This is a genomic window from Geodermatophilus sp. SYSU D00710, assembly GCF_054050195.1.
Map to the genome: position 1 here is coordinate 1 of NZ_JBJGYX010000001.1, position 223,552 is coordinate 223,552.

The window sequence follows — 223,552 nt, forward strand, 5'->3', positions numbered from 1 at the left end:
CCTGCAGCGACGTGAGGATCCGGTGGTAGCGGTCGCCGTCCAGCTCGGCGAGCACCCGGTCGTGCGCGGCGCGGTAGGCGGCGTCGAGCTCGGCGCGCGGGGCGTCGGCGCCGGCCGCCCCGGCTGCCGGCGCCGGGGGCGCCACCGACGCCACCGACGCTCCGGACGCCGGCTCCCTGGACGCCGCCGACTTCGCCCGGGCGGCCGGCCTCGAGCCGGGGCAGCTGGCCGACTGCGTGCAGTTCGGCCTGCTGCTCCCCGACGCCGACGGGCGGCACCCGGCCGGTGACCTGCCGATCGCGCGGGCCGCCGCGGGCCTGGCCCGGCACGGCATCGAACCGCGCCACCTGCGGGTGTTCCGCACCGGCGCCGAGCGGGAGGCCGCGCTGGTCGAGCAGCTCGTCGCGCCGGTGCTGCGCTCGCGCGCCGAGGACGCCCGCGCCCGCGCCACCGAGAAGCTGACCGAGCTCTCGGCCCTCTCCGCGCAGCTGCACCGCGCCCTCCTGGAGGCACGACTCCGGGACGTCCTGGGTCCCTGAGTCGGGCGTACGGTGGACTGGCCGCCGGAGGGCCCGCCGTTCGCGCCGCACCGGTGTCCACCCGTACCGCCGCAGCTGAGGAGCAACACGGTGCAGGAACTCAGAGTCGTCGGGGTCCGGGTCGAGCTGCCCGGCAACCAGCCGATCCTGCTGCTGAAGGAGACGGAGGGGGAGCGGTACCTCCCCATCTGGATCGGTGCGGTGGAGGCCGCCGCGATCGCCTTCGAGCAGCAGGGGGTGCGGCCGGCCCGGCCGATGACCCACGACCTGCTGCGCGAGGTCGTGCGCGCCCTCGGCGCCACGCTGGAGGCGGTCAACATCACGGAGATGCGCGACGGCATCTACATCGCCGAGCTGGTCTTCGGCGACGACCGGGTGGTCAGCGCCCGCCCGTCGGACGCGGTGGCCCTCGCCGTCCGCACCGGGGCGCCGATCTTCGGCGCCGAGGAGCTGCTCGACGAGGTGGGGATCGAGATCCCCGACGAGCAGGAGGACGAGGTCGAGAAGTTCCGCGAGTTCCTCGACCAGATCTCGCCGGAGGACTTCGGCGCGGGCTCGGGGTCCGGCGGCTGACCGCGACGGGACGGGTGGGGTCCCACCCGTCCCGTTGGTCACACGCGTCCCGTCCTGCGCACACCGACTGGAGTCCGGCGCCGCTCCTGCCGATACCACCCGGTCGGGGTGAGTGCTGCGACACGCCGCCCGCGTCAGTTGACCGCCCTGTGGGCCCGGCTTACGGTCGCGGACAACACCGGTGTGATCCGTGGGGAAGCGGATCGGACCGGGACGGCCGCCGCGACCGCGACGGCACGCGAAGGAGGACCGCTGACGTGAGCGACCAGAGCGAGGGCTCCCAGGGTCAGCTCTTCAGCGACGCCGCCGTGGGGGCCACGGACTACGACGAGGTCGACACCGACCTCGTCGGGTACCGCGGCCCGACGGCGTGTGCCGCCGCCGGGATCACCTACCGCCAGCTGGACTACTGGGCCCGTACCGGCCTGGTCGCCCCCTCGGTCCGCAGTGCGACCGGTTCCGGGACCCAGCGGCTGTACTCGTTCCGCGACATCCTGGTGCTGAAGGTGGTCAAGCGGCTGCTCGACACCGGTGTGTCGCTGCAGAACATCCGCAAGGCCGTCGACCACCTGCGCAACCGCGGGATCAAGGACCTCGCCAACGTCACGCTGTTCTCCGACGGGGCGACGGTCTACGAGTGCACGTCGGCCGAGGAGGTCGTCGACCTGCTCGCCGGCGGCCAGGGTGTCTTCGGCATCGCCGTCTCCGGCGCGCTGCGCGAGCTCTCGGGTGAGCTCGCCGAGCTCCCCGCCGAGCGGCTCGACGGCGCCCCGCTGCACGCCGCCGACGACGAGCTGGCGATGCGCCGCCGTCGCCGGGCGCAGACCGCGTAGCCCTCGGCGGCCCTCGGCGGTGCCGTCCGACGATCAGGTGACCTGGTCGTCGGGCGTCCTCCCTCGCGGTGGGAGGTGCGGGAGGACGCCGCACGATCAGGGAGGCTGATCGTCGATCGACCCTGATCGTCGCCGTCGCTGGTCGCCACCGCGGGTGCGCCGCACCCCGCTGGTAGCGTCGTGGCAATGGCGGACGCTGCTGCTGGCCCCCTCCCGTCACTCCGTGCGCTGAGCCCCGCGGGCTCGTTCGCGGCCCGGCACATCGGCCCGCGCGCCGACGAGACCGCCGCGATGCTCGAGGCGGTCGGGTACGACTCGTTGCAGTCACTGGTCGACGCGACCGTGCCCGAGGCGGTGCGCGACCGCGACGCGCTGAGCCTGCCGCCGGCCGCCGACGAGGCCGCCGTCCTCGCCGAGCTGCGCGCGCGGGCCACCGCCAACGAGGTCTTCACCTCGATGATCGGCCTGGGCTACTCCGGCACGGTCACCCCGGCGGCCATCCAGCGCAACATCCTCGAGAACCCCGCCTGGTACACCGCCTACACGCCCTACCAGCCCGAGATCAGCCAGGGCCGGCTCGAGGCGCTGCTGAACTTCCAGACGATGGTCGCCGACCTCACCGGCCTGCCCGTCGCCGGCGCCTCGATGCTCGACGAGGCCACCGCCGCGGCCGAGGCGATGACCCTCGTGCGCCGGGCCGGTCGCGCGAAGCCCGGCGCGGTGTTCGTCGTCGACGCCGACACGCTGCCGCAGACCCTCGCGGTGCTGCGCACCCGCGCCGAGCCCCTCGGGATCCCCCTGCACGTCGCCGACCTCTCCGCCGGCTGGCCGGCCGACCTGCCCGAGGCCGGCGCGTTCGGCGTCCTGCTGTCCTACCCCGGGGCCAGCGGTGCGGTCCGCGACCACCGGGCGCTGGCCGAGGCCGCGCACGCCGCCGGGGCGTCGGTGGTCGTCGCCGCCGACGTCCTCGCGCTCACCCTGCTCGAGGCGCCGGGGGAGTGGGGCGCCGACGTCGCCTGCGGCAGCACCCAGCGCTTCGGCGTCCCGCTGGGCTACGGCGGCCCGCACGCCGGCTACCTCTCGGTCCGCGAGGGCCTGGCCCGCCAGCTGCCCGGCCGGCTGGTCGGGGTGTCGGTGGACGCCGACGGCGACGTCGCCTACCGGCTGGCGCTGCAGACCCGCGAGCAGCACATCCGCCGCGAGAAGGCGACCAGCAACATCTGCACCGCACAGGTGCTGCTCGCGGTCATGGCCGGCGCCTACGCCGTCTACCACGGCCCCGAGGGACTGACCGCGATCGCCGCCCGGGTGCACCGCAGCGCGCTGGCGCTGGCCGGGTGGCTGCGCGCCGGCGCCATCGAGGTCGTGCACGGGGAGTTCTTCGACACCGTGCAGGCCCGCGTGCCCGGCCGGGCCGACGCCGTCGTCGCGGCCGCCGCGGCGCGGCGGGTCAACCTGCGCCGGGTCGACGCCGACACCGTCGCCGTCGCCTGCGACGAGACGACGACGCCGGCGGTGCTGCGGCTGGTCGCCGAGGCCTTCGGGGTCGACGCCGACGATGCCGCCCTCGACGACGACGGCCCCGACGCGCTGCCCGACGCGCTGCGCCGCCGCACCCCGTTCCTGACCCACCCGGTCTTCTCCGCGCACCGCTCGGAGACGGCGCTGATGCGCTACCTGCGGTCGCTGGCGGACAAGGACCTCGCGCTCGACCGCACGATGATCCCGCTGGGGTCGTGCACCATGAAGCTCAACAGCGCCGTGGAGATGGCCGCCATCACCTGGCCGGAGTTCGCCGGGGTGCACCCGTTCGCCCCGGCCGAACAGGCTCGCGGCTACCGGCAGCTGATCGACGAGCTGTGCACCTGGCTGGCCGAGATCACCGGCTACGCCGCGGTGAGCGTGCAGCCCAACGCCGGGTCGCAGGGCGAGTTCGCCGGCCTGCTGGCCATCCGCGGCTACCACGCCTCTCGCGGCGAGTCGCACCGCGACGTCTGCCTGATCCCGTCGTCCGCGCACGGCACCAACGCCGCGAGCGCGGTCATGGCCGGGATGCGGGTGGTCGTGGTGGCCTGCGACGAGGCGGGCAACGTCGACGTCGCCGACCTGCGGGCGAAGATCGACCAGCACGCCGAGCGGCTGGCCGCGATCATGATCACCTACCCGTCGACGCACGGGGTGTTCGAGACCGACATCCGCGACATCTGCGCGGCGGTGCACGACGCCGGCGGCCAGGTGTACGTCGACGGCGCCAACCTCAACGCGATGGTGGGACTGGCCCGGCCGGGGCGCTTCGGCTCCGACGTCAGCCACCTCAACCTCCACAAGACCTTCTGCATCCCGCACGGCGGCGGCGGGCCCGGCGTCGGCCCGATCGGCGTCCGCGAGCACCTGGTGCCCTTCCTCCCCGGGCACCCGCTGGCCGACACCGGCGGGCAGGGCCCGGCGGTGTCCGGGGCGCCGTTCGGCTCGGCCGGGATCCTGCCGATCTCCTGGGCCTACCTGCGGCTGATGGGCCCCGACGGGCTGCAGCGGGCCACCGAGCACGCGGTGCTGGGCGCGAACTACCTGGCCGCGCGGCTGCGCGAGCACTTCCCGGTGCTCTACACCGGCGCCGGCGGGCTGGTCGCCCACGAGTGCATCCTCGACATCCGGCCGCTGACCCGGGCCACCGGCATCACCAACGACGACATCGCCAAGCGGCTGGTCGACTTCGGCTTCCACGCGCCGACGATGAGCTTCCCGGTGGCCGGCACGCTGATGGTCGAGCCCACCGAGAGCGAGGACAAGGGCGAGCTCGACCGGTTCGTCGAGGCGATGGTCGCCATCCGCGACGAGATCGCGAAGGTCGAGGCGGGGGAGTACGACCGCGAGGACAACCCGCTGCGGAACGCCCCGCACACGCTGAAGATGCTCGCCGGCGAGTGGGCGCGGCCCTACCCGCGGTCGGCGGCGGTCTTCCCGGTGCCGCGGCTGGCCTCCCGGGGCTACCTGGCGCCGGTGCGGCGGATCGACCAGGCCTTCGGCGATCGGAACCTGGTCTGCTCGTGCCCGTCGCCGGAGGCCTTCGCCGAGCCCGAGCCCGAGCCCGCGCACGCGCCGCGGACGCACGTCCCCGACCGCGGGGAGGGCGCCTCCGACGACCTCGGCACCACCGCCGACGTGGTGGGGGCTCCGGCCTGAGCCGCCCGGGACCGGCGGTGTCGTGGCCATCAGCCGCAGACGGCCACGACACCGCCGATCTCGCTGCGTCAGGTCAGCGGGGTGCGGCCGGACGCCGAGGCGATGCCCAGCCAGGTGTGCCGGTTGCCCGCCCAGCACCAGCCGACCTTGGGTGCGTTGCGCCGCTCCCGGCCGTCGCGGCCGGTGCCGTTGCTGATCCACAACGCCGGCGTGCGGGCGTCCAGCGACCCGTCGGCCCGCCGCAGCCGTGAGCCGACGGTCATCGTGCAGGCGTTGCGCTCCAGCACATCCGGGCACTGGAGCAGCCAGGTGAGCCCCTCGGCGAGGGTCAGCGGCGTCCGTCCGGCCGCGCGGATCCGCGGCAGGGCGTCGTCGGGCGTCACACCGCGGTACCCGTCGCCGCGGTCGGGCCCGCACAGCAGGTAGGCAGGCCCCGCGGGCGCGACGACGTCGTCGAGGGGGGCGAAGTCGTCGAGGTCGGTCATGTCGGTCACCACGAAGGCCGGGCGGTCGTCCCGCCGCACGAACGGCACCAGAGCCGAGGCCGACACGAGATCGGGGGACAGCACCAGCAGTGCGTTCCCGCCGGCGTCGCGGTCCGCGCCCGCCGCGGCGGCCCGCACCGCTGCGGGCGGCAGCCCGGCCCTCTCGTGCAGGCCGAGGGCCAGCAGCCGTTCGGCCTGGTCGGCGGGCGAGGGGAGGGTGAGGGACGCAAGCGGCACGGGGACCTCCGGTGTGCGGGAGCCGATCGGCGGGCCGTCGGCCAACGAGCTGCGGGGCAACCGGGTTCCGACCTCCGGAGGGTGACCGGGCCGTGGCGCGGGTGGATCATGCGGACATGGCGGCGACGGTGCGGCGACGGATCCGGGCGACGGGGGCGGCGCTGGCCGCGGGTGCGCTGCTGACGGCGGGCTGCGCGGTCACTGGGGAGCCCGGGCCGATGGTCCCGGCCGCGGCCACGGACGAGACCTCGGCACCCGCGCCGTCACCGACGCCGGCACCGAGCCCTCCGGCGACCCCGTCGGCCGGCACGACGCCGGCCCCGTCCCCCGAGACGTCGCCGGCCACGCCGGCGCCCCCGGCCGACCAGAGCGCGGGCGCTGACCTGCGCGACCGGCTGCTCCCGGCCTCGGCGTTCGGCGAGGACGCGACCGTCGTCTCGCTGGGCGCCGAGCAGCTCGGTGCCGGCGGGTCGGGCTGGGGCGGCTGGCCGGGGCAGTGGAGGTACTGGGGTCCCGGGGACCACGACCACGACCACGACCACGATCACGGCCACGACAGGGACGGCGTGGACGCCTGGGACGAGGTGGCCGTCGAGCCGGCGGCCTGCCAGGCGGTGCTCGAGGCGCTGCCCGACTGGGACGAGGAGGCCGACGGGCTGACCCTCGCCGCGCAGGCCGCCCGCACCCCGCAGACCCAGACGGTGCAGGTGCTGGCCGACTCGCCGCAGCTCGAGGGGCTGCAGCTGCCGGTCGACCAGCTGCTGGCCGAGTGCTCGTCGGTCAGCGCCACCGGTCCCTGGGGCTGGAGCACGACCGCCGAGGTGACCCGCCTGGACGTGCCGCAGCTGGGCGAGCAGAGCGCCGGCGTCCAGGTCACCGTGGACCGGGCCGGGGAGGAGACGGTGAGCGTGCTCGTCGGGATCGTCGTCGGCGGCTCCCGCGGGCTGGTGCTGGCGCAGAGCGCGGCGCCGGACGCGGCCGCGCCGGACCCGGCGGCGTTCACCGCGCTGCTGACCGAGGCGGCGCAGGCCGCCACCGGCTGAGCCGCGACGGCCCCCGCCGGGGTCGTGCTAGGCGGAGACGAGGCCGGCGGTCCGCCACTGGTGGTGGTCGGCGACCGCGCGGCCGTCGGGCAGGAGCTCCCCGTCGTCGTCGAAGAGGACGACGCCGTTGCACAGCAGGCTCCAGCCCTGCTCGGGGTGGCTGCTCACGACGGCGGCGAGGTCACGCGCGTCGCTGGCGGCGTCGGGACAGGGGGTCGCGTGTACGCACATCAGGAGGACTCCCGGTCAGGCCGGCTCACGCCGGGTGTACGAGTAGTGATCGTCCGGTCACCGGACGTCGTCGAGTGTGCGCGCGGCGCCGCCGGGCGTCAGGTGACGAATCCCACGACCTGACCCCTTCGGGTCGTCAGACCTCGCCATGGCGGGCGCCGACCGGAGGCGCGGACCATGCGCGGCCGCTCGTCCGGTGAGCGTCACGTCTGCGCGCCCCGTGAGCAGTCCCGCGCTCCGGCCCGATCGGCCCCGGGTGACCGACGTCCTCAGCGGATCGCGATCACCGCGCGGAGCGCCGCGCCGGGGGGTCCGATCCGCTCCGGCCGGCCCGGCTGCAGTCCCGCCTCGCGGAGCTGGGCACGCAGCCCGTCGACGGCGGGCAGCTCCGTGCGGCCCTCCTGCGCCCGCAGCAGCAGGTCCAGGTGCCGGCTGAACAGCTGCGGCCCGGCCACGGTGGTGACGACCACGAGGACGCCGCCGGGTGCGAGCAGGCGGGCGACCGCGCGCAGCAGCTGCACCCGCTCGTCGACCGGCACGTAGTAGACGACGTTGGTGAGCAGGGCCAGGTCGAAGCCGTCGGCGAGGGCGCCCGGACGACCGGCGGCGAGCGCCTCCCGGATGTCGACCGCCTCGACGCCGGCCCGGTCGGCCAGGCCCCGCTCGCTCAGCGTGCGCCGGGCCAGTGTCGCGGCGTCGGGGTCGACGTCCACGCCGAGGCCGGTGGCGTCCGGCGCGGCCTCGAGCATGGCCGCCAGGTACGTGCCCGCACCGCACCCGACGTCGAGCACCCGGCGCGGCCGACGCTCGGTGACCGTGCGGACGAGCAGGTCGCGGACCAGCGGGGAGACCGCGGCGGACACCCGGGCGATCACCTCGCCGTGCTCCGCGGCGTCGCGCCGCCGCGGGCCTCCGCGAAGCAGCACCGGGAGATCCCGGTACAGCTCGGTCTGGTAGCCGCCGAAGGCCTCGTACGTCGCGCGCACCGGGTCGCCGACGACCGCGCGGCCGAACCGGGTGAGCCGCCACGCGCCCTCTCCGGTGACCAGCCCCGCGGCAGCGAGGACGCGGAGGTAGGCGGCCAGCAGGTCGGGGTCGACCGCCCCCAGCCGTCCGGCCAGCTGCTCGGTGCCGGCCGGGCCCTCGTCGAGCGCGTCGAGCAGGCCCAGGTCGAGCGCGGCGGCGACCAGCTGCAGCCGGACCCCGGCCAGACCCTCCCGCGCGGCGCGCAGCCGCGCGCGGAGGTCCCCGCCGCGCAGCACCTCGGCCAGCACTCTGGGGCTGGGCATCCTCGCCATCGGGACTCCTCGGCTGGGAGGGCGCGACGGTAGCGCACGCCGACCGCCCGGTCGGCGGTCCGACGGGACCACGCAGCCCGGCCGTCCACCGACTCCGTGCCGCGGCCACGCACCGAGCCCGCCACACCGCGGTCTCACGCACGCCGCTGCGACGCGACACCCCTCGCACCCGTTATCCCCAACTCAAACGCCGACCTCGTCGGTGGCGGTGACCAGGGAGGGGAGCGGCGACAGGCAGGTGCCGGAGGACGCCGGTCAGAGCTTGCGCAGCAGGATCCGGCGCACCGAGTGGTCGGCGGACTTCTGCAGCACCAGGCGGGCCCGCGACCGCGTCGGGGCGATGTTCTGCCGCAGGTTGGGGCCGTTGACCGCGGCCCAGATCGACAGCGCCGTCGCCCGCGCGTCGTCGTCGCTGAGGTCGGCGTAGCGGTGGAAGTAGGCGGAGGTGTCGGCGAACGCGGTGCGCCGCAGCGCGAGGAACCGCTCGACGTACCAGTGCTGGATGTCGGCCTCCCCGGCGTCGACGTAGACGGAGAAGTCGAAGAAGTCCGAGAGGAAGACCTCGGGCACCCGGCCGTCGTCGCGGCGGCCGGCCTGCAGCACGTTGAGCCCCTCCAGGACCAGGACGTCGGGCCGGTCGACCACCTGCTGCCGGCCGGGCAGCACGTCGTAGGACTGGTGGCTGTACACCGGCGCGCTCACCTGGCCGCGGCCGGACTTGACGTCGGCGAGGAAGCGGATGAGCGCCCGCCGGTCGTAGCTCTCGGGGAAGCCCTTGCGGGTCAGGAGGCCGCGCTGCTCGAGGACGGCGTTGGGCCAGAGGAACCCGTCGGTGGTCACCAGGTCGACCCGCGGCGAGCCGGGTGCGGCGGCCAGCAGGGTCTGCAGCAGCCGGGCGGTGGTGCTCTTGCCGACGGCGACGCTGCCGGCCACGGCGATGACGTAGGGCACCTTGGCCGTGGCGTCGCCGAGGAAGCGGTTCTGTGCGGCCCACAGCCGCTTGCTGGCGGCGACGTGCAGGCCCAGCAGCTCGGCGAGGGGCAGGTAGACGGTGGCGACCTCGTCGAGGTCGATCCGGTCCCCGAGGCTGCGCAGCCCGCGCAGGTCGGCCTCGTCCAGCGGCAGGGTGCGGCTGCCGGCGAGGGCCCGCCACGCGTCGCGGTCGAAGGCCGCGTAGGGCGAGATCTGGGGGCGGGTCCCTGCCGTCACGCCGTCCATCGTGGACCCCGGCGCTCCCCGGCCCGCCCGCCGGGTCACCCGCGCGGGGGTCGCGGGGGCCCGGACCGGTGTCCGCGGCCCGTCGGGGTCGGTGGCCGCGTCTAGGGTGCCGGTGTGCCGACCCGCCCCGGGCTGCTCGACTGCGTCGAGCGGTACGCCGCCGCCGCGCCGCTGCCCGATGCGCGGCTGGTGCCGGCCGGGGCCCTCGACGTGCCGGTCGGCCCGCCCGCGTGGCCCTATCCCGCGCGCCCGCGGCCCGACGCCGGCCCGGTGCGGGCCGAGGACGTGCGCGCCGCCACCGCGCTGCAGGAGGAGGCGGACCTGCCGGCCGCGGTGGAGTGGGTGGTGGAGCGGACCCCGTCGCTGGCCGCCGCCGCGCGCGGGGCCGGGCTGGTGGTCAGCTACTTCCCCCTGCTGGTGGTCGACGACCCGGTGGAGGTGCTGCTGCCGGCCGGGGTCCGGCTGTACCTGGTGGGGGCCGAGGACCCGGCGCTGCCGCACTACCAGCACCTGCTCGAGACCGGGTTCGCCGCGCACCACGGCGACGGGACCGGTGACGCGCCCGACGAGGCGGCCGACGCCGCGTCCGACGCCGACGAGGGCCTCCCGGACGCGCGTGCCGAGGTGCTGCGCGAGCGGGTCGCCGCGGGCCGGACGGTGGTGATGGTGGCGATCGAGGACGGCCGGCCGGTGGGGGTGGGCTCGCACCACCCGGTCGACGTCGACGGCACCGAGATGAGCGAGATCGTGGGCGTGGCCAGCTCGCCGCGGCGGCGCGGGCGCGGGGTCGGGGCGGCGCTGGCGTCGGCGCTGGTGGCGCAGGCCCGTGAGACCGCCGACCTGGTGTTCCTGACCGCCGGTGACGACGACGTCGCCCGCGTCTACGAGCGGGTGGGCTTCGCCTGGCTGGGCTGGACCGGCGTGGCCGCCCGCCCGCCGGACTGACCCGGCGGCACCGGCCCGGCGGTCCCGGTCCCGGGACGCGGCGCCGCCACGACCCCGGCGGCCGGCAGGAGCGGCACGAGCGCGAGGGACCAGCGGGTGCGCGGGGGCCGGCCGGTGACCTCCACGGGGCGTCACGCACGCCGGGTACCCGGCGCCGCCCACCCGCGCACCCGCAGGCCAGGACGCTGTCGTTCCGCCTCAGTCCTGGGTGTGGGTGATCACCATCGTCGCGCGGGCCAGGGTGTGGCCGAAGAGGTTGAAGCCGTGGAAGGCGGGGGAGGCGTCGGCCGGCACGCCCATGTCCTCGGTGTCGAGGGCGTGCACCACGACGAAGTAGCGGTGCGGGCCGTGGCCGGCCGGGGGAGCGGCCCCCACGTAGCCGGGGAAGCCGGCGTCGTTGCGCAGCTGGCGGGCGCCCGCGGGCAGGGCCGAGCCCTCGCGGTCGCCGGCGCCGGTGGGCAGTTCGGTGACCGAGGCGGGCAGGGCGGTGAGCACCCAGTGCCAGAAGCCGCTGGCGGTGGGGGCGTCGGGATCGAAGACGGTGACGGCGAAGCCGCGGGTCTCCTCGGGGAAGCCCGACCAGGACAGCTGCGGCGAGCGGTCCTCGCCACCGGCGCCCATGACGCCGCTGACGCAGTGCACCGGCATGGCCTCGCCGTGGCGCGCGTCGGTGCTGGTCACCGTGAACGAGGGGACGGGCGGGAGGAAGTCGTAGGGGCTCGGGGGAACGGGCCGGTCGGCCACGGGCGGTCCTCTCCTCGGGTGGTGGTCGCGCGGTTCGTCGTCGCGCCGGCCCCAGGCTGCCGCGCGCGGGTCCGCCCGGCGACCGGGGCGGCGCTCTCGACAGGTCGCGGGCGCGACACGCCGGTAGCGTCGCAGCGTGCTCGGACTCCCGGACAGCATCCGCGCCTGCCTCTTCGACATGGACGGCGTCCTCACCAGGACCGCCACCGTGCACATGGCTGCCTGGAAGCGCACCTTCGACGAGTTCCTGCACGCCACCGAACCGGGGGCCGTCGAGTTCACCCAGCTGGACTACAACCGCTACGTCGACGGCAAGCCGCGCGCCGACGGCGTCCGCGACTTCCTCGCCAGCCGGGGCATCGTCCTGGACGAGGGCACGCCGGAGGACCCGCCCGACGCGCGGACCGTACACGGCATCGGCCGCCGCAAGAACGAGCTGCTGCTGACCGAGCTGGCCGAGCACGGTGTCGAGGTCTACCCCGGCTCGATGGCCTACCTGCGCGCGGCGCGGGAGGCGGGCCTGGCCACCGCGGTGGTCACCGCCTCGGCCAACGGCGAGCAGGTGATCGCCGCGGGCGGGTTCGCCCAGTACATCGACGCCCGCGTCGACGGCGTGGTCACCGCCCGGGAGGGGCTGCGCGGCAAGCCCGCACCCGACACGTTCCTCGCCGGCGCCCGGGCGCTGGGCGTCGAGCCGGCCGCCGCCGCGGTGTTCGAGGACGCGCTGGCCGGTGTCGCGGCGGGCCGCGCGGGGAACTTCGGGTACGTGGTGGGTGTGGACCGGGTCGGGCAGGCCGACGCGCTGCGGGAGAACGGCGCCGACGTCGTCGTCACCGACCTCGACCAGCTGCTGGGGGACCGGACCGCGGAGGAGGGTGCGAGGTGACCGAGGGGCGCCCCAGCTTCCCGATCGAGCCGTGGTCGCTGACCGAGATCGGTCTCGACCACGCCTCGCTCGGCGTGCACGAGTCGGTGTTCACCCTGGCCAACGGGCACGTCGGCATGCGCGGCTCGTTCGAGGAGGGCGAGCCGATCGTCGTCCCGGGCACCTACCTCAACGGCTTCTTCGAGGAGCGCCCGCTGCCCTACGCCGAGGCCGGCTACGGCTTCCCGGAGCAGGGCCAGACGGTCGTCAACGTCACCGACGGCAAGCTGCTGCGGCTCCTGGTCGGCGACACCCCCTTCGACCTCGACTACGGCGAGATCGTCGAGCACCGCCGGACCCTCGACCTGCGCCGCGGGGTGCTGCGCCGGGTCACCGAGTGGCGCTCGCCCAACGGCCGCACGGTGAAGGTCACCAGCACCCGGCTGGTGTCGCTGCGGCGCCGGTCGATCGCCGCGATCGAGTACTCCGTCGAGTGCAACGACGACCGCGGCGACCTCTACGTGGCGCTGCAGTCGGACCTGCTGGCCAACGAGCCGGTCGACAGCGGCAGCGAGAGCGACGACCCCCGCGCCGCGGCAGCGCTGCGGCGCCCGCTGGTCAAGGAGATGGCCGTCGGCCGGGCCCAGCGGGCCGTGCTGGTGCACCAGACCCGGCGCAGCAAGCTGCGCGTGGCCGCCGGCATGGACCACGTCATCGACGTCCCCGACACCGCCACCGAGGACATCGAGGCCGGCGAGGACCTCGCCCGCTACACCCTCGCCGCCCGGCTGCCCCAGGGCTCCACGCTCAAGCTGGTCAAGTACCTGTCCTACGGCTGGAGCTCGCGCCGGTCGGCCGCGGCGCTGCGCGACCAGGTGGAGGGCGCGCTGGCCACGGCGAAGCTGGCCGGCTTCGAGCGCCTGCTGCGCGAGCAGAAGGAGGTGCTCGACTCCCACTGGTCGCTGGCCGACGTCGAGATCGAGGGCGACGACGAGCTGCAGCAGGCGGTGCGGGTCGGCGTGTTCCACCTGCTGCAGGCCTCGCTGCGCGCCGAGCGCCAGCCGATCCCGGCCAAGGGGCTCACCGGCCCGGGCTACGACGGGCACACCTTCTGGGACACCGAGACCTACGTGCTGCCGGTGCTCACCTACATCGCGCCCGACGCCGTCCGCGACGCGCTGCGCTGGCGGCACTCCACCCTCGACCTGGCCCGCGAGCGCGCCCGGGAGCTGGGCCGGCGCGGCGCGGCGTTCCCGTGGCGCACCATCCGCGGCGAGGAGACCAGCGGGTACTGGCCGGCGGGGACGGCGGCCTTCCACATCAACGCCGACATCGCCGACGCCGTGGTCCGCTACGTGCACGCCTCCGGTGACGAGGAGTTCGACCGCGACTTCGGCGCCGAGCTGCTCATCGAGACCGCCCGGCTGTGGGCGTCGCTGGGCCACTTCGACGCCGAGGACGGGTTCCGCATCGACGGGGTGACCGGCCCCGACGAGTACACCGCCGTCGTGGACAACAACGTCTACACCAACCTCATGGCGCAGCGGAACCTGCGGGAGGCGGCCGCCGCGGTCGAGCGGCACCCCGACGTCGCCGGCCGGCTGCAGGTCACCGAGGACGAGGTGACGTTGTGGCAGCGGGCCGCCCGGATGATGCGGGTGCCCTGGGATCCGCGGCTGGGCGTGCACATGCAGTCGGAGGGGTTCACCCACCACGAGGAGTGGGACTTCGCCGCGACGCCGGCCGACCACTACCCGCTGCTGCTGAACTACCCGTACTTCGAGATCTACCGCAAGCAGGTGGTCAAGCAGGCCGACCTGGTGATGGCCCTGCACCTGCGCGGTGACGCCTTCACCCACGAGGAGAAGGTCGCCGACTTCGCCTACTACGAGGCCCGCACGGTGCGCGACTCCTCGCTGTCGGCGGCCCAGCAGGCGGTGGTGGCCGCCGAGACCGGCCACCTCGAGCTCGCCTACGACTACTGGGGCGAGGCGACGCTGACCGACCTGCAGAACCTGCACGGCAACGCCGGCCACGGGCTGCACCTCGCGTCGCTGGCCGGCGGCTGGATGGTCGCCGTCGCCGGGTTCGGCGGGATGCGCGACCACGACGGCCGGCTGCTGTTCGCCCCGCGGCTGCCCTCGCGGATCACCGGGCTGCGGTTCCGGCTGGCCTACCAGGGCCGCGTCCTCGAGGTGGCGATCGGCAAGGAGCAGACCACCTACCGGCTGCACGAGGGCGAGCCGCTCGACATCCACCACCACGGCCGCCGGGTCACCGTCGACGAGGACGAGCTGGTCCTCGACAACCCGCCGCCGCCGGAGGTGGCCCCGGTGACCCAGCCGCCCGGCGCCGCGCCGCGCCGGCGCGGCAAGGGCCAGCGGGACTAACCGAGGACACGGGCGAGGCGGGTCACCGCCTCGGTGAGCCGGCCGGGCGGGGCGGCGGCATAGCCGAGCACCAGGCCGGGCGGGCCGGGCCGCACCCGGTGCCAGGACAGCGGGTGCACCAGCACCCCGGCCTCGCGCGCCCGGGCGGCCAGCTCGGCGTCGTCGGCGTCCGGCCGCCCGGGCAGGGTGAGCAGCAGGTGCAGCCCGGCGGCCACCCCCTCGACCCGGGCGGCGGGCAGGTGCGCGCGGACGGCGGCGACGACGGCGTCCCGGCGGGCCCGCTGCCGGGCGCGGACGCGGCGCAGGTGGCGGTCGTAGGCCCCGCCAGCCAGCAGCTCGGCCAGGACCAGCTGGGGCAGCACCGGGCTGCCGAGGTCCATCGCGTGCCGGGCGGCGACCAGGTCGGCGTGCAGGTGCGCGGGGGCGACCAGCCAGCCCAGCCGCATCCCGGGGGCGAGGGTCTTGGAGGTGCTGCCGGTGTGCAGCACCGACCCGGGCGCGCCGGCCTGCAGCGCGGGGACCGGGGCGCGGTCGTAGCGGTGCTCGGCGTCGTAGTCGTCCTCGACGACCAGCCCGCCGGTGTCCCGCGCCCAGGCGAGCACCGCCCGGCGGCGCTCCGGGGCGAGCACCACCCCGGTGGGGAACTGGTGGGCCGGGGTGAGCAGCACCGTGGGCGCGCCGGTGGCGGCCAGCGCGCCGACCACCAGCCCCTCGCCGTCGACGGGCACCGGGACGGTGCGCACGCCCCAGTGCGCCAGCGCCTCCCGGGCGCCGCGGGACCCGGGGTCCTCCACGGCGACCGCCGGCGCCGCGCCGGACCGGGCCCGCAGCACCGCGGCCAGCAGGGTGAGCGTCTGCGCCACCCCGGCGACGACGACCACCTCGTCGGGCCCGGCCCGCAGCCCGCGGGTGCGGGCCAGCCACGCTGCGAGCACCGCCCGCAGCCGCGGGTGGCCGCGCGGGTCGCCGTAGCCGAGGTCGGCGTCGCCGGCGGTGGTCAGCACCGCCCGCTCGGCGCGCAGCCAGGTGGCGCGGGGGAAGGCGGCGAGGTCGGGCACGCCGGGGGAGAGGTCGAGGTCGACGCCCTCGGGCGCCCGGGCGGGCAGCCGGGGCACCACGCCGTCGGGGACCGGCTCGGGAGCCGGGCGGGACGGCGGCGGCCCGCCCGGTGCACCTCCCGGGCCGGGGAGCACGGTGCCGGCGACCACGGTGCCCGACCCGGTCCGTGCCACCACCAGCCCCTCGTCGGCCAGCCGGCGCCACGCCTCGACGACGACGCCGCGGGAGGCGCCCAGCTCGCGGGCGAGGACCCGGGTCGGGGGCAGCGGCGTGCCCGGGGCGAGGCGTCCGTCGGTCACCGCGGCGCGCACCCGGTCGACCAGCCAGGTCGTGAGGCCCCGCGGCGGGGCCTCGTCGCGGCGCAGCTGCAGGAAGTCGGCGCCGCCGTCGGGCCGGTCTCCGGATCGGTCCACTCCACCCCGCCCTCATCGGACCTGTGCACCGGTCCACCCGCCGCCCAGGGTGGCACCGTGACCGCCGCTCCCGACAGCCCCCACACCGTCCGTGCCGCACTGCCCGGCGCCCTGGCGATGGCCTTCGTCGGGGGCAGCGTGGCGGTGTCCGGGCTGCTGGCGCCCGCCGGCGACGCCACCGCGCAGGCGCTGCGCTACGCCGTCGCCTGCCTGCTGCTCGCCGTCCTGGCGCGGGCCACCGGCCGGCCGCTGCGGCGGCCGCGGGGCGCGGAGTGGAGCTGGCTGCTCGGCGTCGCCGGCACCGGGCTGGTGCTGTTCAACGTCGCGCTGGTGGAGGGCGCGGCGCACGCCGAGCCGGCGGTCCTCGGGGTGGCCGTCGCCAGCGTGCCGCTGCTGCTCGCGGTGGCCGGTCCGCTGCTGGAGGGCCGGCGGCCCCGGCCGCGGGTCCTCGCCGCCGCCGTCGTCGTCACCGCCGGGGCGGCGCTGGTGCAGGGGCTCGGCCGCGCCGACGGGACCGGGCTGGCGTGGGCGCTGGTGGTGCTGGCCTGCGAGGCGGCGTTCACGCTGCTCGCCGTCCCGGTGCTGGGCCGGCACGGTCCCTGGGGCGTGTCGGTGCACACGACCTGGCTGGCCGCCGGGGGTTTCGCCGTCCTGGGGCTGGTCACGGAGGGCCCCGGCGCGGTGCTGCGGCTGGGGATTCGGGAGGTGCTGGCGGTCGGCTTCCTCGCCGTCGGTGTCACCGCGGTCGCGTTCGTGCTCTGGTACGCGACGGTCACCCGGCTCGGTGCCGCGCGGGCCGGCCTGCTCACCGGCATCGCGCCGGTGGCCGCGGCCGCCACCGGCGTGGTGCTGGGCGGGCCGCTGCCGGCCCTGCCGGTGTGGACCGGCGTGGCGGTGGTCGCGGCCGGCCTGGTCCTCGGGATGGGGGCGGCCGGGCCGGGCGGAGGAGGCCCCGTCAGGGCTGCAGCAGCCAGACGGCGGCCAGCGCCAGGGCGGCGACGTCGACGAGCAGGAACAGCCCGACCCACAGCAGCCCGGGCAGGCCGGTGAGGCGGGCCAGCTGGTCGGCGTCGGAGTCCGGCGCGCGGCGACGGCGGCGGGCGCGCTGCAGCTCCAGCACCGTGCGCGGCGCGGCCAGGAGCAGGAACCAGGTGACCGCGGCGGCGAAGGCGGCCTGACCGGCCGGCGGCACCCAGGCCGTCACGCCGACGACGATCGCGCCGGTGGCCAGCACCGCCCACAGGCCGAAGAAGTTGCGGATCTGCAGCAGCAGGAGCGCCAGCAGCGCCAGCACCGCCCACAGCACCCCGGCGGCGTGCCCGGCGGCCAGCAGCGCCGCGGCGCCCAGGCCGAACAGCGCCGGGCCGACGTACCCCGCCGCGCAGGTGAGCACCATGCCCGGGCCGGTGGGGCGGCCCGCCGACACGGTCAGCCCCGAGGTGTCCGAGTGCAGCCGGATGCCGGCCAGGCGGCGGCCGGTGGCCAGCGCCGCCAGTCCGTGGGCGCCCTCGTGCGCGATGGTCACCACGGTGCGGGTGGGCCGCCACAGCGCGGGGCTGGCGACGACGACCAACGCGACGACGGCGGCCCCGGCCAGGACCTCGACGGGCAGCGGCGCCTCGGCGGTGACGCGGGTCCAGAGTCGGGCGACGGCGTCCATCCCGGCGAGTGAACCGCACCGGCCCGGGAGGTCCCCGCAGCGACGCGAGGGTGTGCGCCCGCGCCGCATGCTGCCGGCCGGAACCCGGCGTGCGCGCCCCCGCTCGCCGTCGTCGTCCGTTATCCCCAACTACCCACCGGTTTGAGATGGTGAGCGCGGGGGAGGTCACACCGCCGCCGGCTGCGAGGGGACCCGCAGCGCGCTGATGCTGGGCGGTATGACGTCGTCGACGCCCGTGGTCACGCGCGACCTGCCGGTCACCGTCTCCTTCACCCGCCGCGCCGACCCGGCGCACACCCGGGAGATGACCGCCTGGATCCGCGCCGGACTGGCGATGGCCGAGTCGTTCCCCGGCTTCCTGGGCGCGGGGTGGGTGCGCCCGCGCGGCGGCTCGGACGAGTGGCACATGCTCTGCCGGTTCACCGACCACGAGGCGCTCGAGGCGTGGGAGGCCTCGACGGAGCGCGCCTGGTGGCTGCGGTCGGCCGAGGGGCTGGCCGAGGTCACCCGCACCGAGCGGCGGACCGGCATCGAGGGCTGGTTCGACCAGCCCACCAGCGCCGAGGTGGTGACCCCGCCGGGGCCGGCCGCGCCGCCGCGCTGGAAGCAGGCGACGACGATCTGGCTGGTCTTCTACCCGCTCAACCTGCTGACCACGGTGACCCTCGGCGTGTGGCTGGCCGACCTGCACGTGGCCCTGCGGGTCGCCGTCGTCACGCTGACGCTGACCCCGCTGATGACCTACCTGCTGCTGCCCTGGATCACCCGGCGGCTGCAGTGGTGGCTCGCCGGCCGGCCCTGGCGCGACCGGCGCGGCTGAGCCCGGTCCCGCTCCGGCGGCGCCGGGACGGATAACCGGACGACGGGCCAGCGGCGGGCTGTCACCCTGCCGGTGTGGACGTCCCGGCCCTGCTCGTCGCGCTGCCCGCCTTCCTGGGCGCCGTGCTGCTCATCGCGGCGACACCCGGGCCCGCGTTCACCCTCATCGTGCGTCGCGCCGCGGTTCGGGGTGCAGGCGCCGCGGTGCCCACGGTGCTCGGGGTCGAGGCGGGCCTGTTCGTCTGGGCGCTGCTGGCCGGTGCCGGGATCGCGGCCGCCGTGGCGGCGTCGGAGCTGGCCTACCTCGTGCTGCGCGTCGTCGGCGCGGGCGTGCTCCTGTGGCTGGGCGGCCGCGCGCTGTGGCAGGCCTGGCACGGCGGGCCCGGCGCGGACGGCGGGGGAGGGGAGCGGCCCGCTGCGGCGAGCCGGCGGCGGGCGTTCGGCGAGGGTCTGCTGGTCCAGCTGGCCAACCCGAAGCTGGCGGTCTTCATGATCGCGTTCTATCCGCAGTTCGTGCCCGCCGGCAGCGACCCGCTGGCCACCGCGGTGCTGCTCGGGGTGCTGCAGGTCGTCGTCGAGACCGGCCTGTACCTGGGACTGGCCGCCGGCGTGGGGCGGGCGGGGGCCTGGTTCCGCCGGCCACGGGTGAGCCGCGGACTGGACGCGGCCGCCGGCACGGTCCTGGTCGGGCTGGGCGTCCGGATGGCCGCCTCCCGCTGAGGGTCCGCGCGCGCCCACGCCCGGGCGGACCTCGACGTGCACCCCGCCGTGGTGTCCGTTATCCCCAACTGCCTTAGCGATTTTCAAAACGATGACGAACACAGCAACAACGGGGGAGGACCTGCGCCCCTCGGCATCGGCTCAGGTCACCGGGAACTCGACGAGCTCGCCCAGGGTGAAGTGCGGCGGGCCGGCGCCGTCGGCACCGGTCGTCGACCCCTGGGGGACGAGACAGGCGACGCCGTAGCGCCCGGGCTCCGCTAGTCGCACGAACGCGGTCTCAGAGGCACCGGGCGGAGCCGAGGCGCTGCCGAGCGGGGTCACCGAGGCCCACATCCGGTTCTCGGGCAGGGCCAGCACGTCGGCCCACGGGAGGGATACGTGGTCGTCGATCCGGAAGACGGCGACCTCGTGGGGCTCGGTGCCGTCGTTGGTGAACGTCAGTCCGACGACGCCGGTCGGCAGGCTCGCCGGGAGCCCGTCGTACCGGTGGTCCGTGCCGCTGATCTCGAGGTGGGCGTAGCCGCACTCGGCCAGCATGTACTCGTCCATCGCGGCGTCGGCCGCGCGGAACTCCGCGCGGGCGAACGCGGCGACGTCACCGGTCCGCACCACCTCCCGGATGGTGCCGGCGGCGGTCGCGACGGCGTCGGCGAGCTCCGCCGGTGCGGTCTCCTCGGCGCGCGCCAGCAGCGGGTCCACGGTGGCGCTGAAGTCCTCCAGGGCCGCCCGGACCTGCGCGGCGGTCGCGGTGTCGGGGATCGGCGGGACCGCCGCGGACGCCGCCTCGATGTCGACGTCCACCTCGCAGAACGCGGCGGGGTCGGCGCCCTGCGGGGCACTCGACGCCGTCGATCGTCGGAGCCGCACCGGGGCGCGGCGAGCCCCACGGCGATGGCGACGCCCGCGAGGCCGCACCGGCGAAGCAGCCGCCTCCGGCCGCTCGTGGTCATGGGTCCCCCTGGCGAGACTCGGCGCGTCGTCGCAGCCGCAGCATCGCAAGGGGGACCACGCAGTCGACCTCGAGGCCGAGCGGCCTCACGAGCCGGGCCCCGCGTCCGGGCGATCAGTGGCCCGCCGTCATGGGCGCGTACCGCGGGTGATGGCGGGCGGGAAGCGTGCCGGCCGGTGCCGGACGGCGTGGCGGACACCTCCTGGTGGAGCGGCCGCGGTAGGAACTGACGCCGCCCGCCTCTGCCGCCTGTCGCCCAGAGCACCTTGATCCGTTATCCCTAACAAAGCATCAACCTCATCGCACAGAACAAGAGCCCACGGTTGTCGCGCGGCCGTCAGTCAGACGAGCTTGCCGTCCGGGTCACGGACGTGGGCCGGACGCTGAGCCACGGCACGTCGTTCGGCGGGCCGTGCACCGCGCCGCCGAGATCGGTGACGCGGGGGAGGGGGCGCCGCGGGTCACCAGGACGGGCTGCACGGTGCTCGGCACGGGACCTCCTCGGGACGAGAGCTGGGGAGCCCGTGCGAGGAGCCGGGGACTCAGCGGTGGTCCGGCCGGTTGCGCAGGCCCTCGCCGAGCAGCACGAAGGCGGCCACCGCCACGACCAGGACGACGCTCGGGCCGATCAGCACGTGCGGCGCGCGGGAGGCCGTCTCGCCGCCCTGCTGCAGCAGGATGCCCCAGGACTCGATGGGCCGCTGCAGGCCGACACCGGCGAAGGTCAGGATCGCCTCGGCCGAGATGAGCACGCCGGCGTAGGCGCTGGCGAAGACCACCAGCGGGCGGGCGGCGTTGGGCAGCACGTGCCGGTACAGCAGCCGCAGCGGTCCGGTGCCGAGGGCGCGCGCCGCGGTGACGTAGTCGAGGGCCAGCACCTGGCGGGTGCTGGCCCGCACGACCCGGACCATCGGTGGCCAGCTGAAGGCCGCGAGGACGATGACGACCTGCGGGACCCCGCGCTGGTCGGTGGCGCTGAGCAGGATGACGCCGCCCAGGACGAGCGGGATGCCCGACCAGACGTCGGTGACCCGGGAGACCAGGCCGTCGGCCAGCCCGCCGGCGTACCCGGCGACGGTGCCGAGGACCACCGCGGCCACGCCTGCGATGAGCACCACGGCGACGGCGAGGCCCAGAGACGTCCGGGCACCGTAGGCCACCGTGGCGGCCAGGTCGCAGCCGAAGACGTCGAAGCCGAGCGGATGGGCCCAGGACGGCGGCAGGAGGGAGTCGGCCAGGTCGCACGAGCGGGGGTCGGCGCTCGTGAACGCACCGGGGACGAGCGCCATGGCGCCCAGCAGCGCCACGAGCACCCCGCCGACGACGAGCGGGCCGTTGCGGGGTCGCCGTCCGGTCGTCGAGCGTGCGGGCGGGGAGGAGGACGACGGCACCCGCGGAGTGTGACCGAGCAGAGTCGCGCCGTCGACCGTGGTGATCACCACCGCGCCGGCATGACGCAGGATGTCGGGTGTGCTCGCCTTCACCGTCCGCCGGTTGGGGCAGACGCTGCTGAGCCTCTGGGCGGCGGTGACCCTGGTGTTCATCGCCGTGACGCAACTGCCCGGTGACCCGGTGCGCGCGCTGTTCGGCTTCCAGCCGCCCCCGCCGCAGCTCTACGCCCGCATCCGCACCGAACTCCGCCTCGACGAGCCGGTCCTGGTCCAGTACGTCCTCTACCTGCGCGACCTGGTGACCGGCGACTGGGGGCGCGGCCTGCCCCGGCTCAGCGGGGACGACGTGGTGGCCGGGCCGGCGGTGCTCGACGTCATCGCCGCGGCCGCGCCGGTGAGCGCGGTCCTGCTCGTCGGCGCGATCGTCGTGCAGCTCGTGGTGGGGGTGGTCGCCGGGGCGCTGGCCACGAGCGGGCGGTGGACCGGCACGGGGGTGTACGTCGTGGCCATGGTGCTGGTCGGCACCCCGGTGGTCGTGGCGGCGTACCTGCTGCGGTTCGTGTTCGTCTCGGAGCTGCGCTGGGCGCCGTTCAACGGCCTGTCCGGGGACCCGGCGGCCTACGTGCTGCCGGTCCTCGCGCTGGCGGCGCTGTCGACCGGGTACGTCGCGCTCATCTCCCGCGCCGAGGTGGGGGACACCCTGCGGGCGCCCTTCGTGCTCGCCGCGCGCGGACGCGGGCTGCCGGCCCGGCGGGTGGTCGGGGTGCACGCGCTGCGCCCGTCGCTGACCCCGGTGGTGACCTTCGTGGCCGCCAACCTCGGCCAGCTGTTCGTCGGGCTGATCGTCGTCGAGGGGGTGTTCGTCATGCCCGGCGTGGGCGCGGCGATCCTCGGGGCGATCGAGGGGCGGGACCGGGCGATGCTGGTCGGGTTGACCACGGTGGTGATCGCCGCGGTCATCGTGGCCAACGCGATCGCCGACATCGCCGCGGCGGCGCTGGACCCGCGGGTGCGGCTGCAGCCGGTCAGGTGACGGTCGGGGGGAGCCGGTGGAGCGGGGTCCTCGCCAGCCGAGTTGACATAATGTAAATTATCGGCGCGGAGGATCCGTGGTCGGCGGCCCGGGTGGACGCCGGGATCGGGGCTCGTCGGACCCGTCGGCCCGCAACGCATCCGCAGCGTCGACCCGCGGTGTCCTGCGCGGGATCTTCGTCGACGACGCGGCGCCGGCGAGATGCCCCACGACGTGTCCGTCCGCGACGTCGACGGCGACCCCGGGCTCGTCCCGCCCGCCGTGGCGTCCCGTCAGCCCGGCGGACCTGCCGGCCCGCCGTCCGCCCGTCCCGGTCACCCGGTGCCCGACCCGGCCTCTCCGGACCGCCGTCGGCGTCATCGCCCGCAGTCGTCGCACCCCGGGCGGCCGGTGGTCACCACTCCCCGGACCCCGCCACACCACCGTCAATACGTCACAGTGACGTTAATCGGGTGGGATCACGCGTTCGACGGGCGGTGCACCCGGGTGCTGCTTAGGGTCGGTGCATGGAACTCCGACGTCCGATCGCCGCACTGATGACCGCGTTGGCGCTGTTCGGAGGCGGCGCCACGGTCACCGGCTGCAACGCGGCCGGGCAGGACCAGAACGACGGCACCACCGACGACAGCGAGAACACCAGCGGCAACGACCCGTCCGAGGACTCCCAGGACAACCTGCCGGACAACAGCAACGAGGACCAGGGCAACCCCGAGGACCAGGACGACGACACGCAGGACCCGGACTGACCGGCCGCGCCTGACCGGCCGTGGGCGGCGGCTCAGCCGGCGCGCTCGGTGACCCAGAGCCGGTCGAGCCGGCCGGTGGAGAGCAGCAGGTCGGCCAGGGACTGCTCGAGCTCGGCCTTGGTGTGCCGCTCGCCGAGCAGGGTCTGCACGTCCTCGAGGGCGCAGCGGAGCTGGAACAGCCGGTCCTGCAGGCCGTCGAGGTCGGCGCGCTTGACGAGGACGACGTCGTCGGACAGGCCGGCCTTGGCCGTCGCCGTGCGCTGCTCGTAGGCGCGCTGCCGGCAGGCCTGGCCGCAGTACAGCCGGGGACGCCCGACCGAGCCGGCCTGGGGCAGCACCCGCCGGCACCAGCCGCAGCGGCGGTCACCGCCACTCCCCTGCCCCGTCGTCTCCCCCGCCACGGGACGCCCCGGGTCACGCTCCGCCGTCGTCCTGACCGCCTTCCGGACCGTGCGCGCGGCCGAGCCGCGGACCTGCTGTTCTGCCACGGTCGGGACGCTAGACGGCACCACCGACAGTCCCGCGTGACACGCCCGGGGGACACTCGGGAAGCAGCGCGACGGCGTGTCGGACGCCCGCACTAGCGTGTCGCCCGTGCCCTCCGCCCGGTTCGCCTACCTCGACGGACCGACGCCCCTGGCGATGGCCCACCGCGGCGGCGCGATCGAGCACCTGGAGAACACCATGCCGGCCTTCGAGGCCTGCGTGGCGATGGGCTACCGGTACCTCGAGACCGACGTCCGGGTGACCGCCGACGGCGTCCTGGTCGTCTTCCACGACCCCACGCTGGACCGCGTCACCGACCGCACCGGCCGCATCGAGCACCTGCCGTGGGCCGAGGTCGCCACCGCCCGCATCGGCGGCCGCGAGCCGGTGCTGCGGCTGGAGGAGCTGCTCGACGCCTGGCCCGACGTGCGGTTCAACCTCGACATCAAGGCCGCCGGCGTGCTGGCGCCCCTGGCGCGCACGGTGCACCGGATGGGCGTGCACGACCGCATCTGCCTGGGCTCGTTCTCCGACGCCCGGGTGGCGGCCGCGCGGCGGGTGTTCGGGCCCTCGGTGTGCACCTCGCTGGGTCCCCGCGGCGTGGCGGCGCTGCGGCTGTCGTCGTACTCCCCGCGGGCGGCCGGGCTGGTGCGGATGCAGGCCGGGTGCGCGCAGGTGCCGCTGCAGCTGGGCGGGCGGGCGCTGGTCGACGAGCGGTTCGTCGCCGCCGCGCACGCCCGCGGCCTGCAGGTGCACGTCTGGACCGTCGATACCGCCGAGGAGGCGACGGCGATGCTCGACCTGGGCGTCGACGGGATCATGACCGACCGCCCGGCCATGCTCAAGGAGGTCCTCGAGGCCCGCGGCGAGTGGGTGCCGCGCTGAGCGGGTGGGCACAGCGGCTGCGCGGCTGGCGCACGCCGCGCCGCCGCTGCCCGACCACCTCGAGCCGGTCCTGCGGGACACCGACCCGACGACGTCCCCTGACCGGACATCCCGTGACGGGCCGGTGCTGGAGTTGCCGGGCCGCGTTTGGCACCCTGCGCCGGTGACCGCTCCCGACGTCGACGCCTCGCCCGGGCCCGTCGACCCCGCGCTGCGCCGCGAGCGCTTCGGCTGGTACTCCTACGACTGGGCGATGTCGGTGTTCAACACCAGCGTCACCACGGTCTTCCTGGGCCCGTACCTGACCAGCGTGGCCGAGGACGCCGCCGGCGCCGACGGCCGGCTGCCCTTCCTGGGGCTGTCGATCCCCCCGGGCAGCTGGTTCTCCTACGTGCTGTCGTTCTCGGTGATCCTGCAGGTGCTCGTGCTGCCGCTCACCGGCGCGGTCGCCGACCGCTCCGGGCGCAAGCGGCGGCTGCTGGGTGGGCTGGCCGGCCTGGGCGCGGTGGCCGCGACCTGCCTGTTCTTCGTCGCCGACGGGCGCTACCTGCTGGGCGCGGCACTGTTCGTCGTGGCCAACGTCGCCTTCGGCGCGGCCACGGTCGTCTACTACTCGTGGCTGCCCGACCTCGCCGCGCCCGACGAGCGCGACGCCGTCTCCAGCCGCGGCTGGGCCTTCGGCTACGTCGGCGGGGCGCTGCTGCTCGCCGTCCACCTGGGGCTGTTCCTGGGCGCGGAGTCGCTGGGGCTCACCGACGGCGAGGCGGTGCGCATCTGCCTGGCCACGGCGGGCCTGTGGTGGGGGCTGTTCACGCTGGTCACCGTCTCGCTGCTGCGCGACCGCCCGCCGGGTGCCGGGCACGGCACCACCACCAGCGGGTTCCGGCAGCTGGGGGCGACGCTGAAGGGTATGCGGGCGTTCCCGCTGACGCTGTGGTTCCTCGGCGCGTACCTGCTGTTCAACGACGGCGTGCAGACGGTGATCTCGCTGAGCGCCACCTACGCCAGCGAGGAGCTGGGGCTGTCGCAGTCGGTGCTCACCGGCGCGATCCTCATGGTGCAGGTGGTCGCCGTGTTCGGCGCGCTCGGGCTGGGCCGGGTGGCCGCCCGCTACGGCGCCAAACGCACCGTGCTGGGCTGCCTGGTGGCCTGGACGGCGGTGCTGGTGGCGGCGTACTGGCTCCAGGAGGGCGCGGTCGCGCAGTTCTACGCGCTGGCGGCCGTCATCGGGCTGGTGCAGGGCGGCACCCAGGCGCTGTCCCGGTCGCTGTTCAGCCACCTCATCCCGGCCGGCCGGGAGGCGGAGTACTACAGCTTCTACGAGATCAGCGACCGCGGGACCAGCTGGCTCGGGCCGCTGCTGTTCGGCCTGACCTACCAGCTCACCGGCTCCTACCGGTACGCGATCATCAGCCTGCTGGTGTTCTTCGTCGCCGGGTTCCTGCTGCTGGCCCGCCTGCCGATGCGGCGGGCGGTCGTGGCCGCCGGCAACACCCCGCCCGAGCGGCTGTGAGCGGTCCGGCCGCCGTGCCGGCGTCGGTCCCGGCCGCCGGGGACCGCCGGCGCGCTCCCGCCCCGGCGCACCTGCGCTTCTTCCACGGCCCGATGGACTGCGGCAAGTCCACGCTGGCGCTGCAGGTCGACCACAACCAGAGCCGGCAGGGCCGCTCGGGGCTGCTGCTGACCCAGGGGGACCGGTCGGCGCGGCCGCAGATCAGCTCCCGGGTGGGCCTGGCGCACGACGCCGTGGAGGTCGACGCCGGCACCGACCTCATCCTGCTGGTGCGCAGCCTGTGGGCCGGGGGCCGGCGGGTGGACTACCTGATCGTCGACGAGGCGCAGTTCCTCACCCCGGCGCAGGTCGACCAGCTCGCCGAGCTCGTCGACGCCTCGCACGTCGACGTCTACGCCTTCGGGCTGACCACCGACTTCCGCGCCCGGCTGTTCCCCGGCACCCAGCGGCTGCTGGAGGTGGCCGACGACGTGCAGCGGATCCAGGTCGAGGTGCTGTGCTGGTGCGGCGCGCCGGGGCTGCTCAACGCCCGGGTGGTCGACGGGCAGATGGTGCGCGAGGGCGCCACCGTCGTCGTCGCCGACACCGCCCCCACCCCGGTGCCCGAGGCCGACCCCACACCCGGCCCGGAGGTGCACTACCAGGTGCTCTGCCGGCGGCACCACGTGCTCGGGCAGCTCGGCCCGACGGCGGCCGGCCCGGGCCAGCTCGAGCTGCCCTGACCCCTCCCCGAGTGGCGCCGCTCCCCCGTCCGAGGGGCGGTGCGCGCCCCAATACCACTCCATGCGATGATGGGGAACCGACTCAGCGGAATCTATCCGCGAAATCCGTCGTTGGTCTCCTTGACTCCCCGCGCGGTGGGTACTGCCTGCTGCGACGAGGACACCCGACCGACACCACCAGCACGAGAGGACGGTGTGCCATGGGCGAGCGTTCCCTGCGGGGCAGCCGACTGGGCAGCGTCAGCTACGAGACCGAGCGGAACACCGCTCCGATCGAGCGCCAGTACGTCGAGTACAAGTGCCCCTCGGGCCACCAGTTCACCGTGCCGTTCGCCGACGACGCCGAGGTGCCCGACACCTGGGAGTGCAAGTTCGACGGCTCCGCCGCCAAGCTGGTCGGCGGCGCCGAGCCGGCTCCCAAGAAGGTCAAGCCGCCGCGGACCCACTGGGACATGCTCCTGGAGCGCCGCTCCGTCGAGGACCTCGAGGAGGTCCTGGCCGAGCGCCTCGAGGTGCTGCGCGGCCGGCGGACCCGCGCCAGCTGACGCACTCCCCGCACGACGCGGAACGGCCCCGGTGGGACCCCCCACCGGGGCCGTTCCACGTCCGCGGCCGGGGCGCGGGCGCCGCGCGGTCGTGCTCCGCCCCCACCCGGAGGCAGCGCACGACCTGCGCGCGGGACCAGCCGGTCAGACCGTCCGGCGGCCGGTGTCGGCCGGTTCCCCGTCGACCGGGTCGCCGGCGACCTCCCCTTCGATGACCCGCACCGGGCCGCCCGGGTGCGGGAAGGCCGCGCCGGGCACCCGGGCGCTGCGCACCCGCACCGGGCCAGCGGGACGCAGTCCCAGCCGCGCCGCCACCCCGCGGCCGACCGCGGCCCGCACCAGCGGCCGGGTGACCGGAAGCAGGCACAGCAGCCCGACGACGTCGCCGAGGAAGCCGGGCAGCACCATCAGCGCCCCGCCGACGGCGACCAGGCCGGCGTCGGAGGCGGCCCGGCCCGGCGGCCGGTTCGCCCGTGCGCGCTCGGCCAGCTCGCGCAGCGCCCGCGTGCCCTGCCGGGCCAGCAGCGCCCAGCCCAGCACGGTGGTGGCCAGCGCGGCCAGCACCGTCGCACCCACCCCGATCCAGCCGGCCACCAGCACGAACACGGCGACCTCGGCGAGGGCCCACAGCCCCACCAGCACCCGCACCCGGCGTCCCACCCGGTGCCCCACGGCACGTCCTCCGGCCTGTCCCACGGCTCTCCCCGGTCCGGCCTCGCGGGCGGCCCGGGTCCGCCTACCGGACCTCGCTGGACCGCCCGCCGTCGCGGACCCGTCCCGGCACGGCGCGGGGGACCCGGCCCGGCAGCCGGTCGGCCAGCCGGTCCTGCAGGCCCCACCACGTGACCCGCACCAACGCCTCTTCAACGATCGAGGCGGTCATCTTGCTCCGGCCGAACTCGCGTTCGCTGAAGGTGATCGGCACCTCCACCACCCGGGCGCCGGCCCGCACCGCCCGCCAGGCCCAGTCGACCTGGAAGCAGTAGCCCTGGCTGGCCACCTCGTCGAAGGGCAGCCGGTCGACCAGCTCCCCGCGGACGGCGCGGAACCCCCCGGTGGCGTCGGCCAGCGGCAGCCGCAGCGCCCAGCGGGTGTAGAGGTTGCCCACCCGCGACAGCAGCAGCCGCCGGCGCGGCCAGTCCTCCACCCGGCCGCCGGGCACCCACCGCGAGCCGAGCACCAGGTCGGCGTCGTCGAGGGCGGCCAGCAGCAGCGGCAGCTGCTCGGGGTGGTGGGAGCCGTCGGCGTCCATCTCGACCAGCACGTCGTAGCCGTGCGCGCGGCCCCAGCGGAACCCCGCGACGTAGGCCGGGCCCAGGCCGGACTTCTCGGTGCGCCGCAGCACGTGCACCCGCCCGTCCTGGGCGGCGAGCTTCTCGGCCAGCTCGCCGGTGCCGTCGGGTGAGCCGTCGTCGACCACGAGCGCGTGTGCCGTGGGGACCGCGGCGTGCAGCCGGTCGAGGACGGGTTCGAGGTTCTCCACCTCGTCGTAGGTGGGGATGACCACCAGCACCCGCGGGGCGCTCACCGGCCGCTCCGGCGGGCGCGCAGCGCGGGGACGGCGACGGCGAGCAGCGCGCCGGCGCCGAGGGCGGCCAGTGTCCACTCGGGGGCGGCGCCGAGGCGCTGGGCGACCGTGGTGGAGTCGCGCTGGGCGACCTCCTCGACGAACACCGCGGAGGTGAACAGCTCCGAGCGGCGGACCAGCGTCCCGTCGGGGGCCACGACCGCGGAGATGCCGCTGGTGGCCGCCACGACGACGGTGCGGCCGAACTCCACGGCCCGCAGCCGGCTGGCGGCCAGTTGCTGCTCGCTCTCGTCGGTGTAGCCGAAGGTGGCGTTGTTGGTCTGGACGACGAGCATGCCCGCCCCGGCCTCCACGGTGTCGGCGACGAGGGAGTCGTAGACCACCTCGAAGCAGATGACGTCGCCGACCCGCGCGCCGGCCATGTCCAGGACGCCGACCTCGGTGCCGTGCACGAAGTCGCGGCGGACCAGGTCGACCTTGTCGCTGAAGAAGCGGAAGAACGCCCGCGCGGGCACGTACTCGGCCAGCGGCACCGGGTGCCGCTTGACGTAGGTCTGACCCGGCCCGGTGTCGGGGTCCCACACGATGCCGGTGTTGGACAGGTACTCCCCCGGGCCCTGCACCACCGCGCCGACCAGCACCGGCGCGTCGACGGCCTCGGCGGCCCGGCTGATCTGCGCGGCGGCGTCGGCGTTGGCGTAGGGGTCGATGTCGGAGCTGTTCTCCGGCCAGACCACCAGGTCGGGCTGCGCGGCGTCCCCGGCCGCGACCGCCTCGGCCAGCTCCAGGGTGCGCTGCACGTGGTTGTCCAGCACCGCCCGGCGGCGGGCGTTGAACTCCAGGCCCGCCTCGGGGACGTCGCCCTGGACGACCGCGACGGTGCGCGTGGGGCCGCCCGCGGTCAGCGAGGGGCCGGGCAGCGGCAGCCAGGCGGCCGCGCCGAGCAGGGGCACCACGGCCACCCCGGCCAGCGCCGCGGCCGCCGTCCGGACCGCCGGCCCCCGCCGGCCGGGATCCCCGGGACGCCGGGCGCGGGCCAGGGCCAGCACCGCCGTGGCCAGCAGCGTGCCGGTCAGGGCCACGGCGAAGGAGACCAGCGGGACCCCGCCGTAGGCGGCCAGCGCCAGCAGCGGCCCGTCCGTCTGGCTGGTGCCGAGCCGGCCCCAGGGGAACCCGCCGAGCGGGACGCGGCCGCGCAGCGCCTCGACGGCCACCCACAGCGCCGCGGTCCACAGCGGCCACAGCCGCAGCCGGGACACCGCCGCGGTCCCCGCGCCCAGGGCGGACAGGAACAGCGCCTGGGAGACGGCCAGGGCCAGCCAGGGGAACGCGCCGACGTAGATGCCCGTCCACGACAGCAGCGGCACGAAGAACGCCAGCCCGCAGACCAGGCCCAGCCAGGCGCCGACCCGGGCCCGCTGCCCGTGCACGGCCAGGGCCAGCGCGGCGGGGCCGAGCACGGCGAGCGGGAGCAGCGACCAGCCGGGGAAGGCGAGCAGCATCGCCGCCCCGCCCGCCGCGGCCAGCGCCGTCAGCCCGAGCAGCGCCCACCGGGCCGGCCCCCGGGACGGACGGCCGGGGCGCTCGGCGGCGGCGCCGGCGTCGAGTGTGCCCGCCGCGGCTGCTGATGGCACCGCTGACCTCCCCGCGACGTCGTGCCGCGGACGCACGGCCCGGGCCCCGGCTGGACGCCCGCGGGGACCCGCGGGCGCGGACCACGGCGTGGTCCGCCGACCAGCATCCCATCCCACCCGGCCGGACCGGCCGCACGACCGGCGGCGTCCCCCGCGGGTGCGGCCACCGGACCCCGCACGTCACCCGCTACAGCGACAGCACCTCACCGGCCACCACCAGGGCGGCGCAGCCGGGCCGGGCGCGCTCGGCGAGCACCGCCGACAGCCCGGTGCCCGTGGCCCACAGGGCCAGGTCGGCCGGGGCGCCGACCGCCAGCGGCCCGGCCGGGGTCTCGGCCCGGACCGCGTGCCAGCCGCCGTGGGTGGCCGCGTCCAGGGCGTCGAAGGGGCGCAGGCCCGCACCGGGCGTGGAGTGGTCGACCGCGGCGTGCACGCCGCCCCACGGGTCCATCGGCGTCACCGGCGCGTCGCTGCCCAGCGCCAGCGCGACCCCGGCGTCGGCCAGGTCGGCGAACGGGTTGGTCGCCCGGGCCCGGTCGACGCCGAGGCGCTCGGCGTACATGCCGGCGTCCCCGCCCCAGGCCGCGTCGAAGGCGGGCTGCACGCTGGCGACCATCCCCCAGTCCCGCATCCGCCCGATCGCCTCGGCACCGGGCATCTCGACGTGCTCGAGCCGGTGCCGGCAGGCGCGCACGGCGGGCAGCCCGAGCTCGGCGACCACCGCGCCGACGGCGTCGAGCACCTGGTCGACGGCGGCGTCGCCGATGACGTGGAACCCGGCCTGCACGCCCGCCGCGGTGCAGGCCCGCAGGTGGTCGACCAGCTGCGCGGGCTCGAAGCGCAGCGCCCCGGCGGTGGCGGGCCGGTCCCGGTAGGGGGAGCGCAGCGCCGCGGTGTGCGAGCCGAGGGCGCCGTCGCAGAACAGGTCCCCGCCGGCGCCGGCCAGGCCGAGCTCGCGCACCACCTCGAGCCCGCCGCGCTCGGCGAGCTCGCCCCAGTAGCCCACCACCCGCGGTCCGGGCCGGTCGGTGGCCAGCGCGAGGAGCGCGCGCAGGTCCTCGGCGCTGGACACCTCCGGCCCGGCCATCTCGTGCAGGCTGCCGATGCCCAGCCGGGCGGCCTCGGTCAGCGTCGCGGCCTGCGCGGCGGCCCGCTGCGGCGCCGTCACCGCGCCGTAGGCGGCCTGCCGGGCGGCGTGGTGGGCGTCCAGGCGCAGCTGCCCGTCGGCGGAGAAGCCGGGCAGGTCGCCGATGCCGGGCACCCGGTCCAGCAGGGCGGTCGACACCGTCGCGGAGTGCACGTCCACCCGCGCCAGGTACGCCGGGCGGTCGCCGACGACGGCGTCGAGGTCGGCGCGGGTCAGGCCGCGGCCCTCCGGCCAGCCGGTCTCGTCCCAGCCGGTGCCCAGCAGGATCCCCGGCGGCGTGCCGGCCACCGTCGCGGCGACGGCGGCGAGGGCGTCGGCGAGGCTCGACCTCGAGTGGAGGTCGAGACCGGTGAGCGCCAGGCCGGTGGCGGTCGCGTGCACGTGGGCGTCGACGAACGCCGGGGTCAGCAGCGCGCCCTGCCCGGCCAGCACCCGGCCGGCCCGCGGCGCCTCCCCGGCCGCGCCCAGCCAGGCGATCCGCCCGTCGACGACGAGCACCGCCCGGCCGGGGCGGTCACCCACGGTGACGTCGGAGACGAGCAGGTCGGCGGCGGTCATGGCGCCGAGCATGACGGCGCCCCGCCGCGGCCCCGCGCCCGGGTGACGGCGTCGGCTGCCTCCGTCGGGTGGCCGGGGCCGTCCGGCGGCGGTAGGCAGGACCGGTGCCGGACGGGGACCTGCTCACCCCCCGGCTGCGGCTGCGCCCGTGGACCACCTGCCGCGACGACCTGGCCCGGCTCACCGACATCTACGCCCGCCCCGAGGTCACCCGCTGGCTGGGCGGTACCCCGTCGGTGGGGCCGGTGGAACTGGTCGGCCGGTGGGCCGAGGTGAGCCGCGCCGACCCCCGCTTCGGCTGCTGGGCGGTCGAGGTGCGCGGGCAACCGCCCCTGGTCGCCGGCACCGTGCTGCTCAAGCCGCTGCCCGACGGCGTCGGCGAGGTGGAGGTCGGCTGGCACCTGCACCCCGACTGCTGGGGCCGCGGCTACGCCACCGAGGCCGCGCGGGCCGTGGTCGAGCGCGCCTTCGGCGCCGGGGTGCCCGAGGTCTACGCCGTCGTGCGGCCCGGCAACGAGGCCTCGCTGGCGGTCTGCCGACGGCTGGGCATGCAGCCGCTGGGCCGGCTGCGCCGCTGGTACGACGTGGAGCTGGAGGCGTTCCGGCTGATGGCCCCGCCGGTGGTCGACTGACCCCGGCCCCGGGTCACGCCGCCGCGCCGGGGGGCCGGCGTCGGCCGGTCAGCCGGGCCCGCAGCCGCGCCCGGCGCCGCGTGCGCACCCGCTTGCCGGCGGCGTCCTCGACGTCGCGCGCCGCGGCCTCCGCCAGGGTGGGCGCGGTGCCGCCGAGGTGGACGGGCAGCCACCACCGGTCCTCGGGGCCGTCTGGCTGCTGGGGGTAGGTGCGCTGGGCCTCGTCGAGCAGGGTCTCCATCGCCGCCCGGGTGCGGGCCAGCAGCGCCACGGGGGTCTCCCCCGGCTCGGGGACGAGCGGCTCGCCGAGCAGCACGGTCACCGCCCGGCCGCGGGTCAGGTCGACCGGCCGCTTCTTGGTGGCCACCCGGTGCCCACCCCAGACCGCGGCCGGGATGATCGGCACGCCCGCGTCGATCGCCATCCGGGCCGCACCGGCCTTGAGGTCCTTGACCGTGAAGCTCTGGCTGATGGTCGCCTCGGGGAACACCCCGACCAGCTGGCCGTCCTTGAGCGCCCGGACGGCGGCCTCGAAGGCGGCCGCCCCGGCCGTGCGGTCGACCGGGATGTGCTGCATCGCCCGCATGAACGGCCCGGCGAACCAGTGGCCGAACACCGACGCCTTGGCCATGAAGCGCACCAGCCGGTGCCGGGGCAGCGCGGCCAGCCCCAGGAAGGTGAAGTCGAGGTAGCTGACGTGGTTGCTGCAGATCACCGCCCCGCCCGCGGCGGGCACGTGCTCGGAGCCGCGGACGTCGAAGCGGAGCCGCAGCAGCCGGAAGATCACCAGCGTCACCCGGACGACCAGCCGGTAGGGCGCGTCCCGGCGATCGGGGTGGGACCCGAAGGTGTCGCGCCGGACGACGTCCCGCCAGCTCGCGGTGTACATGGCCGGACGATAGCCCGGTCGCCTGGGAGCCACCTGGTCACGCCCCCGGCGTCCGGTCGACGGCGGCGCGCACGACGGCGGCGAGGTCCCCGGTCTCCCGGTGCACCCGCCGCTGCAGGTCCGCCCCGGTGCCCCGGGCGAGGACCGCGGCGACGCCGTCGGCGACCCGCTCCCGGTCCCCAGCGGCCGCCAGGGCCGGCCCGACGTGCTCGAGCAGCGCCGCGACGACGTCCACGGCCGGCGCGGGCCGCCCGGTGCGGGGGTGCACGAGGTCCCCGGCGGTCCCCGACCGGCCGGCCCGCCACGCCGCGACCCGCAGCAGCTCCGCCCGCACCGGTGGCACCGGCCGGCCCGCCCGCCACTCTCCCGCCGCGGTGTCGACCAGCGCGCGCACCAGCCCGGCGTGGGTGACCGCGTCCTCCACCCGCAGCGCGACGTCGGCCACCCGCACCTCGACCGTCGGCCAGGTCAGCGACAGCCGGGCGTCGAAGTACACCTGGCCGGCGTCGACGATCGTCTCCGTGGCCACCAGGTCGGCGACGGCCCGGTGGTAGCCGGCGGCGTCGCCGAAGGGCTCGGCGGCCCCCGCGGAGGGCCAGCGGTTCCAGGCCTGCGAGCGGTAGCTGGCGTAGCCGCTGTCGGCGCCGAGCCAGAACGGGGAGTTCGCGGTCAGCGCGGTGAGCACCGGCAGCCACACCCGGATCCGGTCGAGGACGGCGACGCCCTCCTCGTCGTCGGCCACGGAGACGTGCACGTGGCAGCCGCAGGTGAGCTGGTCGCGGGCGATGAGGCCGAAGGTCTCCTCCATCGCGCTGTAGCGCTGCCCGGGCGTGGGCGCCGGGTCGACGGCGACCGGGGAGGTGGCGAGCGCCGCCACCCGCGCCCCGACCGCCTGCGCGGCGTCGTCGGCCCGGCCACGCCAGGCGCGCAGCTCCCGGTCCACCTCGTCCAGGCCGGTGCACACCCGGGTGCCCAGCTCCAGCTGCTGTTGCTTGAGCTCGGGCACCAGGTGGCCCCGCGCCCCGCCGTCGGCCGCGTCGTTCTCGCGCTCGTGCTCCTCCGGGGTCTCCCCCTCCCCCCGCCGGGAGGCCACCGCCAACGCCTCGGGCCCGCGCGGCACCGGCGTCCCCGACGGGTCGACGACCAGCAGCTCCTCCTCGACCCCCACCGTGCGCACCGGGACATCGTGGGCGCGCGGCACCGGCGGCGCAGGACGACCGTCCCGGCGGGCCGGTGCCGTGGTGGGGATCCGCGGCCCCGACTCCAGGAGGACCTCGTGACCCTCGGCCGGATCCTCGGCACCGCCTCCCTGCCGCTCGGCGTCCTCGCCGCGGGCATGGGGTGGTACCTCGCCGACCAGCGCGCCGACCAGCGCCCCGACCAGGCCGCCGGCGGATGGGCCGTGATCGCCGTCGGCGTCCTGGTCGGGCTGGTCGCTGCGGGCATGCTCGTCACCGGGTGGCCGCGCGTGCAGGACTCCCCCGGCGGCAGGCGGACGACGGCCGGGTCCGCGGCCGGGACGGGCGCCACGGCGGCCGGCCTGCCCGATGCCCGCGGCACCTCCGGCAGTGGCGGGGCGGGCCTGCTCGCCCTGCTCGGCTGACCGCGAGCGCTCCTTCCCCGTCGTCCTCGGTGTGGGTTTGTGGCTCTGTCCGTGGCCGAATGGACATTTGTTGGGGATAACGGCTAACATGACGGGGTGAGCAAGACGTGGCAGGGGCCGCTGCCGGAGATGCCGTCGGTGCCCGCGGCGCGCGAGTGGGCCCGGCTGGAGTCGCCCGAGGGCTACGCGGTGCAGTGGCGCCGGCTCGTCGACGCCGCACTGGAACTCGGCCTCGGGCCCGAGGAGCTCGCCACCGGCGGCATGGACGACGTCGCCGCGGCTCGCGGCTGGAAACCGGCCACGGTCACGCTGTACAGCAAGGTCGCCCGCTACGGCGGGGTCCCCCTGCCCACGCCGCCCACTCCCGAGCCCGATCCCCGCACGCTCGACCTGCGGCCGCTGACCGAGGTACGGGGCGAGCAGCCCGAGCACCTGCGCACGGTGGTGTGGTGTGCGATCGCGCTGCACTGGCCCGCGCCGGTGGGCACCTTCCGCGACCTGCGCCGCGACCAGGTCCACCCCACGAGCCGGCGGCTGCTGGTGCGCACCGACGACGGCGAGTGGGCGGTCCCGGGGGCGCTGACCGCGTGGCACGCCTGGGAGACCGTCCGCAACCGGTTCCCGGCGCTGGCGGCCAGCCCGTGGGTACTGCCGGCACTGCGCCGCGGGCCGGGCTTCACCTCGGAGGTCGGCGGGCGGCTGTCGAGCCAGGCGCTGCAGGTGACCTTCACCAAGCACGCCGTCCGCACCGCGCTGCACCTGCGGGGCACCACCGCCGGGCGGCGCCGGCAGCAGGCCGAGGCGCTGGCGGCGGTCTACGAGACGCTGTCCTACGACTCCTACCGCCGGCTGGCGCTGGCGGCCGGCGCCGAGCCCGTCGCCCCCCGGGGCGCGGTCCGCGCCGAGCGCGCCGCGCGGGCCAACCGCGGGGCCGGCGCGCCCGCCCCGGCGGGCCGCTGACCCCTCCCCTCCCCTGCCGGGCGGCCCGTCAGAGCAGGGCCAGCTGCCCGGGGACGGCCTCGTCGCGGGCCGCGGGGCGGGTCCTCCTCCGGCGGCCGGTCACCGGCCGGTCGTCCCGCGGCGGCGGCAGGCTGCCGGCCGGGAACGAGGCCTCGTCGCCGGGCACCCCCGACGGCGGCCGGCCCTCCCGCGCCTGTCCGCCCGTGTGGCGGTCGAGGCCGTGCCGGCGCAGCAGCGGCGCGATCCGCTCGGCCAGCCACGAGCGGTACTCCGGCGGCACGTAGGCCCCGCCCCGGTAGAGCTGCCGGTATCGCGGCACCAGCGCCGGGTGCTCGCGCGCCAGCCAGGCGGAGAACCACTCCCGGGCGCCCGGGCGCAGGTGCAGCGGCACGACGGTGACCCCGGTGGCGCCGGCGGCCGCGATCGCCTCCAGGGCGGCGTCGAGGTCGGCGAGCCGGTCGGTGAGGCCCGGCAGCACCGGGGCCAGGAAGACCCCGCACGGCAGGCCGGCGTCGGTGACCGCGCGGACCAGGTCGAGCCGGGCCCGCGGCGAGGGCACGCCCGGCTCGAGGGAGGCGTGCAGCTCGTCGTCCCAGATGCCCAGCGACACCCCGAAGCCCACCGGCACGTCGCGGGCGGCGCCGTTCAGCAGCGGGAGGTCGCGGCGGGCCAGCGTCCCCTTGGTGAGGATCGAGAACGGCGTGCCCGAGTCGGCCAGCGCCCGGATGACGCCGGGCATGAGCCGGTAGCGCCCCTCGGCGCGCTGGTAGGGGTCGGTGTTGGTGCCCAGCGCCACGTGCTCGCGGCGCCACGACGGCCGGGCCAGCTCCCGCCGCAGCACCTCGCCCAGGTTGGTCTTGACCACGATCTGGGTGTCGAAGTCGTGACCGCTGTCGAGCTCCAGCCACTCGTGCGACGAGCGGGCATAGCAGTAGATGCACCGGTGGAGGCAGCCCCGGTACGGGTTGATCGTGTAGGCGAACGGCATCCGCGAGCCCTCGGGGACCTTGTTCAGCGCCGACCGGGACAGCACCTCGTGCAGCGTCACACCCGGGAACTCGGGCACCTGCACGCTGCGCAGCAGCCCACGGGCGCTGGGCATGCCCGGGAGCAGCGTCCCGTCGTCGGCGTCCAGCCGTTGCCCGTCCCAGCGCACCCCGGGATGCGAACACACGTTCGATCGGATGTCCAGCCGGTGCGTCGTTGTTGGGTCGTGTCATCGGTTCGTTGTTGACGGTCAATTGGGGATAACGGTCAAGGAGGCGACAGGGTCGGGCGACGGCCGACTCACCTCACGTCGTCCGCCTGGGATCCGCCGCCGCGGGTGAGCAGGACGACCCCGACGACGGCCAGCAGCCCGGCCGGACCCCACACCGTCGCGTGACCGGGCTCGAGGTGCTCCCCCAGCAGCAGCCGTGCCGCCGGCACCGCGGCCAGCGGGTCGAACACCACCAGCGCGGGCAGCGACCAGCTCAGCGACCCGCGCCCGTAGGCCTGCTGGGCGCCCAGCTGGGAGACCACCGACGCCACGACGGCGCCCCACGGCTCGGGCCGGAGGAGCGCGGCGGCCGGCCCGTCGGCCGACAGCACGCCGAGCGCCGCCGAGACCAGCACCGCGGCCACGCCGGCGGCCAGGCCGCCGGTGACGCCGCAGGCCAGCGCGGCACCCCGGCCCGGGCCGAGCCGGGCGGTGAGCGCGACGGCCAGCGTGACCACCACGACGGCGGCCACCGAGGTCCACGCGGGCGGCGGCCCGCCGGCCACCGCGCGGCCCGGGCAGGCCGCCACGACGAACACCGCCAGCCCGCCCACGGTGAGCAGGGCGCCCAGCCACTCCCTCCCGGACGGAGACCGCCGCGTGCGCTCCGCGCGCACCCCGAGGGCGGCCACCAGCTGGCCGGCGAGCAGCGGCTGCACCAGCGCCACCGGGGCCAGCGCGAGTGCGGCGACCTGGGCCCCGGTGCCGCTCGTGGTGGCCGCCTGGCCCAGCACCCAGGTGCGCTGCCGGACCAGGGCCCGCAGGCGCAGCCGCCCGCCGGCCGCGGCCCGGGCGGCCGCCTCGTGCTGCAGCACCGAGCCCAGCCCGAACAGCAGCGCCGCGCCCAGGGCGAGCAGCGTGCCGGGCAGGTGCTCGCCGACCCCGCGGGCCACGCCGAGATCGGACACCCGGTCCTCCGGACTCAGACGGGAGGGCGGTCCTCGTAGAAGGTCGACAGGACCACGGTGGTCCGGGTGCTCACGTTGGCCGTCGTCCGGATCTCGCGCAGCAGGGCCTCGAGCGCCTCCGGCGAGGCCACCCGCACCTTGAGCAGGTAGCTCTCCACCCCGGCCACCGAGTAGCAGGCCTCGATCGCGTCCAGGTGCACCAGCTTCCCCGGGGCGTCGTCGGCCCGCGCCTGGTCCAGCGGCGTGATCGACACGAAGGCGGTCAGCCCCAGCCCGACCCGGCGGGCGTCGACCGCGGCGCGGTAGCCGGTGATCAGCCCCCGCTGCTCGAGCCGGCGCACCCGCTGGTGGACCGCCGACACCGACAGCCCGACCCGTTCCGCGAGCTCGGTGTAGCTCGCCCGCCCGTCGCGGGCCAGCGCGGCCAGCAGCGCCCGGTCGACGTCGGGCGCGGCGGGGTGCTCCCCGCCCGGCTCAGCCGGGGAGGACGCCGAGCGCACGGGGGCCCCGGTTGAGGACGCGCACGCCCTCGTCGGTGCAGACGACGATGTCCTCGATGCGGGCGCCGGCGCGGCCGGCGAGGTAGATGCCCGGCTCGACGGAGAAGGCCATGCCCGCCTCCAGCGGCAGGTCGTTGCCCGCCACGATGTAGGGCGCCTCGTGGGTGTCCAGCCCGATGCCGTGCCCGGTGCGGTGGATGAAGTGCTCGCCCCACCCGGCCGCGGTGATCCGGTCGCGCGCGACGGCGTCGACCTGCTCGGCGGTCACGCCGGGCCGGACGGCGGCCACGGCGGCCTCCTGCGCGTCCTGCAGCACGGCGTACCACTCGGCGACCCCGGCCGGGGGCTCCGCGCCGACGACGTAGGTGCGGGTGCAGTCCGAGCGGTAGCCGGTGGCCGTCTCCCCGCCGATGTCGACGACGACGACGTCGCCGGCCTGCACCACCCGGTCGGAGAGCTCGTGGTGCGGGCTGGCGCCGTTGGGCCCGGAGCCGACGATGGTGAAGTCCACGCCCACGTGCCCCTCGGCGAGGATCGCCGCGGCGATGTCGGCGCCCACCTCGGCCTCGGTGCGGCCCACCCGCAGCCACTCGGCCATCCGCGCGTGCACCCGGTCGATCGCCGCGCCGGCGGCGGCCAGCTCCTCGACCTCGGCCGGCGTCTTGACCATGCGCAGCCGGTCGAGCACCGGCGTCGCCAGCTCCAGCACCGAGCCGGGCAGCGCGCGGTGCACCCCGAGGGCGTGCTCGGCCCAGGTGCGGGCGCCGACGGCGACCCGGGTGGGTGTGCTGCCCAGCCGGGCGGTCACCTCGCGGGCGACGACGGCGAACGGGTCGTCGGTCTCGTCCCAGGCGACCAGGTCCAGGCCCAGCGCGCCGGCCGGGCTGGCGTCGACCATCGGGGCCTCCAGCCGCGGCACCACCAGCAGCGGCTCACCGCGGCGCGGCACGACCAGCGCGGTCAGCCGCTCCATCGCGTGCGCGTGGTAGCCGCACAGGTAGCGCAGGTCCGACCCCGGGGTGAGGACCAGGACGTCGGCGCCGACCTCCGCGGCCACGGCGCGCGCGGCGTACACGCGGTCGGTGCTGACGAGGGCCCCCGTGCTGTCTGCCACGCCCGGACACTAACCCCGGGCTCCGACCGCTCCCCCGCCGGTTTCCCCGGCCGTTACCGTCCCCGCCCGTGACCACGATGCTGCTCGACGCCGCCAGCCTCTACTTCCGGGCGTTCTACGGCGTCCCGACCAGCGTGACCGCGCCCGACGGGCGGCCGGTCAACGCCGTCCGCGGCTTCCTGGACATGACCGCCCGGCTGCTGACCGCGCACGCCCCCGACCGGCTGGTGGCCTGCTGGGACGACGACTGGCGGCCGGCGTTCCGGGTCGCGGCGCTGCCGTCGTACAAGGCGCACCGGCTCTCCCCCGACGGCGGCGAGGAGACCCCCGACGAGCTCGGCCCGCAGGTGCCGGTGCTCGTCGACGTCCTGGCCGCGGCCGGCATCGCCCGCGTCGGGGCGCCCGGCTACGAGGCCGACGACGTCATCGGCACGCTGGCCACCCGCGCCCGCGGGCCGGTCGACGTCGTCACCGGCGACCGGGACCTGTTCCAGCTCGTGGACGACGCCCGCGGCGTCCGGGTGCTCTACACCGCGCGCGGCATCACCGACATCGAGGTGGTCGACGAGGCCGCGGTGACCGCCAAGTACGGCATCCCCGGCCGCGCCTACGCCGACTTCGCGGTGCTGCGCGGCGACCCCAGTGACGGGCTGCCCGGGGTGGCCGGCATCGGCGCGAAGACGGCCGCGGCTCTGGTCAGCGAGTTCGGCGACCTGGCCGGCATCCGCGCGGCTGCGGCCCGGACGGTGGTGCCGAGCGCGCCGCTGACCGGAGCGGTCCTCAAGCGGCTGCACGCCGGCGCGGAGTACCTCGACGCCGCGCCGGTGGTGGTGGCCGTGGCCCGCGACATCGACCTGCCGGCGGTCGAGGGGTCGCTCCCCCGCCGGCCGGCCGACGCCGCGGCGCTGGCGGGGCTGGCCGAGGCGCACGGGCTGCGCTCGTCGCTGGGGCGGCTGGGCGCCGCGCTGGGCTGGCCGGCCGGCGTCCTCGACTGAGGACGCCGGCCGGCGGGGCCGGTCAGCCGGGACGGGTCCGCCCGGGCGACGTCCCTCGGGCGACGTCCCTCAGGCGACGTCCCTCAGGCGACGTCCCAGGTGTAGGCCGCGGGGTCCTCGTCGGTGATCGCGACGCGGATCGCCACGTCCTCGTCGTCCTCGGTGGTGCCCGAGCACTCGTAGGTGGCGCCGTTCTCCACCACCATCTCCTGCTCGCAGCTGACCTCGATGCCCACGCCGAAGGTCTCGCCGAACTGCTCGGCGATGTCGCGCTCGGCGCGGCTGCCGTCGAGGACGTCCTGCCTCAGCACCAGCGGCAGCACGACGGCCGCGGCGATCACGGCGACGGCGAGCGCCACCAGGCCCACGATCAGCCCGGTCCGCGACTTCTTCGGCTGCTGGCCGAAGCCCGGCTGCCCGTAGCCCCCCGGCTGCCCGTACTGCCCCGGCTGCCCGTACTGCCCGGGCTGCTGGCCGTACTGGGGCTGCGCGTACTGGCCGGGCTGCTGGCCGTACTGCCCGGGCTGCCCGTACTGGCCGGGCTGCTGCCCGGGCTGCCCGTACTGCCCTCCCGGCTGGCCGTACTGCCCGGGCTGCCCGTACCGGCCCGGCTGTCCCGGCTGCTGGCCGTACTGCCCCGGCTGTCCGTACTGCCCCGGCTGGCCACCCTGCGGGGGGTTGGTCATCGTCGCTCCTGCTCGTTCCCGTCGACCCATCCGGGTCCTCCCATGACACTGCGTCACGGGAGCGGGGCGATTGTGCCCCACCGGACGGCCCGCACGGCCGCCGCGCGCCGCGGCCGGCCCGCCCGGGTCAGCCGCTGACGGCGACCGCCACCACGCCGCGCCGGATCCGGCCCACCGCGGCCCGCGCCACCCCCGCCACCGCGTCGTCGGCCACCTTCGCCAGCTGGTCGAGCACGTCGACCAGCTGGCGCGCCCACCGGACGAAGTCGCCGCCGGAGAGCTCGGTGCCGGCCTGCTCGGCGCCGGCGAGCACCCGGTCGAGGGTCTGCCCGTCGGCCCACCGGTACGCCGCCCACGCGAACCCCAGGTCCAGGTCGCGGGTTGCCGGCAGGCCGCGGTCGAGCTCGACGTCCTGCAGCCGGGAGCGGATCCGGCGCATCTCGCCGATCGCGGCCGCCACCGCCCCGCCCGGCACGGCCGGCTGTCCCGGGGTCTCCCGGCGCGCCTCGAACACCAGCGTGGAGACGGCCGCGGCGAGCTCGGCGGGACCCAGACCCCGCCAGGCGCCCGCGCGCAGGCACTCGGCGACGAGCAGGTCGCCCTCCGACCAGATACGGGCCAGCCGGCGGCCCTCCTCGGTGACCCGCGGGACGTCGTCGACCGCCGCGACCTCGTCGCTGCCGACCGGCACCAGCGGCGCCGGCTCGGGCACCAGATAGCCCAGCTCCTCGAGGACGTCGCAGGTGCGGTCGAACTGCCGGGTCAGCGAGCCGGTGCGCTCGGCCATCCTGCGGTGCGTGGCCTCGGCGTCGGCGACCGCCCGCAGGTACCGCTCGGCGAAGCGGACCCGCTCCTCCCGGTCGGGCAGGGCGTGCACCGGGTGGTTGCGCACCGCCCGGCGCAGGTCGGCCAGCACCGGGTCGTCGGCGGCGGCCGAGCGGTGCTTGACCCGCCGGGCGCCCAGGTCGTTCTCCAGGCGGGCGGTGCGCAGCGTGGAGGCCAGGTCGCGGCGGGCGTGCGGGCTGCGGTGGTTGAAGTTCCGCGGCACCCGCACCCGGGCCAGCGCGGTGACCGGCGTCGGGAAGTCCACGCTGCCCAGCCGGCCGGCCCACTTGTCCTCGGTGAGCACCAGCGGCCGGGGATCGGCCAGGTCGGTGATCCCCGGGTCCAGCACGACGGCCAGGCCCTGCCGGCGGCCCGAGGGCACCCGGATCACGTCGCCGGGGCGCAGCGCGGCCAGCGCGTCGGCGGCCTCCATCCGGCGCTTGGCCGCCGAGTCGCGGGACAGCTCCCGCTCCCGGTCGGCGATCTCGCGGCGCAGCCGGGCGTAGGCGAGCACGTCGCCGCCCTCGGTGGCCATCTCCGCGGCGAACCGCTCGGCGTCGCGCTCGGACCGCGCGGCCTGCCGGGCCAGCCCCACCACCGAGCGGTCGGCCTGGAACTGGGCGAAGGAGGAGGCCAGCAGCTCCCGGGCGCGGGCCCGGCCGAACGAGCCGACCAGGTTGACCGCCATGTTGTAGCTCGGCCGGAAGCTCGACCGCAGCGGATAGGTGCGGGTGCTGGCCAGCCCGGCGACCACCGAGGGGTCCATGCCCGGCGCCCAGACGACGACCGCGTGCCCCTCGACGTCGATGCCGCGCCGCCCGGCCCGCCCGGTCAGCTGGGTGTACTCCCCCGGCGTGACGTCGACGTGCGCCTCGCCGTTCCACTTGACCAGCCGCTCGAGCACCACCGTGCGGGCGGGCATGTTGATGCCCAGCGCGAGGGTCTCGGTGGCGAACACGGCCTTGACCAGGCCGCGCACGAAGCACTCCTCGACGGTCTCCTTGAACGCCGGCACCAGCCCGGCGTGGTGGGCGGCGATCCCGGCCAGCAGCCCCTCGCGCCACTCCCAGAAGCCCAGGACGTGCAGGTCCTCGTCGGGCAGGCCGGCGGTGCGCTCGTCGACGATGCGGGCGATCTCGGCGCGCTCGGCCTCGTCGGTCAGCCGCAGCCCGGACTGCAGGCACTGGGCGACGGCGGCGTCGCAGCCGTTGCGGCTGAAGATGAAGGTGATCGCCGGCAGCAGCCCGGCCCGGTCGAGCCGCTCGACCACATCCGGCCGGGCCGGCGGCCGGTAGCGCGGCCGGTGCCAGTCGCGGTCGCGGCGGCTGCCGCCGTTGCCGCCGCCCCAGGTGTCCAGCCGCCGCTCGTACTCGCGCACGTAGCGCACCAGCTCGGGGTCGACGACGCTGGCGCCGCGCTCCCGGGTGGACTGCTGGCGCGGGTCCCCGCCCTGCTCGGCGGCGTGCGCGGCCGGCCGCAGGCTGAACAGGTCGAACACCCGGCTGCCGACGAGCATGTGCTGCCACAGCGGGATCGGCCGCACCTCGCTGACGACGACCCGGGTGTGCCCGCGCACGGTGACCAGCCAGTCAGCGAACTCCTCCGCGTTGCTCACCGTCGCCGACAGCGACACCAGCGTCACCGACTGCGGGAGGTGGATGATCACCTCCTCCCACACCGCGCCGCGGAAGCGGTCGGCGAGGTAGTGCACCTCGTCCATGACCACGTAGCCGAGGCCGTCGACGGCCGGGGACTCCGCGTAGAGCATGTTGCGCAGCACCTCGGTGGTCATCACCACCACGGGCGCGTCGCCGTTGACGGCGTTGTCGCCGGTGAGCAGGCCGACCCGGTCGGCGCCGTAGCGGTCGACCAGGTCGTTGTACTTCTGGTTGGACAGCGCCTTGATCGGCGTCGTGTAGAACGCCTTGCGGCCCTCCGCGAGCGCCCTGTGCACCGCGAACTCGCCGACGACGGTCTTACCGGCCCCGGTGGGGGCGCACACCAGCACCCCGGCGCCCTCGTCGAGCGCCTCGCAGGCCTCCACCTGGAACGGGTCGAGGGAGAACCCCAGCCCGGCGGTGAAGTCGGCCAGGGTCGGGTGCGCGCTGCGCCGCCGGGCAGCCGCGTACCGCTCGGCGGGGCTGGACATGTGCTCCACGTTAGGCGCTCCCCCGGCGGGCCGCCGCGTCGGCCGATTGCGATCGACCGTTGGGGATAACGGACGGGCGTCGGCGCGGCGGAACGGCGTCCTCCCTCACCACAGCGCGTCCTCCCTCACCGCCCACCGTGCGGGAGGACGCGCCACGATCAGGTCACCTGATCGTGGCGCCGCCCCCACGGCCGCTGCCCAGCACTCGCAGCGCGCCGGGCACCGCCTCGGCGACCACCGGCAGCGCCGCCACCGGCTCCCCGTCGGCCCAGGCGGTGAGCCCGGTCCCCGCCAGCTCCACCCGGGCCGCGCGGTGCACGGTGACCGCCGGGTGCTCGACGTGCGTGCCGGCGGTGAGCCGCGGCCGGGTCCGCACCAGCTCCCGCCGCGACACCGGACCCACCACGGTGACGTCGAGCAGCCCGTCGGCGGGGTCGGCGGCCGGGCACACCCGCATGCCGCCGCCGTACCAGGCGGTGTTGCCGACGGCGACCAGCGTGACCGGCACCGTCCGCGCCGCCCCGTCCAGGGTGAGCACCACCTCGCGGGGCCGCAGCCGGGCCAGCTCGGCGAGGATCGCGACGTCATAGCGGCGCGGGCCGCGCGGCCAGCGCAGCCGGTGGGCCCGGTCGGTGACCGCGGAGTCGAACCCGCAGCACAGCACCGTGGCCCACCAGCGGCCCCCGGCCCGGCCGGCGTCGACCGGGCGCACCTCTCCCCCGCGCAGGTCGGCGGCGGCCGCGGTGGCGGCGGCCACCGGCTCGGGCGGCACGCCCAGCGCCAGCGCCAGGTCGTTGCCGGTGCCGGCCGGGACGACCGCCAGCGGCGTGCCGGTGCCCGCGACCGCCTGCAGCGCGGCGTGCGCGGCGCCGTCCCCGCCGACGGCCACCACCGCCCCGGTGCCCGCCGCCACGGCCCCGGCGGCGGCCCGCTCGGCGGCGTCCCGGGTGGACGCGTCGAGCACCCGCGGGGCCAGCCCGCCGCGGGTCAGCGCGTCGAGGACCGCGCCGGAGACCAGCCGGGTCCGGCCCCGCCCGGCGGCCGGGCTGACGAGGACGGCGACGTCGATCCTGGTCCCCGCGCCGGTGTCCACCGCGCCTCCCCGCCGGTCGGAGCCGGGCTCTGTGACACGTTCGTGCATCTTCGCAGCTCCAGCCGCCGCGGGCACTGGGACACCCGACCGGTGCGGGTGCATGATGTCGCCGCCCGACCGATCTCGATCAAGACCTCACCGGTCGACTTCCCCGCGGACCGGGTGAGTTCCTGCCGCCCATCCCAGGAGGAGTCATGCAGGTCGTCATCGCCGGTGCCGGCATCGCCGGGCTCACGGCGGCTCTCGCCCTCGCCCGTCAGGGGCACCGGGTCGGGCTCGTCGACCGGGACACCACCCCGCCACCCGGGGACGTGGCGGGCGTGGAGGCCTGGGAGCGGCGCGGCGTCGCGCAGTTCCACCAGCCGCACGCCTTCCTGGCCCGGCTGTACGGAGAGCTGGCGGCCGCGCTGCCCGACGTCCTCGCGGCGCTGATGGCACGGGGCGCCTGCCCGGTGGACCTGCCCGACGGCCTGACCGCCCTGTGGTGCCGGCGCAGCACGCTCGAGTGGGTGCTGCGCGCCGCGGTGGAGGCCGAGCCGGGAGTGCAGCGGGTCGACGCCGCCGTCCGCGAGGTCGCCGTCGACCGCGGCCGGGCGTGCGGGGTCCGTCTCGCCGACGGCTCCCTGCTGCCCGGCGAGCTCGTCGTCGACGCCACCGGCCGGCGGGGACGGCTCTCCCGTCCCTGGTTGCGCGAGGTGGTCGACGCGCCGGCCGACGAGGTGTACGTCTCCCGCCGCTACCGGCTGAGGCCCGGTGCCGGGTTCGGCACGGTGAACCGGAACGTGATCTCGGTGGCCGAGGGCGACGGCTACGCGCTGCTGGTGTTCCCCCACGACGGGGGCACGTTCTCCGTGTGCTTCACCCGCCTGCCGGACGACCCGGAGCTGGCGCCGCTGCGGGGGCAGGCCGTCTTCGACGCGGCGACGCAGGTGGTGCCCCTGGCCGCGGAGTGGACCGAGCCCGCGCGGGCCGAGGCCGTCTCCCCGGTCATGGTCATGAGTGGCCTGCGCAGCATCTTCCGCACCCTCGACGACACCGCCCCGCTGGGACTGGTCCCCCTCGCCGACGTCGTGTGCACCACCAACCCGCACTTCGGCCGGGGCCTGTCGCTGGCGGTGACGCACGCGCTGCGGCTGGTCAGCGCCGTGGCCGCCGCCCCGGACGACGCCGGCGCATGGCGGTCGGAGGTCGACGCCTGGGTCGACGGCGAGCTGCGCGCCTGGTTCGACGACGCCCGGATGACCGACGTGGCACGGGCTCAGGCGTGGCGCAACGTGCGCGACGGCCGCCCGCCGATGACCGGCCCGCCGGCCGGGCAGCAGCCGGTTCCCCACCTGCTCGTGCTGGCCGCCGCCGGCGCCGATCCCGTCGTGGGTCGGGCCGTGCTGCGGCACATGCACATGGTCGACCCGCCTGCCGCCCTGACCGCAGTGCGCCCCCGGGTCGCCGAGATGCTGGCCCAGGGCTGGCTGCCCGGACGGCCGGCGCCCCGGGCCGAGCACCGGCGCGACAGTCCGGTCACCGCCGGCGACAGCGGAGTGCTGAGCTCGGGCCTGCCGCGGGAGGCCGCCATCGAGCGCCCGGCCGGCCCGCCGCCGGGAGCGCCGGTCGGCCCACCGCGCCGCCGGCTGGTCGAGGCGCTGGCCGCGGTGCCGCCGGACCCCGCCCTCCCCCGCTGATCCCCGCAGGCGGAGCGGTGCGCCCTCAGCGGGAGCGGGCGCCCGGCCGGTCGGCCGGCGCGGCGTCGTCGGCCGCGAGCTCCGCCTGCGGGGTGGGGGTCGCGTCCAGCCGGGAGGGCCGGGCGTCGAGCGGGGAGGCCTCGTCGTCGGAGAGGCCGTGGAAGTGCTCGAGCGCGTCGCGCTTGGCCCGCCGCTTGTCCACGACCCGGGCGACCTGGATGGCCAGCTCGAACAGCACCACCATCGGCAGCGCCATGGCCAGCATGGTGAACGGGTCCTGCGTGGGGGTGACGAACGCGGCGAACACGATGGTCAGGAAGAAGATCCAGCGCCGGCTCTTCGCCAGTGCCGCGTGCGACAGGACGCCGACCAGGTTCAGCGCGATCGCGATCAGCGGCAGCTCGAAGCTCAGCCCGAAGGCCACCAGCAGGCTGATCACGAAGCCGAGGTAGTCCGGCGCGGTCAGCTGGAAGGCCACCTCGTCACCGGCGAGCTCGAGCAGCAGCTCCAGGCCCTTGTAGAGGGTCACGTAGGCCAGCACCGCGCCGAGGGCGAACAGCAGCGTGGAGGCGGCGACGAAGGTGACCGCGTAGCGCTTCTCGTTGCGCTTGAGGCCCGGGGTGATGAACGCCCACAGCTGCCACAGCCAGAACGGCGAGGACAGCACGGCCCCGGCGATCAGGCCGATCTTCAGGCGCAGCAGCACGCCGCCGAACACGTCGAGCACGACCAGACGGCAGTTCTCGTCGCCCTGGAAGCGCAGCTCGGCCGGCAGCGAGCAGTAGGGCGCGCTGAGGAAGGCCAGCAGCCCGTGGTCGTACCAGAGGAACCCGACGACGGTGCCCAGCGCCAGCGCCAGCAGCGCCTTGGCGATGCGGTTGCGGAGCTCGGTGAGGTGGGCGACGAGGGACATCGTCGCCTCGGGGTCCCGGGGCGGTCGCCGGCGCCGGCGGCGCGGCAGCCGCGCGGAGGACCCGCTCACGTCCCTGCTCCCGGGTGCGCTCAGCGGGGGTCGGCGACGCCGGGGCGCGCGGCGCGCGCCCGCAGCTCGGCCGCGCGCGCCTCGGCCGCGGCCGCCTCGGCCTCCAGCTGCGCCCGACGGTCACGGTCGGCGGCGTCGAGCTGGGCCGGGGCCGGCGGCACCACCGCGGCGGCCGCCGGTGCACCCGCCGGGGTGCGGGTGTCGTCGTCCTTCATGCCCTTCATCTCGCCCTTGAAGATGCGCAGCGAGCGGCCCAGCGAGCGCGAGGCGTCGGGCAGCTTCTTGTAGCCGAACAGCAGCAGGACGGCCAGGATGATCAGGCCGATCTCGAGCGGGCCGAGGTTCATGCATCCTCCAGGTCACGTCGGGCGAGGAGAATGCTACGCCGGGCTCCCCCTGGTTCGGCCCCCTCGACCTGGGGGGATCGTCCGTTCACCCGGTGTGCGGGCGCTGTTCGCCTCGCTGCAGCGCCGCCGCCCGGGCCGCGGTGGCCTGCGCCTGCTCGAGGAAGGGTCGCACGTCCTGCTCGGCGCCCTCCAGCTCGCGGGCCAGCCGCCGGCCGGCGCCGAGCAGACCGTGCACGAGCACGCCGAGCACGACCAGGGACAGCACGACGACGGCGATCCACACGACCCACAGCACGACGACGACCCTAGGACGCGGCGCCCTCGACCCCGTAGCGGGCCAGCGCGGCGCGGGCGTCGGCCGCCACCGCCGCGGCCAGCTCGACGGGCTCGTCGACGGTGGCCGCGCCGCCCAGGGAGGCCACCAGCCGGCGGGCCCAGGCCAGGTCGGCGGTGCGCAGCGCGACGGCCAGCCCGCCGGGCGGGTCGGTGACCTCGCGGACGTCCTCCACCGGGTAGTACTCGGCCACCCAACGGGCGGTGCGGGCCAGCCGCAGCCGCACCACCGGCGCGTCGGGGGCGGGCTGGTACACCCCGGCGGCGATGTCACGGGGCGCGGCCTGCGGCGGGGGGGCGGCCGGCTCGTCGAGCACCCGGACCTCGTCGATGCGGTCCAGCCGGAACAGCCGCACGCCGGCGACCTCCCGCGACCACGCCTCCAGGTACCAGCGGCCGTCGACCAGGTGCAGCCGCATCGGGTCGACGGTGCGCTCGGTGCGCTCGTCGCGGGTGGGCACGTAGTAGTGCAGGTGCAGCGCCCGCCCCCGCTCGAGCCCCTCCCGGACGACGGCGAGCGCCTGCTCCCGGGCGTCGACCGACAGCGCCACCGGGGTGACCCGCTCGGCGGCGTGCCCGGCGGCGGCCGACACCTTCGCCAGCGCCCGGCCGACCGCGTCCTGCTCGGCCAGCCCGGGCAGCTCCAGCAGGGTGCGCAGCGCGACGACCAGGGCCACGGCCTCGTCGGTGGTCAGCCGCAGCGGCCGCACCATGCCGGCGGTGAAGGTGACCCGCACCCGGTCGCCCTCGAAGGACAGGTCGATGAGGTCACCGGGGCCGTAGCCGGGCAGGCCGCACATCCACAGCAGCTCCAGGTCCCGGCGCAGCTGCCGCTCGGGGACGCCGAAGTCGCGGGCCACCTCCGCCAGCGGCACGCCCTCCGGCCGCGCGGTCAGGTAGGGCACCAGCGACAGCAGCCGGGTCATCCGCTCGTTGGTCGCCGGGCTGCTCACGTCCGGTCCCCCATCGCGGCCAGCCGGGTCAGCCGCTCGACGACCGCCGCCCGCACCTCCGCCGGCGCCTCGACCACCACGTCCGGGCCGAAGGAGGCCAGCTGGTCGGCCAGCCGCCCCGGCTCGGTGGTGCGCAGCTGCAGCCGGTCCTCGCCGTCGTCCCCGGCACCCAGCGGCTGCGCCCAGCGGCGCAGCCCGACCGCGGTGCCCGGCCGGGCGCGGACGACCACCAGGTGCTCCCCACCCCCGCCGGAGCGGTCGGACTGCCGGGCGACCAGGGCGGCGAGGTCGAGGTCGGCCGGCGGCTCGAAGGCGTTGTCCGGGCCGCTCGCCTTCGGCGTGCCGACCACCCGGGAGAGCCGGAACACCCGGGGGGCCTGCCGGTCGAGGTCGAGGCCGACGAGGTACCAGCGGCCGTGCCAGGCCACCACGCCCCACGGCTGCACCCGGCGGCGGGCGGGGGTGTCCTCGTCGGGACGGCGGTAGTCGAAGTGCAGCTCACGGCGGTCGCGGGCGGCGGCGTAGCAGGGCTCGAAGGCCGGCTCGTCGGAGTCCAGCCGCGGCTGGATGGGCAGCGTCCGCCCGGGGTCGACGTCGAGGCCGGCGGCGCGCAGCTTCACCAGCGCGCTGTGCGCCGCGCCGGCGAGCTGGGCGGACTCCCACAGCCGCAGCGCCAGACCGACGGCGGCGGCCTCCTCGCCGGTCAGGGTGATCTCGGGCAGCTCGTAGTCGGCGCGGGCGATGCGGTAGCCGTCCTCGGTGTCGAAGACGCTGGTGCGGCCGGTCTCCAGCGGCACGCCCATCTCGCGCAGGTCGGCCTTGTCCCGCTCGAACATCCGCTTGAACGCCTCGTCGGCTCGGGCGGTGCCGTCGTCGGGCTCGTAGCCGGGCACGATCGCGCGGATCCGCGCCGCGGTCACGTACTGGCGGGTGCCCAGCAGCGCGATGACCAGGTTGACCAGCCGCTCCGCCCGCTTCGCCGACACGGGCCCAGGCTAGTCAGACCGCGCCGGTCGCACCCGGTCCGGTCCGCGCCCGCCCGGCGCGCTGGTTAGCGTGTCCGCGTGGGGGACGAGACGACGGTGCAGGGCAACGGGCAGCGCATCCGCTGGCGACGCGGGCGGGTGACCGCGACCGAGCGCAGCTGGCGCGACGCGGTGGAGCTGACCGTGGAGGTGCCCGGCGACGGCGAGGTGCGGTCGCTGGCGCACCCGTCGCTGGTCGGCGTCCCCCAGGTCGGCGACGAGGTGCTGCTCAACACCACCGCGTGGGCGCAGCGGCTGGGTACCGGCGGCTATGCGCTCGTCGTCGCCGTCCCCGACCGGCTGCCGCCCGACCCGGCCGGCCCCGGGCACCTGGTCAAGGCCCGGTACACGCCGATGCAGGTCAGCGTGCAGGGCGTCGACGAGCAGGACACCGAGCACCACGCCGCGATCGCCGAGGCCGAGGACCTCGGCGGCATGCCGGTCGTCGTCGCCGACCTGCACTCGGCGCTGCCGGCCGCGCTCATCGGCGTGTTCGCCACCGACCCCGACCTCAAGGTCGCCTACGTCATGACCGACGGCGGCGCGCTGGTCGCCGGGTTCTCCCGCACGCTGCACACCCTGGCGCCGTCGCTGACCGGGGTGGTCACCGTCGGGCAGGCCTTCGGCGGGGACCTGGAGGCGGTCACCCTGCACACCGGCCTGCTCGCCGCCCGGCACGTGCTCGGCGCCGACGTCGCGGTGGTCACCCAGGGCCCGGGGAACCTGGGGACCGGCACCCCGTGGGGCTTCTCCGGCGTGGCCGCGGGCGAGGCGTGCAACGCCGTCAGCGTGCTCGGCGGGGAGCCGATCGGCGCCCTGCGGATCTCCGACGCCGACCCGCGCCCGCGCCACCGCGGCGTGTCCCACCACTCGCTGACCGCCTTCGGCCGGGTGGCGCTGGCCGGGGTGACGCTGGTGGCCCCGCGCGGGCTGGGCTCCGAGCTCGGGCAGCAGGTCGAGGAGGACCTGGCCGGGCAGCCCGAGCGCAACCGGGTCGTGTGGGTCGACGTCGACGGGCTCGACGAGGCGCTGCAGCTGTCCCCGGTGACGCTGTCGACGATGGGCCGCGGCTGGCCCGAGGAGCGCGCGTACTTCCTCGCCGCCGCCGCGGCCGGCCGCTACGCCGCCCTGCGGGTGCCGCTGCCCGAGGACGCCTGAGCGGGCCCCCCTCGCGTGCACGTCCGCGGACGCGCACACGTCACATGCTGGCGATGAGCTTCTCCACCCGCTCGTCGACGCTCTTGAACGGGTCCTTGCACAGCACGGTCCGCTGCGCCTGGTCGTTGAGCTTGAGGTGCACCCAGTCGACGGTGAAGTCGCGCCGCTTCTCCTGCGCCCGGCGGATGAACTCCCCGCGCAGCTTGGCGCGGGTGGTCTGCGGCGGCACGTTCTTGGCCTCGAACACCCGCGGCTCGTGCGCCACCCGCTCCACCTGGCCGGCCCGCTCGAGCAGGTAGTACAGCCCGCGGGTGCGGGAGATGTCGTGGTAGGCGAGGTCCATCTGCGCCACCCGCGGCGAGGACAGCGACAGGTCGCGCTTGGCGCGGTAGCGCTCGATGAGCGAGAGCTTGATGGCCCAGTCGATCTCGCGGTCGATGAGCGAGAGGTCGCCGGTGTCGACGGCCTTGATCACCCGCCCCCACAGCTCGAGCATCTGCCGGTGCACCGGGCCGAAGCCCTCCCGGTCGACGAACTCCGCCGCCCGCGAGTGGTACTCCGCCTGGATCTCCAGCGCCGACATCTCCCGGCCGTTGGCCAGGCGGACCTTGCGCCGGCCGGTGGTGTCGTGGCTGATCTCGCGGATGGCCCGGATCGGGTTCTCCAGCGCCATGTCCTTGATCGGCACCCCGGCCTCGACCATCCGCAGCACCAGGTCGGTGATCGTGACCTTGAGCAGCGTCGTCGTCTCGCTCATGTTCGAGTCGCCGACGATGACGTGCAGCCGCCGGTAGCGCTCGGCGTCGGCGTGCGGCTCGTCGCGGGTGTTGATGATCGGCCGCGAGCGGGTGGTGGCCGAGGAGACGCCCTCCCAGATGTGCTCGGCGCGCTGGCTGACGCAGTAGATCGCCCCCCGCGGCGTCTGCAGCACCTTGCCCGCGCCCACGACCAGCTGCCGGCTGACCAGGAACGGGATGAGGACGTCGGCCAGCCGGCTGAACTCCCCGTGCCGGCCGACGCAGTAGTTCTCGTGGCAGCCGTAGCTGTTGCCGGCCGAGTCGGTGTTGTTCTTGAACAGGTAGATGTCGCCGGTGACGCCCTCCTCGGCCAGCCGCTGCTCGGCGTCGACCAGCAGGCCCTCGAGGATCCGCTCGCCGGCCTTGTCGTGGACCACGAGCTCGACCAGGTCGTCGCACTCGGCGGTGGCGTACTCGGGGTGGCTGCCGACGTCGAGGTAGAGCCGCGACCCGTTGCGGAGGAACACGTTGGAGCTGCGCCCCCACGACACCACGCGGCGGAACAGGTAGCGCGCGACCTCGTCCGGCGACAGCCGGCGCTGTCCCCGGAACGTGCACGTGACGCCGTACTCGGTCTCGATGCCGAAGATCCGTCGGTCCACGGACCGAGCCTAGGCGCCGGATGCGACTCCGGCCGTCTCCCGCCGCGGCCCGTCGGTCAGGACGCTCCGGACCCGCTGCCGGTACCGCCGTCGGTGCCGCCGCCCTCGCCGTCGGCCGGGTCCTGCTGCGGGCCGCTGCCCTCCCCGGTGCCGGCCGCGCCGCCCGCGGTGTCCGGCGCGGCGGGGTCGCCGAGACCGGCCGGGGTGCCCGGCTGCGGCGCGCTGGGGGTGTGGGGGTGGGTGGCGCCCTCGGTGGCGGCGTCGCCGGTCGCCTTCTCCCCCAGCAGCGACCGCAGGGCGGCGCCCACCACCCGCCGGAACGCCCGCTTGGGCCGCCGCCGGTCGAGGACGGCGACCTCGAGCTGGGTGGCGGCGAGCAGCTCGCCGTGCCCGTTGCCGCTCGACATCGCCGGGCTGACCGCCGACAGCGCGCGGACGCCGACCATCAGCGCCTCCCCCAGCGGCAGGCCCGCGCGGAAGTTCTCCCGCAGGTGGCCGGAGACGGCCTCGGCCTGTCCGCCCATGACGACGAAGTCGGGCTCGTCGACGACCGAGCCGTCGAAGGTCAGCCGGTAGAGCTGGTCGCCCTCGGGGTCGGTGCCGACCTCGGCGACGCACAGCTCCACCTCGTAGGGCTTCATCTGCTCGGTGAAGATCGCGCCGAGGGTCTGCGCGTAGGCGTTGGCGATGACCCGGCCGGTGACGTCGCGCCGGTTGTAGGAGTAGCCGCGGACGTCGGCCAGCCGCACCCCCGCCACCCGCAGGCTCTCGAACTCGCTGTACCGGCCGACGGCGGCGAAGCCGATCCGGTCGTAGATCTCGCCCACCTTGTGCAGCGTGGAGCTGGGGTTCTCGGCGATGAACAGCACGCCGTCGGCGTAGGTGAGCACGGCGACGCTGCGGCCGCGGGAGATGCCCTTGCGGGCGTACTCCGAGCGGTCGCGCATCAGCTGCTCGGGCGAGGCGTAGTACGGCATGGTCATGGCGGTCAGGCCCCCCGGTCGACGTTCTCGCGGTCGGCGGCGGCCCGCTCGGTGACGATGGTGTCGGCGACCTCGGCGACCTCGGCGTCGGTCAGCCGCACCGCACCCTCGGCGTCGACGCGGTAGACGATCGGGTACAGCCGCCGCACCGGGTCGGGACCGCCGGTGGCGGAGTCGTCGTCGGCGGCGTCGTAGAGCGCCTCGACCACGGTGCGGGTGGCGGTGTCGCCGTCGAGACCCTGCCGCCAGGTCTTCTTCAGCGAGTTCTTGGCGAACAGCGAGCCCGAGCCGACCGCGGCGTAGCCGCGCTCCTCGTAGTTCCCGCCGGTGACGTCGTAGCTGAAGATCCGGCCCGGGATGGCGCCCGGGGCGGCGTCGAGGTCGTAGCCGGCGAACAGCGGGACGACGGCGAGGCCCTGCAGCGCGGCGCCGAGGTTGCCGCGGATCATCTGGGCGAGCCGGTTGGCCTTGCCGTCGAGGCTGAGGGTGAGCCCCTCGATCTTCTCGTAGTGCTCGAGCTCGACCTGGTAGAGCCGGACCATCTCGATGGCGATGCCCGCGGCGCCGGCGATGCCGATGACCGACCACGAGTCGGCCGGGTAGACCTTCTCGATGTCGCGGCTGGAGATCAGGTTGCCCATGGTGGCGCGGCGGTCGCCGCCCATGAGCACGCCGTCGGCGTAGGTGACGGCGACGATCGTGGTGCCGTGCGGGGTGAGGTCGCCGGCGTTCACGGTGGGCAGGGGGCGTCGGCCGGGCAGCAGGTCGGGAGCGGTGACGGCGAGGAAGTCGGTGAACGAGGAGCCCACCCGGTCCAGGTAGGCGGGCGGGAAGCCGCTCCGGCCGGTGTGCGACTGGGTCAACCCGTCCACCTCTCCGCCCCTCCCGGGGTCGCTCCTCGACGTGCCGCGGGCGCGACCCGCGGCGGCTCGTCGCCGACCCTACCGGCGCTGCTGGTGGCCCACCTGCGGCACGGACCGGTCGGGCGGCCGGCGGCGGCGCCCCGTCCGGCTCGGGGACGGGCCGGGTCCGTCGCGGTGCGCGTGCCGCTGCAGTTGTCGTGCGCGGGAGTTGGGGATAACGGTCGATCGCCGGCCGACCTCGTGCTCGCAGGGGATTGCCCGCGTACCGGAGCCGGGTTCAGCGAGCTGCCGGCCGCTCCAGGGAGGCGACCAGGGCCGCCACCCGGGCGCGCACCAGGTCGTGCGTGGGGCAGCCGGCTCCGCGGCGACGCAGCTCGAGGCCCCCAGGGCGGGGCCGCTGTCGCTGTCCTCGTGACACGCGCTGGCGAGGCACCGGCTCGCCGACCGTCCGGTTCTGCGCCGCGCGGTGGCGCTCGACGTACCCGGCGGCGGCCCGCAGCGCTGCCGGGTCGTCCTTGAACTGACCCAGGCCGCCGTTGCAGTTGAAGCACAACAACTGGCGCACCCGGCCGGTGGCGTGGTGGTGGTCGACGTGTACCGCCGGTTCGACCTCGCAGATGGCACACATGCCGCCCTGTGCGGCGAGCATCACGTCGGCCTGCTCGGCCGTGACGCCGTAGCGCCGCTTCATGTGGTAGGTCCGCGATCCGCCGACCTTGTCCTTCGACGCCTTTCCACGGATGTTGTGGCACGGAAGGCAGTACGTGGCCCGGCCGGTCCGTGAGGCCGGCGTGCGCGGGAACTCCAGGAGCGGCTTGATGGTGTCACAGTCCGGACACCACTTGGAGCCGTCGGGCACCTTCCTATCCACCGGGAAACGGTGCTTCGGCGCCCCCTGACGGCGCTCCTTCGACGCGCGGAGACGGCGCCGGGCGTGGTCCCGGCAGTAGAACGCCAAGCCGTCGCGTCGGCGCCTGTCCCGCGTGAAGTCCCCTACCGGCCGGTGGTCACCGCAGTCCGGGCAGTATTTCTCCGGACCATTCCCGTCGCCCATTCAGAATGGCAGCCAGAATGGTCACTGCCCCCCTTTTTGTACGTAACTCCTGACGAATTCCTCCGCATTCTCCTCGAGGACGTCGTCGATTTCATCGAGAATGGCGTCGACGTCCTCGGACATCTCCTTGTGCCGCTCGGCGACCTCGGCGTCGACCGACGCCTCGACCTCCTCGGTCTCCTCCCGGGTGCGGGTGGTCCGCTGCTGCCCGCCGGTGTCCCTGGTGGCCATGTGCCCTCCCCTGGTGCACGCCGAGTGCGTGTCCCCGCCGAAACTACCCGCAGGTACCGACATCCAGCCCCCTCAACGGGCGGCGCCCAACCGTTCGAGCAGCGCGTCCCGGATCGCCGGCCGGGAGCCGAACACGAGCAGGAACACCGCCTCCCGCGCCGTCCGCTCGGCGACGCTGCCCGCGCGGGCCGCCCCGCTGCCGGCGGCGACCGCCAGCGCGCCGGCGGCTCGGTGGGCCAGGGCGGCGGCCTCGGCCCGGGCGGCGGGCAGGTCCGCCGGTCCGGCGGCGTCCAGCCGCGCCCGGACGGCGTCGAGCTCGGCGTCCAGCGGCGAGGGGCCGACCAGCCGCGTGCAGCGGCGGACCAGGCCGAGGGCCAGCGAGCCGTTGACCCGCAACCCGGCCGCATCCGCCGCCCGCACCTCGGCCACCGGGGTGGTGCCCAGCAGCCGCCCGGCCGGCACCCGGTGACCGGTCAGCCGCAGCTCCACGGTCGCGCTGGCCTGCACCGCCGCCAGCGACTGCGGCACCGCCTGCAGGGTCGGCCCCTCGACGGCGTCGACGAGCGCGTAGGCCACGTCGTCGCCGTCCCGGGCGGCGACGAGCAGCACGTCCACCAGCCCCCAGCCGGTCACCCACGGCACGGCCCCGTCGAGCACCGTGTCCCCGCCGTCCCGCCGCAGGGTGACCGGCGCGGCGTCCGGGCGGGTGGCCGCCTGCAGCGCGATCCCGGCCCGCCGCCGGCCGCGGCACAGGTCGGCCAGCAGGTCCGGGTGCGTCCCGGCCGCGGCCAGCCGGCCGACGGCGCCGTGGTGCTGCAGCCAGACGAACGCGGTCGCGAGGTCGCCGGCCGCGAGCTCCTCGACGACCGCGGCGAGCGTCGCGCCGTCGGCGCCTCCTCCCCCGGCGGCGGGCGGGCCGACCAGCCCGTACAGGCCGGCCGCGGCCAGGGCGTCGAGGTGCCCGCGCGGGAGGACGCCACCGGCGTCGACGGCGGCGGCCGCGGGCGCGAGCAGCTCCTCGGCCAGCCGGCGGGCGACCTCGACCGGGGCGGTCACTCAGCCGCCGGTGATGGTGTCGACCAGCTCCTGCGCGCTCGACGTCGACTCGAACAGCACGCCCACGTGGTCGCGGGTGCCCTTGAGCGGCTCCATCGTCGGGATCCGCACCAGGTTCTCCCGCCCGAGGTCGAAGACCACCGAGTCCCACGACGCCGCGGCCACCTGCGCGGGGAAGCGCCGCAGGCACTCGCCGCGGAAGAACGCCCGGGTGTCGCTGGGCGGGGTCACCATCGCGCGGGTCACCTCCTCGTCGGTGAGCAGCCGCTGCATCGAGCCGCGGGCCACCAGCCGGTGGTAGAGCCCCTTGTCCGGGCGGACGTCGGAGTACTGCAGGTCGACCAGCTGCAGCCGGGAGTCGCCCCAGCCCAGCCCGTCGCGGGACCGGTAGCCCTCGAGCAGGCGCAGCTTGGCCGGCCAGTCGAGCCGGTCGGCCAGCCGCAGCGGGTCGTCGGCGAGGGCGTCGAGGACCTCGGCCCAGCGGCGGAGCACGTCGGCGGTCTGCGCGTCGGCCGCGCCGGTGCGCTCGACGAAGCGGGCGGCCTGGTCGAGGTAGGCGCGCTGGACGTCGACGGCGGTCATCCGCCGGCCGTCGCGCAGCCGGACCAGGTGGGTCAGCGAGGGGTCGTGGCTGACCGCCTGCAGCGTGGCCACCGGCTCCTCGACGGTGAGGTCCTCGGTCAGCGCCCGCGCCTCGATCATCGCCAGCACCAGCGCCGTCGTCCCGACCTTGAGGTAGGTCGCCAGCTCGGCGAGGTTGGCGTCGCCGACGATCACGTGCAGCCGGCGGTACTCGTCGGGGTTGGCGTGCGGCTCGTCGCGGGTGTTGATGATCGGCCGCTTGAGGGTGGTCTCCAGGCCCACCTCGACCTCGAAGAAGTCCGCGCGCGAGGAGATCTGGAAGCCCTGGGTGCGGCCCTCGGTGCCGATGCCGACCCGCCCGGCGCCGGCGAACACCTGCCGGGTGACGAAGAACGGGATCAGCCCGCGGATGATCTCGATGAACGGCGTCCGCCGGTCCATCAGGTAGTTCTCGTGCGCGCCGTAGCTGGCGCCCTTGCCGTCGGTGTTGTTCTTGTACAGCTGGATCGGCTGGGTGCCCGGGATGCGCGCGGCCCGGCGGGCGGCCTCGGCCATCACCCGCTCCCCCGCCTTGTCCCACAGCACGACGTCGCGGGGGTTGGTGACCTCCGGCGTGGAGTACTCGGGGTGGGCGTGGTCGACGTAGAGCCGGGCGCCGTTGGTGAGGATGACGTTGGCCATCCCCGAGTCCTCCTCGAGGTCGTTGTGGTCGAGGGCCTGGGCCGGGGAGAGGTCGAACCCGCGGGCGTCGCGCAGCGGCGACTCCTCCTCGAAGTCCCACCGCGGCCGGCGGCGGGTCGGCGCGTCGGCCACCGCCCAGGCGTTGACCACCTGGCTGGAGAGGGTGGTCGGGTTGGCCGTGGGCTGCCCGGGCACCGAGATGCCGTACTCGACCTCGGTCCCCATCACCCGCCGAACGCTCATGCGACCGAGACTAGGCCCCGCCGGCGGGCCGCTCCGCGACGCCGCGGCAGGTCAGGCGCGCACGCTCGTCGTCGTCCGGCCGCCGCCCGCGGGGACCAGGACGCACCGGCCGTAGGGGTACTCCGGCCACTCCGCGGGCGTGTCGGTCCAGACGTCGACCACGTAGCCGGCCGGCACCGCGCCGCCGCCGTAGTCCTCGGCCGCCGTGGCGCAGCTGCCCACGACCGACCGGCGGGTCTCCTCGTCCGGGTGCGGCGCGCCCTCGGGCAGGTCGGCGACCTCGGTGCCGACCGGCTCGGCCTCGTGCGGCTCGGAGCACGGCACCACGGTGTAGTCGGCCACCGACCCGACGAAGCAGGTGCGGTGCCGGGCGGCGTCCTCGCCCTGCAGCGCGCCGGCCAGCACGCCGGGCGCGGTCTCGGGCACGAGGTAGCCGTGGAAGACGTCGCAGCGGATCCAGCGCGCGCCGGCGGCCCACTGCTCGGCGTCGGGCAGGTAGGAGGCGAACCAGGCGTAGGGGTCGTCGAGGGCGTCCCCGCCCAGGTACTCGCGGACGACGTCGAGGTCGCACAGGTCGGCCAGGGCGCCGCTGATCGGGCTGTCGGGGTCGTCGAGGTCGGCCTGCGTCGGGCGGGGGGCGTCGTCGGCCAGCCCGCTCTCCCCCACCACGGCCGTCTCGGCGTTGTGGGAGCCGGAGCAGTCGGCCCGGTCGGGTGGGTCCAGCGGCGTGCCCTCCTGGCCCTCGGCGATCGTCCAGCAGGTGCCCACCAGCGGGGGCTGCGCGGGGTCCAGCGAGCCGGGGTCGGCGGGGGGCACGGTCGGCTTGGCCACCTCGAGGGCGGCGTAGGAGGCGGAGCCGTGGACGGTGTCGGCGCAGCCGGCGAGCAGGAGGACGGCGAGCAGCCCACCCGCACCGCACCGGTGTGCACGCCGCATGCTCCTGGCCTTCCCGCCGGGACGACCTGGCCCCTCCACCGGGCCCGGGCATCCCGGCGGGCAACCAGGTAGCACGCGGCGACGAGCGGCGCAACGGCCCCGGGCCGCGGCGCGGTGCCCGGCCACCCCGTGCCGGCGACGGGGTGGCCGGGACCGGCTCAGAGGTACTGGCCGGTGTTGGTGGCCGTGTCGATCGCGCGGCCGGAGTCGTTGCCCTTGCCGCTGATGAGCGTGCGGATGTAGACGATCCGCTCGCCCTTCTTGCCCGAGATCCGCGCCCAGTCGTCGGGGTTGGTGGTGTTGGGCAGGTCCTCGTTCTCCTTGAACTCGTCGACGCAGGCCTGCATCAGGTGGCCGACCCGCAGGCCGCGCGAGCCGGTCTCCAGGCTCTCCTTGATGGCCATCTTCTTGGCCCGGTCGACGATGTTCTGCAGCATCGCCCCGGAGTTGAAGTCCCGGAAGTACAGGACCTCCTTGTCCCCGTTGGCGTAGGTGACCTCGAGGAAGCGGTTCTCCTCGCTCTCGGTGTACATCCGCTCGACGGTGCGCTGGATCATCGCCTGGATGGTCGCCTCGGCGCTGCCGCCGTTCTCGGCGAGGTCGTCGGGGTGGATGGGCAGCGACGGCGTCAGGTACTTGCTGAAGATGTCGCGGGCGGCCTCGGCGTCGGGCCGCTCGATCTTGATCTTCACGTCGAGCCGGCCGGGGCGCAGGATCGCGGGGTCGATCATGTCCTCGCGGTTGGAGGCGCCGATGACGATGACGTTCTCCAGGCCCTCGACGCCGTCGATCTCGCTGAGCAGCTGCGGGACGATGGTGGACTCCACGTCGGAGGACACGCCCGACCCGCGGGTGCGGAAGATCGAGTCCATCTCGTCGAAGAACACGATGACCGGCGTGCCCTCGCTGGCCTTCTCCCGGGCGCGCTGGAACACCAGCCGGATGTGCCGCTCGGTCTCACCGACGTACTTGTTGAGCAGCTCCGGGCCCTTGATGTTGAGGAAGTAGGACTTGGCCTGCCCCTCCCCCTTCACCGCGGCGACCTTCTTGGCCAGCGAGTTGGCCACCGCCTTGGCGATGAGCGTCTTGCCGCAGCCGGGCGGGCCGTAGAGCAGGATGCCCTTGGGCGGGCGCAGTTCGTACTCGCGGAACAGGTCGGCGTGCAGGAACGGCAGCTCGACGGCGTCGCGGATCTGCTCGATCTGCCGGGCCAGGCCACCGATGTCGGAGTAGTCGATGTCGGGGACCTCCTCGAGGACGAGCTCCTCGACCTCGCTCTTGGGGATCCGCTCGTAGACGTAGCCCGACCGGGACTCCAGCAGCAGCGAGTCACCGACCCGCAGCGGCTGGTCGGTGAGGGAGTCGGCGAGGAAGACCACGCGCTCCTCGTCGGTGTGGCCGATGACCAGCGCGCGCTGGGTGACGCCGTCGAGGGGCTCGAGCAGCTCCTTGAGCATGACGACGTCGCCCTGCTTCTCGAAGCCGAGCGCCTCGACGACGTTCATCGCCTCGTTGAGCATGACCTCCTGGCCGGGGCGCAGCGCCTCGCCCTCGACCGCCGGGGAGACCGACACCCGCAGCTTGCGGCCGCCGGTGAAGACGTCGACGGTGCCGTCGTCGTGTCGGCCGAGGAAGACGCCGTAGCCCGACGGCGGCTGGCCGAGCCGGTCGACCTCCTCCTTGAGCGTGACCAGCTGCTCGCGGGCGTCGCGCAGCGTGCCGGCCAGCTTGTCGTTGCGCTCGGAGAGGAAGGCCGCGCGGCCCTCCGCCTCGGCGATCCGCTCCTCCAGCACCCGCACCTGGCGCGGGCTCTCGGACACCTTGCGGCGCAGCAGGCCGATCTCCTCCTCGAGGTAGGAGATCTGGGCGAGCAGGGCGGAGACGTCACGCTCGCGCCGCGCTCGGAACTCGTCGGGACCATCGCCATGGCCGGGGCCCATCGCGCACCTCCGCACACATCAGGGGGAGCCAGGAGGCAAATCTATACACGCCGACCGACACCCTGCCCGGGGCTCGCGCGGGAGGTGACGCGCCTGAGCGGCCCCGGTGCAGGGGCCCGCCCCGAGCCTGCGAGAGGTGGGGGGCACCGGGGCTTCCTACTTCTGGGGACGGCGCTGGCGCACCGGGGCGACGACGCCCTCGGCCAGCCGGCGGGCGGTCACCAGGAACGCGGTGTGGGCGACCATGCGGTGCTCGGGCCGCACCGCGAGGCCGACGGCGTGCCAGGGGCGCACCAGCGACTCCCAGGCGTAGGGCTCGGTCCAGCAGCCCTGGGCGCGCAGCGCCTCCACGTAGGTCGACAGCTGGGTGACGGTGGCCACGTAGCCGACGAGCACGCCGCCGGGGCGCAGCGCCGCGGCGACGGTGGGCAGCACCGCCCAGGGCTCGAGCATGTCGAGCACGACCCGGTCGACGACCTCCTCGGCGGGGTGGTCGGCGAGGTCGCCCAGCCGCAGGTCCCAGGTGTCCGGCACCCCGCCGAAGAAGGCACCGACGTTGCCGCGGGCGACGTCGGCGAAGTCCTCCCGCCGCTCGTAGCTGGTCACCCGGCCGTGCTCGCCGACGGCACGCAGCAGCGAGCAGGTCAGCGCCCCCGACCCGGCGCCGGCCTCCAGCACCCGCATGCCGGGGCCGATGTCGCCGCTGCCGACGATCTGGGCGGCGTCCTTGGGGTAGATGACCTGGGCCCCGCGCGGCATGGACAGCACGAAGTCGGCCAGCAGCGGCCGCAGCGCCAGGTAGCCGGTGTTGGCGGTGGAGTGCACGACCGAGCCCTCCGGGGCGCCGATGAGGTCGTCGTGGGCGATGGCGCCGCGGTGGGTGTGGAACTGCCTGCCCGGCTCGAGGACGACGGTGTGCAGCCGGCCCTTGGGGTCGGTGAGCTGCACCCGGTCGCCGGCGGCGAAGGCGCCCGGCACCGGCGAGCGGCCCTCCTGCCCCCCGCCGCTCCCGGGAGCGCGCTCGGCGGCCGGGTCGGAGGCGGGCGCGGGCGCGGCACTGGCCGCGGTCTGGCTGGGCTCGGGCTGCGGGTCCACGGGCGGCCAGCCTAGGCGAGCGGCCGGACGGGTCCGTCCGGCGCGGGCACTCGGAACTGTCGGAGGAGCGACCTAGCCTCGAACCCATGACGGCAGTCGTCTTCCCCGACACGGCACCCGGTGACGGTGAGCAGTCCCCCGGAGGGACCACGCCGCGCCGGCCGTCGCTGTCGCCCAGCCGTGCGGCGGACTTCAAGACCTGCCCGCTGCTCTACCGCTTCCGCACCATCGACCGGCTGCCCGAGAAGCGCAGCGCGGCGGCGGTGCGCGGCACCCTGGTGCACGCCGTCCTCGAGCGGCTCTACGACCTGCCGCAGGCCCAGCGCACCGTCGAGGCCGCCCGCGAGCTGGTCGGCCCGGCGTGGGAGGAGCTGCGCGCCGACCCGGAGGTCGCGGCGCTGTTCGCCCCGGGCGAGGACGGCGAGCAGCCGCCGTCGCTGGAGGCGTGGCTGGAGTCGGCCGGCAAGCTGGTCGAGACCTACTTCCGACTGGAGGACCCGACCCGCATCCAGCCCGAGGGCCGCGAGCAGCTGGTCGAGGTCACCCTGCCCGACGGGCTGCTGCTGCGCGGCTACGTCGACCGGCTCGACGTCGCCCGCAACGGCGCGCTGCGGGTGGTCGACTACAAGACCGGCTCGATGCCGCGGGAGGCGTTCGAGGCCAAGGCGCTGTTCCAGATGAAGTTCTACGCCCTGGTGCTGTGGCGCACCCGCGGCGTGGTGGCCAGCCAGCTCAAGCTCATCTACCTCGGCGACGGCGAGGCCCTCACCTACGCCCCCGACGAGGGCGAGCTGGTGCGCTTCGAGCGCACGCTGCTGGCGATCTGGGCGGCGATCGAGCGGGCGGTGGCCACCGGCGACTTCCGGCCCAACCGCACCCGGCTGTGCGACTGGTGCGACCACCAGGCGCTGTGCCCCTCCTTCGGCGGCACTCCCCCGCCGTTCCCCGCCGAGGCGGCGGCCGCGGCCGGGTGGGCGACGCTGCCGGTCGTCGAGCGCGACTGACGGCGAGCCCCCACCGCTCACGAGCCCACGCGCGGTGGCCGTCCGCCGTGACGTTCCCGGTCGGTGCCCTCCTGGTCGGCGCCGCCCACGGCCGTGTCGGCAGTGCAGTTGGGGATAACGGCAGAGACAGCGGAACGCGCCCGGTCCCGTTGACCGGCGCGGTGCCCGGCCCCAGCGTCGGGCCCGCCACCGTTCCCGACCCCGGGGAGCCCGCATGCGGGGATACCGGGCCGAGCGCGCCTTCGACGGCGAGCGGCTGCTGCCCGACGGTGCCCTCGTGCTCGTCGAGGACGGCCGCATCGCCGGCGTCGAGCCCGCGTGGGCCGCCGCACCCGACGGCACCGAGGTGACCGCCCTGCCGGGGACGACGCTGCTGCCCGGGCTGGTCGACACGCACGTGCACCTCTGCGGCGACGCCGGCCCGCGGGCGCTGGACCAGCTGACGGAGCTGACCGCCGACCAGGTCGACGCGATCGTGGCGAGGAGCCTGCAGCAGCACCTGGCCGCCGGGGTGACCACGGTCCGCGACCTGGGCGACGTCGACTGGGCCGTGGTCGAGCGGGCGCCGCGCACCGGGCCCACCGTGGTCGCGGCCGGGCCCCCGATCACCTCACCGGGCGGGCACTGCTGGGCGATGGGCGGTCAGGCCCGCGGCGTCGAGGCGCTGCGGGCCGCGGTGCGGGAGCGCGCCGGGCGCGGTGCCGGGGTGGTGAAGCTGATGGCCAGCGGCGGGCTGCTCACGCCGGGCACCGACGCGACCGCCTGCCAGTTCACCGACGCCGAGGTGCGGGCGGTGGTCGACGAGGCGCACCGGCTCGGCCTCCCGGTGACCGCGCACGCCTACCCGCCGGCCGCCATCCGGCAGGTGGTGGCCGCCGGCGTCGACGGCATCGAGCACGCCCTGTGCCTGGACGGCTCCGGCTGGGGGATCCCACCGGACCTCACCGCGGACCTCGCCCGCGCGGGCACCGCCGTGTGCCCCACGCTGGGCACCACGCCGGGCAGCGTGCCGGCGCCACCCGCGCGGGAGCTCTTCACCCGCCTCGGGCTCACCCAGGAGGCCCGCGCGGCGGAGTGCGCCCGGCTGCACCGGGCCGGCGTGACGCTGGTCAGCGGGGTCGACGCCGGCATCACGCCGGGCAAGCCGCACGGGATCCTCGCTCGGGCCGTCGCCGCGCTCGCCGGCGGCGGGCTGCCGGCGGTGGCGGCGCTGGCGACGGCGACCTCCGCGGCGGCCCGGACCTGCGGCCTGGGCGAGCGCACCGGGCGGCTGGCGCCGGGCCTGGACGCGGACCTGCTGCTGGTCCACGGCGACCCCACCGCCGACCCGCTCGCGCTCGAGCGGGTCGCGCTGGTCGTCTCCCGCGGCCGCGAGGTGGTGCCGGCGGCCTGACCTCAGCCGCGCGGGGCCGCCGGCTGCCGGTCGGACACCAGCCGCTCGAGGTCGGCCAGGCCGACCCCGGCCAGCGTGTCCCGCAGCACCAGGCCCGGCGCGGGCGCCAGCGGCTGCAGCGACGGGACCCCGAGCACGGCGCAGCCGGCGGCCAGGCCCGCGGCGACCCCGGACGCGGAGTCCTCGACGACCACGCAGCCGGCGGGGTCGACACCGAGCGCCGCGGCGGCCTGCAGGTAGGGCGCCGGGTCGGGCTTGCGGGCGGGCACCTCGTCGCCGCAGACGGTCAGGTCGAAGGGCGGCACGTCGAGATCGCGGACCAGCTGCGCGATGACCAGGTCGGCGAGGCGGCGCGGCGTCGTCGTCACCAGGGCGGTGGGCAGGGCCGCCGCGCGGACCTCCCGGAGCAGCTCGCGGGCACCGGGGCGCCAGGACACCTCCGCCGTGAGCAGCCCGGCGACGACGTCCTCGACCCAGGCGGCGTCGGCCTGCCACCCGGCCGCGCGGTCGAGGCCGAGGTCGGCGTACACCAGCTCCATCGAGGTGCGCATGCTGGTGCCGACGATGGCCTCGCGGGCGGCGGGGCTCAGCTCACCGCCCAGGCGGCGGGCGAGGGCGAACAGCGCCGTCCCCCAGTGCTGCTCGGTCTCCACGAGCGTGCCGTCCATGTCGAACAGGACGGCGGCGAGGTCGTCGGGCATGGGGTCGCTGGTTCCCTCGGTCGGGCGGCTCCCGGCTGCCCGGCGGGCACGCAGCGGGAACGGTCTCGGACACGGTCACGGCCACGCCGCGCGCGCCGCGAGCCCGTCGTCGGGCCCGGTGCCGGCGGGCACGCGGTGGATGGCCACCGGTCCCCAGTCTCCCAGCCGGCCGCGCCCCCGCGCCGCCGGCGACCCCACGTGAGACGAGGCTCGCACCGGCCGGTCAGGGACGTGGCCCGGCGGGCGGGGGTGCCGCGGGGCGGGCGTCCGCGACGGCCTCGTCCACGGTCGCGAACACCGCGGGGCGCTCGCGCTCGGCCAGGGCCCGGCGCAGGACGTCGCGCACCTGCCCGACGGGGTGGACGACGGCCAGGGCCACGCCGGCGCGGGCCAGGTCCTCGTGCAGCTGGTGCAACACGTCGGCGCCGGTGACGTCCAGCCACGGCGTGGTCTGCCCGTCGAAGACGACCTGCCGCACGCCGGGTCCCGGCAGTGCCCGCACGGCGGCCCGGACGTGGTCGGCGTTGGCGAAGAACAACCCGGACTCCAGCCGGAACACGACGGCGCCGGGGACCTGCTCGGCCCCGGGGTGGCGCTCGAGGTCGACCCACAGCCCCCCATCGGCGCCGGCCGTGCGGCCCAGGCGGGTCACCCGCGGCCGGGAGGACCGGGCCAGCACCAGCAGCAGGGAGGTGCCCACCCCGATGCACAACCCCGGCAGCGTGCCGAACACCAGCACGCCCAGGAGCGCGGCGAGCGCGGCGGCGAGGTCGGCCCGGGCGGTCAGCCACCGCAGCCGCCCGGCGCGGCTGCCGGTCCACACGCGGGCGAGCCGGCGCAGGGCGGGGACGTCGACCAGGTCGACGACCGCGGCGATGACGACGGCGGCCAGCGTCGCCTCGGGCAGCTGCTCGAACAGCCCGGTGAGGAACAGCAGGGTCAGCACGGCCAGCACCGCGCAGGTGACGCCGGACAGCTGGGAGCGGGCACCGGCGGCGCCGTTGACCGCGGTCTTGGACAGGCTGCCGTTGACCACCATCCCGGAGGCCAGCCCGGCGCCCACGTTGGCCGCGCCGAGGCCGAGCAGCTCGCGGTCGGCGTCGACGTCGTCGCCGCGCCGGGCGGCGTAGGCCTTGGCCGCGCCCAGCCCCTCGGCGAAGCCGACCAGCAGGACGCCGAGCGCGGGGCCGACGAGGTCGACGTGGTCGCGCAGTGCCAGGCCGCCCGGCAGCCCCAGCTGCGGCAGGCCCGGCGCGATGGCACCGACCACCTCGACGCCGCGGTCGGGCAGGTCGGTGACGGTCATGAGCACCACGCCGGCCAGGACGACGACCAGGGACGCCGGCAGGCGGGGCAGCCAGTGGCGCAGCGCGAGGACGGCGGCCAGGCTGCCGGCTCCCACCAGCAGGGTCGGCAGGTGCACGTCCCCGAGCCCGGTCACGACGCCGGCCAGCTTCGCGACGAACTCCCCCGAGGCGGCCTCGATGCCGACCAGGGCGGGGACCTGCCCGACGATGATGGTGAGGGCGAGGCCGACGATGAACCCCTTGAGCACCGGCTCGCTGACCAGCGTGGACACGAAGCCCAGCCGCAGCAGTCCGGCGACCACCCCGAGCAGGCCGACGACCAGCGCGAGCGCGGTGGTCAGCGCGACGAAGGCCTCCCCGGCGGGATCGGTGTAGGCGGCCACGACACCGGCGGACAGCGCGGCGGTGGCCGACATCGGGCCGACGACCAGGTGCCGGCTGCTGCCGAGGAGGGCGTAGAGCAGCAGCGCGGGCACCGCGGCGTAGAGGCCGACGACCGGGGGGACGCCGGCGATGGTGGCGTAGGCGAAGGACTCCGGCACGAGCACCGCCCAGACGGTGAGGCCGGCGGCGAGGTCGGCGCCCAGCCAGCGCCGCTGGTACCCGGCCAGCGAGGCCGGCACCAGCGGCTGCCACCACCGGGCTCCCTGCGCCTCACGCCGTGACACCGGCGATCCCGTGCCCGGCCACCACCGCGCCCATGACGGTGAACACGGTGCCGGTGATGACCGCGTCCTCCTGCACCAGCCAGGTGTGCAGCGCGTCCAGCGGCTTGGTCATCCGCTCGGCCGCCGCGGCGTGGGCGAGGACCGGCGCGGCGACGGTCGAGGCGGCGAGGACGGTGAACAGCGCCACGGCCACCACCGCCCCACCGGTGGCCAGGCCGGCGGAACCGACCGTGGAGCCGGCGGCCAGGCACAGCCCGAGGTTCTTGGGGTTGAGCGCCGAGAGGGCCGCGCCCAGGGCCGCGGCCCGGCCGGGGGTCACCCGGTCGAGGGCGGCCATCCAGCCGGGCAGGGCCGGCGCGGCCCCGGCGTGCGGCCGCGCGCGGAACTGGCGGATCCCACCGGCCAGGAGCAGGGCGCCGAGCACGACCTGGACCCAGGCGACCACCGGCGACGGCCCGCCCTCGGCGGGTGCGACGACCCCGCCCAGCAGCACGAACAGCGTCGTGACGGCGACGATGCCGCCCACCCAGCCGAGCAGGAAACCGGCCGCGGCACCGCCGGCGTGCGAGGACAGCAGCAGCAGGACGACGGCGATCACCGGCACCGGGCTGACGGCCACACCCACCGCGTAGGGCAGCAACTGCCCGAGGACCTCGCCCACGCTCGGCCACCTCCCTCGGCGCGTGGCGTGCCGGCGCCCGAGGAGCCCCCGGGCACCGGCACGGAACGGTGGGTCAGTCGGCGAAGGCGGCGCGCAGCCGCTCCTCCTCCGCCGCGGACAGGTTGGTGGTGATCAGGTGCGGCCGGTGCGCCTCGAAGGCGCTCCGGACCTTGTCCGGCACGACGTCCGAGGTCATCACGAACAGGGCCGAGGTGCCCGGCGTGACCTGGTCGCGCACCTCGCGGATGAAGTCGTCGTCGATGCCGACGTCGCCCATCGCCCCGCCGAGCGCGCCGAACGCGGCGCCGATCGCGGCACCGAGCAGCGGCACGAAGAAGATCAGGCCGAGGAGCAGCCCCCAGAAGCCGCCGCCCAGCGCGCCGCTGCCGACCAGGTCGTTGGCCTGGTGGGTCTTGGGCTTCCGGTCCCCCGGGTACCAGGAGACGGTCGCGGCGTCGTGGACGTGGACGAGCTCCTGCTTCTGCAGGTCGGTGAGCGTGTCGAGCGCCATGTCGGCGCCCTGGGGGGAGTCGAACCGCCAGACGGACAGCGTTGCCATGCCAGCTCCTCGGATGGGGACGTCGGTGCCCCAACGGTGCGGAGCCCGCCGCGGTGCTCCCTCACCCGTAGCAGGCGAACGGCCCGGTCAGGGCCGGTGAGCACCGACCGGGTGCCATCTGTGTCACCGATCCACTACACGCAGTGCCGTGACGCCGTGTCGTCTCGCGCGTCCTCACCGACGGTGCATCCGTTCTCTTCCCCGCGGCGAAGTGGTGGCTGAGTCTGTGCCGTGCGACCACGGGGGCCGCCGTGACCGTGGACCCTCCCTCCACTCCCCCGGCGGGCACCCATGAGCCGTCGTCGACCGAGGAGAGGTCGAACCGGATGCAGGTGCTCCAGAGCAAGCTGCGCCGACCGCAGGTGAGCCAGTCGGTCCTCGACCGCACCTGGCTGTTCCGCCGTCCGCTGACCCGCGCACCCGACACCGGCGACGGGGGGACACCCGCCGGCACGTCCGTGACGGTCCTCTCGGCACCCGCGGGCACCGGGAAGACGACGGTGATGTCCACCTGGGCGCGCGACCGGGCCGAGCAGGGTGCGCGGGTCGCATGGGTGGCGCTGGACGGCGGCGACAACGACCCGGACACCTTCTGGGCCACGGTCACGGAGGCGGTCCGGGGCGCACTCTCCACACCGTCCGGGGAGGCGGTGGACCCCCCGCAGACCGGCGCCGGCAGCTGGCGGCCCCCACCGGCGGTCCGGCTCGAACTGCTGATCGCCCAGGTCCCCGGGCCCCTGTGGCTGTTCCTCGACGACCTGCAGGAGGTGGACAACCCCGAGGTCCTCGCCGGCCTGGACGCGGTCGTCCGCCGTCCTCCCGACGGGCTGCACCTGGTCCTGGCCACCCGCCGCGACCCGGCCCTGTCCCTGCACCGCTGGCGGCTCAGCGGCGGCCTGCGCGAGATCCGGGCGGCCGACCTGGCGCTGGACGCCGACGAGGTGCGGCGCATCCTCGGCCAGCACGGCGTCGAGGTCACCGACGACGACCTGCGCCTGCTGGTGGGGCGGACGGAGGGCTGGGCGGCGGGGATCCGGCTGGCCGCCCTCACCCTGGCCGACGCCCCGGACCCGCACGTGGTGGTGCAGCGCTTCGCCGGCGACGAGCGGCAGGTGGCCGACTACCTCGCCACGGAGGTGGTGGCCGGCCTGGGCGACTCCGAGCGACGGCTCCTGCGGCTGTGCGCGGTGCCCGAGCAGCTGACCGCCGAGCTGGCGGTCGCCCTCACCGGGGACCCCGCCGCCGAGGACGTCCTCGAGCGGCTGCACCGCAGCAACGTCCTCGTGGTCCGGCTGACCGAGACCGAGGACTGGTACCGGATGCACGCCCTGCTGCGCAGCCACCTGCTCGCCGGGCTGCGCCGCAGCGACCCGCAGGAGCTGGCGGCCGCCCACCGCCGCACGGCCCTGTGGCTGGCCGGCCACGGGCACCTGGCGTGGGCGATCGGCCACGCCCTGCAGGCCGGCGACCCCGCCCTGGCCACGGAGATGCTCACCGCGCACGGGCCCACCCTGCTGGCCGACGGCCGGGGTCAGGTGCTGCACCGGCTGATCCGCTCGGGTCCCGCGGAGCTGCTCGGCGACCCGGCCGTCGCCCGGCTCGCCGTGCTCGCCGCCCTGGAGGTGGAGGACACCCCGGCGACGGCGACCCCTCCGGCCGCGGTCGACGGCGGACCGTCCGCGCCGCGCAGCGACCCGCTGGACGCGCTGGTCGCCCTGCAGCAGGCCCGGCACCACCTCGCGCTGTCCCCGGCCGTCCTGGCGGCCACGGCCGGGATGCCCGACGTCGCCGACCCGGACCTGCGGCTCCTGCTGCTCCTCGTCCGGGCGCGGGTGCAGTACCTGTCCGGCCGGCTGGAGGAGGCCGGAGCCGGCTGGCAGGAGGCGGCCGAGCTGGCCCGGCACACCCGGAACGGGCACGCGCTGGTCGGCGCGCTGACCGGCCTGACCGCCCTGGCGACCACCCGCGGGCGCTTCGACGCCGCCTGGGCGCTCGCGGAGGAGGCCATCCGCGTCGCGGCCCGTCTCGGTCCGCTGCGCGGCCCGGACGTCGGCGCGGTCCTGGTGATGGCCGCACGCTGCGCCCGGCAGCGCCTCGACGGAGAGGGTGCCCGGCACCTCGCCGCCCGCGCGGCGGTGATCCTCGACGACAGCCCGAACCTGTCGGCGCGGCTGTCCATCCGCTGGTTGCGGGCGGTCGTCGACCTCGAGGCCGGCGGGGACCCGCTCGAGGCGGCGCGCCACCTGACGGCGAGCTGGGCGCTGGCCGGGGAGGAGCGGATCTCGCCGCTGGTGGCGATCCACCTCGCGTTCCACCAGCACCGCTGCGCCTGGCTGGCGGGCCGGCCCGACTGGGCGGCCGAGGCGCTGGCGCACCTGGCCGAGCACGCCGGGCCGGGTGGGGAGCTGGCCACCCTGCAGGCCCTCGAGCACCTGGCGCGGGGACGCCACGACGCGGCCCGTGCCCGCGTGGCGCCGGTCGTCGACGGCCGGCTCCGGTGCCTGATGCCGATCTTCCACCTGCAGGCGTGGCTGCTCGAGGCGCAGCTGGCCACGACGGCGGGGCAGTCCGCGCGCAGCCACGAGGCGCTGCAGCGGGCACTGCAGATGGCCGGCGAGATGCAGGCGCTGCGCGGTTTCCTCGACGTGCCCGGCATCCCCGCGCTGCTCGACGAGCAGGCCGGCCGGTTCGGCCGGCTCGACCCCCTGGTCGAGCGGATCCGCGCCGCGTCCCGCACCCGGCCGGACCACCCCTTCGTGCCGATGACCCCGCGGGAGCTGGCCCTGCTGACCGACCTGCCGGCCCAGCTGACCCTGGAGGAGATCGCCGCCCGCCAGCAGGTGTCGGTCAACACCGTGAAGACGCACGTGCGGTCGATCTACCAGAAGCTGGGTGCCTCCAGCCGGCGCGACGCCATCGCCACCGCCCGACGCCGCGGCCTGCTGTGACCGGGATGGCGGCCGGGACGGGTCAGTCGGGCAGCCGGCGCAACTCCACGACGGTCAGGGCGAGGGACTGGAAGCGGGCCAGCAGGCCGTGCAGCTGCGCGCTGTCCCCGACCGGCCCGAACAGCACCGTGCCTCCGGCGGATCCCGGCCGGGCGGTGAGCTCGGGGAACGCGGCGCACGTCTCCGCGGACAGCCGGCCGGGGAGCAGGAACTCGTAGCGCGGAACGGTCGCGCCGCCGGTCCTCGTCTGCTCGGGCATCAGCGCCTCCGTCGTCGGCATCGGTGGCCGGCCCCGGCCCCCGCATGACCCCGTATCACCCCGTGACCGGCAGGAGTCTCGTGCGCCGGCCGGCCCCCCGGGATCACCCGCGCCGGATGAGCGGCACCCGCCCCGGGCGGGTCAGTCGGGCAGCTGGCGGAACTCCACGACGGCGAGGTCGAGGTGCCGGAACCGGTCGAGCAGACCGTGCAGGTGGGCCCGGTCCTCGACCGGCCCGAACAGCACCGTCCCCCCGGTCGCGCTCCTGCCCACCGCCAGCTCGGGGAAGGCGGCGGCGACGGACTCCGGCACCCGGCCGGGGAGGAGGAACTCGTACCGCATGCACCCGACCCCCTGACTGTCCGCGTGACTGTCCGCGTCCGGCCGATGCTCCCCCGGACGCGGTCCGGCGGACCTCACCCGGCCGGCGCGAGCCCGGCGGTCACCGGCGCGACCGCAGCAGCCAGCCGACGGCCGTGCCGAGCAGGACCATGATCGTCAGGATGAGCCACACCGGTGCCGAGACGTCGACGGTGAACAGGTCCACCGTCAGCCGCTCGCGGTTCTGCACGATGAACACGACCGCGACGACGGCGAGGACCAGCGCGACGACCTGCCCGGGACGGAGCGACGCCGCCCTGCGCTGGGGGGACGAGGTCGCGGGTCGGTCGGCCATGGCGGTCCTCCACCGGGCGGGGGTCCGCCCGGGCGGCGGACCCTCCGGGCCACGCTCGCCCGCGCGGGGACCGGCGCGGATCACCTGATCCAGATGACCCGGCCCGGACCGGGCCCGCGGTGCCCGGCTCACCTGCTGAAGGCGACGCCCCGGACGGGCACCGGCTGCACCCTGCACGCGTGACCGACCCCGCTGGTGACCGCGTCCTGCCCCGCTGGCTGGTCGTCCTGCTCGGGGTCGCCGCCACGGTCATCGCGGTGGCCGGGGTGCGCAGCGCGGCCGACGTCGTCGCCCCGGTCTTCCTGGCCCTCATGCTGATCATCGCCGTGCACCCGGTCCTCACGTGGGCCCGGCGGCACGGGGCCCCGACGTGGCTGGCGCTCACCCTCGCCCTGCTCGTGCTCTACGCCGTCGTGATCGGCCTCGTGCTCACCCTGGGGGTGTCGGTCGCCCGGCTGGCCACGCTGCTGCCCGAGTACCAGGAGGAGATCGACGGACTGCTCGACGACGTCGGGTCCCTGCTGACCTCGCTCGGCATCGGCCAGGACGAGGTCGACCGGGCGCTCGCGGGGGTCGACCCGGAGTCCGTGCTCGGCTTCGTCGGCGGGCTGGTGTCGGGGCTGCTCGACGCGGTGAGCAACCTGCTGTTCGTCCTCGCCACGGTCCTGTTCATGGGGGTCGACGCCGGCGGGCTGCCCGACCGGCTGCGGTCGGTGCCGGGGGCCTCCCCCGCCCTGACCGCCGCGCTGGGCGGCTTCGCCCGGAGCACCCGCAGCTACCTGGTGGTGTCGACCGTGTTCGGCCTGGTCGTGGCGGTCGTCGACACCGTGGCGCTGTTCCTGCTCGGCATCCCGCTGCCGATCCTGTGGGGACTGCTGTCCTGGATCACCAACTACGTGCCCAACATCGGGTTCGTGATCGGGCTGGTCCCCCCGGCGCTGCTGGCCCTGCTCGTGGACGGACCCGGCCTGGCGCTCGTCGTGGTGGTCGTCTACAGCGTCGCCAACTTCGTGATCCAGTCGATCATCCAGCCGGCCGTCGTCGGCGACGCCGTGGGCCTGTCGGTGACCGTCACGTTCCTCTCCCTGGTGGCCTGGACCTGGATCCTGGGCCCCCTGGGCGCCCTGCTCGCCCTGCCGCTCACGCTGCTGGTGAAGGCGGTGCTGCTCGACGCCGACCCCGGCCGGGAGTGGGCGCGGACGCTGGTGTCCAGCCCACCGCCGAGGCCCGGGCGGCGGGCGCGGCGCCGGCCCGGGCCGGACGCCGCGGCACCGGGGCTCCCGGCCCCCGGCCCCGACGACGCCCCGCCCGCGGCGCCGGACGGCCGCGGACCGGCCGGCCCGGACGGTGCCCGGCCGGCGCCCGAGGACGCGTCCCGCGGCGCGCCGTGACCGTCTCCTCCCCCGGTCACCGGCTCGCGTCCTGGCGCTCGGGCCTGTCGTCCTCCCTGCCCTGGCGCTGCGCGCGGCGGTTCGTCGGCATCACCGGCTACGACCGGGCGCTGGGCCTGGCGGCGCAGGCCTTCGTCGCCACCGTCCCGACGACCGTGGTCGTCTCGTCGGTGACCGAGGAGGCCGGGGACGGCCTCGCCGAGCGGGTCGTCGCGCGGTTCGAGCTGTCCGGCGACACCGCGGACCTGGTGCGCGAGGCGCTGCGGCCACCGGCCGACACCAGCCTCACCGTGTGGGGGACCTGCCTGCTCGTGGTGTCCGGCATCGGCTTCACCCGGGCGCTGCAGCGGGCCTTCCGGGCGGCCTGGCGGATCCCGCCGTCGCCGGGGTGGCGCGGCTGGCTCGGGGGCGTCGGCGGCGCCGTCGCGGTGGCCGCCGTCGTCGTCGCCGGCATCGGCGTGGCCGTCCTGGTCGACGGCTTCCGGGGAGCCGGCCCGGCGGCCTTCGCGGTCCGCGCCTGCGTCTCCGGCGTCCTCTGGCTCGTGGCCACCCGGCTGCTGCTGGGCTGGTCGCTGCCCTGGCGCCCGTTCCTGCCCGGCGCGGTCGTGGCCGGCGCGGGGACGGCCGCGACCTGGCTGGTCTCCGAGGTCTGGCTGCCCCAGGCGTTCATCACCCAGGCCGGGACCTACGGGCTCGTCGGGATCGTCGTCGTGCTCATCAGCTGGCTCATCCTGATCGCGCTGCTCCTGGTCGTCGCCGCCGTGGTGGGCGCCGAGCTGTGGCACGCCCGCGGCGACCCGGCGTCCGCCCGACCGGACGGCGTCGGCCCCTGAGCGGGCCCTGCCGCGGGGACGGGCGCCTCACCTGCCACGGATGAGCCGCGCACCTGGCCGCGGCGTGCCCGTGCGGCACCGGACCGCTCCGGTCCCCGGTTGCCGTCCGAGACCTCATGCGCCCCGGGGGAGCCGCCCGCGGCGGGGGCGCTGCGACGGTCGCACCGACGCCGACCGACGGAGCAAGGAGCCCCCATGCCCCCCGACCACGCCGACCGGACCGACTTCGAGAACGCCGAGCGCGGGTTCGTCGACCGGCTCGAGCCCTGTCGCGTGACGGCCGCCGACGGCCGCACGGTCTGGGACCTGGAGCAGTACGCCTTCCTCGACGGCGACTGCCCGGACACCGTGCACCCGAGTCTGTGGCGGCAGGCCCAGCTGTGCCGCATCAACGGCCTGTTCGAGGTGACCGACGGCATCTACCAGATCCGCGGGTTCGACCTGTCGAACATGACGATCGTCGAGGGCGACACCGGGGTCGTCGTCGTCGACCCGCTCATCTCGGCCGAGACCGCCGCGGCGGGCCTCGCGCTGTACCGACGGAACCGCGGTGACCGCCCGGTCACCGCGGTGGTCTACACGCACTCCCACGGCGACCACTTCGGCGGGGTCCGCGGCGTGCTGCCCGACGGTGCCGGCGGCGTCCCGATCCTCGCCCCGGCGGGCTTCCTGGAGCACGCGGTGTCGGAGAACGTCTACGCCGGCGGCGCCATGCTGAGGCGCGGCGACTACATGTACGGGATGCTGCTCGGCGCCGGTCCGACCGGTCAGACGAGCACCGGCCTGGGCATCGCCGGGTCCACCGGCACGCCGGGGCTGCTCGCACCCACCGTGGACGTCACCCGCACCGGGCAGGTCGAGACCGTCGACGGCGTGCGCATCGTCTTCCAGCTCACGCCGGGGACCGAGGCGCCGGCGGAGATGAACTCCCACTTCCCCGACCGGCGCGCGCTCTGCATGGCCGAGAACGCCACCCACAACATGCACAACCTGCTCACCCTGCGCGGGGCGCTGGTCCGGGACCCGCGCGTGTGGTCGCGCTACCTCGACGAGGCGATCGAGCTGTTCGGCGCCGACACCGACGTGGCCTTCGCCTCCCACCACTGGCCCACCTGGGGAGCCGAGAACGTGGTGCGGTTCCTCGCCGAGCAGCGTGACCTGTACGCCTACCTGCACGACCAGACCCTCCGGATGCTCAACGAGGGCCTGACCGGGATGGAGATCGCCGAGGAGTTCCGGCTCCCGCCGGCGCTGGACTCCGCCTGGCACGCCCGCGGCTACTACGGCTCGGTCTCGCACAACGTCAAGGCGATCTACCAGCGGTACCTGGGCTGGTTCGACGGGCACCCGTCCTCGTTGTGGGCACACCCGCCGCAGGCCGCCGCCACCCGCTACGTCGACGTCATCGGTGGCCTCGGTGCCGTCCTGGAGAAGGCGAGGGGCTACGCGGACGCCGGTGACCTGCGGTTCGCCGCGGAGCTGCTCAAGCACGCCGTCTTCGCCGAGCCGGAGGACGCCGATGCGCGGAACGCCCTGGCCGGTGTGTACGAGCGGCTCGGGTACGGCTGCGAGAACGCGACGTGGCGCGGCTTCTACCTGACCGGCGCCAAGGAGCTGCGCCACGGCATCCAGCCTCCGCCGCTCACCTTCGCCGAGGGCATGGCCGCCGCGCTCACCGTCGAGCAGCTCTTCGACACCCTGGCCATCCGCATCGACGGCCTGCGCGCGGCGTCCGAGTCGCTGGTCATCGACTGGCGGTTCAGCGACCTCGACACGATGGTCCGCACCCGGCTGTCCAACGGGGCGCTCATCCAGACGACCGACCCCCGGTCGGCCGCCGACGCGGACCTGGAGGTCACCCTCACGAAGGCCCAGCTGCTCGGTGTCCTGGCCGGACACGGCCTCGAGGCCACCAAGCACGTGGGCGATCCGGCGGCGTGGACGCGGCTCCAGAACTGCCTCACCACACCCGACCGGGCCTTCCCCGTCGTGACGCCCTGACCCGGCGGCCGGCCCGGACGTGACACCGGCGTCCGACGGGTGTACAACGTGAGTGAGTACTCACTCACGTTGTCGTCCCCCGTCGGAGGAGAAGCACCATGCCAGCGGCTCCGGCCTCCCGGCCCACCACCACGCCCACCACCACGACCTCACTGCGCACCACCGCGCTGCGTCGGACCTTCGGCCCCGTCGTGGCGGTCGACGACCTGACCCTGACGCTGCCTGCCGGCGGCGTGGTCGGCCTGGTGGGCCCCAACGGTTCCGGTAAGTCCACCCTGATCCGCATGCTGCTCGGGCTGGTCCGCCCGAGCGGGGGCACCGGCGAGGTCCTCGGCGAGCCGATCACCGACCCGACGGCCTACGCCGGCCGGGTCGGCGCGCTGATCGAGAGCCCCGCCTTCGTGCCCGGGATCTCCGCGCGGGCCAACCTCGTGTCCCTCGCCCGCCTGCGCGGGGTGCCCACCGGCCGGGTGGACGAGGTGCTCGACGTCGTCGGCCTCCTCGGCCGCGACCGGGAGCCGGTCCGGCGCTTCTCCCTGGGCATGAAGCAGCGCCTGGGCATCGCGGCCGCGCTCCTGCCCGACCCCGCCCTCCTGGTCCTCGACGAGCCGACCAACGGCCTCGACCCTGCGGGCATCGTCGAGATCCGGGCCCTGCTCCAGCGGCTGGGCCGGTCGGGCCGCACGGTGGTCGTGTCCTCGCACCTGCTCTCGGAGATCGAGAGCATCTGCACCCACCTGGTCGTCATCCGCTTCGGCGTCCTGCTCTACAACGGGACCGTCGCCGACCTGCTGGCCCGCGCCGCGACGCACGTCGACGTCGCCCCCGAGCACGAGGCCGACACCGAGCGGCTCGGCGGCGTCCTCGCCCGGGCCGGGTGGGACGTCTCCGCGGCGGCGCCCGGCCTGCTGCGCGTGTCCACCGACACCGACGCCGCCGCGGCGGTCAACCGGGCCGCCGCCGCGGCCGGCATCACCCTGCGCGCCCTGACCGTCACGCGCGACAGCCTCGAGTCGGTCTTCCTCGCGATGACCGGCAGCGACGACGGCGAGCTGGCCGCCTCCCGCGCGGCAACCGCGGAGGGGTCCCGGTGACCGCCGTCGTCCGCAGCGAGCTGGTCCGGCTCCGCCGGCGCAGCATCCTGGTCGGCTGGCTCGGCCTCACGGCGCTGTTCACCGTGCTGGTCGACCTGGTGGTGTTCCAGGTCGTCGAGCCGGGCGCGCCCCCGGCCGAGAACGGGCCCGGCGTCACGTTCCCCAGCGCCGCCGAGCTGCTCAGCAGTGAGGGGATCGTCGCGGGCCTCGGCGCCGCCTCGTCCTTCTCCGGCGTCATCGCCCTCGCCTTCTGGGCGCTGGCCTCGGCGTCGGACTGGTCGACCGGCCTGGTGCGGGTCCTCGCCGCCGCCGAACCCCGCCGCTGGCGCCTGCTCGCCGGCAAGTGGGTCGCCCTGGCGATCACGACCGCCGGCGCGACGCTCACCGCCGTCCTGGTCAACCTCCTGGTGGCGCCGGTCGCCGCCTCCGCGGGCGGGTACGAGCCCACCGCCTGGGGCGACGACGTGGTCTCCGTGGTGCTCGGCTCGGCCGTGAACCTGTACCTGTCCCTGCTGGTCTGGGGCACGATCGGCCTGGCCCTGGCCACCGTCACCCGGTCGGCCGGGATCGCCATCGGCATCGGGGTCGGGTACGTCCTGCTGGTCGAGGCGGTCCTCACCGTGGCCGTCGAGTCCCTCCGCGAGTGGCTGCCGGGCACGACGATCACCGCCCTCGCCCAGGGCGGCACGGCCGACCTCGCCTACAGTGGCGCCCTGGGGCTGGGCCTCGCCTACGTCGTCGTCGCGGCCGCCGCCTCACTCGCCGTCTTCCGGCGCCGTGACATCACCGACTGACCCCGTCCGGCGCCGCACCGCCGACCCGGGAGCCCTGACCATGCCGCGCGGCGCCGACACCCGGGCAGCCCTGATCCGGGCCGCGACCGAGCTCGTCGCCGAGGTGGGGTACCACGACGCCACGACCCGGGCCATCGCCGAACGCGCCGGGGTGGCCGAGGGCTCGATCTACCGCCACTTCCCCGACAAGCGGGCGCTGTTCGTCGCCGCGGCCCTCGAGGGCCAGCGGGGGCCGGCCGAGTGGCTGGCCGACCTGCCCACCCGCGCAGGGGACCGGCCGGTGGCCGACGTCCTCACCGAGGTCCTCGTCGAGCTCTCCCGGCTGCGGGAGGCCGTCGTCCCCCTGGAGCTGGCCATGGCGGCCACCCCCGAGCTGCAGCGGCAGCTGGCGGGAACCGCGCTCGAGGAGGCGATCGCGGCGCGGGGCGGCCCTCCGCAGCTGCTCGCCGACTACCTGCGCGCCGAGCGCGACCTCGGCCGTGTGCGTGCCGACCTCGACCCGACGCGCACGGCGGTGGTCCTGCTCGCCACCCTCTTCGGCGTGCAGACCAGCCCGCTGGCGGCCCCGGCCGGCCTCGACGAGCGCGGCATCCGCGAGGTCGTCACCCTGTTCGTCGACGGCATCGCCCCGCGGGCGCCGTCCTCCCGCGACGCCGGGTCCCGCTAGGACGGCGGCTCTCCCGCCATGGCCCGGGCCCAGCCGCCGGGGTCCCGGACGGGGTGGCCGTGCACCGACACGACCAGCGCCGGCTCGAGCCCGGCCAGCCGGCGCCGGGAGCACCGCACCTCTGCGGGGTCGTGGTGCAGCGACGCCGGCAGGTGCAGCCACCGCGGGCGGCGGGGGTCGCGGGACAGGTTGACCGGGCCGTCGCCCACCACGAGGGTGCGGTCGGCCGCCCGCCACAGCGCGATGGTGCCCGGGCTGTGACCGGGGACCTCGACGACCCGGAAGGACCCCACGGCGTCCCCCTCGCGCAGCCGCCGGTCGACCGGTGCCCGCTCGGGGTCGGCCAGCCGGGCCACGGCCCGCCCGACCCGGCTGGTCACGGTGTCGATGCGCCCGGACTCGAAGCGGTCGGCGTCGCCGTGCCCCATCTCCAGCCGGGTGCCCAGGGTGGCGCACAGCCAGGCGGTCGACCCGAGGTGGTCGGCGTGCGCGTGGGTGACGACGTGCGCGGCGACGTCACGCCCGCGCAGCAGGGCCGCGAGCCGGCGCCGCGACCAGCGCACCCCGGAGTCGACGACCACGTCGTCGACCACGACCAGGTTGAGCCACGGCCCGGGCACCGTCGGGCCGGACCAGACGCCGTCGGCGAGCTGCCGGAGCTGGGCGGGCACCGGCCGAGTCTGGCGCACCCCGGGCCGGGGTGGCGGGCCGGGGATCCCCACGGGCCAGGGATCCCCACGGGCGCGAGGGACCCCGGCCGACGCCGAGGCTGGCACCGGTGACCCCGCCCGGAGAGGACCCGGCCATGGCCAACGACCACCTGATCCCCGCCGCCCGCCGCGTCGGACGGCTGTTCCACCCCGACGACGTCCGGGCCGAGGACCGCGGGATCGCCGACGGCGAGGACGCGCTGTGGCCGGTCGAGGCCGACTTCTCCCTCGACGGGGCCACCGAGTGGCTCAACTCGCCCCCGCTGACCGGCACGGACCTGCGCGGCCGGGTCGTCATGGTGAACTTCTGGACCTTCACCTGCATCAACTGGCTGCGCCAGCTGCCCTGGGTCCGCGCGTGGGAGGGGGCCTGGCGCGGCTCGGGGCTGGTCGTGGTCGGCGTGCACTCGCCGGAGTTCTCCTTCGAGCACGACGTCGACCACGTCCGCCGCGCGGTGCAGGACCGGTCGATCCGCTACCCCGTCGCCGTCGACGACCACTTCGCCGTGTGGCGCTCCTTCCACAACCACTTCTGGCCGGCGCTGTACCTGGTCGGCGCCGACGGGCGGCTGCGCCACCACACCTTCGGCGAGGGCGGCTACGAGGAGACCGAGGCCATCGTCCGGCAGCTGCTCACCGAGGCCGGCGCCGGCGACCTCGGCCCCGAGCCGGTGCCGGTCGACGCCCGCGGCATCGAGGCCCCCGCCGACTGGGACACCCTGCGCTCCGCGGAGACCTACCTCGGCTACGACCGCACCACCGGCTTCGCCTCCCCCGGCCGGCTGGTCGCCGACCGGCCGCACGCCTACACCGCGCCGTCCCACCTGCGCACCGGGCACTGGGCGCTGACCGGCGGCTGGACCATCGGCCGCGAGGCGGCGGTGGCCGAGGAGGCCGGCGCGCGGCTGAGCTGCCGCTTCCACGCCCGCGACCTGCACCTGGTGGTCGTGCCGCCGGCCGGGGCCGCCGCGCGGTTCCGGCTGTCGCTCGACGGCCGCCCGCCCGGTGCCGACGCCGGGGACGACGTGGACGCCTCCGGCGAGGGCGAGGTCACCGGCCCGCGCCTGTACCAGCTGGTGCGCCAGCACGGCGCGGTCGGGAGTCGCACGGTCGAGATCGAGTTCGCCGACCCCGGCGTCGGCGTCTACGCGTTCACGTTCGGCTGACCCGCCGTCGGCCGGGCACCGCCCGCGGGCCGGCCCCCGTGCGCCGGCCCGCGGGCGGTCAGCTCCCGACCGCGACCGCGCGGCGGCGGGCGCGGCGCAGGACCACCCCGCCGACCCCGGCCGCCGCGGCGACGCCGATGACCACGCCGGTGCCGTTGCCGTCGGCCGGCATCTGCGTGGCCGGCGGGCAGGCGGTGTCGGCCGTGCGCGCGGCCAGGTCGGTGCCGCCCAGGTGCCACATCGGCCCGCCGCCGCCGGTCACCGTCACGGCGAACACGCCGTGCCGGACGCCCGGGTCGAAGGTGGTCGGCTGCGGGCTGCCGTACCCCGTGGGCGTGACCCGGTTGGCCGGGCCGACCGGGATCTCCACCGGCGCGCCGGTGCGGTTGTCGTAGCCGAACACCGCCGTCCAGCTGCCGTCGTCGTGCCGGACGACGCAGTCGACGACCGGGACGACGTCGGGCGGCGCCGAGCGGTTCGGCGCCGCACCGGCCACCCCCGGCGTGAGGACGACGACGGCGCCGACCGCTGCGGCCGCGGCCGACCGCGCGAGGCGGGACGGGCCCCGGCGGGCCGACGGGGTGCTGCTCATGGGGCGCGGGGTCCTGTCGTCCGGGCGGGCGGCTGTCCTGACACCGGACCATCGGCAGCCGGCCGGGCCGCTGCAGCCGGACGGCGGGCGACCACCCGCCCGGGTGAGGACTACTCGAAGCGCACCGGCTGGCCGGTGGCCTCCAGCACCGACAACCACAGGTCGCCCAGCGGGTCGACGTGGTTGCGGCGGCTGACCGCCAGCGGCATGGGGATGTGCACGAACCGGCGCCGGCGGCGGGCGACGATCACCTCGGTGCGCCCGGCCATCGCCGCGTGCACCGCGGCGTGCGCCAGGCGCAGGCAGTAGGCGCTGTCGTAGGGGTTGGCCGGCACGCTGCGGATGGCGTAGCTCGGGTCGAAGTAGCGGACGTTGTTCTCCACGCCGGCCTTGTCCAGGTGCTCGCAGACCAGCCGGCGCAGCAGCCGGCCGATGTCGCCCAGCCGCACGTTGCCCGACGCGTCCCGCCCGGGCTCCTCCTCGTCGATGTGCTCCTGGCCGGCGCCCTCGGCGACCACCACGACGGCGTGCCCGCGGTCCTCGACCCGGCGGCGCAGGTGCTCGAGGAAGCCGCGCTCGCCGTGCAGCGCGAAGGGCACCTCGGGGATGAGCACGTAGTCGGCGTCGTCCTTGGCCAGCACCGAGTAGCAGGCGATGAAGCCGGAGTGCCGGCCCATCAGCTTGACCAGCCCGACCCCGCCGGGCGCCGACCGCGCCTCGACGCTGGCCGCGTGGATGGACTTGGTCGCCTCGGCCATGGCGGTCTGGAAGCCGAAGCTCTGGTCGATGTAGGGGATGTCGTTGTCGATCGTCTTGGGGATCCCGACCACGGCCACCTTCAGGCCGCGCTCGCCGATCACCCGCACGACCTCCATGGCGCCGCGGATGGTGCCGTCGCCGCCGACGACGAACAGGATGTTGATGTTGAGCCGCTCGAGGGCGTCGACGATCTCCTCGGGGTCCTGCACGCCCCGGGAGGTGCCGAGGATGGTGCCGCCCTCGTCGTCGATGTGCTGGACGACCTCGGGGGTGAGGTCGACGACGTCCTCGCCGTAGTGCGGGATGAAGCCGCGGTAGCCGTTGCGGAAGCCGACGATGCGCCGGACGCCGTAGTGCCGGCTCAGCTCCAGCACCAGCCCGCGGATGACGTCGTTGAGGCCGGGGCACAGCCCGCCGCAGGTGACGATGCCGACCCGGGTCTTGGCCGGGTCGAAGTAGATGCGCTTGCGCGGGCCGCCGGGCTCGAGGCTGGGCAGCTGCTCGACCGGCAGCCCGCGGGCGCCGGCCATGGAGATGGTGTCGTCGAAGAGGATCCGGTCCTCCTCCACCACCGAGTGCTGCGTCGTCTCGCGCGAGGCGAGCCGCTCGGCCAGCGGCGAGTCGATGCGGCACGGACCGAGCGTCCGCACGGCGAGGTCCTCGTGTCCGATCACAGGTGCAACGGTTCCACACCGGTGCCACGGCGCTGCGCGCGGCACCCCGGTCATCAGGACGTCATGTCGAATCCGTGACCGTGCGGCCGTCCGCACCGTGCGGTGCCCGACCCCGCACTGTGGGGCGAGGTCGGGCACCGGGCGGTGGGGACGGCGCTAGTCCACGAGGTCGAGCGCGGCGCCGACCAGCGAGTCGACGTCGAGACCATGGTACCGGTACACGCTGTCGAGGTCGCCGCTCTGCCCGAAGCGGGTGACGCCCAGGTGCGTGGCCGGCACGCTCCGCACGCCGGCGAGGAAGGCCAGCGTGTGCGGGTGGCCGTCGAGCACGGTGAGCAGCGGGGTGGCCCGGTCGGCGGGCAGCACGCCGTCGAGCACCCACGGCGAGGCATCGTCCAGGCCGCGGCGGGCCTGCGCGGCGCGGAAGAGCAGGCCGGGGCTGGTCACCACCACCACGTCGGCGGGGAACCCGAGCCCGTCGAGGCGCTCGGCGGCGGCCAGGGCCTCGGGGACGACGGCGCCCATCGCGGCCACGGTCACCGCCGGGCGCGGCACCCGGCGCAGCGGGTAGGCGCCGGCCACCACCTGGCGACGGCGGCGCTCCCGGGCGGCGGGGTCGGCCGGGACGGCGGCCAGCGCCTGGTCGACCGGGCGGGTGGACAGCCGCAGGTAGGCCGACTGCCCGCCGGGGCGGCCCATCTGCCCGAGCGCGGCGAGCAGGCACCACTCGGCGTCCAGCGCGAACGCCGGCTCGTAGGAGAGGCAGCCGGGCTGCTCCAGGCCGATCGACGGCGTGGTGATCGACTGGTGCGCGCCGCCCTCGGGCGCCAGCGTCACCCCCGACGGGGTGCCCACCAGCAGCGACTGCCCGCCGGCGTAGACGGTGAACGACCACGGCTCCAGCGCCCGCCCGACGAAGGGGTCGTAGAGCACGCCGATCGGCAGCAGCGGCTGGCCCCAGCGCGACCACGTGGCGCCCAGCTCGCCGATGGCGCCGACCAGGTTGGTCTCGGCGATGCCGAGCTCGACGTGCTGGCCGGAGGGCCGCTCGCGCCAGTGCAGGATCGTCTCGGGGTCGTCGGCGAACCAGTTGCGCCGGTCCTCGTGCGACCAGACGCCGACCTTGTTCACCCAGCCGCCGAGGTTGGTCGAGCTCGACACGTCGGGGCTGACGGTGACCACCCGCCGGCCCACCTCGGGCGCGGCGCGGTTGAGGTCGAGCAGCGTGCGGCCCAGCGCCGCCTGGGTGGTGGCCGTGCCGTGGGGGGTGCGGCCGAGGTCGGCCGGGACGTCGGGCGCCGCGGCCTGCTCCGGCGGGGTGCGGGCCAGCCGCTCGGCGGCGGCGGCGAGCAGCCGCGCCGGCGCGCCGCCGGCCGGGAAGCCGGCCCAGGGGTCGGCCGGGTCGACGCCGACGCGGGCGGCCAGCTCGCCCAGCTGCGCCTCGGTGAGCAGCGCCGAGTGGTTCTGCGGGTGGCCCTCGGTGGCCAGGCCGTAGCCCTTGAGCGTGTAGGCGATGACGACGGTGGGGCGGGTGTCGTCGATCTGCGCGAAGGCCTCCCGCAGCGCGGCCAGGTCGTGCCCGCCGAGGTTGCGCACCGCGGCCACCAGGGTGTCGTCGGGCACGTCGGCGATCAGCGCGGCGATCGCGTCGGCGCCGGGCTCCTCCCCCGGCAGGTGGGCGCGCAGCTCGGCCGGCGTGCGGCGGACCATCCGCTGGTACTCGGCGTTGCTCATGCCGTCGATCCGGGCGCGCAGCGCCGGCCCGCCGCGGCGGGTGAACAGCTCCTCGAGCAGCCGGCCGTACTTGACGGTGAGGACCTGCCAGCCGGCCGCGGCGAACATCCCCTGCAGCCGGGGGACGCCCATGGTGGGGACGACGCGGTCCAGCGACTGCCGGTTGAGGTCGACCACCCACACGACCTCGCCGAGCTCGGCGACCATCGGGTCGAGCACGGCCTCCCACACCGCGCCCTCGTCGAGCTCGGCGTCGCCGACCAGCGACCACTGCCGCCCGGTGCCGCCGGCGCCGAACTGGGTGTTGACGTAGCGGCGGGCCAGCGCGCCCCAGATCGGCGCGGTGGCGCCGATGCCGACCGAGCCGGTGGAGTAGTCCGCCGGCACGGGGTCCTTGAGCCGCGAGGGGTAGGACTGCAGGCCGCCGAACTGGCGCAGCGTGGTCAGCCAGGAGGCGTCGAGCTGCCCGAGCAGGAACTCCAGGGCGTGCAGCACCGGGCTGGCGTGCGGCTTGACCGACACCCGGTCGTCGGCGCGCAGCTGCTCCAGCCACAGCGCGGTCATGATCGTCACCATCGAGGCGCTGGAGGCCTGGTGGCCGCCGACCTTGAGGCCCGACGGGTTCGGGCGCACCCGGTTGGCGTGGTCGACGACCGCGGTGGCCAGCCACAGCACGCGCTGCTCGATCTCGCGCAGGGCGGCGTCGTCGGCGCCGGTGGCGGGCGGCCGCGGGGCGGCGAGCGTCATGGGACTCCTGTCGGGCGTCGGTGGGGACCACAGGATGGCGCGTGCCCGTGGTCCGCCCGTGGCGAGGTCCTGCGTGCCACCCTGCCCTGCCACGACCGGACCGTCGCCCCAGGAGGCCCGCAGCCGATGACCGCACCCGACCGCGAGGAGCGGCTCCGCTCGCTGTACCGGGCCTTCACCGTCCGCGACCTCGACACCGTGCTCGGAGCGATGAGCCCCGACGTCGACTGGCCCAACGGCTGGGAGGGCGGCCGGGTCCACGGGCACGACGGCGTCCGCGACTACTGGCAGCGCCAGTGGGCGCAGGTCCGGCCCTCGGTCCGGCCCACCGCCGTCCGCGAGCGCCCCGACGGCACCGTGGAGGTCACCGTCGCGCAGGTGTTCCGCGACCCGGGTGGGGCGGTGCTGTCGCGGGGCACGGTCCGCCACGTGTACCGCTTCACCGCCGGCGACCTGGTGGCGCGGATGGACGTCGAGGCGTAGGCGCGCCGGGAGGTCCCGACACGCCCGGTGTCCGTGCGACCCTGCTGGGTATCGGACCGCCGTCCTCGGAGGACGCCGACCATGACCGATCCCGACCGCGACGAGGTCATCCGGTCGCTGTACCGGGCCTACAGCGCGCACGACCTGGACGGGGTGCTCGCCGTGCTCAGCCCCGACGTCGACTGGCCCAACGCCTGGGAGGGCGGCCGGGTGCACGGGCGGGACGCCGTCCGTGCCTACTGGGAGCGCCAGTGGCAGCACATCCGCCCCTCCGCCCGGCCGACCACCATCCGGGAGCGCCCCGACGGCGCGGTCGAGGTCACCGTCGCCCTCGTCGTCCGCGACCCGGCCGGCACCCTGCTGTCGCGGACCACCGTCCGCCACGTCTACCGCCTCGCCGGCGGGCTGGTGCAGCGCATGGACGTCCGGTACGAGCGGTAGCGCAGCGGCCCCGGCCGGCGCGGGGGCCGGCCGGGGGCGCCACGGCGTCAGGGCACGAGGATCGCGCGCCCCCGGACCTTCCCGGCGTCGAGGTCGCGGAGCGCGTCCACGGCCCGGTCGAGCGGGTACTGCTGGGTGTGCAGGGTGACCTTCCCGGCCTGTGCGAGCACCATCAGCTCGGCCAGGTCGGTGTAGGTGCCGACGATGTTGCCGACGACGTTCTTCTCCCCGGCGACGAAGTCCAGCGTCGGGATCCGCAGCTCGCCGCCGTACCCGATGACGTAGTACGAGCCGGCCGGGCGGGTCATGCGCCAGCCGTCCATCTCCGCACCCTGCTCGGCGACGAAGTCGAAGACGACGTCGGCGCCCCCGCCGGTCAGCTCCTGGACGGCCCGCACCTGGTCGCCGTCGGCGACCACGGTCTCGTCCGCGCCGATCCGCCGGGCGAGATCCAGGGCGTCGGGGTTGCGGTCGACGACGACCACCCGGGTCGCCGAGAGCGCGGCCAGGCACTGCACGCCGATGTGCCCGAGGCCGCCGGCCCCGATCACCACCGCCGTCGTCCCCGGGTGGAGCAGCGGCAGGGCCTTGCGCACCGCGTGGTAGGCGGTGATGCCGGCGTCGGCGAGCGCGGCGACGTCGGCGGGGTTGGTGGAGGGGTCGAGCTTCACGCAGGCGCGGGCGGTGGTGCGCAGGTACTCGGCCATCCCGCCGTCGTCGTTCGACAGGCCGGGGAAGAAGGCGTTCTCGCACTGCATGTCCCGGCCGGCGCGGCACGGCATGCACAGCCCGCAGCTGGGCTGGGGGTGCAGGATCACGGTGTCCCCGACGGCGACGTTGGTGACGCCCTCCCCCACCCGGTGCACCCACCCGGCGTTCTCGTGCCCGATCACGTAGGGCAGGTCCGGGTTCTGCAGCTCGGCCCACTGGCCCTCGAGGATGTGCAGGTCGGTCCGGCAGACCCCGGCGCCGCCGATCTTGACGATGACGTCGAGGGGCCCCTGCAGCTGCGGTTCGGGGATCTCGTCGATCCGCGGGTCGGCGTGGTACTCGTGCACGCGGACGGCCTTCATGAGCGCACCTCCAGGGGGATGAGCGGACGGTCGTCGGGTCGGGGGGTCTGGTCGGCCTCCGACCCGGGGTAGCGGGTGGTGAGCAGCCCGCGGCAGAAGTGCGCGTTGCCGTCGACCGAGATCCGCACGGAGCGGGCCCGGCGCAGCACCGTCTCGGCGCGGGCGGGGTCGGGGCGGGTGCCGTCGTCGTGGAGCAGCACCGGGGCGGCGTCGTCGAGGGGCAGGCCGAGCGCCGCCCGCCGGCGGCGCAGGGCGGCCGCGGCGTCGGCCGGGAGGTCGCCGAGGGTGACCTCCCGGACGTCCACCGCCGGGTCGGTGCGGAGCAGGACGGTCAGCGCCCGCTCCATCGCCGCGGTGTGCGCCTTGCGCCGGAAGGTCGCCCGCAGCTCGTCGAGGGACTCCTCGGCCTCGTGGCCGAAGGTGCCCCGGTAGCCCAGCCCCGCGGCGAGCCCCCGGTTGATGAGGTCGGAGTCGTGGTGGTCGTCGAGCTCGACCACCACCGAGTCCACCCCGGGGATCGCGGACACCGCGTCGTGGGCGTCGGAGACCATCAGCCAGGCGAAGTTGGGCGCGCAGAACGAGGTGGGCAGCCGCAGGTGCACCTCGACGGAGCGCCCCGCCACCGCCACCGAGCGGACGAAGCCGACGTCGGTGATCGGCTCGTCGAGCTCGGGGTCGACGACGGTGCCGAGCGCGGCGCGGACCCCGCTCTCGGTGACGGGGGCCTCGGTTCCGCCCAGCGCGGGGAGGACGGCGGTCACCGGACGCCCGCGAGGTCGGCGGCGGCCGGCTCGCGCGGGCCGGTGGCGGTCTCGTCGGCGTCGGGCAGCCGCAGGTGCTCGGGCACCGGCAGGTCGTAGAGCTCGGCGGCGTTGAGGCCGAGGACCTTCTTCTTCACCTCGGTGGTCAGCGGGGCGTACTCGGTCATGTCCTCGGGGATCTGGAAGTCGACGAACCGCTCGACCAGCCACTTGGGCGTCCACAGCGCGTAGTCGCTGGCGAAGAGGATGCGGTCCTCGCCGAGCCAGTAGACGAGCTCGCCCATGATCTGCGCGAAGTACCGCGGGCGGGTGTGGATGAACGGGATCGCCACCGCCAGGCCCGCGTACACGTTGGGCTCCTGGGTGGCGATCCAGCAGAAGTCCTCCAGCCGCGGCAGCCCGCAGTGCTCGACGACGAAGTTCAGGTCGGTGAAGTCCGAGGCGGCGTGGTCGACGTCGGCCACGTCGAAGGCGTCGCGGTCGAGCGGGCGGATCGTCGGGCCCTTGTGGATGTGGATGTTGCGGATCCCCAGCTCCCGGCAGGCCTCGAAGTAGCGGTAGGCCATCGGGTCGGTGAGCTTCCAGCCGCGGGAGTCCCCGTGCCAGTCGGCGGTGTAGAGCTTCACGCCCTGCAGGTGCATCCGCTCGGCGTCGGCGCGCAGCGCGTCGAGGCCGTTCTCGCCGTCGCGCGGGTCCCAGTAGTGGTTGTAGGTCAGCTTGTCGGGGTGGGCCTGGGCGAGGGCGAACGCCTCCTCGGTCTGGCCGAAACCGCGGTGGTAGAACTCGGCCAGCCGGGCGGGCTGGAAGACGGCGTGGTCGACGATGCCGTCGACGAAGACGTCGCGCATCAGCCGCTCGCCGCCCTGGTAGAGGTACTCCTCGTAACCCCAGACCTCGGACTCGGGCGACAGGTTGCGGTGGTAGTCGTAGAAGCAGTCGATGAACTGCTTGCCGTGGACGTTGCGCTGGTTCTCGGGACGGGCGTCCCACAGCGCGATGTGCGAGTCCACCACGTAGTACTGCTCGCCGTCCTTGGTGTACATCCGTCGGCCTCCGTCGGCTCCGGTGTGTGAGGCGGGTCACCTCTGCGCCGCCGACGCTACGTCCGGGGGAGCAGGCCGCCCACGGTCGCGCCGTCTCACTCTGAGACACCTCTGGCGGCCGCCGGCGCGTACATTGCCGTGGCACAGGTCACACGCCCCGATGCGTCCGACAGCCGGCCGGGAGGCCCCGTGGACGAGCCGGTCCCCGCCCCGGACCCGCTGCCCGACCCGGCGCTGGCCGCCCGCGGTGCCGCGCCGCGGGTGCGCGCCTCCTGGCGGCGCAGCCAGGGCTACGGCGTCCCGCCCGACGAGGTCGTGCCCGTGTTCACCGGGTCCCCGGACACCGGCTCGCTGCTCTACGAGTGCGCCCACCGGGTCCTCACCGACCTGCAGGCCACCATCGCCGACGAGCCGGTGAGCCTGATGGTCGCCGACTCCTACGGGTTCGTGCTCGCCCGCCTCGGCGAGGACGCCTCGATCCACCGGGCGCTGGACCGGGTGCACCTGGCGCCGGGGTTCTCCTACAGCGAGCGCAACGCCGGCACCAACGGCCTGGGCCTGTCGCTGGCCGACCGGGCGCCGTCGCTGGTGCGGGCCGGCGACCACTGGTGCACCGACCTGCGCGGCTACACCTGCGCCGCCGCGCCCGTGCTCGAGCCCACGACCGGGGAACTCGCCGGCAGCATCAACCTGACCACCTGGTCGGACTCCTCCTCCGACCTGCTGCTCGGCCTGGCGCAGACGGCGGCCAGCGCCACCAGCGCGCTGATGGCGGTGCGCACCGGCGGGCGGCCGGCGCTGCGGCCGGCGCCGCGCGGTGAGGTGTTCCGGGTGATCGGCGGGTCGCTGGCGCCCGACGGCGGCGACCCCTGCGTCTCGGCGGCGTGGCGGTCGGCGCTCGACGCCGCGGCCGCCGCGGTGGCCGCCGCACGGGTGGTGGCCGTCGTCGGGGAGCCGGGGACGGGCAAGGCGACGCTGGCCGCGCTCGCCCGCCGCCGGCTGCCCGGCCGTCAGCGGCTGCTGCACGCCCGGGCGCCGGAGGCCGGGGACGTCGCGCCGTGGCTGGACCTGTGGACCCCCGAGCTCCGCGACACCGACACCTGCGTGATCGTCTCCGGTCTGCCCACGCTCCCGGCGTGGGCGGCCGGGGAGCTCGCCGTGGTGCTGGCCGCGGTCCGCCGCTCCGGCCGGCCGCAGCCGTTCGTGCTCACCGCGCCGGACTACCCCGCGCTGCCCGACCCGCTGGCCCGCCTGGTCGACGCCGTGGTGGAGGTGCCGCCGCTGCGCGCCCGGGCCGACGACGTCCTCCCGCTGGCCGGGTGGACGGCGCGCCAGGAGCGCCACCGCACGGTGTCGTTCACCCCGCGCGCCGCCCGGGCGCTGGCCGGCTACGGCTGGCCGGGCAACGTCGCGCAGCTGCGGCGGGTGGTCCGCGAGGCGGTGACCCGCGCCGACGTCGTCGACGTGCACCACCTCGCCCCGGAGGTGCTCGACGGCGGCGGCCGCCCGCTGTCGCGGCTGGAGCGGCTCGAGCGCGACGAGATCGTGCGGTGCCTGACCGAGCCCGGGACCACGATGACGCGGGTCGCCGAGGAGCTGGGCATCGGCCGGGCCACCCTCTACCGCAAGATCGCCCAGTACCGGATCGCCGTCCCGCCCCGCTCCGGCTGACCCGCTCCCCGGGCCGGACCGGCCCCGGCCACCTAGGGTCGCGGGCAGGAGGTGGGGCGGTGTCGGACGGGCTCTACGTCACCGGCTGCGAACCGGCCAGCGGCAAGTCCGCGGTCGCCCTCGGGGTGTTCGAGCTGCTCGCCCGGCGGGTGGGCCGGCTCGGCGTCTTCCGGCCGGTGGTCTCCGCGCGGGAGGGCTCCGACGGCGTCGTCGACCTGCTCCTCCCCCGCGCGCACCCCGACCTGACCGCGGACGCGTGCGCCGGGGTGACCTACGCCGACGTGCTCGCCGACGAGGACCGCGCGCTGTCGGAGATCGTCGCCCGCTACCGGGCGCTGGCCGCGCGCTGCGACGGGGTGCTGGTCGTCGGCTCGGACTTCAGCGAGGCCGCCGCCGCGCGGGAGCTGGCGCTCAACGCCCGGATCGCGGCCAACCTCGGGCTGCCGGTCCTGTGCGTCGTCTCCGGCCGCGACCGCGACCCCGACGACGTCGCCGTCGCCCTCGGCGTGGGCCGCGAGGCCATGCGCGCGGCCGGGGCCGAGGTCGTCGCCGCCGTCGCCAACCGGGTGCCGCCGGCGCGGCTGGCCGCGGTGCGGGCGCGGGTCGGCGGCGGGGACCCACCGGTCTACGTGCTGCCGGAGGCGCCGGTGCTCACCGCGCCGACGATGGCCGAGGTGGCTCGCGCCTGCGACGCCCGCCCGCTGGCCGGGGACGACGGCACGCTGGGCCGGGAGACCTCCGGGGTGCTGGTGGCGGCGATGACCATCCCCAACCTGCTCGAGCGGCTGGTCGAGCAGGTCGTGGTCATCACCCCCGGCGACCGGGCCGACGTCGTGCTCGGCGTGGTCGCCGCGCACCTCGCCGGCGGGCTGCCCGCCCCGGCCGGGCTGGTGCTGACCGGCGGCATCGAGCCGGCCGCCCCGGTGCGGCGGCTGCTCGAGCACCTGCCGGCCACCGTGCCGGTCGTGGTGACCGACCGGGACACCTACGTCACCGCCACCCTCGCCGGGTCGGTGCCCGGCCGGATCCGCCCCGGCGCGCAGCGCAAGATCGACGTCGCGCTGTCCCTCGTCGAGGAGCACGTCGACGCCGGGGAGCTGCTGGGCCGCACCGCGCTGGCCCGGCCGCGGGTGACCACGCCGCTGATGTTCGAGCACGAGCTGCTCGACCGGGCGCGGGCCGACCGCCGCCACGTCGTGCTGCCGGAGGGCACCGACGAGCGGGTGCTGCGCGCCGCCGAGCGGCTGCTGCGGCGCGGCGTGGTCGACCTGACCCTCCTCGGGGACCCCGCCGAGGTCCGCGCCGCGGCCACCCGGGCGGGGGTCGACCTCGGCGCGGCGCGGCTGCTCGACCCGTGCGACCCCGAGCTGCGGGAGCGGCTGGCGCTGGAGTACGCGCGGCGGCGGGCGCACCGCGGCGTGACCATGGACGCCGCCCGCGACCTCGTCGTCGACGTCTCCTACGCCGGCACGCTGCTGGTGGCCCTCGGCCTGGCCGACGGGATGGTGTCGGGCGCGACCCACACGACCGCGCAGACCATCCGCCCCGCGCTGGAGCTGATCAAGACCACCGAGGGCGTGTCGATCGTGTCCAGCGTGTTCTTCATGTGCTTGGCCGACCGGGTGCTCGTCTACGGCGACTGCGCGGTCAACGTGCACCCGAGCGCCGAGCAGCTGGCCGAGATCGCGATCACCTCGGCCGGCACCGCGGCGCGCTTCGGCGTCGAGCCGCGGGTGGCGATGCTGTCCTACTCCACCGGCTCCTCGGGCAGCGGCGAGGACGTCGACCGGGTGCGGACGGCCACCGAGCTGGTGCGCGAGCGGGCCCCGGAGCTGTCGGTCGAGGGGCCGATCCAGTACGACGCCGCGGTCGACGCCGGCGTGGCGCAGGCCAAGCTGCCCGGCAGCGCGGTGGCCGGGCGGGCCACGGTGTTCGTCTTCCCCGACCTCAACACCGGCAACAACACCTACAAGGCCGTGCAGCGCAGCGCCGGCGCGGTGGCCGTGGGCCCGGTCCTGCAGGGCCTGCGCGCGCCGGTCAACGACCTCTCCCGGGGGGCCACGGTGCAGGACATCGTCAACACCGTGGCGATCACCGCCATCCAGGCGCAGGGCCCGGCCGCCGGGGGCGGGGCGCAGTCGTGACCGGGCGGGTGCTCGTCGTCAACTGCGGCTCGTCGTCGCTGAAGTACCGGCTGGTCGACGTCGCCGCCGGCGAGGCCCTGGCCTGGGGGCTGGCCGAGCGGGTCGGGCAGCCCTCCGGCCGGCTCAGCCACTCCCGGCCCGGTGCGCCGCCGGCGGTGGTCGAGCAGGCGCTGCCCGACCACGCCGAGGCGCTGGCGGCGGCGCTGGCCGCCTTCGAGCGCAGCGGCCCGTCGCTGGCCGACGCCGGGCTGGTCGCGGTCGCCCACCGGGTGGTACACGGCGGCGACCGGTTCTCCGCGCCGGTGCTGGTCGACGACGGCGTGCTGCGGGCGATCCGCGAGCTGGCCACGCTCGCGCCGCTGCACAACCCGGTCAACGCCGTGGGCATCGAGGTGGCCCGCCGCACCTTCCCCGGCCTGCCGCACGTGGCGGTCTTCGACACCGCCTTCCACGCCACCCTGCCGCCCGCGGCGCACACCTACGCGGTCCCCCCGCAGTGGGCGCGCGAGCACGGCGTGCGGCGCTACGGCTTCCACGGCACGTCGCACGCGTTCGTCTCCCGCGCCGCCGCCGGGCTGCTCGGGCGTCCGGTCGAGCAGGTCAACACCGTGGTGCTGCACCTCGGCAACGGCGCGAGCGCCACCGCCGTCGCCGGCGGCCGCAGCGTGGACACCTCGATGGGCATGACCCCGCTGGAGGGGCTGGTCATGGGCACCCGCTCCGGCGACGTCGACCCCGCCGTCGTCGCGCACCTGCACCGGGTGGCCGGGCTCGGGCCCGAGGAGGTCGACCGGGCGCTGAACACCTCCAGCGGCATGCTGGCGCTGGCCGGCACCAACGACCTGCGCGAGGTGCACCGGCGGATCGCCGACGGCGACGCCGACGCCGCGCTCGCCCTCGACGTGTTCTGCCACCGGGTGCGCAAGTACGTGGGCGCCTACCTGGCCGTGCTGGGCCGCACCGACGCGATCGCCTTCACCGGCGGCATCGGGGAGAACGACCCGGTGGTGCGGTCGCGGTCGCTGGCCGGGATGGAGCCCCTCGGCGTCCGGCTCGACGAGGAGCGCAACGCCGACCGGGCCCCCGGCGGTCGCCGGGTCTCGGCCGACGACAGCCGGGTCGCCGTCCTGGTCGTGCCCACCGACGAGGAGCTGGAGATGGCCCGCCAGGCCGTCGACCTGCTGGACGGGTGAGAGCCGCCCCGCGGGCCGTGCGCACTGCGGGTGCGGGGCGTCAGCCGGCCGGGCCCCCGAGGAGCCGGCGGACGGTGCGGGCGGCGACCAGCCCGGACTCGATCGCGCCGTCCATCGTGCCGGTCCACCCGGCGGCGTGGTCCCCACCGGCCAGGACGACCCGTCCCTCGGGCGCCTGCAGCGCGGGGAGGGCGGCGAGCCGGCCGGGGCGGGGGGTGGCCCACGTGCCGCGGGAGAACTCGTCGGTGCACCAGTCGTGGGCGGTGACCGCCTCGATCCGCGCCCCGGCCGGCAGCAGCTCCTCGAACGCCGCGCGCACCGCCCGCTCGTCACCGGGAGGCACCCGGGCGGCGTCCGGACCGAGGGCGAAGAGCAGGTGCCGGCCGTCGTCGAGCAGCTCCCAGCTGGTCACCACGGTGACCGGGCGGGAGTCGGGAGCCAGCGCGAGGACCGGCTCGTCCACCCCGCCGACCAGCGCCCACAGCTTGACCCCCCGGCCGGCCTGCCCCTCCGCCACGACCGCCTGCTTGGCCCGGTCGAGGGCCGGCCGGAAGTCCACCGACCCCAGCACGTTGAGCGGCAGCGCGACGACCACGGCCGACGCCGGGACGGCGGTGCCGTCCCGGGTCGTCACGGTGACGGTGGCGTCGTGCTGCTCGACCCGGGCCACCGGCGCCGAGGTGCGCACCTCCGGGGCGCCGTCGTCGGCGAGCGCCGTCACGAGGTCCGCCGTCCGGATGCCGAACGCGCCCATCGCGTCCATCCACAGCCAGAGATCCCAGCCGGCCAGCGCGATCTCGCGCACGAGCGTCAGCAGGCCGGCCTCGGAGTTCGGTGCCGACGCCGAGGTGGACAGCAGCGCGGCGGCCAGGTCGCGGTCGGCGGCCGACAGCTCGGTGGCGTCGAGCCGGTCCTGCACGGACAGGCCGTCGAGCGCCGCGACGGCGTCGGGGACGGCGAGGGGCAGGTGCGGCAGGGGGAAGACCTCGCGGCCCTCGGGGAGCAGCCGGGCGAAGACCTCGGACAGCCGGGGGGCCAGCGCGGCCATCGGCTCCTCGTGCAGCCGCCCCCCGCTCCAGTAGGTGGCCCGCCCCGGTACCGGGAGCGGCCGGTACGGGATGCCGTACCGGGTCAGCTCGGCGAAGACGTGCGGCTGGAACCAGTGCACCTGGGCGCCGCCGAGCTCGACGTCCCGGCCGCCCAGCTGCGCGGTGCGGGTCCGGCCGCCGAGCCGGTCCCGGGCCTCGAGCACCAGGACCCGCAGGCAGGCGTGCCGCAGCTCCCGGGCCGCGGTCAGGCCGGCCAGCCCACCGCCGACCACGACGACGTCCTGCCCGGGGGGCTCGGCCATGACCGCCTCGTCTCCGCCCGGGCCCGCGGCGCGCCTCCGGTCCCGGGTCAGGGCACCTCGGTAGCAGCAGCGGCGGCCACGCTAGGGCCTGGCCGCTCCGCCGAGCGGGGACGACGTCCTCGCCGGGCGTCCGCGCGGTGGCGTCGTGTCCGACGGCGAGCCCGTCGTCGCTGCGGGCGAGCGGCGGGGGCGGGGTGCCTTCAGCGCGCTATTGGCACCCGACGGACGGGTTGTCAGTCGTCGTCGGTGCGGTAGCCCAGGTTGGGTGCCAGCCAGCGCTCGGCCTCGGCGAGGGTCCAGCCCTTGCGGCGCGCGTAGTCCTCGACCTGGTCGCGGCCGATCCGGCCCAGGTTGAAGTAGCGCGCCTCCGGGTGGGAGAAGTACAGCCCGCTGACCGCGGCACCCGGCCACATGGCCATCGACTCGGTCAGCCGCAGGCCGATCGCGGCCTCGACGTCGAGCAGCTCCCAGATCGTCTGCTTCTCGGTGTGCTCCGGGCAGGCCGGGTAGCCCGGCGCGGGGCGGATGCCGCGGTAGCGCTCGGCGATCAGCGCGTCGTTGTCCAGCCGCTCGTCGGCCGCGTAGCCCCAGAACTCCCGCCGCACCCGCTCGTGCAGCCGCTCGGCGAACGCCTCCGCCAGCCGGTCGGCCAGCGCCTCGAGCAGGATCGCCGAGTAGTCGTCGTGGGCGGCCTTGAACGCGGCCACCCGCTCGGCCGCGCCCAGCCCCGCGGTGACGGCGAAGGCGCCGACGTGGTCGGCCAGGCCGCTCTCCCGCGGTGCGACGAAGTCGGCCAGCGACGTGCGCGGGGCGCCGTCGCGGCCCTCGGTCTGCTGCCGCAGCTGGTGCAGCACCGCGCGCACCTCGCTGCGGGACCCGTCGGTGTAGACCTCGAGGTCCTCGCCGTCGACCCGCGCCGCCGGGAACAACCCGAACACGCCGTGGGCGGTCAGCCAGCGCTCGGCGACGATCCGGTCGAGCATCGCCTGCGCGTCGTCGAACAGCCGCCGCGCCGCCTCGCCGGTGGCCGGGTTGTGCAGCAGGTCGGGGAACCGGCCGCGCATCTCCCACGCGGTGAAGAACGGCTGCCAGTCGATGTAGCCGCGCAGCTCCTCGAGCGGGTAGTCGCGCAGCACCTGCACGCCGGTCCCCGCCCGCGGCCGCGGCGGCTCGTACGACGACCAGTCGAGCGCAGGCGCCGCGGCGCGAGCGGCGGCGATCGGCAGCAGCGTGCGGGTGTCGGTGCGGGCGGCGTGCCGCTCGCGCAGCCCCGCGTACTCGGCGTCGGTGGCGGTCAGCAGGCCGGGGCGCTGCTCGTCGGACAGCAGCGCGGCGACGACGGGCACCGACCGCGACGCGTCCTTCACCCAGATGACCGGCCCGTGGTAGCGCGGCGCGACCTTGACCGCGGTGTGCGCGCGCGACGTCGTCGCCCCGCCGATGAGCAGCGGCACCTCGAAGCCCTGCCGCTCCATCTCGGCGGCCAGGCCGACCATCTCGTCCAGCGACGGGGTGATCAGCCCGGACAGGCCGATGACGTCGGCGCCGACCTCCTTGGCGGTGTCCAGGATCTTCTGCGCCGGGACCATGACGCCGAGGTCGACGACGTCGTAGTTGTTGCACTGCAGGACGACGCCGACGATGTTCTTGCCGATGTCGTGGACGTCGCCCTTGACGGTGGCCATGACGACGCGGCCGTTGGTGCGCTCGGCATCGCCGGGCTGCCGCTCGGCCTCGATGAACGGCACCAGGTGGGCGACGGCCTTCTTCATCACCCGCGCGGACTTGACCACCTGCGGCAGGAACATCTTGCCGGCGCCGAACAGGTCGCCGACGACGTTCATCCCGCTCATCAGCGGGCCCTCGATGACCTCGATCGGCCGGCCGCCGCGGGCGGCGATCTCGAGGCGCAGCTCCTCGGTGTCGGCCTCGACGAACTCGTCGACGCCCTTGACCAGCGCGTGGGTGATCCGCTCGGCGACCGGCAGCGACCGCCACTCCTCGGTGGCCGCCTCCTCGGCGGCACCGGTGGCGGCGTACTCCCCGGCGATCTCCAGCAGCCGCTCGGTCGCGTCGGGCCGGCGGGCGAGGACGACGTCCTCGATGCGCTCGCGCAGCCGCGCCGGGACCTCCTCGTACACCTCGAGCGCACCGGCGTTGACGATCCCCATGTCCATGCCGGCGGCGACGGCGTGGAAGAGGAACACCGCGTGGATGGCCTCCCGGACGCGGTTGTTGCCGCGGAAGGAGAACGACACGTTGGACACCCCGCCGGAGACCCGCGCGTGCGGCAGGTTCGCCTTGATCCAGCGGGTGGCCTCGATGAAGTCCAGCCCGTAGCGGGCGTGCTCCTCGATGCCGGTGGCGACGGCGAAGACGTTGGGGTCGAAGACGACGTCCTCGGGCGGGAGGCCCACCCGGTCGACGAGCACGTCGTAGGCCCGGCGGCAGATCTGCTGCCGCCGCTCCAGGGTGTCGGCCTGCCCGTCCTCGTCGAAGGCCATGACGACGACGGCGGCGCCGTACCGGCGGCACAGCTCGGCCTGCCGGACGAACTCCTCCTCGCCGTTCTTCAGCGAGATCGAGTTGACGATCGACTTCCCCTGCAGCTGCTGCAGGCCGGCCTCGATGACCTCCCACTTCGAGGAGTCGACCATCACCGGCACGCGGCAGATGTCGGGCTCGGCGGCGATCAGGCGGGTGAAGCGGGTCATCGCCGCGACGCCGTCGATCATGCCCTCGTCCATGTTGACGTCGATGACCTGGGCGCCGGCCTCGACCTGCTGGCGGGCCACGGCGAGCGCGCCGGCGTAGTCGCCGTCGCGGACCAGCCGGCGGAAGCGCGCCGAGCCGGTGATGTTGGTGCGCTCCCCGACGTTGACGAACAGCGAGTCCTCGTCGACGGTCACCGGCTCCAGGCCCGACAGCCGCAGCGCCGGGCGGGCCGCCGGCGGGGTGCGCGGCGCGCGCCCGGCGACGGCGGCGGCGATGGCGGCGACGTGCGCCGGGGTGGTGCCGCAGCAGCCGCCGACGAGGTTGACGAAGCCGTCCTCGGCGAAGTCCTGCAGCACGCCGGCGGTCTCCTCCGGCGCCTCGTCGTACTCGCCGAAGGCGTTGGGCAGGCCGGCGTTGGGATAGCAGGAGACGAAGGTGTCGGCGACGCGGGCGAGCTCGGCGACGTAGGGGCGCAGCTCCTTGGCGCCCAGCGCGCAGTTGAGCCCGACGGCGAGTGGCCGCACGTGCCGCACCGAGTGCCAGAACGCCTCGGTGGTCTGCCCTGACAGGGTGCGGCCCGACGCGTCGGTGATCGTGCCCGAGACGACGACCGGCCAGCGGCGGCCGCGCTCGTCGAACAGCGACTCCAGGGCGACGATCGCGGCCTTGGCGTTGAGCGTGTCGAAGACCGTCTCGACCAGCAGCAGGTCGGCGCCGCCGTCGACCAGGCCGTCGGCCTGCTCGCGGTAGGCCGCGACGAGCTGGCCGAAGGTGACGTTGCGGGCGCCGGGGTCGTTGACGTCGGGCGAGATCGACGCCGTCCGGGTGGTCGGCCCGAGGGCGCCGGCGACGTACCGGGGCCGCTCCGGGGTGCGGGCGGTCATCGCGTCGGCCTCGCGGCGGGCCAGCCGGGCGGCGGCCTCGTTGATCTCGCGGGCCAGGGAGGCCATGCCGTAGTCGGCCAGCGAGACGGCGTTGGCGTTGAAGGTGTTGGTCTCGACGACGTCGGCGCCGGCCTCGAGGTACTCGCGGTGGATGCCCGCGACGAGCTCGGGCCGGGTGAGCACGAGCAGGTCGTTGTTGCCCCGCAGGTCGGCCGGCCAGTCGGCGAACCGCTCCCCGCGGTAGTCGGCCTCGCTCGGCCGCTGCTGCTGGATCGCCGTCCCCATCGCGCCGTCGAGCACCAGGATGCGCTGCTCGAGCAGGGCGGTGAGCTCCGCGGTGGCGTCGGGACGGAGCTGCGGGGCGTCGGTCACGGGCGTCCTCGGGGTCGGTCGGCGGCAGGTCCTGCTGCTCGGGCAGCAGCCGCTGGGCCGCGCGTGTTCCCTGCGTCGTCGGAGGCGGTGCCGCGGGCCCGTGCCATCCTCCCACCCGCGCCACGCGGGGTGCGCGCCGCGATCGACGTAGGCTCGCAGGGGTGATCGACCCGAAGTCCGCTCCCGATGACCTGCCCCAGCTGAACCAGCCGGTGGCGGTGGTCGCCTTCGAGGGTTGGAACGACGCCGGGGACGCCGCCACCGGGGCGCTCGAGCACCTCGAGCTCATCTGGGACGCCACCCCCCTCGCCGCGCTCGACCCCGAGGACTACTACGACTTCCAGGTCAACCGCCCCACCGTCTCCCTGGTCGAGGGCGTCAGCCGGCGCATCGAGTGGCCGACGACGCGGGTCTCGGTGGCCCGGCCGCCGGGCAGCGACCGCGACGTCGTCCTCATCCGGGGGATCGAGCCCAACATGCGCTGGCGCGGCTTCTGCGCCGAGCTGATCGAGCTGTGCCAGGAGCTCGACGTGCAGACCGTCGTCGCGCTGGGCGCGCTGCTCGCCGACACCCCGCACACCCGGCCCACGCCGGTGAGCGGCTCGGCCTACGACCAGGAGTCCGCGCGGGCCTACGGCCTGGAGACCTCCCGCTACGAGGGCCCGACGGGCATCCTCGGCGTCTTCCAGGACGCGTGCGTGCAGCAGGGCCTGCCCGCGGTGAGCTTCTGGGCCGCCGTCCCCCACTACGTCTCCCAGCCGCCCTCCCCGCGGGCCACCGTCGCGCTGCTGCAGCGGGTCGAGGAGGTGCTCGAGCTGCCGGTGCCGCTCGGGGCGCTGCCCGCGCAGGCCGACGACTGGGTCCGGACCGTCGACGAGATGGCCCAGGAGGACGCCGAGGTCGTCGAGTACGTGCGCTCGCTCGAGGAGCGCGCCACCGAGAGCGACCTCTCGCAGGCCAACGGCGACCAGATCGCCCGGGAGTTCGAGCGCTACCTGCGCCGGCGCGGCTCCTCCCCCAGCTGACCGGTCCCGGTCGCCGGCCCGCCGTGGTCGGCGCCCGGCCCGGGTCGGCGCGGTAGTTGGGGATAACGGTCGAGCCGGCAGTCCGGGGCCAGGCCGCCCCGCTCCGCTCACCGGCGCAGCAGCGGGGCCATCCGCGCTGCGGCGTCGTCGCCGAAGAGCCGGTCGTGGGTGGCGAGGGCGAACCGGTCGGTCATGCCGGACACGTGGTCGACGACCTGGGTGATGAGGTCGGCCTCGGTGTCGCGGTAGGTCGGCGGGATCAGCTCGGGGTGGGCCAGGTGGTGGTCGACCAGCCGGCGGATGACGTCGATGGCCAGCTGCTTCTGCCCGGCGGCGGTCTCGGACAGGTAGACCCGCTCGAACATGAACGTCCGCAGCCGGTGCATCGCCGCCAGCGGCTCCGGGGCCATGACCACCCGGCTGCCGTCGGCCAGGGAGCCGGCGACGACGGCGTCGACCATCGCCCCGACCATGGCGCTGCCCGGCTCCCCGAAGGACTCCCGCGCCACCGCGGGCAGGTCGCCGGGCACCAGCACCCCGGCGCGGACGGCGTCGAGGGCGTCGTGGGACAGGTAGGCGATCCGGTCGGCGTAGCGGACGCACTCCCCCTCGCGGGTCGCCGGCGGCGGGGCGATCTTCCAGCTGTGCGCGCGGATCCCGTCGCGCACCTCCCACGTCAGGTTCAGGTGCTCGAGGACCTCCACGATCCGCACGCCCTGCGCCGCGTGGTGCCAGCCGCCGGGCACGTAGGGGTCGAAGGCGTCCTCCCCGATGTGGCCGAACGGCGAGTGGCCGACGTCGTGGCCCAGCGCGATCGCCTCGGCGAGGGTCTCGTTGAGCCCGAGCGCGCGGGCGATGGCCCGGGCCACCTGGGTGACCTGCAGGGTGTGGGTGAGCCGGGTGACGAAGTGGTCGCCGTCGGGGTTGAGGAAGACCTGCGTCTTGTGCTTGAGCCGGCGGAAGGCCTTGGCGTGCAGGATCCGGTCGCGGTCGCGCTCGAAGGCGGTGCGCAGCCGGTCCTCGGGCTCGTCGACGGCGCGGCCGCGGGTGGCCGCCGAGCGGGCCGCGGCGGGGGCGAGCCCGGACTCCGCCGCCTCGCGGGCCGCGCGGCCGGTGAGCCGGAACCCGCCGGACACTTAGCCCTCCTGCAGCGCGACACCGAGCAGCGCGTCGACGGCGTCGGCCACCATCGCCGGGGCGCCGTCCTCGGCGTCGCCGTCCCCGGCCAGCGTGGCCGCCGCCCAGGCGTCGACGACGGCGATCGCGCCGGGGCTGTCGAGGTCGTCGGCCAGGCGCTCGCGGAGCCCGGCGAGCACCGGCGCGGCCGGGGCGCCCGCGGGCAGGGCGGCCGCCCGGCGCCAGGTGGCCAGCCGCTCCTGGGCGGCCGACAGCAGGTCCGGCGTCCAGGCGCGGTCGGTGCGGTAGTGGCCCGACAGCAGCGCCAGCCGGATGGCCATCGGGTCGACGCCCTCGCCGCGCAGCTTGGAGACGAAGACCAGGTTGCCGCGGCTCTTGCTCATCTTCTCGCCGTCGAGGCCGATCATCGCCGCGTGCACGTAGGCCCGGGCGAACGGGCCCTTCTCCCCCGTCTCGGCGGCGGTGAGCGCCTCGGCGTGGACGGCGGAGTACTCGTGGTGCGGGAAGACCAGGTCGCTGCCGCCGCCCTGCACGTCGAAGCCGGTGCCGATGGTGTCCAGCGCGATCGTGGCGCACTCGATGTGCCAGCCGGGCCGGCCGGCGATGCCGCGCGGGCCGGGCCAGGCGGGCTCGCCCTCGCGGCGGCCGCGCCACAGCAGCGGGTCGAGCCGGCTGCGCTTGCCCGGCCGGTCGGGGTCACCGCCGCGCTCGGCCGAGAGCGCCAGCATCGTCGTCTCGTCGTAGCCGGACTCCGCGCCGAAGCCGGGGGCCTGGGAGACGTCGTGGTAGACGTCGCCGGTGCCGTCGCCGATCACGTAGGCCAGGCCCTCGTCGAGCAGGGTCTCCACGTGGGCGACGATCCGCGGGATCGCGGCCACCGCGCCCACGTAGTCCTCCGGCGGCAGCACCCGCAGCGCGGTCATGTCCTCGCGGAACAGCGCCGTCTCGCGCATGCCGAGCACGACCCAGTCCTCGCCGTCGCGCTCGGCGCGCTCGAGCAGCGGGTCGTCGATGTCGGTGACGTTCTGCACGTAGTGGACAGCGTGTCCGGCGTCCCGCCACACCCGGTTGACCAGGTCGAAGGCCAGGTAGGTGGCCGCGTGCCCGAGGTGGGTGGCGTCGTAGGGGGTGATGCCGCAGACGTACATCCGCGCCACCGCGCCGGGCTCGGTGGGCACGACCTCCCCGCGCGCGGTGTCGAACAGGCGCAGCACCGGACCGGAGCCGGGCAGGGTGGGGAGCAGCGGGGCGGGCCAGGCGAGCACGACGCCGAGGGTAGTTGCGTGTCCGGCGCCTCCCCGCCGCCCGCCCCGTACCTGGGGACGGCGCCCCGGCGCCCATCCCGGCCCGCGCCGTGTGCACACAGCGCGGGCCGGCCGGCGCCGCGACGACGCCACGTGCACAGGACGTGCCCGACGGCCCCGCCCCGCCCCGCCTCGCGGATCCCGTCAGCGGCGGGGCAGCCCGACCAGGACCTCGTCCGGCTCGGCCGGCCGGCGCGACGGGCGGGTGTCCCCGTCGGTCACCTGCCGGACCGCCCGCCACTGGCCGGGTGCCCACGCCCGTGTCAGCAGGCCGTCGTCCGACAGCGCGACCAGGGCGCCGCTCTCCGTCGCCAGCAGCCCGGCCTCGACCCGCTCGTCCTCGCCCCCGGTGGTCTGCACCGTCCAGATCGGCATCCCGTTCTCCCCCTCACGGCACCGCCCCTCGGCGCCCCGGTCCCAGCAGACAACGGGGCCGGGTGGCCGGGTGCAACCGTTCCCCGGCGCGCCATCGCTGTCCGTCAACGGAACGGCAGAGGACGGAAATCCGGGCCGGGCCGTCCTCAGTCGTCCTCGTCGACCCAGTCCAGGGTGCGGGTGACCGCCGTCTGCCACGTGCGGTAGCGCGGATGGGCATCAAGCGCCACGGCGGCGACGTCGAGCAACGCGAGGAATGGGCTCGGCCTGGGTGAGACGCGTGAGCCGCACGTGAGCGCGCTGGCGAGAGTTGCCGATCGACGGCGTGAACCTCGGCACACGTGCTTCGAAACGCACCGTATCGGAACGAGATCGCTGTGTAAGGCTGGCGGCCGCCTCTTCCGAACACCTCTGGAGTCCAGATCATGCGTCGCCGTACCACCGCCGCTGTTGGCGTCCTCTTCACCGCAGCCCTGTCCGTCGGCTTCTCCGGCACGGCGCAGGCCGCCGACCTCGACTGCCTCGAGGACTTCACCTACCAGGAGGAAGCACAGGCCGTCTACGACCAGGACCCGAGCGACCCCAACGGCCTCGACGGGGACGACAACGACGGCCGCGCCTGCGAGAGCCTCCCGTCGAGGGGTACGAGCGGCGCCGCAACCGGCACCACGACCGGTGGGGTCACGACCGGCAGCACGACGGGCAGCGGCCAGGTCACGACCCGCCCGGCGGGCGCCGTTGCCGCCGGCGACGGCTCGGCCAGCGACGAGGCCGGCGCGCTTCCCTACGTCCTGGGTGGCGTCGCCCTGACCGCGGCCGGTGGCGCCGCGTTCGCTGCCCGGCGCAGCTCCCGCGCGACCGTCTGACCGTCGCCCACGTGCACCATCGCGCACGCACCATCCGCCCCGACTCCCCAGGGATCGGGGCGGATGGTGCGGTGCGCATCGTGGGTGCCTATCCCCCACCGCCGCCTCAGGCGCGGGCATCGAGCGGGGACACGGAGCTCGCGGCCCTGCTCGCCCGACCTCCGCACGTCACCCGCTACGGACAGCCGAAGCGCCGAGCCTCCCGCGCGCCCCGGCCCCGCGCCGCCCGTGTCTGGGCAGGCACCTCCGCGGTGCTCGCTACTGCGGGCATCGCCGCCATCGTCGTCCTGCCCCAGGACGCGGCTGACTCGGTCCGACTCGAGGCCCCCCTCGCCGTGGTCGCCCCGCCGGTCACCGCGACCACGGCTCCGTCCGCGCCTCCCGCCGGGCTGGTCAGCACGGCGGCCAGCGCACAGCAGCTGCCGGCCAGTACTCCCGTCCGGGTCCAGATCCCGGCCCTCGGAGTGACGTCAAGGATCATGGAACTGGGCCTGCAACGGGACGGCTCCATGGAGGTCCCCCGGGGCGCGTATCCCGTCGGCTGGTACGACGGCAGCCCCACACCCGGCGAACTGGGGCCCGCCGTCCTCGCCGGCCACGTCGACTGGGAAGGCGAACCCGGGGCGTTCTACGGGCTCCGGGAACTGCGCACCGGGGACACCGTCGTCGTCGACCGGACCGATGGCACCGTCGCGACCTTCAGAGTCGACCGCGTCGAGAAGCACTCCAAGGACGACTTCCCGACCGACGAGGTCTACGGCGACATCGACCATGCCGGCCTGCGCCTGATCACCTGCGGTGGTGCCTTCGACGAGGAGTCCGGGGACTACCAGGACAACGTCATCGTGTTCGCCAGCCTCGCAGCGGTGGGGTGAACCCGTCCTCCTCCTCGTCCGGCGCGCCCCGCACCTCGTGGCGCCGACCCCGGGCCGGGTGGGCGTGCACCCGGCCGCGAGACAGGACGGATCGCGGCGGCGTCAGTCGTCCTCGTCGACCCAGTCCAGGGTGCGGGTGACCGCCTTCTGCCACTTGCGGTAGTAGCGCTCGCGCCGGTCGGCGGGCATCTGCGGCGTCCAGCGGCGGTCCTCGGCCCACTGCGCGGTCAGCTCGTCCTGGCCGCTCCAGAACCCGACGGCCAGGCCCGCGGCGTAGGCGGCGCCCAGCGCGGTGGTCTCGGCGACCCGGGGCCGGACGACGTCGACGCCGAGGATGTCGGCCTGGAACTGCATGAGCAGCTCGTTGACCACCATCCCGCCGTCGACCCGCAGCTCGGCCAGGGCCACCCCGCTGTCGGCGTCCATGGCCTCGACCACCTCGCGGGTCTGGTACGCGGTCGACTCCAGCACCGCGCGCGCCAGGTGGCCGCGGTCGACGTAGCGGGTCAGCCCGACCACCGCGCCGCGGGCGTCGGAGCGCCAGTGCGGGGCGAACAGGCCGGAGAAGGCGGGTACGACGTAGGCGCCGCCGTTGTCCTCCACCGAGCGGGCGACCGCCTCGATCTCGCCGGCGCCGCCGATGAGCCGCAGGTTGTCGCGCAGCCACTGCACGAGCGAGCCGGTGACCGCGATGGACCCCTCCAGCGCGTACACCGGGTCGTCGTCGCCGAGCCGGTAGCAGACGGTGGTGAGCAGCCCGTTCTCCGAGCGGACCGCGGTCTTGCCGGTGTTGAGCAGCAGGAAGTTGCCGGTGCCGTAGGTGTTCTTGGCCATGCCCGGCGTGAAGCAGACCTGCCCGAAGGTGGCCGCCTGCTGGTCGCCGAGCGAGCCGGCGATCGGGACCCCGGCCAGCGCCCCGTGCCGGCGCCCCTCGCCGTAGACCTCGGAGTTGGAGCGGATCTCGGGCAGCATCGAGGTCGGGATGCGCAGGTCGGCGGCGATCGACTCGTCCCACTGCAGCGTGCCCAGGTCCATGAGCAGCGTGCGCGAGGCGTTGGTGACGTCGGTGAGGTGCAGGCCGCCGTCCGGGCCGCCGGTGGCGTTCCACAGCAGCCAGCTGTCGATGGTGCCCATGAGCAGCTCGCCGCGCTCGGCCCGCGCCCGGGCGCCCTCGACGTTGTCGAGGATCCAGGTGACCTTCGGCCCGGCGAAGTAGGTGGCCAGCGGCAGGCCGGTGCGCTCCCTGTAGCGGTCGGCGCCGCCGCCGGGCTCGCCGAGCTCGCGGCAGATCGCGTCGGTGCGGGTGTCCTGCCAGACGATCGCGTTGTACACCGGCTCGCCGGTGGTGCGGTCCCAGACGACGGCGGTCTCGCGCTGGTTGGTCAGCCCGACGGCGGCCAGGTCACCGGCGACGGCGTCGGCGCGGGCCAGTGCCAGCCCGACCACGTCCCGGGTCTTGGCCCAGATCTCCACCGGGTCGTGCTCGACCCACCCGGCGCGGGGGAACACCTGCCGGTGCTCCTCCTGCGCCCGGGCGACGACCGCGCCCGCGGCGTCGAAGACGATGCAGCGGGTGCTCGTCGTCCCCTGGTCGATGGCGGCGACGTACCGGGTCAACGCTGACCTCCAGGCTCGGGTCGGACGGGGTTCAGGCGGAGGCGGCGAACGGCCGGATCTCGGGGGCCTGCAGGCGGGCGCGCTCGGCGGAGGTGTCGTCGGGCATCGCCTCGGCGGCCCGCTCGGCCTCCACCCGCGCCAGGTAGGTCGCGACCTCGCGCTCGCGCTGGTCGTCGTCCCACCCGAGCAGCCCGGCCATGAGCTCGGCGGCGGGCCGGGCCGACGCCGTCCCCCGGTCGGCCTGCTCGTAGGAGAGCCGGGTGCGGCGGGTCAGCACGTCCTCGAGGTGCAGCGCGCCCTCGGCGGTGACGGCGTAGACGACCTCGGCGCGCAGGTAGTCCGGCGCGCCCTCCAGCGGCCGGCCGAGGTCGGGGTCGGTGTCGACGAGGGCGAGCAGCTCGTCGACGAGGCTGCCGTAGCGGTCGAGCAGGTGCTCCACGCGGGTCTCGGTCCAGCCGTGCGCGCGGGCGAGGTGGGCCTTGCGGTTCCACCGCACCCGGTAGCCGTCGGCGCCGGCCAGCGGCAGCTCCTCGGTGAGCGAGGCGGGGATCGGCGCGTCGGGGTCCTCCCCCGGCGCGCGGTCGGCCAGCGCCATGTCCACCACGTCGCGGGCCATCACCCGGTAGGTCGTGTACTTGCCGCCGGCGATCACCGTCAGCCCGGGCCGGACGGTGGCCACGGTGTGCTCGCGGGACACCTTCGTCGTCGCCTGCCCCTCCTCGCCCACCGGCTGCAGCAGCGGCCGCAGGCCGGTGTAGACGCCGAGGACGTCGTCGCGGCTGAGCGGCCGGGTGAGCACGTCGTTGGCCCGCTCGAGGAGGTAGTCGACGTCGGCGGCCGAGGCGACCGGGTGGTCCTTGGCCAGGTCCCACGGGGTGTCGGTGGTGCCGATCACCCAGTGGGTGGGCCACGGGATGATGAACAGCACGCTCTTCTCGGTGCGCAGGATGACCCCGTCCTCACCGGCGATGACGTCGCGCGGGACGGCGATGTGCACGCCCTTCGACGCCCGCACGGTCAGCCCCTGGGCACGGAAGAGCTCCTGGGTCTGGTCGGTCCAGACGCCGGTCGCGCCGACGACGTGCCGCGCGCGGATGGTGAGCCCGCGGCCGGTCTCCAGGTCGACCGCGCGCACGCCCGCGACCCGGCCGCCCTCCTCGAGGTAGCCGACGACCTGGGTGCGGCTGGCGGCCAGCGCGCCGTGGCCGACGGCGGTGCGCACGAGCACCTGCACGAGGCGGGCGTCGTCGACCTTGGCGTCCCAGTAGCGGATGGCGCCGACGGCGGCGTCCTCGCGCAGCGACGGCGCGACCCGGCGCAGCGCCTTCCTCGACAGGTGCCGGTGCAGCGGCACGCCCTGCCCGCCGACGCGGCCGAGCAGCCCGCCGAGCACGTCGTAGAGCGCGATGCCCGCCCCGGTGTAGGCCCGCTCCCACACCCGGTGGCGCAGCGGGTAGAGGAACGGCACCGGGTGCACCAGGTGCGGGGCGAGCCGGCCGACGAGCAGGCCGCGCTCGTGCAGCGCCTCGCGGACCAGGGCGAAGTCGAGCATCTCCAGGTAGCGCAGCCCGCCGTGGACGAGCTTGCTGGCCCGGCTGGACGTGCCCGAGGCCCAGTCGCGCTGCTCGAGGAGGCCCACCGACAGGCCGCGGCTGGCCGCGTCGAGGGCGGCTCCGGCGCCGGTGACCCCGCCGCCGATCACCAGGACGTCGAGGACGTCGGCGGACATGCGGGCGAGGGCGGTCGTGCGGACCTCGGGCGAGAGGGCGGTGGACACCGGGCGGCACTCCTGGCTGGGGACGGCGGCAGGGCCCGGGCCGGGGCCCGGGACCACCGCGAGTCTCCCCCACCAGCGGCGACGGCGGGTGGTGGGACGGGCACCGGCCCGCGGCGCTAGCGTCGCCGGGGCGGGCACGAGGAGGGGGACGGCGATGGACACCCAGGCGATGGACACCGCGGAGTACCTGCCGGCGCTGAGCCGGACCGACGCCCGCTTCGCCGACGCCGCCGCCGAGGCCCTGCTGGCCTCCGGGTGGCGGGCGCCGGTCCCCGGCTGCCCGGACTGGACCCTCGCCGACCTCGTGCGCCACCTCGGCGAGGTACAGCACTTCTGGGCCTGGGTCGTGCGGACCCGCGCCGCGTCGCCGGAGGGCTACGCCGAGCCGCCGCGCCATCCCGACGACGAGCTGCTGGGCTGGTCGATGGCGCAGGCGGCGGAACTGGAGACGGCGCTGGCCGCCGCCGACCCCGCCGAGCGGGTCTGGACGTGGGCGCCCCGGCAGGACGTCGGCTGGGTGCTGCGGCGGCAGGTCCACGAGGCGGTGGTGCACACCGCCGACGTCGAGCAGGTGCTCGGCGACGTCCGGCCGATCCCCGCCGGCCTCGGGCTCGACGGCCTCGACGAGTGGCTGGAGGTCATCGTGCCCGGCGCACTGCCCGACGGGCCGCCGCCCGGCGCGCACCCCGTCGTGCTGCACGCCATCGACGCCGGGGTGGAGCGCACGCTGTTCGCCGGGTCCCGCCCGCGCCCGGTGGCCACGCTGCGCGGCACCGCGGGCGACCTGCTGCTGGCCTGCTGGCGGCGGGTGCCGCTGGAGGTGCTCACCGTCGACGGCGACGGCCTGCAGGCGGCCGCGATGATCGGCCTGGTCGACATGGAGTGACCCGGCCGGCCCCGGGGCGGCTCAGGGCGGGCTTCGGGACCGGGTGAGTCCGGCAGCCCCGGTCAGGCCATGTCTTGCGGTGTTCCCGGCGCTGGTGCGGTGTGGCCGTGCCGCGGGAGCGTGGGGAACACCGCAAGAGGAGGGCCACCCCCGCAGTCACGGTGCTGCCCGCCTCAGGGCCAGGTGACGGCGTGCCGCTCGAAGGCCTCGCCGGTCTGGATGCCGACGACGCAGAACACCAGCCCGGCCGGGTCGGTCATCTGCCAGAACGAGCCCATGTCGGCCTCCCGGCGGGCGCCCAGTGCCTCCAGCCGCGCGACCTCGGCGGGGATGTCGTCGGTCTCGACGTCGACGTGCCAGCGCGGCGGCGTCCCCTCCCCGGTGCGCTGCACCTCGAGGTGGAAGCCGTCGGCGAACGAGCCGAGCGAGTGCCAGCTCGGGTCCTCCATGTCGGGTTCGACGGGGTGGCCGGTGGCCGCCGACCAGAAGTCGAGGCCGGCGGGGTGCACGTCCGGCGGCAGGTCGAGCAGGAGGATCGCGAGGCGGCTGCGGTGCGGCATGCCCCCGGATGCTGCCCGAGCGGGTGCGCCGACGCCGGGTTCCGGGGCGTCGAACGCGGCGTGGGCGCACACACTCCGGCGGAGGGATGTGCCGTTCCGGCGCGCGCCGGACGCCGAGTGCGCCATCCGCGCACACCACCCGAGGCTGTGCGCCGGCGCGTCGTTCCAGCACCCCGAACGGGGCGTGAGCGCACCTGCTCGGCGTCGGTCAGGCCTTCAAGGGGAGGCGGAACAGGACCATGTCGTCGCCGTCGGTGTAGTAGTCCCGGACCCGGGCCTCCTCGCCGTAGCCGCGGCCGGCGTAGAAGGCACGGGTCCGGGCGAACTCCGGCGTCCCCGAGGTCATGACCAGCAGCAGCCTGGCCCCGCGCGGGCGCAGGCCGTCCTCGACCGCTCGCAGCAGGGCCGTGCCCCGGCCGCCGCCCTGGACCTCCCGGGCGACCGCGATCATCGTCAGCTCCCATGCGTCCTCGGTCCCCCGGACCGGCTCGGCGTACGCCACTCCGCGCACTCCCTGCTCGTCGTCCACCAGGCAGAGGGCTCCGTCCGGTCCGCCGGGACCGGTGAGCAGGTCCTCGACGATCCCCACCTCCTCGGGCGGGAAGAGACCGGAGGCGACGGCTACGGCGACGATCCCTGCGGTGTCGGCGACCACTGCGGGGCGGATCACGGCGACGTCCGGAGAGCGTCCACCCCGCCAGCCAACCGGACCGCCGCCGGCCCGTCATCCGGGTTTCGACCGGCCGGCTCCGCTCACCAGGGCGGCGCGGGCGCACCCGCTCGCGGCTAGAACGGCGGCCAGGGCAGCGCGGGCCACTGCCCCGACGGCTCGGGGTGCAGCTTGGTGCGCAGCAGCTCGGCCACCCGCTGCTGGGTGCAGCGGACCTCGCGCCGGGTCAGGTGCTCGTGCAGCGCCTCGCCGAGGTCGCCGCGCAGGTCGTCGGCGAGCCGCTCGAGCACCTCCAGGGCGGCCAGGGGCAGCGGCTTGCCCGCCCAGCGCCACAGCAGGGTGCGCAGCTTCGGGTCGGCCGAGAAGCAGATGCCGTGGTCGACGCCGTACACGTGACCCGACGCCGTCGGGATGATGTGCCCGCCCTTGCGGTCGGCGTTGTTGACCACTGCGTCGAACACCGCCATGCGGCGCAGCCCCGGGTGGTCGGAGCGGACGAAGGCGGCCAGGTCGACGCCGGGGTCGCCGTCGATCCACAGCTGCACCATGCCGGGGCCGAAGGGGCCCTCGCGCAACACGGTGGGCGGCACGATGCCCCACCCGGTGGCCTCGCTGACCAGCGCCGCCGACACCTCCCGCCCGGCGAGGGTGCCGTCGGGGAAGTCCCACAGCGGCCGCTCACCGGCCACCGGCTTGTAGACGCACTCGGCCTCGAGCTCGGCGGTGCGGATGGCGCCGACGAGGGTGACGTTGCTCGCGTCGAGCATCCGCCCCTCGAGGTCGATCTCGCCCGCGAGCAGCAGGGTGCGCGCCTCGGCGTCGGTGTCCGGGGCGCGCAGCTCGCGCGCGGGCCGGCCGCCGGTCACCGCCGCGCTCCGCGGTTCAGCGGCGGTAGCCGTTCTGCCGCGGGCAGACGTGCCCGGTGGGGTCCAGCGGCAGCGAGCACAGCGGGCAGGAGGGGCGGCCGGCGGCGACGACGCGGCGCGCCCGGGCGACGAACGACCGGGCGGCGCCGGGGGTGATGGTCACCCGCAGCGCGTCGGGGCCCTCCTCGGCGTCGGAGAGGATGGTCTCCTCGTCGACCGGCTCGTCGGTGGCCGCCACGGCCTCGACGACGACGGCCTGCGCCTCGCCGTCCCAGGCCAGGCCCATCGCCGCGACGCGGAACTCCTCGTCGACCGGGGCGGTGAGCGGCTCGAGGTCGTCGACGTCGGCGGTCGCGGGGACGGCGGTGCCGGGCCGGGAGGCGATCTCGTCGAGCAGCTCGTCCATGCGCTCGGCGAGCACCTGCACCTGCGACTTCTCCAGCGCGACGCTGATCACGCGGCCGTCGTCGTCGGAGGCCTGCAGGTAGAAGGTGCGATCCCCGGGCTGGCCGACCGTCCCGGCGACGAACCGGGTCGGGCGCTCGAAACGGAAGACCTGGCGCGGCACGTTGCCAGGTTACGCGGGCGGTCCGACGACCGCCGTCACGTCGCGGCCGCGCCGGCGCCGCCGCCGACGACGGCGTCGGAGTCCCTGCCCCGGCGGCGACGGGGCCGCTTCTTCGGCGGCACCAGGGCGGCGACGTCGCCCCCGGTGTCGTTGACCCGCAGGACGAAGGGGCGGGTCTCGGTGTAGCTGACCACCGAGATCGACGCGGGGTCGACCACGATCCGCTGGAAGGCGTCCAGGTGCAGGCCGAGGGCGTCGGCGAGCACGGCCTTGATGACGTCGCCGTGCGAGCAGGCCAGCCAGACCGCGTCGGGGCCCAGCCGGTCGTTCCACTCGCGGACGGCGGCGACCGCGCGGGCCTGGGTCTGCGCCAGCCCCTCGCCCTCGGGCCCGGGGAACACCGCCGCGGACGGGTGCTGCTGCACCACCTTCCACAGCGGCTCCTTGACCAGCTCCTTGAGCGGCCGGCCGGTCCAGTCGCCGTAGCGGGCCTCGCCGAGCCGGTCGTCGGTGCTCAGCTCGAGCCCGCGCCCGTCGAGCACGGCCCCGGCGGTCTGCCGGCAGCGCTCCAGCGGGCTGCTGACGACCGCGGCCAGCGGCACCGGCGCGAGCCGGGCGCCCACCGCGGCCGCCTGCGCCTGCCCGGTCTCGTCGAGCTCGACGCCGGGGCTCCACCCGGCCAGCACACCACCGGCGTTCGCCGTCGTCCGGCCGTGCCGCAGGAGGATGACGGTGGTCACGCGGCCGAGCGTAGGCGGACCTGCGCCGGCGTCCTCCCTCACCGCATGGCGTCCTCCCTCGTGGCCCGCCGTGAGGGAGGACGCCCGACGATCAGGTCACCTGATCCCGGCGGGACGCCTCAGTTGGGCGCGAGGACCCCCGCGCCGACCAGCGCCAGCAGCACCAGGCCGAGCACCACCCGGTAGACGACGAACGGGGTGAACGTGCCGCGGTCGAGGTAGCGCAGCAGCCAGGCGATCACCGACAGGCCCACGCCGAACGCGATCACCGTGGCCAGCAGGGTCGGCCCCCAGGCGACGCTCTCCCCGGCCACGCCGCCCGTGAGCGCCTCGTAGGCCTGGAAGAACCCCGACCCGAGCACCGCCGGGACGGCCAGCAGGAACGAGTAGCGGGCCGCGGCGGCGCGGGTGTAGCCGAGGAACAGGCCCATCGTGATCGTGCCGCCGGAGCGGGACACGCCCGGCACCAGCGCCATCGACTGCGCCAGCCCGAACAGCAGCCCGTCGCGGACGGTGAGCTGCCGCAGCTCGCGGGTCTTGCGGCCCACCCGGTCGGCCCAGTAGAGGACCAGCGAGAAGGCGACCAGCGCGATCGCCACGATCCGCAGGTCGCGGAAGGTGGTCTCGATGTCGTCCTGGAACAGCAGCCCGAGCACCACGATCGGGATGCTGCCGACGATGATCAGCCAGCCCATCCGGGCGTCGGGGTCCGCACGCATCGAGCGGTCGGTGAGCGCCCGCAGCCAGGCGACGACGATGCGCGCGATGTCCCTGCGGAAGTAGAGCAGGACGGCGGCCTCGGTGCCGATCTGCGTGATCGCGGTGAACGCCGCGCCCGGGTCACCCCAGCCCGACGCCTCGCCGACCACCCGCAGGTGCGCGCTGGAGGAGATCGGCAGGAACTCCGTCAGCCCCTGGACCAGCCCCAGGACGACCGCCTCGAACCACCCCATCCCGCTCAGCCCCGGGACCGGGCGGGACGGCGGACAGGACGGTTCGGGACTCGCGACGGCACGGGGGGACAGCGTAGGCCGACCCCCGCGGCGGGCCCGGGCACGACCCGGCGCGGCGCCGTCCACACCCGCCGCGTCCCCCCGGCTCCTGTCGGCCGGCGGCGGTAGGTTGGCCCGTCGTGGAACAACGGGCGCTGGGACGCAGCGGCCTGGTCGTCTCCCGGCTGGCGCTGGGCACCATGACCTGGGGCCGCGACACCGACGAGGACGAGGCGGCGATGCAGCTGACCGCCTTCGTCGACGCCGGCGGCACCCTCGTCGACACCGCCGACGTCTACTGCGACGGCGACAGCGAGCGCACCCTGGGCCGGCTGCTGACCGACGTCGTCCCCCGCTCGGAGGTGCTGCTGGCCACCAAGGCGGTGGGCCGCACCGGGCCCGGGCCGCTGGGCCGCGGCGCCTCCCGCGGGCACCTGCTGGCGGCGCTGGACGGCTCGCTGCGGCGGCTGGGCGTCGAGCACGTCGACCTGTGGCAGCTGCACGCCTGGGACGACCTCACCCCGCTCGAGGAGACCCTCGCCGCCTGCGACGCCGCGGTCGCCTCGGGCCGGGTCCGCTACGTCGGCGTGAGCAACTACACCGGCTGGCAGACCGCGCAGGCGGCCACCTGGCAGCGCGCCTGGCCCGGGCGGGCGCCGCTGGTGAGCACCCAGGTCGAGTACTCGCTGCTGCAGCGCGGCGTCGAGCGGGAGGTCGTGCCCGCCGCCGAGGCGCTCGGGCTGGGCGTGCTGGCCTGGTCGCCGCTGGGCCGGGGGCTGCTCACCGGCAAGTACCGGGCGGCGACGCCGGAGGGCTCGCGCGGCGCCTCGCCGCAGTGGGCCGGGTTCCTCGACGACCTGCGCTCGGCAACCGCCGACCGCATCGTGGAGGCCGTGGTCACCGCCGCCGACGGGCTGGGCACCACCCCGCTCGCGGTGGCGCTGGCCTGGGTGCGCGACCGCCCGGGCGTGGTCGCGCCGGTGGTCGGCGCCCGCACCGCCGCGCAGCTGCAGGAGTCCCTCGACGCGGAGTCGGTGCGGCTGCCCGCGGCGATCCGCACGGCGCTCGAGGACGTCTCGGCGCCGCACTTCTCCTACCCCGACCAGCGGGCGGCCCGGTGACCACTCCCTCGACCAGCACCGCCCCCTCCCCCACCGCGCCCGACCCGGTCTTCGCCGCGTTCTGCGCCGCCGGGCTGTGGCCGAGCCTGGGCAAGCGGGCCGCCGCCGAGCTGCCCGGCGCGGGCATCACCTCGCCCGACGACGTCACCGTCGCCCGGCTGCTCAAGCTCCCCCGGGTGGGCAAGCAGCGCGCCGAGCGGCTGTTCTCCTCGTTCCTGGCGGCCGCGCCCACCTACGGCGTCGTCGAGCTGCTGGTGCGGGCCGGGCTGGAGGCGCGGCTGGCGTCCTCGGCGGCCGACGTCCTCGGCGACGACGCCGCCCGCCGGCTGCGCGACGACCCGTGGTCGCTGCTCGGCCTGCCCGGCGTCACCCTCACCGACGCCGACCGGCTGGCCATCTCGGTGCTGCGCGGGGCCGACCGGCAGGACTCCCGCCGCGGCCGCGCGATCGTCGTCATGACGCTGCGCACCGCCACCCGCGACGGGCACACCGTGCTGCCGGCCGACCTGGTGGTGGCGGCGCTGCGCGCCGAGGGCATCGCCGACCCCGCGGCGGCGGTCGTGGCGGCGGTCGAGTCCGGCGACGTGCTCGACCACGAGCCGCCCGAGCCGGAGTGGGACGAGGACTCCGACACCGAGCCGCCCGAGCCCGACCCGGCGCTGCGGACGCTGTCGCTGGCCCGCTACGGCATGGCCGAGGAGGCCGTGGCCGAGAACGTCGCCCGGCTGGCCGCCACCGCCGAGCGGATCGCCGACCCCGCCGCCGTCCGGTCGGTGGCCAAGGGCCTCGACGAGGCGCAGAAGCAGGCGGTCGCGCAGGTGCTCGGCGCCGGCGTCTCCCTCCTCACCGGCGGGCCCGGCACCGGCAAGAGCCGCACAGTGGCCGCCGTCGTCCGGCTGCTGCGGACCAAGGGCACCGAGGTGGCGCTGGCCGCGCCCACCGGCCGGGCCGCCAAGCGGCTGGAGGAGCTCACCGACCACCCGGCGGTGACGGTGCACCGGCTGCTGGGCGCCCAGGGGTTCGGCGGCGGGTTCGCCCGCAACGAGGAGTGGCCGCTCGACGCCGACGTCGTCGTGGTGGACGAGGCCTCGATGCTCGACGTCGAGCTGACCGCGGCGCTGCTGGAGGCCTGCCCCGACGGCACCCACCTGCTGCTGGTCGGCGACCCCGCGCAGCTGCCCTCGATCGGCCCCGGTCACGTGCTCGGCGACCTCATCGACTCCGGCGTGGTCCCGGTGACCGAGCTGACCACGCTCTACCGGCAGGCCGAGGGCGGCGCGATCGCCCGGCTCGCGTCGGCGGTGCGCACCGGCGAGTTGCCGCCGGTCGACTCCCCCGACCGGGAGGTCGTCGTCGTGCCCGCCACCGGCAGCGGCGAGGCCGCCCGGCGGGTGGTGCAGCTGGTCACCGACTCGATCCCGCGGGCGCTGCGGATCGACCCGCGCAACGTGCAGGTGGTGACGCCGGTGCACCGCGGCCCGGCCGGCACGATCGAGCTCAACAAGGCGCTCAAGGACCGGCTGAACCCCGGCGAGGGCACGGTGTTCGGCTTCGACGTCGGCGACCGGGTGGTGGCCACGGCCAACCACCTCGACCTCGAGCCGATCGGGTTCGCCAACGGCGAGGTCGGCGTGGTGACCGCCACCGGCGAGGGCTCGCTGACCGTCGACTTCTCCTCCGGCCCGGTGACCGTGCCCGGCGACGCGCTGCCCGACCTCAAGCACGGCTGGGCGATCACCGTGCACCGGGCGCAGGGGTCGGAGTGGCCCGGCGTCGTCGTGGTGCTGCCGCCGGAGGCCGGCGGGATGCTGTCGCGGCCGCTGGTCTACACCGCGCTCACCCGGGCGCAGCAGCACCTGTCGATCGTGCACGCCTCGGGTGCGGCGCTGGCGCGGGCGGTGCGGGAGGTCGACGTCCGCCCGCGGCGCACCCGCCTGGCCGGGCTCCTCCGCGAGAACCTGTCCCCGGCGTAGGCGGCGTCCTCCGATCCGGCGCGCAATAGGGTCGGGCCGTGATCCGGGTCTGCTTCGCCGGCGTGACCGGCTGGACCGCGCCGCCGATCCTGGCGGCCATCGACGCCGCCGACGACCTGGTCCTCACCGCGGGGGTGTCCCGGTCGGCCGCCGGCCAGGAGCTGTCGGCGGTCACGGCGTCGCGCAGCGAGGGCCGGGTCTCCGCCTCGGTCGCCGACGCACTCGCGTCCGCCGAGGTCGACGTGCTGGTCGACTACACCAGCGCGACAGCGGTCGAGGAGAACGTGTGGACCGCCGTGCGGGCCGGTGTGCACACCGTCGTCGGCTCCAGCGGGCTGACCGACGACGACTACGCCCGGCTCGACCGGCTCGCCCGGGACCGGGGCGTCGGGGTGGTCGCCGCGGGCAACTTCTCCGTCCAGGCCGCCGTGCTGCAGCGGGCCGCCACGCTGGCCGCCGCGCACGTCGAGCGCTGGGAGATCGTCGACTACGCGAGTGCCGGCAAGCCCGACGTGCCCAGCGGCACCGCCCGCCAGCTCGCCGAGGCCCTCGGCGCGGTGCGCACGCCGGCCCCGGCGGTCCCGCTGGCGGAGCTGCACGGCCCGGTCGAGGCGCGCGGCGCGGAGGTGGCCGGCAGCCGGGTGCACTCGGTCCGGCTGCCGAGCTTCGTGGTCAGCACCGAGGTCGTGTTCGGCGGCACCGGCGAGCGGCTGGTCCTCCGGCACGACGCCGGGGAGACCCCGGATCCCTACGTCGCCGGCACCCTGCTGGCCATCCGGCGGGTGGCCGAGGAGCCCGGCGTGCGCCGCGGCCTGGACACCCTGCTGTTCGACTGAGTCGTCGTCGGGATCAGTCGCGGCGGGCGAGTCCGGCGCGCAGGGCGCAGAGCAGCCGGGACGTCGCCGCGTCGACCTGGCCCGCGCAGGTGAGCGGGCGCGGGAAGGGCACCCGGACGTCGCGGTGCCCGCCGGCGCCCTCGACGCGCAGCCGGTAGCCGAACCGGTCGAGGCCCAGCGGCCGCAGCGTCTCCCCCGCCGTCACCGGCACCCGGCTGCGCGCGACCGCGCTGCCCAGCAGGGCCAGCACCTCGGGGTGGTCGCGGTCGAGGTGGCGCAGCAGCCGTTCCTCGATGCCGGCCAGCGGGTCGGGGCGCGCGGCGGCGTAGTCGGCCGGCGAGACCTCCGCGCAGCCGGGGCCCTCGCGCAGCACGACCTCGGCGAGGTCGAGCCGCAGCAGGGTCGCCGCCCCGCCGACGTCGAGCAGCGCCTCCTCGGGGCGGACCTCGGCGAAGGCGACGGCGGCCGCGCGCCGGTCGGCCTCGGGCACCGGGGTCAGCCAGCCCGACAGCCACAGCGTGGCGCGCACCGGGTCGCGCAGCGCCACCGGCGCCCGGTCGCTGACCATGAGCAGCGCGCTCACGTCCCGGTCGGGCGCGCGGTCGAGGGCCGCGGCCACTCCCCCGTCGCCGGGCACCAGCACCAGCACCTGGCCCGCGGCGGTGGTGGCGTGTGCCAGCGGGCGGCTCGGGTCGCGGCCGGGGAGGCAGAGCGCGGCCGCGGCACGGGTGGCCACGGTGCGCGCGCGCTCGGGAGCGGCGGCGACGGACGGCGCCTGCGGACCGTTGCAGGTGGTCATGGCTCCCCCTGGGCATCGAGTTAGGGAAGCCTAACCACATCGGCGGACCCGTGGTAGCCGCGCCCCCCGATCGGGCGGCGAGCCTGCGCCGGACGTCGTCAGAGGGCGCGGTCGTCCTCGTCGTAGGGCACGTCGGCCTCCTGCTCGAGGACGTCGGCCTCGTTGGCGTCGACGTCGCCGACCGACCGCGGCGCGCCCGCCGTCCCCGGCGCGGCGGCCAGCTGCTGCTCGAGGGCGTCGGCCTCGGGGACGCCGTCGCCGATGGGGTCGGCGTCCCCGGCGAGCTCGGGAGCGACCGGCTCGAGCAGCGCCTCCTGCTCCGCGCGGTCGGCGTCGCTCGCGGTACCGGGATCGGTCACGGGTCCTCCTCGTGCTGCGGACGGTGCTCGGGTGAGGCGCTGCCCATCCTGCCGCCGGGGGCTCCCGGGGGCAGACCGGGAGGCGGCGCACACATGACCGGCAGGTGTCGTGCGTGGCAACATCGGTCGGGTGAGCGCGGCCGACGACTGGGAGTACGCGCCGCTGCGGATCCCGCCGGGCACGTCCCGTTCCGCAGCGGCGACCATGCTGAGCCTGCAGGTGGACGTCGGCGGCTGGGAGCTCGCCCGTCTGCAACTGCACGCCGACGGCACCCGCAGGGCGATCCTGCGACGCCGGGCGCGGCTGTCCTACCTGCCGATGCCGGTCACCTAGCCGGACTCAGGGGACGAGCACGACCTTCCCGACCGTGCCGCGGTCGGCGAGGGCCGCGAGCGCCTGGGGCGCCTGGTCGAGCGGCAGCACCTGGCCGATGAGCGGGTCGATCGCGCCGGCCTCGACCAGCCGGACCAGTGCCTCGTGGGTCTGGCCGATCACTGCGGGGTCCTTCTTCTTGTACAGGCCCCAGTGCAGGCCGACGACGCTGTAGTTCTTGACCAGCGCGTGGTTGGCCGGCGCCTCGGGGATGCGGCCGCTGGTGAAGCCGACGACGACCAGCCGGCCCTCGAAGGCGATGCACCTGCGGCTCTTGTCGAACACGTCACCGCCGACCGGGTCGTAGACGACGTCGGCTCCCTCGCCGGCGGTGATCTCCTTGACGACCGGGACGAAGTCCTCGGCGGTGTAGTCGATCACGTGGTCGGCGCCGAGCTCGCGGCACACCTCGACCTTGTGCGGGCCGCCCGCGGTGGCGATCACCTTCGCGCCCGCGGCCTTGCCCAGCTGGATCGCCGCCGACCCGACGCCGCCGGCGCCGGCGTGCACCAGCAGCCACTCCCCCGCCTGCAGGTTCGCGCGGCGGTGCAGGCCGACGTGCCCGGTCTGGTAGGTGAGGTAGAGCGCGCCGGCCTTCTCGTCGCTCATCGAGTCCGGCACCGGCCAGGCGTCGTCGGCGTTCATCAGAGCGTACTCCGCGAAGGCGCCGGGCCCGCCCGCCGGGCTGCCGATCACCCGCCGGCCGTCCTCGGTCTCGCCGCACAGCTCCACGCCGGGCGTGTAGGGCAGCGGCGGGCGCTCCTGGTACATGCCGGCGGCCATCAGGACGTCGGGGAAGTTCAGCGCCGCCGCCCGCACCTTGACCAGCAGCTGACCCTCGCCCGGAGTGGGCCGGTCGACGTCCTCCAGCCGGAGCACCTTCGAGGGGTCGCCGAGCTCGTGTACCCGCCATGCACGCATGCGCCCGACCCTGCCAGACGCCCGGTGACCGCCGTCACCGGGCCCTGGGCGGCTCCGCCGGGATCAGGGTCCCTGATCATCGGGCGTCCTCCCTCACGGTGGGCCACGAGGGAGGACGCCCTGCGATGAGGGAGGACGCCCCGCGGTGAGGGAGGACGCCCCGCGGTGAGGGCGGCACGACCGCGTCAGAGCATCGACGGCGGCCGCAGCGCCTCGGGGACGACGGCGGTCTCACCGGTCGCCGTCTTGGCGCTGGGGACACCCTTGAACCGGTAGGGCACGGTGCCGACGCCGGGCTGGATGACGTACGCCGCGCCCGGCTCCCCCGACTCCCAGGCCCGGACCATCGCGTCGGCGACCTCGGCGGCGGGGATGACCGGGAAGCCGGCGGCCTCGAACTCGTGCCGGATGCGGTCGATGATCGCGGTGTCGGCGAACCCGGGGCAGATCGCGGAGATGGTGATGCCCTCGCGGGCCAGCCGCGGCGCCATCGACCGGACGAAGGCGATCGCGCCGCTCTTGGCGACGCTGTAGCCGGGGTCGCTGGGCATCGGCGAGAGGCCGGCCAGGGACGCGGTCACCACGATCGCCCCGCCGCCGGCCCGCCGGATCGCCGGGCGGGCGGCCACCGCGCCGTAGACGACGCCGAACAGGTCGATGTCGACGACCCGCATGAACTCGTCGAGGTCGAGCGCGTCGTCGCTCTTGGCGGCGGAGATGCCGGCGTTGAGGTAGGCGGCGTCGAGCCGGCCGTGCTCGGCCTCCACCCGCGCGACGACGGCCTCGTTGGCCGCGCGGTCGGTGACGTCGAGGGCGGCGAAGGGGCAGCCGAGCTCCTCGGCGACCGACCGGTTGCGCTCGGTGTCGAGGTCGGCGAGGACGGCGGTGACGTCCCGCTCGCGCAGCGCGGTGGCGAGGGCCCGGCCGAAGCCGCCGGTCCCTCCGGTGATCAGCGCGACGGAGCCGGGACCGGGAGGCGTGGGTGAGGTCACCCGGGCATCACACCACGGCCGCCGACGGCGCCAGCGCGGCGTCGACGGCGGCGGTGGCGTGCAGCCGGGCGGAGGGCAGCAGCGGCACCGGGGAGTCCTCGGGCTCGAGCAGCAGCTCCAGCTCGGTGCAGCACAGCGCGACCGCGTCGACCCCGCGCGCGGCCAGTCGGGCGACGACGCCGCGCAGCTCCGCCCGGGTCGCGTCGGAGAGCACGCCCCGGCACAGCTCGCCGAAGATCGCGTCGTCCACCCGGTCGACGTCGTCGTCCGGCGGTACGAGCACCGTCAGGCCGGCGGCGGCGAGCCGCTCCCGGTAGAACGGCTCGCGCACGGTGCCGGCCGCCCCGAGGAGGCCGACCACCGGGCCGGGCGCCGCGGCGGCCACCGCGTCGGCGATGTGCAGGAACGGCACGGTCAGGCCGGTCTCCAGCGTGGGGGCGACCTTGTGCATGTAGTTGGTGCACAGCAGCACGAGCTCGGCTCCGGCCGACTCCAGCGACCTCGCCTCCGCCAGCAGCAGCGCGGCGGCGTCGTCCCAGCGGTCCTCGACCTGGCACGCCCGGACCGCCCGGAAGTCCAGGCTGCGGACGAGCAGCGAGGCGCTGGCCAGGCCGCCCTCCCGCTCGCGCACCAACTCGTTGGCGACCCGGTAGTACAGCGCGGTCGACTCCCAGCTCATCCCGCCGAGCAGCCCGATGGTCCTCATGGCGGTCAGCCTGGCGGCGCACGAGCCTGCCGACCAGATCGAGAGGTCGACCGTCGGACCCAAGCACTGCTTTGATGTCGCCGTGGACCCCCGCCGGCTGCTCGTCTTCCGCGAGGTGGCCCGGGCCGGCTCGCTGGCCGGCGCCGCGCGGACGCTCGGTTGGACCCAGCCGGCGGTCAGCCAGCAGGTGCGGCGGCTGGAGGCCGAGACCGGCACGCCGCTGGTGGTGCGCGAGGGCCGCGGCGTCGCGCTCACCGAGGCCGGCCGGGTGCTGCTGCGGCACGCCGAGGGGGTCGCCGACCGGCTGGCGGCGGCCGAGCAGGACCTCGCGGCGCTGACCGGGCTCGCCGCCGGCGTCGTCCGGCTGGCCGCGTTCCCGACCGCCGCCGCCGTGCTGGTGCCCCCGGCGCTGGCCGACCTGCGCCGCCGCGCGCCCCGCCTGCGGGTGCACTTCGCCGAGCTGGAACCGCCGGAGGCCGAGGCGGCGGTGCGCGAGGGCGCGGCCGACCTCGCCGTCGTCTTCCGCCACGACGAGGACGACGACCCCGTCCCAGGCGACCTGCTGCGTGAGCCGCTGCACCGGCACGCGGTGCAGGCGGTCGTGCCCGCCGGCGCGCCGGCACCCGGCCGGCTGGCCGACCTGCGCGACGAGCCGTGGATCGCCGGGTGCGACCGGTGCCGGCAGCACCTGCTGCGCTGCGCGCGGCGGGCCGGCTTCACCCCGGACGTCCGGTTCGCCACCGATGACCACGTCGTCGTCCAGCGGCTGGTCGCCCGCGGCCTCGGCGTGGCGCTGCTGCCGGCCTGGGCACTGGCGGTCAGCACCCAGCCGGGCGTGACCGCCGTCGCGCTGGCCGACGTCGACGACCGGCTGGTGGAGACGCTGGTCCGGCCCGACGCCCGGCGGGTGCCGGCCGTCGCCGCGGCCCTCGAGGCGCTCCGGGCCGCCTGCTGAGGCGCCCTCAGACCGACCGGAGGAACCGGTCGAGCACCCGGACGCCGAAATGCAGTGACTCCACCGGCACCCGCTCGTCGATGCCGTGGAACAGCGAGGCGAAGTCGAGGTCGGCGGGCAGCCGCAGGGGCGAGAAGCCGAAGCAGCGGATGCCCAGCCGCTCGAAGCTCTTGGCGTCGGTGCCGCCGCTCATGGTGAACGGCACCGGCCGGGCGCCGTCGTCCTCGCTCCTCAGGGCGGCGACCATCGCGTCGACCAGCGGGCCGTCGAAGGTGGTCTCCACGGCCTGGTCGTGGACGATCCACTCGCGCTGGATGCCCTCGCCGATCAGCGAGGCCAGCTGCCGCTCGAACTCCTCCGACTGCCCGTGCAGGAAACGGCCGTCGACGGTGGCGCTGGCCGTTCCCGGGATGACGTTGGTCTTGTAGCCGGCGTCGAGCATGGTCGGGTTGGCGGTGTTGCGCAGCGCCGCGCCGATCATGCGGCTGATGCTGCCGAGGCGAGCGAGGGCCTCCTCGGGCTGGTCGGGGTCGATCTCGATGCCGTAGGCCTCCTCGACGGCGGCGAGGAACTGCCGCATCGGCGGGGTGAGCACGGTCGGCAGCCGGGTCGAGCCCAGCCGCGCGACGGCCTGGCACAGCCGGGTGACGGCGTTGTCGTCGTGGACGAACGAGCCGTGGCCGGGCTTGCCGCCGGCGGTCAGCCGCATCCAGGCGAGGCCCTTCTCCGCCGTCTGGACGAGGTAGAGCCGCAGGTCGTCGCGGACGGTGATGCTGAACCCGCCGACCTCGCTGATCGCCTCGCTGCAGTCGGCGAACAGGTCGGGGTGCTCGTCGACCAACCAGCGGGCGCCGAGGGTGCCGCCGGCCTCCTCGTCGGCGACGAAGGCGAGGACGACGTCGCGCGGCGGCCGGACGCCGGTGCGGGCCCACTCGCGCACCAGCGCCAGGACCATGGCGTCCATGTCCTTCATGTCGACCGCGCCGCGCCCCCAGACGTAGCCGTCGCGCTCCTCGCCGGAGAAGGGGTGCACGCTCCACTCGGCCGGGTCGGCGGGGACGACGTCGAGGTGCCCGTGGATCAGCAGGGGTGGCCGCGAGCGGTCGGTGCCCTCGATGCGGGCGACCAGGCTGGCCCGCCCCGGCTCGGACTCCAGGATCTGCGAGCCGATGCCGACCTCGTCGAGCTTGCCGGCCACCCACTCGGCGGCCACCCGCTCGCCGGCGCCGGTGGCGGTGTCACCGGTGTTGGTGGTGTCGATCCGGATGAGCTCGCTGAGCAGTTCGGCGACCTCGGCCTGGGCCTGGACGGGACCTTCGCTCTCCACCCGGCGAGCGTAGGGCCGGACGGCGTCCGCGCGACCCGGCGCCGGACCCTGCTCCGGAGAGCGCCTTCGGGTTGGTATCGTGGTCCCGCACTCGTCCGGGTGGCGGAATGGCAGACGCGCTAGCTTGAGGTGCTAGTGCCCTTTATCGGGCGTGGGGGTTCAAGTCCCCCCTCGGACACTTCGGAGTGGGACACCCCCCACCTTCCAGGCCTGCACCAGGCCCTCACTGAGTCACCAGCGGCCACGGTCCCGGTCTCCCCGGAAACGGCAACCATCCGGCTGGCCACGCCGGATGCCTCATCCGGCGACCCCTCACACGGGGGCCTCGGCGGTGCCGACGCCGCGGCGCTGCAGCGGCTGCTGTCGGCGACTGCCCTTTCCCGGCCGGTCCACACGGAACGGCCCATGCCGAACGCCGCTCCCCCACGCCACCCCGCCGCCCGCTGCCGCACCGCCGAGTCACCGGCCGCCGCGGCTCCCCGCCCGACCACACGTCCCGGCGGCGGAGACGCCGCCACGACCGCGCCCGCGTCCTCCTCCCCCACGCCCTCTCCCACGTCGTCTTCCGCCACGCTCACCGGTGTCCCGGCCTCCTGGACCGGTCTCAGTGCGCTGCTGACCGGCGCCGGCGAGCGGGCCCCGGCCGACGCGCTCACCCTCGCCTCCCTCGCCTCCGGCGCCGGTGGAACCGGCACCCGCGGGCGGGTGGACCTCTCAGGCATCTGGGCGCTGCCGGCCGACATGGCCGACGCCCGCAGCCACAGCCTCCTGCGCACCCTCGACGACAAGGGCCGCCTGCAGCTGCCCGTCGACGCCGAGGCGGCCAGCAAGCTGCCCGCCGAGCGCGACGGCGCGCTGGTGACCGTGTTCCTCCCCGGCAGCCCCGACACACCGCGGCCCAACTTCGCGATCGCCGCCCTGCCGCTGGACGGCCGCGGCCGGCTCACCGTGACCGCCGGCGTCCGCCGCCAGGCCGGCATCCCCGACGCCGCGGACGTGTTCGCCGTCGTCGACCCCGACCGGCGCACCGTCACCCTCACCGCAGCCAGCCGTCTCACCGCCGGCATCGCCGGCCTGCTCGGCGCCCTCCGCCGCCCCGCCCCCGGACCCGACGCCTCGGCGCCGGCCGAGCACGGTGCTGCGCCGGTGCCGACCGGGACCGACGACCCCGCCACCGCACTCACCGCCGCATCCACCGCTGAGCCCGCCGCAGGGCTCTCCGGCGGGCGACTGCGCATCGTCGGCTGACCCGCACCGTGCCCGGTGCCCGCGGCACGACCGGTGCCGCCGCAACCCACGGAGAAGACCGATGACCAGCACCACCGCGCAGTTCGACGGCGACCAGCACCACCGCCCCAGCGGCGACCAGCCCGACGACACGCACACCCCCAACCGCGCCACCCGGCGCGAGGCCGAGCGGGAGACCAGACGCGCCACCAAGCACCGCGACAAGGCCCACAAGAAGGCCGGCAAGAACGGCGGCGCGGGGCTCGACGAGACGGCCGCCACCCGCGAGTCGATGCGCACCAGCCTCATCGCCCAGGGCTTCGACCCGCTCGTCGTCGAGGCCATGCTCCCGCCGGTGCAGGCGCCGAAGGAGGCCTACCGGATCCGGCAGGCGGTCGCCGACGCGCTCACCGCCATGCGCCAGGACCTGCCCCGCAGCGAGAAGACCTGGGCTCCCTACCTGCAGCTGCTCGTCGACGGCCTGCCCGACATGTGCCCCTGCCCGTGTCCGGCCTGCGCGACCGGCCCCTGCCCGTGCCCCGGCGGCGGCGACGGACACGCCGACACCTGCGCGATGCCGGCCGACGAGCTCCACATCGACTGCGCGCGGCGCTACACCGGCGTGCCGGACCTCCCGGTCAAGAAGGTCGCCCGCAGCACGCTGGCCGAGGCGGCCTGGTGGGTCGAGCGGCGCGGGCTCAAGCGCACCGTCGCCCGCAACGCCAAGCGGGAGCAGCAGGGCCGACCGCTACTGGGTAGCGACGGGCGCGGCGCCCGCGAGCAGTTCCTGCAGGCCTCCCGGTGGATGTTCAGCTGGCTCGGCGACGAGGAGAAGGTCAAGATCAACCCGGCCAAGAAGATCAAGCTGCCGACGCGGCAGGAGGCCGGCGCCCGCTCGCTCACCGACGAGGAGTTCGTCGAGGTGTACGGCGTCGCGGTCAGCACCGGGCAGGACCCCAACCTCGACGGCCTCATCCTGCGGCACCTCCTCATCCAGGCGGTGCGCCGGGGTGCGCTGCTGGAGACCACCTGCGGCGGCCTCGACGTGGAGCGCTGCCGGATCCGCTACTGGGACCCCAAGAAGAAGACCTGGCGGTACCGGCCCACCACCGCCACCCACATGGCCGACCTGCTCACCCACGCCCTCACCCGCGGACCGCGCGTCGCCGCGCCGCCGGACGCCACCGCCGACGAGCGCCGGCACGGCATCCCCGCCCTGACGGACACCTCGCCGGTCTTCTACGGCCACCCGGTCGACACCTTCGACGCCGAGGGCAACTTCGTCTCCCGGGAGGTCCGCCCCATCAGCCGCAAGCGCATCGAGTCGCTGTTCGCCCGTATCCGGCGCCACCTGCCCTGGACCGAGCGCATCGAGCTCCGCTGCCACGACATCAGGCACACCAGCGGTCGCATGGTGTTCAAGGCGGCCGACCAGCAGGCCGCCAAGCTGCACCTGGCTCACGACGGGGGCAGCACCACCGACCACTACCTCAAGGAGCGGCTCGACGAGCTCGCCAAGCTCAAGCAGCAGCTCTTCGAGCCGCGGCAGGACGAGGACCAGCCCTAGCCCGCCACCTTCTCCGCAGGCCCACTGGGACGCCCGGTGGGCCTGCGGCATCTCCGGGCTCAGCGTCGGCTGGACTGGGTCAGGCCGCCGCCCCGATCGCGTCCGGACCTCAGCGCCGCGGTCGGCTGCCGGGCGGCTGCCACGCGACGCCGTGCCGTCCCTCGACGAAGGCCATGCTCGCTACAGCGTCCGCAGCTGGGCGTCCGTCAGTGCCTACGGGCTCGGCGGGCGGCCTCGGCTGCCGGGAGGTCCAGGGGATCTTCCCAGGACGGAGTGGGCAAGGGGGGAGTTGGCGGTGCGTGACTGGGTGATTCCCCAGCGGAGCCGTCGGCGACCGCTGTCGCAGGTGCCGGCCCGCCGATGAAGCCGCAACCTGCGCTTTCGTCATCCACGCCAGGCTCGCTTGTGATCATGGAGGGAGGCTACGTCCGGTGTCGGACAGTGCACGCTCGCGGCCGACGTGCAGACATCTGCCCTGCGAAGTCCAGCCGGAGCGTCCCTGGAAGGACACGCGCGCCCGAAGCGCTACTGGCGGCCCATCTGAGGCGGCTCCCCTCACCGGGTGCACTGGCGCACGGCCCTGATCCCGGCGGACGGCGGGTAGCTGTAGGGCCATGAGGGAGGATGCCCACGTGGACCCCCGCGACCTCCGGCTGCCCGACCGGTTCGAGAAGCTCCGCAACTCGAATGCTCGACAACTCCAGGTCATCATCACGCCGGTCGAGGACGCGCTGTCGCTACTCGACGACCGCTTCCTCGACCTGCGCGCCGCCGGCCGCGGTGGGTTCATGGTGTTGCGCGGGGCCTCCGGGGCGGGCAAGTCGACGTTCTTGAACACCGTGGGGCTGTTCCGCGAGGGCGTGTCCACCCTGCGGATCGCGCGCGGCATGAACATCGCTGCCGAACTGGCCAAGCTCGGCATCACGCGCACACCGCGCATCGTCGTGCTGGAGGGACGCGAAGCCCTGGGGCAGGTCTCCCGGCCAGAGCTCGAGGCAGCCATGCACGAGGTCAACCAGTTCGTCAGGACGGACGCCGGTGAGCAGACGCTCATCGTGTGGCCCACGAACACCGATGACCTGAGCGAGATCCTCGTGGAGCTGGCTCGGGACCTGGGGAACGAGACGCTCATCGACCCCGACGCGCCCGTCACCTACTTCTCCGGTCCGCCCAAGACCGACTTCGTCCAGATCGCGGAGAGGACGGTGGCCGCCCTCAACGACGGCGTCTCCCTCGCGGGTCTCGGCGTGTCCGACAGCCAGGCTGCGGACCTGGTGGCGACCGCGGAGACCATCGGCACCTACCTCGGCCAGATCCGGCGGGCGGCCGTGAGAGCGGGCGACAAGGTGAAGGGGCTCCTGGTCAAGGAACGCTTCCGGATGTGGACCGTCGTCATCGCGGGCACCGACGTGGAGGGCGACGTCGCCGCGCTCACCCGTGGAGGGCAGGCCTTCGCCGACGTGGACCGGCTGATGAGCGCGACCGAGGCGAACGTCGTCAAGGAGCTCAAGTCGCAGCCCGACGAAATCGGCATCCTCGGGACCGTTCTCGACGCCCGCATCCTCCATCTCGACATGTTCTGCGTGCTGGCGGTCGCCCGGACCTTCGGCTCCGAGGCCCTCCACGCGGAGATGAAGAAGCGCGCGATGCAGACGAACCCCGACGCGTCGGCGCATGAGCGGCTGATGGCCAGTGAGCTCGGCGTCATCTTGGGGGGCTCGCAGCTCGGCACCCGCCGGCGGGGCCAGAAGCCGGGTGACAACACGAAGGACGCGTTCAACAAGCTGACCCAGATTGCGCGGCAGAACGACGGCCTGCTCAACGACGCCATCGCGAGGGGACTGACCGCGTGTGGACTCGTCTCCGACCCCGAGACCGAGAAGTCGCTGGGCACCGCCCTCGACTACAAGAGCGACATCTTCTGCTCGCACGCGGGTGCGCCGCTGCGGCTGGAGATGATGTGGCGGGCGAGGACGAGTCGTGCGGAGATCGCGAACTACGTGCTCGGCAAGCTGAAGAACTACGGCAAGGCGATCGGCCTGCTGAAGTAGATGCTGCGGCGGTGACGACCGAGGCATGACGCGCCGGCGCTGGCTGTCAGGTCGGGTCGTCGAGCCACTTCGGGTGCTCGAGCAGCAGCTCCAGTCCGATCGCCTCCTGCGCCATCCGCCGCCCCTTCGCCAGCAGCGCGGCGGCGGGCGCGGCCAGCGGGCCCAGCCACGCGGCCGCCGTGGCCGCAGCGGAGTCGGCGACCGGCGCGGTCTCCACCGGGCGGCCGTGGGCGAACAGCGCCTCGTACAGCGCCGCGGCGGGGAGCACCGGCGGCAGGCCGGCGGCGCGGGCCGTGCCGGCGGCGCGGGCGGGGATCTCCACACCGCGCAGGTCCAAGTCGCCGAAGTAGAGGATGCGCGTGGGGAGGGGCCGCAGCAGCGTCACCGACGTCACCGCGGCGCTGAACTGCCCGCCGGCGCCATACCCGACGTGCCGGCCGGGGCCGCCTGCGGCGGCATGCACCCGGGTCGCCTCCAGCAGCGACGCGTAGGTGTGGTGGTTCTCCGCGACCAGCAGCGTCACCTGACCCCCGGCCTCGGCTGTACCGGACACCCACTGCGCGGCGAAGGGCATCGGCACCGGGTGGCAGCGCAGCAGGTCCAGGGTGAGCGCACCGGAGGTGAACAGCCGGGTGCCGAGCAGCCGGTCGAGGCGCTTCTCGTCACCGAACAGCTCCAGGCTGCGTTCCCGCAGCGGCACGCTGATGCGGGTCGCGCCGCCGCGGCGGAGGAAGTCCGCCACGACGTCCAGCACGACGAACTCCTCGTCGCGGCGGGCCAGCGCTGCTACCGGCTGCAGCGCGGTCGGCCACACCCGGGCGGCCGGGCGGGCGGCCGGCGGACGGGACGTGCTCGAGCGGCGGACCCAGGTCGGCAGTGGTGGGTCGGCCCGCCGGTCGAAGTGCGCCTTCCCGCGCGGCAGCGCGAGCACGCCGGCGGCATGCAGTTCGGTCAGCGCCGCGCGCAGGTCGGCGCGGGCGCCGGGGGCGCTGGCCAGGGATCGGTCGAAGGCGACCGCTGCCTGCCACAGCTCGCCGATCTCGATGGTCTGCCGGCGGGCGGCGGCGATGGCGGCGGCGAGGTGGGTGGCCAGTGGTCCCAGCGGAGTGGGGGTGCTCATGAGGCGGCGGTGCCCTCGTCGCGGGCGACGCGGACGTTGGTGATGCCGCTGATGTCGTCGCCGTCGTCGTCGTATGCGGTGCCGGTGCGGGACTCGACGGTGACGTAGCGCCGCTGGCGCAGCGTGCCGGGGCTGTTGCGCAGCCGGACCACGTTGGGGAACTGGCCGACCGCGCCGACGTCCTCGACGCCGGTGGTGTACACCAGCTGCACGCCGTGCGCGGCGGCGACCTCCCGCTGCAGGCGCAGCAGCTTGACGTGGCTGGCGGTACCCAGCGGGTTGTCCAGCACCAGCGTGCCGCCGACGTGGCCCAAGCCCCGGTTGACCGCACGCAGCCGGGCCAGGGTGCAGTACAGCGCGACACAAACGGTGAGCTTTTCCCCGCCGGAGTACTTGCCGAGCAAGGTGATGTCCAGCGGCTCGACGGCCAGATCGCTGTTGGGCTTGAGCACGGTCACCTTGAACCCGCGCGGGGCGACAGCCTCGTGCACGCACCGCTTGAGCAGGGCCAGCCCCTCGGGCTTGGAGCCCTCACGGACCACCTCGTCGATGACCGAGGCGATGCGCACCTTGAGGTCCTCGTCGCTGCCGGGCTTGGTGAACCGGATGGTGAGGAACTGCTGGTCGGACCAGTCGCCGAGAAAGCCGGGCAGCCGCGAGTGCCGCTGCGCGGCGGTCAGCGTGCCGAGCACGTCGGTGACCAGCGCCGCGACCTGGGTGACCACGACGCCCTGGTCGCGGCGGATCTCCTCGAGCAGGCCGAGGATCTGCTGGCGGCGGGCGCGCAGGTCGTCGGCGCGGGTGGCGGCCAGTGCGACGAGGCGTTCGGGGTCGTCGCCGGTGAGGCGCTCCTTGATCGGGTCGGAGATGGTGGTGAACTCGGTCGCGGCGCGGCGGACGGCGCTCACCGCCCGCTCCACCCGCCCGGCGCTGGTGCGGGCGACCTCCACGGCCGCCGCCAGCGCGGCGACGGCGGCGGTGACCCGGCCGTCGGCGTCGGCGGCGCTGCCGTCGAACGGTGCGGCGGCCGGCGGTTCGCGGTCGTCGTCGGCCCCGGGCGGCACGGGCGCGCCGGCGGTGCTCGGCATGGCCTGGCGCACCGCGTCGCGGAGGCGGGCGACCTGCTGGCCGAACAGGTCGGCGGCGCTCTTGGCGTCGGCGGCGTGCCGCTGGGCGTCCTCGTGCTGGCGGGCGAGCGTGGTGGCCAGCTCCGACGCGGCGGTGGACGCGGCGGCGTACTGCTCCGCCTGGGCGCGGGCATCGGCCTCGTCAACCGGCTCGGTTTCCAGATCGGCGGCGGCGCGGCGGCTCTCCCGGACCCGCTCGGCGGCGCGCACGGTCTCGCGGGCCGCGCGTAGCTCCTCGCCGGCGCGGGACACGCCGACGAGCGCGTCCTCCAGGTAGGTGCGGGCCTGCTCGAGCGCGGCCCAGCGGCTGCGCTCGTCCTGCCCCTCGACGGTGGTCAGCAGCTGCTCGGCGGCGGCCCGCGCGTCGGCGGGCACCCCGGCGAGCTTGCCCTCGGCGGCGGCCGCCCGGGCGGTCTGCGTCCGCAGCCGCTCGGCGAGGACCGACTGCGCGGCGACGACCAGCCAGTCGCGGGAGGCGGTGCTGTAGCGGCTCTGCAGCGTGGTCAGCGGCGCCTGGTCATCGTCGGCCACGTCACCCACGGCGGCGCGGGCCGCCGCGGGGGTGTCGCCGAGCAGCCGGATCTCGGCTCGGTCGGCGGCGTGTCGGTCGGCGGCGGCCTTCCGGTCCGCGGCTTCGGTCGTGGCGCGCTCGCGCAGCGTCTCTTGCTCCGCCGCGGCGGTGTCGAGCTCGTCGACCTCGGTGTTCAGGTCGGCGATGCTGTCGGTCAGCTCAGCGAACAGCTCGCGCAGCCCGGGGAGCCCGGCGACCTGCCCGGCCAGCGCCTGCAGCCGGACGAGCTGCTCGGCCTGGGCGGCGACCTGCTCGGCGAGCGCGGTCTCCGTGTCGGCGTCGGCGGCCTCGGCTTGCTCCAGCGCCTCGGCCTGCCGCTGCAGGTCCCCCAGCTCGGCGTCCAGTGCGTCGATGTCGGCGGTGGCGGCGGCGATGTCGGCCTCGAGCGCGTCGAGGTGCCCGGCCGGGCAGTCGGTGTAGAAGGTGTCCAGGTCAGCGAGCAGGGCCCGGTCGGCGCGAGCCTGCGCGGCCCACCCGGTAATCTCCGCCTCCCGGATGGCCTGGTGGCGCTCGCGATCGGTGCGGTCGGTGTCGGCGGCGGCCGGGTCGAACAGCGCCGGGGTAGGGGCGGTGACCGCCCACGCGGCCGGTGCGGCGCGTACCGCCGCCTCCAGGTCGGCGGCGCTGGCCACCGGCACGTGCGCGATCGCGGTCAGGCCGCCGGTCTCCAGCGCGCGGCGGGCGTCGTCGAGGGCGGTGTCGGCGACGACGACGCCGGAGGCCAACGCGCCCAGCAGCGGGGAGCGCAGCGCCTCGGCGCGGTGCGGGGTGTCGATGACGTCGCGCAGCAGCTCCCAGCCGGGCCGGGCGAGCACACCGGCGGCGGTGAGCGCGTCGGCGACCCGCTGGGCGTCGCGGGTGGTGGGGAGAAACCCGGTGCCGGTGAGCGCGTCGAGGGCCCGCAGGTCCTCGGCGGCGTCCACCCGGGCGGCGACGATCGCAGTGTCGGCGTCGGCGGCGGCCCGGGCCAGCGCGGTCCGCAGCCCGACCGGATCGGCCCACAGGTCGACGGCGGTGTCGGCGTCGAGCTGGAGCAGCTCGTGCAGGCGGCCGGAGGCAGCGAGCATCGCGGCCCGGCCGGCGAGCTTGTCCCGCTCGTCGACCGTCGCGGTCCGCTCCCCGTCGCGGCGGCTGCGCTCGCCGGTTTTCGTCGTCCGCCGCCTGGAGAGCTCCTCGCGTTCGCGGAGGCGGGCCCTGCGGGCGGCGCGGACGGCGGCCAGCCGCTCGGCGGTGGACGCGCGCTCGGCAGTGACGTGCTCGGCGTGGCCAGCCGGGTCGGTGTCGGCGTCGGGCAGGTCGCCGGCGGCGACCGCGCCGGCGATGGCGCGGGTGACCGCGTCTATGTCCTGCTCCGCCCGCTCCCGCTGGGCGCGGGCGGCGGCGCGGGTCTGCTCGGCGTCCCGCTGTGCCGCGCGCAGCCTGCCGGCCTCCGCGGTGGCCGCGGTGGCCCGGCCGGCCGCCCGGGTAGCCTGGGCGCGCTCGGTGGCCTCCAGGGTGGTGTACCGGGTGAGCAGAGCGAGCGCGGCGTCGTCGTGCCGTTCCCGCAGCGGCGCGTTGCGCTGTTCCTCGGCGGCCTGCTGCCGGTTGAGATCGGCGATCTGCTCGCGGGCGTCGGCAAGCTCGGCGAGCGGCTCAGTGGCCTGCCAGGCGGCGACGGCGGCCCGGGCGCCGGTTTCGGCGGTGCGCCGCTTGGCGAGGAGCTCAGCGGCGGTGCTCTCGCGGAACCGTTCGGCGCGCAGCAGCAGCTCGTTGGCCCGGACACGGTCGCGGTCGCGTTCCCGGACGGCGTCGGCCTGCTGGGCGGCGATGCCTTCCAGAGAGGCGAGCAACTGCTCCTGGCGGGTGGTGTGCACCGCGGCGGCCGCCTGCAGGGACGCGGCCAGGCCGCTGGCCTCGCCGGCGGCGGCGGCGGCCGCGGCGGCGGCCACACCGGCGGCGGCGTGCTCGCCGGCCAGCGCGTCGAGCTTGCCGGCGAGGACATCGCAGAAGCGGGCCTCGAGCTGCCGCTGCGGCTTGGCGGCGAGGATGTCGGCGACGGCGCGCAGGTTGCCCGCGACGCGTTCGGGCTGGACGGGCTCGACGGTCAGGTCGATCAGCAGGTCGATGAACTTCGCCGGGGTGTCGAAGTTGAACAGTTCCGCGACGCCGCCCTCGGAGTGGTTCATCCGCTTCTGGTAGCGGAACAGCGCCGGGTCCAGGTGCCGCTCGCCGAGGGTGGTCATCCAAGACACCGGGGAGTCGGTGACCGTGAGCTGCAGCGCCTGCGGGTGCTCGGCGGCCAGCTCGCGCAGCCGCCGGATGTAGGTGGCGCGGTCGACTGGGCGACCGGCGTCGTCGGTCACCGGCAGCGTGTCCAGGGTCAGCAGCCCCGGGGTGGCGGTGAACGCGTAGTAGTTGACCTTGAGCTTGTCCCGGTTGCGGTCGGGGTCGACCGGCTTGCGCCGCTCGTCCCACTCGTACACGGCGCCGGTGACCAGCTGGGTGCCGGCGCCGAACAGGGCGTCGGTGCGGACGTCGACCCACTCGGCGATGGCGTGGCTGGTGTCGCCGGTGGCGATGTAGTCCTCCAGGTGCCGCTTGACCGACACACCGAGGAAGTCGCGGCGCAGCGGCAGGACGAGCGCGAAGAACAGCGACAGCAGGCTGCTCTTCCCGCCGCCGTTGCGCAGCCACAGGATGGAGTCCAGCGGGCTGCCGCCGTCGGCGGCGGGTGCGGCCAGCTCGATGGTGGTGTCGGGGAAGCGGGCGGCGCGGTCGCCGATGTTGGCAAGGCGCACCCGGCTCAGCTGGTAGCTCACTGCACGCTCCCGGCAGTGGCGCCGGCGCCCGGGCCGGTGCTGGTGGGTTCGTCGGTGAGGTCGATGACGTCGTCGGGGTCGACGGTGGTCGGGGGGACGGTGGCGTCCAGCCCGGAGTCGCGGGTGCGTCCGTCGGCGAGCAGCTTGTACGCCTCGTGCCCGGCCATCTCCCGGACCTGCACGCGGAACCGCTCGAGCAGCTGGTAGGTGTCCACGCCGTGTCGTTCGGCCTGCCGGGCCATGCCCTGGTCGGTCAGCCAGGCCAGCACGTTGCCGACCCAGTAGGTGGTGCATGACGGGGACAGCCGGCCGGCGGTGCGACCCTTGTCGGGGCGGTGGACAGCCGGCATCCGCTCGTAGACCCGCCAGGCCTCTTCCAAGCCCTCGTCGTCCAGCGGTGCGCCGGCGTCGCGCTTCAGCGACTCGCACGTCTCCCGGAGGAACCGCTCGAGGTCGGCGACGCGGACGTAGCGGACCCGGTCGTCGTCGAACGCGTCGGCGGACGGGTAGGCGTACGCGGCGACGCCGGCGGTGATCAGCCCGACGAGCAGCCGCTGCTCGACGCCGGTGGTGAACGGGATGTCGGCCAGTCGGGCGGCGAACAACGAGTCGCGGCGCGGGCCGACGACCAGACCGAGGTCGGCGGCGTCGGAGAGCACCTGCAGGTCCATGCCGTCGAGGACGTAGACGGCGGCGTTGCGGAAGTCGGCCTCGGTCCGGTACCGACCGAGCAGGTCGCGGTAGAGCGGGTCAACGGCGGGCCGGTGCTTGGGCCGCAGCGCGCAGCTGATGAGGATGCCGACGTCGCGCAGGTCGCTGGCGGTCACGGTCACGGGCGGTCTCCGGTCGCGTCGCGGGACGGACCGCTCGGGTCCGTCGAGTCGGGCGCCGGGCTGGTGGCCAGGCGCAGCAGGTCGGCTTCGCTGCCGGCGACGAGCAGGTCGTCGCCGGTCCAGCCGGGTTCGGCGAGCGCCGTGCCGTCGGCGTCGACGACGGCGGTCGGGCCGAGGACGGCCGCGGCGGTGTCCACGGCCGCGGCGGTCTCCCCCACCGTCTCCGGCGCGTACGTCCACAGGGTGGTGAGGACCAGCAGGCGCTCGACCTCAGTGACAATGACGTCGTCGGGCAGCAGTGCAGTGCGGGCGGCGCGCAGCAGACCCGACAGCCGGGTGGGCAGTCCGACGGCGGCGACCACCGCGGCGGCGGCGGCGACGACCTCGGCCGGGACAGCCTGCGACTCCTCGGCGTCGATGTCCTCCTCGTCGACGTCCGGCGGGTCGACGGTGCTGTTGCGGCGTGGGGCGAGCAGGTCCTCGAGCAGGTCACCGAGGCGCACCAGGCGGATCGGGCGGGGCCCGGCGGCCAGCTGCGCGAACGCCTCGGCGGGCTCCTGGGCGAGCTTGCGGGGCAGCGGGAGGAGCACGGCGAGATTCGCGCCGACGTCGGGGTTGCCCAGCCGGCCGGCGGGTCGGAACGACTGGCGGGTCTGCTCGTCGAGGAAGGTGCTGCGGGCGGTGACGATGCGCCCGTGCAGTTCGGCGTGCCGCTGCCGGCACTCGTCGAGCAGGGCGGCGATGCGGGCGGCGGCGGCGGTGACGCCGGGGTCCTCGGCCTGGTCGAGCGCGGAGCGGACGTGGTCGAGGAGCTTCTGCTCGGCGGCCAGCCGGTCCTCGATGTGGGTCCGGTTGCGGCTCAGCAGCCCGTCGACCTCGCTGGCCCACCGGCCAGCGACGGCCCGGATGTCGCGGGCGGTGTCGGCCAGCAGCGTGCGGACCTCCTCGGCGTACCGGACCGACAGGCCGCGGTTGCGCTCGGCGGCCCGCTCGGCCTGACCGAACGCGCCCCGGGCCAGCTGGCGCTTCATCATCAGGTCGTTGGCGGCCTGCTCGTCCTCGACGTCGAACTGCAGCCCGCCGACGAGCGCGTTGATGGCGTCGGTCGTGGCGCGCAGGACGACGGTGTCGCGGGCGGTGTCCTCGTGCTCGGTGACCAGCCGGAACTCCAGGGTTCGGGCCTGGTGGGTGATGCGCTCGGCGTCGAGGCCGAAGTCCGAGACCCGGTAGCGGAACGGCGCCTCCCGCTCGCGGCGGTTGAGCAGGGTGTCCAGGACGTGCTCGGCGACCTGCTGGTGTTCGGCGGCGGTGCGGTGCGGGTGGGAGGCGGCGGCGAGCCGGGTGAGCGCGTCGACGGCCTGGTCGTAGGTGAGCTCGTCATCGAACCCCTGCCGGGCGATGATCGCGTCGATGGCGGCCAGCGCGAGGGTCGGCAGGTCGTAGCGCTCGTCGGCCCACGCCTGCCGGCCGGAGTCGGCGGCCAGCGGCCGGCCGCGCAGCAGCGCGCGGACCCGGTCGCCGAACGCGGCGTCGAAGACCGCGCGGCTGTCACCGAGCCCGCTCACCTACCACCCCCCAGTGCCCGCTAGCGGCAGCGGCCGCTCGACCGCTCGCAGGTCGCCGGAGTGAATCACGCACCGCCGACGATTCCTGGCATGTGGCCCACCGCCACCGCCGCCAGAGGCGCGTCGACGTTCGGGACGCCAGTCGGGAAGATGATCTGGTCGAGGCACGGGTCGGTGTCCTCCATCTTCGAGTGGCGCTTTCCGAGCATCGGCCGCCGCGGCCTACTCCTGGTCCGACACGTACTCCGGCGGGTACACCACCCCGGCGGGGTCGTCGGGACGCCTCCGGCAGGTTCGGCACAGCACCGGGCACGCACCGAGCTCCGGGACGCGACGCACGACCGTCACCGACCGCGTGTCGCACCACGGACACCGGCGGAGGCGGATCCGCCGGTCGGCGGCCGGTGTGCCCCGTGTCCAGCGGTCCTTCTCCAGGACTCGTCCGTACAGCGGTGCCTTGAGCCGGCCGCCGCGGTCGTGGGGCTCAACGGCCATGACCTCAGCGATCTTGCGCTCGTCGACCCCGGAGAGGTGGGCGAGGTCCGTCACCGGCAGTCCGCGCTCGAGGAGGTCGGGGTCCCCGCCGCCGGCGTCCCACAGCACGTCGATCACTCGCTGGCGGTCGCCGTCGAGGTCCGAGTTCCAGCCCTCCCGCCAGCTGGTGATCGTGGAGTAGCCGTCGAGGACGGTCCGCGCGTAAGGGCTGGCGACCAGCGGGGTGCGGTGCATGCGGTGCAGCACCTCGCGCAGCCGGGGGAACGGGCAGCGGAGGACGGCGGTGGCCATCGCCTCGGTGATCGGCCAGTGCGCGACGACGTCGCGGCGCAGCCACCGCTCGACTGTGTCCGGGTCGGTGACCATCGTCGCCGCCGCGATCGCCGGCACGCTCAGGCCCTCCTCGATCCAGAGCTTGGCCAGGTGGTCGGTGCGCGCCTGCTGCACCGCGGCGGCCTGCTTGCCCCGGGCCCGGTAGACGTTGCGGACCTGCCCGCTCACCGGGATGAAGACCAAGCCCGCGTCCGTCGGCAGCCGCAGTCGGCAGGACCAGCGCACGGTGAACGGGTCGACCTCGAAGCGCAGCCCGTGGATGAGCCGGTGCACCCGGCGGCTGACCATGCCCGGGTACTGGGCGAGGCCCATGCGCAGCAGCTTGAGCAGCTCGGGCAGGCCGGTGACGTCGGCGCTCTGCATGACCGGCTGCTCGGCCGGGGCGGCGGCCTGCGCGACGAGCCGCTCGAACTCGGCGATCTGGCGCTTGTTCGCCCGCAGTTCGGTCTCGTACTGGTCCGCCTCCTTCTCGTCACCCTCGCCGAGCGCCCGGCCCACGGCCTGTCGCAGCCCCCGGTTGGTGCTCTCCAGCCGGGCGATCTCGCGGTTCCAGTGTTCGGTGCTGACGGCGGCCCTGACCGTCCCGTCGATCGACGGGCGGGAGGCGTAGACCACGGTGGCCGGGTCGACGCCCTCCTCCTCGAGGACGGTCAGGACGCGGTCGGCGACGTTGACGTGGAACTCGGCGGGGTTCAGCGCCGCGAGCAGCTCGCCGGCGCCCGCCCCCTCGTGCCAGTTCGCACCGGTGTGGCACGTGTCCCGACGCAGCACGTGGTAAGGGGCTCGCTTGGCGCTCAGCACGTACTCGAAGGTGTCGTCCGACCAGGCGTCGAAGCCGCTGAACGGCTTGTGGTCGTCCTCGTGACCCGCGCCGCCGGTGAACGGAGAGGTCTCCGTGTCTCCCCGCTGCTGCTCGCCGTCCTCCTCGGCGCTCGTGCAACGCAGGTCGATGGCCTTCCGGATCGTCTCGGGGTCGGCCCAGCCACCTTCGGGCAGGCCGACGGGCACCTCGATCTGGAAGACGCCGTAGGGGTCGCCGTCCTGCCGGTGCACCGGGGTCGAGCACCACTCCGTCACGCCGGGGACGGGGCAGGTGAGCTCGAAGCGGTACGTGCCGGTCAGGTACGTCTCCAGGTGTCCGTAGAGCCGCTGGACGACCTCCCGGGGACGCAGCGCCTGGCTGAGGTCCGCGGGCCGCGCCGCCTCGACGACGTCCAGGTCGGTGCCGTCGGCGTCCTCCGCCGTGCCGTAGATGTCCTGCAGCTTCGGGGTGGTCAACCCGACCGCGGCGAGCTCCGCGACGATGTCGTCGAGGTCGTAGCGCGGGTCGGCCCCCAGCTCGATGAGCAGGCGCACCCACTCGAGGACCTTCGGGTCGCCGGTGATCGTCGGGATCTTGTCGGTGTCGCACTCGTAGCCCAGGACGATGTGGCGCGGGCCGAACGGCCAGCGGCCCTCCTTCGCGTCGATCAGTCGGCCGATGGTCAGCCGCTTGAGGATCTCGCGGACCTCGGCGCCGGCGATGAGGCCGTACATCTCCCACCGTAGGGCGTCGTTGGACACGGTGAGGTCCAGCCCCTCCGGTGCCTCGTCGGAGAAGATCTTGCAGTCGACGAGCTTCGCCGCGTTGCCGACGCGGGTGAAGACCTCCATCGTCCGGCCGAAGCGCGACGCCGGACCGGTGTGCAGCTCCTCGGGCCGCAGATCCCGGATGATGTCGGCCAGCGTGGCCCCGAACGCGTTGGTCCCGTCCTCGCCGGGCCGGGCGGCGGACATCTGCGACAGCAGGAAGGCGTCCTCGCCGATGGTGAACAGGTAGGCCAGCGCGCGACCCGGACGCCCTCGGCCGCGTCGCGCGCGGCGGTACGTCTGAGCCCCGAGCTGGTGACGCAGTGCCCGACCGGTGTCCCCGGGCTCGATGAGTGCGGCCCCGTGCCCGAGGATCGTCGCGACCGACGACAGGGCGGCGTGCCGGCTCAGGACCTGGTACATCATCGCCGCGAACAGCTCGTACTTGTAGGCCGTGGACTCCCGCACGACGAACAGCCGCTTCACCATCCGAGCGGCCGCAGCCTCCGGCACGTCACCCCGCGCGCGGCTCCGCCGCTGCGCGGCGGTGCGACGGGTCTGGACCTGGGACATCGGGCTGCTCCTCCCGCGGCCGGGCGGCCGCGTCGGGCAGCACCGTGCGGGCGCCGTCGGACCAGGCAATCGCCGCGGGAGCCGTAGTTGCCGACCTTTTCGCGTTGGGCACGACGAACAGGTCGCGCGCTAGCAGCGCCGCTGTGACCGGCCGGAGAAGCGCCCGATCAGGGGACTGTCACCGCGATCGACGCGCAGAGCGGTGGAGGCATGAGCCACGCACGCCTCCGCCTCACCGGACTCTCCGCCGCAGTCGCCGCCGTCCCCGACGACCCTTTGGAGATCTACGCCGCCCTGTCCGGTGTCACCACCCCGGCGCAGCCGGTGCCGTCCTCGGCGGGTGAGCAGCGCACCGGCCGCATCTGGCTGGCCGTGAACATGCAGACCAGGTGGTAAGCGGTCAGCTGGGGCTCACCTCGGCGGACGGGGGCGGCACACGATGCACCGGCGCCAACCCATCCCACCGGTAGGCGTGCAGCGGCTCCGGCCGGCCCTCTCCCTCGGCGTACTCACGCGCGCTGCGCGCGAGGAGGGCCTCATGCTCCGCGGCCGTCAGGCCGGAGAGGTAGTCCGCAGCGGTCTGGAGCTCCGACGCCGGCTCGGTCACGCGCCCAGCGTGCGCGCCGTCTGCCTCGAGCTCAACCCCGTTCGGCAAACGGCAGCGCGGCACGATGACACCGAACTACTGACGAGCTCGGTCGCTGGCTACATGGGCCCACCTCCGGCGCTGGCGCCGTCAACGCCTTCCTCGAGATGCTGCTGACTCGGCACGGCCTCGCCGGCCCGCCTGCCTGCCGGCCCGACCCGCTGCCCCGCGGCCTTCCCACGGGACTCAGGAAAGCTCCTCACCCCCAGGCTGGTCGACAAGCTCGTCGCCCGGATGACCCCCTGACGAACACCCGATCCGTCCAACGGCTCGCACGCCAGCTGCGCGAGAACCCCGCCACCGTCCGGCGCCGAGGTCCTTGCCTTCGACACCGTCAGTCGCATCGATCCGCCGCCACGTCTCCGACCGCTACGCCCTCGAGCACGCGTGCAGGCGATCCGCCGGCCCGATCCGCCGGCCCGATCCGCTGTCCGAAACGCAGCACACGCTTCCGCAGTCGATCTTGTCCGACTCGCACGGAGGTGTGCATGTCCCCGCTCGTCCGCCCGCTCGGCCCCCCCTCGCTGGTGCACGGCATCCCCGTCCAGCCGGTCACCGTCCACCTGCTCGACCACTGCCAGCTGACGATCACCATCGCCCCGCCCAACACGGCGCTGCGGCTGGCCGCCGTCCGCAACACGCTGCTCTACAACTTCGTCGGCAACGGCGTCTGCGGCCTCACCGACTACACCGGGATCAGCGAGGAGATCAGCGGCCGCCGGGTCATCACCTCCCTGCGGCAGCGGGTCAGCCAGCTGCGCCCCGCCGCGCTCAGCACCCTCACCCGGCCCCAGCCCTACGGCCTGGACCTCCTCCTCGCCGTGGAGGCGGCCACCCTGCGGTATCGGACGATGCGCGTTCGAGCCCTCAACGTCCGCACCAGCGCCGCCGACGCCGTTCGCCGACTTACCCCAGCCCGGCGGGCGCTCGCCGACGCCCTCGGCCGCCAGATCGCCGACGCCATCTCCGTTCACGCGCACGCCGGCCACGTCAACCTCACCGCATGGCGCCTGCGCAATGCCAGAGATCACGCAGCAGCGCTTCTCCACCGCCTCGGAGGCAGGGCCGTCGACACCCACCAGCTGGTCGCGATGCTCAACGCGGCGGGAGCCACCCAGAACTCCCTCCGGCAGGACTACGTCACACGTCGCGACCTCCGCCAGCGAGAGGACGGCCACAACGGCAGGGTCGGCCACGTCGACTACGGCAAGGTCGTCGTCTTCTACCCCGCCGGTGTCATCACTCCTGACGAGGCGCTCGCCGACTACGCCGCCCAACGCACAGCCCAGCCAAGCGGCCGCCTGCCCATCCCCGCACCCGTCACCACCGAGTGGTGCCGCTGCCAGTTCTGCACCCCCGCCACCGTCTTCCACCTCGCCGGCCCGCGCACCGCCGCCGCACCGCCGACGACCCCGACCGGCGTCGCCACCGCGCCACGGCCGGCGGCCACCGCCGGAGGCCACCGGCCGTGACCGAGGCGCCCGACGCCTCCTGCCCGTCCCCGGCCTGGCGCTGGCGGCGGCACACCGGCCCAGGCTGGCCCGCCTGGCGGGCGACCGTCCCCGGCCCCGTCGGCGACGACGGCGGCACCGTCTACCTCGGCCGCCGCGACGCGGTTCACGGCCGGTGCACCACCTGTGGCCGGCACGCCCAGCTGTGGCAGGCCAGCCTGGCCCTCCCCCGGCCCTTCCCCCCGGTGCTCGACCTGCCCGGCGGCGGCTGCACCCGCGACCACATCGCAACCGCCATCCCCACCACCTGGGCCGACGTCGCCGCCACTTACGCCGACACCGCCGGCGAGTTCCGCCACCTGCCGGCGGACAGACTGGCGCGGGCACTCGTCCGCCAGCGCGTGCGGCAGGCCCGCTGGGCTGGCTGGCTCCACGGCCAGCCCCCACCGGCCCGCCGACTCGCGCTCGCCCTCTGGACCCGCAACCCGCACCTCGCTCCGCCCGCGACGACGGCCGTCATCGCCGCCGTCCTCAGCGATCCTGCTTGTCTCTGCCGACTCGAGACCGTGCCGGTCGGCCGACACGAGTAGGCCAGGACGACGGGGATGGCCAACGACCGTGTGCCCGCACCAGCCGGTGCGGGCTCACGGTCGGACCGGTCAGCGCGAGGAGGGACGCGGTGCCCACATGCCGCGGATGACGACCAGCAGCCGGTCGAGTGCCTTCCGCTCGATCTGCCGCACGGTCTCCCGGGTCAGGTTCAGCTGCCTGCCGATGCTGGCCAGGGACTGCTCGGGCTCACCGTCGAGCCCGAACCGACGGACGATGACGAAGTGCTCGCGCGCGTCGAGCTCGACCAGCCAGGAGTCGATCACCGAGGCGCCGACCAGCGCGTGGACCACCGCGTCCTCCACCGACGTCCCCTTGTCGACGAGCACGTCCCCCAGGTGGCGGCCGTCGTCGCCGACGGAGCTCTCCAGGCTTCGCAGCTGCGCCGGCCGCAGCACCCGCGCCACCTGGCCCAAGGGCACGCCGGCCCCGCAGGCCGCCGCGATGTCCGCGACGCTCGGCTCCTGCCGGCCGGGGCCGGACAGGGCCTCGCGCGCGGCGAGGACCGCCGGACGGCTCAGGAACTCCGACCAGCTCAGCATCGGGTACCTCAGCGCGCGCACCGCGTTGAGCACCGCCCCGTGCATCGACTTGAACGCCCACTGCCCGAACCGGCCGCGCGCCGGGTCGAAGGTCGTGACCGACCGCACCAGCGCCTCCGCGGCAGCTGCCCGCACGTCTTCCAGGTCGACGGGCGCCATCGGGGGCGCGAACCGGCGCACGACGTCGTCGACCCGCCCGGCGTTCACCCGGACGGCCAGCTCGTTGAGCGCCTCCACGTCCCGCTGCGCTCGTCGCCCGCCACCGGCACCGGACGCCGCTCCGGACGGCGGTGCCTGGACCACGGCCTGCAGCACCGCCCGGCGGCCGCTCAGCAGGGCGGTGACCTCGTCGGAGAAGTCGGCGGCCAGCAGCCTCCCCTCTCGGCGCGCTGCGCAGGTGTACGGGGCACGGATCGCCTCCAGCTGCGCCAGCGCGGAGGGGACGTTGCTCAGGTCCAGGTCGTCGATGAGCGCCGGGAGGTCGAAGTCGGCGAGCTCTCGGTCGTCCCGGGCGTCTCTGGCCGCGACCGCGAGGGCGCAGCCGTCGCTGTTCCCCTCCGCGGCACGGATGGAGGAGGAGACGGCACTCGTCAGCGGGGTGGCGAGGGTGGCGGTCGGGCAGGTCATGGCAGTACTCCAGGTGGTCGCGGACGGGCATCGCTCGGCACTCAGAAGCCTGCCGACGACCCGCCCGGCGCCGCGTCGGCCACAGACCCGGTTTTCCGCCTCCCGCCATCGCCGTCGACGTCCCGCCGATCGGGGAAGCGCGTGTAGGGAGAACGCCCTACACGCGCCTCCTGCCACGGCTGATAGGCCGACATCCCCGGTGGACGGCAGGCAGGGCGAGGACTTCGCTCGCCGCGCCGCACCAACGTGCCGAAGGCCCAACGAGGCCCGAGGCCCAGCCATCCGTCTCCAGCGCCACAACATCACCGGTACAGCCGTGGCCGACCTCCTCCGTGGCGCACGCGGGTAAGGGTCGGATGTCGATGCAGGTCGTTGGCCCGCCGACCCGTAGCCCTGCCGTTGCCCGGGCTACGCCGGTGCCGGACGGTTCTCCCCGGCGACCAAGGGCAGCTCGAGCGGCATCAGCCACAGCCGCTCCCGCGGGTACGGCGGCGCCGGCAGCCGGCCCCTCACGTCCTCCAGCCGCGCTCGGGCCTCCGCCTCCGTCCGGAAGGGGCCGACGACGCCGAGCACGTCCTCTCCCCCGACCCAGTCGTCCTGACGCACCACAACCCACATCGCTCCTCCTTCATCCGCGGCGTTACCAGCGGTTCAGGACGGTTCCGGGGACCGGCGCCAGCGCAGTCGGCTGGAGCAGCGATGCGCGCAGGACCCCACACGGGTGACCGCCGACCGGCTCATTGCGCATGCCCGACAGCCGCGCACCGTCCCGCTCGCCAACCCACACCCGAGCGGAGGACACATGAAGCTCAACGAGATGGACCTGGGGACCCTCGCCGCCATCAAGGCCGGACTGACCCGGGACCACAAGGACGGAACGCTGCTCTGCGACGACGAGGAGAGCGAGTTCTTCTTCACCTGCCAGGTCGCGCCGGACCACTGGCTCTACGTCGACCTCCGAACCGAGCCGATCATTACGATCGACACCGGCATCTTCCGGCGCCCCAGCGAGTACATGCGGCGCATGATCCGCGTCAACTACGTCGGTCTGCGCATCCACCGCGACCGCCAGCGCCTCGCGGGCAAGGTGGGTGACCTCGTCCGCCACCTGAGCCCCGAGGAGCGCGACATCCACGACGCCCAGCAGCGCGAGTACTGGCTGCAGGACGACGCCATCACCCAGCAGTACGGCCCCTTCCACGACATCGGCTAGGCCATCGACGTCCAGTCGCGCGCCGGTGTCCCCGGCACAACCGGTTCCCATCGCTCAGGACACCGGGCACCTGCCCACCGATCCTCCTGCCGTCCCCTCTGAGCAGTCGGAGGGGACGGCAGGCGCCGTTCGACCGTCCGACGGCAGCAGGAGGCGCCCTTCAGCTCACCCGGCGAGCACCAGGTTGGCTCCTCAAGCGCCCAGTACTCGATGCGGAACTTCGCGCTCTCGTCGATCGGCGCGTAGCTGCTGACCGCCTCGGCGCCGCGCATCACGTTGACCACGACGTCGTCGTCTACGAGCGCTACCGCGAGGCCCGCCCGGCCGGGAACAGCCTCAACCTCTGGCCACCGCCGCTCAAGGCGCTGCGTTCCCTCGGCGTCGACACCGACGACCTCGGCTCCCCCACCGACTCCGAGTCGAAAGTAGGCGACTGCGGCCAGCACGCCCTCCCGTTCGTCGACGAGACAGGTCCCGTCGCCGTCGACCCCGGCGCCCGTGAGCGGCGTGAGCACCTCGACGAGGAAGCCGGCCTCGTCCTCGGTGAACAGGCCCGCTGCCACCACGAGGTCGAGCACGGCCGGGACGTCGGACGCGCGCAGGGACCGCAGCACGACGGCAGCCTGACGTTCGGCCTGCCGCACTGCACCCGGATTTCCGCCGGGGGCTACGCCGCCCGCTGGCTGAGGTCGCCGCCTGCAGGACGCCGACGCCGGGAGGAGATGGGCGTCGGCTCGGCCCACCGCTCTTCCACATGCGCGTCGTCCGCGCGCGGGGACAGCAGGCTCATCCCGAACGCGCCGACCACCAGGAGGCCGGCGAGGGCGACCACGGTGAGCACGAACAGGCCGGAGACCGCGGTGCCCACCACAGCGGTGCCGAGGCAGACGACGAGCAGGACCACGAACAGGAGTCGCGACATGGTGCACTCCGGATGTCGTGCCCGCGGACGGTCACGCGGGTCAGCGCGTGGACGGTCGGCGGACGTCTTCGAGTCGGGCCACCCGCCAGTCCGGTGCGGTGGTTCCACGCTGCGCCCGGTCGGCACTGTGCAGCACCACCGCGCCCCCGCCGAGCCGGGCTGGTGCGGTGCGCCCACTGGGAGCCGGCGGTCGTCGGCCTCCCTCGTCGGCCGCCGTGCTGACTGTGGACACCTCTGAGGGTTCCCCGCCCAGATCGCGAACTCCTGACCGCGGCCTTGCGATCCCGTGACGATGGCAGGGATCACCGACCGTTCCGGTGCGGGAGCGCCGGCACCTACCCGACCGACGGGGACGTGGTGACCCTCCTCGCGCTGAGGTAGGGCTCCCCCTCCCACTCCTCGTACGCCTCGTCGGCCAGCGCGGCGTCCAGCTCGTCCTCGACGACCGACACGGCGAACTCGTCGTGCGGCACAGCCGCGACCACGACGTCCCGACCCGGCTGCAGTCCGGGCAGCGGCTCGTCCGTGACCACCAGCAGCGGCGCGACGTCCTCGCCGTCAGGTCCGGTGATCGTGAAGGCGAGCTGTGAGACGACGCGGTCGACGGAGGCCTCGAGGGTGACCTCCTGGTCGACGTAGGCCTCGACGTCGTCGTGGAAGTCGGGCGAGTAAGGACCGTCATACGGGTCCTCCAGGTCGCCGGGACCGCGGACGTCCGGGGCATCGGCACCCGTCTCGGGCTGCTCGGGGTTCCCCGTGCAGGCCGACAGGGCGAGCTGCCCCGTCACGAGGAGAGCAGTCAGGACGGCGGGTCCGAGCCGTTCCCGTGCACGAGGGGCGGACATGGTTCCTCCTCGGCTGATCCCCGCGTCCGCCGCCCCGGTGGCCGAGGCGGCGGCCCGTCGCTGGTACCGATCGGGGGGCGCACCGCGGGGATCGATCCGCTTGGGGAACGCCCGACCGACAGCGTCCCGGGTGCCCGCACCACAGGTGCGCGAACGACGTCCCAGGCTCTGTCACGGGACCGACATGCGATCGGAGACCAGCACCCGGCAGGCCGTGTGACGAACCCGTGACGATCGGCGCCGCTCCCCGGCCGGGAGCCGTGGCGAGGTATGGGGAGAGGGTGCACCGTCTCCACGGCCACCAGCTCCTGCGGGCGTCTTGTAGTCCGGACCCTGCCCCCTGTACAGCTGACGGCCGCCACGTCCGGTGCCGCCCCTCTCCGTCCTCCGACTTCTGGAGGCCCACGAGCGCCCGTCGACGGGCCTGCCCAGGAGGTGATCGTGACGGTGCCGGCTTCTTGCAGGCCGGTCGACCCGGTGGATGGCCCCCGCCGCCGACACAGGCGGTGAGGTCGATCATGGACACGGCGGCCCCCTTACTGCCGACGGGTCGGGTGCGCGCGAGTCCCGCGGCGCCCACGGCCCGCAGCGCGGGGATCCGGCCTGCTCGAGCGGGGTCGCACGACTGCGGGACCGTGCTGACCGGAGCCTCCGAGGGGTCGCCCTCGTGACCGCCAGGAAGCCCAGGCGACGCGGTGCGGCCCGTGCCGTCACCGCGCGACTGCGCGGGGCTCTGTGGCCCATCCCGGTGCTCGCTGTCATGGTCGCGGTCGGCATCGGCATCGGGCTGCCTGCGGTGGACGGACTGCTCGAGAGCCGCGACTCGGGTCATCCCCTGACCTTCGTCTTCGGCGGCGGACCGTCGGCGGCACGCGACCTGCTCGCTGCGATCGCCGGATCGCTGATCTCCGTGACCGGGTTGATCTTCTCCCTCACCGTGGTGGCCTTCCAGCTGGGCAGCAGCCAGTACTCGCCACGGCTGCTGCAGACCTTCGCCACCGACCGGGTGGTCCAGCTGACCCTGGCCCAGTTGACGGCGACGTTCGTGTACGCGCTCACCGTGCTGAGGACCGTCCGCACCGAGAGCGCCACCGAGACCGAGACCGCCTTCGTCCCCCGACTCTCGATCACCGTGGCCTACGCGCTGACGCTGGGCAGCGTCCTGGCTGTGGTGCTGTTCCTCGGGCACCTGGCCCGCGCCCTCCGGGTCGAGACGATGCTCCGCGACGTCCACGAGGAGGCCGGGGCCACGCTCGACCGGGAGGTGCCCGACGACCTCGAGCGCCCGGCGCGCGTGGAGCTGCCCTCCGGACCCGGGGTCCCCATCGCCTCCCCGTCCAGCGGCTTCGTCGTCGACGTGGACGAGGAACGCCTCGTGTCGACCGCGGTGGACTGCGACGTCGTCGTCCTCCTGGCCGCCCGGCTCGGGGACTCCGTGGTGACCGGGACGCCGCTCGCACACATCTGGGCCCGGGACGGCGGCCGACGACCCGACACGGCGGCGTTGCAGGAGGCTCTGGGCCGCTCGGTGCGGCTGGGCTTCGAGCGCTCCCCCGCTCGTGACATCGCCTACAGCCTGCGCAAGGTCGTCGACATCGCCGTCCGTGCGTTGTCGCCCGGCATCAACGACCCCACGACGGCGGTGCACGCCCTCTCGCACGCCTCGGCGCTGCTCGGTGACCTCGTCTCCCGGCCACTCGGACCCGATTGCCGTGCCGACGACGACGCGGTCGTGCGCCTGGTCGTGCCGCAGTGGACCCCCGAGGATCTGGTGGAGCTCGTCCTGGAGGAGCCCCTGCACTACGCCTCGGGTCAGCCGACCGTGCTGCGCCGGATGGCCACCCTGTTGCGAGAGGTCGCGTGGCGCGCACCTCGTGGCAGCGTGGACCGCGCCCTGCACGACCGGCTTCGTTCCGTCGTCGACCTCGCCGCCGAGTCCACCCGGATCACGGAGTCGGAACGCCGCTCCTGGGAGTCGGCGCTCGACTCGGCCCTCGTCGGGGTGTGGCCCGCGGACCGGCCGGGCTGACCGGCGCGCAGTGCAGCCTCGGTGCAGCGGGTAGGCGACATACGTGCGAGACGAGATCCCGGCCGACGCCTCTCCTGAGCAGGAGGGGCTGGCCCGGCGACTGGACAAGCCGATGGGTGTCCTCGGGCTCGTGTTCGTCCTCGTCGTCCTGGGTCAGTCGCTCGCGCGGGAGCCGTGGCTGGTCACCGTGCTGACCCTGGTGGGCTGGCTGTGCTGGGGCGTCTTCGTCGCCGAGTTCCTCCATCGCGCCCTGCGAGCCCGGGACCGGCGCCGTTTCTGGACCCGCAACTGGTGGCAGGTCCTGTTCCTGGCGCTGCCCTTCCTCCGCTTCGCCCGGGCTCTGACACTGCTTCGAACCGCGAGGCTGGGCGGCGTCGTCTCCGCCGCCGTCCGAGGGTCGCGATCGGCCGGCCGGCTGCTGACCGGTCGCATCGGCTGGCTGGCCACGGTGACCGGGGTGGTGGTGCTCGCGGCCAGCCAGCTCCTGTACGTCGGCGGCGCCTACGACGGCTACGCGTCGGCCCTGCACGAAACTGCCCTCGCGACGGTGACCGGGGAGCCGCTGACCGCACAGGGAGGCCTCGCCCGGATCCTCGAGGTCGTGCTCGCCGTCTACTCCGTCGCGGTCTTCGCCACGCTCGCCGGGGCCCTCGGCGTCTACTTCCTGGACGACCGGAGGCGCGCCGGTGCTCCGCCGGACGTGCCCGCGGCCCCCGCCTCGGATCCGCCGGCGACGGGAACGGGCGCGGCGTGACCACCGACCTCGTGCTCCTCGCCGGCGGGCTCCTCGCGCTCGGCGTCGCCGCCCTGTCCGAGCGCCTGCGGCGACTGCCGATCTCCGAGCCGCTGCTCGGCCTGCTCACCGGGATCGTCCTCGGCCCGTCCGTGGCCGGCGTCCTGGACGTGCGGCCGCTGACCGAAGACCACACGTGGCTGCACACCGCAACCCGGATCCTGCTGGCCATCTCCGTGATGGCGGTGGCCCTGCGTTACCCGCTGGGCGCGGTGCGGTCGCAGATCCGGCCGGTGGCACTCCTCCTGGTCGTTGCCATGCCACTCATGGCCCTCATCACCGCCGGTCTGTCGGCGTGGGTGCTCGGCCTCGGACTGGGCGCCGCGGCGCTGCTGGGCGCGGCGCTGTGCCCGACCGACCCGGTGCTCGCGTCCAGCGTCGTCACCGGGGGGCCCGCGGAGGAGGACCTCCCCGCCCGGGACCGGCAGGTCCTCTCCCTCGAATCCGGCGCGAACGACGGCCTGGCGCTGCCGCTGGTGCTCGCCGCCGTCGCGATCGCCGGTCCCCTGACTGGCAGCGAGGCCGCACTGGAGTCGCTGTGGCAGGTGGCCGGGGCCGTCGTCGTCGGCCTGGGAACCGGCTGGCTGGGCGGGCGCGCGCTGAGGGCCGGGGAGCAGCACGGATCCACGGACCCCGGCCCGCTGGCCCTGTTCACCGCGGTGCTGGCCCTCGCGGTGCTCGGGCTGTCCGGACTGATCCACGTCGACGGTGTGCTGGCGGTCTTCGTCTGCGGATTGGCCTTCAACGGCGTGAGCACTGGCTCCGAACGGACGTCGGACGTGCCCATCGACGAGGCCGTCAACCGCTTCCTCGTCCTGCCGTTGTTCATCGGGGTCGGCGCCGCGCTGCCGTGGGCGGCCTGGGCCGACCTCGGCTGGCGCGGCGTGCTCCTGGCCGTGGCCGTGCTCCTGCTCCGCCGGCTGCCCGTCCTGGTGGCGCTGCGCCGCCCGCTGCGACTGGGCCGGCCGGACGCGCTCTACCTGGGTTGGTTCGGCCCCATCGGGGTCTCGGCGCTCTTCTACCTCGCGCTGGAGGCCGAGCGGCTGGGGGCCGATCCCACCGTCCTCGCCGCGGGCAGTCTCGTCGTGGTGGCCAGCGTCGTCGTCCACGGCGTCACGGCCGCACCGGGCCGGGCGGCGTACCGGACCGCGACCCGGCGCGGGGATGGTGCCGACGCCCCGACCACTCCCGGCCGGTCCGGCCGACGCGACTGATCCGGGGTCACCGTGCGCCCGCGACCTCCTGCCCGTGGTCGCGCGCGTAGGCCGAGGCGATTGCCCCGACCGAGCCACCCACGCGGAGGAACTGCTCGTCCACCACACGCAGGTAGTCCCCGACCGCTGTGATCAGCAGCTCGCCGGCGTAGCGGGCGTCGACACCCGGTGAGCGACCGGCCCGCTCGCCCAGGTCGAGCAGCACCCCCAGCATCGCCGGGAGGGAGGCATCAGGGTCACCGTCGCGGAAGTAGTAGGTCTCCGCGTACTGGGTGAGATCGACCCGCAGCTGCGCGAGCCCGACGGCGAGGTCCTGCAGGAGCGGGGCGGCGAGACCGGACTGTGGGTCGGCGACCAGTGCGGCCGTGTCCACCCTCCGCAGCAGGGACACGCGCACCGCCAGCGCACGACGCCGGGTCAAGGCCGGGTACACCTGCAGGACCCAGGAGACCGCGGCGGTGATCAGCGCGAAACCGATGAGCGCCTGGACGGGCACCGCGATACGCAACCAGTCCGCCGACGGGACGATGTCACCGAAGCCCAGCGTCGCCAGGGTCACGGTGGACAGGTAGACGGCGTCCAGCAGACCCGCGCGGGACACGGGATCGAGCGTGCTGCCGAAGAGGAACCCGTCCGGCAGGTGCGGCCAGTACACCAGCGCCCACCCCAGCAGGATGAGGACGACCCAGGCCAGCACGACGACGACCATCGCCAGCGGCCCGGTGAGCGGCCCCAGCGCCCGACGTCGGCGCCCGACGCGCCAGACCCCACTCATGAGCCGGCGACTGAGCCCACCGCGACCACTGGGATGCCAGATGGTGTGGAAGATGTCGCGTAGCGCCACCAGCACCACGACCGCGCCGCCTGCAGTCACGAGCCACGCCAGACCACCCGTCACCTGCCGAGCGTGCCAGGAGCCGGTCACACCACGGGTAGGAGCGCTCCATGTGGTTCGACTCCTGGTCCGACATCATCCGGATCCTCGTCGTCGGCACGGCGGCCTACTTCGCCCTCGTCGTCCTGCTGCGCGTCTCCGGCAAGCGGACACTGGCCAAGCTCAACGCCTTCGACTGGGTGGTCAGCGTGGCCCTCGGCTCCACCCTCGCCACCGTCCTGCTGAGCAGCGACGTCTCCTGGAGCGAGGGGGCCGTCGCCCTGGCCCTGCTCGCCGCCCTGCAGTTCGCCGTCGCCCGGACGACGACCTGGCTACCTCGAGGACGCAGCGTGATCACCGCCGAGCCGACCCTCCTCCTCGAGGACGGCCATCCTCTTCCCGATGCGCTCGGCCGGCAGCGGATCACAGTGAGCGAGCTGCGCCAGGCCATCCGTGCCAGCGGGTCCGGTGACCTGTCCTCGGTGGCCGCCGTCGTCCTCGAGACCGACGGGTCGATGAGCGTCATCACCACGGAGAAGGCCGGGAACCGGTCAGCGCTCGAGGGGGTCGCGGGACGGACCGACCGCGAGCAGTGATGGCCTGCACCGCCCCTGCCGATGCCTCTCTGAGCGGGGCGTGGCCGCCCAGGTCGGAAAGTGCCCCGCACGGACCTCGACTGTGCGGAAGTCTGCGACCCACCGCCCCTCCCGGCCACGTGACCGTGCCGGCAAGGTGGGTGGTCCCACCTCGCCGGGACGACGGGGCACGTGCACCCGGGCGCCCAGCGCAGGTCAGGCGGCCTGTGCCCGGCACCGCGCTGGGTCCACCGGGCCGGGTGCGCTGACCGCCCAGGTCCCGGCCTCGATCCGCCGGCGACGAGGCGTGATCCGCCCGTCGCGTCCCCCACCGCTCAGCGGCAGACCTCCGTCAGCCCAGGGAGGCGGTCATCGTCACGGAGTCGTCGGTGACGGTGGTGCACTCGAGGGTCAGCGGACCTGCCGAGACGCGTTCGCCCTGACTGCAGGAGAACTCGCGATCGCCGACCTGCAGCGTCGCTCGTCCGTCCGCGAGGGCGGACACGGCGAGTCGGGTCCCCAGGACCTCGGTCTCGGCTCCGTTCCCCGTGAGGGTGACCGAGCAGGAGGTGCCGGAGCAGTCGACGTCGGCGCTCGTCTCGTCCGTACCGCTCGCTCCGGCGCTGCCGGTGTCCTGCGACCCGGACGCGGTGTCCTGCGGCTCGGACGTCTCTGCCGGCGGGCTCGTGTCCTCAGCGGCAGACGACTCCGTCGCGGTGACCTCGGGAGAGGCGTCGGCGTCCGCGGGGTCCGACGCGTCGCCGCATCCGGCCAGCGGCACCAGGAGCAGCGCTCCCGCGAGCACGGCAGAGGCGCCCCGGCGGTGGTGGATCGTCCTCGATCTCATGGAGCCGACGGTAGGAAGGAAGGACGGGGACCTCTCGGCGGATCCGGATTCGTCATGGCACTGTAACGGCGCTCTCCCCCGCCGCCGGGGCTCAGGAGCCGAAGACCACGTCTCGGCCGGCGGTCCGGACCGCGAGACCCGACGACCTCGCCGTGACCTCCACGGTGCCCTGCTCGAAGAGGAGTGCGTCCAGCGGTACCGGGAAGGTGAACCGCTGGGTCGTCAACAGCTCCCCGATGCCCTCGAGCGGCTGACCGGCGTCCAGCCGGGTGGGTCGCACGAGCAGCGCGCCCTCCTCCGCCTCGACACGGGCGAGGGCCGACACCGTGCGGAGCTCGCCCAGGACGTCGACGGACCCGGTGAAGCGCACCTGTCCGTTCTCCTCCGGCTCGACGTCCAGGTCCCGACCGGCGAAGCCCAGGTAGCGGTCCAGGTCGTCGTAGGTCACCAGGGCCTCTTCCTCGGACCGTTCGGCGAACACGTGGTCGGTGCTGCCGTCGACCAGGTCGTGGAAGGAGAGGTAGACGCCCTCGAGCCGCGCCGTGTGGTCGACCAGTCGCAGCGGACCGGAGGAGATGGACCCCACTTCCACAACGACGTCGTCGTAGCGGCCGCGGAGTGCCTGCACCAGCACCGGGCCGCCGTGGATCTCCACGGTCGGCCGTTCGAGCCCACCGGTCTGCTCCTGCACGGTGCGGGCCAGCACCGACTCCGCCCCGGACCGCGCCAGCCACTCGGCCGCCCACAGCAGCAACGCGGTCCCCAGGACCACGGTCACCGCCAGGACGACGGTGCGGCGTCCCCTGCGGGCCCGGGACCGCTGGTCGGCGCTCACGTCCGCTCACCTGCCACCGCCGTTGACGCGGCCGCGGCGGCCTGGCGGTCGGACTCCTCCTGCAGGAGCCCGTCCTGCTCCTGCACCCCGGGACGTCCGCTGGTCGTCCGGATGCGACCGCCCGGCCAACCGGCGCTGCGGCCGAGCAGCGTGAGCACTGCGGGGGTGAGCACCGGCCGGATGAGGAACGTGTCGATGAGCAGCCCCACCGCCATCGTGAAGGCGATCTGGCGGAAGGTGCTCAGCGGGATGATCGCCACCATGGCGAAGGTGGCGGCCAGAATGAGCCCTGCGGCGCTGATCGCCCGCGCGGTGGCGGGCATGGCGACGGCGATCGCCTGCGCCAGCGGACGTCGCGCGGCCTGATCCCAGATCGCCCCGACGGCGAAGACGTTGTAGTCCGAGCCCAGAGCCAGCAGCAGGACCGCAGTGGCGAAGGGCACGAAGAAGGTGAGGCCCGGTTCCCCGAGCAGACCCTGGAAGACCAGGACCGTCAGTCCCAGCGCGGCCGCGACCCCCAGGGCACTCAGCACGAGCAGCACCACGGGGGCCAGCAGGGCCCGGAGGAACAACGCCAGGATGACCAGCTCCACCAGGAGCACCGCGAGGAGCGTGCGCTCCAGGTTCTCGCGTGTGATGACGGCCAGCTCGCTGGCCAGCGCCGTCTGTCCGGTGACCCCCACGGTCACGTCGTCGAGCCCGGCCTCGGCGAGGAGTCCGTCCAGGCGGTCCTGCAGCCGCCTCAGATCGGCGACCGCCGGGGCCGCCAGCGGATCGCTGTCGAGAACGACGACGAACCGCGCTGCGTTCCCGTCCTGCGAGAAGACGATGCCGTACTCCTCGGGCAGGGGATTCTGTGCCGGCCCCAGGACCTCCGCGACACCGGGTTGGGCGGTCAGCGCGTCCTGGAACCGCGTGAGGGCCTCCCGCTGCCCGGCCACCCCCTCCCCCTCGACGATGACCTCGGTAGGTGCGGTGACGCCGCGGACGCCGCTGTCCTCCAGCACCTGCGCGCCCCGCTGCACCGGGTCGTCCCGGGGCAGTCCGGTGGTGAAGGACACCCCGAGCCGCATGTCGGCCAGCGGGAGCGCCGCCGGGACGAGGACGGCGACGCCGAGGACCAGCCCGACCACGGCCCCTCGTCGGCCGGAGAGGGTCCGTGCCAGCCACCGGGTGCCCCGCCCGGCGCTCGTCTCAAGGGACCGGCCGCCGGCGACCCGCGACGGTGCGAACAGCCGCGGCCCGAGGATCGCCAGCAGGGCCGGGACGAGTGTGAGCGACACGAACAGGGCCACCAGCACGGTCAGCGCCAGCGCCGGGCCGAAGGCCCGGAACAGGGCGAAGTCGGCGACCAACAGGGCCGCCGTCCCCGCTGCGACGGTCACCCCGGCGACCGCCACGATGGGGCCCTCCGTCAGGACGACGCGGCGGGCTGCCTCGTGCCGGTGCAGGCCCCGGTCGAGCTGCCGCCGGTAGCCGGAGAAGAAGAGCACGCAGTAGTCGGTGACCACCCCGATGAGCAGGGCTGCGGTCAGCGGCCGGAGCTGGTCGGACACGGCGAAGCCGAAGGCGGAGGCGGCGGTGGTCAGGACGCGCAGGGCGACGATGTAGGCGAGCCCGGCGACCAGCAGGACGACCACCGGCGCGATGACCGAGCGGAAGGTGACCGCGACCACGAGCGCGATGAGGACGAGCGTCGCGACCTCGAACACGTGGAGGCGCGCCTCCAGGTACTCCGCCTGGGCGACCCGCGCCGGCGTGAGCCCCGTGACGTAGGTCTGCACCGAGGCCTGGTTGTGGAAGTGACCGGCGTACTGGCGGGCCAGGGAGGTCGCCTCCGACAAGGACGTCCCGCGCGTGACGTAGAGGTAAGTGACCGCGGTGTCGGAGCTGGAGGTGGGCAGTGGCACTCCTGCGACGATCTGCCTCCCGGTGGGGGGCACGGTGCCCTCGATCTGCGCCTGGGTGTGAGCCAGGGCCCACAGGGCGACGTCGGCGCGGGTCAGGGGGTCCAGCCCCTCGGGGTCGTGCACGACGACGGAGGTCTCCGAGAGCACCGGCACCCGGAAGAGCGCCAGGCTGCGCTCTTGGACGGCCACCGCCTCGCTGTTCGGAGGCAGCAGCCCGCCGATGTCGTCGTCCCCGCCGCCGTTGCTGGACGACGGGAGCGCGACCGCGGCCACGGCTGCGGCGAGCCAACCCAGCAGCACGACCCAGCGCCCCGCCACCACGGCCGTACGTGCGGCCCCGGAGACCGCGTGCAGCGCACGCACCAGGGCTGCGCGTGGCCCCCTACGGCGCCGCGGGGTCACCGCGGCCTCCCGCTGAGCCGTCCTCCGCGCGTATCGCGGTCCGGGCAGGGTACGTCCCGCCGTGCCGCACTGCCGGGTGGGAGGACCTCCATGGCGCAGCCTGACGAGCGGGACCACGAGCCCCGTCGATGGGACCGGGGCTGGGCCGGCTGGCTGTCGGCCGGAACCTTCGTCCTCGGACTGCTCGCCGGGGTGCTGCTCGTCGGGCTGCTCGGCCAGGATCCGCCCCCCGCACCCCGATCGGGTTCGGCGCCGGCGTCAGAAGCGGGCGACCCGACGGCGGTCACGGCTGGACCGACCGGCCGCGTCGAGGTCAACGCGGCGTGCCTACGGGCGTTCAACGCTGCCCAGGACATCGCCGCGGCCGTCGAGGACCTGGGAGCCGCCGCGGCGGCGCTGGACGCCGCCCAGCTCGACGAGGTGATCCGCCGGCTGCAGCCGCTCCAGGCGCGCTTGCAGGAGAACACCGCCGCCTGCGAGTCGACCGGGTCGGCACCGACGGACGCCGCCTCACCGTCCCCGACGCCGTCCGCCCCGGCATCTCCGCCGGACTGAGGACGCGCCTGCCCGGTCTCTGCCCATCGGCCCTCAGCCCCCGCTGCACGCCCGGCCGCGCCGCGGGCCGGTCCGGGAGGACACCGCCATGCGCCCGCCGGTTCCGACACCGGCCGACAGTCAAGGCGCGCGGAGACGGCGGCCACGGCGAGCCTCAGCCGCCCGCCGAGCCCAGGACCACGTCGACCACCACGGTTCCGCGCGTCCGCACCCGACGGTCACGGCCGGGACCGCACGCCCACCTCGGACGCCGGGGCCCCGCCGCTGAGCGGACCTCCCCGCGGAGGGCGGAGCCCTGCCCCTCCACCGCGATGCCCAGTGCGTGGCCGTCGGAGGACAGGATCGACGCCGAGGTCACACAGTCGTCCACGTCGTCCTCGGGCAGTCCCCCGTCGAGGAGACCGTCGACGTGCACCGGCCAGGACTCCCCCTTCTCATACGGCGTGCGTGTCCCCCGGGGTTCGGCGATCCGGTCGATGCGGGACATCGAGGCTCCTCCCACATGTCCGGTCCCCTGGCATTGACCCCGTCCCGGCTACCCCGCCAGGAGGGGGGAAGCGCCGACAGGCTCGTGACGGTTCTGTGACACCGGTCAGCTCCGGGTCACCCCCGGGTAGGGCATACCGGGCCGGTGTCCGTGCGGACACGTGCCGGACGTCCGCCGCCGACTCGAGGAGGAAGCCGTGACCGTCGCCGGACAGATGCTGGAGACGTATCCGAAGGACCTCGGCGGGGTCGACCGTCAGCAGCTGCAGGAGTGCGTCGAGGCCTGCGTCGAGTGCGCTCAGGCGTGCACCGCCTGCGCCGACGCCTGCCTGTCGGAGGACATGGTCGCCGATCTGACGAAGTGCATCCGCACCAACCTCGACTGCGCCGATGTCTGCGAGGCCACCGGTCGGGTGTTGTCCCGGCACACCGGCTATGACGCGAACCTCACCCGGGCCGTCCTCGAGGCCTGTGCTGCCGCGTGCAAGGCCTGCGGCGACGAGTGCGGGACGCACGCGGGGATGCACGAGCACTGCCGGGTGTGCTCGGAGGCCTGCCGGCGCTGCGAGACGGCCTGCCGGGAGCTCCTCGCCGGACTGCGCTGACGAGGGCCGCGCGGGCCCCTCAGCCGGGCCAGTTCACCAGCGCCACGCGACCACCCTCCGCAGCCACGTGCTCCTCCAGGGAACGCACGGCGTCCACGGCGGCCGCGTCCGCCGGCACACCGCCGAGGTCGAGGACGACCCCTGAGCAGCCTCCCTGCCGCAGCGCGTCCACCGTGCCGCGCAGCATGTCCGCTGCGCGGCCGTCGAGACGACCACGCGCACGGATCCGACCGGTGCGGCGGTCGATCGCCTCGGTGAAGCAGGCCTCGCCGGGTCTCGGTGAAGCGGAGGCGGCCGCGCCAGACTCCTGGGTGTCCCGACCGTCAGGACGGGGGAGCTCCATCGTGTCGAGCCCTCCTCTCCGTGACCCGGGCGGGCATCTCCCGCCGATGGGCCTCAGCGTGCTCCGACCTCCGGGCAGCTCCAACGGGTCGGCGGCGTTCGTCACGAGGTCGTCGCATCCGGCGCCCGTACAGGACCATCGCGAGTGGGGCGCCCACACCGCCGCCTCGTCCCACCCCACTCCGCCCGAGCAGGGATCGATGACGATTCCGTGACATCGAGGCGCCGTCGCGTTCCCCTCACGCGGGGCGGGTCACCGTGTCAGGCAGATCGTGAACCGGACCGCAGCGTTCCGGGAGGGCTAGTAGAGAGGGAACGGGGTGAGCAGACTCTCCGACGTGTCCAGATCCGTGCTCATCGTCGAGGACGACCCCCGGGTCCGCCGCATCGTGCAGATGACACTGCAGCGCGAGGGACTGCAGGTCACCGAGGCCGACAGTGGCGAGGCAGGGCTCGCGCGCCTCGAGGAGCGGGACTTCGACGTCATCCTCCTCGACCTCATGCTGCCGGGCAGGGACGGGTTCGAGGTCTGCCGTGAGATCCGCCGGACCTCCAACGTGCCGATCATTATGGTCACCGCCCGGGGCGACAGCCACGACGTCGTGGCGGGCCTGGAGGCCGGGGCCGACGACTACGTGTCCAAGCCCTTCGTGCCAAAGGAGCTGTCTGCACGGATCCGTGCCCTCGCGCGCCGGACCCGCGTCCCCGAGCCGCGGGTGCGCATCACGCTGGGAGACCTGGAGATAGCTCCCCAGGAGGGCACGGTGACCCGCGGTGGCGACCCGGTCAACCTGACCCGGACCGAGTTCCGACTGTTGTGCGAGCTGGCCGGTGACCCCGGACGGGTGCTCAGCCGGGAGGAGCTGCTGGAACGGGTGTGGGGATACGACTACTTCGGCGACTCACGGCTCGTGGACGTGCACGTCCGGCGGTTGCGCAAGAAGGTCGAGGAAGACCCCGGCAACCCGACCGTGGTGACGACCGTGCGGGGCATGGGCTATCGCGTGCCCGGATGACCGTGACCCGCTCGCGCCCGGGCCCGTCCGGGGCGACGGGCACCGTCCCTGAGCCAGGGGACCGCCCACCCGCGTCGCTACCTCGCCCCGGCCGTCCCCGCACACTGCGGGGACGGGCCACGCTGGCGTTCACCGCGGTCACCCTGGTCATCTCCGGGGTGCTCGCGGCGGCGGTCTGGACCGCGGTCTCGCAGTACCTCCTCGTGCAGCGCGAGCGGACCACCCTGGTCCAGACCGCGGCCAACGCCGCCCAGGTGCAGCGCGCCCTGGGCAACGAGGGACTGACAGTCCCCCAGCTGCTCGCGGCGCTCCCGCGGGAGACCGGCTCGGTCTCCCTGTACGTCGACGACGGCCAGTGGGTGACCACCTCACTGCTCCTCGGCCGAGACGACCTCCCCGCCGGACTCACGCAGACCGTCGTAGAGGGCACTGCCGCACGGCAGCGGATCGAGGTAGGGGGACAGACGATGATGGCCGTGGGCATCCCCCTCGCCCGACTCGACGAGGCGTACTTCGAGGTCTTCCCCCTCGACGAGCTCGACAAGACCTACCGAGCGTTGGGCGTGGGCCTGGCCGGAGCCCTCGCCGGACTGATCCCGCTGTCACTGGCCGTGGGCTGGTGGGTGACCGGTCCCGCCCTGCGGCCGTTGGACCGCATCTCCCGCGCTGCCCGGGCGATCGCCGAAGGCGACGTGTCGGCCCGGATCGACCCCCACGGGGACCCGTCCCTGGTTCCCATCGCCTCCTCGTTCAACCGGACCGCGGCCGCTCTCGAGACCCGGGTCCGCGCCGACGCCCGGTTCGCCGCCGACGTCAGCCACGAGCTCCGCACCCCGCTAACGGCGATGCTCGGCGCACTCGACCTCGTCGAGAGCGGCGCCGAGCGACTGCCGCCTGACGGTCAGGAGGGGCTCACCCTGCTCCGCTCGGAAGTGCTCCGGTTCGAACGGCTGGTCGCCGACCTGCTGGAGATCTCCCGCGCCGACGCCGGCAACGCCGACCTCGTCGTCGAAGAGGTGCGACTGGCCGCTCTCGTCGAGGAGGCCCTGGCCCGGCGCAGGCTGGCGGGGTTCGGTACGGCGCGCCTCGAGGTCCGCACGGACGCCGGCGAGGCGGTGATCCACGCCGACAAGCGCCGTCTGGAGAGGGTCCTGAGCAACCTGATGGACAACGCGGACAAGCACGGCGACGGGCTGTCCTCGGTCACCGTCGCCCGCGGGGCCACCACCGCCTGCGTGCTGATCGACGACGACGGTCCAGGGGTCCCGGAGGAGGAGCGGGGGCGGGTCTTCGAACGCTTCGCGCGTGGCAGCGGGGGGATCCGCACGCGGACGGAGGGAGCCGGACTGGGGCTCGCGCTCGTGGCCCGGCACGTGCAGGCGATGGGAGGGACCGTGACCGTGGGCGAGAGTCCTTCCGGTGGCGCCCGCTTCGCCGTCGAGCTCCCGGTGCAGCCGGTCCGATGAGATCCCCGGCCGGCGCCCTCCGCACCGTCGCGCTGCTGGTCGCGGCATCACTGGTGGTCGGGTGCGGGGTACGTCCCCAGGATGCTCCCGAGACCGTCAGTCCCGCTGCCGCGCCGTCGCCGACCCCGCCCGGCGACACCGCCACGACGGGACCACAGCTGACCGTCTTCCTCGTCCGCGGCGCCGATCTCGTCCCAGTCCAGCGGCGCACCGATGCCGCCACCGTCCAGGCGGCGCTGGAGCAGTTGGTGGAAGGGCCCTCCCGTGCGGAGGCGGGCACGGGGATCCGGACGGCGCTCCCGCCGGAGGTGGTCGGCGTCGAGGAGGTCGGTGTCGGAGGCATCGTCACGGTTGCGGTGACCCGCGGGTTCACCGGCATCACCGGCGGCAACCAGCTGCTCGCGGTGGCACAGGTGGTGTGGACGCTCAGCGACCTCCCCACCATCAGCGGTGTCCGCTTCGTCGTGGACGGGACGCCCGTGGAGGTCCCCACGGACGTCGGGCTGAGCGACCGGCCGGTGAACCGCGACGACTACCGGACGGTCGCGCCCGTCGAGCCGGCGTCGTCCACTCCTCCCCCGGGGGAGGCGGGCGCCCCGAGCGGAACACCCACACCACCACGCTGACGCGGGCGGCAGGCGTCCCGGCGGCAGGGCTGTGTGATGAACGCATGACATCTCACGCGGGCAGGTGAGGACGGACGGTGAGCGGAGCACGTCCTGGGTCGCCCTCGGACACCCGACCCGGACGGAGGAACCCATGGCAGCCAGCACACCGTGGTTGCGGCCCACCAGCGGCACCCGGACCGTCCTGCAGCGGGCGGTGCGGCTGGCGGCGGCGGTCGGCCTCGCCCCCCTCGTCGTGCTCGGTGCCCTGTACTCGCCGGCTCCGTCGCTGCTCGTCGGTGTGGCTGTGGCCGGAGTGACCGGCGTCTTGCTCCGGCTGCTGCACCGGGCGTCGATCCCCGACCTGCCACCTCTGCCCCATCCCGCGGTGGCCGCCGTGTCGGCGGGCCTGCTGCCGGCGGCCGTCGCAGGGACCGGGACGCTCGACCTGCTGCCCTTCGGGATCCTCGCCGGCACCGTGGCTCCAGCGCTCGCCGTCGGGTGGTGGGTGGGATCCGCGCCGGAACTCCCTCCCGGCGCCACCGCCACGGCCGCTGTCCAGGACGCGGAACGGACGCCCCTGCAGCACCTTCTGCCCACCCTCCCGGTCGACGTCCTGTTCTGGGAGTGGCGCGATGTGAGCGGGCAGGCCCCATTCGACGGCAAGGACTCCGGGATCCGACAGCTGTGGCGGGCCATGCTCGTCGCGGAGCTGCGCCGGCGCGACCCCGACGGGACGACACGGTGGCTCTCGGAGCCCCCCGGTGTCCCGCCCGACGGCTACGTGCACGACAGCGAGGACGGGACCAGGTGGTGATGGCGGTGCCCGGGCACGCACGCCGAGCCTGCCCGACGGTCCTCACTCCCCCAGTGCGGTGACCACGGAGAGCAGGCCCGCGTACAACACCAGACCGGTCAGGAACCAGGGGTAGCTGGACCGCCCCGTGGCCGGCAGCTCCTCCTTGAAGACGTTGAGCAGGATGGAACCACCCAGCAGTGCCGTCAGGACCGCGACGAGCAGGGTGCTCGTCGGTGCGAACAACGCGTCGAGGAGCCAGCCCACGACCAACGCACCGGCGAGCACCAGGCGCCCGGTGCGTGGGAAGCGCCGCGGGTAGTGCTCCTCCAGTGACCGGTCGGTGAGGACGAAGTGCAGTCCCATCGCCACGGTGAACAACACGGCGAACGCCACGCCGGTGCGGAGCCGCAGCGCCATCGTGTAGGTGATGAGGACGTTGTAGACGGAGAACGCCCCGACGTGCAGCCAGTAGACACCGGCGGGCTCCTCGGCCGGGACCGGCTGCGCGTCGCCGGTCCGCGACGGGGCGGGCGCGCGCCGGTCGGCCAGCCGCTGCAAGCCGTAGAACGCCGCGAACCCACCCAGCGCGACCATGAAAATGCCGAGGTCGACCAGAGGCGTGGGGTCGACGACATCACCCAGCGCCTCCCCGACCGCCTCGTTGCCCTCGGCGATCTCCGGCAACAGGTGCAGGAAGACGTACGCCACCGCCAGCCCGCCGGCGAACGAGGTGGTCGCCCGCTCGGGGACCAGGGGCAACCGCCGGACGTGCGGGGCGGCCAGGTGGAGTCCGGCCAGTAGCGCCGTCAGCGCGAGCGCCCCCACGACGCTCTGGGTCGTGGTCAGCAAGCTCTCCACGGCCGCGCCCTCGGCCACCGTCAGTCCTGGTCCAGCAGGTTGACGTCGACCGCGGCGATGTAGGGGCCGTCCTCGAAGACCGCGAATCCCTCGTCGAGCAGGTCGACGCCGAGGTCCTCCTCCACCTCCGGCAGGACGAACGTCCCCACGTCCCCGGTGACCTGCGCGGTGTAGCCCGGCAGCAGCGTCACCCCGTCGCTGGTCGGACGGGTGACCAGGGTCGCCATGTCGCCTTCCCCGATCACGAAGGTCTGCGGGCTGAGCACCTCGACGATCTCGCCGCGCACGGTGACCGGTTCGTCGGTGAACGACCCGGGGTCGTCGAAGAACGCGACGGAGTCGTCCTCGTTCGGCGCCTCGGCGATGTCCTGCTCGGAGGCGTCGTCCTGCAGGTCGTCGAGATCCCCGAGGTCCTCGGCGCCCTCCTCGTTGAGGTCCTCGAGTGTTGTCCCTCGGTCCTGCGGTTCGTCGCCGCAGGCAGCCAGGCCGAGTCCGGCCGACGCTGCGACGGCGACGACGGTGAGCACTCGGCCGGTCCGGGTCCGGATGGTGGACACGGCTCCTCCTCGGTGGGTGTGGGCGTCTTCAGGTCCGACCGCTGACGGGGCGGTCGAACCCGACAGCGGACTGCCCGCCACGCTCCGGAGCTCTCGCACTCGGCCTCCTTCGTCACGTGCTCGCAACGTCGCCTGTCGACCGGGTGACGGGGCCGTGACCGCCGCGCCGGTGTGCCGGAGCGGTCCAGCGTGGGTGCGGTCCGCGCGAACGACGTCGCCGGTGGCCATGACGGCCGCGTGACGACCCGCCGCCGCAGCACGCGGTGTCCCTGGGGACCTCCCGACACTGGGGTCGTGGACGGTCGCCGTGCTGGAGCCGAGCTGCCCCATCCGCACGCCGACGGCCGGCCGGGGAGCGTGCCGACCGAGATCGGGATCGAGCCGCCGCCAGCTCCGCCGGATGTCCGCGTGCCTGCCTGGACGGTCCGGACCCTGTCGCGATGTGGCGCGGTCCTGGGTCTGGCCGGGGTGGTCTGGGTGGTCTGGCGGCTCGTGGTGAGCCTGCCGTTCCTGAGCCTCACCGCCGCCCTCTCGGTCGTCCTCGCGGCCGCGGCGGCACCGCTCGCCGCGAGGTTGCGACGGACGGGGCTGACCGACGGATGGGCCGCGCTGGTGTGCGTCCTGCTCTTCTCGGCCGGACTGGTCGCCTTGGGGGCACTCGTCGGGTTCCGCACGACGGCGGCGTTGCGGGACCTGACCCGGCCGCTGGCCGCCGCGGTCGACCGCGTCAGGGTCTGGCTGGTCGAGGGCCCGCTCGAGTTGGACTCCGCCCAGGTCACCGATCTGCGCAACCGGCTCGTCAGCTGGCTGTTCGAGGTCACCCCGGACCCTGCCGAGGGCGCCCGGACGGTGCTCGCCGCGGCGGCCGGCCTGTTCCTCGTCCTGTTCCTGACCTTCTTCCTGCTCAAGGACGGACGGCGGATGTGGTCATGGTTCCTGGTGCGCACACCCGTCGGGCGACGCTCCCAGGTGGACGGAGCCGGCCGCGCCGCCTGGCGCACGCTGAGCCGCTACACCGGCGGCCTCGTGGTCGTCGCACTGATCGACGCCGTCGGCATCGGTCTGGCCCTCCTGCTGTTGGGCGTGCCCCTGTGGATCTCGCTGACCCTCCTGACCTTCCTCGGCGCGTTCGTCCCCCTGCTCGGGGCCACGGTCAGCGGTGTGGTCGCCGTGCTGGTGACCATGGTGACCAACGGGGTCGCCGACGCGGCGGTCGTCCTCGTCGTCGTGCTGGTGGTCCAGCAGCTCGAGGGAAACGTCCTGCAGCCGCTGGTGATGCAGCGGGCGGTGTCGCTGCACCCCGTCGTCACGCTAGGCGCGGTGACCGCGGGCACCCTGCTGCTCGGCATCGCCGGGGCCCTCCTGGCGGTCCCCGTGGTGGCCGTGGTGTACCGGGTGGCCGAGCACGTCCGGACACACCCGGTGGTCACGCAGCCGTCACATCCCGCCCCCGATCCCGGCACCGGTGTGACATCCCGCTGACGACCGGCCGCGACCGGGAGTGCGGTCCCGACTCCGGGACCACGGTGGAGGTGCCGGTCCGGTGTCCCCCGTCGCCGGACCGGCCCGCACAGGACGACGACCGGAGGCGATCGTGGCACCCCCCGTTGAGCACACCCGTCCGGACCGCAGCACCGGCGTCGGCTCGCGCGCTCGCGCGCGGGGCCGGAGGGCCGGCGGCCTCCTCGCCGGCCTGCTCGTGGCCTCCACGCTGGCGGCCTGCGGCGGGGGCGAGGGCGGGGACGACGCCGCCCCGACCCTCACCTGGTACACCAACCCCGACTCGGGCGGCCAGGCGGAGATCGCGCGCCGGTGCACCGACGCGGCCGACGGCGCCTACGAGATCCGCACCTCCCGGCTCCCCCGGGACGCCAACGCCCAGCGCGAGCAGCTGGTCCGCCGCCTCGCGGCCGAGGACGCCTCCATCGACCTGATGAGCCTCGACCCGCCCTACATCCCGGAGTTCGCCCAGGCCGGCTTCCTCGCCGACGTCCCCGAGGACGTCGAAGAACGCGTCACCGAAGGCGTCGTCGAGAGCGCAGTCGAGGGGTCGACCTGGGACGGCGAGCTGGTCGCCGTCCCGTTCTGGGCCAACACCCAGCTTCTGTGGTATCGCACGTCCGTCGCCGAGGCCGCCGGCCTCGACATGTCCCAGCCGGTGACCTGGGACCAGATCATCGACGCCGCACAGCGCACCGGCACCGACATCGGCGCCCAGGGCGCCCGGGCGGAGTCGCTGACCGTGTGGCTCAACGCGCTCATCGAGTCCGCCGGCGGCTCGATCATCAGCGAGAACGCCGAGTACCCCGAGCGGATCGAGCTGGGACTGACCTCGGACGCCGGCGTGCGCGCGGCCGAGGTGATGAAGGCGGTGGCGACCTCGGGCGTCGCCGGTGCCGCGTTCTCCGGAGAGACCGAGGACGCCTCGGCAACCGCCTTCGAGGGGCCCGACGGCGGCTTTATGGTCAACTGGCCGTTCATCTGGCCCCGGGCCCTGACCGCCGTGGAGGCGGGCACGCTGGACCCGTCGGTGCCGGCCGACTACGGCTGGGCGATGTACCCGCGGGTCAACGCCGACGATCCGGCACGGCCGCCCTACGGCGGCATCAACCTGGGCGTGGGTGCGTTCAGCCGCCATCCCGACCTGGCGTTCGCCGCCGCCGAGTGCATCGTCTCCGACGAGAACCAGGCCTACTACTTCACCACCAACGGCAACCCGGCCTCCTCGGTCGCGGTCTACGACGACCCGGCGGTGCTCGAGGCGTTCCCGCAGGCCCCGCTGATCCGGGAGTCCCTCCAGCAGGCCGCGCCGCGACCCCAGACCGCCTACTACAACGAGGTCTCGTTCGGGCTCCAGCGCACGTACCACCCGCCGGAGGAGATCGTCCCCGGGGTCACCGGCGAGGAGGCGACCGCACTGATCCAGGCGGTGCTGGGCGGAGAACAGCTGCTCTGACCTCGCGGCTCTGCACCCGGCGGCCGACCCGCCACCGCTGCCCGCGGATACGGGGCGCCGAGGCCTGAAGACGGCTGACTGGCAACAACGAGCCGGGGATCCCCTCGGCGGACCGAGAGGAACCGCCATGCGCACCGTCCTGTCCCGCAGATCGCTCCCCGCCCGCGTCGGCGTCGCCGCGGCAGTCACCGCCGCAAGCCTCGGACTGGCCGCCTGTGGGGCGGACACCTCCGGCACCGAGGTCGGCGCCGATGTCGAGGACGTCACCGAGGACACGGGAGCCGTCGAGCCGCTCGTTGACGAGCCGCTCGCCGCCGAGCCTTACGTCGGGGCCTACGACGCCGCCTTCTCCACCGACATCGGCTCCTACGCCGGCCAGGTGGTCAGTCTGTCCGCCGACGTTGCTCAGGTGGTCACCTCCGAGGCATTCACCATCGCCGGCACCGATGACACCGCCGTCGAGGAGCTGCTGGTCGTGGGCGCCACCGGAGACACCCCGCTGTCTCCCGAGACCACCGTCCGCGTCACCGGCACGGTTCGGGAGTCATTCGAGGTGACCGAGGTCGAGGAGGAGCTCGGGGTGGACCTCGACGACGCCCGCTTCGAGCCGTGGCAACAGGAGCCCTACGTGATCGCCGAGGACGTCGAGATCATGCCCGACGCACAGGGCTGAGGACGACTCGCTCGGCCCGCCCCGGTCCTGCTACGGAACCATTACACGTTCGGGACGACCCGGCGACACACGCCGTTCTCGCCGCTCGGCGGGGCAGGAGGGAGACGGGTCGCCGGCCGACGACCCCGTCCCCGGTACCACCCGGCGAGGAGGGACCGGACCATGGCTTCGACCACCGGCTCGGCCGGAGCGGACGCCAGCGCCGACGTGATCCGGGAGGTCTGGCGGCCCGGTGCCGCGGAGCCCGTCACCGTCCACGTCCGCCCGGAGCTGTTCTCCCGACTCCTTGAGGGCCGGCTGCGTGGTCCCGCACCGGCGGTTCGCGCACCCGTCGGTAGATCCGTCCCCCTCGTCGTTGACGACGGGATACCTCCCTTCCCTGGCTTCGAGGTCCACCGCGCCGTCGCCCGGGAGGAGGGACCGGCGCACCGCCCCGAGCGGCACCCCGGAGTCGCGCACGACCGTGTCGACACCGTGCTCGTGCTCGACCCGGCCGGTGGGTGTCGGCCGGTGGGCGACGCCCTGGACCGGGCGGGCGGTCCCCGGTGACGACCGGGACGGAAGCCGCAGGCTCCGGACCCGGCGACGATCGACGGCGGTCGCAGCGGCGTCCTTCCCGAGCACTTGCGCTGGTCGTGGGCGTGGTCGTGGGCGTGGTCCTGGGCCCGGAGTGGAGGAGGTGACCGCGGCGGTGACGGGTGGCCCAGCCGGGCCCATCCGCACGGCGCCCCCGGCGGACTTGCAGGGGTCCGCGGCGCTCGCGGGGACCCGAGCGGGCACGCGGACCCTCCCGGGAGCCGCTGACCCGACGCCGGCGGGACCGTCTCGCAGCGCGATCGCGACCACCGTCATCCCGGCGTCACACCGCCCGCGAGTGCGACGCCGTTCCGTGTCGACCCGGTGACGATGCCCCGGGAGCCGCGTACGGGGAGCGCGGGCGCGGGCACCGGTGCCCTGTCGTCGTCGATCTGGGGCGCTGCAGGAGGGAGCCACGATGGGAGGGTCTCCAGCACGGACACCTCCGCCGTCGCCGCTGCCGAAGACACGATCACCGGGGCACTGCCCGTCGCCCAGCCCATCCGAGGCGCTCGGCCGTCCCCGACAGACACCGTCGAAGTCCTCGAGCGTGTCGGCTGACCGGTGTTCCCGGACCTGGGCGGCCGGGAGCACGAGCGAGCCCCCGGCGGCGCCGGACCATGTCCTCGACGGCGGTGCTGCGGACACCACCGGGCTCGGTCGCTTCGGCACGCGCGCCCTGCTCGGTTGGGCCGCAGTCGCCTTCGGCCTGATCCCGTTCGTCCTGCTGTGGCTGCTCGTGCAGCGCTCGTGGCCCCCGCTGGCCGGCCTCGACGGCGACATCGCCGCCGACCTGAACGACGCCGTCAGCGGATCGCCGGCGCTGGTGTCGCTGCTCGCCGCCCTGACCGACCTGGGTGGCACCGCGACCGCCGTCCTGCTGCTGACGCTCACGACCGTCTTCCTGGTGATCCGCCGACGGCGGCGCCTGGCGGCGTTCGTGGCGACGACGGGGCTGGGGCTCGCGTTGCTCGTGCCGGTGACGAAGGCCGTGGTCGACCGGGCCAGGCCGGTCGTGGAGTCGCCGGTGGTGCAGACACCGTCGAACGCCAGCTTCCCCAGTGGGCACGCCATGACCGCCCTCGTGACCTGGGGGGTGCTGCTCCTGGTCTGCCTGCCGGGCGTCCGGCGCCGGGCGCGGCCGTGGATGGTCGCCGCCACCGTCGTCCTCGTCGCCGTCATCGGCGCCACCCGGCTGGCCCTGGGGGTGCACTTCGTGTCCGACGTGCTCGCCGGCTGGGCGCTCGGGGCCGGGTGGCTCGGCGCCACGACCGCGTCGTTCCGCGCGTGGCAACACGACCGCGGTCCGAGTTCCGGGGAGCCGCTGGATCCCCTGGACGTCGCCCCGGACGAGGCGGCCCAGCTGGCTCCCGACCCGGCGCCGGCGCTGCTCGGGGGCCGACGGGCTGCGACGCTCCTGGTGGTCGTCGCACTCGCGGTCGCCGGGCTGGTCGTCGGGCTCGGACTGCTGGTCACCGGCGCGCTGACCGACACGTGGCTGGGACGCGTCGACCGCGACGTCGTCGCCTGGTTTGCCGGGCTGCGCAGCAGCGGGCTGACCACCGTCATGGAGGCGGTGGGCTCCCTGGGCGGTACCCGGACCGTGGTCGCCGTCGGCCTGTCTCTCGCTGTGCTCTCCCTGGCCGTGGCCGCGCACTGGCGGCCGGTGGTCTTCGTCGTCACCACGCTGGCCGGCGAGGTCGTCCTCTACTGGGGCGTCGCGCAGATGGTCGACCGGGTCCGGCCAGCCGTCGCCGACCTCACCTCGGGCCTGCCCACCGCCGCCAGCTGGCCCTCCGGGCACGCCGCCGCGGCGACCGCGGTGTACGGGGGGACGGCTGCGCTCGTCCTGGCCTACGGCCGGCGACGGGGACGCTGGACGGTGCTCGTCCTGCCCGGCCTCCTGGCTCCCGCCGTCGGGATCAGCCGGCTGTACGTGGCCGCCCACCACCCCACGGACGTCCTGGCCGGTCTCCTGCTCGGCGGACTCTGGGTCGTCGCCTGCGCCCGCGTCCTGCTCCCGCCCACCGGTCGTGGCAGCCGGGCCGGAGCAGGTGCGTGGAGGACGGAGGCCGCGCGGTGAACGCGCGCGGCGCCCGCGGCGGGCCGCGCAGCCGTCCTCGTTCCCGCTGCGAGCCACGTGGCGCCCCTAAGCCAGCACAGCGCGCAGCCACGCTCCTGCAGCAGCCGCTCGGGCGCGCCCGGATCACCCACGGACGGAGGGCATCGTGGCCCACTGGCTGAGACGGATCGGCGCCGCGCTCGGCCTCCTGCTGGTGCTGGCGCTCGTCTACGGGGTGTTCGTCGAACCCCGGCTCATCCTGGACGAGGAGCGCGCCGAGGTCCCGATGCCCCGCGTCGGGGACGGGCTGGCCGGCACCGAGGTAGCTGTCGTCTCCGACCTCCAGCTCGGCATGTGGCTCGCCAACACCGGCATGGTGGAACGGGCGGTGGAGTCCATCGTGGCCGCGGAGCCCGACGTCGCGCTGCTCGGCGGGGACTTCGTCTACAGCACCGACCCGAGCATCGACGAGCAGGTCGACGCCCTGCTGCAGCTCCTGGGGCCACTGTTGGACTCCGGCATCCCGACCTTCGCCGTCCTCGGCAACCACGACCACGCCGTCGACGCGGCCGACGAGTTGACGACCGCGCTCGAGGACGCCGGCGTGCCGGTCCTGCTCAACGAGGCCGCGCCGGTGCCCGGACTCGTGGGTGCGGACGGACGGGCGCTGTACGTGGTCGGCATCGGTCCCGACACCCCTGGCCTCGCCGACGTGGACGAGGCGCTGGCCGACGTACCCGACGACGCCCCCCGCGTGGTACTGATGCACAACCCGACCGTCTTCCCGGAGCTGCCGCCGGGCAGCGCGCCGCTGACCCTCGCCGGGCACACCCACTGCGGCCAGGTCGCACTTCCTGGCACACCGCAGTGGGCCTATCTGGCACTGACCAGCGAAGAACGGATCGTCGCCGACGGCTGGGCGCCGGAAGGCTACGGCGCGGCGGGCAACCGCATGTTCGTGACCTGCGGGATCGGCTTCAGCCTGGCTCCCATCCGGATCAACGCCCCGCCACAGGTGGCCTTCTTCGACCTGCGCCCCGGTGACTGACGAACCCGGCACCACCGATCCCACCCCCGAGGAGACCCGTGCCCGACGCCATGCTCCCCGCTGACCGCCGCGCGACGGCTGCCGTTGCCCGGTGCGGCCGTCAGGTGCGCCGCTCGTGAGCACCGAGACGCACTTCGAGCCCTTCCTCCATCTCGTAGACGTCGGCCCCGACCGGGCACTCGTGGCCTGGGGTGGCTTCTGGTTCCGCCGCGACGACCCGACCGGCCGCTGGCGCGTGCTCGCAGGCGGTGACCTGGACGACGTGGCCCCCGGACGCACCGGCAGCATCGGCGCGACGGCCGAGCCCTACGGGACCGCCGTGGTCGAGGTGATCGATTCCGCAGGTCGGGTCGTCGCCACGGCACGGACGGCGGATGCCGCCTCGACGTGGGTCACGGGACTGGCTCCCGACACCTGCTACCGCTACCGCGTGACCATCGGCGGTTCCCCGTGGGCGGAGGGAGAACGGTGGGACTGGGGGCCGGTCCCCCGCGGCGGGCTCGATCTCCGGCCCGCGGGCCGGTCTTACACGCCGGTCTTCCGCACCCACCCGGCACCCGACGTCCGGGCGCCACTGCGCTTCGCCGTGCTCGGCGACTACGGCGTCGGTACCGTCGCCGACACCGAGGCGGGACGCCGCCAGCGCCGAGTGGCGAACGTCCTCGACCGAGTGGTCGACGACCCCGGCATCCGCCTCGTCATCACGGTCGGGGACAACGTCTACGCCACACCCGGCTGTCGGGGCTCCGAGGGCAGCGGCGACCGGGACGACGACTGGTACGGCAGCTTCTACCAGCCCTACCGGTACACCCTGGCGAGGGTCCCGCTGTACCCGGCCGTGGGCAACCACGACACCGCCGACGAGGAGTCCAGCGACGACCGCGCCCAGCTGCGGGACAACTTCCACACCGAGGCCCGGTTCGGACCGCACACGACCGCGTCGCGATCCTCGCTTGACCCCGGCATGTTCTACCGGTTCGGCTACGGCAGGGACGTCGAGTTCGTCTGCATCGACACCTCACTGGCGCGCCGGCTGCCTACCGAGCACTTCTTCGAGGACCCCCGCCATCGCGACTACCTCGAGGAGGCGCTCTCCGCTCCCGCCGAGGGCGGGCCTCGGTGGCGCTTACCCTTCTCCCACCACCCGGCGTACTGCGCCGGCCCCAGCCACTCCAACACCACGGCGATGGTCGAGCACCTCGTGCCGCTGTTCGAGCGCGCGGGGATCCGGGCCGCCTTCGCCGGGCACGAGCACAACTTCCAGGTGTCGCGACAGGGCGGCACCACCTATCTGGTGTCCGGCGCCGGAGGGCAGCTGCGCGAGGACGACCCCGACGACCTCGCCGCCGCCGGCACCATCGCCTGGGCGGCTCAGGCTCACCTGCTGCTCGCCCACCTCGACGGCGCGAGCCTGACGGTCACGCCCGTCGCCGCCCTCGGGCCCGACGGCGCGCTGGAGTCGGTCACACCGCGCGCTCCTGACGGCTCCCTGGTCGAGGTCCCACTCGTGATCCCCCTGACCGACGACTGACCCCAGCGACCCGTCGTTCACCGGGTGCGTCCACGCGAGCGCCCCGCGACCGCATCAGAGGACCGGCCGCGGGGCGCTACGCGGCGATCAGCCCTGGGTCTGCTCCTGCAGGACCTCCGCGCGGTCCGCTGCGATGGCGACCTCCCCGTCGAAGGTGGAGAAGAACGCGTCCGGGTCGTCGAAGAGCTCGTCGGCGGCGATGCCGAAGTCCTGCTCGAAGGAGTCGCGCTGCACCTCCACGACCGTCCCGGAGACACGGACGACGTCGTCGACCTCCAGCTGTGCCGGCGGACTGGCCATGACGACCGCGATCGGCTCCCCCGTCTCGTTGCCGATGCGGAAGGCGCTGCCCACGTCGGTGCTGGTGATGACCTCCGAGACCCCGGCGCTCACCGTGACGTCCTGACCGATCAGCGCCTGCGCGTCCTCGAAGACCCCGTCCTCGTCCTCGACCGCTGGATCCACCGGGGCGTCGGCATCCGGGACGCCGTCCTCCAGTCCGCCGACCCGGTCCTCCAGCGCGGCCAGGTCGTCCTCGATCTGCTGCAGGTCCTCCGTGGTCACCGCGCCCGCCTCCGGGCCCGCCGAATCCCCACAGGCGGCCAGGCCGCCCACTCCGATCGCCGCTGCCAGCAGGGCAGCGGCCGTCCGTCCGGCTCGCCTGGCACCGACCGCCGTTCCGCGTCCGCTCGTGCTCATCACTGCTCCTCTGTTGCTCGTGGGCCGCCCGATCGAGCAGCCCGCGGGTAGGTGGGACGTCGACTGCGTGCCCGGCCCCGCGGCCCGGACGCCGGTCGTGGGGCTTCTGACACCCATCCGCAAGCCGGGCGCAACATCGGCGAGGACCTGCTCGCGGGGTCGTCCCCACCCGGCCGGGAAGCACCGAGGAGGAGCCCCCGACCGGGCCACGTCCCCGCCGACGACGAGGCACCCGGCCTCAGCAGGGCCGGGTGCCTCGGTGTACGCGATGGACCGGGCCCAGGTGCAGGCCGCCCGGAACTCACCGCCGATGCGGCACGTCCTCCCCGGTCGTGCTGCGCTCCTCGGTCCCGCCGAGCGGTTCGCGGTCGATGACGTAGTTGTCGGTCACGGTCACCCCGGGAGCCGTCAGGGGCACGACCGTCTGCGGCTCGGAGCCCCGGCCCGAGCGCTGCGCCTCGACGACCGGGCGCCGCATCCGGCCGCCCAGCATGCCGCCGAGGGCAGCCAGCACCACACCGGCCAGTAGGGACCAGAAGCTGACCCACAGTGCCGACTGGACGGTGAACCCGCCTCCGGCGGTACCGAGGGGGCCACCCACGGTCGCCTGACCGTCCTGCAGACCGGCGCCCAGCTGATCGGTTAGGTTCAGCGCGCCCGGGACGAGGGCCGTGAGGGACAGGACGAACAGCAGCCCCCAGGCGGTCAGCCCGTTGGTCACCCCCGCACCTCCACCGCGAGGACCAGCGAGGAACCCGGCGAGGAAGCCGGCCAACATCAGTGCGACGGCCGCGGTCACCCCCAGGAACCAGCCGATGTTGCCGCTGACCCAGCCGCTGCTGTCGCCCCCGTCCACGCTGTAGGCCAGCGCCAGCCACAGGACGTTCATCAGGGCGAAGAACCCCAGGGCGATGACCACCCCGGCGACCACCGGCCCCCAACGGACCAGGTCGGTGGTGCGTCCAGGCGTCCGGACATCCTGCACGGTGCTCGTGGCCATGCTCCTCACTCCTCGGGTCGTGGATCGACTGGCCGGCCGCGACGTGGAGGCCGGCCCTCGGGATGGCGGCACTTGCCGCCGTCACCGTCCGTCGAGCCCGCCGCGGCCCTCGAGGCATGGCTCGAACGGATCGGTGACACCGGTTCCCTGCCCGCCGCTGTGTCGGTCAGCCGCCCTACCGCCGGGCCGTCACCCAGGCGTAACGGCCGCGCGGTATCGGCCCGAGGAACCGTCGCGCAACCGTCATGCACCCGGTCGACTCCCCGGCGCCGGACAACGGATCGCGACGAGGTCCACGGCAGGCGACGGCCGCGGCGTGGCCGGCGCCGCCTCACAGAGATCTTGTTCCGCTGCGGGTGAGCAGCCAGACGTGACGGTCCGGTGACATCCCGGTCGTCCGCCGCGTTCGGCCGTGCGGCCGGGGCACCGTCGGCAGGACGAGCCCGCTCACCACAGGGCCGGACGGTCGAGAGGAGAAGCCGCGATGTCAGCGCCGGTTGCCGACCCGGGACACATGGCTCCACCGGTTCGAACGGGGGAACCACGATGACCGACCTGACCTCGTTCGACGGGACCAGGCTCGCGCTGACCCTCAGCGGCCCGCCGGCCGCCCCTGCCGTGGTCCTGGTGCACGGCCTCGGCCTGTCCACCGAGTCGTGGGGGGACGTGCCGTGCCGACTGGCCGACCGGCACCGGGTCGTCGCCTACGACCTCCGCGGGCACGCGCAGAGCGGGGACGCCCGCTCCGGTGACTACTCACTGGAGGCACACGCCCGCGACCTCCTCGCTGTCCTCGCCCGCTGTCTGGAGGACCGTCCCGAGGCGGTGGTGGTCGGGCACAGCCTGGGCGGCGGGGTCGTCCTGGCCGCCGCGAGCCTGGAAGGCACCGCCCGGATGGCGGGCGTGGTCTTCGCCGGGTCCGGCGGCTCCGGGATCACCGCCCCGGGCCTGCCGGCACGGGGCCTCCCCGCACCGCTGGCCGCCGCCCTGCAGCGGGGATGGTTCGGGCTCCTGCGCGCCACGGCGCTCGTGGGACGCTGGCTGCGGTCTGTGGAGGGCATCTCGGACCGGCTGGTACGGCGCTACGCCTTCGCGCCCGACGAGCCCCCCGATCTGGTGGCCCGGGTGCGGGAGAGCTTCCTGTCTAGCCGGCCACGAGCGCTGGCGGGGACCACCCTCGCCAGCGTGAGCAACGACGGGGTCCGGCTGGCACCGGCCCTCGACGTCCCCGCGCTGGTCCTCCACGGCGGTGCCGACCCCGAGGTCCCGGCGGAGGAGGCACGGGCACTGGTGGCCGCGCTCCCCCGCGCCGAGCTGGTCGAGCTGCCGGACGCCGGCCACATGTTGCCCCTGACCCACGGCGCGATCGTCGCCCGGCAGATCGCCCGGTGGGCCTCCGACTGCCTCCCCCGGACGACACGAGGAGCGGACCGATGACCCGCCCAGCGACCCGCTTCACCCGAACCCGTCAGTCGGTCCTGGCCGTCGGCGTGCTGCTGGCGGTGAGCGCGTGCACCGTCGACGAGGAGGACGCACCCCTCGAGGAGCCCGGCCCCGAGGTCGACGGCGGCGCGATCGGGCCCGACGTCCAGATCGGCGACGACCTCGCCCTGGTACAGGTCCAGCTGGAGTACCCGCTCGACGGCGTGTACGAGGAGGGCGAGGAGGCCCGCCTGTTCTTCGGGATCACCAACAGTGGCGGCGAGCCGGCCAGCCTGGTCGACGTCAGCGGACCGGACTTCGGCGGCGTCCGGGTCGAGGGAGCCGACAGCACCGGCCTGCCACTCCAGGTGGACGCGAACGACAACCTCTACGTCGGCGCCGAGGGCCCACCCGACGTCACCCTGCTCGACCTCGAGCAGTCCCTGCGCTCCTCCCAGTCCATACCCGTGACCTTCACCTTCGCCGAGGCCGGCGAGGTCACGATCGAGGTCCCGGTGTCCGCCGAAGGACAGAGCCCCGTCCCACCCTTCGACTTCCCGAACGACGATCCCGACCAGGACCCCACCGAGGAGGACGCACCGGCGACCACGGCACCGTCGTCCTCGGCGTCCTGACAGCCGCCGCGAGCGGCCCGTCGCAGGAACGCCAGCGAGAAGCGAGGTGACCGGGGTGCTGGACGCCGTCGACCGTGCCCGTCTCCGGCTGCTCGACGGGCTGGTGCTCGCCTGGGTCGTCCTCTGGATGGTCCTCGGGGCGTGGACCGGCCACGAGATCGGGCAGCTCACCTCGGTGAGCGACGCGGCCGAGGCCTCCTCGCGCGCCGCCGACCGGGCCGGTGATGCGCTGCAGTCGCTACGCGACCTGCCGATCGTCGGCGGGGACGCCGGCGACCTCGGCGACGAGGTGCGGGCAGCGGCACAAGAGGTGGCGGCCGATGCGGCCGAGACACGGGTCACCGTGCGGCGGATCGGGATGCTGGTCGGCGTCGTCGTCGCGCTGCTCCCGCAGACCCCGGTGCTGTGGTCCTACCTCCCGAGGCGCCTGGCACGCCGCGCCGACGACGGTGCCCTGGAGCGCCGGCTGTCATCGGTCACCGTGGACGAGGCGCTCACGGCCTACCTGGCCCACCGTGCGGTGCACCGGCTGCCGTACCGGCGGCTGCGCACCCTGACCCACGACCCCGTCGGCGACCTGGGCGCCGGGCGTCACGACGCCCTCGCCCGGGCTGAACTGGACCGGCTCGGGATTACCTGCCGGGCCCGATGACCGGCTCCGGCGGCAACGCAGGGAGTGCCCGCAGGCGGCGTCAGTCGTGCCCGTCGCCCGGAGCACGTCAGGGGCTTACCGCGCGCGGTCACGGTGCTGTCACACCCACCCCGCTGCGGGGCCATCCGAGGTGACGTTCAGCTGACAGCCTTCGAGCGAGTGCATGTGCCGTCCCTGTCCGGTTCATCGAGCGAGGGCTCCCCTTCCCGCGGTGGATCGGTCGTCATCCCGATCAGCGGGGAGGCGAGGCGCAGACCTCGACCCGACCCCCCGAGCCCGAGGGAGAGCCAGATGCTCGAATGCCAGCACCACTCGACCGCGCACATCGACGCGTGCCTGCGCGCCCTCCACACCGTCGTCAGGGACGCACGCGCGGAGCTCGCCGAGGTCCGAGGCCGCCAGTCCGAACTCGCCGACATGGAGGCCGCGCTGGTCATGGCCATCCAGGTGCGCTCCCGGCGCATCGACGACCTCCTCGACGAGCGCCTGCGAGCGGTCACCGAGCCGACGTGACCGGCCGGACCGTGGTGGACGTCGCTGACGTACGCCTCCTCATGGAGGGGCACCGCAGTCGCGGTCGGGACGGGTCCCGTAGGTGCCCTGCTTGCGAACGGACGACCCGGAATGGATCGGGCACTACGCGAGCGTGGGGTCAAGCGGCCGGGGCGTCGCCTACGACGGTAGGCAGCGGTTCGGACAGGGATGAGACCCACTCCTCCGCAAGGGGACTGCTGGCCCAGACGGTCAACGGCTCGCCGACTCACCGGAACCGGCCGGATGTGGCAGCTGCGGCCGCGGGAGGACGCGCCTCCGTGTGCCCGTCACCGGCGGCAGACGTCTGCCGCACCCGGTGCAGGAACGCCCCCGGGGCGCAGCGCGCCACAGTCCGCACAGGTCATCCCCGACTCTCCCCTCTCCTCAACCGGCGGGGCAGCCTCGCCCTGCGGCCACGTCCCGGACGCCGCGACCCGGTGGGGGGACCAGTCGTCACGGAACCGTCATGGAGATGCGGCGACGGTGGCGTGCTGCGCGTGGAGCCGGGCCGCCGCCTCGGTCGGTACCGCACCGGGTGACCCGGATACGCGCGGACCGGACCGGGGCCCGGCCACCCCGGTGCCGGGACAGGTGCTCCCGGAGATACCGGGTGGGGTGTGTTGACCCCGCCGTGCCCGTCCCTGTTGCTTTGACCCCAGGTGTGCGGTGCGGGGGGGGTGACGGCGACCAGCTCTCCGGTCGATGGGGAACTGCGCTCGCTGGGGTCCGCTGTCGGCTCCTGCGGATCACCAGGGCGACGGCCGTGACGCCCACGATGATCACGACGGGCACGGTCAGCGCCGCGCCGAGGAACAGGACCGTCCCCAGAGCGACACCCGCGCGCGCAGGCGCGTCGGGAGCTCGACGGCGGCCGGCGGCGAGCACCGACCGCAGCACGGACGGCCGCAGGAGCGCAGCCGGCGGGTCGAGGAGCCCGGCCACACGCACGAAGCTGCGGGTCAGCTCCGGGTCGTCGACCGCGGCGCGGTGCAGCCGGGCGACGTAGGCGCCGAGCAGGCGCTGGCGCGCCGTCCGCCGTCCCGGCACGCCGGGAAAGGCCAGGCCCCCGCCGGCCGTCATCTGCCACGCCGGGTCCACCACCCGTGCGACGGCCCGGAAGTACCGCCGCGGCGACGGCGTCCGTCCGGCCCGCAGCAGGGCGGCGAGCGCCTGTGCCTCGAGCGCGGCCACCGTCATGCCCTGGCCGTAGAACGGATTGAGACTGCAGAGCGCGTCACCGATGACGAGCAGGCCGTCGGGCAGGCCGGACAGCCACTCGTAGCGGCGACGGACGCTGGCCGGAAACCGGAAGGCGACCGCGGCGCCGTCCGGTTCGGCGTCCCGCAGGGCGGCGGCGACCGCGCCGGACCAGAGCGACCCGGCCCAGCCGGTCCAGGCGGCCGGGTCCGTCGGCGGGCGCTCGCCGAGGACGCCGGCGAGGGTGACCAGGCAGCGCCCGTCCTCCACCATCGCCAGGGCCGCTCCGCGGTGCTGGTGCGGGAACGGCGCGACGAGGATGCCCAGCGCGCCGTGGAGGGCCTCCGGACGCGGCCGGTACGAGCGAGTGGCGTAGCAGAGATCGATGGGGACCCGCTCCTCGGGAGGTCGCTGGTAGCCCAGGTCGGCCAGCCACGTCGCGGATCGGGACCCTCGCCCGGTGGCGTCCACCACCAGGTCGGCGGCCAGGTGCTCCTCGGCGCTGCCGTCGGCCGCGCGCAGGAGGCGGACCCCGGCGATCCGCCGGCCGTCCGCCGCGGCGACGAGCCCGACGACGTCGGTCCGGTCCCGCACCTCGACGGTGGGCAGCGTCCGGACGCGGCCCCGGACCACGGCCTCCAGCAGCGGCCGGCTCGCGCTCACGGTCACCGTCCGGCCACGGCCACCGCCGGCCAGCCGGTGACCGTCGACGAACCAGCGCACGTCACGCTGCGCGTCCAACAGCGGCACCCCTCGTGCGGCGAGCTCGGCGCTGAGGCCGGGGAAGCAGTCCTCGAGGACCTGGAGGCCGCCGGCGCCGAGCACGTGCACGTGGCGCCCCTGCGGCACACCGCGTCGTGGTGCGGGGCCCTCGTCGAGGGCGTCCCGGTCGACCACCGTGACCCGGTCGTAGGCGTCGGCCAGGACCCGTGCGGCCAGCAGGCCGGCCATGCCGCCGCCGAGGACGACGGCCCGCTCGCCGATTCGCTGCTGCATCGTCCGCTCCCCCTTCGTGCGGGGAGAGCCTGTGGGCCGCGACTGCTCGTTCGCCAGGTCAGACGGTGCTCAGTACTGCTCACCGGGGCCCGTAGACCTCGCGCTCCCAGAGCCAGGAGACGATGCGGGAGACGCCCTGGGCGAGATGGCGGCGATAGGTGCTGAACGGCAGGCCGAGCACCGCCGCGGCGGCCTCCTGCGTGCCGCACGGGCGCAGGTAGGTCCGGTCCACCGCCCGCCAGGCGCGGTCGTCGCGCGGGTCGACGGTCAACGACGCGGCCGCCTCGCGGACCAGTGCCGCGAGGGCCGCCGTGTTCCCGCCGTCGGCCTGCACGAGCCGGGCCCGCAGCAGGGGGTTGCGGGCCAGCAGGTCCGCCCGGGAGAGGTCCCGCAGCGCCTGGCGCACGTGCACCTCGAACTCCTCCTGGGAGAAGACCACCGGCTGGGGGTCCGCGCTGGAGGGGGCGAGGGCGAAGTCGGCGGCGAGTGCCCGCTCGGTGACCAGCTCCATCCAGGAATCCACCGGCACGGCACGGAAGTCGTGGGCGAACAGGCCGTGCCGCCGTCCGGTCACCACGACGTCGGCGCCCGCGGCCCGCGGCATGTCCGCCACGGCGAAGTAGTCGTCCCACCGGTCCGGCTCGATCAGGCTCAGGAGGTCCCAGGCGAGCTCCGGCGTGCTGACGTAGCGCTGCAGGGTCAGCACCGGCACGGCGTTGAGTGTCGGAGACGGGCCCTGGTGGGCCTGCCTGTCGACGACGAAGCGCGTCAGCGTGACCACCTCGCCGGGGCGCGGCGGCACGGTGCGGTGCGCGTACTCCCAGGCGGCGCGAGCCACCGGGTCGACGGCACGGTCCTCGGCCGAGGCCCGGGTGAGGTCCAGCAGGCCGACGACCCCCCGCAGGCCACCGTCCGTGGCGCGCAGCACGAAGAAGCCCTCGGCCTGACGAGCCAGCCAGTGCGCCGCCATCGCCGCCGACTCCTGGCCCTCCCACAGCTCGACCAGCTCCAGGATCACCGCAGCATCCCCGTCGCGCGCAGGCTCGGGATAGGTCTGACCCCACGAACCCCAGTCGACCGGCGAAAGGACGCCGGGCAGGTGGCGGAAGAGGAACTTCTCGTCGAACGCCGCGCGCTGCTGGGTGTGCCACGACGAGGCGCGCATCCGCTCGTGGACGTGCCGGCGGACCGCGCGGAAGGTCTGCTTGTAGCCGTCGAGATCACGCCACCGCAGGTCGGCGTCGAGCGCGTCACGCGCCAGGTCGTGCGGGAAGAGACCATCCGGTCCCTGCTCCACGAACGACAGCGAGCGCAGCCACCCGAACAGCTCGTGCGCATCCTCGAGCACCAGCGCATCACGCAGCAGCGGCTCGGTCGTCGTCCGGGCCAGGGAGCACACCTCCAGCGCGCGCCGGTGCAGCACGCTGGGCACCGTGTCGACGAGCTGGTGCAGCAGCGTGGCCACCAGGTCCGGGGTGAGCGGGTCCACGCCGAGCTCACCGCCAGCGGCCACGAGGTCGGCGAGCAGGGACAGGCCCAGCGGGTGACCGTGCGACACCTCCACGATCCGCCGGTGCAGCGCGGGCTCGATGCCGCGCGCGGTCAGGTAGCTGCGGCTGTCGGTCGAGTCCAGGTTGCGCAGGGACACGCTGCGCATCAGCTCGTGCCAGGCCGGATCCGCACGCCACTCGGCGCCCGGCGGGGTCCGGCCGGCCAGCACCGTCAGGGACGAGCGGGGCAGCCGGGGCAGCAGCTCGTCCCGGAACCAGCCGTCGAGCGGCGCGAGGTGCTCGTAGCCGTCGATCAGCAGCACGAGGCGCCCGGGCGGTGAAGGGACCGACGCCGGCGCGGGCGGGACCTCGATCTCCCCGGCAAGGGCGTCCGACACGGCCGACGCCGACGGACCGACCGAGCGGCCGTCGATCCGGACGACCGTGCAACCGGCCTCAGCTGCCACCTCGGCGACGGTCTCGAGCAGGCTGGTCTTGCCGATCCCGCCAGGACCGTGCACGTGCAGCACCGAGAACGGCTGCTGCGCCACCTCCAGCGCGCTCCGGACCAGCTCGAGCTCCGCCCGGCGTCCCACGAACCGGTGCCGGCGGCGGGTGGCCAGCAACTCACCGACGGTGCCCCGAACGGCGACCCGCACCTCCTCATGCTAGGTCTCCACGGGCTGCGCGGGCACGGCTCGGGGCTCGCCCTCCGCCGTACGCAGGCGCCTCGCCGCACACCGGGGGCTCCTGCGGTAGCGCTCTCCTGGTAGCCGCCCCGGGGACACCGACCGCCGACCACCGGAGTCTCAGGTCACCGTGCGGAGGAAGCGCCGCACCTCCGCGTCGAACGCCTCGGGAGCCTCCAGGTTGGTGACGTGACCGGTCCTGGGGAGGAACACCAGCCGGGACCCGGGGATCGCCGCGTGCAGCGCCTCGGCCACCGGCCGGGGTGCCCGCACGTCCTCGGCGCCGTAGAGCAGCAGCGTGGGGACGGTGACGGTCGGCAGCACGTCGCGCAGGTCCGCGTCGGCGAACGCCGTGAGCATGGACCGCGTGCCGGCCGGGCGGACGTCGAGCATCACCCCGCGGACGAGATCGAGGGTCTCCTGCGGCACCGGCCCGGCGAAGAACCCCGGCAGGTAGCCGTCGACCCACTCCGCCGGCGGGCGGTCGAGCTCGGCACGCACCCGCCGCAGGCGGGCCTCCACCTCGTCCGCGGGCAGCGACCCCCGCCACCCGGCGTAGGCCGAGGCGAGCACCAGGGACCGGACCGACTCCGGGTGGCGTCGCCACACCGCGAGCGCGAGGACGCCGCCGGCGGACAGGCCGCACAGGTGCACCCGGCCGAGGCCGAGCGCGCCGACGAGCGCGGCCACCGCGTCGGTGTACTCGTCCAGGGTTAGGTCCGCCGGCGGGTCGGGGGACGCGCCGCAGCCGGGCGCGTCCCACGCGACCACGTCGAACTCGTCCGACAGCCCCTCGAGCTGCGGCCGCCACTCCCGCCCGTCGCTCCAGGCGCCGTGCAGGAGCAGCAGGGGCGCCCCCGCCCCCGCGCGGTGGTAGGCGATGGTCCGTCCGCCGGCCTCGACGACGTCCACGGCAGCCCCTCGACGATCCTGCTGGCCGACCCCGCTGGGCGTGGCGTCAGAGACCGCCGCCCCGCGTCTGTCGCGAGCCTCCCATCCGCAGTGATCTCGCGCCCGTTCGCGCTCAGCGTCCCCGACGAGACGCCGGAGACGTGCTCGCGCGTCACCTCCTCTGCTGTGTCCCCGAACTCCTGGTAGCGGCCGGTGCCCGTCACGTCCCAGGAGATGTCGAAGCCGCAGATGCTGCTCTCGGGCTCCAGCACCTCGATGTGCTGGTCGATCGGGAAGGTCCCGACCTCGGGCGGAGCCGCCTGCCCGACGGCGGGAACGGACACGACCGCGAGCGCGGCGAGTGACGACACGATGCCGACCCGGCTCGGCTGAGGGATCACGGTGCCTCCTGGCGACGGCCCGGAGCGACCGGGCGGCGTTGACCTGACACCGGGAGCGTTCCGACCGCACGCAGCCTCGACAGCCGAGGTGACCCCAGTGCGACCTCGTGCCAGCACGGCATCCCCGCTCCTCGCGTACGTCAGGTGACGTCCGAGGACGAGCGCGTGATCAGCCGACCGCCCTGCCGGCGGCCAGCGCGGCGATGAGGTCGGACGCCGGCCGCGGCCGGATGCCGAGCGCCAGGAGGGCCTCCGGCCCCGGAAACGAGGACACGTCCATCGACACCGCGATCCCAAGGCCGGTGGCGAGCTCGGGCAGGCGTCGCCGCAGCGCCCGGGCGCCGGCCGCGAGCACCGGCCGCGGCACGACCACCCGGCGGAAGCGCCCACCGACGGCTCGTTCGAAGGCGTCGACGACCTCGTGCCGGGTCAGCGACTCCGGCCCGCCGAAGTCGACCGCCTCCGGCGGAACGGCCATCGTGGCCACCCGCACGCACGCCTCGGCGACGTCGTCCTGGGCGATGTAGGGCACCGGGTTCCGCCCCCGGCCGAGGATCACCGCCCAGCGCTTGTCCGGGCGGATGCCGCCGGCCGGTGACAGCCACACCTCCTGGAAGGCGGCCGGCCGGATGACCACCGACCGCAGCGAGGACGCCCGCAGCCGCTGTTCGGTGGCCCGCTTCGCCGCGAACAGCGGCACCAGATCCGCGGTGGCCTCGTCGCCGGCCAGCGCCGAGACGAACACGAACCGCTCCACCCCGGCGGCCTCGGCCGCCCGGATGAGGGCCGCATTGCCGTCGCGGTCGACCCGGCGGATGGAGGCGTCCTTCGCCCCCGGTCGCCAGCGGCCCACCGCATTGGCGGTCGTGATGACCGTTCGCACACCGGTCACCGCCCGGACCAGGCTGGCCGGCTCGGCGAGGTCCCCGGTCACCACCTCGGCGCTCAGCCCCGCCAGCGTGGTCCTGTCGCTCGCGGGGCGGACCAGCGCCCGGAACGGCACTCCTTCTCCGGCCAGCCGGGCGACGATCCGGCCGCCCAGGTGACCGGTCGCTCCACAGACCAGCAGCTCCGCCATGTCGACCCCCTCGGCGAGAGCACCAGCCAGACAGAGCGGCCCCGCCTTGTCAACGAGGTGGTCACCGGTGGCGGAGCCCGGTGTGATCGACGGTGCCGGCAGCGCCGGACCCGCCGCGCCCGCTGCCCGAGCTCGCTGGTACCGCCAGCTCTCGACGCGAACCGGTTGTGCAGGCGCGAGTCGGGGCCTTCATCTCCAGCAGTACACGGCCGGCCGGAGCCTGCGTGAGCTCGCGGAGCTCACTGACCGCAGCTTCAGTACCGTGCGCAACATCCTCGACAAGCACCGGGTACACCGCCGGCCCGCCGGGGCCAGCCCTATGCGCCAGCCCAAGTCTGACAGCTAGAACCCCGCGACCGAATGGTCTCCGGTCGCCGCTTCGGGTAGGTGCTCCGCGATTGCGTCCAGCCGCATGAAGGAGCGGTGGCTGGCCATGAACGTCAGCGATACCGCGTGTTCAGTGAAGTGGTGCTCGAGGTCGCCCGAGACGCGGCCGCGCGTGTGCAGCCCGTAGTTCCGTGGGCGCACAGGTCGATGCGACAGCCGCGTAGCAGGCGCTTCTGATCAGCTCAGGCGTCGAGTCCGAGGACTCCGTGGACTAGCCCGCGGTGCCGCTCGTGCTTATCGTCGTCCTGCGAGACTTCGCCATCGGCGGTGCCACATGGTCATAGATGTCTCTTTTCGCACGGGTCGCTCCGCAGCGGATTCGGAAGCCTGGCAGCGCATGCACCTGCTGCCTCTTCGGATCATCGCGGCCGTGGTGGTGTTGGCCGTTGTCGCGACAGCCTGCACCTCAGACACCGAGCCGGACGCGAGCCCAAGCTCGGCCGCGCCGGCGCCCTCGCAGGGCGGGCCGCCGTCAGCTGAGCAGGAGGGGGAGGTGGGGTGGCGGCTCGGCTCGTACCTCGTCCGTGACGGCGCCCGCAGCTCGATCGGCGAGGGGTTGGCGCGGACCACGAGTGACGGTGACGTCGTGGCGATGGACGCGATCACGCGGGTGGGCAACTACGAGACCCGGGTGGTGGTTAGCGAGCAAGGCACCTTCCTGGGGACCGATCTCGGCGGTCACGGCGGCTGGATCGACCTGGCCAGCGGCAGCGGAGCCGGTCAGGCGCCTCCGCTGCCGCCGCTGCTGGCGCCAGACGACGACCCGGTCCTCACCGAGCAGCTGGACGGCCAGACCTTCGACGTGCACGTCTCCGGCGGCCCGGTCACGTCTGACGGCGTGAGCACTTCCGCGACGGTCTTCCAGACCTGGGTCGACGACGACGGCGTCGCCCGGCGCCTGGTGACGCAGACAGCGCTCAGCGGGCCGGACGGCCGCCTGGACGTGGTCACGATGGCCGACCGCGACGACGCCATCGAGGTCGACCCCGGCTACGTCGCGGTGGGCAAGGCTGTGCCCGTCGCTGCTGTCCTGCGGCGCCTGGAACACCTGACGGCCGACGCGCCGGCCGTGCGCGATGAGCCGGCGTCAGGTCCTACGGCCTCCGGTCCCGCGGCACAGGCCACGCTCAGTGGAGGGTCGAGGTTCCTCGCGGCCCCGGCAGTCCCCGCCCAGCAGCCGGCACCCGAGGGCTCCGCCGGGTGCCGCGGCCGCATCGTCGGTGTGGACCAGACCGAAGACGGACTGCGCGCCCGCGTGGGGGACTGGGAGTGTCCGCCCGGCGTCGAGGAGCCGCGCGTGGACGGCATCGACCTCGGGGAGGTGCGGTTCGGCCCGCCCATCGCGCTCGGGGATCAGCCGGCCCGTGACGTTGAGCCGCCCCCGCTCCCTCGGCAGTCAGGGCGAATCACCGTCTGTCGAGACGCGCTGGACGTCATCGCGGACTTCTTCGGCTGGACGTATCTTGGCGGAGCTACCGCGGTCACGCTCATCGCCATGGTTCCTGCCTTGGTCGCAGGAGGAGCCACGGTGGCCGCGGGCGCGCTCTACATTGTCTCCGGGGCTGCGCTGATCTACATCATCGTGCGGACCATCGACTGCTGGGACACCTTCCTGCACGGCGAGCCGCACATCACCACCGTCGACGGCCACGACTACGACCTGCAGGCCGCCGGCGAGTTCGTCTGGCTCTCCAGCCCCCAGCTCACCGTCCAGACGCGCTTCGAAGGCACCGTCGGCTCGGTCACCTGGACCACCGCGACGGCCGTCGACACCGGCTCGCACGTCGTTGAGTCCTACTACGACACTGCCGGCCCGGACAGCGCCGCCGACGTCACCGAGGGCGTCCCTGCCGTCATCGACGGCCGGGCCACGACGGTCGACTACACAGGCGTCGTGCTGGACGACGGAAGCTACGTGGCCCGGCAACGCGGCGGCCTGGACGACCGGAACCTGCTGGTCGTCGACCCGCGCGGGGTGTGGGTCCGCGTCGAGAACCTCAACGTCAGTCAGAACGTCCTAATGGGACTGCCAGACGGCGCCGGAGCCTCGACCCGGGGCCTGGCCGGCACCGGCGACGGGGACCGCACCAACGACTTCACGCTGCGCGACGGCAGCGTCCTCGGCTTCGCTGAAGCCCGCACCATCGACGGCCTGTACGGACGCTTCGCCAGCTCCTGGCGCGTTCAGCCCGCCGAGCGGCTGTTCACCGCAGGTGACGCGCAGCAGTACCTGACCGAGGACTACACGGCCGTGCCGCAGTCGGTGACGTCGCTGGCCGACTTCGCCCCGGACGAGGTCGCTACCGCCCGCGAGCAGTGTCGCGCGCAGGGCGTCACCGACCCAGCCGAGCTGGAGGACTGCGCCTACGACTTGCTCGCCGCCGGGCAGGAGTGGGCCGAGCAGGCCGGCGAGAGCGCCGTCGGTGCGCAGCAGCCGACCGCGCGAGCAGTCAGCGACGAGCGCGTCGCCGACGACCCGCTGCTACTCGCCGCCGACGACTGCGACCTCGGGGTGCTGACGGAGCTGCTCGAGGACGGCGCGGACCCGAACATGCGTCGCGCCGACGACGGCGAGACACCGCTCCGCTTCGCCGCGCAAGCTGACTGCGCCGACGGCATCGAGGCGCTGATCGACGCCGGCGCCGACCCCGACCTGGCCAACGACGAGGGGGCGACCCCGTTGTACCTCGCCAGCTCGGACGGCGACGCCGCCGTGGTCCGGGCGCTGCTCGAACGCGGCGCTGACGCCGATCGGGCGCTGCCCAGCGGCGACGCACCGCTGCTCGCCGCCTCCTTCGACGGCCACCAGGAGGTGGTCGAGGCTCTGCTCGAGGCGGGCGCCACCACCGACGTCCGCCGTGACGAGGACGGCTTCACTGCCCTGCTCGCCGCCGTGCAGGAAGGGCACCGGGACGTCACGCAGGCGCTGCTGGAGGCCGGCGCCTCACCTGACCGCACCAACGCCGAGGGCGAGACGGCGCTCATGGTCGCTGCCGACCGCGACGCCGTACCTCTGGTCGAGCTGCTGGCGCAGGCTGGGGCGCAGCTGGACCGGCAACGCGCCGATGACCAGGCCACCGCGTTGCATCTGGCGGCCGACGACGCGCCTGCGGCCGTAGACGCGCTCCTGCGTGCCGGCGCCGACCCCGATCCCGCGGACGAGGACGGGCTGACTCCGCTGCACATCGCCGCCTCGAACGGGCAGGCGACGATGGTCCGATCGCTGCTCGACGCTGGTGCGCGCCGCGATGTGCGCGACGAGCGCGGCCGGACACCCGCCGACGTCGCCCAGCCGAACGTCGCGGAGCAGCTGAGACCGTGACGTCGGGCTCCTACCGCGGGGCTAGCAGGGCTCTGCCAGCGCAGAGGACGTCCTGCCCGCGCGATTTGCCGCTTGTGCGCTGACAGACAGGCCGGGGTCCGTTTAGGTCCGCAGCAGCCGCCAGCCGGCGGAGGCGTCGTCGGCGTGCTTGCCCAGCCTGCGCCACCCGGCTGCTTCCGGGTCGCCGAGCGCCTCGTCGAGGCGCAGCAGCCGTCTGCGGCCGCTGAGGCGGAACGCAAAGCGTGTGGCGAGCGGGTCGGTGATCAGGCGCGCCAGGAAAGCCGCGTCTCCGCTGTGACGCTCCCGCTGCCGGCTATCGACAGTCCAGGCTGCGGCCTTGGGCACGAGAGCGCCAAGCACGCTGGGCACGTGGACGGCGACCGTCCGGTCACCCCGTGCAAGAACTCAAGAGGCTCAGCCGCTCGGCAGAGCCCGTTCGAGCGCGGAGTAGCTGGCCCGCCGGCGCGTCCCTCAGTGAAGGCAGCCCCGCGCGACCGGGCTCCCAACTCTCCACGATCACGGGCTGTCCGACCGGCGCGCTACGTTCCGACCATGTCCATGAAGCCGCGCACACCGCGCTCCACTCCCCCAGCGGGAGAGGCCGGTGGGACGGCTCCCACTTCGCGGTGCCCAAGTCCCCCCTCGGACACAGATTGATGGCCCGGGACACCTGCACAGGTGCTCCGGGCCATCGCTCACTTCGGTGGCCTCGGGCTCTACGCGCCGACGAACTCCCGGAGCTCGACGCCGTGGTCGACCGCGATCAGCTCGGCTGCCTTCTCGGCGATCATGATGGTGGCAGCGTTGGTGTTCCCGCTGACCACGTTCGGCATGACGCTCGCGTCGGCGACGCGCAGCCCGTCGACACCGACCACCCGCAGCTGGGGATCCACCACCGAACCGATCCGGCAGGTGCTCGTCAGGTGGTAGACGGTGAAGGAGTAGTGCTGCGCCAGGTCGACGATCAGCTCGTCGCTGGGGACGTCTCCGCGGGTGTAGCCGTGCTTCTCGGCCAGCCGCCGCGGCACCATCAGGCCGCCGATCTCGTGCGTGCGGCCCATCTCCTCCACGATGGCGAGCGCGCGCCGTGCCACCGCGAGCATCACATCGAGGTCGTGCGGGTCGGTGAGGTAGTTCATCCGGATGTCCGGCGCTGCCAACGGATCGGCGCTGCTCAGGCGGATCTCGCCCTCGCTGTGCGGCTGCACCGGGTTGGCCAGCACGAAGATGTTCTCGGCCGTCGGCGACAGGTCGACCGCCGGGTCGTCGAAGTACTCCGCCGCGTCGACGTGCAGGCAGGAGTCCCAGATGTCGACGTTGTAGCCGCACACGAAGATCGCGATCTGGGCGTCGTGGGTGTGCTCGTCGCCGAGGCCGGTCGACAGCCAGGCGGCCGCGTCGTAGAGCGACGACGAGACCAGCCCCTCGCCCGTCGTGAACCACTCGGCGAGTTGGCGCTCGGCCTCGGCCTTGAGCTCCTGCAGCTCCGGCGGCAGCGAGGTGTCGTCGGCCGGGTCGGCGGGCAGCGGCCCGGCGGGAGCCCGCAGTGCGTCCGGTCCCATGGCCACCCCGATCCTGGCCATGGAGACGCCCAGTCCCGGCGCCGGGAACATCAGACCGAGGTGCAGGTGGTCCTTGAGGTGACGGCCCACATCAGGGGCGTCGACCCGGCACTCGATGCCGAGCGACTCGAGGTGCTCGCGCGGCCCGACGCCCGAGAGCATGAGCAGCTGCGGTGACCCGACCGCGCCCGCGCTGAGGACCACCTCGCGCTCTGCGTGGACGACGTCGGTGGTCCCGTCGGCGGTGACGTACTCGACGCCGGTCGCCCGCCGGGCGCCGCCGTCGGAGAGGAGCACCCGGGTCGCCTGGGCGTGAGCGATCACCGTGAGGTTCGGCCGCTGCTCGACCTCGCCCTCCAGGAACGCGTGGTAGGTGCTCGAGCGCTTGCCCTGCCGCGTCGTCGTCTGGAAGAGGGAGACGACGCCGTCCGGGCCACCCCGGTCGCGGCCGTTGTAGTCACCGAGCGGGATCCCCGTGGCCGCCGCTGCGTCGACGAACGCCTGAGCACCCGGCAGCACGGGGCGGCGCACTGAGACGCCGAGCGGACCGTCGGTGCCGTGCGCGGGCAGGTCGAGCGGCAGGTGCTCGCTCGGCTCCAGGCCCTCGCTCTTGCGGAAGTAGGGCAGGACCTCGTCATAGCTCCAGCCGTCGGCGCCACCCGCGGCCCAGGCATCGAAGTCGCCCGGGTGTCCGCGCACGTAGGCCAGGTAGTTGATCCCCGAGGAGCCGCCCAGCATCCTGCCGCGCGGCACCATCATCCGGCCGTTCCGCAGTCCCTTGCCGACGCCGCCGGCGTCCGCGCTGAGCATCCAGTCGGTCTCGGGGTCGGCCTGCAGCACGGGGCAGGCGGCCGGCATCAGCTCGGCAGGGGGCGGCGGACCGCCGGCTTCGATCAGCGCGACGCGCACGCTCGGGTCCTCCGACAGACGGGCCGCGATCACCGCGCCAGCGGATCCGGCCCCGACGACGACGACGTCCACGCTGCTCGGCACGCGGCGAACCTAGCGCCGGTGGACCAGCGAGGGAACCTGACGGATCCCAGGCGGATCGGCACTGCGATCCGGGTCGACGGGTCAGCCCCAGACCTCGCCGGCGGTCTCCACGATCAACGCCAGCTTCGCGATCTGCTGGTCGCGGGTGAGCGTGTTGCCCTCGACGGTCGAGGAGAAGCCGCACTGCCCCGAGAGGGCCAACTGGTCCAGGGGCACGAACCGCGACGCGTCGTCGATCCGCCGCTTGAGGTCGTCCTTGGACTCCAGCTCCGGCCGCTTCGTCGTGACCAGCCCCAGGACGACGCGCTTGCCCGGCGGCACGAAGCGCAGCGGCTCGAAGCCCCCCGACCGGGCGTCGTCGTACTCCAGGAAGAAGCCGTCCACCTCCAGCCCGCCGAACAACGCCTCCGCCACGAAGTCGTAGCTGCCCTCGGCCACCCACGAGGACCGGAAGTTGCCCCGGCACATGTGCGTGGTGACGGTCAGCCCGGCGGGACGGCCCGCCAGCGCCTTGTTGATCTGGCGGATGTAGCGCTCGTGCAGGTGCTCGGCGTCGCGGCCCTGGGCGGCGATCTCGGCCCGCTGGGCCGGGTCGTTGAGGTAGGCGAGGCTTGTGTCGTCGAACTGCAGGTAGCTGCAGCCCTGCGCGGCGATGCCCTGCACCTGCTGGCTGTACGCCGCCGACAGGGCCTCCCAGAACTCGTCCTCGTCCGGGTAGACCTGCGGATCGATCGCCGCAGCCCCGCCGCGGTAGTGGACCATCGACGGCGACGGGATGGTCAGCTTCGCCGTCTGCCCCTCCCCCACGACCGACTGCAGGAAGGCGAAGTCCCGCCCGAAGATCGGCTCGTCGATGCGCAGGGGACCGTCGACGTGCAGCCCGGCGGGCGTGAAGTCGATGGTGCCGTCCTGGTTCTTGAAGTGGACGACGATGTTCTCGTCGGTGACCTTGGTGATGCCGCTGATGGCGTAGATGAAGTCCATGTGCCACGAGGCTCGGCGGAACTCGCCGTCCGTGGCCGTGCGCAGGCCGACGTCGGCCTGCATCCTCACCACGTCGCGGATCGCCTCGTCCTCGATGCCCCGCAGCTCCTCGTCGTCGATGTCGCCGGCCGCATGCTTCGAGCGGGCCTCCAGCAGGTTCGCGGGGCGCAGGAGGCTGCCGACGTGGTCGGCGCGGAAGGGCGGTCCGGACGCATCGCTCATCAGCACAGCATCGCGATTGCGGCTGCACGGCGCAGCCCCTCCGGCCTGGACGCGCACCATGGACAGTGGCCGAGCCCTCCGGTGTGCGCGGGTCAGCGCGCGGGGCGAAGGCGTGTGCGGAAGTACCGCGTCCCCCCTCGGACACCAGCACCGCCCCGGTGCTCCTGCAGGTCAGGAGCCCGGGGCGCTTCGCCTCCGGGCCCTCGGGCCCTCGTGACACCCATCCGATGCTCGTCGCCCGGTCTCAGCCCCTCCAGCAGGGCGGCGAAGCGGTCGGCGGCCTCCCAGCCCGTGCCAGGGGACGTGCTGGCGAGTAGCCGACCGGGACGACGCCGACGCCGCTGGGCCATGTGTCGCTGGGCTGCTCGACGAGGACGTGGTCGGAGCCACCGCTCGCCACCGGGGGCCTGCCACCCACCCGCGGCCCCCGGTGCAGGTCGCCGACCGGGCTGCGTCCGCCTGCTGGGGTGGGGCGGCGCGGGCCCGGGAGTGACGTGAGCATGGTGGGTCACCGGCAGCGACACGGTGCCCCGACGAGCCGGGGCGTCCTCCGCCGGTCACCAGGCGGGTCAGGCCGGCCACCGGTTGGCCTGCTGCCGGGCCGCTCGGCGGCCGCGCCGACGACGCGGAACGTCCCGGCTCCTCGGCCTCCTCGGTCAGTCGGCACGGACACCGACGACGAGGGCCGGCACCATCGGGTGGAACGCGACCGTCTGCACCTGCGCGAACTCGGCTGCCCGCAGTCGCCGGGCGGTCTCCGGTTCGTCCCAGGGGCACGCGCCGGCTCCACCCTGCCGCCAGGCCCAGACGGCGCGGCGGAGCGGGCTCCCGGGGTCGGGATACGCGGCCACCGCCAGCCAGCCGCCCGGTCGCAGCGCCGAGTGGATCCGCGGCAGCGCGGCCACGACGGCGTCCTCGGGCACGAAGTAGGTCGGCAGGTAGACCAGGTCGTAGGCCTCGACCTCGTCGAGCGTCGCGACGTCCTGGTGCCGCAGGCTGATGCGCTCCGACAGCCCGCGCTCGGTCACGGTGCGCCGGGCGACGTCGAGGACGTCGTCGAGCACGTCGATGCCGACCACCCGCAGCGAGGGGCCCGCCTCGGCGAGGGCGACCGCGATCTCCCCGACCCCGGTGCCGATGTCGAGCACGGCCGCCTCCGGCGCGGCGAGCCGGTCGGCGAGATCACCCAGCCGGGGCGCCAGCAGGGTGACGAAGGTCTGACCGGCCGGCCCGGACATCCGGCCCAGATCGACCTTGACGGCGAGGTCCTGCTGGGCCCACGACAACCGCCCCTCGGCGGCCGCCGCGGCCCGCCGCAGCGTCACCGCCAGCCGCTGCGCCAGCCCGCGGCGGACCCGGTCGGGCAGCTCGGCCAGCGGCGGCACCAGCTCCCACCCACCTGGCTCGCGCCGGACGGCCATCCCCAGTTCGGCGAGAACCCGGCCGTGCTCCTCGGTGAGGTCGGCGGTGTCCTGGCGCAGGGCGTCGGTGACCGCCGCCAGGGCGAACGCCGCATCGGTCAGCTCGCCGACGCGACGGGCCACCTCATCGACCCCGACGGTCTGGCTGGTGTCGACGTCTACGTCCATGGCCGCCCCCGCTCCGACTCGCGAGAGGCCGGGGCCCGGCCGGACCCTGGAGTCCAGGATGGCGCGAATCGGCCTGCGCAGGAGCAGACCTCCTCACGAGGCGCGCTGTCCGGTAGGACTTCCGCATGACCGGGAACCGGTCCGGCATCGAGACCGTCGAGCGCATGGTGGCGGCGTGCAACGCGGCGGCCGCTGCCGGCCTCGGCGCCGAGGAGGCGGCGGCACGGACGCTGCGGGTGTTCGACGAGTTCTACGCGTCGGACGTGCGGTGGGTGGAGGCTCCGACACCCTTCTTCCCCGCGGGCAGGAGCGGCGGCCGCGCGGAGCTCGACGCCGCGGTACGGGGGGTGTCGGCACGGCTGGACGAACGTCACTACACCCTCCTGGATGCCTTCGCGGCGGCCGACCGGGTCGCCGCCGAGTACTTGTGGGAGGCCACCTACCGGGAGGACGGCCGGCGGCTGCGGATCCGCCTGGTCACGCTGTACCGGTTGCGCGACGGCCGATGTGCCGAGCTGCACGAGTACCCCTGCGTCGAGTCGCTTCCGTCAACATGACTGCGTGGAGGCGGTGGTGCCGCGACGTCCCTGCGGCTCTCAGTCCTCGCGGCGCCACCGCAGCTCGTGGGTGAGGCGCCGACCCCCGACCTCGACCGGTGGCGGCTGCAGGACCAGTTCGCCGTCCTCGAAGCGATGCCGCCGCATCTGCTCGGTGCCGAGTTGGTTCGGCCACAGGCTCAACTCGAGCCGGAGGACCACGAGGTCCTGGCGCACCTCGTACCTCGCCACGTAGGCCAGGTAGGTGGCGTAGGCCCTCGCCTGCGCGCTCTCGGGCGCGGCGAACGGGTCGATCCCACTCATGGTCGGCCGGTCGGTGGCCGCGATCTGCACCGCCGCCCATCCGTCCGGCAGGAACACCGCGACACCCCGAGGGCGGTCGCCGACGGGATGCTCGCTCCGTCCCTCGTCATCGACGGCCGTCCACGAGACGAGCCGCCACCGCCCGACGAGCCGCGGTGCGTCCTCCACGATCGCCTCCGAGGGTGGATCCCTGCTCCGTGCGCCGTGCGCGGACACGACGGAGGACGTCGACAGCAGGGACTGGTCCGCGGCCGCACGGGCCGAGCGTGCTCATCGAGCCGCGCCGTCCGCAGCGCGATCGGCGGTGCGGACGACGGCGTCGACGATGGTGGGCCACAGCTCACGCGGCAGGGAGTGGCCCATGCCCTCCAGCACGAGCAGCTCGGCGTCCGCGACGGCCTCGGCCGTGGCGCGGCCCCCGGCGACGGGGACGACCGGGTCGGCCTCGCCGTGCACCACGAGCGTCGGCACCCGGATTGCGCGCAGCTGCTCGGTGCGGTCACCGGAGGCCATGACGGCCAGCAGTTGGCGCAGACCACCGGCCGGGTCATGGGCACGGTCGTAGGATCGGCCGGCGACGTCGGCCAGCCACGACTCGTCGCCGCGATACCCGGGTGATCCGACGAGCCGGAACACCTGCAGCACCTGCTCGACGTACTCCTCCCGGCTGGTGGCGGGCCGCCGGGCCTCCACCGCCTGCCAGTCCACCGGCAGCACCGGGGCCGACATGATCGAGGTCAGGCTGCGCACCCGGGCGGGGTGCCGGGCGGCGAGCGTCTGCGCCACCATCCCACCCAGCGAGGCACCCAGGACGTGCGCGCTGTCCAGGCCCAGCGCGTCCAGCAGCCCGGCGACGTCGCCGGCCATGTCCTCGAGGGTGTAGGCCGCCGAGGACAGGTCCCCGGCCGCGGCGGCCCGCACGTCGGGCACCGCGTCGTGCAGGTGGGTGGACAGCCCCGCGTCCCGGTTGTCGAAGCGGACCACGAAGAAGCCGCGGTCGACCAACGCCTGACACAGGTCCTCGTGCCAGGCCAGCATCTGCATGTTCGCGCCCATGACGAGCAGCAACGGCCGGGCCGATGGCTCACCGAAGGTCTGGTACGCGATCTCGATGCCGTTGGCGTGCGCGACCTTCACGTCCGTGGCGACTGCGGTGTGCAACGAGGCCATGTCGGCCTCCTCTCGCGGGGCTCGGCGGGGTGGATCACGTTGCTGCGCGGCTCTCGCGCAGCCCAGGGTCGAACTGCTCCTCACCAGTGGTCACCTGGCGTCGGTTCCGAGATCGAGACGGTCACGGTGACCCGCGGAGTGCCACTCGGCCATCGGCCGTCGGATGCGGACGGCGGATGGACCGCTCGTCGGGGTCCTGGACGTGCCCCGAGCCCCGATGAGGTCACGCGGGGGTGTCCCGGGATCTCGGACCGGGCACTCCTCCACGTCGGCCGGCACGTCCTCGGGCGTCCGGACCTGGTGGTCGGAGGCTCCGCTCTCGTCCGGCTCGTGGCGGGGCTCTCGGGAACGGTGGGACAGGGCCCGGACCAGCGCCAGCGTGTCCGGTCCCAGCGGCGCGGAGAAGGACAGGCAGACCGTCCTCGCGCTGCGCCCCAGGGCGGTCGTCCAGCGGTTCGACATGCCGTCAGCCTGCGTGTCCGCCGTCGGGTACACGTCAGGGAAATCCGTGATGTGAGGACCGCCCGGCGGACCGACGCCGGGCACGTGAGCCCCTCGTCTCCGGGTGCTGGGCCGCTCGTCCCGTCCCGTCGTGCAGATCGGCGAAGCGGTACGGCCTGCGTCGCCCGGGCCGGCCGCGGAGACCGCCGGCACGGCGGGGTCGCCCGGCCGTCTCCGCCGATGGCATCGGCGGTCAGTGCTGCCCGCGGGGCAGCTCGGCGCGGAGTCGGGTGCCCCCGCACGGTGGGCTGTCGACGGTGAGTCGACCCCCGACGGCGTTCAACCGGTCAGCCAGGCCGCGCAGGCCGGCGCCGTCCCGGCGCGCGCCGCCGACACCGTCGTCGACCACGGTCAGCAGGATGCGGTCGGGCTCCTCGTCGAGCCCGATCAGGATACGGCTCGCGCCGGCGTGCTTGACGGCGTTGGTGATCGCCTCGCTGGCGCAGAAGTAGGCGGCCGTCTCCACCGCGGCCGGCAGCCGCCCGGGGTCACCGCCGGTCACCTCGACCGGGAGTGCGCTGCCCGCAGCGAGCGCGGCCAGCGCCGAGCGCAGTCCCTGGTCGGTGAGTACGGCGGGATAGATGCCCGCGGCGAGCCGCCGCAGCTCGCGGACGGCGGTGGACAGCTCCTTCCGGACGTCGTCGAGGAGGGAGGCGGCCGTGCCCTGCGGAGAGATCGCCTGCTCGAGGATCTGCAGAGTCAGGCCGACACCCAGCAGGCGCTGCTGTGCGCCGTCGTGCAGGTCACGCTCCACCTGCCGCCGCGCCTGGTCGGCGGCGGCCACGATCCGCCGGCGCGAGGCGTGGACCTCGGTCAGCTGGGCGCGGAGTTCCGCGGTCAGCCGGGCGTTCTCCAGCGCCAGCCGGGTCGCCGATGCGGCCGCGCCGAGCAGAGCCCGGTGCTCGGCCACGGACGGATCGTGGAGGACCACGGCGACCGGCGGGTCACCCAGCGGGGTCATCTCCTGGTCCGGCGGTGGCTCGACCGGCTCGCCGGCGCTGTCGACCAACCCGGTCGGTGTCGGGAAGACCACCCGCAGCCCCGGGTCACGCAGGACCCGCGCCAGCACGCGCTCGACCTGCTCCGCCGGAGCGCGCTCCAACTGCACGAGGAGCGCGCCGACCGAGCCCACGGCGAGTCGTTCCCGCAGGATGGCGAACAGGAGGGCGGCGGGCAGCGCGAGCGCGACCGACCACAGGGCGACGTGCTCCAGCAGCACCGACGGGCCGGGCGGCAGCCACCGGGGGTAGCCGGCCAGAGTGACCGTCTCCGAGGCGACGTAGCCGACGACCGCGAGGCCGCCGGCGGCGAGGACGACGACGCGACCGCGTCGTTGCCGCCGGGTCCACCGGCGCGCCTGCCGCACCAGCAGGACTGCCGCCGCGACGGCGAGGGCGATGGACCCGACCCGCACGACGACCCGCACGGTGAGGTGGAGCGGCAGGCTCTGCGCCACCGCGACGGGGCCGGGAGCGCAGTGGACCCCGCAGAGCCAGGGCACCGGCGTGAGGGTCAGCGGGATCGCGACGGTGGCGAACCCGGCGAGCGCGAAGCCGGTGCCCACCACCAGGCGCTCGGCCCGTCCCGGCAGCCGTCCGGACGGGAAGCCGAGCAGCAGCCAGCCCACCAGCACGGGCCCGAGGAGGGTCACCGGGACCAGGGCGAGCGCCCACAGCTCGCCGGCGAGGGTGTCGGCGGGGAGGACGACCTGACGGAGCATCTGCAGGACGGCGAAGACCACCATCAGCGGCCCGGTGCGGCTGGCCGGGCGGACCCGCCAGACGACGAGTCCGGCGGCGGCGAAGAACAGTCCGCCGACGAAGCCGGACAGCAGCCACAGCGGTGGCGGACCGTCGTACAGGGTGACGCCGAGCCACACCTGGCCGACCGCCAGCGTGGCGATCCCTGCCGCGGCGGCGGGGATCGGCCGCGGGCGTGCCGGGCGGCCCTGGAGCTCGGCCACCGGGTCATCGTGGCACCGGTCGGTCCCGGAGGGGAGGGAGCACGCCCCCTGCGCTCAGCCGGTGACGGCGGTGAGCGCGGGGAGGAGTCCGAGGGCGTAGCCGTCGCGGTCGGGGTGGTAGGTGTCCACCCCCGCGAGGGGACCGTTGATCCAGTCCTGCCCTGCCGGTGCGCAGATGCCGTGCCCGGTGAAGCGGTCCCGGACGTCGACGAACGTGTCACCGACCGCGCGGGTGACCGTGCCGATCACCTGGTCGAGCAGGTCGGCTCCCGCGTTGAGGGCGGTCCGGCGGGTCTCGTTCGGCACCGGCGCGGGGCAGGGGCCGAGTTCGAACAGCCGGGGGTAGCCGAGGACCACGACCCGCGCGTGCGGTGCCGCCCGGTGGACGGCCACCAGCAGGGCCGAGAGCCGAAGCGGTAGCACCGTCGTCGCGATCAGCCTGCCCTGCTCGATGGCTGCCAGGCAGGTCTGGTCGTCCGGGGCGAAGGTACAGGTCTGCATGACCGGCCAGAAGCCGACGTCGTTGCCGCCGACCGTGAGTGTCACCAGGTCGGTGGTGCGGGGGATCTGTGGCACCTGGGTGGCGAGGACGTCGAGGGTGGTCGCGCCGGAGCACGCCAGCAGGGCGAAGGACCGGGCGGTGTGCTGCTGCGCCCACAGCGGCCCGTACGCCGCGCTGGAGCGCCAGCAGGGTGGTCCTCCCAGGTCGTAGGGGCCGGCTCCCTGCCCGGAGGACGAGGAGTCGCCGAGTGCCACGTAGTCGATCGGCGGCGCGGCGCGTGCCGCGGGAGTCGCGGCGACGGTGAGGCCGACGGTGAGAGCCACGGCGAGGAGCAGGGCGCCGAGCAGGTGACGGAGTCGTGCGGTCATGGACGGCAGGGTCGGCGTCCGGGTCGTCGGGGGCGTCCCGGAAAACCCTGATCCCGAGCGGCCCGGCTCAGGCCCCGCTCGGCGGAGCCGACGGTGTCGGTGGCCCGTTCTGCAGCCAGGTCACCACGGCGTGCACCCGACGGTTGTCGGCTGCGGTGTCGGGGATCGCCAGCTTGCGGAAGACGTGCTGGACGTGCGTCCCCACCGTGTGCAGCGAGACGACGAGTCGATCGGCGATGCCTCGGTCGGACAGTCCCTCGGCCATCAGCGCGAGGACCTGCCGTTCCCGTTCGGTGAGGCTGACGAGCGGACCGGAGCGGGCACGACTGCGGATCAGCAGGCGGACCAGTTCCGGGTCGACCACGGTCTCGCCGGCCACGATCCGCTCCAGCGCCTGAGCCAGAGCGCCGACGTCGACGAGGCGGTCCTTGAGCAGGTAGCCGACCCGGTCCGGGGTCTGCTCGAGCAGCCAGGTCACATAGCCGGGCGCCACGTACTGGGACAGCACGAGCACCCCGACGCCCGGGTGGCGGTGACGGATCGCCGCCGCCGCGCGCAGCCCCTCGTCGGTGAACGTGGGCGGCATCCTGATGTCGATGACGACGACGTCGGGCTGCGCCCGGGCGACCTCGGCCGCCAGGCGGTCCGGGCGGTCCACCGAGACCACCACTGCGTGCCCCGAGGACTCCAGCAACCTGGTCAGCCCCTCGCGCACGATCAGCGAGTCCTCAGCCACCGCGACACGCATGACACCCCCTGCCACGGTGCCCCCGGACGGTGCGACACCCGGTGGCACCCCGCGGCCACCTCGGTCCGTACCCGACGTCCGCGTGTGCCTCCTGCACGAGACCACGACGGACCGGCTCGACGGGGTGACTGCACCGGGATCGCGCAGCGGCCTCGGCGGCTCGCGGAGACCGAGAGCCGTCTCCCCGACACCGATCCCTCCACGTGCACAGGATGCGCCTGACAGAGCCTCGTGGAAGCAGTGCGGGGCACCGCTCGGTCGCAGGAGCTGTGAACGGTGCGGGCGGGGCTCCGGGACCGGGTCCATCGCTCCAGGTGACGCGCCGGCGCCGACCGGATGGTGGTGCCCGGCGCGTCGTGACCAGTGCACGAGGACGCTCCCGCGTTCGTCAACGAGCCACGGCCGTGACCGGATCGGATCAGAGGAAGGGGAAGGGCGGCTCCTCACCCAGCACGAGGCCTCCCACCAGCTCCAGCGCCCGGTCCTGGGCCACGACGTGCTGCTTCATCGTGACGGCGTCCCGCAGCAACCGGTCCAGCGGTGAGGAGGTGAAGATCGCCTCGGTGCCCACCACGTCCACCATCTGCTGGGCGACGTCGCGGGCCATCCGGAAGGCGTTGGCCCGCGACAGGGCCAGGTGCACCCGGGTCGCCGTGGTCATGACGCCGTCGGTCTCCAGCTGGTCCCACATGCGGTCCAGGGCGTCGTACACGTACGCCCGCGCCGCCCCGAGGTCGGTCTCGGCACGGGCGATGGCCAGGCGCACCCGCGGCTCCTCGCGCATCCGGTTCCCGCGGGGCCGGTACACCTTGCTACCGGCGACCTGCAGCGCGACGTCGATCGCCCGGCGGGCCAGCCCCAGCGGAACGCCGGACATGTTGGCGAAGAACGCCCCGGGGAAGGCGTACAGCGGTCCCGGCCGTCGTGGTCTGTCGAGGAAGCTGAACGTCCGCTCGGCAGGCACGATCAAGCCCTGCACGCTGTAGTCGTGGCTGCCGCTACCGGCCAGGCCCGTGGTGAACCAGGTGTCGTGCACCGTCCACGCCTGCGCCGGCGCGATGACGATCCGGACGACCGGGAGGCCCTGCTCGGTCGTCACGGGCACGTCCCCGTCGAACTCGACGCAGCCGCCGACGATCACGTCGGCGTGCGTGCAGCCGCTGCCGAACGACCACCGCCCGTCGACGACGAAGCCGTCGCCCCGGCGGCGGGCACGGCCGGCGGGGAAGACCCAGCCGGCGGTCACCGCGTCCAGGTCCGGCCAGACCGACCGGGCGGCCTCGTCGTCGAGGAACGCGGAGTAGAACCCTGCGTCGGAGCCGATCATCGCGCACCAGCCGACGGAGGGGTCGGCGGCCGAGAGGAGCTCGATCACCTCGACCTGCTGCCGGAGGGTCATCTCGGGACCGCCCCAGGTGCGGGGCATCGGCATGCTGAACACGCCCGCCTGCTTGAGCACCCCGACGAGGTCGGCGGGCAGCCGGCGGGCTTCTGCGATCTCCGCCGCGCGCTGCTCGACGACGTCCACCAGGGTCGCCGCTGCGCTGCGCACCGTCTCGGCCGTGCGCACGGTCCCACCGACAGCTGACACGTCTGCACCTCCCGACCGGGATGCGTGGCTGCACCTCGCGGACCGGCGTCGTGACCGGCCTCATCGGTCACGCCCTCCGGACGGTGACCGGAGGCCGGTCGGACCACCCCTCGACGAGCCTGTGGCACACCGGCGGCGCGCGAGGGTGGCGATCGCCGACCTGCGATGCCGGACCACTCGAGGCAACCATCGTCGGGGCGGGACGACAAGCACCTCACGCGCCCGGGGGCCGAGGATGTCCTCGCCGCCGAGCTGCACCTGCGCCGCCCTCTGCCCGGACGCCGATCCGGCGGTGCTGATCCGTGCACGTGCTCCTCGAGACCGTCGGGTGAGCCGACATTCCCGGTCGCTGTCAGATGCCGGGAGTGGTGCGCCGCTCCCCGCTTGCCCGGATCAGTCCGTGCAACACCGCGACGGTCATCCCGAGTGACCATGCCATGTCGATGACCCGGAGGCCCCGCGCGCGGCCGCGGGATCCGGCAGCGTCGACGCGAGGCACCCGGCGCCGGCCCATGCCCGCCCACCGAGCCCCTGGTCCACCCGGTCGCCCGTGGTCGGGCGGGGGTGTCACCTCGTGCGGACCCACCGGCTGTCGTCGACGTCGTCCCGCGTCACGGCAGCGGGTTGTCGTCCACCAGCAGGGCGTCCCCGGTGATCGTCCCGAGGTAGAGCCGGGACTCGGCGGCCTCGCGGCCCGCGAGCCCTGTCGTACACGTCATGGGCCGGCCCGTCACGTGGTCGTCGGTCGACGCGTGGCCGCACATACCGTTGAGGCGTGCCCACCTGGCCTCCGAATCGTCACATGCCGTACGCGCGCATCCCGGAGCGGGCCTGGCGGGCGATCGCGGGGACCAGCCCGCCGACCGCGCCGATCGGCCTGCGGGCCCAGGCCAGCCGGATGGACGACCTCACCGCGCACGCCGCGCTGGCGCTGGCCCTGCGCATCGGGGCGTCGATGCTGGCCGTCGGGGCGTCGGCGGCTGATGCGACCGCGACGGTGCTGCGAGTTGCTGCCGTTTACGGGCTCACCAGCTGCCAGGTCGACATCACCTTCGGGTCGATCACGGTCAGCTACGACCGGGAGAACGCGGTGCCGCTCACCGCGATGCGGATCGTGCACACGAGCCGGCTGGACTACACCCGCCTGCAGGGCATCACCGACCTGGCCCGTGCGGTCGGCGCCGGCGACCTCGACGTCGAGGAGGCGCACCGCCGGCTGGACCGGGTGGTCTCGGCGCCCGCCACCTATCGCCGGAGCGTGACCGCGCTGGGATGGGCGGGCGTCGCCGGGTGCTTCGGGCTGGTCCTCGGCGGCGGCTGGCGGGAGGCCGTCCTCGCGGCGCTGACCACCGCTGTGGTCGAGCAGGTGATGCGCGCGCTCAACCGGCGGAGCCTGCCGCTGTTCTTCCAGCAGGTGGCCGGGGCTGCGCTGGCCACCGGGGTCGCCGTCCTCCTGCTCGCCTGGGACGTCGACGTACAGACCTCCCTGGTCGTCGCCGCCGGCATCGTCGTGCTGCTCGCCGGCTTGTCCCTGGTCAGTGCGGCCCAGGACGCCATCAGCGGGTTCCCGGTGACCGCCGGGGCGCGGGCCTTCGAAGTGGTGACCCTGACCGCCGGCATCGTCGTGGGCATCGCCGGCGTCCTGGACCTGGCCCAGCGCGCACAGCTCCCACTGACCGTCATCGACACCTCCCCCGCTCCCGTGCCGTTCGCCGTCGCGCTGGCCGCGTCGGCCGGGATCGCCGGGTTCTGGGCCCTGGCCACCCATGCCCGGCCGCGCGCCGTCGGTGTGGCCACGGTGGCCAGCGCGCTGGCCTGGACGACGTTCTGGACAGCCGGTGAACTGGGTGCCGGTCCCGCCCTGGCCGCCGGGGCCGCCGCCGTCGTCCTCGGGTCGTGCGGCGAGGTGCTGACCGAGCGGCTCCGGGTCCCACCGCAGCTCGTCGCCGTCTGCGGCATCGTCCCGCTGCTGCCCGGACTGGCCGTCTACCACGGCCTGTTCACCATCGTCGTCGACGCACGGATCGACGACGGGCTCGGCGCCCTCGTCGGGGCCGCCGCCGTCGGGCTCGCCCTCGCCGCCGGCGTCACGCTGGGCGAGTACCTCGGCAGGCCCCTGGGCGGCGAGCGCGACCGCTACGACGAGCGCGTCCGCCGGCGCGCGATGACCACCGACTGAGCTGGGCGCGCGACCACGCCAACGGCCGCTGCTGGGACGGCTCCCACGTCGCGGTGCCGGTGTTCCTGCACGCCAGGAGCGAGGGGCGCTTCGCCTCGAGGCCTCCGGGCCCTGGTGACACCGGGTCGACACCCTCCGGCCCGGGCCCACCACCCGGACGGCCGCGTCGACGACGCGGGCGGCTGCGGGCACGATCTCCGGACCGACCCACCTGCTGGACGATCGAGGCGGGGGTACCCATGCGGGCGCCAGGTCAGCGAAGACGCCGTGGCCGCCGTCGTCCCCTCACGGCGGGGCAGCACGGCCGTCCCGGGCGAGTTCAGATCGCGATGCCGACGAGCTTGGTGTCGAGGTACTCGTCGATCCCCTCGTACCCGCCCTCGCGTCCCAGTCCGCTGGCCTTGACCCCGCCGAAGGGTGCGGCGGCGGAGGTGGGGTTGATGTCGTTGACCCCGACCATCCCGAAACGCAGCTTCTCGGTCACCCGGATCGCCGTCGACAGGTCGTTGGTGTAGACGTAGGCGGCCAGGCCGTACTCGGTGTCGTTGGCCCGGGCGACGACCTCGTCCTCGTCGTCGAACGGGGTCACCGCGGCGATGGGCCCGAACGTCTCCTCCCGGGAGACGAGCATGTCCGGCGTCACGTCGGCCAGCAGGGTGGGCGAGAAGAAGGTCGTGCCGCCGAGCCCGTCGACCTGCACCCGCCCACCACCGGCCACGACCCGGGCGCCCCGGGTGCGTGCGTCGTCGACCTGCGCCTCCATCTTCGCCACGGCCCGGTCGTCGATCAGCGGACCGATGGAGATTCCCTCCTGGTCACCCCTGCCCACGCGCAGCGCCGCGATGCGCTGCTCGAGGGTGGCGACGAAGGTGTCGTAGAGGGAGCGGTGGACGTAGATGCGGTTCGGGCTGATGCACGCCTGACCGGTGTTGAGGAACTTGACCAGCGCGGCCCCCTTGGCCGCCCGCACCGGGTCCGCGTCACCGAAGACGATGAACGGCGCATGGCCGCCCAGCTCCACCGAGACGCGCTTGAGGGTGGCGGCGGCCCTCGCCACCAGCATCTTCCCGACGGCGGTGGAGCCGGTGAAGGTCAGCTTCCGGACCACCGGGGAGTCCAGCAGCGCGTCGCCGACCTCGGCAGCGCGCGTGGTGGTGACCATGTTGACCACGCCGGCGGGCAGCCCGGCGTCGGCGAGCACCTGCACCGTCGCCACCGCGCAGAGCGGGGTCTGGTCGGCGGGCTTGAGCACCGAGGTGCAGCCGGCGGCGATGGCCGGCGCGAGCTTGCGGGTCAGCATCGAGATCGGGTAGTTCCACGGCGTGATGGCCGCGACCACGCCGACCGGCTGACGCATCGTCACGAACCGCTGGTCGGCCCGCGCGGAGGGGATCGTGACCCCGCTGATGCGCTTGGCCTCCTCGGCGAACCACGCGAGGAAGTCCGCGGCGTAGGCCACCTCGTTCCTCGCGGCCTTCAGCGGCTTGCCCTGCTCGCGGGTCATCAGCGCGGCCAGCTCCCTCCGGCGCTCGCGCATCAGCGTGTCGGCCTTCGCGAGAACGGCCGCGCGCTGGTACGCGGTCGTGCCCGACCAGGCCGGCAGGGCGCCTTCGGCGGCGGCGATCGCTGCCGCCGTGTCGACCCGGCCACCGTCCGCCGCTTCCCCGATGACCTCACCCGTGGCCGGATCGGTGACGGCGAAGGTGGCCCGTGTGTCGGCTGCACACCACTGCCCGCCGATGTAGATGGTGTGTCCGCGTTCGGCGGTCATGGCGTCGTCCTCCCTGCATCGGGGTCCGGTCCGGTCGGTCCGGCATGAGGGGAGCGCCGCGGCCTCGTGAGCGCTCCTCGTCGCCAGGAGTCTGACGCCAGGAGGGCGGCCCCGGTCCCCACCCCCCGCAGCGACACCTCGATCGGCGCTCGACACGGTCGCAGGTGTCCCGACTCCACCACGACCTCGACGAGGACCTCGGGATCGCAACCACTGGCCGGCCGCTCCCGGGCACTCACGCTCCGGACCCGGCACCGAGCCGCCCGGCCTGTGCCCGGACGGCGGCCAGGACGGCACCGAGCGCGGGAGCCGTGGGCTGGTCCCGGGTGAGGATCACCAACCGGCGGCCGATGGCGGCTTCGGCGACGTCTCGGACGGCCAGGGTCGGGTCCGCCGGCGGGAGGGTGAGGGGCGGCATGAGTGCGACGGCTCCCGCGGCACGCACGAGTTCGAGTTGGACGTCGGCGTCGTTGGACCGGTGCCGCAGGTCGGGGTCGTAGCCGCCCAGGGACCGGCACGTGCCCACGACCAGGGCGTGGTGGCCGGTGCCGGCGGCGGCGGCGACCCAGACCTCCTCGCGCAGGGCGGCCACCGCGACCGGGCCGCCGTGCCGGGCGGCCGGGTGCGCGGCGGGCAGCACCAGCTTCAGCGGCTCCTGGTGCAGCAGCTCGAACCGGAGTCCGGCCGGCCGCGGCCGGGGGTGGCCGTCGTACTCGTCACTGATGACCAGGTCGAGAGTGCCCAGCCGCAGCTCCGGCATCGCCGGCTCGAGTTCGAGCTCGGAGATGTCGACCCGGACCGACGGGTGCGCGACCTGCAGGTGCGTCAGGGCCGGGATCAGCAGGCGGCGGGTCGCCGACTGCAGGCCGCCGGCCCGCACCGTTCCCCGGACCTCCCCGGTGAGCGACGCCAGGTCCGCCCGTGCGGCCTCGGCCGCGGCGAGCAGCACCCCGGCGTGCTGGGCGAGCAGCCGACCCGCGTCGGTGAGCCGCACGCCGCGCCCGGCCTTCTCCAGCAGCCGCACCCCGGCCTGCTTCTCCAGGACGGCCAGCTGCTGCGACACCGCGGACGGCGTGTAGCCCCGCGCGGTCGCGACGGCAGCGAGGGTGCCGCGCTCCTCCAGCTCCCGCAACACCCGCAGCCGGCGCAGGTCCAGGTCGACCATGCAGCAACGCTAACGAGTCGGCTCCACGAGTGGTCACTGGACCTCACCGGAGCGGACGTCGACGCTGAGGGTGTGGGTCCTGCACTGTGCCTGTTGTCCGCGGCGTGCTTCGGCGCCATGGGGGTGTTCGGCAAGCTCGCCTACGCCGCCGGGGTCTCACCCGACGCGCTGCTGCTGCTCCGCTTCACGATCGCCGCCGTCCTGCTGGGGCTGGTCCTGGCGCTGCGGCCGGAGCTGCGGGCCGGCCGTCCCGTTGCCGCGCCGCGGTCGGAGCCGGGCGGGCTCGCCCGGCGCGTCGTGCTGACCGGCCTCGGGCTGGGTGCGGTCGGGTATGCCACCCAGGCCACCCTGTACTTCTCCGCACTCGAGCGGATCGACGCGTCGCTGGTGGCACTGGTGCTCTACACCTACCCGGCGCTGGTGACCCTCGCCGCCGCCGCCCTCGGGCGGGACCGGCTGACGCCGGCACGAGGAGTCGCCGTGCTCGTCGCGTCGGTCGGGACGCTGCTGGTCCTCCTGGGCGCCGGTGCGGTGCGGTTCGACCCGCTCGGGGTCGCCCTGGCCTTCGGCGCCGCGCTGACCTACACCGTCTACATCCTCGTCGCCGACACCGCGGTGCACCGGACGCCCCCGGTGGTGCTCTCGGCGCTGGTGATGACCGGGGCCGCGGTCACGCTGGCCGTCCGCGCCGCAGCAGGCGGCGGCATCGACCTCGGCTTCGGACCGGCCGGGTGGCTGTGGGTCGCCTGCATCGCCGTGGTGTCCACCGTCGTGGCGATGCTCGCGTTCTTCGCCGGCCTGCGCAGGACCGGTCCGTCCGTCGCGTCGATCCTCTCGACGTTCGAGCCCGTGGTCACCACGGTCCTGGCCGCGCTCGCCCTGGGCGAGTTCCTCACCCCGGTCCAGCTCGCCGGCGGCCTGCTGGTGCTGGCCTCCGTGGCTGCCGTCCAGCTGCGGAGCCGATCCGGTCAGGTGGCACCGGCCGACGACCGCACGCATCCCGCAGCGACCCCGGCGATCAGCGGTGGGGCGGGCCGACGAGCCGGGGACTGACAGTCGTTGCCCCGCCTGCCCCGGCTCACTCGTAGTAGAGCTTCTGGGGGCCCGGGTACACCCAGGACAGCGCGTCGCGCAGCCGGTCCCGCCAGTTCTCCCACGAGTGCCCGTCCCGGGCCTCGGTGTAGCGGACCTGCATGCCCGCGTTCTCGAACACGTGCACCATCGACCGGTTGGGCACGATCAGCTGCTCGTAGACACCGCAGGACATGAAGACCCGGTCGGCGACGCTCCGCGGCTTGGCCCGGAACCGGTTCACGAACTTGACGACCGGGTCGAAGACCGGCCCGCCGCCGTGGTCCGTGCCGATGTCGGTGAACACGAACGACCCGGACAGGAGCACGAGGGATCCGTACGTGTCCGGTGACCGGTAGGCGGCCGACAGCGCGGCGACCCCGCCGAACGACGAGCCGAGCAGGCACCGCCCGGCCGGCTGCCCGACCAGCGGCAGCGAGGACTCCAGCTCCGGCAGCAGTTCCTGGGTGAGGAACCGCGAGTGGGCCGGCGAGTTCGCGTACTCGGTCAGCCGCTCCCCCGGGTGGGTGAAGGCGACGACGGTCTCCGCGACGTCCAGCCGGTGGATCAGGTTGTCCAGCACCGTCTTCATCGAGGCGTACTGCAGGAAGTCGCCGCCGTCGTGCACCACGAGCAGCGGGTACAGGGCGGTCGGCCGGAACCGCGCCGGGAGGTAGAGCGTCACGTGCGCGTCGCGGCCGAGCGCCCGGCTGCGCAGCACGAGGTCCTTCAGCTCGCCCTGACGGGCGTCGGGGTCCGGGAGCACCCAGTCGGGCGTCTCGTAGCCGGCGCCGAAGGCCAGGGACGACGAGCCGACCGGCCCGTGCGACCGCTTCTCGTTGAGCGGGTCGTTGAAGCGGTCGTAGTGGTCGCCGCGCCGGATCTCGACCTGGTACTCGACGCGCGAGCCCTCCGGCAGCTCCAGCACCAGGTACCACAGGTCGGTGCCGTGCAGCCGGCGCATCGGGATCCGGTCGGGCAGGCCGACGATCCGCTGGCAGATCCACGCCTCGTCCGCCTCGCCGCGCCACAGGAACGTGCACCGGTCCCCCTCGACCACCGGGGTCTCGTGGCGCGCCAGGAACCGGTCGACCGCCGCACCGTCGAGCGGCTTCGCCGACTTGAGCCGGTTGATCGCCAGCCGGCCGGACCCCGTCCGCGGCCGGGCCGCGGTCACGCGGCGGCTCCCTCGACGATGCGCCCCTCTTGGTCGACCACCCGGGCATCGGACGGCAGAGCACCTCCCGGGCCGAGGTCCACCCGGACGCCGTCGTCCAGGACGACGCACCGGGACGGCGCGAACCGCCGGGCCAGCACGGACATGCGCAGGGGGTCCTCCGTCCGCAGCCGCCGGCGCGCGTGCGGCAGCAGCACCAGCCCGGGGATGACGCCGATCCCCGCATCGAAGACCTCGGTGAGCGACGCGCCCTGCGCCGCCCGGTCGTGGAAGAGCACCACCCGGGGGGTCAACGCCATCGCCCCGGCCGACCACGCGACCACCCGCGGGGGAAGGTGCGGCGCCAGGTGGAACAGGTGCACGACGCGCACCAGCTCGCCGACGTGCCCGCCGGCGACGACCAGGCAGGCCGCCGCCGACAGCAGGCCGCGCACCTCCTCGCGGTGCCCGGCGATCGCGCCCCGGGACTCCAGCCGCCACGTGCCGTAGAAGTCGTCGTGCAGCTGCTGCACCCGGGCCACGTGCGTGGCGTCGAGCAGCCGCACCGCCGCGAGCGCGTCCTCCACCGCGGTCGCCTGGACGGTCGGGTGGCCGACGCTCCGGCCGGCCACCGCGTACACGGCCTGCAGGGCGTGCTCCAGCCGGACCAGGTAGAGCTGCTGCAGCTCGTCGAGCACGAGCCGGTGCGCGCGCTCGGCCTCGGCGTACTCCGGGTCGGCCCGCAGCACGTCCATCCAGCGGGCGAACAACCGCAGGTTCGTCGCCTGCCCACCGGCCAGCGCGAGGATCTCGGCGTCGTCGGACTCCCGCTCCTGCCAGCCGGCGTTGACGACGGCCACGGGGCCGACGACACCCAGGGAGGACAGCACCCGGTCCAGGGTCGGCCGCCGCTGCGGGCCGAGCAGCGTGATCGACGGGGTCACGGGCGTCAGTTCGCGTGGACGTGCACGGTGCGCCCGACGTCGTCGAGCATCCCGCGCAGCGTGTCGAAGTCCGGGTGCCGCATCCGCACGTAGGCGTTGGCCATGTAGCCGGCGGTCTCGGGCTGGGTCGGCGTCCCCGGCGGCGGCAGGTGCGCGTCCAGCACCCAGTGCCCGTGGCGCGCCTGGATCTCGTCGACGCCCGAGTAGCCGGAGATGGTGCCGTCCCGGTCGGGCCGCAGCGCCACGATGCCGGCCGAGTACTGCCGGGACGGCCGCCCCCAGATCTGCCCGTGCACGATCGAGTCGGCCCACTGCCGGTAGACGTCGAGGTCGTTGGCGGCCGAGTAGAGGTCCCAGGCACCGACGCCGGGCGGGCGACAGCCGATCTCGCTGAACCTCAACCCCTTCGGACCGAAGAACCACTCCATGTGCGTGGCGCTGGTGCCGATGCCGAGCGCCTCGTTGACCCGCCGCCCCAGGTCGCGCAGCTCCTGGTAGTCGGCCACCGAGTCGATCCGGTTGGTGGCGACGAACTGCGGCGAGATCCAGCGGGTGCGCATCGCCTCGAGCACGTTCGGGAAGTAGTGCGACACGAAGTCCAGCGCCGGGACGCCGTCGACCGAGACGGTGTCGTAGAAGCCCTCGTGCCCCTCGACGAACTCCTCGACGGCGATCGAGTCGACCTGCTGCGCGCCGAACCTGCCGAGCGCGGCCTCGAGCTCGCCGTCGCCGTCGACCCGGGTGGTGTCCAGGGCCCCCGCGCCCGTCCGCGGCTTGAGGACCAGCGGGTAGCCGATCTCCCTCGCGAACGACCACACCTCGGCGGCGGTGGACGCCGCGGTCGACGCCGCCGTCGGCACGCCGGCCGCGCGGAGGACCTCCTTCATCGACGGCTTGTCCCGGCACAGCCACGCCGTCCGCACCGACGTCCCGGGGATCGTGCAGTTCTCCCGCACCCGCGCGGCGGCCAGGGTGTGCGACTCGATGGTGGCCTCGAGCCGGTCGACCCAGACCCTGTCCTGGATCCACCGGACGGCGTCGGTCATCACGCCGACGTCGGTGACGTCCGGGACCTGGTGGTAGTGCACCATCCACGACCGCAGCTCGTCGTCCAGCCACTCCCCCGGGCGGTCGCCGACGCCGTAGACCGATGCCCCCACCTCGGCCAGGGCGCGCACGAAGTGGCGTTGCGTCGACGGGAAGGCCGGATCGACGAAGACCACGTTCATGGCGGGAGCCTAAGAGCGCCCCGGTCTCCCCGCTGGACTGCCGGACCGGGCCCCCGGGCGTAGCGTCCGCCCATGGTCGTCGCCGCCTTCGTCGCGCCGTACCTGATGGAGGCCACGACCCGGTTCGTCTCCGTCGCCGCGGAGTTGCCCGGCGTCCGGCTCGGGCTGGTCACCTGCGAGCCCGTGGAGCGGATCCCGCCGCGGCTGCGCGAGCGGCTCGACGGCCACTGGCGGGTCGACGACGCGCTCGACCCGCGGCAGCTGGCGTGGGCGGTGAGCGGCCTGGCCGGGCAGATCGGCCGGGTGGAGAAGCTGGTCGGCGCCCTCGAGCAGTTGCAGGTGCCGCTGGCGCAGGTGCGCGAGTCCCTCGGCATCGAGGGCATGGACGTGCGGACGGCCCTCAACGTGCGGGACAAGTCGCAGATGAAGGAGACGCTGCAGGCGGCCGGCATCCCGTGCGCGCGGCACGCGCTCGTGCGCTCGCCCGGGGAGGCGCTGGCCTTCGCCGACGGGGTCGGGTTCCCGCTGGTCGCCAAGCCGCCCGCCGGCGCCGGCGCGCAGTCGACGTTCCGGCTCGACGACGGCGACATGCTGCGGGGCTGGCTGGCCGCCGTGCCGCTGGGCGGCGACTCGCCCGCGCTGCTCGAGGAGTTCCTCACCGGCGAGGAGCACACCTTCGACAGCGTCACCCTCGGCGGCTCGACCGTGTGGTCGTCGATCGCGGACTACCGCCCGCCGCCGCTGGAGGTCCTGCGCACCCCGTGGATCCAGTGGACGGTCCTGCTGCCCCGCGACATCGGCGGCCCGCGGTACGAGGGCATCCACCGCTGGGGGCCGGCGGCGCTGGAGGCGCTGGGCGTCACCGACGGGCTGACGCACATGGAGTGGTTCGCCCGGCCCGACGGCTCGGTCGCGGTCTCGGAGGTGGCCGCCCGGCCGCCCGGGGCGCAGCTGACCTCGATGCACGGCTACGCGCACGACGTCGACCTCTACCGCGCCTGGGCGGAACTGGTGGTCCTCGGCCGGTTCGACGTGCCCGAGCGCCGGTACGCGGCCGGGACGGCCTACCTGCGCGGCATGGGGCGCGGCCGCGTTCGCGCGGTGCACGGTGTCGACGCCGTCCAGGAGCAGATCGGGCACCTCGTGGTGGAGGCGCGGCTCCCCCGGCCCGGGCAGCCCGCTGCCACCGACTACCTGGGTGAGGGGTACGCGATGGTGCGCGACCCCGACACCGCGGTGGTGGAGGACGCGCTGCACCGGATCGTCAGCGGGGTGCGCGTGGAACTGGCCGAGGCCTGACAGCAGGAGCCTGACACGACCCGGAGGTGCGATGGACGTCGTGGTGCTCTCCCCCGGCTACCCGGCGGAGATGGCGTACTTCACCCGGGCGCTGGTCGGGGTCGGCGCCCGGGTGATCGGGGTGGGTGACCAGCCGCCGGACGCGCTGCCCGAGGCCGCCCGCTCGTCGCTGGCCCACTACGAGCACGTGGACCTCGCCGACGAGGGTGCGGTGCTCGGCGCGCTGCGCGGGCTGTCGCAGCACGTCTCGATCGACCGGGTGGAGTGCCTCTGGGAGCCGTACATGCTCCTGGCGGCGCGCATCCGGGAGACCTTCGGGCTGCCCGGCATGACCGTGGACCAGACCGTGCCCTTCCGCGACAAGGAGCGGATGAAGCGCGTCCTGGACGCCGCCGGCATCCGGACGCCGTGGCACGTCAGCGCGCGCACCGTCGCCGAGGTGTGGGCGGCCGCGGAGAAGGTGGGCTACCCGCTGATCGTGAAGCCGATCGCGGGCGCCGGCTCGGCGGACACCTACCGGGTCGACTCGCCGCAGGAGCTGACCGAGGTCCTGCCCCTGCTGCGGCACGTGCCCGAGGTCAGCGTCGAGGAGTTCGTCGACGGCGAGGAGTTCACCTTCGACACCATCTGCGCCGACGGCCGGATCCTGTTCGAGCACGTCCTCTGGTACCGCCCGCGGCCGCTGCAGATGCGCATGCACGAGTGGGTCAGCCCGGTGTCGATCTCGCTGCGCGACCTGTCCGTGCCACACCTCGCCGACGGACGGCGGATGGGCGAGGCGGTGCTGGCCGCGCTCGGGTTCCGCACCGGCTTCACGCACATGGAGTGGTACCTCAAGCACGACGGCGAGGCGGTGTTCGGCGAGATCGGGGCCCGCCCGCCCGGTGCCCGCGTCGTCGACGTCATGAACTACGCCACCGACGGCGACACCTACGTCGGCTGGGCGCAGGCCGTCGTCCACGGGTCCATGCAGCCGCTGGAGCGCCGGTACAACGCCGGCGCCGTCTTCAAGCGCGCCCGCGGCTCCGGGCGGATCACGCACTCGGAGGGCCTCGACGCGCTGCTGGGCCGGTACGGCGACCACGTGGCGCTCGTCGACCTGCTCCCGGTGGGGGCGCCGCGCCGCGACTGGCGCTCGACGGTCACCGGCGACGGCATGGTCGTCGTCCGGCACCCGGAGCTTCAGCAGGTCATCGAGATGACCGAGGCGTTCGCCCGCGACTTCCAGATGTACGCCTCGTAGCAGGGCCCTCAGCACAGCTCGTCGAGGTACTGCGGCAGCATCCGCCGCCAGGTCTCCCAGTCGTGCGGCCACTCCGGGCCCCAGACGTCGACCCGGTTCGGCACGCCCTTGCTGCCGAGCACGTCGCCGGCGTCCCAGGACGCACCGACGTCCTCCCACGCCCCCTGGCCGGTGGCGATGACCGCGAACCGGGTGCGCAGCAGGTCGAGCTGCTCACCCTGCAGGCCGGGGAGGAAGTCCAGCGGCGAGGCGAAGAAGAGGTCCGGCGAGGACCGGTGGTCGAGGAACTTCTGGATCCGGTACGTGCCGCTCATGCCCACGGCGGCGCGGAACACGTCGGGGAACCGGCAGAGGACGGCGAGGGAGTTGAACGCCCCGATCGAGGCGCCGGCGACGACGATCGGCGTCTCGTCCCCGCCCATGTCGGTGCGGATGGCCGGGACGACCTCGTGCCGGATCGCGTGGTGGAACTGGTCGAACAGCCACATCCGGTACTCCGGCGGGCCTGCCTTCGCCACCATGGCCTGCCCGGGCACGCTGTCGCAGGAGTAGAGCTTGACCCGGCCGCTCTCGATCAGCGGCCAGCAGGCGCCGACCACGCCGTTGCGCTCGATCTCCTCGGCGTCGCCGCCCGCAGTGGGGAAGACCAGGACGGGCGTTCCGTAGTGGCCCCACCGGGCCAGGCCGATCGGCTGGTCCATCCGCTCGGAGTGCCAGCGATCGGTCACCTTCACGCCGGTGACCCTCGCACGGCCCCCCACCGGCGACAAACGCGGCAGCGCACCGGGTTCTGTGCCAACCTGGCCGCACGTCGGCACCGATGGGAGGCGACCATCGTGGGGCAAGAGGTCGAGGCCCGGACGTTCTCGCGCGCGGACCGCCTGCGCTACCGGGAGAAGCTGCGCCGCTGCCTGGACGTGTTCGGCCGGATGCTCAACGAGTCGAAGTTCGACTTCGAGCGACCGCTGACCGGCACGGAGATCGAGTTCAACCTGGTCGACGCCCGGCAGGACCCGGCGATGCGCAACGAGGAGGTCCTCGCCGCGATCGCCGACGAGGTCTTCCAGGCCGAGATGGGCCAGTTCAACATCGAGATGAACGTGCGGCCGACGTCGCTGGCCGGCACGGCCGCCGCGGAGCTCGAGACGGAGCTGCGGGCCAGCCTCAACGCCGCCGAGGAGCGCGCCCGCGCGATCGGGGCGCACATCGTCATGATCGGCACGCTGCCGACCCTCGGGCCCGAGCACGTCACCGGCGAGGCGATCACCGCGCACCCGCGCTACGCGCTGATCAACGAGCAGATCTTCGCCGCGCGGGGCGAGGACCTGCACATCGCCATCTCCGGGCCCGAGCGGCTGGACGTGCACGCCGACACGATCGCGCCGGAGGCCGCCTGCACCAGCACCCAGTTCCACCTGCAGGTCAGCCCCCAGGACTACGCGGCCCACTGGAACGCCGCGCAGTGCATCGCCGGCGTCCAGGTGGCGCTCGGTGCCAACTCGCCGTTCCTGTTCGGCAAGGAGCTGTGGCGGGAGACCCGGATAGCGCTCTTCGAGCAGGCCACCGACACCCGCCCGCTGGAGCTCAAGGAGCAGGGCGTCCGGCCCCGGGTCTGGTTCGGGGAGCGCTTCATCACCTCCGTGTTCGACCACTTCGAGGAGAACGTCCGCTACTTCCCCGCGCTGCTGCCGGTCTGCGACGAGGAGGACCCGCTCGCCGTCCTCGACCGCGGCGACATCCCGCAGCTGGCCGAGCTCCGGATGCACAACGGGACCGTCTACCGCTGGAACCGCCCCGTCTACGACATCCACCGGGGCCGGCCGCACCTGCGGGTCGAGAACCGGGTGCTGCCCGCCGGGCCGACCATCGTCGACGTGTTCGCCAACGGCGCCTTCTACTACGGGCTGCTGCGCACCCTGGCGGCGCAGGACCGGCCGGTGTGGTCGCAGATGTCCTTCGCCACCGCCGAGGAGAACTTCGACGAGGGCGCCCGCAACGGCATCAACGCCCAGCTGTACTGGCCCGGCCTCGGCACGGTGCCGGTGACCGAGCTGGTGCTGCGCCGGCTGCTGCCCATGGCCCAGCAGGGGCTGGCCGAGTGGGACGTCGACACCTCGGTCAGCGACCGGCTGCTGGGGGCGATCGAGCGCCGGTGCACCGCCTACCGCAACGGCGCGGAGTGGCAGGCGGAGGTGTTCCACCGGATCGACGAGCAGCGGCAGCCGCTGGACCGCCGTGACGCGCTGCGGGAGATGCTGCGCCGCTACAGCGAGCTCATGCACGCCAACGAGCCGGTCGCGGACTGGCCCGTGGACTAGGGCCTGTCCTGCGGATCTGGTGCGCCACCCACGTCCCTGGAGGCGGCCGATGGCTCGTCCTGATCCTGGTGTGGTGGCTGGACGACCTCCAGTCAGCGATCGGCCTCGCCCTCGCCGGTGTCGTCGCCAGTGCACTCACGTTGCCGTTCAGCCTGCCGCGAGGTGATCGCCGCCAGCGGGGCTGTCCCCGAGTGAGCCGCTCGAGGACACCGCCGGGCTGGCCCAGAGGGCGGCTCCAGGGACAGCGGCACGAGCTGAGGCGTAGAACACCTCTGGTTGCCGCGTGCCGCTGCCTCCGTCACCGAGAATCCGAGGCCCTCGACGCCAAGGGTCGAGAGAGTGCCTGATGGCATCAGAGGCAGTAGGGACAGCCCGTGCCGTCGGCGGCGACCGTGCGCAGACAGTGGAGCAGCGGACCGAGACGAGTGCCCTTCGGCACCAGGGCGCGAGCGCCGGCTGCCCCGGCCTGGGACCGCGCCTCGGAGCCTTCACCACTCAACACGATGACCCGGGTCGGGGATCGGACGGCACGCAGCGCTTCCGTCGCCGCGAACCCGCCCATCACCGGCATGGACAGGTCCATGAACACGATGTCGGGGCAGAGCCTCTCAGCGGCCTCCACGACCTGTGACCCGTCCTCACACTCGCCGACGACGGTGAGGTCGTGCTCGTCGGACAGGGCTTCCGCCAGAGCCCTCCGCACTTCTGGATGGTCATCGACGACGAGCACGCGGATCTCGGCGGGGGCACCGCTGCCACTGCGGTCTCCGGTCACCCACGCACTCCTCTCGGCACGAGTACCTGCCGAGATCCGCTCGCCTGGCAGGTCGGACATCCCCAGTATCGGCACCGCGAGACAGCGGCGGCCACAGCGCGCCGGACGACACCCCCGGCGATGCGTATCCCTGAGTGGGCCGACAGGGACAGGGCCGGATCGCTCGAAGGGCGCGGCACCGGGACGCTGAAGGCAGCTGAACGTCCGGGGAACGAGGCGCGCTGGCAACCGTCATGGGCCCGGCGGAACGTGCCGACGGCGACGTCGACGGGGCCGACGCCCACGTCGCTCGCCTGCGCCGCGACGTCCTCGAGGTGGCTACTGCCCGCCGCCCACCAGGAGCACGACACCCGCGACGATGGCGACAGCGCCGGCGAACAGGGCCTGACCCTTGTTGTAGCCCGTCCAGACGGGGGCGGACCTCTCGCTCTTGCCGACGAACCGCAGGCCGAACAGCAGGACGAGTCCGGCGACGATGCACAGGACGCCGATGACGCGCACGCGGACCGACCCATCTCTCCCTCGACAGCGAGGCGAGTGGATCACGGGGACGGCGAGCGTCGCACAGCGATTCACCTACACGTGTCCCGAAGTGGGCGGCCGCTCGGGGACATCCGAGCGACTGGCGGATCCGGCTGCGAGGGCAGCGGCCTGACGACCGACGTCGAGTCAGCGCCGCGGCCCATGGAGGACCACCCGGTACAGATACACGACACAGGCGAGGGCCAGCACTGAACCGACGATCGAGAAGGCGTCATCCCGGGTCCTGTGGCTGCGGTGTGCGGCAACCGGCCGGTGCGGGCGCACACGGCGCAAGTGCCGTCAGACGGCCCGCCACTCCGCCGTCCTGCGGACGAACTGCTCGAGCGCGAGCACGTCGAAGCCGTGCCAGAGCAGGCGGTATCCCCTCCCGAGGAGCGCCTGCGTCTGCTCCAGGGTCAGCGCCGCGCCGCCGAGCGGGATGCGCGCCTCGGCGGCCACCCGCTCCACGTGGGTGATCGCCTCGACCAGCTCCGGTGCGTCGAGGCGTCCCGAGACGCCCATCTCGGTGGAGAGGTCGAACGGCGCGATGGTCAGGCAGTCGATGCCATCGACCCGGCAGATCTCCTCGATGTTCTCGACGGCGCTGAGGGTCTCGATCAGCAGCGTGCAGACCGTCTCACCGCCGCGCCGGCCGAGGTACTCGAACAGGCCGACGCCCCACCGCGCGTGGGCCACGAACGGTCCCCATCCCCGCCGCCCCTCGGGCGGGTACCTGGTGAGGGCCACACACTCGGCGGCCGACTCGGCGGTGGTGACGAGCGGGAAGACGATCCCCTCCGCGCCGGCATCCCGTGCGCGCGGCACGCGCTCGTGCGCTCGCCCGGGGAGGCCCCTCCCGCGCACGCATCCGCCCGCCAGGGAGCACGGACGGCCCGTCGTGACCGGCCCACGGTCCCAGAACCTCCGTCACAGCGTCCATCACCTCCCACGGCTCCGCGGGACCGCAGGCGCTTCACATTCCCGGTCCATTCGTTGACCGGCGGTCAGCCCTGCATCTCCGCGGTCCGCCGGGCATGCCAGCGTCGAGCAAGCAGCCGCGGTCCCGACCCCGCTCGGTGGATGTCTCGGTGGAGATGGGCCGATCCTTCCGACCTGACCAGCCGGACCACCTGGGCAGTGCTTACTGGCGCGCGGATGATCGGTTGGGCCGTGGCTGTCGGGCTGCTCGTGGCCTTCCTCACGGACTGGTCAGACGACACGAAGGTCCTTGTCGCGGCTGTCATCTCGGGTCCGGGAGCTGGAGCTGTCCTCTGGTCATCCCGTCGAGCACGGCCCCAGGCGCGAGGTGATGGCATCGGACCGGGATGCTCGCGGTCCGCTACCCGCTCACGACGAGCGCCTGGGCACGGAAGGCCCCCGGGACGGGTCAGCGAGGCGTAACTTGCCGCCGTGACACCGTCGCCAGTGCCACCGTTCGCCGTCCCCCGCGACGGTGGTGAACGGCTCAGCTTCAGTGGGACCACCCTGATCCTGCGAGCGGCAGCAGACGCGACTGGCGGCTCCTGCACCGTCCTGGAGGAAGCGACTCCGCTGCTCGACACCCCGACCCACGTGCACTCTCGCGAGGACGAGATGTACTACGTGGTCGAGGGCGACCACATCTTCGTCTGTGGCGGGCGGGAGTTCCAGGCAGGGCCGGGCGGCCTCGTGTTCCTTCCCAGGGGGATCCCGCACGCCCACCGGCGGCTCGTGCCGGGCTTCGGGCGACTCGTCTGCATCCTGACGCCCGGGGGCTTGGAGGGGTTCTTCCGGATCCTGGCCGAGGCGACGCAGACCGGCGGGCCGATGGACGAGGCCTACGCGCGGGCGTCCCGGGAGTACGGGATCACCTGGCTGCCCTGACCATCTCGCCCGTCCCGTGTGCCGCCGCTCGAGGACGCCGGCCGGCTCGCCGGGCAGGTGGCTCAGGCCTGGGCATCCACGTGGGCCCGGTCGACGTGGCCACTGGAGGACCCAGCCTCTTCCCACTGTCCGGGCTCGTTCTCCCAGAAGAGGACGACGTACTCGTAGTCGCCGTCGACGAACAGGTCCACTGCCACCCGCTCGGTGGAGACGATCACCGGGTCGACTCCGGCGTCGGCTGCCTGCGGCCAGTCGGACAGGGCGGGGAGCGCCGGCCGCTGCTGCTCGGCACCATCGATGTCGCCCTGGGTGCCCACCTCCGAAGGCTGTGGCGATCGTCGTCCGTGAGCGCAGACCCGTCCCGGGTGGGCCGATCAGGGACACCCGCAGCGCCGCACACGATCCGCAGGCCAGGCCCTAGCTGCGACCGAGCCGGCTCTCCTCGTCGCGCATCCACATGCCGAGCAGCCCCCGGTAGTGCGCGATGAAGTGGTCGTGCTCGTGCGGCGGGAACGTGGAGCGCACGGTGTCGACGAGGAGCCGGTCGAAGTCGGCGCTGCGCACCCAGTCGAGCACGACCTCGTCGAGGTGGGCGAGCCGGCTGGCGCAGAAGTCGGAGTAGGCCTCGACCTGGAAGTACTCGTCGGCCAGGCCGCGGTAGGCCTTGAGCTTCTCCCCGTAGCCCAGGTCCTCGCGGTCGGCGATGTCGAAGTACCGGCGGGTGTCGAGGTCGTACCGCGGCCGGCGACCGGTGGCGGTGCAGTACACCGACCACCGGACCAGCGCCTTCAGCGCCCACGGGAAGTAGTAGTGCAGGCTGGTCAGGGCGATGTCCGGGCAGGCGTTGGCGTAGTCGATGGGGTGGACGACGCCGTCCCTGATCAGGGTCTCGCAGGAGTTGAACTCCCAGCGGAAGAAGGCGTTGACCAGCCGGCCGATGGTGACCGTCTCCTCGCCGGTGGCGGCGTCCAGGAAGCCGTGGGCGACCGAGTACCGGCCGTGCATCGGCTGGTCGGGGTCGAACTTCATGACCATGGTCTCGGGGCCGATGGACAGGCTCCGCGCGAAGACGTCGTACCCGGCGACGGCCTTCTGCAGGTGCATCAGCCGCTGACCGGAGGCGTCGTACGCCCGCTGCAGCTCCTCGGCGTTGCGGATCATCGTGACGCCGACCCAGGCGCCCCCGTCGTAGGGCTTCATGAACAGCGGGTAACCCATCCGCTCGGCGATCGCCGTCAGGTCGAAGGGCCGGTTGTACTTCTCCGCCGTGTAGGCGTACTTGGCGTGGTCCGGCGGGTTCTTGTACGGGATGAGCACCGTGTCGGGCACGCGCAGCCCCAGCCGCAGCATGGCGCAGTACGCCGCGTGCTTCTCCATGCTCTGGAAGGTGAAGGGGCTGTTGAGCAGGTAGACGTCGTCCATGAGCGCGGCCTTCTTCAGCCACTCACGGGGGTGGTAGTACCAGTAGGCCAGGCGGTCGATGACCAGGTCGTAGCGGGGCTTGGCACACAGGTCGAACGGCTCGACCGTGATCCGCTCGACGTCGTACTGGTGGGCGGCGCCGGTGCCGTCGTGCACGGTGCCGAGGCGGCGCACGATCGCCTCGAAGGCGGTGGGCCAGTCCTCCTCGGTCCCCAGCAGCAGGCCGATGAGGTGCCGGTGGTCGGACATCGACGCTCCTCCAGCGGTGGCAGGGCCTCCCGCGTCGCTCCGGTGACCAGGGCGGACGCGGACGCAGCCTATGACCGGCCGGGGATCGCTGCGAGTTCGCGCCAGAGGTGCGCGGCCGCCTCGGCCCCGCGGTGCAGCATGGGCAGCAGCACCCGCTCGTTCGGTGAGTGGATCCGGTCGGTGGGCAGCATCGCGCCCAGGAACAGCAACGGAGCGCCGAGCCTCTCGACCAGGGCGGCCTCCGGTCCGCTGCCGCCCTCGCGCAGGAAGAGCACCCCGTCGGGATCGCCGTCCCAGGCCCGGGCGACGGCCCGCCGCAGGGCGCCCATGTGCGGGGAGTCGAGGTCGCTGGCGCACGGGGCGACGCCGGCCTTCTCGGCCCGCACGTCGGCGGTGATCCCCGCCGGCAGCCGCTGGTCGACCCAGGCGCGGACCTGGTCGGCGACGTCCGCCGGTACCTGGTCGGCCACCAGCCGGAAGCTGATCTTCGCGTGCGCCTCGGCCGGGACGATCGTCTTGTGGCCCGGGCCGGTGTAGCCGCCCCACATGCCGTTGACCTCGGCGGTCGGCCGGGCGCCGATCCGCTCCAGGGTGCTGAACCCGGCCTCGCCGTACGCCGCGGAGCCCGCCGCCGGCCCGGCCAGCCACGCCTCCTCGTCGAAGGGCAGCCGGGTCATCAGCTCGCGCTCCCGGTCGCCGAGCGGGCGCACCCGGTCGTAGAAGCCGGGCAGCGTGACCCGGCCCTGCTCGTCGTGCAGGTCCGCCAGCAGCTCGGCCATGGCGTGCAGCGGGTTGGGGACCGCGCCCCCGAACGACCCCGAGTGCAGGTCCACCTCGGGGCCGCGCAGCGTGATCTCCGCACCGGCCAGCCCGCGCAGCGAGACGACCGCGCCGGGGACGTCGGGGGCGGCCATGCCGGTGTCGCTGACGACGACGACGTCGCAGTCGAGCCGGTCCCGCCGCTCCTGCAGCAGTGCGGCGAGGTGCGGTGACCCGGACTCCTCCTCGCCCTCCACGAGCAGCTTGAGGGTCACGGCCGGGGTGTCGCGGCCGGTCCCGGCGAGGTGGGCGCGCACGCCGAGCAGGTGCATGACGACGTTGCCCTTGTCGTCGCTCGCGCCGCGGGCGTGCAGCTCGGGACCGTCCGGGCCCTCGACGAGCGTCGGCTCGAACGGCGGGTGGACCCACAGCTCCAGCGGGTCCACCGGCTGCACGTCGTGGTGTCCGTACACGAGCGCGACCGGGGCGTCGGCGTCGTCCGACGGCCACTCGGCGAAGACCGCCGGCGCGCCGGGCGTCGGCCAGATCTCGACCGTCGGGAAGCCCACCCGGCGCAGCGCCTCGGCCAGCCACCCGGCGCTGCGGGCGACGTCGGAGGCGTGCGTGGGATCGGCGGAGATCGACGGGATCCGCACCCAGGCGTCGAGATCGGCCCGCAGGTCGTCGAGGTGCGCGGTCACGAACTGGCGCTCGGGGCTGGTCACGACCCCCGACCGTAGCCCGCCGGCGAGGACGTCCCGCTGCCGTGCACCGCACGGGGCGACACGTGCTCCAGGGCGACGTCGGCGCCGGTCGGTGCAGGCAGGATGTCCGCGGCCCGGCCGAGCCCCCGAGCGACGCCACCGGATCGAGGAGTGGCCGCCCCGGCAGCCGGCACGCACGAGGGAGCTGACGATGAGCCGATCGCGGTACGAGATGGACCCCGGCCTGCAGAGGGTGGGCCGGCTGCTCGGCCGGCTGACACCCAGCACCCCGGCGGGTTACCGGCGGCAGGTCCGGCTCCTGAACGCCCTCGCCCGGCGCCGCCACCGCCCCGGGCAGGAGACCAGCCGGGTCCGCGGCGACATCGAGGTGGGGGGGGGGGGGGGGGGGGGGGGGGGGGGGGGGCCGCCGGGCCGGGGGGGGGGGGGGGCGGGGGGGGGCGGGCGCGCCGGGGGGCGGGGGGGGGGGTGGGGGGGGGGGGGGG

General features: G+C 74.9%; 201 protein-coding genes and 1 tRNA gene. 85 read left to right on the top strand and 117 right to left on the bottom strand.

Annotated features, from left to right (window positions below; translation table 11 throughout):
* The first annotated feature begins 236 nt into the window (after window positions 1-236).
* The 4 genes from ACI78U_RS00005 (at window position 237) to gcvP (ending at window position 5,128) form a co-directional block, all read left to right on the top strand.
* Complete coding sequence (locus tag ACI78U_RS00005) at window positions 237-539, top strand: hypothetical protein (RefSeq protein WP_456873218.1); 303 nt, start codon at window positions 237-239, stop codon at window positions 537-539.
* Window positions 540-629: 90 nt separating this feature from the next.
* Window positions 630-1,112: a bifunctional nuclease family protein gene (locus ACI78U_RS00010; RefSeq protein ID WP_456873219.1), complete on the top strand. Its 483-nt coding sequence runs from the start codon at window positions 630-632 to the stop codon at window positions 1,110-1,112.
* A gap of 257 nt (window positions 1,113-1,369) precedes the next feature.
* Window positions 1,370-1,945, top strand: coding sequence for a MerR family transcriptional regulator (locus ACI78U_RS00015; RefSeq protein ID WP_456873220.1), 576 nt, complete (start codon window positions 1,370-1,372; stop codon window positions 1,943-1,945).
* 186 nt (window positions 1,946-2,131) lie between these two features.
* Entirely contained in the window at window positions 2,132-5,128 is a 2,997-nt protein-coding gene (gene gcvP, locus ACI78U_RS00020; protein WP_456873221.1) for an aminomethyl-transferring glycine dehydrogenase, read from the top strand.
* A gap of 68 nt (window positions 5,129-5,196) precedes the next feature.
* Here the strand turns inward: gcvP and ACI78U_RS00025 are convergent, their stop codons facing one another.
* Complete coding sequence (locus tag ACI78U_RS00025; protein WP_456873222.1) at window positions 5,197-5,850, bottom strand: DUF5701 family protein; 654 nt, start codon at window positions 5,848-5,850, stop codon at window positions 5,197-5,199.
* 116 nt (window positions 5,851-5,966) lie between these two features.
* Here ACI78U_RS00025 and ACI78U_RS00030 point away from each other — a divergent pair, with 116 nt between their 5' ends.
* On the top strand, window positions 5,967-6,893 hold the full coding sequence (locus ACI78U_RS00030) for a hypothetical protein (RefSeq protein ID WP_456873223.1): 927 nt from the start codon (window positions 5,967-5,969) through the stop codon (window positions 6,891-6,893).
* A 27-nt stretch (window positions 6,894-6,920) separates the two neighbouring features.
* Here ACI78U_RS00030 and ACI78U_RS00035 read toward each other — a convergent pair whose 3' ends face one another.
* From ACI78U_RS00035 to coaA, 3 genes are all read right to left on the bottom strand, one after another.
* Window positions 6,921-7,124: a DUF5999 family protein gene (locus tag ACI78U_RS00035; RefSeq protein ID WP_456873224.1), complete on the bottom strand. Its 204-nt coding sequence runs from the start codon at window positions 7,122-7,124 to the stop codon at window positions 6,921-6,923.
* Between the two features lie 269 nt (window positions 7,125-7,393).
* Window positions 7,394-8,413, bottom strand: coding sequence for a class I SAM-dependent methyltransferase (locus tag ACI78U_RS00040; protein ID WP_456873225.1), 1,020 nt, complete (start codon window positions 8,411-8,413; stop codon window positions 7,394-7,396).
* 264 nt (window positions 8,414-8,677) lie between these two features.
* Window positions 8,678-9,640, bottom strand: a complete 963-nt coding sequence (coaA, locus tag ACI78U_RS00045) for a type I pantothenate kinase (RefSeq protein WP_456873226.1) — start codon at window positions 9,638-9,640, stop codon at window positions 8,678-8,680.
* Window positions 9,641-9,754: 114 nt separating this feature from the next.
* Here coaA and ACI78U_RS00050 point away from each other — a divergent pair, with 114 nt between their 5' ends.
* Entirely contained in the window at window positions 9,755-10,585 is an 831-nt protein-coding gene (locus tag ACI78U_RS00050) for a GNAT family N-acetyltransferase (RefSeq protein WP_456873227.1), read from the top strand.
* Between the two features lie 198 nt (window positions 10,586-10,783).
* Here ACI78U_RS00050 and ACI78U_RS00055 read toward each other — a convergent pair whose 3' ends face one another.
* Complete coding sequence (locus tag ACI78U_RS00055; protein WP_456873228.1) at window positions 10,784-11,329, bottom strand: YbhB/YbcL family Raf kinase inhibitor-like protein; 546 nt, start codon at window positions 11,327-11,329, stop codon at window positions 10,784-10,786.
* A gap of 136 nt (window positions 11,330-11,465) precedes the next feature.
* On the opposite strand from ACI78U_RS00055, the gene ACI78U_RS00060 reads away from it, so the two are divergent.
* Both ACI78U_RS00060 and ACI78U_RS00065 read left to right on the top strand, forming a co-directional pair.
* The gene (locus ACI78U_RS00060) at window positions 11,466-12,215 is read left to right on the top strand and encodes an HAD family hydrolase (protein WP_456873229.1); all 750 of its coding nucleotides are present in this window, start codon (window positions 11,466-11,468) and stop codon (window positions 12,213-12,215) included.
* Complete coding sequence (locus tag ACI78U_RS00065) at window positions 12,212-14,584, top strand: glycoside hydrolase family 65 protein (RefSeq protein ID WP_456873230.1); 2,373 nt, start codon at window positions 12,212-12,214, stop codon at window positions 14,582-14,584. The genes ACI78U_RS00060 and ACI78U_RS00065 overlap by 4 nt, the downstream gene beginning before the upstream one ends.
* On the opposite strand, the gene pdxR is transcribed toward ACI78U_RS00065, so the two are convergent.
* Window positions 14,581-16,056 (bottom strand): MocR-like pyridoxine biosynthesis transcription factor PdxR, encoded by a 1,476-nt coding sequence (gene pdxR, locus ACI78U_RS00070; RefSeq protein WP_456873231.1) that lies wholly within the window; start codon window positions 16,054-16,056, stop codon window positions 14,581-14,583. The genes ACI78U_RS00065 and pdxR overlap by 4 nt on opposite strands.
* Before the next feature lie 57 nt (window positions 16,057-16,113).
* On the opposite strand from pdxR, the gene ACI78U_RS00075 reads away from it, so the two are divergent.
* A complete protein-coding gene (locus ACI78U_RS00075) occupies window positions 16,114-17,106 on the top strand; it encodes a DMT family transporter (protein ID WP_456873232.1) in 993 nt (330 codons plus the stop codon).
* On the opposite strand, the gene ACI78U_RS00080 is transcribed toward ACI78U_RS00075, so the two are convergent.
* The gene (locus ACI78U_RS00080) at window positions 17,012-17,716 is read right to left on the bottom strand and encodes a M50 family metallopeptidase (RefSeq protein ID WP_456873233.1); all 705 of its coding nucleotides are present in this window, start codon (window positions 17,714-17,716) and stop codon (window positions 17,012-17,014) included. The genes ACI78U_RS00075 and ACI78U_RS00080 overlap by 95 nt on opposite strands.
* A gap of 217 nt (window positions 17,717-17,933) precedes the next feature.
* Between ACI78U_RS00080 and ACI78U_RS00085 the strand changes: the two genes are divergently transcribed.
* Complete coding sequence (locus tag ACI78U_RS00085) at window positions 17,934-18,536, top strand: antibiotic biosynthesis monooxygenase (protein WP_456873234.1); 603 nt, start codon at window positions 17,934-17,936, stop codon at window positions 18,534-18,536.
* Window positions 18,537-18,610: 74 nt separating this feature from the next.
* Window positions 18,611-19,255, top strand: a complete 645-nt coding sequence (locus tag ACI78U_RS00090; protein WP_456873235.1) for a LysE family translocator — start codon at window positions 18,611-18,613, stop codon at window positions 19,253-19,255.
* 141 nt (window positions 19,256-19,396) lie between these two features.
* Here the strand turns inward: ACI78U_RS00090 and ACI78U_RS00095 are convergent, their stop codons facing one another.
* Window positions 19,397-20,125, bottom strand: a complete 729-nt coding sequence (locus ACI78U_RS00095) for a hypothetical protein (RefSeq protein WP_456873236.1) — start codon at window positions 20,123-20,125, stop codon at window positions 19,397-19,399.
* A 624-nt stretch (window positions 20,126-20,749) separates the two neighbouring features.
* Entirely contained in the window at window positions 20,750-21,691 is a 942-nt protein-coding gene (locus ACI78U_RS00100; RefSeq protein ID WP_456873237.1) for an ABC transporter permease, read from the bottom strand.
* Here ACI78U_RS00100 and ACI78U_RS00105 point away from each other — a divergent pair.
* A complete protein-coding gene (locus tag ACI78U_RS00105; RefSeq protein ID WP_456873238.1) occupies window positions 21,678-22,631 on the top strand; it encodes an ABC transporter permease in 954 nt (317 codons plus the stop codon). The genes ACI78U_RS00100 and ACI78U_RS00105 overlap by 14 nt on opposite strands.
* A gap of 506 nt (window positions 22,632-23,137) precedes the next feature.
* Complete coding sequence (locus ACI78U_RS00110) at window positions 23,138-23,377, top strand: hypothetical protein (protein ID WP_456873239.1); 240 nt, start codon at window positions 23,138-23,140, stop codon at window positions 23,375-23,377.
* Window positions 23,378-23,409: 32 nt separating this feature from the next.
* Here the strand turns inward: ACI78U_RS00110 and ACI78U_RS00115 are convergent, their stop codons facing one another.
* Complete coding sequence (locus ACI78U_RS00115) at window positions 23,410-23,865, bottom strand: hypothetical protein (protein ID WP_456873240.1); 456 nt, start codon at window positions 23,863-23,865, stop codon at window positions 23,410-23,412.
* 106 nt (window positions 23,866-23,971) lie between these two features.
* On the opposite strand from ACI78U_RS00115, the gene ACI78U_RS00120 reads away from it, so the two are divergent.
* The 4 genes from ACI78U_RS00120 (at window position 23,972) to ACI78U_RS00135 (ending at window position 27,528) form a co-directional block, all read left to right on the top strand.
* Window positions 23,972-24,748, top strand: a complete 777-nt coding sequence (locus tag ACI78U_RS00120) for a glycerophosphodiester phosphodiesterase (RefSeq protein ID WP_456873241.1) — start codon at window positions 23,972-23,974, stop codon at window positions 24,746-24,748.
* A 163-nt stretch (window positions 24,749-24,911) separates the two neighbouring features.
* Window positions 24,912-26,261 (top strand): MFS transporter, encoded by a 1,350-nt coding sequence (locus tag ACI78U_RS00125; protein WP_456873242.1) that lies wholly within the window; start codon window positions 24,912-24,914, stop codon window positions 26,259-26,261.
* Window positions 26,258-26,983, top strand: coding sequence for a thymidine kinase (locus ACI78U_RS00130; protein ID WP_456873243.1), 726 nt, complete (start codon window positions 26,258-26,260; stop codon window positions 26,981-26,983). Before ACI78U_RS00125 ends, ACI78U_RS00130 begins: the two co-directional genes overlap by 4 nt.
* A 200-nt stretch (window positions 26,984-27,183) precedes the next feature.
* On the top strand, window positions 27,184-27,528 hold the full coding sequence (locus ACI78U_RS00135; protein ID WP_456873244.1) for an RNA polymerase-binding protein RbpA: 345 nt from the start codon (window positions 27,184-27,186) through the stop codon (window positions 27,526-27,528).
* Window positions 27,529-27,672: 144 nt separating this feature from the next.
* Here the strand turns inward: ACI78U_RS00135 and ACI78U_RS00140 are convergent, their stop codons facing one another.
* From ACI78U_RS00140 to ACI78U_RS00155, 4 genes are all read right to left on the bottom strand, one after another.
* Window positions 27,673-28,200, bottom strand: coding sequence for an FxsA family protein (locus ACI78U_RS00140; RefSeq protein WP_456873245.1), 528 nt, complete (start codon window positions 28,198-28,200; stop codon window positions 27,673-27,675).
* A 64-nt stretch (window positions 28,201-28,264) separates the two neighbouring features.
* Window positions 28,265-29,056: a polyprenol monophosphomannose synthase gene (locus ACI78U_RS00145; protein ID WP_456873246.1), complete on the bottom strand. Its 792-nt coding sequence runs from the start codon at window positions 29,054-29,056 to the stop codon at window positions 28,265-28,267.
* Complete coding sequence (lnt, locus tag ACI78U_RS00150) at window positions 29,053-30,690, bottom strand: apolipoprotein N-acyltransferase (RefSeq protein ID WP_456873247.1); 1,638 nt, start codon at window positions 30,688-30,690, stop codon at window positions 29,053-29,055. Before lnt ends, ACI78U_RS00145 begins: the two co-directional genes overlap by 4 nt.
* Window positions 30,691-30,877: 187 nt before the next feature.
* Window positions 30,878-32,395: an amidohydrolase gene (locus ACI78U_RS00155; RefSeq protein ID WP_456873248.1), complete on the bottom strand. Its 1,518-nt coding sequence runs from the start codon at window positions 32,393-32,395 to the stop codon at window positions 30,878-30,880.
* 104 nt (window positions 32,396-32,499) lie between these two features.
* Here ACI78U_RS00155 and ACI78U_RS00160 point away from each other — a divergent pair, with 104 nt between their 5' ends.
* Entirely contained in the window at window positions 32,500-33,027 is a 528-nt protein-coding gene (locus tag ACI78U_RS00160) for a GNAT family N-acetyltransferase (protein WP_456873249.1), read from the top strand.
* Window positions 33,028-33,040: 13 nt separating this feature from the next.
* Here ACI78U_RS00160 and ACI78U_RS00165 read toward each other — a convergent pair whose 3' ends face one another.
* Together ACI78U_RS00165 and ACI78U_RS00170 are read right to left on the bottom strand one after the other, a co-directional pair.
* Complete coding sequence (locus ACI78U_RS00165; RefSeq protein ID WP_456873250.1) at window positions 33,041-33,916, bottom strand: lysophospholipid acyltransferase family protein; 876 nt, start codon at window positions 33,914-33,916, stop codon at window positions 33,041-33,043.
* Window positions 33,917-33,953: 37 nt separating this feature from the next.
* Entirely contained in the window at window positions 33,954-35,093 is a 1,140-nt protein-coding gene (locus ACI78U_RS00170) for a carboxylate-amine ligase (RefSeq protein ID WP_456873251.1), read from the bottom strand.
* 99 nt (window positions 35,094-35,192) lie between these two features.
* Between ACI78U_RS00170 and ACI78U_RS00175 the strand changes: the two genes are divergently transcribed.
* Window positions 35,193-35,519, top strand: coding sequence for a hypothetical protein (locus ACI78U_RS00175; RefSeq protein ID WP_456873252.1), 327 nt, complete (start codon window positions 35,193-35,195; stop codon window positions 35,517-35,519).
* A 96-nt stretch (window positions 35,520-35,615) separates the two neighbouring features.
* On the top strand, window positions 35,616-36,479 hold the full coding sequence (locus ACI78U_RS00180) for a hypothetical protein (RefSeq protein ID WP_456873253.1): 864 nt from the start codon (window positions 35,616-35,618) through the stop codon (window positions 36,477-36,479).
* A 28-nt stretch (window positions 36,480-36,507) separates the two neighbouring features.
* On the opposite strand, the gene ACI78U_RS00185 is transcribed toward ACI78U_RS00180, so the two are convergent.
* The 4 genes from ACI78U_RS00185 to ACI78U_RS00200 form a co-directional block, all read right to left on the bottom strand.
* Entirely contained in the window at window positions 36,508-37,653 is a 1,146-nt protein-coding gene (locus ACI78U_RS00185; RefSeq protein WP_456873254.1) for an Rv2578c family radical SAM protein, read from the bottom strand.
* A gap of 113 nt (window positions 37,654-37,766) precedes the next feature.
* Window positions 37,767-38,645, bottom strand: coding sequence for a DMT family transporter (locus ACI78U_RS00190; RefSeq protein WP_456873255.1), 879 nt, complete (start codon window positions 38,643-38,645; stop codon window positions 37,767-37,769).
* A 14-nt stretch (window positions 38,646-38,659) separates the two neighbouring features.
* Entirely contained in the window at window positions 38,660-39,145 is a 486-nt protein-coding gene (locus ACI78U_RS00195) for an Lrp/AsnC family transcriptional regulator (protein WP_456873256.1), read from the bottom strand.
* Window positions 39,120-40,259: a M24 family metallopeptidase gene (locus tag ACI78U_RS00200; RefSeq protein WP_456873257.1), complete on the bottom strand. Its 1,140-nt coding sequence runs from the start codon at window positions 40,257-40,259 to the stop codon at window positions 39,120-39,122. Before ACI78U_RS00200 ends, ACI78U_RS00195 begins: the two co-directional genes overlap by 26 nt.
* Before the next feature lie 77 nt (window positions 40,260-40,336).
* Here ACI78U_RS00200 and ACI78U_RS00205 point away from each other — a divergent pair, with 77 nt between their 5' ends.
* On the top strand, window positions 40,337-41,254 hold the full coding sequence (locus ACI78U_RS00205; RefSeq protein WP_456873417.1) for a 5'-3' exonuclease: 918 nt from the start codon (window positions 40,337-40,339) through the stop codon (window positions 41,252-41,254).
* An 83-nt stretch (window positions 41,255-41,337) separates the two neighbouring features.
* Here ACI78U_RS00205 and ACI78U_RS00210 read toward each other — a convergent pair whose 3' ends face one another.
* The 3 genes from ACI78U_RS00210 to ACI78U_RS00220 all read right to left on the bottom strand — a co-directional run bounded on the left by ACI78U_RS00210 (window position 41,338) and on the right by ACI78U_RS00220 (window position 46,007).
* The gene (locus ACI78U_RS00210) at window positions 41,338-41,940 is read right to left on the bottom strand and encodes a DUF4333 domain-containing protein (RefSeq protein ID WP_456873258.1); all 603 of its coding nucleotides are present in this window, start codon (window positions 41,938-41,940) and stop codon (window positions 41,338-41,340) included.
* A gap of 127 nt (window positions 41,941-42,067) precedes the next feature.
* Window positions 42,068-44,914, bottom strand: a complete 2,847-nt coding sequence (locus ACI78U_RS00215) for a DEAD/DEAH box helicase (RefSeq protein WP_456873259.1) — start codon at window positions 44,912-44,914, stop codon at window positions 42,068-42,070.
* A 163-nt stretch (window positions 44,915-45,077) separates the two neighbouring features.
* Complete coding sequence (locus tag ACI78U_RS00220; protein WP_456873260.1) at window positions 45,078-46,007, bottom strand: diacylglycerol kinase family protein; 930 nt, start codon at window positions 46,005-46,007, stop codon at window positions 45,078-45,080.
* Window positions 46,008-46,201: 194 nt separating this feature from the next.
* Between ACI78U_RS00220 and ACI78U_RS00225 the strand changes: the two genes are divergently transcribed.
* Window positions 46,202-47,686: an FAD-dependent oxidoreductase gene (locus tag ACI78U_RS00225; RefSeq protein ID WP_456873261.1), complete on the top strand. Its 1,485-nt coding sequence runs from the start codon at window positions 46,202-46,204 to the stop codon at window positions 47,684-47,686.
* Between the two features lie 25 nt (window positions 47,687-47,711).
* On the opposite strand, the gene tatC is transcribed toward ACI78U_RS00225, so the two are convergent.
* The 5 genes from tatC to ACI78U_RS00250 all read right to left on the bottom strand — a co-directional run bounded on the left by tatC (window position 47,712) and on the right by ACI78U_RS00250 (window position 51,287).
* The gene (tatC, locus tag ACI78U_RS00230) at window positions 47,712-48,668 is read right to left on the bottom strand and encodes a twin-arginine translocase subunit TatC (RefSeq protein ID WP_456873262.1); all 957 of its coding nucleotides are present in this window, start codon (window positions 48,666-48,668) and stop codon (window positions 47,712-47,714) included.
* 20 nt (window positions 48,669-48,688) lie between these two features.
* Window positions 48,689-49,015: a Sec-independent protein translocase subunit TatA gene (gene tatA / locus ACI78U_RS00235; protein ID WP_456873263.1), complete on the bottom strand. Its 327-nt coding sequence runs from the start codon at window positions 49,013-49,015 to the stop codon at window positions 48,689-48,691.
* Window positions 49,016-49,100: 85 nt separating this feature from the next.
* Complete coding sequence (locus ACI78U_RS00240) at window positions 49,101-49,310, bottom strand: hypothetical protein (protein WP_456873264.1); 210 nt, start codon at window positions 49,308-49,310, stop codon at window positions 49,101-49,103.
* A 10-nt stretch (window positions 49,311-49,320) separates the two neighbouring features.
* Window positions 49,321-50,301, bottom strand: coding sequence for a helix-turn-helix transcriptional regulator (locus ACI78U_RS00245; protein WP_456873265.1), 981 nt, complete (start codon window positions 50,299-50,301; stop codon window positions 49,321-49,323).
* On the bottom strand, window positions 50,298-51,287 hold the full coding sequence (locus ACI78U_RS00250) for a helix-turn-helix transcriptional regulator (RefSeq protein ID WP_456873266.1): 990 nt from the start codon (window positions 51,285-51,287) through the stop codon (window positions 50,298-50,300). Before ACI78U_RS00250 ends, ACI78U_RS00245 begins: the two co-directional genes overlap by 4 nt.
* A gap of 78 nt (window positions 51,288-51,365) precedes the next feature.
* Here ACI78U_RS00250 and ACI78U_RS00255 point away from each other — a divergent pair, with 78 nt between their 5' ends.
* Window positions 51,366-52,484 carry a DUF3866 family protein gene (locus ACI78U_RS00255; protein ID WP_456873267.1) on the top strand — a complete coding sequence of 373 codons (1,119 nt, stop codon included), beginning with the start codon at window positions 51,366-51,368 and terminating at the stop codon, window positions 52,482-52,484.
* Window positions 52,485-52,524: 40 nt separating this feature from the next.
* Here ACI78U_RS00255 and pafA read toward each other — a convergent pair whose 3' ends face one another.
* The 10 genes from pafA to ACI78U_RS00305 all read right to left on the bottom strand — a co-directional run bounded on the left by pafA (window position 52,525) and on the right by ACI78U_RS00305 (window position 63,547).
* Window positions 52,525-53,883 carry a Pup--protein ligase gene (gene pafA, locus ACI78U_RS00260; protein ID WP_456873268.1) on the bottom strand — a complete coding sequence of 453 codons (1,359 nt, stop codon included), beginning with the start codon at window positions 53,881-53,883 and terminating at the stop codon, window positions 52,525-52,527.
* 56 nt (window positions 53,884-53,939) lie between these two features.
* Window positions 53,940-54,866, bottom strand: a complete 927-nt coding sequence (prcA, locus tag ACI78U_RS00265; RefSeq protein WP_456873269.1) for a proteasome subunit alpha — start codon at window positions 54,864-54,866, stop codon at window positions 53,940-53,942.
* Window positions 54,867-54,871: 5 nt separating this feature from the next.
* Complete coding sequence (gene prcB, locus ACI78U_RS00270; RefSeq protein WP_456873270.1) at window positions 54,872-55,729, bottom strand: proteasome subunit beta; 858 nt, start codon at window positions 55,727-55,729, stop codon at window positions 54,872-54,874.
* Window positions 55,730-56,006: 277 nt separating this feature from the next.
* Complete coding sequence (locus ACI78U_RS00275) at window positions 56,007-56,600, bottom strand: endonuclease VII domain-containing protein (protein ID WP_456873271.1); 594 nt, start codon at window positions 56,598-56,600, stop codon at window positions 56,007-56,009.
* A gap of 204 nt (window positions 56,601-56,804) precedes the next feature.
* On the bottom strand, window positions 56,805-57,014 hold the full coding sequence (locus ACI78U_RS00280) for a ubiquitin-like protein Pup (protein WP_456873272.1): 210 nt from the start codon (window positions 57,012-57,014) through the stop codon (window positions 56,805-56,807).
* 72 nt (window positions 57,015-57,086) lie between these two features.
* Complete coding sequence (locus ACI78U_RS00285) at window positions 57,087-58,070, bottom strand: acyl-CoA dehydrogenase family protein (protein WP_456873273.1); 984 nt, start codon at window positions 58,068-58,070, stop codon at window positions 57,087-57,089.
* Complete coding sequence (gene dop / locus ACI78U_RS00290) at window positions 58,071-59,576, bottom strand: depupylase/deamidase Dop (protein WP_456873274.1); 1,506 nt, start codon at window positions 59,574-59,576, stop codon at window positions 58,071-58,073.
* A gap of 51 nt (window positions 59,577-59,627) precedes the next feature.
* Window positions 59,628-60,512, bottom strand: a complete 885-nt coding sequence (locus tag ACI78U_RS00295; protein ID WP_456873275.1) for a septum formation family protein — start codon at window positions 60,510-60,512, stop codon at window positions 59,628-59,630.
* A 158-nt stretch (window positions 60,513-60,670) separates the two neighbouring features.
* Window positions 60,671-62,452, bottom strand: coding sequence for a proteasome ATPase (gene arc, locus ACI78U_RS00300; protein ID WP_456873276.1), 1,782 nt, complete (start codon window positions 62,450-62,452; stop codon window positions 60,671-60,673).
* Window positions 62,453-62,608: 156 nt separating this feature from the next.
* Window positions 62,609-63,547, bottom strand: a complete 939-nt coding sequence (locus ACI78U_RS00305) for a tRNA (adenine-N1)-methyltransferase (RefSeq protein WP_456873277.1) — start codon at window positions 63,545-63,547, stop codon at window positions 62,609-62,611.
* A gap of 86 nt (window positions 63,548-63,633) precedes the next feature.
* Between ACI78U_RS00305 and ACI78U_RS00310 the strand changes: the two genes are divergently transcribed.
* Window positions 63,634-64,551 carry a RecB family exonuclease gene (locus tag ACI78U_RS00310; RefSeq protein ID WP_456873278.1) on the top strand — a complete coding sequence of 306 codons (918 nt, stop codon included), beginning with the start codon at window positions 63,634-63,636 and terminating at the stop codon, window positions 64,549-64,551.
* A gap of 214 nt (window positions 64,552-64,765) precedes the next feature.
* Entirely contained in the window at window positions 64,766-65,944 is a 1,179-nt protein-coding gene (locus ACI78U_RS00315) for an amidohydrolase family protein (protein ID WP_456873279.1), read from the top strand.
* Between the two features lie 2 nt (window positions 65,945-65,946).
* Here the strand turns inward: ACI78U_RS00315 and ACI78U_RS00320 are convergent, their stop codons facing one another.
* The 4 genes from ACI78U_RS00320 to ACI78U_RS00335 all read right to left on the bottom strand — a co-directional run bounded on the left by ACI78U_RS00320 (window position 65,947) and on the right by ACI78U_RS00335 (window position 69,840).
* The gene (locus tag ACI78U_RS00320; protein ID WP_456873280.1) at window positions 65,947-66,645 is read right to left on the bottom strand and encodes an HAD family hydrolase; all 699 of its coding nucleotides are present in this window, start codon (window positions 66,643-66,645) and stop codon (window positions 65,947-65,949) included.
* Between the two features lie 223 nt (window positions 66,646-66,868).
* The gene (locus tag ACI78U_RS00325) at window positions 66,869-68,620 is read right to left on the bottom strand and encodes a SulP family inorganic anion transporter (protein WP_456873281.1); all 1,752 of its coding nucleotides are present in this window, start codon (window positions 68,618-68,620) and stop codon (window positions 66,869-66,871) included.
* The gene (locus tag ACI78U_RS00330) at window positions 68,607-69,281 is read right to left on the bottom strand and encodes a GAP family protein (RefSeq protein WP_456873282.1); all 675 of its coding nucleotides are present in this window, start codon (window positions 69,279-69,281) and stop codon (window positions 68,607-68,609) included. Before ACI78U_RS00330 ends, ACI78U_RS00325 begins: the two co-directional genes overlap by 14 nt.
* Before the next feature lie 73 nt (window positions 69,282-69,354).
* Window positions 69,355-69,840, bottom strand: coding sequence for a DUF1269 domain-containing protein (locus ACI78U_RS00335; RefSeq protein ID WP_456873283.1), 486 nt, complete (start codon window positions 69,838-69,840; stop codon window positions 69,355-69,357).
* Between the two features lie 326 nt (window positions 69,841-70,166).
* On the opposite strand from ACI78U_RS00335, the gene ACI78U_RS00340 reads away from it, so the two are divergent.
* A complete protein-coding gene (locus ACI78U_RS00340; protein WP_456873284.1) occupies window positions 70,167-72,788 on the top strand; it encodes a LuxR C-terminal-related transcriptional regulator in 2,622 nt (873 codons plus the stop codon).
* 22 nt (window positions 72,789-72,810) lie between these two features.
* On the opposite strand, the gene ACI78U_RS00345 is transcribed toward ACI78U_RS00340, so the two are convergent.
* The 3 genes from ACI78U_RS00345 to ACI78U_RS00355 form a co-directional block, all read right to left on the bottom strand.
* Window positions 72,811-73,047: a hypothetical protein gene (locus tag ACI78U_RS00345; protein WP_456873285.1), complete on the bottom strand. Its 237-nt coding sequence runs from the start codon at window positions 73,045-73,047 to the stop codon at window positions 72,811-72,813.
* A gap of 141 nt (window positions 73,048-73,188) precedes the next feature.
* A complete protein-coding gene (locus tag ACI78U_RS00350) occupies window positions 73,189-73,389 on the bottom strand; it encodes a hypothetical protein (RefSeq protein WP_456873286.1) in 201 nt (66 codons plus the stop codon).
* A gap of 100 nt (window positions 73,390-73,489) precedes the next feature.
* Entirely contained in the window at window positions 73,490-73,723 is a 234-nt protein-coding gene (locus ACI78U_RS00355) for a LapA family protein (RefSeq protein ID WP_456873287.1), read from the bottom strand.
* Between the two features lie 179 nt (window positions 73,724-73,902).
* Between ACI78U_RS00355 and ACI78U_RS00360 the strand changes: the two genes are divergently transcribed.
* The 6 genes from ACI78U_RS00360 to ACI78U_RS00385 all read left to right on the top strand — a co-directional run bounded on the left by ACI78U_RS00360 (window position 73,903) and on the right by ACI78U_RS00385 (window position 80,503).
* A complete protein-coding gene (locus tag ACI78U_RS00360; protein WP_456873288.1) occupies window positions 73,903-75,114 on the top strand; it encodes an AI-2E family transporter in 1,212 nt (403 codons plus the stop codon).
* Complete coding sequence (locus ACI78U_RS00365) at window positions 75,111-75,947, top strand: YhjD/YihY/BrkB family envelope integrity protein (protein ID WP_456873289.1); 837 nt, start codon at window positions 75,111-75,113, stop codon at window positions 75,945-75,947. The genes ACI78U_RS00360 and ACI78U_RS00365 overlap by 4 nt, the downstream gene beginning before the upstream one ends.
* 195 nt (window positions 75,948-76,142) lie before the next feature.
* Window positions 76,143-77,948 carry an alkyl/aryl-sulfatase gene (locus ACI78U_RS00370; protein WP_456873290.1) on the top strand — a complete coding sequence of 602 codons (1,806 nt, stop codon included), beginning with the start codon at window positions 76,143-76,145 and terminating at the stop codon, window positions 77,946-77,948.
* 98 nt (window positions 77,949-78,046) lie between these two features.
* Entirely contained in the window at window positions 78,047-79,042 is a 996-nt protein-coding gene (locus ACI78U_RS00375; RefSeq protein ID WP_456873291.1) for an ABC transporter ATP-binding protein, read from the top strand.
* Window positions 79,039-79,836: a hypothetical protein gene (locus tag ACI78U_RS00380; RefSeq protein WP_456873292.1), complete on the top strand. Its 798-nt coding sequence runs from the start codon at window positions 79,039-79,041 to the stop codon at window positions 79,834-79,836. Before ACI78U_RS00375 ends, ACI78U_RS00380 begins: the two co-directional genes overlap by 4 nt.
* Window positions 79,820-80,503 (top strand): TetR/AcrR family transcriptional regulator, encoded by a 684-nt coding sequence (locus ACI78U_RS00385; RefSeq protein ID WP_456873293.1) that lies wholly within the window; start codon window positions 79,820-79,822, stop codon window positions 80,501-80,503. Before ACI78U_RS00380 ends, ACI78U_RS00385 begins: the two co-directional genes overlap by 17 nt.
* On the opposite strand, the gene ACI78U_RS00390 is transcribed toward ACI78U_RS00385, so the two are convergent.
* On the bottom strand, window positions 80,500-81,174 hold the full coding sequence (locus tag ACI78U_RS00390; RefSeq protein WP_456873294.1) for an MBL fold metallo-hydrolase: 675 nt from the start codon (window positions 81,172-81,174) through the stop codon (window positions 80,500-80,502). The two genes, ACI78U_RS00385 and ACI78U_RS00390, sit on opposite strands and share 4 nt — an antisense overlap.
* Window positions 81,175-81,281: 107 nt before the next feature.
* Between ACI78U_RS00390 and ACI78U_RS00395 the strand changes: the two genes are divergently transcribed.
* Window positions 81,282-82,379, top strand: a complete 1,098-nt coding sequence (locus tag ACI78U_RS00395) for a thioredoxin (RefSeq protein WP_456873295.1) — start codon at window positions 81,282-81,284, stop codon at window positions 82,377-82,379.
* Window positions 82,380-82,437: 58 nt separating this feature from the next.
* Here the strand turns inward: ACI78U_RS00395 and ACI78U_RS00400 are convergent, their stop codons facing one another.
* From ACI78U_RS00400 to ACI78U_RS00410, 3 genes are all read right to left on the bottom strand, one after another.
* On the bottom strand, window positions 82,438-82,971 hold the full coding sequence (locus tag ACI78U_RS00400; protein ID WP_456873296.1) for a hypothetical protein: 534 nt from the start codon (window positions 82,969-82,971) through the stop codon (window positions 82,438-82,440).
* 110 nt (window positions 82,972-83,081) lie between these two features.
* Entirely contained in the window at window positions 83,082-84,404 is a 1,323-nt protein-coding gene (locus ACI78U_RS00405) for an ATP-dependent 6-phosphofructokinase (protein ID WP_456873297.1), read from the bottom strand.
* Between the two features lie 156 nt (window positions 84,405-84,560).
* Window positions 84,561-86,885 (bottom strand): transketolase-like TK C-terminal-containing protein, encoded by a 2,325-nt coding sequence (locus ACI78U_RS00410; protein WP_456873298.1) that lies wholly within the window; start codon window positions 86,883-86,885, stop codon window positions 84,561-84,563.
* Between the two features lie 126 nt (window positions 86,886-87,011).
* Between ACI78U_RS00410 and ACI78U_RS00415 the strand changes: the two genes are divergently transcribed.
* The gene (locus tag ACI78U_RS00415; RefSeq protein ID WP_456873299.1) at window positions 87,012-87,368 is read left to right on the top strand and encodes a nuclear transport factor 2 family protein; all 357 of its coding nucleotides are present in this window, start codon (window positions 87,012-87,014) and stop codon (window positions 87,366-87,368) included.
* Window positions 87,369-87,449: 81 nt separating this feature from the next.
* Window positions 87,450-87,809 (top strand): nuclear transport factor 2 family protein, encoded by a 360-nt coding sequence (locus ACI78U_RS00420; protein WP_456873300.1) that lies wholly within the window; start codon window positions 87,450-87,452, stop codon window positions 87,807-87,809.
* A gap of 47 nt (window positions 87,810-87,856) precedes the next feature.
* Here the strand turns inward: ACI78U_RS00420 and ACI78U_RS00425 are convergent, their stop codons facing one another.
* From ACI78U_RS00425 to ACI78U_RS00435, 3 genes are read right to left on the bottom strand one after another with little or no spacing between them, the layout of a single operon-like run.
* The gene (locus ACI78U_RS00425; RefSeq protein ID WP_456873301.1) at window positions 87,857-88,882 is read right to left on the bottom strand and encodes an NAD(P)-dependent alcohol dehydrogenase; all 1,026 of its coding nucleotides are present in this window, start codon (window positions 88,880-88,882) and stop codon (window positions 87,857-87,859) included.
* A complete protein-coding gene (locus ACI78U_RS00430) occupies window positions 88,879-89,643 on the bottom strand; it encodes a metal-sulfur cluster assembly factor (protein ID WP_456873302.1) in 765 nt (254 codons plus the stop codon). The genes ACI78U_RS00425 and ACI78U_RS00430 overlap by 4 nt, the downstream gene beginning before the upstream one ends.
* Window positions 89,640-90,686 carry an amidohydrolase family protein gene (locus tag ACI78U_RS00435; RefSeq protein WP_456873303.1) on the bottom strand — a complete coding sequence of 349 codons (1,047 nt, stop codon included), beginning with the start codon at window positions 90,684-90,686 and terminating at the stop codon, window positions 89,640-89,642. The genes ACI78U_RS00430 and ACI78U_RS00435 overlap by 4 nt, the downstream gene beginning before the upstream one ends.
* Before the next feature lie 189 nt (window positions 90,687-90,875).
* Here ACI78U_RS00435 and ACI78U_RS00440 point away from each other — a divergent pair, with 189 nt between their 5' ends.
* From ACI78U_RS00440 to ACI78U_RS00450, 3 genes are read left to right on the top strand one after another with little or no spacing between them, the layout of a single operon-like run.
* A complete protein-coding gene (locus tag ACI78U_RS00440) occupies window positions 90,876-92,357 on the top strand; it encodes an AAA-type ATPase lid domain-containing protein (protein WP_456873304.1) in 1,482 nt (493 codons plus the stop codon).
* 59 nt (window positions 92,358-92,416) lie between these two features.
* The gene (pta, locus tag ACI78U_RS00445; protein WP_456873305.1) at window positions 92,417-94,501 is read left to right on the top strand and encodes a phosphate acetyltransferase; all 2,085 of its coding nucleotides are present in this window, start codon (window positions 92,417-92,419) and stop codon (window positions 94,499-94,501) included.
* Window positions 94,498-95,694 (top strand): acetate/propionate family kinase, encoded by a 1,197-nt coding sequence (locus tag ACI78U_RS00450; RefSeq protein ID WP_456873306.1) that lies wholly within the window; start codon window positions 94,498-94,500, stop codon window positions 95,692-95,694. The genes pta and ACI78U_RS00450 overlap by 4 nt, the downstream gene beginning before the upstream one ends.
* 40 nt (window positions 95,695-95,734) lie before the next feature.
* On the opposite strand, the gene ACI78U_RS00455 is transcribed toward ACI78U_RS00450, so the two are convergent.
* On the bottom strand, window positions 95,735-97,045 hold the full coding sequence (locus tag ACI78U_RS00455; RefSeq protein WP_456873307.1) for a flavin monoamine oxidase family protein: 1,311 nt from the start codon (window positions 97,043-97,045) through the stop codon (window positions 95,735-95,737).
* A 233-nt stretch (window positions 97,046-97,278) separates the two neighbouring features.
* Window positions 97,279-101,016, bottom strand: a complete 3,738-nt coding sequence (metH, locus tag ACI78U_RS00460) for a methionine synthase (RefSeq protein WP_456873308.1) — start codon at window positions 101,014-101,016, stop codon at window positions 97,279-97,281.
* Window positions 101,017-101,177: 161 nt separating this feature from the next.
* Here metH and ACI78U_RS00465 point away from each other — a divergent pair, with 161 nt between their 5' ends.
* Complete coding sequence (locus tag ACI78U_RS00465; protein ID WP_456873309.1) at window positions 101,178-102,041, top strand: PAC2 family protein; 864 nt, start codon at window positions 101,178-101,180, stop codon at window positions 102,039-102,041.
* A gap of 107 nt (window positions 102,042-102,148) precedes the next feature.
* Here ACI78U_RS00465 and ACI78U_RS00470 read toward each other — a convergent pair whose 3' ends face one another.
* The 3 genes from ACI78U_RS00470 to ACI78U_RS00480 form a co-directional block, all read right to left on the bottom strand.
* Window positions 102,149-103,177, bottom strand: a complete 1,029-nt coding sequence (locus ACI78U_RS00470; protein ID WP_456873310.1) for an HD domain-containing protein — start codon at window positions 103,175-103,177, stop codon at window positions 102,149-102,151.
* Window positions 103,178-104,443 (bottom strand): cysteine--1-D-myo-inosityl 2-amino-2-deoxy-alpha-D-glucopyranoside ligase, encoded by a 1,266-nt coding sequence (gene mshC, locus ACI78U_RS00475; RefSeq protein ID WP_456873311.1) that lies wholly within the window; start codon window positions 104,441-104,443, stop codon window positions 103,178-103,180.
* Between the two features lie 183 nt (window positions 104,444-104,626).
* The gene (locus ACI78U_RS00480) at window positions 104,627-104,857 is read right to left on the bottom strand and encodes a hypothetical protein (RefSeq protein WP_456873312.1); all 231 of its coding nucleotides are present in this window, start codon (window positions 104,855-104,857) and stop codon (window positions 104,627-104,629) included.
* Window positions 104,858-105,282: 425 nt separating this feature from the next.
* Between ACI78U_RS00480 and ACI78U_RS00485 the strand changes: the two genes are divergently transcribed.
* Window positions 105,283-105,723: a hypothetical protein gene (locus ACI78U_RS00485; protein WP_456873313.1), complete on the top strand. Its 441-nt coding sequence runs from the start codon at window positions 105,283-105,285 to the stop codon at window positions 105,721-105,723.
* A gap of 251 nt (window positions 105,724-105,974) precedes the next feature.
* Window positions 105,975-106,598 (top strand): class F sortase, encoded by a 624-nt coding sequence (locus ACI78U_RS00490; protein ID WP_456873314.1) that lies wholly within the window; start codon window positions 105,975-105,977, stop codon window positions 106,596-106,598.
* A 102-nt stretch (window positions 106,599-106,700) separates the two neighbouring features.
* Here the strand turns inward: ACI78U_RS00490 and glpK are convergent, their stop codons facing one another.
* Window positions 106,701-108,215, bottom strand: a complete 1,515-nt coding sequence (glpK, locus tag ACI78U_RS00495) for a glycerol kinase GlpK (protein ID WP_456873315.1) — start codon at window positions 108,213-108,215, stop codon at window positions 106,701-106,703.
* A gap of 31 nt (window positions 108,216-108,246) precedes the next feature.
* The gene (locus ACI78U_RS00500) at window positions 108,247-109,992 is read right to left on the bottom strand and encodes a glycerol-3-phosphate dehydrogenase/oxidase (protein ID WP_456873316.1); all 1,746 of its coding nucleotides are present in this window, start codon (window positions 109,990-109,992) and stop codon (window positions 108,247-108,249) included.
* Window positions 109,993-110,146: 154 nt separating this feature from the next.
* On the opposite strand from ACI78U_RS00500, the gene ACI78U_RS00505 reads away from it, so the two are divergent.
* Window positions 110,147-110,878, top strand: coding sequence for a maleylpyruvate isomerase family mycothiol-dependent enzyme (locus ACI78U_RS00505; protein ID WP_456873317.1), 732 nt, complete (start codon window positions 110,147-110,149; stop codon window positions 110,876-110,878).
* 173 nt (window positions 110,879-111,051) lie between these two features.
* Here ACI78U_RS00505 and ACI78U_RS00510 read toward each other — a convergent pair whose 3' ends face one another.
* The 6 genes from ACI78U_RS00510 to ACI78U_RS00535 form a co-directional block, all read right to left on the bottom strand.
* Window positions 111,052-111,438, bottom strand: coding sequence for a VOC family protein (locus ACI78U_RS00510; protein ID WP_456873318.1), 387 nt, complete (start codon window positions 111,436-111,438; stop codon window positions 111,052-111,054).
* Between the two features lie 208 nt (window positions 111,439-111,646).
* Entirely contained in the window at window positions 111,647-112,108 is a 462-nt protein-coding gene (locus ACI78U_RS00515; protein ID WP_456873319.1) for an N-acetyltransferase family protein, read from the bottom strand.
* Window positions 112,109-112,224: 116 nt separating this feature from the next.
* Window positions 112,225-112,974, bottom strand: coding sequence for an SCO1664 family protein (locus tag ACI78U_RS00520; RefSeq protein ID WP_456873320.1), 750 nt, complete (start codon window positions 112,972-112,974; stop codon window positions 112,225-112,227).
* Between the two features lie 16 nt (window positions 112,975-112,990).
* The gene (locus ACI78U_RS00525) at window positions 112,991-113,542 is read right to left on the bottom strand and encodes a DUF3090 family protein (protein WP_456873321.1); all 552 of its coding nucleotides are present in this window, start codon (window positions 113,540-113,542) and stop codon (window positions 112,991-112,993) included.
* A 35-nt stretch (window positions 113,543-113,577) separates the two neighbouring features.
* The gene (locus tag ACI78U_RS00530; RefSeq protein ID WP_456873322.1) at window positions 113,578-114,282 is read right to left on the bottom strand and encodes a histidine phosphatase family protein; all 705 of its coding nucleotides are present in this window, start codon (window positions 114,280-114,282) and stop codon (window positions 113,578-113,580) included.
* Between the two features lie 119 nt (window positions 114,283-114,401).
* A complete protein-coding gene (locus tag ACI78U_RS00535; RefSeq protein ID WP_456873323.1) occupies window positions 114,402-115,235 on the bottom strand; it encodes an undecaprenyl-diphosphate phosphatase in 834 nt (277 codons plus the stop codon).
* A gap of 179 nt (window positions 115,236-115,414) precedes the next feature.
* On the opposite strand from ACI78U_RS00535, the gene ACI78U_RS00540 reads away from it, so the two are divergent.
* Genes ACI78U_RS00540 through dapB form a run of 3 tightly spaced genes read left to right on the top strand, consistent with a single transcriptional unit; the run spans window position 115,415 to window position 119,204 of the window.
* Window positions 115,415-116,395, top strand: a complete 981-nt coding sequence (locus ACI78U_RS00540; protein WP_456873324.1) for an aldo/keto reductase — start codon at window positions 115,415-115,417, stop codon at window positions 116,393-116,395.
* Window positions 116,392-118,368 (top strand): AAA family ATPase, encoded by a 1,977-nt coding sequence (locus ACI78U_RS00545; RefSeq protein ID WP_456873325.1) that lies wholly within the window; start codon window positions 116,392-116,394, stop codon window positions 118,366-118,368. Before ACI78U_RS00540 ends, ACI78U_RS00545 begins: the two co-directional genes overlap by 4 nt.
* 38 nt (window positions 118,369-118,406) lie before the next feature.
* Window positions 118,407-119,204, top strand: coding sequence for a 4-hydroxy-tetrahydrodipicolinate reductase (gene dapB / locus ACI78U_RS00550; protein ID WP_456873326.1), 798 nt, complete (start codon window positions 118,407-118,409; stop codon window positions 119,202-119,204).
* Window positions 119,205-119,217: 13 nt separating this feature from the next.
* Here the strand turns inward: dapB and ACI78U_RS00555 are convergent, their stop codons facing one another.
* A complete protein-coding gene (locus ACI78U_RS00555) occupies window positions 119,218-120,003 on the bottom strand; it encodes a DUF2470 domain-containing protein (protein ID WP_456873327.1) in 786 nt (261 codons plus the stop codon).
* 98 nt (window positions 120,004-120,101) lie between these two features.
* Window positions 120,102-120,362, bottom strand: coding sequence for a hypothetical protein (locus ACI78U_RS00560; protein WP_456873328.1), 261 nt, complete (start codon window positions 120,360-120,362; stop codon window positions 120,102-120,104).
* 130 nt (window positions 120,363-120,492) lie between these two features.
* Here ACI78U_RS00560 and ACI78U_RS00565 point away from each other — a divergent pair, with 130 nt between their 5' ends.
* Entirely contained in the window at window positions 120,493-120,696 is a 204-nt protein-coding gene (locus ACI78U_RS00565; protein ID WP_456873329.1) for a DUF5703 family protein, read from the top strand.
* A gap of 6 nt (window positions 120,697-120,702) precedes the next feature.
* Here ACI78U_RS00565 and ACI78U_RS00570 read toward each other — a convergent pair whose 3' ends face one another.
* The 3 genes from ACI78U_RS00570 to ACI78U_RS00580 all read right to left on the bottom strand — a co-directional run bounded on the left by ACI78U_RS00570 (window position 120,703) and on the right by ACI78U_RS00580 (window position 123,354).
* Entirely contained in the window at window positions 120,703-121,656 is a 954-nt protein-coding gene (locus ACI78U_RS00570) for an NADPH:quinone oxidoreductase family protein (RefSeq protein ID WP_456873330.1), read from the bottom strand.
* 185 nt (window positions 121,657-121,841) lie between these two features.
* Entirely contained in the window at window positions 121,842-122,648 is an 807-nt protein-coding gene (locus ACI78U_RS00575) for an SDR family oxidoreductase (RefSeq protein ID WP_456873331.1), read from the bottom strand.
* A 7-nt stretch (window positions 122,649-122,655) separates the two neighbouring features.
* Window positions 122,656-123,354: an aspartate/glutamate racemase family protein gene (locus tag ACI78U_RS00580; RefSeq protein WP_456873332.1), complete on the bottom strand. Its 699-nt coding sequence runs from the start codon at window positions 123,352-123,354 to the stop codon at window positions 122,656-122,658.
* On the opposite strand from ACI78U_RS00580, the gene ACI78U_RS00585 reads away from it, so the two are divergent.
* Complete coding sequence (locus ACI78U_RS00585) at window positions 123,353-124,309, top strand: LysR family transcriptional regulator (RefSeq protein ID WP_456873333.1); 957 nt, start codon at window positions 123,353-123,355, stop codon at window positions 124,307-124,309. The genes ACI78U_RS00580 and ACI78U_RS00585 overlap by 2 nt on opposite strands.
* Window positions 124,310-124,316: 7 nt before the next feature.
* On the opposite strand, the gene ACI78U_RS00590 is transcribed toward ACI78U_RS00585, so the two are convergent.
* Window positions 124,317-125,636, bottom strand: a complete 1,320-nt coding sequence (locus ACI78U_RS00590) for a M20/M25/M40 family metallo-hydrolase (protein ID WP_456873334.1) — start codon at window positions 125,634-125,636, stop codon at window positions 124,317-124,319.
* A gap of 93 nt (window positions 125,637-125,729) precedes the next feature.
* Here ACI78U_RS00590 and ACI78U_RS00595 point away from each other — a divergent pair.
* From ACI78U_RS00595 to ACI78U_RS00610, 4 genes are all read left to right on the top strand, one after another.
* Window positions 125,730-125,814: transfer RNA gene (locus ACI78U_RS00595), tRNA-Leu, on the top strand.
* A 227-nt stretch (window positions 125,815-126,041) separates the two neighbouring features.
* The gene (locus ACI78U_RS00600; RefSeq protein ID WP_456873335.1) at window positions 126,042-126,884 is read left to right on the top strand and encodes a hypothetical protein; all 843 of its coding nucleotides are present in this window, start codon (window positions 126,042-126,044) and stop codon (window positions 126,882-126,884) included.
* A 61-nt stretch (window positions 126,885-126,945) separates the two neighbouring features.
* Window positions 126,946-128,430 carry a hypothetical protein gene (locus tag ACI78U_RS00605; protein WP_456873336.1) on the top strand — a complete coding sequence of 495 codons (1,485 nt, stop codon included), beginning with the start codon at window positions 126,946-126,948 and terminating at the stop codon, window positions 128,428-128,430.
* Window positions 128,431-129,062: 632 nt separating this feature from the next.
* Window positions 129,063-130,481 (top strand): hypothetical protein, encoded by a 1,419-nt coding sequence (locus ACI78U_RS00610; protein ID WP_456873337.1) that lies wholly within the window; start codon window positions 129,063-129,065, stop codon window positions 130,479-130,481.
* Between the two features lie 46 nt (window positions 130,482-130,527).
* Here ACI78U_RS00610 and ACI78U_RS00615 read toward each other — a convergent pair whose 3' ends face one another.
* The 5 genes from ACI78U_RS00615 to ACI78U_RS00635 form a co-directional block, all read right to left on the bottom strand.
* Window positions 130,528-131,601, bottom strand: a complete 1,074-nt coding sequence (locus ACI78U_RS00615) for a hypothetical protein (RefSeq protein WP_456873338.1) — start codon at window positions 131,599-131,601, stop codon at window positions 130,528-130,530.
* A complete protein-coding gene (locus ACI78U_RS00620) occupies window positions 131,598-136,097 on the bottom strand; it encodes a hypothetical protein (protein ID WP_456873339.1) in 4,500 nt (1,499 codons plus the stop codon). The genes ACI78U_RS00615 and ACI78U_RS00620 overlap by 4 nt, the downstream gene beginning before the upstream one ends.
* Complete coding sequence (locus tag ACI78U_RS00625; protein WP_456873340.1) at window positions 136,094-136,930, bottom strand: hypothetical protein; 837 nt, start codon at window positions 136,928-136,930, stop codon at window positions 136,094-136,096. Before ACI78U_RS00625 ends, ACI78U_RS00620 begins: the two co-directional genes overlap by 4 nt.
* Complete coding sequence (locus ACI78U_RS00630) at window positions 136,927-138,495, bottom strand: hypothetical protein (RefSeq protein WP_456873341.1); 1,569 nt, start codon at window positions 138,493-138,495, stop codon at window positions 136,927-136,929. The genes ACI78U_RS00625 and ACI78U_RS00630 overlap by 4 nt, the downstream gene beginning before the upstream one ends.
* 222 nt (window positions 138,496-138,717) lie before the next feature.
* The gene (locus ACI78U_RS00635; protein ID WP_456873342.1) at window positions 138,718-141,465 is read right to left on the bottom strand and encodes a hypothetical protein; all 2,748 of its coding nucleotides are present in this window, start codon (window positions 141,463-141,465) and stop codon (window positions 138,718-138,720) included.
* A gap of 210 nt (window positions 141,466-141,675) precedes the next feature.
* Here ACI78U_RS00635 and ACI78U_RS00640 point away from each other — a divergent pair, with 210 nt between their 5' ends.
* Window positions 141,676-141,861, top strand: coding sequence for a hypothetical protein (locus ACI78U_RS00640; RefSeq protein WP_456873343.1), 186 nt, complete (start codon window positions 141,676-141,678; stop codon window positions 141,859-141,861).
* Window positions 141,862-141,865: 4 nt separating this feature from the next.
* Here ACI78U_RS00640 and ACI78U_RS00645 read toward each other — a convergent pair whose 3' ends face one another.
* A complete protein-coding gene (locus ACI78U_RS00645; RefSeq protein ID WP_456873344.1) occupies window positions 141,866-142,072 on the bottom strand; it encodes a hypothetical protein in 207 nt (68 codons plus the stop codon).
* Between the two features lie 527 nt (window positions 142,073-142,599).
* Between ACI78U_RS00645 and ACI78U_RS00650 the strand changes: the two genes are divergently transcribed.
* Both ACI78U_RS00650 and ACI78U_RS00655 read left to right on the top strand, forming a co-directional pair.
* Entirely contained in the window at window positions 142,600-143,583 is a 984-nt protein-coding gene (locus ACI78U_RS00650) for a hypothetical protein (protein WP_456873345.1), read from the top strand.
* Window positions 143,580-144,152, top strand: a complete 573-nt coding sequence (locus ACI78U_RS00655; RefSeq protein WP_456873346.1) for a hypothetical protein — start codon at window positions 143,580-143,582, stop codon at window positions 144,150-144,152. Before ACI78U_RS00650 ends, ACI78U_RS00655 begins: the two co-directional genes overlap by 4 nt.
* Window positions 144,153-144,221: 69 nt before the next feature.
* Here ACI78U_RS00655 and ACI78U_RS00660 read toward each other — a convergent pair whose 3' ends face one another.
* Both ACI78U_RS00660 and ACI78U_RS00665 read right to left on the bottom strand, forming a co-directional pair.
* Window positions 144,222-145,340, bottom strand: coding sequence for a sigma-70 family RNA polymerase sigma factor (locus ACI78U_RS00660; RefSeq protein WP_456873347.1), 1,119 nt, complete (start codon window positions 145,338-145,340; stop codon window positions 144,222-144,224).
* Between the two features lie 408 nt (window positions 145,341-145,748).
* The gene (locus ACI78U_RS00665) at window positions 145,749-145,958 is read right to left on the bottom strand and encodes a hypothetical protein (RefSeq protein WP_456873348.1); all 210 of its coding nucleotides are present in this window, start codon (window positions 145,956-145,958) and stop codon (window positions 145,749-145,751) included.
* 184 nt (window positions 145,959-146,142) lie between these two features.
* On the opposite strand from ACI78U_RS00665, the gene ACI78U_RS00670 reads away from it, so the two are divergent.
* Entirely contained in the window at window positions 146,143-146,553 is a 411-nt protein-coding gene (locus ACI78U_RS00670; protein WP_456873349.1) for a hypothetical protein, read from the top strand.
* Here ACI78U_RS00670 and ACI78U_RS00675 read toward each other — a convergent pair.
* The 3 genes from ACI78U_RS00675 to ACI78U_RS00685 all read right to left on the bottom strand — a co-directional run bounded on the left by ACI78U_RS00675 (window position 146,550) and on the right by ACI78U_RS00685 (window position 148,320).
* The gene (locus ACI78U_RS00675) at window positions 146,550-147,167 is read right to left on the bottom strand and encodes a hypothetical protein (RefSeq protein WP_456873350.1); all 618 of its coding nucleotides are present in this window, start codon (window positions 147,165-147,167) and stop codon (window positions 146,550-146,552) included. The genes ACI78U_RS00670 and ACI78U_RS00675 overlap by 4 nt on opposite strands.
* Before the next feature lie 53 nt (window positions 147,168-147,220).
* Window positions 147,221-147,475, bottom strand: coding sequence for a hypothetical protein (locus ACI78U_RS00680; RefSeq protein WP_456873351.1), 255 nt, complete (start codon window positions 147,473-147,475; stop codon window positions 147,221-147,223).
* Between the two features lie 335 nt (window positions 147,476-147,810).
* Window positions 147,811-148,320: a hypothetical protein gene (locus ACI78U_RS00685; RefSeq protein WP_456873352.1), complete on the bottom strand. Its 510-nt coding sequence runs from the start codon at window positions 148,318-148,320 to the stop codon at window positions 147,811-147,813.
* A 481-nt stretch (window positions 148,321-148,801) separates the two neighbouring features.
* Here ACI78U_RS00685 and ACI78U_RS00690 point away from each other — a divergent pair, with 481 nt between their 5' ends.
* Genes ACI78U_RS00690 through ACI78U_RS00700 form a run of 3 tightly spaced genes read left to right on the top strand, consistent with a single transcriptional unit; the run spans window position 148,802 to window position 152,356 of the window.
* Window positions 148,802-150,349 (top strand): DUF2254 domain-containing protein, encoded by a 1,548-nt coding sequence (locus ACI78U_RS00690; protein ID WP_456873353.1) that lies wholly within the window; start codon window positions 148,802-148,804, stop codon window positions 150,347-150,349.
* Between the two features lie 43 nt (window positions 150,350-150,392).
* Window positions 150,393-151,103, top strand: coding sequence for a hypothetical protein (locus ACI78U_RS00695; protein WP_456873354.1), 711 nt, complete (start codon window positions 150,393-150,395; stop codon window positions 151,101-151,103).
* Window positions 151,100-152,356, top strand: coding sequence for a cation:proton antiporter domain-containing protein (locus ACI78U_RS00700; RefSeq protein WP_456873355.1), 1,257 nt, complete (start codon window positions 151,100-151,102; stop codon window positions 152,354-152,356). The genes ACI78U_RS00695 and ACI78U_RS00700 overlap by 4 nt, the downstream gene beginning before the upstream one ends.
* Before the next feature lie 7 nt (window positions 152,357-152,363).
* Here the strand turns inward: ACI78U_RS00700 and ACI78U_RS00705 are convergent, their stop codons facing one another.
* Window positions 152,364-153,254: a potassium channel family protein gene (locus tag ACI78U_RS00705; protein ID WP_456873356.1), complete on the bottom strand. Its 891-nt coding sequence runs from the start codon at window positions 153,252-153,254 to the stop codon at window positions 152,364-152,366.
* 47 nt (window positions 153,255-153,301) lie between these two features.
* On the opposite strand from ACI78U_RS00705, the gene ACI78U_RS00710 reads away from it, so the two are divergent.
* Complete coding sequence (locus ACI78U_RS00710) at window positions 153,302-153,826, top strand: DUF421 domain-containing protein (RefSeq protein ID WP_456873357.1); 525 nt, start codon at window positions 153,302-153,304, stop codon at window positions 153,824-153,826.
* A gap of 331 nt (window positions 153,827-154,157) precedes the next feature.
* Here the strand turns inward: ACI78U_RS00710 and ACI78U_RS00715 are convergent, their stop codons facing one another.
* The 3 genes from ACI78U_RS00715 to ACI78U_RS00725 form a co-directional block, all read right to left on the bottom strand.
* Window positions 154,158-154,652 carry a hypothetical protein gene (locus ACI78U_RS00715; RefSeq protein ID WP_456873358.1) on the bottom strand — a complete coding sequence of 165 codons (495 nt, stop codon included), beginning with the start codon at window positions 154,650-154,652 and terminating at the stop codon, window positions 154,158-154,160.
* 91 nt (window positions 154,653-154,743) lie between these two features.
* Complete coding sequence (locus tag ACI78U_RS00720; protein ID WP_456873359.1) at window positions 154,744-155,487, bottom strand: LmeA family phospholipid-binding protein; 744 nt, start codon at window positions 155,485-155,487, stop codon at window positions 154,744-154,746.
* The gene (locus ACI78U_RS00725; RefSeq protein WP_456873360.1) at window positions 155,484-157,697 is read right to left on the bottom strand and encodes an MMPL family transporter; all 2,214 of its coding nucleotides are present in this window, start codon (window positions 157,695-157,697) and stop codon (window positions 155,484-155,486) included. Before ACI78U_RS00725 ends, ACI78U_RS00720 begins: the two co-directional genes overlap by 4 nt.
* A gap of 192 nt (window positions 157,698-157,889) precedes the next feature.
* Here ACI78U_RS00725 and ACI78U_RS00730 point away from each other — a divergent pair, with 192 nt between their 5' ends.
* Both ACI78U_RS00730 and ACI78U_RS00735 read left to right on the top strand, forming a co-directional pair.
* A complete protein-coding gene (locus ACI78U_RS00730) occupies window positions 157,890-158,354 on the top strand; it encodes a hypothetical protein (protein WP_456873361.1) in 465 nt (154 codons plus the stop codon).
* A 683-nt stretch (window positions 158,355-159,037) separates the two neighbouring features.
* On the top strand, window positions 159,038-159,445 hold the full coding sequence (locus ACI78U_RS00735; RefSeq protein ID WP_456873362.1) for a four-helix bundle copper-binding protein: 408 nt from the start codon (window positions 159,038-159,040) through the stop codon (window positions 159,443-159,445).
* 19 nt (window positions 159,446-159,464) lie between these two features.
* Here ACI78U_RS00735 and ACI78U_RS00740 read toward each other — a convergent pair whose 3' ends face one another.
* On the bottom strand, window positions 159,465-159,788 hold the full coding sequence (locus ACI78U_RS00740) for an STAS domain-containing protein (RefSeq protein ID WP_456873363.1): 324 nt from the start codon (window positions 159,786-159,788) through the stop codon (window positions 159,465-159,467).
* A gap of 337 nt (window positions 159,789-160,125) precedes the next feature.
* Here ACI78U_RS00740 and ACI78U_RS00745 point away from each other — a divergent pair, with 337 nt between their 5' ends.
* From ACI78U_RS00745 to ACI78U_RS00760, 4 genes are all read left to right on the top strand, one after another.
* Window positions 160,126-160,803, top strand: a complete 678-nt coding sequence (locus ACI78U_RS00745; protein ID WP_456873364.1) for a response regulator — start codon at window positions 160,126-160,128, stop codon at window positions 160,801-160,803.
* Complete coding sequence (locus ACI78U_RS00750; RefSeq protein WP_456873365.1) at window positions 160,800-162,269, top strand: ATP-binding protein; 1,470 nt, start codon at window positions 160,800-160,802, stop codon at window positions 162,267-162,269. The genes ACI78U_RS00745 and ACI78U_RS00750 overlap by 4 nt, the downstream gene beginning before the upstream one ends.
* Entirely contained in the window at window positions 162,266-162,895 is a 630-nt protein-coding gene (locus tag ACI78U_RS00755; protein ID WP_456873366.1) for a GerMN domain-containing protein, read from the top strand. The genes ACI78U_RS00750 and ACI78U_RS00755 overlap by 4 nt, the downstream gene beginning before the upstream one ends.
* Window positions 162,896-163,028: 133 nt before the next feature.
* Window positions 163,029-163,691, top strand: coding sequence for a hypothetical protein (locus ACI78U_RS00760; protein WP_456873367.1), 663 nt, complete (start codon window positions 163,029-163,031; stop codon window positions 163,689-163,691).
* Window positions 163,692-163,733: 42 nt separating this feature from the next.
* Here ACI78U_RS00760 and ACI78U_RS00765 read toward each other — a convergent pair whose 3' ends face one another.
* On the bottom strand, window positions 163,734-164,549 hold the full coding sequence (locus ACI78U_RS00765; RefSeq protein ID WP_456873368.1) for a hypothetical protein: 816 nt from the start codon (window positions 164,547-164,549) through the stop codon (window positions 163,734-163,736).
* A gap of 2 nt (window positions 164,550-164,551) precedes the next feature.
* Window positions 164,552-165,088 (bottom strand): hypothetical protein, encoded by a 537-nt coding sequence (locus ACI78U_RS00770; protein WP_456873369.1) that lies wholly within the window; start codon window positions 165,086-165,088, stop codon window positions 164,552-164,554.
* Between the two features lie 408 nt (window positions 165,089-165,496).
* Between ACI78U_RS00770 and ACI78U_RS00775 the strand changes: the two genes are divergently transcribed.
* From ACI78U_RS00775 to ACI78U_RS00800, 6 genes are all read left to right on the top strand, one after another.
* Window positions 165,497-166,570 (top strand): AI-2E family transporter, encoded by a 1,074-nt coding sequence (locus ACI78U_RS00775; protein WP_456873370.1) that lies wholly within the window; start codon window positions 165,497-165,499, stop codon window positions 166,568-166,570.
* 112 nt (window positions 166,571-166,682) lie between these two features.
* Complete coding sequence (locus tag ACI78U_RS00780) at window positions 166,683-168,044, top strand: extracellular solute-binding protein (protein WP_456873371.1); 1,362 nt, start codon at window positions 166,683-166,685, stop codon at window positions 168,042-168,044.
* A gap of 127 nt (window positions 168,045-168,171) precedes the next feature.
* Window positions 168,172-168,717 carry a hypothetical protein gene (locus tag ACI78U_RS00785; protein WP_456873372.1) on the top strand — a complete coding sequence of 182 codons (546 nt, stop codon included), beginning with the start codon at window positions 168,172-168,174 and terminating at the stop codon, window positions 168,715-168,717.
* Between the two features lie 1,126 nt (window positions 168,718-169,843).
* Window positions 169,844-171,376 carry a phosphatase PAP2 family protein gene (locus ACI78U_RS00790; protein ID WP_456873373.1) on the top strand — a complete coding sequence of 511 codons (1,533 nt, stop codon included), beginning with the start codon at window positions 169,844-169,846 and terminating at the stop codon, window positions 171,374-171,376.
* A 145-nt stretch (window positions 171,377-171,521) separates the two neighbouring features.
* Window positions 171,522-172,403 carry a metallophosphoesterase gene (locus tag ACI78U_RS00795; protein WP_456873374.1) on the top strand — a complete coding sequence of 294 codons (882 nt, stop codon included), beginning with the start codon at window positions 171,522-171,524 and terminating at the stop codon, window positions 172,401-172,403.
* A 115-nt stretch (window positions 172,404-172,518) separates the two neighbouring features.
* Window positions 172,519-173,934 carry a metallophosphoesterase gene (locus ACI78U_RS00800; protein ID WP_456873375.1) on the top strand — a complete coding sequence of 472 codons (1,416 nt, stop codon included), beginning with the start codon at window positions 172,519-172,521 and terminating at the stop codon, window positions 173,932-173,934.
* An 87-nt stretch (window positions 173,935-174,021) separates the two neighbouring features.
* Here ACI78U_RS00800 and ACI78U_RS00805 read toward each other — a convergent pair whose 3' ends face one another.
* Both ACI78U_RS00805 and ACI78U_RS00810 read right to left on the bottom strand, forming a co-directional pair.
* Complete coding sequence (locus tag ACI78U_RS00805; protein WP_456873376.1) at window positions 174,022-174,498, bottom strand: hypothetical protein; 477 nt, start codon at window positions 174,496-174,498, stop codon at window positions 174,022-174,024.
* Window positions 174,499-174,934: 436 nt separating this feature from the next.
* On the bottom strand, window positions 174,935-175,633 hold the full coding sequence (locus ACI78U_RS00810) for a hypothetical protein (protein WP_456873377.1): 699 nt from the start codon (window positions 175,631-175,633) through the stop codon (window positions 174,935-174,937).
* 546 nt (window positions 175,634-176,179) lie between these two features.
* Here ACI78U_RS00810 and ACI78U_RS00815 point away from each other — a divergent pair.
* The 4 genes from ACI78U_RS00815 to ACI78U_RS00830 all read left to right on the top strand — a co-directional run bounded on the left by ACI78U_RS00815 (window position 176,180) and on the right by ACI78U_RS00830 (window position 178,855).
* Window positions 176,180-177,070, top strand: coding sequence for an alpha/beta fold hydrolase (locus tag ACI78U_RS00815; RefSeq protein WP_456873378.1), 891 nt, complete (start codon window positions 176,180-176,182; stop codon window positions 177,068-177,070).
* Entirely contained in the window at window positions 177,067-177,690 is a 624-nt protein-coding gene (locus ACI78U_RS00820) for a hypothetical protein (RefSeq protein ID WP_456873379.1), read from the top strand. The genes ACI78U_RS00815 and ACI78U_RS00820 overlap by 4 nt, the downstream gene beginning before the upstream one ends.
* 46 nt (window positions 177,691-177,736) lie before the next feature.
* A complete protein-coding gene (locus ACI78U_RS00825) occupies window positions 177,737-178,342 on the top strand; it encodes a hypothetical protein (RefSeq protein WP_456873380.1) in 606 nt (201 codons plus the stop codon).
* Window positions 178,343-178,633: 291 nt separating this feature from the next.
* Window positions 178,634-178,855: a hypothetical protein gene (locus ACI78U_RS00830; protein ID WP_456873381.1), complete on the top strand. Its 222-nt coding sequence runs from the start codon at window positions 178,634-178,636 to the stop codon at window positions 178,853-178,855.
* Window positions 178,856-179,329: 474 nt separating this feature from the next.
* On the opposite strand, the gene ACI78U_RS00835 is transcribed toward ACI78U_RS00830, so the two are convergent.
* The 3 genes from ACI78U_RS00835 to ACI78U_RS00845 form a co-directional block, all read right to left on the bottom strand.
* On the bottom strand, window positions 179,330-181,069 hold the full coding sequence (locus ACI78U_RS00835) for an FAD-dependent monooxygenase (RefSeq protein ID WP_456873382.1): 1,740 nt from the start codon (window positions 181,067-181,069) through the stop codon (window positions 179,330-179,332).
* A 79-nt stretch (window positions 181,070-181,148) separates the two neighbouring features.
* On the bottom strand, window positions 181,149-183,218 hold the full coding sequence (locus tag ACI78U_RS00840) for an AAA family ATPase (RefSeq protein WP_456873383.1): 2,070 nt from the start codon (window positions 183,216-183,218) through the stop codon (window positions 181,149-181,151).
* A gap of 150 nt (window positions 183,219-183,368) precedes the next feature.
* Window positions 183,369-184,160, bottom strand: coding sequence for an alpha/beta fold hydrolase (locus ACI78U_RS00845; RefSeq protein WP_456873384.1), 792 nt, complete (start codon window positions 184,158-184,160; stop codon window positions 183,369-183,371).
* 213 nt (window positions 184,161-184,373) lie between these two features.
* Here ACI78U_RS00845 and ACI78U_RS00850 point away from each other — a divergent pair, with 213 nt between their 5' ends.
* Window positions 184,374-184,532, top strand: coding sequence for a hypothetical protein (locus ACI78U_RS00850; protein ID WP_456873385.1), 159 nt, complete (start codon window positions 184,374-184,376; stop codon window positions 184,530-184,532).
* Window positions 184,533-184,709: 177 nt separating this feature from the next.
* Here ACI78U_RS00850 and ACI78U_RS00855 read toward each other — a convergent pair whose 3' ends face one another.
* Window positions 184,710-185,618, bottom strand: coding sequence for an SDR family oxidoreductase (locus ACI78U_RS00855; protein ID WP_456873386.1), 909 nt, complete (start codon window positions 185,616-185,618; stop codon window positions 184,710-184,712).
* Here ACI78U_RS00855 and ACI78U_RS00860 point away from each other — a divergent pair.
* Entirely contained in the window at window positions 185,617-185,964 is a 348-nt protein-coding gene (locus ACI78U_RS00860) for a helix-turn-helix domain-containing protein (protein ID WP_456873387.1), read from the top strand. The genes ACI78U_RS00855 and ACI78U_RS00860 overlap by 2 nt on opposite strands.
* 315 nt (window positions 185,965-186,279) lie before the next feature.
* Window positions 186,280-189,327, top strand: coding sequence for an ankyrin repeat domain-containing protein (locus tag ACI78U_RS00865; protein ID WP_456873388.1), 3,048 nt, complete (start codon window positions 186,280-186,282; stop codon window positions 189,325-189,327).
* Between the two features lie 102 nt (window positions 189,328-189,429).
* Here the strand turns inward: ACI78U_RS00865 and ACI78U_RS00870 are convergent, their stop codons facing one another.
* The 4 genes from ACI78U_RS00870 to ACI78U_RS00885 form a co-directional block, all read right to left on the bottom strand.
* A complete protein-coding gene (locus ACI78U_RS00870) occupies window positions 189,430-189,696 on the bottom strand; it encodes a hypothetical protein (protein WP_456873389.1) in 267 nt (88 codons plus the stop codon).
* Between the two features lie 347 nt (window positions 189,697-190,043).
* A complete protein-coding gene (locus ACI78U_RS00875; protein ID WP_456873390.1) occupies window positions 190,044-191,882 on the bottom strand; it encodes a GMC family oxidoreductase in 1,839 nt (612 codons plus the stop codon).
* Between the two features lie 81 nt (window positions 191,883-191,963).
* Window positions 191,964-193,088, bottom strand: coding sequence for a 5-methyltetrahydropteroyltriglutamate--homocysteine S-methyltransferase (locus ACI78U_RS00880; protein WP_456873391.1), 1,125 nt, complete (start codon window positions 193,086-193,088; stop codon window positions 191,964-191,966).
* Window positions 193,089-193,744: 656 nt separating this feature from the next.
* Window positions 193,745-194,677, bottom strand: a complete 933-nt coding sequence (locus ACI78U_RS00885) for an SAM-dependent methyltransferase (RefSeq protein ID WP_456873392.1) — start codon at window positions 194,675-194,677, stop codon at window positions 193,745-193,747.
* Window positions 194,678-194,802: 125 nt separating this feature from the next.
* On the opposite strand from ACI78U_RS00885, the gene ACI78U_RS00890 reads away from it, so the two are divergent.
* Complete coding sequence (locus ACI78U_RS00890; protein WP_456873393.1) at window positions 194,803-195,234, top strand: nuclear transport factor 2 family protein; 432 nt, start codon at window positions 194,803-194,805, stop codon at window positions 195,232-195,234.
* 39 nt (window positions 195,235-195,273) lie between these two features.
* On the opposite strand, the gene ACI78U_RS00895 is transcribed toward ACI78U_RS00890, so the two are convergent.
* The 6 genes from ACI78U_RS00895 to ACI78U_RS00920 all read right to left on the bottom strand — a co-directional run bounded on the left by ACI78U_RS00895 (window position 195,274) and on the right by ACI78U_RS00920 (window position 202,380).
* On the bottom strand, window positions 195,274-195,753 hold the full coding sequence (locus tag ACI78U_RS00895) for a lipocalin-like domain-containing protein (protein WP_456873394.1): 480 nt from the start codon (window positions 195,751-195,753) through the stop codon (window positions 195,274-195,276).
* 54 nt (window positions 195,754-195,807) lie between these two features.
* Window positions 195,808-196,707 carry an alpha/beta fold hydrolase gene (locus ACI78U_RS00900; RefSeq protein ID WP_456873395.1) on the bottom strand — a complete coding sequence of 300 codons (900 nt, stop codon included), beginning with the start codon at window positions 196,705-196,707 and terminating at the stop codon, window positions 195,808-195,810.
* 694 nt (window positions 196,708-197,401) lie between these two features.
* Window positions 197,402-199,171, bottom strand: a complete 1,770-nt coding sequence (locus tag ACI78U_RS00905) for a sensor histidine kinase (protein ID WP_456873396.1) — start codon at window positions 199,169-199,171, stop codon at window positions 197,402-197,404.
* A 54-nt stretch (window positions 199,172-199,225) separates the two neighbouring features.
* Entirely contained in the window at window positions 199,226-200,041 is an 816-nt protein-coding gene (locus tag ACI78U_RS00910) for an SGNH/GDSL hydrolase family protein (RefSeq protein ID WP_456873397.1), read from the bottom strand.
* A 67-nt stretch (window positions 200,042-200,108) separates the two neighbouring features.
* Window positions 200,109-200,777, bottom strand: coding sequence for a LuxR C-terminal-related transcriptional regulator (locus ACI78U_RS00915; protein ID WP_456873398.1), 669 nt, complete (start codon window positions 200,775-200,777; stop codon window positions 200,109-200,111).
* Between the two features lie 430 nt (window positions 200,778-201,207).
* Window positions 201,208-202,380 carry an acyl-CoA dehydrogenase family protein gene (locus ACI78U_RS00920; protein WP_456873399.1) on the bottom strand — a complete coding sequence of 391 codons (1,173 nt, stop codon included), beginning with the start codon at window positions 202,378-202,380 and terminating at the stop codon, window positions 201,208-201,210.
* Between the two features lie 802 nt (window positions 202,381-203,182).
* Between ACI78U_RS00920 and ACI78U_RS00925 the strand changes: the two genes are divergently transcribed.
* The gene (locus ACI78U_RS00925) at window positions 203,183-204,559 is read left to right on the top strand and encodes a threonine/serine ThrE exporter family protein (RefSeq protein WP_456873400.1); all 1,377 of its coding nucleotides are present in this window, start codon (window positions 203,183-203,185) and stop codon (window positions 204,557-204,559) included.
* A gap of 319 nt (window positions 204,560-204,878) precedes the next feature.
* Here the strand turns inward: ACI78U_RS00925 and ACI78U_RS00930 are convergent, their stop codons facing one another.
* A complete protein-coding gene (locus tag ACI78U_RS00930; RefSeq protein ID WP_456873401.1) occupies window positions 204,879-206,330 on the bottom strand; it encodes an NAD-dependent succinate-semialdehyde dehydrogenase in 1,452 nt (483 codons plus the stop codon).
* Between the two features lie 235 nt (window positions 206,331-206,565).
* On the bottom strand, window positions 206,566-207,495 hold the full coding sequence (locus ACI78U_RS00935) for a LysR family transcriptional regulator (protein ID WP_456873402.1): 930 nt from the start codon (window positions 207,493-207,495) through the stop codon (window positions 206,566-206,568).
* Window positions 207,496-207,567: 72 nt separating this feature from the next.
* On the opposite strand from ACI78U_RS00935, the gene ACI78U_RS00940 reads away from it, so the two are divergent.
* On the top strand, window positions 207,568-208,548 hold the full coding sequence (locus tag ACI78U_RS00940) for a DMT family transporter (protein ID WP_456873403.1): 981 nt from the start codon (window positions 207,568-207,570) through the stop codon (window positions 208,546-208,548).
* A gap of 25 nt (window positions 208,549-208,573) precedes the next feature.
* On the opposite strand, the gene ACI78U_RS00945 is transcribed toward ACI78U_RS00940, so the two are convergent.
* The 3 genes from ACI78U_RS00945 to ACI78U_RS00955 are packed head-to-tail and all read right to left on the bottom strand — an operon-like array spanning window position 208,574 to window position 211,895.
* Window positions 208,574-209,743: an alpha/beta hydrolase-fold protein gene (locus ACI78U_RS00945; RefSeq protein WP_456873404.1), complete on the bottom strand. Its 1,170-nt coding sequence runs from the start codon at window positions 209,741-209,743 to the stop codon at window positions 208,574-208,576.
* Window positions 209,740-210,666, bottom strand: coding sequence for a hypothetical protein (locus ACI78U_RS00950; protein ID WP_456873405.1), 927 nt, complete (start codon window positions 210,664-210,666; stop codon window positions 209,740-209,742). The genes ACI78U_RS00945 and ACI78U_RS00950 overlap by 4 nt, the downstream gene beginning before the upstream one ends.
* A 5-nt stretch (window positions 210,667-210,671) precedes the next feature.
* Entirely contained in the window at window positions 210,672-211,895 is a 1,224-nt protein-coding gene (locus ACI78U_RS00955; protein WP_456873406.1) for an ATP-grasp domain-containing protein, read from the bottom strand.
* A gap of 72 nt (window positions 211,896-211,967) precedes the next feature.
* On the opposite strand from ACI78U_RS00955, the gene ACI78U_RS00960 reads away from it, so the two are divergent.
* Window positions 211,968-213,194, top strand: a complete 1,227-nt coding sequence (locus ACI78U_RS00960) for a hypothetical protein (protein ID WP_456873407.1) — start codon at window positions 211,968-211,970, stop codon at window positions 213,192-213,194.
* A 31-nt stretch (window positions 213,195-213,225) separates the two neighbouring features.
* Window positions 213,226-214,437, top strand: coding sequence for an ATP-grasp domain-containing protein (locus ACI78U_RS00965; protein WP_456873408.1), 1,212 nt, complete (start codon window positions 213,226-213,228; stop codon window positions 214,435-214,437).
* Window positions 214,438-214,445: 8 nt separating this feature from the next.
* Here ACI78U_RS00965 and ACI78U_RS00970 read toward each other — a convergent pair whose 3' ends face one another.
* Window positions 214,446-215,171 (bottom strand): esterase family protein, encoded by a 726-nt coding sequence (locus tag ACI78U_RS00970; RefSeq protein ID WP_456873409.1) that lies wholly within the window; start codon window positions 215,169-215,171, stop codon window positions 214,446-214,448.
* 102 nt (window positions 215,172-215,273) lie between these two features.
* On the opposite strand from ACI78U_RS00970, the gene ACI78U_RS00975 reads away from it, so the two are divergent.
* Window positions 215,274-216,755, top strand: coding sequence for a hypothetical protein (locus ACI78U_RS00975; protein WP_456873410.1), 1,482 nt, complete (start codon window positions 215,274-215,276; stop codon window positions 216,753-216,755).
* A gap of 352 nt (window positions 216,756-217,107) precedes the next feature.
* Here the strand turns inward: ACI78U_RS00975 and ACI78U_RS00980 are convergent, their stop codons facing one another.
* From ACI78U_RS00980 to ACI78U_RS00990, 3 genes are all read right to left on the bottom strand, one after another.
* A complete protein-coding gene (locus ACI78U_RS00980; protein ID WP_456873411.1) occupies window positions 217,108-217,530 on the bottom strand; it encodes a response regulator in 423 nt (140 codons plus the stop codon).
* 318 nt (window positions 217,531-217,848) lie between these two features.
* The gene (locus ACI78U_RS00985) at window positions 217,849-218,031 is read right to left on the bottom strand and encodes a hypothetical protein (RefSeq protein WP_456873412.1); all 183 of its coding nucleotides are present in this window, start codon (window positions 218,029-218,031) and stop codon (window positions 217,849-217,851) included.
* A 321-nt stretch (window positions 218,032-218,352) separates the two neighbouring features.
* On the bottom strand, window positions 218,353-218,916 hold the full coding sequence (locus ACI78U_RS00990) for an HpcH/HpaI aldolase family protein (RefSeq protein ID WP_456873413.1): 564 nt from the start codon (window positions 218,914-218,916) through the stop codon (window positions 218,353-218,355).
* A gap of 561 nt (window positions 218,917-219,477) precedes the next feature.
* Here ACI78U_RS00990 and ACI78U_RS00995 point away from each other — a divergent pair.
* Window positions 219,478-219,915, top strand: coding sequence for a cupin domain-containing protein (locus tag ACI78U_RS00995; RefSeq protein WP_456873418.1), 438 nt, complete (start codon window positions 219,478-219,480; stop codon window positions 219,913-219,915).
* Between the two features lie 62 nt (window positions 219,916-219,977).
* Here ACI78U_RS00995 and ACI78U_RS01000 read toward each other — a convergent pair whose 3' ends face one another.
* From ACI78U_RS01000 to ACI78U_RS01010, 3 genes are all read right to left on the bottom strand, one after another.
* A complete protein-coding gene (locus tag ACI78U_RS01000; RefSeq protein WP_456873414.1) occupies window positions 219,978-220,232 on the bottom strand; it encodes a hypothetical protein in 255 nt (84 codons plus the stop codon).
* A gap of 100 nt (window positions 220,233-220,332) precedes the next feature.
* Complete coding sequence (locus ACI78U_RS01005) at window positions 220,333-221,586, bottom strand: ATP-grasp domain-containing protein (protein ID WP_456873415.1); 1,254 nt, start codon at window positions 221,584-221,586, stop codon at window positions 220,333-220,335.
* A 68-nt stretch (window positions 221,587-221,654) separates the two neighbouring features.
* Window positions 221,655-223,070, bottom strand: a complete 1,416-nt coding sequence (locus ACI78U_RS01010; protein ID WP_456873416.1) for a M20/M25/M40 family metallo-hydrolase — start codon at window positions 223,068-223,070, stop codon at window positions 221,655-221,657.
* Window positions 223,071-223,552 lie beyond the last annotated feature (482 nt).

Bases quoted from the DNA above. Each gene is read 5' to 3' on its own strand.
- ACI78U_RS00605 (WP_456873336.1), top strand. From the start codon at position 126,946: ATGACCAGCACCACCGCGCAGTTCGACGGCGACCAGCACCACCGCCCC.
- ACI78U_RS00570 (WP_456873330.1), bottom strand. From the start codon at position 121,656: ATGCGTGCATGGCGGGTACACGAGCTCGGCGACCCCTCGAAGGTGCTC.
- ACI78U_RS00485 (WP_456873313.1), top strand. From the start codon at position 105,283: ATGCGTCGCCGTACCACCGCCGCTGTTGGCGTCCTCTTCACCGCAGCC.
- ACI78U_RS00855 (WP_456873386.1), bottom strand. From the start codon at position 185,618: ATGGCGGAGCTGCTGGTCTGTGGAGCGACCGGTCACCTGGGCGGCCGG.
- ACI78U_RS00680 (WP_456873351.1), bottom strand. From the start codon at position 147,475: ATGTCGCGACTCCTGTTCGTGGTCCTGCTCGTCGTCTGCCTCGGCACC.
- ACI78U_RS00815 (WP_456873378.1), top strand. From the start codon at position 176,180: ATGACCGACCTGACCTCGTTCGACGGGACCAGGCTCGCGCTGACCCTC.
- ACI78U_RS00760 (WP_456873367.1), top strand. From the start codon at position 163,029: ATGGCAGCCAGCACACCGTGGTTGCGGCCCACCAGCGGCACCCGGACC.
- ACI78U_RS00640 (WP_456873343.1), top strand. From the start codon at position 141,676: ATGAGCCACGCACGCCTCCGCCTCACCGGACTCTCCGCCGCAGTCGCC.
- ACI78U_RS00890 (WP_456873393.1), top strand. From the start codon at position 194,803: ATGACCGGGAACCGGTCCGGCATCGAGACCGTCGAGCGCATGGTGGCG.
- dop (WP_456873274.1), bottom strand. From the start codon at position 59,576: ATGAGCGTTCGGCGGGTGATGGGGACCGAGGTCGAGTACGGCATCTCG.
- ACI78U_RS01005 (WP_456873415.1), bottom strand. From the start codon at position 221,586: ATGTCCGACCACCGGCACCTCATCGGCCTGCTGCTGGGGACCGAGGAG.
- ACI78U_RS00830 (WP_456873381.1), top strand. From the start codon at position 178,634: ATGCTCGAATGCCAGCACCACTCGACCGCGCACATCGACGCGTGCCTG.
- ACI78U_RS00370 (WP_456873290.1), top strand. From the start codon at position 76,143: ATGCCCCCCGACCACGCCGACCGGACCGACTTCGAGAACGCCGAGCGC.
- ACI78U_RS00665 (WP_456873348.1), bottom strand. From the start codon at position 145,958: ATGTGGGTTGTGGTGCGTCAGGACGACTGGGTCGGGGGAGAGGACGTG.
- ACI78U_RS00210 (WP_456873258.1), bottom strand. From the start codon at position 41,940: ATGACCAACCCCCCGCAGGGTGGCCAGCCGGGGCAGTACGGACAGCCG.
- ACI78U_RS00505 (WP_456873317.1), top strand. From the start codon at position 110,147: ATGGACACCCAGGCGATGGACACCGCGGAGTACCTGCCGGCGCTGAGC.
- ACI78U_RS00085 (WP_456873234.1), top strand. From the start codon at position 17,934: ATGACGTCGTCGACGCCCGTGGTCACGCGCGACCTGCCGGTCACCGTC.
- ACI78U_RS00425 (WP_456873301.1), bottom strand. From the start codon at position 88,882: ATGAAGGCCGTCCGCGTGCACGAGTACCACGCCGACCCGCGGATCGAC.
- gcvP (WP_456873221.1), top strand. From the start codon at position 2,132: ATGGCGGACGCTGCTGCTGGCCCCCTCCCGTCACTCCGTGCGCTGAGC.
- ACI78U_RS00345 (WP_456873285.1), bottom strand. From the start codon at position 73,047: ATGCCCGAGCAGACGAGGACCGGCGGCGCGACCGTTCCGCGCTACGAG.
- ACI78U_RS00740 (WP_456873363.1), bottom strand. From the start codon at position 159,788: ATGGAGCTCCCCCGTCCTGACGGTCGGGACACCCAGGAGTCTGGCGCG.
- ACI78U_RS00755 (WP_456873366.1), top strand. From the start codon at position 162,266: ATGAGATCCCCGGCCGGCGCCCTCCGCACCGTCGCGCTGCTGGTCGCG.
- ACI78U_RS00410 (WP_456873298.1), bottom strand. From the start codon at position 86,885: ATGACGCTCGCCGCCCCGCGGCCGCCCGCCACCGGCGCCGACGACGCC.
- ACI78U_RS00420 (WP_456873300.1), top strand. From the start codon at position 87,450: ATGACCGATCCCGACCGCGACGAGGTCATCCGGTCGCTGTACCGGGCC.
- prcA (WP_456873269.1), bottom strand. From the start codon at position 54,866: ATGACCATGCCGTACTACGCCTCGCCCGAGCAGCTGATGCGCGACCGC.
- ACI78U_RS00835 (WP_456873382.1), bottom strand. From the start codon at position 181,069: ATGCAGCAGCGAATCGGCGAGCGGGCCGTCGTCCTCGGCGGCGGCATG.
- ACI78U_RS00535 (WP_456873323.1), bottom strand. From the start codon at position 115,235: ATGGGGTGGTTCGAGGCGGTCGTCCTGGGGCTGGTCCAGGGGCTGACG.
- ACI78U_RS00615 (WP_456873338.1), bottom strand. From the start codon at position 131,601: ATGAGCACCCCCACTCCGCTGGGACCACTGGCCACCCACCTCGCCGCC.
- ACI78U_RS00335 (WP_456873283.1), bottom strand. From the start codon at position 69,840: ATGGCAACGCTGTCCGTCTGGCGGTTCGACTCCCCCCAGGGCGCCGAC.
- ACI78U_RS00925 (WP_456873400.1), top strand. From the start codon at position 203,183: ATGCCGTACGCGCGCATCCCGGAGCGGGCCTGGCGGGCGATCGCGGGG.
- ACI78U_RS00885 (WP_456873392.1), bottom strand. From the start codon at position 194,677: ATGGACGTAGACGTCGACACCAGCCAGACCGTCGGGGTCGATGAGGTG.
- ACI78U_RS00585 (WP_456873333.1), top strand. From the start codon at position 123,353: ATGGCGGTCAGCCTGGCGGCGCACGAGCCTGCCGACCAGATCGAGAGG.
- ACI78U_RS00155 (WP_456873248.1), bottom strand. From the start codon at position 32,395: ATGACCGCCGCCGACCTGCTCGTCTCCGACGTCACCGTGGGTGACCGC.
- ACI78U_RS00730 (WP_456873361.1), top strand. From the start codon at position 157,890: ATGGCGCAGCCTGACGAGCGGGACCACGAGCCCCGTCGATGGGACCGG.
- ACI78U_RS00415 (WP_456873299.1), top strand. From the start codon at position 87,012: ATGACCGCACCCGACCGCGAGGAGCGGCTCCGCTCGCTGTACCGGGCC.
- ACI78U_RS00480 (WP_456873312.1), bottom strand. From the start codon at position 104,857: ATGCCGATCTGGACGGTGCAGACCACCGGGGGCGAGGACGAGCGGGTC.
- ACI78U_RS00750 (WP_456873365.1), top strand. From the start codon at position 160,800: ATGACCGTGACCCGCTCGCGCCCGGGCCCGTCCGGGGCGACGGGCACC.
- ACI78U_RS00860 (WP_456873387.1), top strand. From the start codon at position 185,617: ATGTCGACCCCCTCGGCGAGAGCACCAGCCAGACAGAGCGGCCCCGCC.
- ACI78U_RS00785 (WP_456873372.1), top strand. From the start codon at position 168,172: ATGCGCACCGTCCTGTCCCGCAGATCGCTCCCCGCCCGCGTCGGCGTC.
- ACI78U_RS00510 (WP_456873318.1), bottom strand. From the start codon at position 111,438: ATGCCGCACCGCAGCCGCCTCGCGATCCTCCTGCTCGACCTGCCGCCG.
- ACI78U_RS00555 (WP_456873327.1), bottom strand. From the start codon at position 120,003: ATGACCACCTGCAACGGTCCGCAGGCGCCGTCCGTCGCCGCCGCTCCC.
- ACI78U_RS00880 (WP_456873391.1), bottom strand. From the start codon at position 193,088: ATGAGCGATGCGTCCGGACCGCCCTTCCGCGCCGACCACGTCGGCAGC.
- arc (WP_456873276.1), bottom strand. From the start codon at position 62,452: ATGGGCCCCGGCCATGGCGATGGTCCCGACGAGTTCCGAGCGCGGCGC.
- ACI78U_RS00650 (WP_456873345.1), top strand. From the start codon at position 142,600: ATGTCCCCGCTCGTCCGCCCGCTCGGCCCCCCCTCGCTGGTGCACGGC.
- ACI78U_RS00960 (WP_456873407.1), top strand. From the start codon at position 211,968: ATGGTCGTCGCCGCCTTCGTCGCGCCGTACCTGATGGAGGCCACGACC.
- ACI78U_RS00900 (WP_456873395.1), bottom strand. From the start codon at position 196,707: ATGGCCTCGTTGCACACCGCAGTCGCCACGGACGTGAAGGTCGCGCAC.
- ACI78U_RS00030 (WP_456873223.1), top strand. From the start codon at position 5,967: ATGGCGGCGACGGTGCGGCGACGGATCCGGGCGACGGGGGCGGCGCTG.
- ACI78U_RS00205 (WP_456873417.1), top strand. From the start codon at position 40,337: ATGCTGCTCGACGCCGCCAGCCTCTACTTCCGGGCGTTCTACGGCGTC.
- ACI78U_RS00400 (WP_456873296.1), bottom strand. From the start codon at position 82,971: ATGAGCAGCACCCCGTCGGCCCGCCGGGGCCCGTCCCGCCTCGCGCGG.
- ACI78U_RS00295 (WP_456873275.1), bottom strand. From the start codon at position 60,512: ATGCGGCGTGCACACCGGTGCGGTGCGGGTGGGCTGCTCGCCGTCCTC.
- ACI78U_RS00310 (WP_456873278.1), top strand. From the start codon at position 63,634: ATGACGGCAGTCGTCTTCCCCGACACGGCACCCGGTGACGGTGAGCAG.
- ACI78U_RS00040 (WP_456873225.1), bottom strand. From the start codon at position 8,413: ATGCCCAGCCCCAGAGTGCTGGCCGAGGTGCTGCGCGGCGGGGACCTC.
- ACI78U_RS00635 (WP_456873342.1), bottom strand. From the start codon at position 141,465: ATGTCCCAGGTCCAGACCCGTCGCACCGCCGCGCAGCGGCGGAGCCGC.
- ACI78U_RS00710 (WP_456873357.1), top strand. From the start codon at position 153,302: ATGTGGTTCGACTCCTGGTCCGACATCATCCGGATCCTCGTCGTCGGC.
- ACI78U_RS00080 (WP_456873233.1), bottom strand. From the start codon at position 17,716: ATGGACGCCGTCGCCCGACTCTGGACCCGCGTCACCGCCGAGGCGCCG.
- ACI78U_RS00810 (WP_456873377.1), bottom strand. From the start codon at position 175,633: ATGGCCACGAGCACCGTGCAGGATGTCCGGACGCCTGGACGCACCACC.
- tatA (WP_456873263.1), bottom strand. From the start codon at position 49,015: ATGAACCTCGGCCCGCTCGAGATCGGCCTGATCATCCTGGCCGTCCTG.
- ACI78U_RS00910 (WP_456873397.1), bottom strand. From the start codon at position 200,041: ATGACCGCACGACTCCGTCACCTGCTCGGCGCCCTGCTCCTCGCCGTG.
- ACI78U_RS00935 (WP_456873402.1), bottom strand. From the start codon at position 207,495: ATGGTCGACCTGGACCTGCGCCGGCTGCGGGTGTTGCGGGAGCTGGAG.
- ACI78U_RS00320 (WP_456873280.1), bottom strand. From the start codon at position 66,645: ATGCCCGACGACCTCGCCGCCGTCCTGTTCGACATGGACGGCACGCTC.
- ACI78U_RS00355 (WP_456873287.1), bottom strand. From the start codon at position 73,723: ATGGCCGACCGACCCGCGACCTCGTCCCCCCAGCGCAGGGCGGCGTCG.
- ACI78U_RS00965 (WP_456873408.1), top strand. From the start codon at position 213,226: ATGGACGTCGTGGTGCTCTCCCCCGGCTACCCGGCGGAGATGGCGTAC.
- ACI78U_RS00435 (WP_456873303.1), bottom strand. From the start codon at position 90,686: ATGTACACCAAGGACGGCGAGCAGTACTACGTGGTGGACTCGCACATC.
- ACI78U_RS00690 (WP_456873353.1), top strand. From the start codon at position 148,802: ATGGCCCCCGCCGCCGACACAGGCGGTGAGGTCGATCATGGACACGGC.
- ACI78U_RS00165 (WP_456873250.1), bottom strand. From the start codon at position 33,916: ATGTACACCGCGAGCTGGCGGGACGTCGTCCGGCGCGACACCTTCGGG.
- ACI78U_RS00225 (WP_456873261.1), top strand. From the start codon at position 46,202: ATGCAGGTCGTCATCGCCGGTGCCGGCATCGCCGGGCTCACGGCGGCT.
- ACI78U_RS00820 (WP_456873379.1), top strand. From the start codon at position 177,067: ATGACCCGCCCAGCGACCCGCTTCACCCGAACCCGTCAGTCGGTCCTG.
- ACI78U_RS00315 (WP_456873279.1), top strand. From the start codon at position 64,766: ATGCGGGGATACCGGGCCGAGCGCGCCTTCGACGGCGAGCGGCTGCTG.
- ACI78U_RS00850 (WP_456873385.1), top strand. From the start codon at position 184,374: ATGTCGAAGCCGCAGATGCTGCTCTCGGGCTCCAGCACCTCGATGTGC.
- ACI78U_RS00580 (WP_456873332.1), bottom strand. From the start codon at position 123,354: ATGAGGACCATCGGGCTGCTCGGCGGGATGAGCTGGGAGTCGACCGCG.
- ACI78U_RS00455 (WP_456873307.1), bottom strand. From the start codon at position 97,045: ATGGCCGAGCCCCCCGGGCAGGACGTCGTCGTGGTCGGCGGTGGGCTG.
- ACI78U_RS00135 (WP_456873244.1), top strand. From the start codon at position 27,184: ATGGGCGAGCGTTCCCTGCGGGGCAGCCGACTGGGCAGCGTCAGCTAC.
- ACI78U_RS00340 (WP_456873284.1), top strand. From the start codon at position 70,167: ATGCAGGTGCTCCAGAGCAAGCTGCGCCGACCGCAGGTGAGCCAGTCG.
- ACI78U_RS00350 (WP_456873286.1), bottom strand. From the start codon at position 73,389: ATGCGGTACGAGTTCCTCCTCCCCGGCCGGGTGCCGGAGTCCGTCGCC.
- ACI78U_RS00215 (WP_456873259.1), bottom strand. From the start codon at position 44,914: ATGTCCAGCCCCGCCGAGCGGTACGCGGCTGCCCGGCGGCGCAGCGCG.
- ACI78U_RS00930 (WP_456873401.1), bottom strand. From the start codon at position 206,330: ATGACCGCCGAACGCGGACACACCATCTACATCGGCGGGCAGTGGTGT.
- ACI78U_RS00375 (WP_456873291.1), top strand. From the start codon at position 78,047: ATGCCAGCGGCTCCGGCCTCCCGGCCCACCACCACGCCCACCACCACG.
- ACI78U_RS00660 (WP_456873347.1), bottom strand. From the start codon at position 145,340: ATGACCTGCCCGACCGCCACCCTCGCCACCCCGCTGACGAGTGCCGTC.
- ACI78U_RS00280 (WP_456873272.1), bottom strand. From the start codon at position 57,014: ATGGCCACCAGGGACACCGGCGGGCAGCAGCGGACCACCCGCACCCGG.
- ACI78U_RS00035 (WP_456873224.1), bottom strand. From the start codon at position 7,124: ATGTGCGTACACGCGACCCCCTGTCCCGACGCCGCCAGCGACGCGCGT.
- ACI78U_RS00865 (WP_456873388.1), top strand. From the start codon at position 186,280: ATGGTCATAGATGTCTCTTTTCGCACGGGTCGCTCCGCAGCGGATTCG.
- ACI78U_RS00955 (WP_456873406.1), bottom strand. From the start codon at position 211,895: ATGAACGTGGTCTTCGTCGATCCGGCCTTCCCGTCGACGCAACGCCAC.
- coaA (WP_456873226.1), bottom strand. From the start codon at position 9,640: ATGGACGGCGTGACGGCAGGGACCCGCCCCCAGATCTCGCCCTACGCG.
- ACI78U_RS00715 (WP_456873358.1), bottom strand. From the start codon at position 154,652: ATGAGATCGAGGACGATCCACCACCGCCGGGGCGCCTCTGCCGTGCTC.
- ACI78U_RS00670 (WP_456873349.1), top strand. From the start codon at position 146,143: ATGAAGCTCAACGAGATGGACCTGGGGACCCTCGCCGCCATCAAGGCC.
- ACI78U_RS00110 (WP_456873239.1), top strand. From the start codon at position 23,138: ATGGAACTCCGACGTCCGATCGCCGCACTGATGACCGCGTTGGCGCTG.
- ACI78U_RS00600 (WP_456873335.1), top strand. From the start codon at position 126,042: ATGCCGAACGCCGCTCCCCCACGCCACCCCGCCGCCCGCTGCCGCACC.
- ACI78U_RS00685 (WP_456873352.1), bottom strand. From the start codon at position 148,320: ATGTCCGCCCCTCGTGCACGGGAACGGCTCGGACCCGCCGTCCTGACT.